Origin of the sequence: Nocardioides exalbidus (genome assembly GCF_900105585.1) — a bacterium.
Classification (GTDB): domain Bacteria; phylum Actinomycetota; class Actinomycetes; order Propionibacteriales; family Nocardioidaceae; genus Nocardioides; species Nocardioides exalbidus.
In genome coordinates this window covers 2,148,685-2,373,155 of record NZ_FNRT01000002.1, presented here as the reverse complement: position 1 = coordinate 2,373,155, position 224,471 = coordinate 2,148,685, and the positions used below count along the sequence as shown (strand labels likewise).

Annotated in this window: 224 protein-coding genes, 4 tRNA genes, 1 pseudogene and 1 riboswitch (2 of these 230 only partly in view); of the genes and pseudogenes, 84 read left to right on the top strand and 145 right to left on the bottom strand. The window is 71.0% G+C overall.

Translation table 11 applies throughout. The features are described 5' to 3' along the window. The 4 genes in view from BLV76_RS11700 to BLV76_RS11685 are tightly spaced (at most 50 nt apart) and all read right to left on the bottom strand, a layout consistent with a single transcriptional unit that may run on beyond the window. On the bottom strand, positions 1-636 hold the beginning of the coding sequence (locus tag BLV76_RS11700; protein WP_090969287.1) for a transglutaminase-like domain-containing protein. It extends 1,842 nt beyond the left edge of the window; 636 of the gene's 2,478 nt are visible here — the first part of the coding sequence; the start codon lies at positions 634-636; the stop codon falls past the left edge of the window. Beyond that, entirely contained in the window at positions 633-1,814 is a 1,182-nt protein-coding gene (locus BLV76_RS11695) for a DUF58 domain-containing protein (protein ID WP_090969286.1), read from the bottom strand. Before BLV76_RS11695 ends, BLV76_RS11700 begins: the two co-directional genes overlap by 4 nt. 8 nt (positions 1,815-1,822) lie before the next feature. Continuing rightward, positions 1,823-2,794 carry an AAA family ATPase gene (locus BLV76_RS11690; protein ID WP_090969285.1) on the bottom strand — a complete coding sequence of 324 codons (972 nt, stop codon included), beginning with the start codon at positions 2,792-2,794 and terminating at the stop codon, positions 1,823-1,825. A 50-nt stretch (positions 2,795-2,844) separates the two neighbouring features. Then, positions 2,845-9,117, bottom strand: a complete 6,273-nt coding sequence (locus BLV76_RS11685; protein WP_090969284.1) for a fibronectin type III domain-containing protein — start codon at positions 9,115-9,117, stop codon at positions 2,845-2,847. Positions 9,118-9,277: 160 nt separating this feature from the next. On the opposite strand from BLV76_RS11685, the gene BLV76_RS11680 reads away from it, so the two are divergent. Genes BLV76_RS11680 through BLV76_RS11670 form a run of 3 tightly spaced genes read left to right on the top strand, consistent with a single transcriptional unit; the run spans position 9,278 to position 12,551 of the window. After that, entirely contained in the window at positions 9,278-10,486 is a 1,209-nt protein-coding gene (locus BLV76_RS11680) for an FHA domain-containing protein (protein ID WP_090969283.1), read from the top strand. Beyond that, positions 10,483-11,886 (top strand): serine/threonine-protein kinase, encoded by a 1,404-nt coding sequence (locus BLV76_RS11675; protein ID WP_090969282.1) that lies wholly within the window; start codon positions 10,483-10,485, stop codon positions 11,884-11,886. Before BLV76_RS11680 ends, BLV76_RS11675 begins: the two co-directional genes overlap by 4 nt. Further along, the gene (locus tag BLV76_RS11670; RefSeq protein ID WP_090969281.1) at positions 11,874-12,551 is read left to right on the top strand and encodes an HNH endonuclease family protein; all 678 of its coding nucleotides are present in this window, start codon (positions 11,874-11,876) and stop codon (positions 12,549-12,551) included. The genes BLV76_RS11675 and BLV76_RS11670 overlap by 13 nt, the downstream gene beginning before the upstream one ends. 3 nt (positions 12,552-12,554) lie before the next feature. On the opposite strand, the gene BLV76_RS11665 is transcribed toward BLV76_RS11670, so the two are convergent. The 27 genes from BLV76_RS11665 to BLV76_RS11535 all read right to left on the bottom strand — a co-directional run bounded on the left by BLV76_RS11665 (position 12,555) and on the right by BLV76_RS11535 (position 28,090). Then, on the bottom strand, positions 12,555-13,583 hold the full coding sequence (locus tag BLV76_RS11665; RefSeq protein WP_090969280.1) for a TerC family protein: 1,029 nt from the start codon (positions 13,581-13,583) through the stop codon (positions 12,555-12,557). A 207-nt stretch (positions 13,584-13,790) separates the two neighbouring features. Continuing rightward, complete coding sequence (gene map / locus BLV76_RS11660; RefSeq protein WP_090969279.1) at positions 13,791-14,615, bottom strand: type I methionyl aminopeptidase; 825 nt, start codon at positions 14,613-14,615, stop codon at positions 13,791-13,793. A 32-nt stretch (positions 14,616-14,647) separates the two neighbouring features. Beyond that, complete coding sequence (locus BLV76_RS11655) at positions 14,648-15,223, bottom strand: adenylate kinase (protein WP_090969278.1); 576 nt, start codon at positions 15,221-15,223, stop codon at positions 14,648-14,650. Then, complete coding sequence (gene secY, locus BLV76_RS11650; RefSeq protein WP_090969277.1) at positions 15,224-16,519, bottom strand: preprotein translocase subunit SecY; 1,296 nt, start codon at positions 16,517-16,519, stop codon at positions 15,224-15,226. Positions 16,520-16,711: 192 nt separating this feature from the next. Next, a complete protein-coding gene (gene rplO, locus BLV76_RS11645) occupies positions 16,712-17,152 on the bottom strand; it encodes a 50S ribosomal protein L15 (protein ID WP_090969276.1) in 441 nt (146 codons plus the stop codon). A gap of 1 nt (position 17,153) precedes the next feature. Beyond that, the gene (rpmD, locus tag BLV76_RS11640; RefSeq protein WP_090969275.1) at positions 17,154-17,336 is read right to left on the bottom strand and encodes a 50S ribosomal protein L30; all 183 of its coding nucleotides are present in this window, start codon (positions 17,334-17,336) and stop codon (positions 17,154-17,156) included. Continuing rightward, on the bottom strand, positions 17,336-17,959 hold the full coding sequence (gene rpsE, locus BLV76_RS11635; RefSeq protein ID WP_090969274.1) for a 30S ribosomal protein S5: 624 nt from the start codon (positions 17,957-17,959) through the stop codon (positions 17,336-17,338). Before rpsE ends, rpmD begins: the two co-directional genes overlap by 1 nt. Positions 17,960-17,996: 37 nt before the next feature. Next, positions 17,997-18,380, bottom strand: coding sequence for a 50S ribosomal protein L18 (gene rplR, locus BLV76_RS11630; protein ID WP_090969273.1), 384 nt, complete (start codon positions 18,378-18,380; stop codon positions 17,997-17,999). A 1-nt stretch (position 18,381) separates the two neighbouring features. Continuing rightward, a complete protein-coding gene (gene rplF / locus BLV76_RS11625) occupies positions 18,382-18,924 on the bottom strand; it encodes a 50S ribosomal protein L6 (protein ID WP_090969272.1) in 543 nt (180 codons plus the stop codon). Between the two features lie 34 nt (positions 18,925-18,958). Then, on the bottom strand, positions 18,959-19,378 hold the full coding sequence (gene rpsH / locus BLV76_RS11620) for a 30S ribosomal protein S8 (protein ID WP_090969271.1): 420 nt from the start codon (positions 19,376-19,378) through the stop codon (positions 18,959-18,961). Positions 19,379-19,447: 69 nt separating this feature from the next. Further along, positions 19,448-19,633, bottom strand: coding sequence for a type Z 30S ribosomal protein S14 (locus tag BLV76_RS11615; protein WP_056599702.1), 186 nt, complete (start codon positions 19,631-19,633; stop codon positions 19,448-19,450). Between the two features lies 1 nt (position 19,634). After that, positions 19,635-20,198 (bottom strand): 50S ribosomal protein L5, encoded by a 564-nt coding sequence (gene rplE / locus BLV76_RS11610; protein ID WP_090969270.1) that lies wholly within the window; start codon positions 20,196-20,198, stop codon positions 19,635-19,637. A gap of 1 nt (position 20,199) precedes the next feature. Continuing rightward, positions 20,200-20,541 (bottom strand): 50S ribosomal protein L24, encoded by a 342-nt coding sequence (gene rplX, locus BLV76_RS11605; protein WP_139306554.1) that lies wholly within the window; start codon positions 20,539-20,541, stop codon positions 20,200-20,202. Positions 20,542-20,556: 15 nt separating this feature from the next. Then, positions 20,557-20,925, bottom strand: coding sequence for a 50S ribosomal protein L14 (gene rplN, locus BLV76_RS11600; protein WP_056887123.1), 369 nt, complete (start codon positions 20,923-20,925; stop codon positions 20,557-20,559). Between the two features lie 105 nt (positions 20,926-21,030). After that, positions 21,031-21,300 (bottom strand): 30S ribosomal protein S17, encoded by a 270-nt coding sequence (gene rpsQ, locus BLV76_RS11595; protein ID WP_090969268.1) that lies wholly within the window; start codon positions 21,298-21,300, stop codon positions 21,031-21,033. After that, entirely contained in the window at positions 21,297-21,539 is a 243-nt protein-coding gene (rpmC, locus tag BLV76_RS11590; RefSeq protein ID WP_090969267.1) for a 50S ribosomal protein L29, read from the bottom strand. Before rpmC ends, rpsQ begins: the two co-directional genes overlap by 4 nt. Next, complete coding sequence (gene rplP, locus BLV76_RS11585) at positions 21,539-21,958, bottom strand: 50S ribosomal protein L16 (RefSeq protein ID WP_090969266.1); 420 nt, start codon at positions 21,956-21,958, stop codon at positions 21,539-21,541. The genes rpmC and rplP overlap by 1 nt, the downstream gene beginning before the upstream one ends. A 4-nt stretch (positions 21,959-21,962) precedes the next feature. Then, complete coding sequence (gene rpsC / locus BLV76_RS11580) at positions 21,963-22,766, bottom strand: 30S ribosomal protein S3 (RefSeq protein ID WP_090969265.1); 804 nt, start codon at positions 22,764-22,766, stop codon at positions 21,963-21,965. Then, positions 22,766-23,191, bottom strand: a complete 426-nt coding sequence (rplV, locus tag BLV76_RS11575; RefSeq protein WP_090969264.1) for a 50S ribosomal protein L22 — start codon at positions 23,189-23,191, stop codon at positions 22,766-22,768. The genes rpsC and rplV overlap by 1 nt, the downstream gene beginning before the upstream one ends. After that, positions 23,188-23,469 (bottom strand): 30S ribosomal protein S19, encoded by a 282-nt coding sequence (rpsS, locus tag BLV76_RS11570; protein WP_090969263.1) that lies wholly within the window; start codon positions 23,467-23,469, stop codon positions 23,188-23,190. The genes rplV and rpsS overlap by 4 nt, the downstream gene beginning before the upstream one ends. Positions 23,470-23,474: 5 nt before the next feature. Continuing rightward, a complete protein-coding gene (rplB, locus tag BLV76_RS11565; RefSeq protein ID WP_090969262.1) occupies positions 23,475-24,311 on the bottom strand; it encodes a 50S ribosomal protein L2 in 837 nt (278 codons plus the stop codon). Between the two features lie 24 nt (positions 24,312-24,335). Then, the gene (gene rplW, locus BLV76_RS11560) at positions 24,336-24,641 is read right to left on the bottom strand and encodes a 50S ribosomal protein L23 (protein WP_090969261.1); all 306 of its coding nucleotides are present in this window, start codon (positions 24,639-24,641) and stop codon (positions 24,336-24,338) included. Further along, entirely contained in the window at positions 24,638-25,570 is a 933-nt protein-coding gene (gene rplD, locus BLV76_RS11555) for a 50S ribosomal protein L4, sunset domain variant (RefSeq protein WP_090969260.1), read from the bottom strand. Before rplD ends, rplW begins: the two co-directional genes overlap by 4 nt. 2 nt (positions 25,571-25,572) lie before the next feature. Next, positions 25,573-26,232 (bottom strand): 50S ribosomal protein L3, encoded by a 660-nt coding sequence (rplC, locus tag BLV76_RS11550; RefSeq protein ID WP_090969259.1) that lies wholly within the window; start codon positions 26,230-26,232, stop codon positions 25,573-25,575. Positions 26,233-26,242: 10 nt separating this feature from the next. After that, a complete protein-coding gene (gene rpsJ / locus BLV76_RS11545; protein ID WP_008360994.1) occupies positions 26,243-26,551 on the bottom strand; it encodes a 30S ribosomal protein S10 in 309 nt (102 codons plus the stop codon). Positions 26,552-26,915: 364 nt separating this feature from the next. Then, positions 26,916-27,716: an alpha/beta hydrolase family protein gene (locus BLV76_RS11540; RefSeq protein WP_139306553.1), complete on the bottom strand. Its 801-nt coding sequence runs from the start codon at positions 27,714-27,716 to the stop codon at positions 26,916-26,918. Between the two features lie 20 nt (positions 27,717-27,736). Further along, positions 27,737-28,090 (bottom strand): hypothetical protein, encoded by a 354-nt coding sequence (locus tag BLV76_RS11535; RefSeq protein WP_090969257.1) that lies wholly within the window; start codon positions 28,088-28,090, stop codon positions 27,737-27,739. 47 nt (positions 28,091-28,137) lie between these two features. Here BLV76_RS11535 and BLV76_RS11530 point away from each other — a divergent pair, with 47 nt between their 5' ends. After that, on the top strand, positions 28,138-28,464 hold the full coding sequence (locus BLV76_RS11530) for a tetratricopeptide repeat protein (RefSeq protein WP_090969256.1): 327 nt from the start codon (positions 28,138-28,140) through the stop codon (positions 28,462-28,464). A 3-nt stretch (positions 28,465-28,467) separates the two neighbouring features. Here the strand turns inward: BLV76_RS11530 and trmB are convergent, their stop codons facing one another. From trmB to BLV76_RS11515, 3 genes are read right to left on the bottom strand one after another with little or no spacing between them, the layout of a single operon-like run. After that, positions 28,468-29,193: a tRNA (guanine(46)-N(7))-methyltransferase TrmB gene (gene trmB / locus BLV76_RS11525; RefSeq protein WP_245734644.1), complete on the bottom strand. Its 726-nt coding sequence runs from the start codon at positions 29,191-29,193 to the stop codon at positions 28,468-28,470. Between the two features lie 56 nt (positions 29,194-29,249). Continuing rightward, complete coding sequence (locus tag BLV76_RS11520; RefSeq protein WP_090969254.1) at positions 29,250-30,629, bottom strand: aspartate aminotransferase family protein; 1,380 nt, start codon at positions 30,627-30,629, stop codon at positions 29,250-29,252. Further along, positions 30,626-31,084: an Lrp/AsnC family transcriptional regulator gene (locus BLV76_RS11515; RefSeq protein ID WP_090969253.1), complete on the bottom strand. Its 459-nt coding sequence runs from the start codon at positions 31,082-31,084 to the stop codon at positions 30,626-30,628. The genes BLV76_RS11520 and BLV76_RS11515 overlap by 4 nt, the downstream gene beginning before the upstream one ends. Positions 31,085-31,255: 171 nt before the next feature. Between BLV76_RS11515 and BLV76_RS11510 the strand changes: the two genes are divergently transcribed. The 11 genes from BLV76_RS11510 to BLV76_RS11460 all read left to right on the top strand — a co-directional run bounded on the left by BLV76_RS11510 (position 31,256) and on the right by BLV76_RS11460 (position 43,308). Then, positions 31,256-32,698 (top strand): gamma-aminobutyraldehyde dehydrogenase, encoded by a 1,443-nt coding sequence (locus BLV76_RS11510; RefSeq protein ID WP_245734643.1) that lies wholly within the window; start codon positions 31,256-31,258, stop codon positions 32,696-32,698. Between the two features lie 92 nt (positions 32,699-32,790). Continuing rightward, positions 32,791-34,041, top strand: coding sequence for an ABC transporter substrate-binding protein (locus BLV76_RS11505; RefSeq protein WP_090969251.1), 1,251 nt, complete (start codon positions 32,791-32,793; stop codon positions 34,039-34,041). Between the two features lies 1 nt (position 34,042). Continuing rightward, positions 34,043-35,143: an ABC transporter ATP-binding protein gene (locus BLV76_RS11500; protein ID WP_090969250.1), complete on the top strand. Its 1,101-nt coding sequence runs from the start codon at positions 34,043-34,045 to the stop codon at positions 35,141-35,143. 4 nt (positions 35,144-35,147) lie between these two features. Further along, positions 35,148-36,059 carry an ABC transporter permease gene (locus BLV76_RS11495; protein WP_090969249.1) on the top strand — a complete coding sequence of 304 codons (912 nt, stop codon included), beginning with the start codon at positions 35,148-35,150 and terminating at the stop codon, positions 36,057-36,059. A gap of 10 nt (positions 36,060-36,069) precedes the next feature. After that, positions 36,070-36,930 carry an ABC transporter permease gene (locus BLV76_RS11490; protein WP_090972627.1) on the top strand — a complete coding sequence of 287 codons (861 nt, stop codon included), beginning with the start codon at positions 36,070-36,072 and terminating at the stop codon, positions 36,928-36,930. 8 nt (positions 36,931-36,938) lie between these two features. Then, on the top strand, positions 36,939-38,222 hold the full coding sequence (locus BLV76_RS11485; protein ID WP_245734642.1) for a saccharopine dehydrogenase family protein: 1,284 nt from the start codon (positions 36,939-36,941) through the stop codon (positions 38,220-38,222). Next, positions 38,219-39,586 (top strand): 4-aminobutyrate--2-oxoglutarate transaminase, encoded by a 1,368-nt coding sequence (gene gabT, locus BLV76_RS11480; protein ID WP_090969247.1) that lies wholly within the window; start codon positions 38,219-38,221, stop codon positions 39,584-39,586. The genes BLV76_RS11485 and gabT overlap by 4 nt, the downstream gene beginning before the upstream one ends. Continuing rightward, on the top strand, positions 39,583-41,040 hold the full coding sequence (locus tag BLV76_RS11475) for an NAD-dependent succinate-semialdehyde dehydrogenase (protein ID WP_090969246.1): 1,458 nt from the start codon (positions 39,583-39,585) through the stop codon (positions 41,038-41,040). Before gabT ends, BLV76_RS11475 begins: the two co-directional genes overlap by 4 nt. 7 nt (positions 41,041-41,047) lie before the next feature. Beyond that, on the top strand, positions 41,048-42,406 hold the full coding sequence (locus BLV76_RS11470; protein WP_090969245.1) for a transaminase: 1,359 nt from the start codon (positions 41,048-41,050) through the stop codon (positions 42,404-42,406). Continuing rightward, a complete protein-coding gene (locus BLV76_RS11465) occupies positions 42,403-42,855 on the top strand; it encodes a helix-turn-helix domain-containing protein (protein ID WP_090969244.1) in 453 nt (150 codons plus the stop codon). Before BLV76_RS11470 ends, BLV76_RS11465 begins: the two co-directional genes overlap by 4 nt. 9 nt (positions 42,856-42,864) lie before the next feature. Next, positions 42,865-43,308, top strand: coding sequence for a VOC family protein (locus BLV76_RS11460; protein ID WP_090969243.1), 444 nt, complete (start codon positions 42,865-42,867; stop codon positions 43,306-43,308). 5 nt (positions 43,309-43,313) lie between these two features. On the opposite strand, the gene BLV76_RS11455 is transcribed toward BLV76_RS11460, so the two are convergent. The 10 genes from BLV76_RS11455 to BLV76_RS11410 form a co-directional block, all read right to left on the bottom strand. Beyond that, positions 43,314-43,889 (bottom strand): mismatch-specific DNA-glycosylase, encoded by a 576-nt coding sequence (locus BLV76_RS11455; RefSeq protein ID WP_090969242.1) that lies wholly within the window; start codon positions 43,887-43,889, stop codon positions 43,314-43,316. A 5-nt stretch (positions 43,890-43,894) separates the two neighbouring features. Further along, entirely contained in the window at positions 43,895-44,962 is a 1,068-nt protein-coding gene (locus tag BLV76_RS11450) for an alpha/beta hydrolase (RefSeq protein ID WP_090969241.1), read from the bottom strand. A 50-nt stretch (positions 44,963-45,012) separates the two neighbouring features. Next, entirely contained in the window at positions 45,013-45,384 is a 372-nt protein-coding gene (locus tag BLV76_RS11445; protein ID WP_090969240.1) for a VOC family protein, read from the bottom strand. Between the two features lie 111 nt (positions 45,385-45,495). Continuing rightward, the gene (gene tuf / locus BLV76_RS11440; protein WP_090969239.1) at positions 45,496-46,689 is read right to left on the bottom strand and encodes an elongation factor Tu; all 1,194 of its coding nucleotides are present in this window, start codon (positions 46,687-46,689) and stop codon (positions 45,496-45,498) included. 74 nt (positions 46,690-46,763) lie between these two features. Beyond that, positions 46,764-48,878, bottom strand: a complete 2,115-nt coding sequence (gene fusA / locus BLV76_RS11435; RefSeq protein ID WP_090969238.1) for an elongation factor G — start codon at positions 48,876-48,878, stop codon at positions 46,764-46,766. A 74-nt stretch (positions 48,879-48,952) separates the two neighbouring features. Next, positions 48,953-49,423 (bottom strand): 30S ribosomal protein S7, encoded by a 471-nt coding sequence (gene rpsG, locus BLV76_RS11430; protein ID WP_090969237.1) that lies wholly within the window; start codon positions 49,421-49,423, stop codon positions 48,953-48,955. Then, the gene (gene rpsL / locus BLV76_RS11425) at positions 49,423-49,794 is read right to left on the bottom strand and encodes a 30S ribosomal protein S12 (RefSeq protein WP_056906817.1); all 372 of its coding nucleotides are present in this window, start codon (positions 49,792-49,794) and stop codon (positions 49,423-49,425) included. The genes rpsG and rpsL overlap by 1 nt, the downstream gene beginning before the upstream one ends. Before the next feature lie 190 nt (positions 49,795-49,984). Continuing rightward, entirely contained in the window at positions 49,985-51,244 is a 1,260-nt protein-coding gene (locus tag BLV76_RS11420) for an MFS transporter (RefSeq protein WP_281246180.1), read from the bottom strand. 63 nt (positions 51,245-51,307) lie between these two features. Next, the gene (locus tag BLV76_RS11415) at positions 51,308-51,751 is read right to left on the bottom strand and encodes a MarR family winged helix-turn-helix transcriptional regulator (protein ID WP_245734640.1); all 444 of its coding nucleotides are present in this window, start codon (positions 51,749-51,751) and stop codon (positions 51,308-51,310) included. Between the two features lie 172 nt (positions 51,752-51,923). Continuing rightward, a complete protein-coding gene (locus tag BLV76_RS11410) occupies positions 51,924-53,396 on the bottom strand; it encodes an NCS2 family permease (RefSeq protein WP_245734639.1) in 1,473 nt (490 codons plus the stop codon). Between the two features lie 70 nt (positions 53,397-53,466). Between BLV76_RS11410 and BLV76_RS11405 the strand changes: the two genes are divergently transcribed. Together BLV76_RS11405 and BLV76_RS11400 are read left to right on the top strand one after the other, a co-directional pair. After that, positions 53,467-53,763 carry a DUF2530 domain-containing protein gene (locus BLV76_RS11405; protein ID WP_245734638.1) on the top strand — a complete coding sequence of 99 codons (297 nt, stop codon included), beginning with the start codon at positions 53,467-53,469 and terminating at the stop codon, positions 53,761-53,763. Beyond that, the gene (locus tag BLV76_RS11400) at positions 53,760-54,359 is read left to right on the top strand and encodes a class I SAM-dependent methyltransferase (protein ID WP_217630324.1); all 600 of its coding nucleotides are present in this window, start codon (positions 53,760-53,762) and stop codon (positions 54,357-54,359) included. Before BLV76_RS11405 ends, BLV76_RS11400 begins: the two co-directional genes overlap by 4 nt. Before the next feature lie 13 nt (positions 54,360-54,372). On the opposite strand, the gene BLV76_RS11395 is transcribed toward BLV76_RS11400, so the two are convergent. Then, complete coding sequence (locus BLV76_RS11395; RefSeq protein WP_090969234.1) at positions 54,373-55,158, bottom strand: DUF3027 domain-containing protein; 786 nt, start codon at positions 55,156-55,158, stop codon at positions 54,373-54,375. Positions 55,159-55,257: 99 nt separating this feature from the next. Between BLV76_RS11395 and BLV76_RS11390 the strand changes: the two genes are divergently transcribed. After that, the gene (locus tag BLV76_RS11390; RefSeq protein ID WP_245734637.1) at positions 55,258-56,745 is read left to right on the top strand and encodes an MFS transporter; all 1,488 of its coding nucleotides are present in this window, start codon (positions 55,258-55,260) and stop codon (positions 56,743-56,745) included. Positions 56,746-56,767: 22 nt separating this feature from the next. Here BLV76_RS11390 and BLV76_RS23335 read toward each other — a convergent pair whose 3' ends face one another. Further along, positions 56,768-57,163, bottom strand: a complete 396-nt coding sequence (locus tag BLV76_RS23335) for a cold-shock protein (RefSeq protein ID WP_090972619.1) — start codon at positions 57,161-57,163, stop codon at positions 56,768-56,770. A gap of 223 nt (positions 57,164-57,386) precedes the next feature. On the opposite strand from BLV76_RS23335, the gene BLV76_RS11380 reads away from it, so the two are divergent. After that, positions 57,387-59,492 (top strand): S8 family serine peptidase, encoded by a 2,106-nt coding sequence (locus tag BLV76_RS11380; RefSeq protein WP_090969232.1) that lies wholly within the window; start codon positions 57,387-57,389, stop codon positions 59,490-59,492. A 108-nt stretch (positions 59,493-59,600) separates the two neighbouring features. Here the strand turns inward: BLV76_RS11380 and BLV76_RS11375 are convergent, their stop codons facing one another. Genes BLV76_RS11375 through BLV76_RS11360 form a run of 4 tightly spaced genes read right to left on the bottom strand, consistent with a single transcriptional unit; the run spans position 59,601 to position 62,832 of the window. After that, positions 59,601-59,921, bottom strand: a complete 321-nt coding sequence (locus BLV76_RS11375; RefSeq protein ID WP_139306552.1) for an FHA domain-containing protein — start codon at positions 59,919-59,921, stop codon at positions 59,601-59,603. Then, on the bottom strand, positions 59,891-60,811 hold the full coding sequence (locus BLV76_RS11370; RefSeq protein WP_090969230.1) for an RDD family protein: 921 nt from the start codon (positions 60,809-60,811) through the stop codon (positions 59,891-59,893). The genes BLV76_RS11375 and BLV76_RS11370 overlap by 31 nt, the downstream gene beginning before the upstream one ends. 9 nt (positions 60,812-60,820) lie before the next feature. Then, complete coding sequence (locus tag BLV76_RS11365; RefSeq protein ID WP_090969229.1) at positions 60,821-62,020, bottom strand: FHA domain-containing protein; 1,200 nt, start codon at positions 62,018-62,020, stop codon at positions 60,821-60,823. Then, positions 62,017-62,832, bottom strand: coding sequence for a PP2C family protein-serine/threonine phosphatase (locus BLV76_RS11360; RefSeq protein ID WP_090969228.1), 816 nt, complete (start codon positions 62,830-62,832; stop codon positions 62,017-62,019). The genes BLV76_RS11365 and BLV76_RS11360 overlap by 4 nt, the downstream gene beginning before the upstream one ends. Before the next feature lie 69 nt (positions 62,833-62,901). On the opposite strand from BLV76_RS11360, the gene BLV76_RS11355 reads away from it, so the two are divergent. The 5 genes from BLV76_RS11355 (at position 62,902) to BLV76_RS11335 (ending at position 68,942) form a co-directional block, all read left to right on the top strand. Next, positions 62,902-65,172, top strand: a complete 2,271-nt coding sequence (locus tag BLV76_RS11355) for a helicase C-terminal domain-containing protein (protein ID WP_090969227.1) — start codon at positions 62,902-62,904, stop codon at positions 65,170-65,172. Between the two features lie 27 nt (positions 65,173-65,199). After that, positions 65,200-65,724, top strand: coding sequence for a CGNR zinc finger domain-containing protein (locus BLV76_RS11350; protein ID WP_090969226.1), 525 nt, complete (start codon positions 65,200-65,202; stop codon positions 65,722-65,724). Between the two features lie 16 nt (positions 65,725-65,740). Continuing rightward, positions 65,741-67,387 (top strand): DNA repair helicase XPB, encoded by a 1,647-nt coding sequence (locus BLV76_RS11345; RefSeq protein ID WP_090969225.1) that lies wholly within the window; start codon positions 65,741-65,743, stop codon positions 67,385-67,387. Between the two features lie 80 nt (positions 67,388-67,467). Then, entirely contained in the window at positions 67,468-68,352 is an 885-nt protein-coding gene (locus tag BLV76_RS11340; protein WP_090969224.1) for an oxygenase MpaB family protein, read from the top strand. Next, entirely contained in the window at positions 68,349-68,942 is a 594-nt protein-coding gene (locus BLV76_RS11335; protein ID WP_090969223.1) for an HD domain-containing protein, read from the top strand. The genes BLV76_RS11340 and BLV76_RS11335 overlap by 4 nt, the downstream gene beginning before the upstream one ends. 15 nt (positions 68,943-68,957) lie before the next feature. Here BLV76_RS11335 and BLV76_RS11330 read toward each other — a convergent pair whose 3' ends face one another. Further along, positions 68,958-69,680, bottom strand: a complete 723-nt coding sequence (locus BLV76_RS11330) for a GntR family transcriptional regulator (RefSeq protein ID WP_090969222.1) — start codon at positions 69,678-69,680, stop codon at positions 68,958-68,960. 111 nt (positions 69,681-69,791) lie between these two features. Between BLV76_RS11330 and BLV76_RS11325 the strand changes: the two genes are divergently transcribed. Further along, positions 69,792-70,412: an alpha-ketoglutarate-dependent dioxygenase AlkB gene (locus BLV76_RS11325; RefSeq protein ID WP_090969221.1), complete on the top strand. Its 621-nt coding sequence runs from the start codon at positions 69,792-69,794 to the stop codon at positions 70,410-70,412. On the opposite strand, the gene BLV76_RS11320 is transcribed toward BLV76_RS11325, so the two are convergent. From BLV76_RS11320 to BLV76_RS11235, 18 genes are all read right to left on the bottom strand, one after another. After that, a complete protein-coding gene (locus BLV76_RS11320) occupies positions 70,399-71,106 on the bottom strand; it encodes an SRPBCC family protein (protein ID WP_090969220.1) in 708 nt (235 codons plus the stop codon). The genes BLV76_RS11325 and BLV76_RS11320 overlap by 14 nt on opposite strands. Beyond that, positions 71,107-71,952 carry an FAD binding domain-containing protein gene (locus BLV76_RS11315; RefSeq protein WP_090969219.1) on the bottom strand — a complete coding sequence of 282 codons (846 nt, stop codon included), beginning with the start codon at positions 71,950-71,952 and terminating at the stop codon, positions 71,107-71,109. Continuing rightward, positions 71,949-74,423 carry a xanthine dehydrogenase family protein molybdopterin-binding subunit gene (locus BLV76_RS11310; protein WP_090969218.1) on the bottom strand — a complete coding sequence of 825 codons (2,475 nt, stop codon included), beginning with the start codon at positions 74,421-74,423 and terminating at the stop codon, positions 71,949-71,951. Before BLV76_RS11310 ends, BLV76_RS11315 begins: the two co-directional genes overlap by 4 nt. After that, positions 74,420-74,893 (bottom strand): (2Fe-2S)-binding protein, encoded by a 474-nt coding sequence (locus BLV76_RS11305; protein WP_090969217.1) that lies wholly within the window; start codon positions 74,891-74,893, stop codon positions 74,420-74,422. The genes BLV76_RS11310 and BLV76_RS11305 overlap by 4 nt, the downstream gene beginning before the upstream one ends. Positions 74,894-74,987: 94 nt before the next feature. Further along, the gene (locus BLV76_RS11300) at positions 74,988-76,052 is read right to left on the bottom strand and encodes a ScyD/ScyE family protein (RefSeq protein ID WP_139306551.1); all 1,065 of its coding nucleotides are present in this window, start codon (positions 76,050-76,052) and stop codon (positions 74,988-74,990) included. Between the two features lie 118 nt (positions 76,053-76,170). Further along, positions 76,171-77,394: a sigma-54-dependent transcriptional regulator family protein gene (locus BLV76_RS11295; RefSeq protein ID WP_090969215.1), complete on the bottom strand. Its 1,224-nt coding sequence runs from the start codon at positions 77,392-77,394 to the stop codon at positions 76,171-76,173. 70 nt (positions 77,395-77,464) lie between these two features. Then, complete coding sequence (locus tag BLV76_RS11290; RefSeq protein ID WP_090969214.1) at positions 77,465-78,598, bottom strand: XdhC family protein; 1,134 nt, start codon at positions 78,596-78,598, stop codon at positions 77,465-77,467. Further along, entirely contained in the window at positions 78,591-79,727 is a 1,137-nt protein-coding gene (locus BLV76_RS11285) for a vWA domain-containing protein (protein ID WP_090969213.1), read from the bottom strand. The genes BLV76_RS11290 and BLV76_RS11285 overlap by 8 nt, the downstream gene beginning before the upstream one ends. Next, complete coding sequence (locus tag BLV76_RS11280; RefSeq protein WP_090969212.1) at positions 79,724-80,590, bottom strand: AAA family ATPase; 867 nt, start codon at positions 80,588-80,590, stop codon at positions 79,724-79,726. The genes BLV76_RS11285 and BLV76_RS11280 overlap by 4 nt, the downstream gene beginning before the upstream one ends. Positions 80,591-80,658: 68 nt before the next feature. Next, positions 80,659-81,210: a nucleotidyltransferase family protein gene (locus tag BLV76_RS11275; RefSeq protein ID WP_090969211.1), complete on the bottom strand. Its 552-nt coding sequence runs from the start codon at positions 81,208-81,210 to the stop codon at positions 80,659-80,661. After that, entirely contained in the window at positions 81,207-81,728 is a 522-nt protein-coding gene (locus BLV76_RS11270) for a hypothetical protein (RefSeq protein WP_090969210.1), read from the bottom strand. The genes BLV76_RS11275 and BLV76_RS11270 overlap by 4 nt, the downstream gene beginning before the upstream one ends. A gap of 105 nt (positions 81,729-81,833) precedes the next feature. Beyond that, positions 81,834-82,385: a hypothetical protein gene (locus tag BLV76_RS11265; RefSeq protein WP_090969209.1), complete on the bottom strand. Its 552-nt coding sequence runs from the start codon at positions 82,383-82,385 to the stop codon at positions 81,834-81,836. 195 nt (positions 82,386-82,580) lie between these two features. Further along, on the bottom strand, positions 82,581-84,209 hold the full coding sequence (groL, locus tag BLV76_RS11260) for a chaperonin GroEL (RefSeq protein WP_090969208.1): 1,629 nt from the start codon (positions 84,207-84,209) through the stop codon (positions 82,581-82,583). Between the two features lie 238 nt (positions 84,210-84,447). After that, positions 84,448-86,331 carry a pilus assembly protein TadG-related protein gene (locus tag BLV76_RS11255; RefSeq protein ID WP_090969207.1) on the bottom strand — a complete coding sequence of 628 codons (1,884 nt, stop codon included), beginning with the start codon at positions 86,329-86,331 and terminating at the stop codon, positions 84,448-84,450. 14 nt (positions 86,332-86,345) lie between these two features. Beyond that, complete coding sequence (locus tag BLV76_RS22840) at positions 86,346-86,957, bottom strand: TadE family protein (RefSeq protein ID WP_217630323.1); 612 nt, start codon at positions 86,955-86,957, stop codon at positions 86,346-86,348. Positions 86,958-87,219: 262 nt separating this feature from the next. Continuing rightward, positions 87,220-88,080: an ATP-grasp domain-containing protein gene (locus BLV76_RS11245; protein WP_090969205.1), complete on the bottom strand. Its 861-nt coding sequence runs from the start codon at positions 88,078-88,080 to the stop codon at positions 87,220-87,222. Then, a complete protein-coding gene (locus tag BLV76_RS11240; protein WP_090969204.1) occupies positions 88,077-88,922 on the bottom strand; it encodes a hypothetical protein in 846 nt (281 codons plus the stop codon). Before BLV76_RS11240 ends, BLV76_RS11245 begins: the two co-directional genes overlap by 4 nt. 9 nt (positions 88,923-88,931) lie before the next feature. Then, positions 88,932-89,819, bottom strand: a complete 888-nt coding sequence (locus tag BLV76_RS11235) for an SGNH/GDSL hydrolase family protein (RefSeq protein WP_245734635.1) — start codon at positions 89,817-89,819, stop codon at positions 88,932-88,934. Between the two features lie 76 nt (positions 89,820-89,895). Between BLV76_RS11235 and BLV76_RS11230 the strand changes: the two genes are divergently transcribed. Both BLV76_RS11230 and BLV76_RS11225 read left to right on the top strand, forming a co-directional pair. Further along, positions 89,896-91,110, top strand: a complete 1,215-nt coding sequence (locus BLV76_RS11230) for a DUF2157 domain-containing protein (protein ID WP_175539642.1) — start codon at positions 89,896-89,898, stop codon at positions 91,108-91,110. Beyond that, complete coding sequence (locus tag BLV76_RS11225; protein WP_090969201.1) at positions 91,107-91,580, top strand: GDYXXLXY domain-containing protein; 474 nt, start codon at positions 91,107-91,109, stop codon at positions 91,578-91,580. The genes BLV76_RS11230 and BLV76_RS11225 overlap by 4 nt, the downstream gene beginning before the upstream one ends. A gap of 10 nt (positions 91,581-91,590) precedes the next feature. Here the strand turns inward: BLV76_RS11225 and BLV76_RS11220 are convergent, their stop codons facing one another. Genes BLV76_RS11220 through thrC form a run of 3 tightly spaced genes read right to left on the bottom strand, consistent with a single transcriptional unit; the run spans position 91,591 to position 93,672 of the window. Next, positions 91,591-92,052 carry a DUF6174 domain-containing protein gene (locus BLV76_RS11220; protein WP_139306550.1) on the bottom strand — a complete coding sequence of 154 codons (462 nt, stop codon included), beginning with the start codon at positions 92,050-92,052 and terminating at the stop codon, positions 91,591-91,593. A 46-nt stretch (positions 92,053-92,098) separates the two neighbouring features. Continuing rightward, complete coding sequence (locus BLV76_RS11215; protein ID WP_090969199.1) at positions 92,099-92,374, bottom strand: MoaD/ThiS family protein; 276 nt, start codon at positions 92,372-92,374, stop codon at positions 92,099-92,101. Between the two features lie 14 nt (positions 92,375-92,388). Beyond that, on the bottom strand, positions 92,389-93,672 hold the full coding sequence (gene thrC, locus BLV76_RS11210; protein WP_090969198.1) for a threonine synthase: 1,284 nt from the start codon (positions 93,670-93,672) through the stop codon (positions 92,389-92,391). A gap of 10 nt (positions 93,673-93,682) precedes the next feature. Next, positions 93,683-93,821: riboswitch (SAM riboswitch) on the bottom strand. 159 nt (positions 93,822-93,980) lie between these two features. Between thrC and BLV76_RS11205 the strand changes: the two genes are divergently transcribed. The 3 genes from BLV76_RS11205 to BLV76_RS11195 are packed head-to-tail and all read left to right on the top strand — an operon-like array spanning position 93,981 to position 96,945. Further along, positions 93,981-94,943 (top strand): glycosyltransferase family 2 protein, encoded by a 963-nt coding sequence (locus BLV76_RS11205; protein ID WP_090969197.1) that lies wholly within the window; start codon positions 93,981-93,983, stop codon positions 94,941-94,943. Continuing rightward, positions 94,940-95,383 carry a GtrA family protein gene (locus tag BLV76_RS11200; RefSeq protein ID WP_175539641.1) on the top strand — a complete coding sequence of 148 codons (444 nt, stop codon included), beginning with the start codon at positions 94,940-94,942 and terminating at the stop codon, positions 95,381-95,383. Before BLV76_RS11205 ends, BLV76_RS11200 begins: the two co-directional genes overlap by 4 nt. Continuing rightward, a complete protein-coding gene (locus BLV76_RS11195) occupies positions 95,380-96,945 on the top strand; it encodes a glycosyltransferase family protein (RefSeq protein WP_090969195.1) in 1,566 nt (521 codons plus the stop codon). Before BLV76_RS11200 ends, BLV76_RS11195 begins: the two co-directional genes overlap by 4 nt. Here BLV76_RS11195 and otsB read toward each other — a convergent pair. The 3 genes from otsB to napA form a co-directional block, all read right to left on the bottom strand. Next, positions 96,923-97,750, bottom strand: coding sequence for a trehalose-phosphatase (gene otsB / locus BLV76_RS11190; RefSeq protein ID WP_090969194.1), 828 nt, complete (start codon positions 97,748-97,750; stop codon positions 96,923-96,925). The genes BLV76_RS11195 and otsB overlap by 23 nt on opposite strands. 73 nt (positions 97,751-97,823) lie before the next feature. After that, entirely contained in the window at positions 97,824-98,345 is a 522-nt protein-coding gene (locus BLV76_RS11185) for a LytR C-terminal domain-containing protein (RefSeq protein ID WP_090969193.1), read from the bottom strand. Between the two features lie 47 nt (positions 98,346-98,392). Further along, positions 98,393-98,686, bottom strand: coding sequence for a nucleoid-associated protein NapA (napA, locus tag BLV76_RS11180; RefSeq protein WP_090969192.1), 294 nt, complete (start codon positions 98,684-98,686; stop codon positions 98,393-98,395). 247 nt (positions 98,687-98,933) lie between these two features. On the opposite strand from napA, the gene BLV76_RS11175 reads away from it, so the two are divergent. Then, positions 98,934-100,376 (top strand): alpha,alpha-trehalose-phosphate synthase (UDP-forming), encoded by a 1,443-nt coding sequence (locus BLV76_RS11175; protein WP_090969191.1) that lies wholly within the window; start codon positions 98,934-98,936, stop codon positions 100,374-100,376. Here BLV76_RS11175 and BLV76_RS11170 read toward each other — a convergent pair. From BLV76_RS11170 to BLV76_RS11155, 4 genes are all read right to left on the bottom strand, one after another. Next, positions 100,373-101,944 (bottom strand): FMN-binding glutamate synthase family protein, encoded by a 1,572-nt coding sequence (locus tag BLV76_RS11170; RefSeq protein ID WP_090969190.1) that lies wholly within the window; start codon positions 101,942-101,944, stop codon positions 100,373-100,375. The genes BLV76_RS11175 and BLV76_RS11170 overlap by 4 nt on opposite strands. 70 nt (positions 101,945-102,014) lie before the next feature. Continuing rightward, the gene (locus BLV76_RS11165; RefSeq protein ID WP_090969189.1) at positions 102,015-102,719 is read right to left on the bottom strand and encodes an anti-sigma factor; all 705 of its coding nucleotides are present in this window, start codon (positions 102,717-102,719) and stop codon (positions 102,015-102,017) included. Next, the gene (locus tag BLV76_RS11160) at positions 102,700-103,266 is read right to left on the bottom strand and encodes an RNA polymerase sigma factor (protein ID WP_090969188.1); all 567 of its coding nucleotides are present in this window, start codon (positions 103,264-103,266) and stop codon (positions 102,700-102,702) included. Before BLV76_RS11160 ends, BLV76_RS11165 begins: the two co-directional genes overlap by 20 nt. A gap of 82 nt (positions 103,267-103,348) precedes the next feature. After that, on the bottom strand, positions 103,349-103,996 hold the full coding sequence (locus tag BLV76_RS11155; protein ID WP_090969187.1) for a fasciclin domain-containing protein: 648 nt from the start codon (positions 103,994-103,996) through the stop codon (positions 103,349-103,351). 99 nt (positions 103,997-104,095) lie between these two features. On the opposite strand from BLV76_RS11155, the gene BLV76_RS11150 reads away from it, so the two are divergent. The 6 genes from BLV76_RS11150 (at position 104,096) to pdxY (ending at position 110,680) form a co-directional block, all read left to right on the top strand. Continuing rightward, entirely contained in the window at positions 104,096-105,406 is a 1,311-nt protein-coding gene (locus BLV76_RS11150; RefSeq protein WP_090969186.1) for an alpha/beta fold hydrolase, read from the top strand. Next, entirely contained in the window at positions 105,403-106,785 is a 1,383-nt protein-coding gene (locus BLV76_RS11145; protein WP_245734634.1) for an MFS transporter, read from the top strand. The genes BLV76_RS11150 and BLV76_RS11145 overlap by 4 nt, the downstream gene beginning before the upstream one ends. Continuing rightward, the gene (locus BLV76_RS11140) at positions 106,778-108,214 is read left to right on the top strand and encodes a pyridoxal phosphate-dependent decarboxylase family protein (protein ID WP_090969185.1); all 1,437 of its coding nucleotides are present in this window, start codon (positions 106,778-106,780) and stop codon (positions 108,212-108,214) included. The genes BLV76_RS11145 and BLV76_RS11140 overlap by 8 nt, the downstream gene beginning before the upstream one ends. Continuing rightward, positions 108,211-108,924 carry a uracil-DNA glycosylase gene (locus BLV76_RS11135; RefSeq protein ID WP_090969184.1) on the top strand — a complete coding sequence of 238 codons (714 nt, stop codon included), beginning with the start codon at positions 108,211-108,213 and terminating at the stop codon, positions 108,922-108,924. The genes BLV76_RS11140 and BLV76_RS11135 overlap by 4 nt, the downstream gene beginning before the upstream one ends. Positions 108,925-109,032: 108 nt before the next feature. Next, a complete protein-coding gene (locus BLV76_RS11130) occupies positions 109,033-109,794 on the top strand; it encodes a dioxygenase family protein (protein WP_245734633.1) in 762 nt (253 codons plus the stop codon). A gap of 22 nt (positions 109,795-109,816) precedes the next feature. Then, positions 109,817-110,680 (top strand): pyridoxal kinase PdxY, encoded by an 864-nt coding sequence (pdxY, locus tag BLV76_RS11125; protein WP_090969182.1) that lies wholly within the window; start codon positions 109,817-109,819, stop codon positions 110,678-110,680. Positions 110,681-110,784: 104 nt separating this feature from the next. On the opposite strand, the gene BLV76_RS11120 is transcribed toward pdxY, so the two are convergent. Next, a tRNA-Thr gene (locus BLV76_RS11120) sits at positions 110,785-110,857 on the bottom strand. A gap of 49 nt (positions 110,858-110,906) precedes the next feature. On the opposite strand from BLV76_RS11120, the gene BLV76_RS11115 reads away from it, so the two are divergent. Together BLV76_RS11115 and BLV76_RS11110 are read left to right on the top strand one after the other, a co-directional pair. Next, positions 110,907-112,736 carry a glycoside hydrolase family 13 protein gene (locus BLV76_RS11115; RefSeq protein WP_090972615.1) on the top strand — a complete coding sequence of 610 codons (1,830 nt, stop codon included), beginning with the start codon at positions 110,907-110,909 and terminating at the stop codon, positions 112,734-112,736. Positions 112,737-112,745: 9 nt separating this feature from the next. Next, positions 112,746-113,954 (top strand): DUF4032 domain-containing protein, encoded by a 1,209-nt coding sequence (locus BLV76_RS11110; RefSeq protein ID WP_090969181.1) that lies wholly within the window; start codon positions 112,746-112,748, stop codon positions 113,952-113,954. 10 nt (positions 113,955-113,964) lie between these two features. Here the strand turns inward: BLV76_RS11110 and BLV76_RS11105 are convergent, their stop codons facing one another. The 4 genes from BLV76_RS11105 to cysS form a co-directional block, all read right to left on the bottom strand. Then, positions 113,965-115,473, bottom strand: a complete 1,509-nt coding sequence (locus BLV76_RS11105; protein ID WP_139306549.1) for a HEAT repeat domain-containing protein — start codon at positions 115,471-115,473, stop codon at positions 113,965-113,967. 204 nt (positions 115,474-115,677) lie between these two features. Next, a complete protein-coding gene (locus tag BLV76_RS11100) occupies positions 115,678-117,183 on the bottom strand; it encodes a metallophosphoesterase (protein WP_090969179.1) in 1,506 nt (501 codons plus the stop codon). 22 nt (positions 117,184-117,205) lie between these two features. Continuing rightward, on the bottom strand, positions 117,206-118,165 hold the full coding sequence (rlmB, locus tag BLV76_RS11095; protein WP_090969178.1) for a 23S rRNA (guanosine(2251)-2'-O)-methyltransferase RlmB: 960 nt from the start codon (positions 118,163-118,165) through the stop codon (positions 117,206-117,208). A 2-nt stretch (positions 118,166-118,167) separates the two neighbouring features. Further along, a complete protein-coding gene (gene cysS / locus BLV76_RS11090) occupies positions 118,168-119,568 on the bottom strand; it encodes a cysteine--tRNA ligase (protein WP_090969177.1) in 1,401 nt (466 codons plus the stop codon). A gap of 105 nt (positions 119,569-119,673) precedes the next feature. Between cysS and BLV76_RS11085 the strand changes: the two genes are divergently transcribed. Then, complete coding sequence (locus BLV76_RS11085) at positions 119,674-120,882, top strand: peptidase C39 family protein (protein ID WP_090969176.1); 1,209 nt, start codon at positions 119,674-119,676, stop codon at positions 120,880-120,882. A gap of 15 nt (positions 120,883-120,897) precedes the next feature. Here BLV76_RS11085 and BLV76_RS11080 read toward each other — a convergent pair whose 3' ends face one another. Beyond that, on the bottom strand, positions 120,898-122,412 hold the full coding sequence (locus tag BLV76_RS11080) for a molybdopterin-dependent oxidoreductase (protein ID WP_090969175.1): 1,515 nt from the start codon (positions 122,410-122,412) through the stop codon (positions 120,898-120,900). A 26-nt stretch (positions 122,413-122,438) separates the two neighbouring features. On the opposite strand from BLV76_RS11080, the gene ispF reads away from it, so the two are divergent. The 17 genes from ispF to BLV76_RS10995 all read left to right on the top strand — a co-directional run bounded on the left by ispF (position 122,439) and on the right by BLV76_RS10995 (position 135,950). Then, positions 122,439-122,921, top strand: a complete 483-nt coding sequence (gene ispF / locus BLV76_RS11075) for a 2-C-methyl-D-erythritol 2,4-cyclodiphosphate synthase (RefSeq protein WP_090972613.1) — start codon at positions 122,439-122,441, stop codon at positions 122,919-122,921. A gap of 223 nt (positions 122,922-123,144) precedes the next feature. Next, entirely contained in the window at positions 123,145-124,122 is a 978-nt protein-coding gene (locus BLV76_RS11070) for a thiamine pyrophosphate-dependent dehydrogenase E1 component subunit alpha (RefSeq protein WP_090969174.1), read from the top strand. A gap of 30 nt (positions 124,123-124,152) precedes the next feature. After that, on the top strand, positions 124,153-125,175 hold the full coding sequence (locus BLV76_RS11065; RefSeq protein WP_217630322.1) for an alpha-ketoacid dehydrogenase subunit beta: 1,023 nt from the start codon (positions 124,153-124,155) through the stop codon (positions 125,173-125,175). Continuing rightward, positions 125,175-126,401: a dihydrolipoamide acetyltransferase family protein gene (locus BLV76_RS11060; RefSeq protein ID WP_090969173.1), complete on the top strand. Its 1,227-nt coding sequence runs from the start codon at positions 125,175-125,177 to the stop codon at positions 126,399-126,401. The genes BLV76_RS11065 and BLV76_RS11060 overlap by 1 nt, the downstream gene beginning before the upstream one ends. Before the next feature lie 134 nt (positions 126,402-126,535). Further along, positions 126,536-127,510, top strand: coding sequence for a sugar-binding transcriptional regulator (locus BLV76_RS11055; RefSeq protein ID WP_090969172.1), 975 nt, complete (start codon positions 126,536-126,538; stop codon positions 127,508-127,510). Further along, entirely contained in the window at positions 127,507-127,782 is a 276-nt protein-coding gene (locus tag BLV76_RS11050; protein ID WP_090969171.1) for a PTS sugar transporter subunit IIB, read from the top strand. The genes BLV76_RS11055 and BLV76_RS11050 overlap by 4 nt, the downstream gene beginning before the upstream one ends. A 50-nt stretch (positions 127,783-127,832) precedes the next feature. Then, complete coding sequence (locus BLV76_RS11045; RefSeq protein ID WP_090969170.1) at positions 127,833-129,224, top strand: PTS galactitol transporter subunit IIC; 1,392 nt, start codon at positions 127,833-127,835, stop codon at positions 129,222-129,224. Continuing rightward, positions 129,221-129,682, top strand: a complete 462-nt coding sequence (locus BLV76_RS11040) for a PTS sugar transporter subunit IIA (protein ID WP_090969169.1) — start codon at positions 129,221-129,223, stop codon at positions 129,680-129,682. Before BLV76_RS11045 ends, BLV76_RS11040 begins: the two co-directional genes overlap by 4 nt. A gap of 191 nt (positions 129,683-129,873) precedes the next feature. Beyond that, complete coding sequence (locus tag BLV76_RS11035) at positions 129,874-130,857, top strand: sugar-binding transcriptional regulator (protein ID WP_090972609.1); 984 nt, start codon at positions 129,874-129,876, stop codon at positions 130,855-130,857. Position 130,858: 1 nt separating this feature from the next. Continuing rightward, positions 130,859-131,257: a transcriptional regulator GutM gene (locus BLV76_RS11030; protein ID WP_175539640.1), complete on the top strand. Its 399-nt coding sequence runs from the start codon at positions 130,859-130,861 to the stop codon at positions 131,255-131,257. A 145-nt stretch (positions 131,258-131,402) separates the two neighbouring features. Beyond that, complete coding sequence (gene srlA / locus BLV76_RS11025; protein ID WP_245734632.1) at positions 131,403-132,032, top strand: PTS glucitol/sorbitol transporter subunit IIC; 630 nt, start codon at positions 131,403-131,405, stop codon at positions 132,030-132,032. Further along, complete coding sequence (locus BLV76_RS11020; RefSeq protein WP_090969166.1) at positions 132,029-132,613, top strand: PTS glucitol/sorbitol transporter subunit IIB; 585 nt, start codon at positions 132,029-132,031, stop codon at positions 132,611-132,613. The genes srlA and BLV76_RS11020 overlap by 4 nt, the downstream gene beginning before the upstream one ends. Before the next feature lie 90 nt (positions 132,614-132,703). Further along, on the top strand, positions 132,704-133,075 hold the full coding sequence (locus BLV76_RS11015; RefSeq protein ID WP_090969165.1) for a PTS glucitol/sorbitol transporter subunit IIB: 372 nt from the start codon (positions 132,704-132,706) through the stop codon (positions 133,073-133,075). Continuing rightward, positions 133,072-133,470, top strand: coding sequence for a PTS glucitol/sorbitol transporter subunit IIA (locus tag BLV76_RS11010; RefSeq protein ID WP_090969164.1), 399 nt, complete (start codon positions 133,072-133,074; stop codon positions 133,468-133,470). The genes BLV76_RS11015 and BLV76_RS11010 overlap by 4 nt, the downstream gene beginning before the upstream one ends. Positions 133,471-133,472: 2 nt before the next feature. Further along, entirely contained in the window at positions 133,473-134,801 is a 1,329-nt protein-coding gene (locus tag BLV76_RS11005) for an NAD(P)H-dependent oxidoreductase (RefSeq protein ID WP_090969163.1), read from the top strand. Between the two features lie 55 nt (positions 134,802-134,856). Beyond that, complete coding sequence (locus BLV76_RS11000) at positions 134,857-135,645, top strand: IspD/TarI family cytidylyltransferase (RefSeq protein WP_245734631.1); 789 nt, start codon at positions 134,857-134,859, stop codon at positions 135,643-135,645. Beyond that, positions 135,642-135,950, top strand: coding sequence for a hypothetical protein (locus BLV76_RS10995; protein WP_090969162.1), 309 nt, complete (start codon positions 135,642-135,644; stop codon positions 135,948-135,950). Before BLV76_RS11000 ends, BLV76_RS10995 begins: the two co-directional genes overlap by 4 nt. Here the strand turns inward: BLV76_RS10995 and BLV76_RS10990 are convergent. The 3 genes from BLV76_RS10990 to BLV76_RS10980 form a co-directional block, all read right to left on the bottom strand. Continuing rightward, on the bottom strand, positions 135,919-136,611 hold the full coding sequence (locus tag BLV76_RS10990) for a 2-C-methyl-D-erythritol 4-phosphate cytidylyltransferase (protein WP_090969161.1): 693 nt from the start codon (positions 136,609-136,611) through the stop codon (positions 135,919-135,921). The two genes, BLV76_RS10995 and BLV76_RS10990, sit on opposite strands and share 32 nt — an antisense overlap. After that, complete coding sequence (locus BLV76_RS10985; protein WP_090969160.1) at positions 136,608-137,138, bottom strand: hypothetical protein; 531 nt, start codon at positions 137,136-137,138, stop codon at positions 136,608-136,610. The genes BLV76_RS10990 and BLV76_RS10985 overlap by 4 nt, the downstream gene beginning before the upstream one ends. Positions 137,139-137,235: 97 nt before the next feature. Beyond that, on the bottom strand, positions 137,236-137,721 hold the full coding sequence (locus BLV76_RS10980; RefSeq protein WP_056602200.1) for a CarD family transcriptional regulator: 486 nt from the start codon (positions 137,719-137,721) through the stop codon (positions 137,236-137,238). 156 nt (positions 137,722-137,877) lie between these two features. Between BLV76_RS10980 and BLV76_RS10975 the strand changes: the two genes are divergently transcribed. The 3 genes from BLV76_RS10975 to BLV76_RS10965 are packed head-to-tail and all read left to right on the top strand — an operon-like array spanning position 137,878 to position 139,808. Beyond that, on the top strand, positions 137,878-138,576 hold the full coding sequence (locus BLV76_RS10975) for a UbiA family prenyltransferase (RefSeq protein ID WP_090969159.1): 699 nt from the start codon (positions 137,878-137,880) through the stop codon (positions 138,574-138,576). A gap of 21 nt (positions 138,577-138,597) precedes the next feature. After that, positions 138,598-139,068, top strand: coding sequence for a hypothetical protein (locus tag BLV76_RS22530; RefSeq protein ID WP_090969158.1), 471 nt, complete (start codon positions 138,598-138,600; stop codon positions 139,066-139,068). Continuing rightward, positions 139,065-139,808 carry a phosphoglyceromutase gene (locus BLV76_RS10965; protein ID WP_090969157.1) on the top strand — a complete coding sequence of 248 codons (744 nt, stop codon included), beginning with the start codon at positions 139,065-139,067 and terminating at the stop codon, positions 139,806-139,808. Before BLV76_RS22530 ends, BLV76_RS10965 begins: the two co-directional genes overlap by 4 nt. A 62-nt stretch (positions 139,809-139,870) precedes the next feature. On the opposite strand, the gene phoU is transcribed toward BLV76_RS10965, so the two are convergent. Then, positions 139,871-140,521, bottom strand: coding sequence for a phosphate signaling complex protein PhoU (gene phoU, locus BLV76_RS10960; protein ID WP_090972605.1), 651 nt, complete (start codon positions 140,519-140,521; stop codon positions 139,871-139,873). A 121-nt stretch (positions 140,522-140,642) separates the two neighbouring features. Between phoU and BLV76_RS10955 the strand changes: the two genes are divergently transcribed. The 3 genes from BLV76_RS10955 (at position 140,643) to BLV76_RS10945 (ending at position 143,596) form a co-directional block, all read left to right on the top strand. Continuing rightward, complete coding sequence (locus BLV76_RS10955; RefSeq protein WP_175539639.1) at positions 140,643-141,869, top strand: sensor histidine kinase; 1,227 nt, start codon at positions 140,643-140,645, stop codon at positions 141,867-141,869. Then, a complete protein-coding gene (locus tag BLV76_RS10950) occupies positions 141,866-142,543 on the top strand; it encodes a response regulator transcription factor (protein WP_090969155.1) in 678 nt (225 codons plus the stop codon). The genes BLV76_RS10955 and BLV76_RS10950 overlap by 4 nt, the downstream gene beginning before the upstream one ends. A gap of 138 nt (positions 142,544-142,681) precedes the next feature. Beyond that, the gene (locus BLV76_RS10945) at positions 142,682-143,596 is read left to right on the top strand and encodes a DMT family transporter (RefSeq protein WP_090969154.1); all 915 of its coding nucleotides are present in this window, start codon (positions 142,682-142,684) and stop codon (positions 143,594-143,596) included. A gap of 10 nt (positions 143,597-143,606) precedes the next feature. On the opposite strand, the gene BLV76_RS10940 is transcribed toward BLV76_RS10945, so the two are convergent. The 4 genes from BLV76_RS10940 to BLV76_RS10925 all read right to left on the bottom strand — a co-directional run bounded on the left by BLV76_RS10940 (position 143,607) and on the right by BLV76_RS10925 (position 146,841). After that, a complete protein-coding gene (locus BLV76_RS10940; RefSeq protein ID WP_090969153.1) occupies positions 143,607-144,137 on the bottom strand; it encodes a type III secretion system chaperone family protein in 531 nt (176 codons plus the stop codon). Positions 144,138-144,150: 13 nt separating this feature from the next. Continuing rightward, positions 144,151-145,416 (bottom strand): D-inositol-3-phosphate glycosyltransferase, encoded by a 1,266-nt coding sequence (gene mshA / locus BLV76_RS10935; RefSeq protein ID WP_090969152.1) that lies wholly within the window; start codon positions 145,414-145,416, stop codon positions 144,151-144,153. Between the two features lie 102 nt (positions 145,417-145,518). Further along, positions 145,519-145,893, bottom strand: a complete 375-nt coding sequence (locus BLV76_RS10930; RefSeq protein WP_090969151.1) for a hypothetical protein — start codon at positions 145,891-145,893, stop codon at positions 145,519-145,521. 51 nt (positions 145,894-145,944) lie between these two features. Next, positions 145,945-146,841 carry a ribonuclease HI family protein gene (locus tag BLV76_RS10925; protein ID WP_217630321.1) on the bottom strand — a complete coding sequence of 299 codons (897 nt, stop codon included), beginning with the start codon at positions 146,839-146,841 and terminating at the stop codon, positions 145,945-145,947. 25 nt (positions 146,842-146,866) lie between these two features. On the opposite strand from BLV76_RS10925, the gene BLV76_RS10920 reads away from it, so the two are divergent. Further along, on the top strand, positions 146,867-147,619 hold the full coding sequence (locus tag BLV76_RS10920) for an SDR family NAD(P)-dependent oxidoreductase (protein WP_090969149.1): 753 nt from the start codon (positions 146,867-146,869) through the stop codon (positions 147,617-147,619). Between the two features lie 20 nt (positions 147,620-147,639). Further along, positions 147,640-148,329: an aspartate/glutamate racemase family protein gene (locus BLV76_RS10915; protein WP_090969148.1), complete on the top strand. Its 690-nt coding sequence runs from the start codon at positions 147,640-147,642 to the stop codon at positions 148,327-148,329. 1 nt (position 148,330) lies between these two features. Here BLV76_RS10915 and BLV76_RS10910 read toward each other — a convergent pair whose 3' ends face one another. Continuing rightward, positions 148,331-149,200 carry a hypothetical protein gene (locus tag BLV76_RS10910; protein WP_139306548.1) on the bottom strand — a complete coding sequence of 290 codons (870 nt, stop codon included), beginning with the start codon at positions 149,198-149,200 and terminating at the stop codon, positions 148,331-148,333. Positions 149,201-149,330: 130 nt separating this feature from the next. Between BLV76_RS10910 and BLV76_RS10905 the strand changes: the two genes are divergently transcribed. After that, entirely contained in the window at positions 149,331-150,725 is a 1,395-nt protein-coding gene (locus tag BLV76_RS10905; RefSeq protein WP_245734630.1) for an OFA family MFS transporter, read from the top strand. Continuing rightward, positions 150,722-150,856, top strand: coding sequence for an MFS transporter small subunit (locus BLV76_RS23330; RefSeq protein WP_281246162.1), 135 nt, complete (start codon positions 150,722-150,724; stop codon positions 150,854-150,856). Before BLV76_RS10905 ends, BLV76_RS23330 begins: the two co-directional genes overlap by 4 nt. A gap of 4 nt (positions 150,857-150,860) precedes the next feature. Here BLV76_RS23330 and BLV76_RS10900 read toward each other — a convergent pair whose 3' ends face one another. Then, a complete protein-coding gene (locus tag BLV76_RS10900; RefSeq protein WP_090969145.1) occupies positions 150,861-152,099 on the bottom strand; it encodes a class I SAM-dependent methyltransferase in 1,239 nt (412 codons plus the stop codon). A gap of 109 nt (positions 152,100-152,208) precedes the next feature. Then, a complete protein-coding gene (locus tag BLV76_RS10895; RefSeq protein ID WP_090969144.1) occupies positions 152,209-153,093 on the bottom strand; it encodes an NUDIX hydrolase in 885 nt (294 codons plus the stop codon). 42 nt (positions 153,094-153,135) lie between these two features. Between BLV76_RS10895 and BLV76_RS10890 the strand changes: the two genes are divergently transcribed. Beyond that, complete coding sequence (locus tag BLV76_RS10890) at positions 153,136-154,170, top strand: acyltransferase family protein (protein WP_139306547.1); 1,035 nt, start codon at positions 153,136-153,138, stop codon at positions 154,168-154,170. On the opposite strand, the gene BLV76_RS10885 is transcribed toward BLV76_RS10890, so the two are convergent. The 7 genes and pseudogenes from BLV76_RS10885 to BLV76_RS10855 form a co-directional block, all read right to left on the bottom strand. Beyond that, entirely contained in the window at positions 154,133-154,906 is a 774-nt protein-coding gene (locus tag BLV76_RS10885; protein WP_090969142.1) for a lysophospholipid acyltransferase family protein, read from the bottom strand. The genes BLV76_RS10890 and BLV76_RS10885 overlap by 38 nt on opposite strands. A gap of 36 nt (positions 154,907-154,942) precedes the next feature. Beyond that, positions 154,943-156,202 (bottom strand): geranylgeranyl reductase family protein, encoded by a 1,260-nt coding sequence (locus BLV76_RS10880; protein WP_090969141.1) that lies wholly within the window; start codon positions 156,200-156,202, stop codon positions 154,943-154,945. A 46-nt stretch (positions 156,203-156,248) separates the two neighbouring features. Next, positions 156,249-157,283 carry a sugar phosphate isomerase/epimerase family protein gene (locus BLV76_RS10875; protein WP_090969140.1) on the bottom strand — a complete coding sequence of 345 codons (1,035 nt, stop codon included), beginning with the start codon at positions 157,281-157,283 and terminating at the stop codon, positions 156,249-156,251. A 267-nt stretch (positions 157,284-157,550) separates the two neighbouring features. After that, complete coding sequence (locus BLV76_RS10870) at positions 157,551-158,123, bottom strand: DUF4232 domain-containing protein (RefSeq protein ID WP_090969139.1); 573 nt, start codon at positions 158,121-158,123, stop codon at positions 157,551-157,553. 99 nt (positions 158,124-158,222) lie between these two features. Further along, entirely contained in the window at positions 158,223-162,071 is a 3,849-nt protein-coding gene (locus BLV76_RS10865; RefSeq protein ID WP_090969138.1) for a DNA-directed RNA polymerase subunit beta', read from the bottom strand. A gap of 85 nt (positions 162,072-162,156) precedes the next feature. Continuing rightward, positions 162,157-165,738: a DNA-directed RNA polymerase subunit beta gene (gene rpoB / locus BLV76_RS10860; RefSeq protein ID WP_090969137.1), complete on the bottom strand. Its 3,582-nt coding sequence runs from the start codon at positions 165,736-165,738 to the stop codon at positions 162,157-162,159. A gap of 279 nt (positions 165,739-166,017) precedes the next feature. Beyond that, positions 166,018-167,031, bottom strand: a pseudogene (locus BLV76_RS10855) (IS481 family transposase). A gap of 610 nt (positions 167,032-167,641) precedes the next feature. Between BLV76_RS10855 and BLV76_RS10850 the strand changes: the two are divergent. Genes BLV76_RS10850 through BLV76_RS22525 form a run of 4 tightly spaced genes read left to right on the top strand, consistent with a single transcriptional unit; the run spans position 167,642 to position 170,910 of the window. After that, positions 167,642-168,181, top strand: a complete 540-nt coding sequence (locus tag BLV76_RS10850; protein WP_139306546.1) for a hypothetical protein — start codon at positions 167,642-167,644, stop codon at positions 168,179-168,181. A gap of 26 nt (positions 168,182-168,207) precedes the next feature. Further along, positions 168,208-169,833 (top strand): Eco57I restriction-modification methylase domain-containing protein, encoded by a 1,626-nt coding sequence (locus tag BLV76_RS10845; protein ID WP_217630320.1) that lies wholly within the window; start codon positions 168,208-168,210, stop codon positions 169,831-169,833. Beyond that, complete coding sequence (locus BLV76_RS10840) at positions 169,793-170,695, top strand: XamI family restriction endonuclease (RefSeq protein WP_090969135.1); 903 nt, start codon at positions 169,793-169,795, stop codon at positions 170,693-170,695. The genes BLV76_RS10845 and BLV76_RS10840 overlap by 41 nt, the downstream gene beginning before the upstream one ends. Before the next feature lie 38 nt (positions 170,696-170,733). Next, complete coding sequence (locus BLV76_RS22525; RefSeq protein ID WP_175539638.1) at positions 170,734-170,910, top strand: hypothetical protein; 177 nt, start codon at positions 170,734-170,736, stop codon at positions 170,908-170,910. Positions 170,911-170,968: 58 nt separating this feature from the next. Here the strand turns inward: BLV76_RS22525 and BLV76_RS10835 are convergent, their stop codons facing one another. Next, a complete protein-coding gene (locus BLV76_RS10835) occupies positions 170,969-171,517 on the bottom strand; it encodes a hypothetical protein (RefSeq protein ID WP_090969134.1) in 549 nt (182 codons plus the stop codon). Between the two features lie 688 nt (positions 171,518-172,205). On the opposite strand from BLV76_RS10835, the gene BLV76_RS22135 reads away from it, so the two are divergent. Beyond that, positions 172,206-172,415: a hypothetical protein gene (locus BLV76_RS22135; protein ID WP_139306545.1), complete on the top strand. Its 210-nt coding sequence runs from the start codon at positions 172,206-172,208 to the stop codon at positions 172,413-172,415. Positions 172,416-173,017: 602 nt separating this feature from the next. Here the strand turns inward: BLV76_RS22135 and BLV76_RS10830 are convergent. The 21 genes from BLV76_RS10830 to BLV76_RS10730 all read right to left on the bottom strand — a co-directional run bounded on the left by BLV76_RS10830 (position 173,018) and on the right by BLV76_RS10730 (position 199,123). Continuing rightward, positions 173,018-173,830: a J domain-containing protein gene (locus tag BLV76_RS10830; protein WP_090969133.1), complete on the bottom strand. Its 813-nt coding sequence runs from the start codon at positions 173,828-173,830 to the stop codon at positions 173,018-173,020. Next, entirely contained in the window at positions 173,827-174,456 is a 630-nt protein-coding gene (locus BLV76_RS10825) for a hypothetical protein (RefSeq protein WP_139306544.1), read from the bottom strand. The genes BLV76_RS10830 and BLV76_RS10825 overlap by 4 nt, the downstream gene beginning before the upstream one ends. Beyond that, positions 174,420-175,709 carry an MCE family protein gene (locus BLV76_RS10820; RefSeq protein ID WP_090969131.1) on the bottom strand — a complete coding sequence of 430 codons (1,290 nt, stop codon included), beginning with the start codon at positions 175,707-175,709 and terminating at the stop codon, positions 174,420-174,422. Before BLV76_RS10820 ends, BLV76_RS10825 begins: the two co-directional genes overlap by 37 nt. After that, positions 175,706-177,142 (bottom strand): MCE family protein, encoded by a 1,437-nt coding sequence (locus BLV76_RS10815; RefSeq protein ID WP_090969130.1) that lies wholly within the window; start codon positions 177,140-177,142, stop codon positions 175,706-175,708. Before BLV76_RS10815 ends, BLV76_RS10820 begins: the two co-directional genes overlap by 4 nt. After that, entirely contained in the window at positions 177,139-178,302 is a 1,164-nt protein-coding gene (locus BLV76_RS10810) for an MCE family protein (protein WP_245734629.1), read from the bottom strand. The genes BLV76_RS10815 and BLV76_RS10810 overlap by 4 nt, the downstream gene beginning before the upstream one ends. Position 178,303: 1 nt before the next feature. Then, entirely contained in the window at positions 178,304-179,269 is a 966-nt protein-coding gene (locus BLV76_RS10805; protein WP_090969128.1) for an MCE family protein, read from the bottom strand. Then, positions 179,266-180,303, bottom strand: a complete 1,038-nt coding sequence (locus BLV76_RS10800; protein WP_090969127.1) for an MCE family protein — start codon at positions 180,301-180,303, stop codon at positions 179,266-179,268. Before BLV76_RS10800 ends, BLV76_RS10805 begins: the two co-directional genes overlap by 4 nt. Continuing rightward, positions 180,300-181,583, bottom strand: a complete 1,284-nt coding sequence (locus BLV76_RS10795; RefSeq protein ID WP_090969126.1) for an MCE family protein — start codon at positions 181,581-181,583, stop codon at positions 180,300-180,302. Before BLV76_RS10795 ends, BLV76_RS10800 begins: the two co-directional genes overlap by 4 nt. A gap of 7 nt (positions 181,584-181,590) precedes the next feature. Next, the gene (locus tag BLV76_RS10790) at positions 181,591-182,406 is read right to left on the bottom strand and encodes an MlaE family ABC transporter permease (RefSeq protein ID WP_090969125.1); all 816 of its coding nucleotides are present in this window, start codon (positions 182,404-182,406) and stop codon (positions 181,591-181,593) included. Position 182,407: 1 nt separating this feature from the next. Then, on the bottom strand, positions 182,408-183,193 hold the full coding sequence (locus tag BLV76_RS10785) for an MlaE family ABC transporter permease (RefSeq protein WP_090969124.1): 786 nt from the start codon (positions 183,191-183,193) through the stop codon (positions 182,408-182,410). A 6-nt stretch (positions 183,194-183,199) separates the two neighbouring features. Then, entirely contained in the window at positions 183,200-184,156 is a 957-nt protein-coding gene (locus BLV76_RS10780) for an ABC transporter ATP-binding protein (RefSeq protein WP_090969123.1), read from the bottom strand. Between the two features lie 296 nt (positions 184,157-184,452). Further along, positions 184,453-185,436 carry an electron transfer flavoprotein subunit alpha/FixB family protein gene (locus BLV76_RS10775; protein WP_090969122.1) on the bottom strand — a complete coding sequence of 328 codons (984 nt, stop codon included), beginning with the start codon at positions 185,434-185,436 and terminating at the stop codon, positions 184,453-184,455. Continuing rightward, positions 185,433-186,206: an electron transfer flavoprotein subunit beta/FixA family protein gene (locus BLV76_RS10770; RefSeq protein WP_090969121.1), complete on the bottom strand. Its 774-nt coding sequence runs from the start codon at positions 186,204-186,206 to the stop codon at positions 185,433-185,435. Before BLV76_RS10770 ends, BLV76_RS10775 begins: the two co-directional genes overlap by 4 nt. After that, positions 186,203-188,740 carry a GcvT family protein gene (locus BLV76_RS10765; protein WP_090969120.1) on the bottom strand — a complete coding sequence of 846 codons (2,538 nt, stop codon included), beginning with the start codon at positions 188,738-188,740 and terminating at the stop codon, positions 186,203-186,205. Before BLV76_RS10765 ends, BLV76_RS10770 begins: the two co-directional genes overlap by 4 nt. Positions 188,741-188,886: 146 nt before the next feature. Continuing rightward, positions 188,887-190,617: a BCCT family transporter gene (locus tag BLV76_RS10760; protein ID WP_090969119.1), complete on the bottom strand. Its 1,731-nt coding sequence runs from the start codon at positions 190,615-190,617 to the stop codon at positions 188,887-188,889. 138 nt (positions 190,618-190,755) lie between these two features. Continuing rightward, the gene (locus tag BLV76_RS10755) at positions 190,756-191,745 is read right to left on the bottom strand and encodes an ABC transporter substrate-binding protein (protein ID WP_090969118.1); all 990 of its coding nucleotides are present in this window, start codon (positions 191,743-191,745) and stop codon (positions 190,756-190,758) included. Between the two features lie 51 nt (positions 191,746-191,796). Continuing rightward, positions 191,797-193,908 carry an ABC transporter permease gene (locus BLV76_RS10750; protein WP_090969117.1) on the bottom strand — a complete coding sequence of 704 codons (2,112 nt, stop codon included), beginning with the start codon at positions 193,906-193,908 and terminating at the stop codon, positions 191,797-191,799. Further along, positions 193,905-194,930 carry a quaternary amine ABC transporter ATP-binding protein gene (locus tag BLV76_RS10745; protein ID WP_090969116.1) on the bottom strand — a complete coding sequence of 342 codons (1,026 nt, stop codon included), beginning with the start codon at positions 194,928-194,930 and terminating at the stop codon, positions 193,905-193,907. The genes BLV76_RS10750 and BLV76_RS10745 overlap by 4 nt, the downstream gene beginning before the upstream one ends. Further along, positions 194,927-196,666: a choline dehydrogenase gene (gene betA / locus BLV76_RS10740; RefSeq protein WP_090969115.1), complete on the bottom strand. Its 1,740-nt coding sequence runs from the start codon at positions 196,664-196,666 to the stop codon at positions 194,927-194,929. Before betA ends, BLV76_RS10745 begins: the two co-directional genes overlap by 4 nt. 2 nt (positions 196,667-196,668) lie before the next feature. Further along, the gene (locus tag BLV76_RS10735; RefSeq protein WP_090969114.1) at positions 196,669-198,177 is read right to left on the bottom strand and encodes an aldehyde dehydrogenase family protein; all 1,509 of its coding nucleotides are present in this window, start codon (positions 198,175-198,177) and stop codon (positions 196,669-196,671) included. 127 nt (positions 198,178-198,304) lie between these two features. Then, positions 198,305-199,123, bottom strand: a complete 819-nt coding sequence (locus BLV76_RS10730) for an IclR family transcriptional regulator (protein WP_090969113.1) — start codon at positions 199,121-199,123, stop codon at positions 198,305-198,307. A gap of 122 nt (positions 199,124-199,245) precedes the next feature. Between BLV76_RS10730 and purU the strand changes: the two genes are divergently transcribed. From purU to BLV76_RS10715, 3 genes are read left to right on the top strand one after another with little or no spacing between them, the layout of a single operon-like run. After that, positions 199,246-200,112, top strand: coding sequence for a formyltetrahydrofolate deformylase (gene purU / locus BLV76_RS10725; protein WP_090969112.1), 867 nt, complete (start codon positions 199,246-199,248; stop codon positions 200,110-200,112). 55 nt (positions 200,113-200,167) lie between these two features. Beyond that, on the top strand, positions 200,168-201,847 hold the full coding sequence (locus BLV76_RS10720; protein ID WP_090969111.1) for a formate--tetrahydrofolate ligase: 1,680 nt from the start codon (positions 200,168-200,170) through the stop codon (positions 201,845-201,847). 10 nt (positions 201,848-201,857) lie between these two features. Continuing rightward, positions 201,858-202,709 (top strand): alpha/beta fold hydrolase, encoded by an 852-nt coding sequence (locus tag BLV76_RS10715; protein ID WP_090969110.1) that lies wholly within the window; start codon positions 201,858-201,860, stop codon positions 202,707-202,709. Here BLV76_RS10715 and BLV76_RS10710 read toward each other — a convergent pair whose 3' ends face one another. Beyond that, positions 202,710-204,149, bottom strand: coding sequence for a trimethylamine methyltransferase family protein (locus BLV76_RS10710; protein WP_090969109.1), 1,440 nt, complete (start codon positions 204,147-204,149; stop codon positions 202,710-202,712). A gap of 155 nt (positions 204,150-204,304) precedes the next feature. Between BLV76_RS10710 and BLV76_RS10705 the strand changes: the two genes are divergently transcribed. The 5 genes from BLV76_RS10705 (at position 204,305) to BLV76_RS10685 (ending at position 209,305) form a co-directional block, all read left to right on the top strand. After that, complete coding sequence (locus BLV76_RS10705) at positions 204,305-205,096, top strand: IclR family transcriptional regulator (protein ID WP_175539637.1); 792 nt, start codon at positions 204,305-204,307, stop codon at positions 205,094-205,096. Then, positions 205,093-205,758, top strand: coding sequence for a corrinoid protein (locus BLV76_RS10700; protein WP_090969107.1), 666 nt, complete (start codon positions 205,093-205,095; stop codon positions 205,756-205,758). Before BLV76_RS10705 ends, BLV76_RS10700 begins: the two co-directional genes overlap by 4 nt. Beyond that, on the top strand, positions 205,755-206,633 hold the full coding sequence (locus BLV76_RS10695) for a dihydropteroate synthase (protein ID WP_090969106.1): 879 nt from the start codon (positions 205,755-205,757) through the stop codon (positions 206,631-206,633). The genes BLV76_RS10700 and BLV76_RS10695 overlap by 4 nt, the downstream gene beginning before the upstream one ends. Positions 206,634-206,697: 64 nt before the next feature. Then, on the top strand, positions 206,698-208,689 hold the full coding sequence (locus BLV76_RS10690; protein WP_090969105.1) for an ASKHA domain-containing protein: 1,992 nt from the start codon (positions 206,698-206,700) through the stop codon (positions 208,687-208,689). Next, the gene (locus BLV76_RS10685; protein WP_175539636.1) at positions 208,619-209,305 is read left to right on the top strand and encodes a DUF1638 domain-containing protein; all 687 of its coding nucleotides are present in this window, start codon (positions 208,619-208,621) and stop codon (positions 209,303-209,305) included. The genes BLV76_RS10690 and BLV76_RS10685 overlap by 71 nt, the downstream gene beginning before the upstream one ends. 82 nt (positions 209,306-209,387) lie before the next feature. Here the strand turns inward: BLV76_RS10685 and BLV76_RS10680 are convergent, their stop codons facing one another. The 3 genes from BLV76_RS10680 to rplJ all read right to left on the bottom strand — a co-directional run bounded on the left by BLV76_RS10680 (position 209,388) and on the right by rplJ (position 211,542). Beyond that, positions 209,388-210,236 (bottom strand): methylenetetrahydrofolate reductase, encoded by an 849-nt coding sequence (locus tag BLV76_RS10680; RefSeq protein ID WP_090969104.1) that lies wholly within the window; start codon positions 210,234-210,236, stop codon positions 209,388-209,390. A 168-nt stretch (positions 210,237-210,404) separates the two neighbouring features. Further along, positions 210,405-210,797, bottom strand: a complete 393-nt coding sequence (gene rplL, locus BLV76_RS10675) for a 50S ribosomal protein L7/L12 (protein WP_090969103.1) — start codon at positions 210,795-210,797, stop codon at positions 210,405-210,407. Positions 210,798-210,876: 79 nt separating this feature from the next. Then, positions 210,877-211,542, bottom strand: a complete 666-nt coding sequence (gene rplJ, locus BLV76_RS10670) for a 50S ribosomal protein L10 (RefSeq protein WP_090969102.1) — start codon at positions 211,540-211,542, stop codon at positions 210,877-210,879. A 299-nt stretch (positions 211,543-211,841) separates the two neighbouring features. On the opposite strand from rplJ, the gene BLV76_RS10665 reads away from it, so the two are divergent. After that, complete coding sequence (locus tag BLV76_RS10665) at positions 211,842-212,831, top strand: DnaB-like helicase C-terminal domain-containing protein (protein WP_090969101.1); 990 nt, start codon at positions 211,842-211,844, stop codon at positions 212,829-212,831. 106 nt (positions 212,832-212,937) lie between these two features. On the opposite strand, the gene BLV76_RS10660 is transcribed toward BLV76_RS10665, so the two are convergent. The 6 genes from BLV76_RS10660 to BLV76_RS10635 all read right to left on the bottom strand — a co-directional run bounded on the left by BLV76_RS10660 (position 212,938) and on the right by BLV76_RS10635 (position 216,690). Continuing rightward, the gene (locus BLV76_RS10660; protein ID WP_090969100.1) at positions 212,938-213,801 is read right to left on the bottom strand and encodes an SCO4651 family lipoprotein; all 864 of its coding nucleotides are present in this window, start codon (positions 213,799-213,801) and stop codon (positions 212,938-212,940) included. Between the two features lie 166 nt (positions 213,802-213,967). Continuing rightward, complete coding sequence (gene rplA / locus BLV76_RS10655) at positions 213,968-214,690, bottom strand: 50S ribosomal protein L1 (protein ID WP_090969099.1); 723 nt, start codon at positions 214,688-214,690, stop codon at positions 213,968-213,970. A 62-nt stretch (positions 214,691-214,752) separates the two neighbouring features. Further along, positions 214,753-215,181 carry a 50S ribosomal protein L11 gene (gene rplK / locus BLV76_RS10650; RefSeq protein ID WP_056602165.1) on the bottom strand — a complete coding sequence of 143 codons (429 nt, stop codon included), beginning with the start codon at positions 215,179-215,181 and terminating at the stop codon, positions 214,753-214,755. Positions 215,182-215,401: 220 nt separating this feature from the next. Further along, positions 215,402-216,268, bottom strand: coding sequence for a transcription termination/antitermination protein NusG (gene nusG, locus BLV76_RS10645; RefSeq protein ID WP_090969098.1), 867 nt, complete (start codon positions 216,266-216,268; stop codon positions 215,402-215,404). A 50-nt stretch (positions 216,269-216,318) separates the two neighbouring features. Next, positions 216,319-216,576, bottom strand: coding sequence for a preprotein translocase subunit SecE (secE, locus tag BLV76_RS10640; RefSeq protein ID WP_175539635.1), 258 nt, complete (start codon positions 216,574-216,576; stop codon positions 216,319-216,321). A gap of 41 nt (positions 216,577-216,617) precedes the next feature. Beyond that, positions 216,618-216,690: transfer RNA gene (locus tag BLV76_RS10635), tRNA-Trp, on the bottom strand. A gap of 116 nt (positions 216,691-216,806) precedes the next feature. On the opposite strand from BLV76_RS10635, the gene BLV76_RS10630 reads away from it, so the two are divergent. Next, a complete protein-coding gene (locus BLV76_RS10630; RefSeq protein ID WP_090972599.1) occupies positions 216,807-217,835 on the top strand; it encodes an adenosine deaminase in 1,029 nt (342 codons plus the stop codon). 27 nt (positions 217,836-217,862) lie between these two features. Here BLV76_RS10630 and BLV76_RS10625 read toward each other — a convergent pair whose 3' ends face one another. The 7 genes from BLV76_RS10625 to BLV76_RS10595 form a co-directional block, all read right to left on the bottom strand. Then, a complete protein-coding gene (locus tag BLV76_RS10625; RefSeq protein ID WP_090969096.1) occupies positions 217,863-218,912 on the bottom strand; it encodes a UDP-N-acetylmuramate dehydrogenase in 1,050 nt (349 codons plus the stop codon). Then, positions 218,905-219,303, bottom strand: a complete 399-nt coding sequence (locus BLV76_RS10620; RefSeq protein ID WP_090969095.1) for a MaoC/PaaZ C-terminal domain-containing protein — start codon at positions 219,301-219,303, stop codon at positions 218,905-218,907. The genes BLV76_RS10625 and BLV76_RS10620 overlap by 8 nt, the downstream gene beginning before the upstream one ends. Then, complete coding sequence (locus BLV76_RS10615; protein ID WP_090969094.1) at positions 219,300-219,713, bottom strand: FAS1-like dehydratase domain-containing protein; 414 nt, start codon at positions 219,711-219,713, stop codon at positions 219,300-219,302. The genes BLV76_RS10620 and BLV76_RS10615 overlap by 4 nt, the downstream gene beginning before the upstream one ends. A gap of 98 nt (positions 219,714-219,811) precedes the next feature. Further along, on the bottom strand, positions 219,812-219,982 hold the full coding sequence (gene rpmG, locus BLV76_RS10610) for a 50S ribosomal protein L33 (protein ID WP_090969093.1): 171 nt from the start codon (positions 219,980-219,982) through the stop codon (positions 219,812-219,814). A gap of 40 nt (positions 219,983-220,022) precedes the next feature. Then, positions 220,023-220,099: transfer RNA gene (locus BLV76_RS10605), tRNA-Met, on the bottom strand. A 38-nt stretch (positions 220,100-220,137) separates the two neighbouring features. Then, positions 220,138-220,210: transfer RNA gene (locus BLV76_RS10600), tRNA-Thr, on the bottom strand. Between the two features lie 61 nt (positions 220,211-220,271). Beyond that, positions 220,272-221,672 (bottom strand): amidase, encoded by a 1,401-nt coding sequence (locus BLV76_RS10595; RefSeq protein WP_090969092.1) that lies wholly within the window; start codon positions 221,670-221,672, stop codon positions 220,272-220,274. A gap of 71 nt (positions 221,673-221,743) precedes the next feature. Here BLV76_RS10595 and BLV76_RS10590 point away from each other — a divergent pair, with 71 nt between their 5' ends. Then, positions 221,744-222,475, top strand: a complete 732-nt coding sequence (locus tag BLV76_RS10590; RefSeq protein WP_090969091.1) for a class I SAM-dependent DNA methyltransferase — start codon at positions 221,744-221,746, stop codon at positions 222,473-222,475. A gap of 2 nt (positions 222,476-222,477) precedes the next feature. On the opposite strand, the gene BLV76_RS10585 is transcribed toward BLV76_RS10590, so the two are convergent. The 3 genes from BLV76_RS10585 to BLV76_RS10575 all read right to left on the bottom strand — a co-directional run. Further along, on the bottom strand, positions 222,478-223,065 hold the full coding sequence (locus BLV76_RS10585) for a DNA-3-methyladenine glycosylase I (RefSeq protein WP_245734628.1): 588 nt from the start codon (positions 223,063-223,065) through the stop codon (positions 222,478-222,480). A 57-nt stretch (positions 223,066-223,122) separates the two neighbouring features. Further along, positions 223,123-224,040 carry a pirin family protein gene (locus tag BLV76_RS10580; RefSeq protein ID WP_090969089.1) on the bottom strand — a complete coding sequence of 306 codons (918 nt, stop codon included), beginning with the start codon at positions 224,038-224,040 and terminating at the stop codon, positions 223,123-223,125. 61 nt (positions 224,041-224,101) lie between these two features. Then, a protein-coding gene (locus tag BLV76_RS10575; RefSeq protein WP_342711703.1) for an FdhF/YdeP family oxidoreductase crosses the window boundary here: on the bottom strand, positions 224,102-224,471 show its final stretch. It continues 2,030 nt past the right edge of the window; the window shows 370 of its 2,400 coding nt (coding positions 2,031-2,400); its start codon lies off the right edge, out of view; its stop codon occupies positions 224,102-224,104.

The following is a 224,471-nucleotide window of genomic DNA, read 5'->3' as shown; positions in this document are numbered from 1 at the left end:
CACGCCGGCGAAGACCGAGCCCTGGAGCAGCAGCGACTGCGGGTGGCGTACGCCGACCACGATGGCGCCGGAGAGCACGAGGGTGAGGCCGGCCACGGGCAGCAGGGCCGCGAGCCACGGCCGGCGCGCCGGGAGATGGGCCAGGCCGAGGCCGACGATGCCGGCGATCATCCCGGACATCCACGGCAGCACGAGGAGCGGGCCGTCGCCGTCGATCGGCGGCAACGTGGTGAGCAGGTCCTTCCAGCCGAAGACCGCTTGATCGGCGACCCGGCTCAGCGTGGAGGCGCCGGGGAGCACGGACGTGTCGCCCAGGGAGCGCAGGCAGAGGGGCCCGCCCAGCAGGAAGAACACGGCCAGGCAGATGACGACGGCGGAGATGATCGGCCAGCCGGCGGCGCGGGTCAGGTGGGTGACGACCACGGCGACGAGCGCGCCGAGCAGCCCGACCACGAGGTACTGCGAGCCCGTGAACGAGGAGCCGAAGGCGCTGAGCGCGATGCCGACCAGAGCCAGGGTGAAGCCGATGTCGATCCACGAGTGGCGGTCGGGCAGCAGCGGGTGCGACCGCACCCGGGTGCGGGTCCCGGTGGACTGGCTCCGGATCGCGTCGGCGTTCGAGCGGCGCGCAGTCATCGCACGCTCCAGCGCAGGAGGCCGCCGAGGTCCTCCTTGGCGGCGAGGTGGAGGACCGGCAGGCCGCCGGTCTCGGTCACCCGGCTGTTGCCCTCGGGGTCGACCACGATGCCGAAGCGGCGTACCTCGGGCGGGAACGCGGCAGCCGAGCGCAGCAGGTCGGTGAACTCGGTCCCCCGGCCGCCGACGAAGAAGGCGAGGCTGGTGTCGGGCGCGAGGGTGGTGGCCTGGCGGCCGGACTCGACGATGCCGCGGCGGCCGAGCTCGGCCCGGCAGACGGCGTCGAGCGCGAGGTAGCCGTCGGAGCCGGTCGAGGCGTGGCGACCGCAGACGAACGACACGTCGAACTCGTCCAGCACGGCCCGCACCGCGATCGAGGCGGCGACGGCCATCGCGGTCTCGAAGTCCTCCGGGTCGGCCCACGACGACACGTCGTCGTCGACCACGATCGTGGCGTGGCTGCGACGGGTGTCGAGGTACTGGCGCACGAGGAGAGCCGACTCGCCGGTGGAGGCCATCACCTTGGCCGAGGAGCGCCAGTGGATGTGGCGCAGGTCGTCGCCGGGGACGTACTCGCGCAGCGCGTGGAAGGCGAGGTCGCTCTGGCTGACGGCGTCGGTCGAGACGCCCTCGAGGTCACGGAGCAGCCCGGCGCCGAGCGACTCCATCGGCACGAGGTGCGGACGCACGAGCACCTCGCGCACCGGCGTCCAGACGACGTCGCGGGAGAAGATGCCGACCGGGTCGCCGCGACGGGTCATGGCGGGGCCGACCGAGATGACCCCGCGCCGCTCCGTGCGGATCGTGAACGACTCCTCGTGCGTGGCGCCTGGAGCGAGCGAGCTGATGCCGTAGCGGTGGACGGCCGAGCCGACGGGCACCTCGAGCGTCGTCGGCACCAGCCGGGACGTGGCGCGGTTGACCACCAGCACGCCGGCGGCCACCGACTGCCCGGCCGCCACGCGCTCGGGCTGGAGGCGGAGGTCGACCGAGACGGCGGTGCGGCCGACGAGGAACGGCAGCGCGAGGACGATCAGCGCGAGGCACGCCACACCGAGGACCGCCAGCTCGCGCCACTGCATGGCGGTGGCGACCAGGAGCGAGCCCAGGCCGAGCCCGAGGACCAACCAGCCGATCGGCTTGATGACCCCGAGCGCATCGTTCAACCGCTGCCTCATGGGACGTCTCAGCCCCCCACGCGGTCGGTCGGCGGCGCGACCGAGTCGAGCAGTCGGGAGATGACCGTCTGCACGTCGATGCCGCTGAACTGGGCCTCGGCGTCGAGCAGGAGGCGGTGCGAGAGCACGGGCTCGGCGAGGTCCTTGATGTCGTCGGGGACGACGTGGTCGCGACCGTCGGCGGCGGCCCAGGTCTTGGCGACCCGGACGAAGGCCAGGCAGCCGCGGGCCGACAGGCCGAGCTTCACGTGCGGCTGGCGGCGGGACTCCTCGGCGAGCTCGGCGACGTAGCCGATCACCGCGGGGTCGACGTAGACGTCGTCGGCCAGCCCGCTCATCTGCGCGATCGTCGCGGCCGTGATGACCGGCGTGACGAGGGCGGCGCGGTCGCGGACCGCGGCGTTGTTGAGCAGCTCGACGGTTGCCTGGCGGTCGGGGTAGCCCACCGAGGTCTTCATGAGGAAGCGGTCGAGCTGCGCCTCGGGGAGGCGGTAGGTGCCGGCCTGCTCGATCGGGTTCTGGGTGGCGATCACGAGGAACGGCCTGCCCACCGGGTGCGCGACGCCGTCGACGGTGACCCGTCCCTCCTCCATCACCTCGAGGAGGGCCGACTGGGTCTTCGGCGAGGCGCGGTTGATCTCGTCGGCCAGCACGATCGTGTGGAAGATCGGGCCGGGGTGGAACTCGAAGGTGCCCTTGTGCTGGTCGTAGACGGTCACCCCGGTGACGTCGGAGGGCAGCAGGTCGGGCGTGAACTGGATGCGCGCGTGGCTGCCCTGCACGGTGTTGGCCAGCGCGCGGGCGAGCATCGTCTTGCCCGTGCCCGGGAAGTCCTCGAGCAGGACGTGTCCCTCGGAGAGCAGGCAGGTGAGCGCGAGCCGGACGACGTGGCGCTTGCCGAGGACGGCCTTCTCCATGTTGTCGGTGAGCTGGTCGAAGGTCGACTTGAACCACTCGGCCTGTTCGTGGCTGATCGTCATGCGGTGCGTGTCCTGTCTCGGAGGTGCGTGATGAAAGGTGGTGGAGGTGGCTACCAGCCCTGGGAACCGGACGCCGTCCGTTGCCAGAAGCCGTTGCCCTGGCAGGTGATGGTGGCACCGCCACCGTTCGGTGAGTACCAGTCGGTGTCCTGCGAGACCTGCCCGCCCACGGGGTTGTTGAAGGAGTACGTGCGCCAGCCGGTGTAGCCGTTCCAGCTCATGCTCACCCGGCAGGTGAAGCTCTCGTAGAAGCCCGAGACGTAGAACTTGATGAACCCGCAGCCGTCCCGCTCGCAGGGCGGCGGCTTGCCGTTGCCCTCGCCCTGCCAGCAGTTGTTGTTCGGGTCGTTGTCGTCGTCACGGCACTGCAGGCGCCGCTCCACGGTGACGCCCGGATCGGGCACGCCGCTGATGGAGGTCTTCGACTTGCGTGCCTCGCCCCGCCCGGCGGGGGCGGTGTCGACCAGCCGCACGTCGAGCGTCACGTTCTGAGCGAAGTCCTCGGTCGTGGTGGTGATCGCCTGGCTGAAGCCGCCCACGCCGGTGAGGTTGATGGTCTGCTCGGCCCCGCCGTTGATGCGGTAGACCAGCGATCCCGGGTCTCCGTTGCTCGAGCCGCTGACCGTCCAGGTCACCTGCTTGCCGCTGACGGCAGCGTCGGGGATGTCGTTGAGCATCCCGTCGAGACGCCCGTAGGTCTGGACGTTCTGGGTCGCGCTGAGGGTGCAGCCGGCGGGGGCGTCCTCGTTGCACACCCTGAGCTGGACCGGGTAGGGCTGCTCGTTGCTCGGCGTCGGGACGCGCGTCGTGACGAAGCCGGTCTGCTGGTTGAAGGTCCGGACCGCGACTCCGGCGACGAGGATGTCGACCTTGCTCGTCGAGCCACGGGCATCGGGAACGGTGTACTGGAGCTGCGCCTCCTGGCTGTTGCCGGTCGCGCTCGCGGTGAAGCCGCCCCACGCGGCCGGTCGGCCGACGGCCTGGATCGCGGTGCCCTCGCTGGGCAGCGACCGGTTGCCGGGCTCGTTGGCCGCGACCACGCGGTAGGTGTAGGTGAGCCCGTCGTAGGGCACGCCGGAGTGCGTGCACGTGAGCGACACGAGCTTCTGGCACCCCGGGACGGCACCGGTGGTGGAGCCGTTGCTGTAGGTGACGGTGTACGCCGTCGGGCCGGGGCCCTCGGGCAGCACTGCCTGCCAGCTGATCCTCACGTTGGTCTGGTTGGCACCCGCCTCGAGGTCGACGACGGCGGGCGCCGCAGGAGGAACGGGGGTGCCGAGCGACTGCATCTCCGGGGAGAAACGTGGCAGCGATACGCCCGTCTCGTTCACCGCCTTCACCTGGAAGACGTAGCGCGCGTTGTTGTCGAGACCGGTCGCGGTGAACCTGGGCTTGTCGCCCGGCACCACGATCGGCTCGCTGACGCCCGCCCACGAGACGGAGTAGCTGAGGATCTTGGAGGTCTGGGTGGTCGGCTTGTCCCACGCGAAGGTGATCGTGCCGTTGCCACGGTCGGTCATCCGGATGTTGGAGACCCGGCCGGGTGCGGTGTCGGCGCGCGCCTGCTTGGACAGGTCGCTCCAGTCGCTCTCCCCGACCCGGTTCACGGCCTTCACGCGGAAGTAGTAGTTGCGGCCGTTGTCGAGGTTGCGGAACACGCACAGGTTCGTGTCGCACCTCTGGGTGTCGCCGCTCTTCTCCTCGCGCACGACGTAGGAGGTGATCGGCGAGCCGCCGTCGTCCGCCGGCGGGGCCCACGACATCTTCACCGCGCCCTCACGCTCGGCGTCCGGGAACGGCCGCGGGCTCCCCGGTGCGTCGGGCACGCCGACGACCTTGAACTGGACGCGCCCCTCGACGCGACGCGCCGCCGGCGCGTCGGAGGAGTCGACGTCGCTCACGACGAGCTGGAAGCTCGCGTCCGCACCGCGGGCGTCCTTCGTGGCGGTGAACGTCAGCCTGCTGCCGCTGGTCGTGGCCTTGACCTGCGAGTTGCCGGTGCTCCTGACCGAGACGATGGTGGGACTCGGGTCGGACACGCCGGCCTGGAGGTAGGAGGCGATGTCGAAGGAGCGGCTCTGGCCCGCCTCCAGGGTCTCGACCCGGATCGGGAGCAGCGTCGGGGGCGGCGCGGCTGCGAGCCGGAAGCGGATCTCCTGGGAGTTGCTGCCACCGGCACGCACGGTGAGCGAGCCCTCCCCACCCTGGGTCGCGGAGTCCGCCGCCGTGATGGTCGCGACCGATCCCGCGGGTGCGGAGACGTCGACCCCGTCGATGCCCTGGCTCCACTCGGCGGTGTAGTCGAGGCCGGCGGCGTCCCGTGGGTCGACGGTGTAGACCTTGCAGAACGTGGCGATGTCGAGGTCGTAGGTCTGTCCGGCGGAGATCGGCACCACGGTGGACGGGCACTCGAGGGTCGGCGTGTCGTCGCCGACCTGGACCGGGATCGACAGGAGCACGGTGGCCCCGTCGTCGGTCGTCGAGGTGTCCTCGTTGCCGGACGCGTCGGTGGACGTGGTCACCTCCACCAGGACTGCGCCGGGGCCGCGGTAGCCGGGTGCTGCCGACACCGTGAACCTCGTGTCGCCGTCGGGGCCGGCGGTGAGGGCCGCGGGCGAGCCCGACCACGATCGACGCCCGGACGCGAGGCGTACGTCGGCTCCCTCGGGCGCGGCGACGTAGTCGGACAGCTTGCCGCCCACGCTGTCGCCCGCGTCGAGCCGGATCAAGGAGTCGGGCAGGACGTAGGGCAGGCCGTTGCCGGTCGGCGGGACGTAGACCGACGCGGTGGCGACGCCGCCGTCGGCGTCGCGGACCTCGAACGGGAGCACCTTCGGCGAGGCGCCACGGTCCACGCGGACCCGGGAGCCCCCGACCACGGTGGCCGACTCGTCGCCCGACACGTCGCTCACGACGAGGTCACCGGCGTCGCCGTCGGGGTCGTAGGCGCCCTCGAGGACGTCGACGACGACGCTCCCGCTCTCCTCGACGCTCCCGAACGCGTCGTAGACGATCGGCGGGTTGTTGAAGTCCGCCTCCGTCTCGAGCGTCATCGTGGCGCGCGACTGGCTCAGGCCGTTGCTGACGGTGTAGACGATCACCACGGACGGCTCGTCGACGGTCGCCGGTGCCGGGACCGTGACGAGGTTGGTCTCCGGGTCGAGCTCGACGCCGTCCGGCGCGTCGACCAGCTTGATCTCGACCGAGTCGCCCGGCGCGATGAAGTCGTTGGCGAGCGGGTCGAACGTGGCGGTGCGCCCGGGCGCGACGGTGAGCCGGTCGGCGACCGCGAGCGGCGGCTGGGTGCCGTCGGGCTCGACGACGGCGACGCGCACCAGGCCCGTGGCGAACGCGCCCTGCGAGTCGACGATCGAGTAGCTGAACTCGTCGGTCCCCGTCGTGCGCGGGTAGGCCTGGTACTCCAGGAAGTTGCCGCCGTAGGACACGATGCGGCCGAGCCGCGGGGCGGACGTGATGCCGGTGACCGTGACCGGGTCACCGTTGCGGTCGACCCCGACGCCGGGCACGCGCACCTTGACGGTGTCGCCCGAGACGACGCGGCCCTCGAGGGTCGGCGGCTCCGGCGGGTCGTTGGGGTCGTCCTTCGGCACCACGGTGACGCTCAGCAGGCCCTCGGCCCGTCGGCCGTCGAGGTTCTGGGCGACGTAGGTGACCTCGAAGGTGTCGCGCTCCGCGATCTGCTCGGGGGCGACGTAGCGGACCACGCGTCCGGACACGTAGGCCTTGCCGACGTCGCCGGTGACGTCGACGGGTGCCACCACCTCGAGCATGCCGGGGGCGTCACCGTCGACCACGTTGCCCAGCAGGGTGAGCCGGTCGCCGGAGGGCGACACGTCGTTGTCGAGGACGGGCGCCGAGACCGAGGTGCCCGCACGCACGACGACCTTGTCGGCGACGGTGATCGGGGTGTTGTCCTCGGGCTCGGGTCGCTGGGTGACGACGACCTCGCCACGCACGCCGGAGTTGGCACCGTTGCTGATCGTGTAGGAGACCGTCTGCGTGGCCGGGGCGAGGACCGGCTGGACCGCCGAGATCCGCAGCCACCGGCCGTCGATGATGGCCACGTCGAGCTGGCGCTCGTCCTCGGCCGAGGCACGCTGCACGACGAGGAGCCCACCGGCGGGGTCGAGGTCGTTGGCGAGCACGTCGACGATGCCCGGCGCCTGGCCGTAGATCGTCAGCGTGTCGGGCATCGCGATCGGGTCGGCGGAGCGCTTCGGCCGCGGCTTCACGTCGACCCGGATCGTGCCCTGGTCCGGCGGCGCGTTGCCGTAGCCGGCGTCGTACTTGAGGAAGTAGGTGCCCACGCGGTCGGCGGTGACGGTCAGCTGACCGGAGTCGAGGTCGGTGACGACCTTCGCGCCGGGCTGCTGCGGCACCTTGCCGCCCAGGCTCAGCTCGGCGTTCGGAGCGCCGGGGTCGGAACCGGGCAGGTCGTTGAGGAGCGGGCGGATCTTGATCGGCTGGCCCACCTCCCCGCGGACGACGTCGGGCTGGGCGCTGGGCGCGAAGGCCCGCTGGTCCTTGGGCGCCTGCACCTGGAAGCTGATCGACTTGCGCACCGGGGCCGAGCGACCGTCGGTGACGGCGTAGTCGACGCGCACCGTCTCCTGGCTGTCGGCAGCCGTGGTCGGTGCGGAGAAGCGGATGCGCCCGTCGGCCGTCGTCCGGGCCATGGCGCCGCTCTCGTCGCCACCGACGGCGCGGGCCGAGTCGAGCAGGATCGTGTCGCCGTCGCTGTCGTCGCGCCAGTCGGAGAGGACGGGCACGGCCAGGGAGCCGCCGTGCGGCACCTTGTAGGTGGGCTTCTCGTAGCCCGCGCGCAGCTCCGGGGCCTCGTTGTCCTGGTCGCCGCGCACGTCCACGTCGACCGTGGCGTGGGCGGACAGGCCGTCGCGCCCGTCGTCGATGAAGTAGTCGAACCGGGCGGGCCGGCCCTCCTCCGGCATCTGGAGGACCAGCGTCTGCCCGTCCGGGCTGATCTCGACGCGGGCGCCGCCAGTGGGCTGCTCGACGTCGACGATGCTCAGCAGCCGTCCCTCGGGGGCGGAGTCGTTGTCGAGCGGGTGCAGGACGGTGGTGCGACCCGCGCGCACGCCGTAGGAGTCGGGCTTGGCCTGCGGAGGACGCCGGTCGGTGTCGTTCTGGTTCTCGTTGTCCTCCTCGTCGTCGTCCTTCTTCTTCTTGGAGGTGAACGACTCCCAGTTGTCGATCCGGATCGGCTTCTCCTGCTGGACGTCCCAGACCGCTCCGCTGTTGGCGTCGTTGAGGACGATCTCGCCGCGGTTGACCCGGAAGGCCAGGGCGGTGGCGTTGCCGCCGAGGTCGCTGGTCGCTGCCGGCTGCAAGCCGCACTGGGTCGCGAGGTGGCCCGTGCCGCCGGACCACGCACCGAAGACGCACGCACCCAGGCGCACCGGCTCGACGGGCGTGCCCTCGGCGTCGGCCACCGTCGTCACGTCGCCCGAGTCGAGGTCGACGCTGTAGAGCGCGTCCGGGCCGGCGACCAGCACCGCGTCGGCCGCGGGGCCGGACTGCTGCAGGACCGAGCCGGGCGGGACCGATCCCGTGCCGCCACCGACGACGCTGACCACCCCGGCGTCCGGGTCGAGGGTGACGATGCGCTCGCCGACTGTCGTCACCGCGGCGACCTGTCCGGCGTCCCCCGGGAGGTCCCGGGTCTTCTCGCCGGAGAACGTGCTGGCACCGGCCGCCAGCGTGGTGACGGTCCCGTCGACGCTGGAGGTCACCACGACCGTGCCGGCCAGGCTCACCGCGAGGGAGGCGCCCTCGCCCGTCTCGGCGAGCGGCTCCGACTGGCGGTCGACCGCGGTCATCACCGGGGAGCCCAGCTGGTCGTCGTAGCGCACCGCCCAGACGTCGCCGGTCTCGGCGTCGACGCTCGCGAGCGTGCCGCCGGCCATGCGGACCTCGCCGCCGGCCGGCACCGCGGCCGCACCGCCGTCCTGCGACACCAGCCTGCTGGCGTCGATCGACTGGCCGCGCGCCGCGTCGATGTCGAGGCTCACGACGGCAGCGCCGTCCTGCACGACGTCGAGGCGCGTCTTGCCGTCCTGGCTGGGCACGACGCCGTCGAGCTGGTTGATCGGCTTGTTCAGCCGACCTGACCAGCCCTTGTCGCCGTTGACGACCCAGACGCCACCGTCGTTGAGCTCGGCCTCGTGCTTCTTGTAGCCGCTGGCGGTCACCGCGTAGGTGACGACCGCTCCCGCTGCGAGCGTGAGGACGAGGGCAGAGGCGATGCCCGCGCGATGCCGACGCAGCGTCGCCCCACGTCCCACGTCAATCCCCCTTGGCCCCCGCCGGTGACGTGCGCGTCCGCAGCCGTCTACCCAGAGGAGGGTATGTATGAGGTCAGGATCCATCAAGTCGGGACCGCGTGCGGCCGAACGGCCACATGGGTGATGATGGAGTGGTGGGCGTGTGCGAGGGGGGCCGACGGTGATCGTGGATGCGAGGTACGCCAGCGGTGCCGGCGTGCTGCTCGGCAGCGGCGCGCACTGGCTGCTGCTGACCGACCCCGCCGACGAGCAGGTCGTCCAGGAGATCTGGGACGCGCTGTCGCTCACCGCCCCCAGCGGCTCCTCCGTCGTCGAGCGCGTGATGGCGATCGTCGAGAAGGCCTTCGAGGGAGACCCGCCCGGGCTCGCGCTGGTCGACTTCACCCCGGGCTCCTCCACCACCGTGTCCCGGGGCACCGGGCACGTGCGCCTGTCCGGTGCCGCGCGGGTGCTCAGCCTCGACGGTGGCGACGACCCCGCTGCGCTCGCCCCCACGCGCCGGCTCGTCGGCGGTGTCGTGGCCGCCGACCGGGTCGAGATCCAGCCGGTCGTGGTGCGCACCGCACCTGCCCACCGCGCCCAGGAGGTGGAGGCGCCGGCACCGACCGCGGCGATGATCGACGGCATCCCCGACTCGATCCTCGCCGCCAAGGGGCCCGACGGTCCCCCGCCGCGCACCAGGATCCGCCGGCCCGTCGAGGACACCGGCTCCCTGATGGACACCTCCGAGCCCGACCCGCTCCTGGTCGCGCGCATCGAGGAGGGGACGCACACCACGATCCGTCCCGACACCGACCCCCACACCGCACCCGCCGCCGATCCCGACGCCGACGGTGGTGCCGGGGCCGACGACCATGACGGGTCGACGTCGCACCGTCCCGCGCACCTCTCCCACAGCACCACGCCGACCGTGCTGGCCGTGAGCTGTCCCCTGGGCCACCTGACCCCACCGATCTCGCCCCAGTGCCGGGTGTGCCACCAGCGCGTGGCGCCGCAGGAGCCGCGACGGGTCGACCGGCCCTCGCTCGGTGGGCTGCGGCTGCCGACCGGCGAGGTCGTCCCGCTCGACCGCGGCGTGATCATCGGCCGCAAGCCCGCACCGGCGACGGGCAGCACCGACTGGCCGCACCTGGTGCACCTGCCGTCCGACCACTCGTTCGTGTCCCGGCGCCACCTGCAGATCGAGCTCGACGGGTGGGACGTGGTCGCCCGCGACCTCGACAGCCGGGGCGGGACGACCATCGCACTCCCGGGCCGCGAGCCGCAGGGCATGCGACCGGGTGAGGCCTACGTCCTCGAGCCCGGCACGGTCATCGACCTCGCGCACGTCTATGCCGTCCGCTACGAGTCAGGGGGGATCGGCCGGTGAGCGCCCCCGTCATCCCCGGGTTCGCGTTCGTCGAGCACCTGGGCAGCGGCGGCTTCGCCGACGTCTTCCTCTACGAGCAGCAGTGGCCGCGCCAGCGGGTCGCGGTCAAGGTCGTGCGTCCCGACGTGCCGCTGACCGACCGCGAGAAGTACCTCTTCACCGCCGAGGCCAACGCGATGGCGCGCCTGGCCGACCACCCCTACATCGTCTCCGTGATCACGGCCGGCGTGACGGCCGAGGGCGGCCGGCCGTTCCTCGTCATGCGCTACTGCCCGCCGCCGGACCTCGGCGTGCGGGTGCGCTCCAACCCGATGGCCCCGGTCGACGCGGTCTCCACCGGCATCAAGCTCGCCAGCGCGATCGAGACGGCGCACCGCTCGGGCATCCTGCACCGCGACATCAAGCCCAGCAACGTCCTCGTCACCAGCTACCACGAGCCGGCCCTCACCGACTTCGGCATCGCCGGCCACATGGCCGAGGTCGAGGGCGACAACGACGTGCGCATCTCCTACCCGTGGTCGCCGCCCGAGCTGCTCGACGGCCGGTCCAACGGGTCGGTCGCGTCCGACGTCTACTCGCTCGGCGCGACGATCTGGCACCTGCTCGTCGGGCGGTCGCCGTTCGCGATCCCGTCGGGGGACAACTCCACGCGCGCCCTCAGCGCCCGCATCCTGCACGCCGCGCCGCCCGCGACCCAGCGTCCCGACGTCCCTCCCGCTCTCGACCGGTTGCTCCAGCAGTGCCTGGCCAAGCGTCCCGAGCACCGTCCCGAGAGCGCCCTCGAGCTCGCCCGGGCGCTCCAGCGGATCGAGGCCGCCGCCGGGTGGGCCCGCACCGCCGTCGCCGTCGAGGGCGACCGGCCCGACGCCTCGGCGCCGCCCTCCCCCGACGTCGTCGACGTCCCCGAGGACGCCACCGCCATGAAGCCGGTGACCGTCATCTCCGCCAGCGGGCCGCGCCGGATCGCGGCGCAGGACCCCGACGCCGCCGAGGACACCGACTCCGGGTCGGGTGTCTCCGGCCTGGTGTGGGCCGGCGTCGGCGTCGCCGTGCTGGCCCTCATCCTCGGTTTCCTCTTCTTCGGTGGCGACCGCGAGGAGGACCCCGGCGTCGGCGACCCGGCTGCGACCCGCACGCCCGACGGCATCGTCGTGGACACGCTGACCCAGGCGCCCCTGCTGACCGGCAGCCGCACGCCGCGCGGTGTCCTCTTCGAGTGGAACGCGCCGGTCGACGTCGAGCCGGGCGACACCTTCAGCTGGCACCGCGACGACACCGACGAGGCCGGGACCACCACCAAGCAGCAGCTCCTGGTCCGCACCCCCGACCCGGTCTGCCTCGACCTCCGCATGACGCGGGGCGACGACGTCTCGCCGAGCACGAGCCAGTGCGTGTCCTGATCGCTGCGTGCGTCCTCGCACTCGGCCTCACCGGCACCTCCCCCGTGGCACCGACCCCGGCCGCCTCGGCTGCCTCACCGGAGAAGGACCGCATCCTGGGCCTCCTCGACCGGGCGCGGGTCGTCGACGACCTCGGGTACCACCCCGGCTACGACCGCGCCTGCGATCCCGGGGCGTGCGTGTTCGGCGAGCCGTGGACCGACGACCACGACGGCCCCCGGGGGCACAACGGCTGCTCGACCCGCGAGGACGTCCTGCTGCTGCAGATGAGCGACATCGAGATGCGGTGGGGCTCACGCTGCCGCATCTACCAGGCACGGCTGCGCGACCCCTACACCGGCGAGCGGATGACCTGGCGCGACGACGGCTACGACATCGCCGTCGACCACGTGTACCCGCTCGCACGGGCGTGGCACGGCGGCGCGTGGGCGTGGTCCCAGCGCCGGCGCGTGGCGTTCGCCAACGACGTACGCCGCGAGCTGCTCGCCGTCTCGGCCCGCAGCAACCAGGACAAGCTCGCCGACGGCCCCGGGGAGTGGCTGCCCCCGTGGCGGCGGGCACGCTGCGACTACGTGCGCCGCTACGTCCGCGTGGCCGTGGCGTGGGACCTGCCCCTCACCACGGCCGACGCGGACGTCGTACGACGAGTCGCCCGACGCTGCTGAGCGTCAGTCGTTGTCCCAGTCGCGACGCGGGCCGCTGGCCGCGTCCTGCTCCTCCGGCGTCTGGCGGCTCGACACGAACAGCGACAGGGCCGCGGTGACGGCGAGCGTCGCGATGATGACCACGAGCGAGAGCCAGATCGGCACGTCCGGGGCCCACGAGATGTGCTCGCCACCGTTGATGAACGACAGCTCGTTCTCGTGCATCGCGTGGAGGATCAGCTTGACGCCGATGAACGCGAGCAGGAACGCCAGGCCGTAGGAGAGGTAGATCAGGCGCTGCAGCAGGCCGCCGATGAGGAAGTAGAGCTGGCGCAGGCCCATCAGCGCGAAGATGTTGGCCGTGAGCACCAGGTAGGGCTCCTTGGTGATGCCGAAGATCGCGGGGATCGAGTCGAGCGCGAACAGGAGGTCGGTCGTGCCGAGCGTGATGATCACGATGAACATCGGCGTGATCATCTTCTTGGCGCCGTCACCGGCGACCAGCAGCTTCTTGCCGTGCCACTCCGACGTGGCCGGGAAGCGTCGCTCGACGAATGCGACGAGCTTGTTCTCCTCGAACTCCTCGTCCTCGTCCTCCGCGCCCTCCTTGGCGAGCTTGATCGCGGTGTAGACCAGGAACAGGCCGAAGAGGTAGAAGACCCAGCTGAAGTTGTTGATCGCGGCCGCGCCGACACCGATGAAGATCGCGCGCATGACCAGCGCCATCACGATGCCGATCATCAGGGCGTACTGCTGGAGCTCCTTGGGCACGGCGAACTTCGCCATGATGATGATGAAGATGAAGAGGTTGTCGATCGACAGCGAGTACTCGACCAGCCAGCCGGAGAAGAACTCCAGCCCGTGCTGGTGGTCCCACGTCAGCCACACGCCTGCGCCGAAGATGATGGCCAGGCCGACGTAGATCGAGAGGTAGGTCGCGCACTCCTTCATGCTCGGCTCGTGCGGGCGGCGGCCCACGACGACGAGGTCGAAGGTGAAGATGACGATGGTGACGGCGAAGGTCGCGATCCAGACCCAGAGGGGGACGTCCACGCTGTTTGCTCCTAGGGGTGAAGGTGAGTGCCGGTGTCCGCGCACGGCACGGCCACCGGAGGTCTCTTCCGCTCACCTGGATGGGCGAACCGGTGACACCGGGGGCCGCTCGCGCGACACCGTGATGACGGCACCACCGTCAGGGGAATACTCCCCTCCAGCGGATCCATCCTTCCACGCCCGGTGGGGCGTGGTCGACTCGCGGTCTCAGCGTCCGCCGAATGGGACGCCGAGCTCGGCCAGCCTGGCCTCGCCGCCGTCGACGGCGGTGAGCACCCACGCGCCCCGCGGCGTGACGGTGAACGTGTGCTCGAAGTGCGCGGCGTAGGACCCGTCGACCGTCGCCACGGTCCACTCGTCCTCGAGCAGGTCGGTGTGCTTGCTGCCGAGGGTGACCATCGGCTCGACGGCCAGCGCGAGGCCCTCGACGATCGAGGCGCCGCGGCCCTTGCGGCCGTAGTTGGGCACGTTGGGAGCCATGTGCATCTCGGTGCCGATGCCGTGACCGGTGTAGTCCTCGAGGATGCCGTAGCGGCCCTGCGCGCGGACGTGGGTCTCGATGGCGTGGCTGATGTCGGTCACCCGGCCGCCGAGGCGGGCGGCCGCCATGCCGCGCCAGAGCGACTCCTCGGTGACCTCGAGGAGTCGACGTACGTCGTCGGGCACCTCGCCGACGGGCACGGTGATCGCGGCGTCGCCGTGCCACCCCTGCACGATGGCCCCGCAGTCGATCGAGATGACGTCCCCCTCGGCCAGCACGCGCGGGCCGGGGATGCCGTGCACCACCTCGTCGTTGACCGAGGCGCAGATGGTCGCCGGGAACGGCGGCTGGCTGTAGCCCTTGAACGACGGGATGCCGCCGTGGTCGCGGATGTTGGTCTCCGCGAGGGTGTCGAGCTCGAGCGTGGTGACCCCGGGACGCACGGCGTCGCGCAGCAGCTCGAGGGTCTCCCCCACGAGCCGCCCGGCGACCCGCATCAGGTCGATCTGGTCGGCCGACTTGATCTCGATCCCGCGGTCACGCAACGCCATGGTCGTCCTGCACCCGTCCTGCGTCCGGTGGGTCAGCTCTGCGGGACGACGTCGAGCGCGTCGAAGATCCGCTTGGTGACGTCGTCGACCTCGCCCATGCCGTCGACCTCGACGAGGATGCCCCGCTCGCGGTAGACCTCGATGAGCGGAGCGGTCTGCTCGGTGTAGACCTCCTGGCGGCGCCGGATGACGTCCTCGGTGTCGTCGGCGCGACCGTCGGTCTGGGCGCGCTGCAGCAACCGCTGGACGAGCTCCTCGGCGTCGACGGTCAGCACGACGACCGCATCGAGGCGGTGACCGGTGAACTCGATCATGCCGTCGAGCTCGGCCACCTGGGCGAGGGTGCGCGGGTAGCCGTCGAGGAGGAAGCCGGGCGCGGCGTCGTCCTCGTCGATGCGGTTGCGCACCATCTTGTTGGTGACCTCGTCGGGGACGTACTCACCGGAGTCCATGTAGCGCTGGGCCTCGACACCGAGCGGCGTGCCCGCAGACACGTTGGCCCGGAAGATGTCGCCCGTCGAGATGGCCGGCACGCCGAAGTGGTCGGCCACGAACTTCGCTTGCGTGCCCTTGCCCGCACCGGGCGGGCCCATGAAGATCAGTCTCATTTAGCGGAGGAATCCTTCGTAGTTGCGCTGCTGGAGCTGGCTCTCGATCTGCTTCACCGTGTCGAGCGCGACGCCGACCATGATGAGGATGGACGTGCCACCGAACGGGAAGTTCTGGTTGGCCTGGATCATCGCGAACGCGACGAGCGGGACCAACGAGATCAGGCCGAGGTAGAGAGCTCCAGGGAACGTGATGCGGGACAGGACGTAGGACAGGTAGTCCTCGGTCGGCTTGCCCGCCCGGATCCCGGGGATGAAGCCGCCGTACTTCTTCATGTTGTCCGCCACCTCGACAGGGTTGAAGGTGATCGAGACGTAGAAGTACGTGAAGAAGATGATCAGCAGGAAGTAGATCGCCATGTAGAGCGGGTGGTCGCCGCCCACCATGTAGCGGTTGATGAAGTCCAGCACGGGGTTCTTGCTGTCGGGGTTGAACTGCACCGCCATCGCCGGCAGGTAGAGCAGCGACGAGGCGAAGATGACCGGGATGATGCCGGCCTGGTTGACCTTGAGCGGGATGTAGGTGGAGTTGCCACCGAACATCTTGCGACCGACCATGCGGCGGGCGTACTGCACCGGGATGCGGCGCTGTGCCTGCTCGATGAAGATGACGCCGGCCACGAGGACGAGCCCGATCACCATCACGATGGCGAAGGTGACCCAGCCCTGCGAGGTCTTCACGCTCCACAGGGACGCCGGGAAGGTGGCGACGACCTGGGTGAAGATGAGGATCGACATGCCGTTGCCGATGCCGCGGTCGGTGATGAGCTCACCGAGCCACATGATGACCGCGGTGCCGGCGGTCATGGTGATGACCATGACGAGGAACGTCTGGGTGCCGTTGTCGTGCAGCAGGTCGCGGTTGCAGCCCTGCAGCAGCGCGCCGTTGCGCGCGAGCGCGACGATGCCGGTCGCCTGGAGGACGGCGAGGCCGAGCGTGAGGTAGCGGGTGTACTGGGTGATCTTCGTCTGGCCGGCCTGGCCCTCCTTCTTCAGCGCTTCGAGCCGTGGGATGACCACGACGAGCAGCTGCAGGATGATCGAGGCCGTGATGTAGGGCATGATCCCGAGCGCGAAGATGGTGAGCTGGAGCAGCGCACCGCCCGAGAAGAGGTTGATCAGGCTGTAGAGCCCGCCCTCCTCGAGCTGGTTGATGCAGGCCTGGACGTTGGCCACGTGGACGCCCGGGGTGGGCACCTGCGATCCGAGCCGGAAGATCGTGACGATCAGCAGGACGAACAGCAGCTTCTTCCGCAGGTCCGGAGTCCGGAAAGCGTTGGCGAACGCGCCTAGCACTGGTTCCTCTTTCGTAAGGGTGCCCGGCCAGGATCGGCGGGCGGACGAGAGACCTTCGACGCAGTACGCCGACAAGCCCGGGGAAGCCTAACAAGTGGCGGTCGAGAGCCCGCTTCCCCGCTAACGACGAAGGCCCGGCCGACAGTTCCCACTGTGCGGCCGGGCCTTCACCGAATGTGCGAGTGCGTGGCCTCAAGCCACGGTCGCGGAGCCGCCTGCGGCCTCGATCTTCTGCTTGGCCGAGGACGAGAACGCGTCGACGCTGACCTGGACGGCGACGGAGATGTCGCCCTGGCCCAGGACCTTGACGGGCTGGCCCTTGCGGACCGCGCCCTTCGCGACGAGGTCGGCCACGGTCACCGCGCCACCGTCGGGGAAGAGCTCCCCGAGGCGGTCGAGGTTGACGACCTGGAACTCCACGCGGAAGGGGTTCTTGAAGCCCTTCAGCTTGGGCAGGCGCATGTGGATCGGCATCTGGCCACCCTCGAACGCCACCGGAACCTGGTAGCGAGCCTTGGTGCCCTTCGTACCGCGACCGGCGGTCTTGCCCTTGGAGCCCTCACCGCGACCCACGCGGGTCTTGGCGGTCTTGGCGCCCGGAGCGGGACGCAAGTGGTGCAGCTTGAGCGTCATGTCACTCCACCTCCTCGAACGTCACCAGGTGACGGACAGTGTTGATCATGCCCCGGATCTCCGGGCGGTCTTCCTTCACGACGACGTCGCCGATCCGCTTGAGACCGAGCGAGCGGAGCGTCTCGCGCTGGTTGGCCTTGAGGCCGACCGTGCCGCGCTTCTGCTGGACCTTGAGCTGTGCCATTACGCCTGCACCCCCGCGGCCTCCGCCTGGCCCTCGGCGCGCGCCTTGAGCAGCGCGGCCGGGGTGACGTCCTCGACCCGCATGCCACGGCGAGCAGCCACGGCCTCGGGCTCCTCGAGCATGCGCAGGGCCTCGACCGTCGCGTGGACGATGTTGATCTGGTTCGACGAGCCGAGTGACTTGCTCAGCACGTCGTGGATGCCGGCGCACTCGAGGACCGCACGCACCGGGCCACCGGCGATGACGCCGGTACCGGGAGCGGCGGGACGCAGCAGGACGACGCCCGCGGCCTTCTCGCCCTGCACCGGGTGCGGGATGGTGCCCTGGATGCGGGGGACCTTGAAGAAGTGCTTCTTGGCCTCCTCGACACCCTTGGCGATCGCCGCGGGAACTTCCTTCGCCTTGCCGTAGCCGACGCCGACCAGACCTTCACCGTCGCCGACGATCACGAGGGCGGTGAAGCTGAAGCGACGACCACCCTTCACGACCTTGGCGACACGGTTGATCGCCACGACGCGCTCGATGTAGGCGGTCTTGTCCGCCTGGTTGCGACCGTTGTCGCGTCCGCGACGGTCACCACCCTGGCGCTCGCCACCGCGCTGTCCGCGCTGGGCTCCGCTCATGAGTCTTCTCCTCTTTCAGAATTCTTCGCGTGGGCGATCAGAACTGGAGGCCGCCCTCACGGGCGGCGTCGGCCAGGGCCGCGATGCGGCCGTGGTACTTGTTGCCGGCGCGGTCGAAGACGACGTCCTCGATACCGGCCGCCTTGGCACGCGACGCGACCAGCTCGCCGACCTTCTTGGCCTTGGCGGTCTTGTCGCCCTCGGTGCCACGGACGTCGGCCTCCATGGTGGAGGCGTAGGCCAGCGTGGCGCCCTGCAGGTCGTCGACGACCTGCACCGAGAGGTGCTTGGCCGACTTGGTGACCACCAGGCGCGGACGCTCGGCAGTGCCGTTGATCCGCTTGCGACCGCGCGCCTGACGGCGCAGACGGGCACGAACGCGGTTGGCGGTGTGCTTGTTGTTGCTCAGCGAGATCGCCATGTCACTTACCGGCCTTTCCGACCTTGCGGCGGATGTGCTCGCCGGCGTAGCGCACGCCCTTGCCCTTGTAGGGCTCGGGCTTGCGGAGCTTGCGGATCTTGGCCGCAACCTCTCCGACGAGCTGCTTGTCGATGCCGACGACACCGAGCTTGGTCGGGCCCTCGACGGTGAAGGTGATGCCCTCGGGGGCGTCGAAGATGATCGGGTGCGAGTAGCCGAGCTGGAACTCCAGCTGGGTCGGACCCTTGGGCAGGACGCGGTAACCCACGCCCACGATCTCGAGCTTCTTCTCGTAGCCCTCGGTGACGCCCACCACCATGTTGTTGATGAGCGTGCGGGTCAGGCCGTGCAGCGAGCGGCTGTTGCGCTCGTCGTCGGGGCGCTGAACCTCGAGGACACCGTCCTCGCCCTTGGCGACCGTGATCGGCGAGGCGATGGTGTGCGACAGGGTGCCCTTGGGGCCCTTGACGGTCACCAGCGAGTCGGCGATCGCGACGTCGACACCGGACGGGACCGCGATGGGGAGCTTGCCAATGCGCGACATGCTTCTCTCTCTTCCTGGTCTCAGTAGGTCCGGGTCACCAGACGTAGGCGAGGACTTCGCCGCCCACGCCCTTCTGGTTCGCCTGGCGGTCGGTCAACAGGCCCTGCGACGTCGAGATGATCGCGACGCCGAGGCCACCGAGGACCTTGGGCAGGTTGGTGTGCTTGGCGTAGACGCGCAGGCCGGGCTTGCTGATGCGGCGGACGCCGGCGATCGAGCGCTCCCGGTTGCGGCCGTACTTGAGCGTCACGGTCAGCGTCTTGCCGACGGCGGGCTCGCCCTCGGCGTCGACGTTGTCGGCGACGTCGTAGGAGGTGATGTACCCCTCCTGCTTGAGGATCTCCGCGAGGCCGGCCTTCATCTTGCTGTAAGGCATCGACACCACGTCGTGGTACGCCTGGTTGGCGTTGCGCAGACGCGTGAGCATGTCTGCGATCGGGTCAGTCATCGTCATGATGTGGTTCTTTCTCGTCGTGGTTTCCTCAGGCTCGCGGCCTGGGGACCTTCAACGGGTGTGAGGTGATTACCAGGAGGACTTGGTCACGCCGGGGAGCTCGCCGCGGTGGGCCATCTCGCGCAGGCAGATACGGCAGAGGCCGAACTTGCGGTAGACGGACTTCGGGCGGCCGCAGCGCTGGCAGCGGGTGTAGCCGCGGACAGCGAACTTCGGCTTGCGAGCGGCCTTGACCTTGAGGGAAGTCTTCGCCATGTCAGTTCTCCTTGAACGGGAAGCCGAGCTGCTTGAGCAGCGCACGGCCCTCGTCGTCGTTGGTGGCGGTGGTCACCACGGTGATGTCCATGCCGCGCGACCGGTCGATCCTGTCCTGGTTGATCTCGTGGAACATGACCTGCTCGGTGAGACCGAAGGTGTAGTTGCCACGGCCGTCGAACTGCTTGGGCGAGAGGCCGCGGAAGTCGCGGATGCGGGGCAGCGCCAGGGAGAGCAGGCGGTCCAGGAACTCCCACATGCGGTCGCCGCGCAGCGTGACGTGCGCACCGATCGGCATGCCCTCACGCAGCTTGAACTGCGCGATGGACTTGCGGGCCTTGGTCACGGCCGGCTTCTGGCCGGTGATCGCGGTGAGGTCGCGGATGGCGCCCTCGATCAGCTTGGAGTCGCGAGCAGCCTCGCCGACACCCATGTTGACCACGATCTTGGTCAGGCCGGGGACCTGCATGATGTTGGCGATCTCGAACTCGGAGCGCAGCGCGGGGATGATCTCCTCGCGGTAGCGCGCCTTGAGACGCGGGATCTCGGTGGTGGTCTCGGCCATCTCAGATCTCCTTGCCGGTCTTGCGGGACACGCGGACCGAGCGGGTGGCGCTGTAGGTCGACCCGTCGGGGCGACGCTTGGTGACCTCGTCGCGGCGGAAGCCGATGCGGGTGACGCCGTCACCCTCGACCAGCATCACGTTGGAGACGTGGATCGGCGCCTCACGCGTGATGATGCCGCCGGTGGTGTTGGTCTGCTGAACCGACTTGGTGTGGCGCTTGACGAGGTTGACGCCCTCGACGATCACGCGGTCCTCCTCGCGGAGGACCGAGATGACCTTGCCCTGGGCACCCTTGTCCTTGCCAGCGATCACCTTGACGGTGTCGCCCTTCTTGATGTTCATGTCCTTACCCATCTCTCACAGCACCTCGGGGGCGAGCGAGATGATCTTCATGAAGCGCTTCTCGCGCAGCTCGCGGCCGACGGGGCCGAAGATGCGCGTGCCACGGGGCTCGCCGTCGTTCTTGAGGATGACGGCGGCGTTCTCGTCGAAGCGGATGTAGGAACCGTCGGCGCGGCGACGCTCCTTGACGGTGCGCACGATGACGGCCTTGACGACGTCGCCCTTCTTGACGTTGCCACCGGGGATCGCGTCCTTGACGGTGGCGACGATGACGTCACCGATGCCGGCGTAGCGACGGCCAGAGCCACCGAGAACACGGATGCAGAGGATCTCCTTCGCACCGGTGTTGTCGGCGACCTTGAGTCGCGACTCCTGCTGGATCATTGATTTCTCCTGGTTGTCGAGCTGGTTCTCGCCCCCTCAGCGGGGAGCGAGCCTGGCCGAACTGATATGTGGAAACTTGTGCTCGAGGCCCGGCGGGGCCTGAGGTCACTTGGCCTTTTCGAGCACCTCGACGAGGCGCCAGCGCTTGGTGGCCGACAGCGGACGGGTCTCCATGATGAGGACCCGGTCGCCGATGCCGCACTGGTTGGTCTCGTCGTGGGCCTTCAGGCGCGACGTCTTGCGCAGGACCTTGCCGTAGAGCGCGTGCTTCACGCGGTCCTCGACAGCGACGACGATGGTCTTGTCCATCTTGTCGCTCACGACCAGGCCCTCGCGGACCTTGCGCTGGTTGCGCTCAACTACGTTCTCGCTCATGCCTTCGCCTCTTCGTTGGTGCCCGGCGCGGTGCGGATGCCGAGCTCGCGCTCGCGGACCACGGTGTAGATGCGGGCGATGTCCTTCTTGACCACGCGGAGCCGGCCGTGGCTGTCCAGCTGGCCGGTGGCCGCCTGGAAGCGGAGGTTGAACAGCTCCTCCTTGGCCTCGCGCAGCTTCGCCTCCAGCTCGGTGGCGTCGAGCTCGTCGAGCTCGTGGGCGTTCAGCTTGGTAGCCATCAGAATTCACCGGCCTCACGGGAGATGAACCGGCACTTCATGGGGAGCTTGTGCATCGCGCGGCGCATGGCCTCGCGGGCGACGGTCTCGTCCACGCCGGAGAGTTCGAACATGACGCGGCCGGGCTTGACGTTGGCAACCCACCACTCGGGGGAACCCTTGCCGGAACCCATGCGGGTCTCGGCCGGCTTCTTGGTCAGCGGACGGTCCGGGTAGATGTTGATCCAGACCTTGCCGCCACGCTTGATGTGGCGGGTCATGGCGATACGGGCCGACTCGATCTGTCGGTTGGTCACGTAGTGACCCTCGATCGCCTGGATGCCGAACTCACCGAAGGCGAGCGACGTGCCGCCCTTGGCAGCGCCGGTGCGCTTGGGGTGGTGCTGCTTGCGGTGCTTGACGCGACGGGGCATCAGCATGAGGTCAGGCCTCCGATCCGGCGTTGGGAGCGGCCTCGGCCGGAGCCTCGCTCGACTCGGCGCGAGGGGCGCGGTCGCCGCGCGAACCACGGCTCGGGCGCTCGCCGCCACGGGTGTTGGGACGACCGCCGCGACCGGGGGCACCGGCGCGGGCGGCCTGCTGGGCCTGGCGCTCGGCACGGGTGCCGGCGACCTCGCCCTTGTAGATCCAGACCTTCACGCCGATGCGGCCGAAGGTGGTCTTGGCCTCGTAGAAGCCGTAGTCGATGTCGGCGCGGAGCGTGTGCAGGGGCACGCGGCCCTCGCGGTAGAACTCCGTGCGCGACATCTCGGCGCCGTTGAGACGACCCGAGCACTGGATCCGGATGCCCTTGGCACCGGAGCGCATCGAGGTCTGCATGGCCTTGCGCATGGCGCGACGGAACTGCACGCGACCTGCGAGCTGCTCGGCGACTCCCTGGGCGACCAGCTGAGCGTCGATCTCGGGCTGCTTGACCTCGAGGATGTTGAGCTGGACCTGCTTGCCGGTCAGCTTCTCGAGCTCGCCGCGGATGCGGTCGGCCTCGGCGCCACGGCGACCGATGACGATGCCGGGACGCGCGGTGTGGATGTCCACACGGACGCGGTCACGCGTGCGCTCGATCTCGACCTTGGAGATGCCGGCCCGCTCCATGCCCTTGGAGAGCAGCTTGCGGATGGCGACGTCCTCGCCGACGTACGACTTGTAGAGCTTGTCGGCGTACCAACGGCTCTTGTGGTCGGTCGAGATGCCCAGGCGGAAGCCGTTCGGGTTGATCTTCTGGCCCATCAGGCACCCTTTCCGTTCTTCGTGGTGAGCGCGTCGGCCGGCTGCACCGCGAGGGTGATGTGGCTGGTGCGCTTGTTGATGCGGGTGGCACGGCCCTGGGCACGCGGACGCCAACGCTTCATCGTCGGGCCCTCGTCGACCATCGCGACGGAGAGGACCAGGTCGGCCCGGTTGAGGCCCTCGGTCGTCTCGGCGTTGGCGACGGCGCTCTCCAGCACCTTGTAGACGGTCTCGGAGGCGGCCTGCGGCGCGAACTGCAGCAGGGTGAGGGCCTCGTCGACCGGGAGCCCGCGGACCATGTCGACGACACGGCGGGCCTTCATCGGGGTGATCCGCACGTAGCGTGCGCTGGCGAACGCGCCCGGCTGGTCGCCGAGCAGCGACTCGCGGCGCGCACTGGTGCGGCTGCGCTCGGTGGTGCTCATCGACGGCGTCCCTTCCGGTCTTCCTTGACGTGTCCGCGGTAGGTGCGGGTGGGGGCGAACTCCCCGAGCTTGTGGCCGACCATGGAGTCGGTCACGAAGACCGGGACGTGCTTGCGACCGTCGTGCACGGCGATGGTGTGACCGATCATGTCGGGCACGATCATCGACCGGCGCGACCAGGTCTTGATGACGTTGTGGCTGCCCTTCTCGTTCTCGGCGTCCACCTTCTTCTGAAGGTGGTCGTCGACGAAGGGGCCCTTCTTCAGGCTGCGAGGCATGTCGGTTACTTCCTACCCTTGCCGGACTTGCGACGACGGATGATCTGGGAGTCGGACGCCTTGCGCTTGCGCGTACGGCCTTCCTTCTGGCCCCAGGGCGAGACGGGGTGGCGACCACCGGACGTCTTGCCCTCACCACCACCGTGCGGGTGGTCGACCGGGTTCATGACGACACCGCGGACGGTCGGGCGGACGCCCTTCCACCGCATGCGGCCGGCCTTGCCCCAGTTGATGTTGGACTGCTCGGCGTTGCCGACCTCGCCGATGGTCGCGCGGCAGCGCACGTCGACGAAGCGCATCTCGCCCGAGGGCATGCGGAGCGTCGCGCGGCTTCCCTCGCGGGCCACGAGCTGGGCGGAGTTGCCGGCCGAGCGGGCGATCTTGGCGCCGCCGCCCGGACGGAGCTCCACGCAGTGGATCGTGGTGCCGACGGGGATGTTGCGCAGCGGCAGGTTGTTGCCGGGCTTGATGTCGGCGTTCGGGCCGGACTCGACCGGCGTGCCCTGCTCGAGGCCCTTGGGGGCGACGATGTAGCGCTTCTCGCCGTCGGCGTAGTGCAGCAGCGCGATGCGGGCGGTGCGGTTGGGGTCGTACTCGATGTGAGCGACCTTGGCCGGCACGCCGTCCTTGTCGTAGCGACGGAAGTCGATGATGCGGTAGGCACGCTTGTGGCCACCACCCTTGTGGCGGGTGGTGATGCGTCCCTGGTTGTTGCGGCCACCGTTCTTGGGCAGCGGGCGCGTCAGCGACTTCTCCGGCGTGGTCCGGGTGATCTCGACGAAGTCGGCCACGGACGAGCCACGACGGCCCGGGGTGGTCGGCTTGTACTTGCGGATTGCCATGTCAGTTCCTAGTCAGGAGCCCGGTCAGGAGACCGGACCTCCGAAGATGTCGATGCGGTGACCCTCGGCGAGGCTGACGATCGCGCGCTTGGTGTTCGGACGCTTGCCCAGGCCGTAGCGGGTGCGGCGCGTCTTGCCCTGGCGGTTGATCGTGTTGACCGAGGTGACCTTGACGTCGAAGACCTTCTCGACCGCGATCTTGATCTCGGTCTTGTTGGCGTCCGGGCGGACGATGAAGGTGTACTTGTTCGCGTCGAGCAGGCCGTAGCTCTTCTCCGACACGACCGGCGCGATCAGGATGTCGCGGTGGTCCTTGTGCAGGGTGCTCACTTGTCGTCCTCCTTCGCACCACCGGCGCGCGTGAAGCCAGCGGCCTCGGCGTCCTCGGCGCTCTTGAACCAGAACTCCGCCTCGGTGGCGTCGTACCACTGGCCGTCGGGCTCGTGGTAGAGACCGGAGTCGGCGTTGCCCTTGACCTCGTAGCCCTTGGGGGCCTTGCCGCTCTTGAGCGGGGCCTTGGCACCCTGGGGCAGGGCGGGCGCCTCGTCGGCGGCGGCCTCGTCGGCAGCCGGGACGTCGGCGAACGCCTTGACCTCGGCCGGGGCCTCGGTGGTCGCGGCGGGCTTCTCGGCCTTGGTGGCCGGGGCAGCAGCGGTGCCGGCGCTCGTGCCGTTCACGAAGGCGTCGTAGGCGCCCTGCGTGAAGACCACGTCGTCGGAGGCGATGACGTCGTAGGTGTTGAGCTGGTCGACGGCGACGATGTGGACCTCGGGCGCGTTGCGCAGCGAGAGCCAGGTGATCGCGTCGGAGCGCTCGAGCACCACGAGGTAGCCCACGCGGTCGCTCAGCGACGTCAGCGTGGCGAGGGCGGCCTTGGTGGAGGGCTTGTCGCCCGACACCAGGGACTCGACCACGTGCACGCGGTCGTTGCGCGCCCGGTCGGACAGGGCACCGCGCAGGGCGGCGGCCTTCATCTTCTTCGGCGTGCGCTGGTCGTAGTCGCGCGGCTTGGGGCCGTGCACGATGCCACCACCGGCGAACTGCGGCGCGCGGGTCGAGCCCTGGCGGGCACGACCGGTGCCCTTCTGCTTGTAGGGCTTCTTGCCACCGCCGCGGACCTCGCCGCGACGCTTGGTCGAGTGCGTGCCCTGGCGGGCCGCGGCCTGCTGGGCCACGACGACCTGGTGGATCAGGGGGATGTTGACCTCGACGTCGAAGATCTCGGCGGGGAGGTCGACCTTGACGGTCTTGACAGCCATGCTCAGGCCTCCTGCGTCTTCTTGGCGGCCGAGCGGAGGACCACGAGACCGTTCTTGGGGCCGGGAACGGCGCCCTTGATCAGGATCAGGCCCTTGTCGGCGTCGACGGCGTGCACCGTCAGGTTCTGGGTGGTGACCGTGTCGTTGCCCATGCGGCCCGACATGCGGGTGCCCTTGAACACGCGACCCGGCGTGGCGCAGGCACCGATGGAGCCCGGCTTGCGGTGGTTGCGGTGGGCACCGTGCGAGGCGGAGACACCGGAGAAGCCGTGACGCTTCATGGTTCCGGCGAAGCCCTTGCCCTTGCTGGTGCCGGTCACGTCGATCTCCTCGCCGGCGGCGAAGGTCTCCACGGTGATCTCCTGGCCCACGGTGTAGGTCGCGGCGTCGGCCGTGCGGATCTCCGCGACGTGGCGACGCGGCGTGACACCGGCCTTGGAGAAGTGACCCGCCTCGGGCGAGTTGACCTTACGGGCCTCGATCTCGCCGAAGCCGACCTGGATGGCGTTGTAGCCGTCCACCTCGGGCTGGCGGACCTGGGTGACCACGTTGGTGCTCGCGGCGATCACGGTCACGGGGACGACCTTGTTGTTCTCGTCCCAGAGCTGGGTCATGCCGAGCTTGGTGCCCAGCAGCCCCTTCACGTTGCGTTCGAAAGTCATCTCAGCAGCCTCAGAGCTTGATCTCGATGTCGACACCGGCAGGCAGGTCGAGACGCATCAGCGAGTCGACGGTCTTCGGCGTCGGGTCGATGATGTCGATGAGGCGCTTGTGGGTGCGCATCTCGAAGTGCTCGCGGGAGTCCTTGTACTTGTGGGGCGAGCGGATGACGCAGTACACGTTCTTCTCGGTCGGCAGCGGCACAGGGCCGGCGACCTTCGCACCCGTGCGGGTGACGGTGTCCACGATCTTCCGCGCCGAGGTGTCGATCACCTCGTGGTCATAGGCCTTGAGCCTGATGCGGATCTTCTGTCCCGCCATAGGTCCCTGTCCTCTTCGATCTCGTACGCCTGGTCTGTTTCGGCGCTCAGCCCCCGTTGGGCGAGCACCGCCTGTCTCTCCGCCATCCTCCGACCCCCGCGGTCGGGCGTGTCGCGCTTGCTACTCGTGACACGCCTCCATCTGGGGAGGCGGTGAAGCTCTGGATGGCACCCGCCGGTCGGCGGATCTGGTCGGGTCTCCGATCACCGGAATGATCTGGTGCGGCGCACGCAGACGACTGGCTCGATCAAGGAGACGCGATTCAGAAGTCAAGGTGTGCCGTCCCCGGCGACCCGCCGGAGCAACCGGAACATCTTGACAGACTCCGCACGTCCACGCCAAATCGGAATGTCCGCGGGCGACCTCAGCCCTCGGCGAGCGCCAGCAGACGCCTGCCGATGGCCGTCACCCGGTGGTCGACGGGGTCGACGAGGAGGTCCCAGCCGTGGCCGTCGCTGCCCGGGAGGAAGCGTACGCCCGCCGTGCGCGCGAGCGCGCCCGCGTCGCGGAAGGCCGCCCGGCCGTCGCTCGGCGCCATCACGACCAACCCGGCCGCAGGGAGGTCGCCCGCCAGGGAGACCAGCTCGACCCCCTCCCACGACGACGGACCCGAGATGTCCGCCCAGGCGTCGACGTCCGCGCCGGCGGCGACCGCCATCACCGTGAGCGAACCGCCCATCGAGGTGCCGAGGAGGACGACGCGGCGAGCACCGAGGTCCTCGCGGGCGAGCCGGACGGCCGCGGACACCTCCTCGAGCGGGTCGGCGTCCTGCTCGGGGGTGCAGACCGACTCGCCGTAGCCGCAGGGGTTGACGAGCAGCGAGGTCAGTCCCGCGTCCTGCGCGAACGTCGCCCACCGTCCCCAGCCGCACATCCCGTTGATCTGCGGCAGCAGCACGGCCACGGTCGTGGCGTCGGCCGGACCGATGCGGGCGGCCTCGATCCCAGCCCCCGCCGCACCGGTGAGGGTGATCGCCTCGAGGTCGGCGTCGTCGGGCATCGCCGAGCCGCAGCGCTCGCGCAACGCGTCCGTCGGGTCCGCCGTCGCACCGGTGCTCGCACCGGACGGGGCGGGCTCGTCCGTCCCACCCGTGGAGCCCGAGCACCCGGTCACGAGCAGCGCGGTCGCGCAGAGCACCGCTCCCGCGCGCGTGACTCGTCCCATGACAGGAGGATAGGTGCGTCCTACGCTCCCGACATGGCACCGGCCCTCCACGACCTCTGGGACTTCGACGACCCCGCCGGCTCCGAGGAGCGCTTCCGGGCCCTCGCCGCGACGGCCGGCGACCCGTCGGCGGCGTACGCCATGACGCAGGTGGCACGCGCGCTCGGGCTGCAGGAGAGGTACGCCGACGGGCACGCCGTGCTCGACGCGATCGAGGCGGCCGACCCGGAGGGCGTCGTCCGGGTCGCGCTCGAGCGGGGCCGGTTGCTGCGCTCGGCGGGTGACGAGGCCGGGTCGCGGCCGCTGTTCGAGCAGGCGGCGCGGGCCGCGGCGGAGGCGGGCCTCGAGGAGCTCGAGGTGGACGCCCTCCACATGGTGGCGCTCGTGGTCGAGCCCCCCGGACCGGCTGGCGGCCCAGCAGGTGGCCCTGGACCGCGCGCGGGCCGCCTCCTCCCCCGTCGCCCTCGACTGGGACGCGTCGCTGCTCCACAACATCGGGATGGTCCACGCGGATGCGGGCGACCACGAGGCCGCACTGGTGGCGTTCGAGGAGGCACTGGAGGCACGCATGCGGATCGGCGACCCGGCGCGTACCCGCGTCGCGCGCTGGATGGTCGGGTGGACCCTCCGCCTCCTGGGCGAGACCGAGCGGGCACGGGACATCCAGCGGGCGCTCAAGGACGAGCTCGACGCGATCGGCGAGGTCGACCCCTACGTCGACGAGGAGCTCGCGCTCCTGGGTGGCTGAGCCTCAGTTCGTGCGGCGGTAGACGTAGTCGACGATGTCGCGGCCGACCTCGACGCCCTTGCGCTCGAAGCGGGTGACCGGGCGCTCGGCCCAGCGCTCGACCGGACCGCCCTCCAGCGTCGGCTCGGCGTCGAGCACCTCGCGCATCTGCTCGGCGTAGTCGGCCCAGTCGGTCGCGAGCCGCCATGCCCCGCCGGGCACGAGCCTCGAGGAGACGAGCGCGGCGTTGGCCGGGTTCACCAGGCGGCGCTTGTGGTGCTTGGTCTTGCGCCACGGGTCGGGGAAGAACGTCCACAGCTCGGCGAGGCTCGACGGCGCCAGCAGGTGCTCGAGCGACCAGACGGCGTCGACCGAGCAGAACCGGACGTTGTCGGCGCCGGCCTCGGCCACCCGCCACAGCGAGTCCGCGACTCCCGGCAGCCAGACCTCGAGGGCGAGCACGTTGTGGTCCGGCCGGGCGGCGGCCAGCACCGCCGTGGCCTCGCCGATGCCGGAGCCGATCTCCACGATCAGCGGCGCCTCGCGGCCGAACCGCTCGGCGAGCGAGAAGCCGGGCCTGTCCACGGCCTCCTCCGGGATCACCCAGTCGGCCTGGTGCGCCGCCCACGACTCGGCCTGCCGCGGGGTGAAGCGACTGCCGCGCCGGGAGTAGGTGAGGACCTCGCGCATGCGACGCCCGTCCTCGGTGAGCTTGTGGTGCGGGCGAGCGGGGCGGACGACGTCGTTCACGCGAGGCATCCTCCCCCGCTCACCCGGGGCCGGTCACATCGAGGCGAGCGCCCATGTCAGAGGTGGGCGAGGGCTCCCGTCAGCACCGAGCGGAGGCGCTGCTCGATGTCGTCGAACTCGGGCTGGCCGATGATCAGCGGCGGCGCGAGCTGGATGACCGGGTCGCCGCGGTCGTCGGCGCGGCAGTAGAGCCCGGCCTCCCAGAGCGCACCCGAGAGGTAGCCGCGCAGGAGCCGCTCGGACTCCGCCTCGTCGAAGGTCTCCTTGGTCTCGCGGTCCTTCACCAGCTCGATGCCGTAGAAGTAGCCGTGGCCACGGACGTCGCCGACGATCGGGATGTCGAGCAGCTTCTCCAGGGTGGCGCGGAACGCCGGGGCGTTCTGCTGCACGTGGGCGTTGAGCCCCTCGCGCTCGAAGATGTCGAGGTTGGCCATCGCGACGGCCGAGGACACGGGGTGCCCGCCGAACGTGTAGCCGTGGGCGTAGGACGTGGTGCCGGACTTGAAGGGCTCGAAGAGCCGGTCGCTGGCGATCATCGCGCCGATCGGCGAGTAGCCCGAGGTCATGCCCTTGGCGCAGGTGATGATGTCGGGCTGGTAGCCGAACTCGGAGGCGCCGAACATCTCCCCCACGCGGCCGAAGGCGCAGATGACCTCGTCGGAGACGAGCAGGACGTCGTACTCGTCGCAGATCTCGCGGACCCGCTCGAAGTAGCCGGGCGGCGGCGGGAAGCACCCGCCGGCGTTCTGGACGGGCTCGAGGAAGACGGCGGCGACCGTGTCGGGGCCCTCGAACTCGATGGCCTCGGCGATCCGGTCGGCGGCCCAGCGGCCGAAGGCCTTCTCGTCGTCGCCGACGTAGTCGGGACGGCGGTAGAAGTTCGTGTTGGGCACCTTGTGCGCGCCCGGGACCAGCGGCTCGAACATCTCCTTCAGCGGCGGGATGCCGGTGATGGAGAGCGCGCCCTGCGGGGTGCCGTGGTAGGCGACGGCCCGCGAGATCACCTTGTGCTTGTTGGGCTTGCCGGTGAGCTTGAAGTACTGCTTGGCCAGCTTCCAGGCCGACTCGACCGCCTCGCCGCCGCCGGTGGTGAAGAAGACGCGGTTGAGGTCGCCGGGTGCCATCGAGGCGATCCGGTCGGCGAGCTCGACGGCCTTCGGGTGCGCGAAGGACCAGAGCGGGAAGAAGGCGAGCTCCTTCGCCTGCCGGGCGGCCGCCTCGGCGAGCTCCTCGCGGCCGTGGCCGACCTGGACGACGAAGAGGCCCGCGAGGCCGTCGATGTACTCGCGACCGTGGCTGTCCCAGATCCTGTGGCCCTCCCCCTTCACGATCAGCGGCATCTCGCCGCCGTTCTCGTAGGTCGAGTGCCGGGTGAAGTGCAGCCACAGGTGGTCGCGACCGGCGGTCTGATAGTCGAAGGACGGATCGGTGCTCATCGGGTGCCCCAGTTGTAGTGCTGCTTGTTGAGCTTGAGGTAGACGAAGGTCTCGGAGGAGACCACGCCGTCGAGCTCTCGGATCTGGCGGATGACGTCGAGCAGGTGGGGATCGTCCTCGCACACGACCTCGACGAGGAGGTCGAAGCTGCCGGCGGTGGTGACGACGTAGTCGACCTCGCGCACCTCGGCGAGGCGGTCGCCCACCTTCATCGGGTCGCCCTCGGTGCGCACGCCGATCATCGCCTGGCGGGTGAACCCGACCTGCGTCGGATCGGTGACCGCGACGACCTGCATCACCTCGGAGTCGAGCAGCTTCTGGACCCGCGCCCGGGCGGCGGCCTCGGACAGGCCGACCGCCTTCGCGATGGCGGCGTAGGAGATCCGGCCGTCCTCCTGGAGCAGCTCGATGATGCGCTTGGCGGTCGCATCGAGGCGCACAGATGGCTCGGTCATGGGCCCCATGGTGGGGTGCGCGCCGCCTTCTCCGCAAGCCGACTTGCGCGGAATCCGCATTTCAGACTCGTTAAATCTGCGATTACCGCACTTTTGTTGCGGACAACTATGGAGTTCGGTCCCGCACCCGTCCTAGTCTCCCAGCACCGCACCCGATCGGGAGGACCCCTCGTGACCAGCCCTCGCACGCTCCGCAACTTCATCGGTGGCGCCTACGTCCCCGGTGCCGGCTCGACCAGCGACGTGGTCAACCCCGCCACCGGCGGGGTCGTGGCCCAGGCTCCGGTCAGCGGCGGCGAGGAGGTCGACGCGGCCTACGCGGCAGCCGGCGCGGCGTTCGAGGAGTGGGGCAGCACGACGCCCAGCGAGCGCCAGTTGGCGCTGCTCAAGCTCGCGGACTCGATCGAGGCCCACGCCGAGGAGCTCATCGACCTCGAGTCCGAGAACACCGGCAAGATCAAGGCGCTCACCGCGAGCGAGGAGATCCCGCCGATGGTCGACCAGCTCCGGTTCTTCGCCGGCGCCGCACGGGTCCTGGAGGGCAAGGCGGCCGGCGAGTACATGGCGGGCCACACGTCGTGGATCCGCCGCGAGCCGATCGGCGTCGTCGGCCAGGTGACGCCGTGGAACTACCCGCTGCTGATGGCGGTGTGGAAGATCGGGCCGGCGCTGGCGGCGGGCAACACCGTCGTCCTGAAGCCGAGCGACACCACGCCGGAGAGCACCCTGCGGCTGGCCGAGCTCGCCTCGGAGTTCCTCCCGGCCGGCACGCTCAACGTCGTCACCGGCGACCGCGAGACCGGCCGGCTGCTCGTCGAGCACCCGACCCCGAGCCTGGTCGCGATCACCGGGTCGGTGCGCGCGGGTGCCGAGGTCGCCGCGAGCGCGGCGCCGAACATCAAGCGCGTGCACCTCGAGCTCGGCGGCAAGGCGCCGGTCGTGGTCTTCGACGACGCCGACATCGAGGCGGCCGTCGAGGGCATCGCCATCGCCGGCTACTTCAACGCCGGCCAGGACTGCACGGCCGCCACCCGCGTGCTGGCCGCGCCCGGCATCCACGACGACTTCGTCGCGGCGCTCGCGGACTATGCGCGGAGCCAGGCGCCGGTCGGCCTGCCGGACGACGAGGACGCCCTGTTCGGGCCGGTCAACAACGCCCGGCAGCTGGCCCACGTCAGCAGCTTCATCGAGGACCTGCCCCCACACGCGACCGTGTCGGCGGGAGGGAACCGGCGTACGGACCTGGGCGCGGGCTACTACCTCGAGCCCACGGTCCTCTCGGGCCTGCGTCAGGACGACGCCGCCATCCAGAACGAGATCTTCGGCCCGGTGATCACCGTGCAGAAGTTCTCCGACGAGGCCGAGGCGGTCCGCTGGGCCAACGGCGTCGACTACGGGCTCGCGTCGTCGGTGTGGACCAAGGACTTCGGGCGCGCGATGCGGATGTCGAAGGCACTCGACTTCGGCTGCGTGTGGATCAACACCCACATCCCGCTCGTCGCGGAGATGCCCCACGGCGGCTACAAGAAGTCGGGCTACGGCAAGGACCTGTCGATGTACGGCTTCGAGGACTACACCCGCGTCAAGCACGTGATGGCCAACATCGAGAGCTGACCACACGTCTCGAGGCACGGCACCACCGGACCACCAGCACACCGGGCACGACACCAGACACCACTCGGGCTGAGAGCAGGGGACCAGAACTGATGACACCGATCGCGCGCCGCCCCCGGCGCCCGCTGTCGCCACCGGCAGCCGCCCTGACCCAGGCGATGTCCGGCCCGATGAGCCGCCGTGCGCTGCTCGGATCCGGCCTCGCCGCCGGCTCGGTCGCCGCACTGTCCGCGTGCGCGCCGCCCGAGCCGCCGTCCGGAGGTGCCGCCGCGCTCGACCTGCCGAAGGACGTCTCCGACACGGACAAGACGCTCAAGTGGGCGAACTGGACGGCGTACCTCGACATGAACGGGAAGGAGACGTCGTCCCCGACCCTCGAGGCCTTCATGCAGCAGACCGGCATCGAGGTCAGCTACAGCGAGGACGTCGACGACAACGACTCCTACTACGCCAAGGTCGGCCCGCAGCTGCGCGCCGGCCAGAGCATCGACCGTGACATCTTCACCTTCACCGACTGGATGGCGGCGCGGGTCATCCGCGACCAGCTGTGCCAGCCGCTCGAGCTGATCCAGATGCCGAACGTCGTCAGCAACCTGCTGCAGCCGCTCAAGGACGTCTCCTTCGACCCCGGGCGCGAGCACTCCATCACCTGGCAGAGCGGCTTCGCCGGCATCGGCTACAACAAGGCGAAGGTCGGACGCGAGCTCAAGTCGCTCGACGACCTCTGGACCGACGACCTCAAGGGCCGCATCGTCGTGCTGTCGGAGATGCGCGACACCGCCGGCCTGGTCATGCAGTCGCAGGGCGTCGACATCGACAGCGACTGGGGCAGGGCGGAGTTCGAGAAGGCGCTGGACTTCATCGAGCAGAAGATCGAGGAGGGCTACATCCGCAAGGTGAAGGGCAACTCCTACATGGAGGACCTCACCAGCGGAAACGCCGTCGCCGGCATCACGTGGAGCGGCGACATCTTCGTGCTCGCCGCGGACACCGGTGACGACAACTGGACGTTCACTATCCCCGAGTCCGGCGGCACGCTGTGGTCGGACAATCTGATGGTGCCGATCACCTCGACGCACCGGCGCAACGCCGAGACGCTGATGAACTACTACTACGACCCGGCCGTCGCGGCCCAGGTCGCGGCCTGGGTCAACTACGTCTGCCCGGTCGACGGCGCCCAGGCGGAGATGGAGAAGATCGACCCCACGCTGGCCGAGAGCCCGTTCATCTTCCCCACCGCCGACTACATCGCCGAGCACAACATCCAGTCCTTCCGGGTGCTCGACTCCGACGAGGACATCGAGTTCGCCGACCTGTGGTCCACGAAGGTGATGGGGAACTGACATGGCCGGATTCCGTGAGGCGCGCGGCGACCTCAAGCTCGAGAGCGTGACCAAGTCGTTCGGCGACTTCACCGCCGTCGACGACATCGACCTACTGGTCCCCCGGGGCTCGTTCTTCGCCCTGCTCGGCCCGTCGGGGTGCGGCAAGACGACGTCGCTGCGGATGATCGCCGGGCTGGAGCAGCCGACGTCGGGTCGGGTGATGATCGGCGACACCGAGCTCACCGGCTCACGGCCCTACGAGCGGCCCGTCAACACCGTCTTCCAGTCCTACGCGCTCTTCCCGCACCTGACGATCCGCGACAACGTCGCCTTCGGCCCCAAGCGCCGCAAGGACAAGGACGCCATGACGCGTGCCGACGAGGCGCTCGAGCTCGTGCAGATGACGCAGTTCGCCCGGCGCAAGCCGTCCCAGCTCTCGGGCGGCCAGCAGCAGCGCGTGGCCCTGGCGCGGGCGCTGGTCAACCACCCGGAGGTGCTGCTGCTCGACGAGCCGCTCGGCGCCCTCGACCTCAAGCTGCGCCGCGAGATGCAGGTCGAGCTGAAGCGGATCCAGACCGAGGTCGGGCTCACCTTCATCCACGTCACCCACGACCAGGAGGAGGCCATGACCATGGCCGACACCGTCGCGGTGATGAACAAGGGCCGCATCGAGCAGCTCGGTCCCCCGGCCCAGCTCTACGACCTCCCCCTCACCCGCTTCGTGGCCAACTTCCTGGGCCAGGCCAACACCGGCGTCGGCACGATCGAGGGCACGGACGGCGACCACCTCGTCACCGACGTCCTCGGGACGAAGGTGAAGATCTCGAGGTCCCGCTCGCAGGTGCACGAGGGCGAGGTGCTGTTCGGCGTACGTCCCGAGAAGGTGACGGTGTCGCGCAAGCAGCCCGACGGGGTCGGCAACGACGTCAAGGGCGTGGTCCGCGACGTGTCGTTCCTCGGTGTCGCCACCACCTACCTCGTCGACATGCCCAGCGGCGCCACGTGGAGCTGCTACGAGCAGAACCTCGACGTCGAGCCCGTCGACCTGCGCCCCGGCGACGAGGTGTGGCTGACGTGGAACCCCGGCCACGCCTTCGGCGTGCCGGTCGGGGAGGCGTGAGCAGATGAGCGCCATCGCCCAGGTCGCGGGCGACCCGTCCGTCGACCCGGCGGCGCCCGCCCCCGAGACCGCCAAGCGCAGCTGGACGGCCTACCTCCTGCTGCTGCCCGGTGTCCTGTGGCTCGGCGTCTTCTTCATCCTGCCGCTGGTGCAGCTCGCGTCGGTGAGCCTGCAGAGCCAGTTCCCCGGCTTCGCCGGCTACTACTACCGCGACCTCAACTTCGGGAACTACGTCGACGCGCTGACCGACTACGCGCCGCACTTCGCGCGCTCGTTCGTGTACGCCGGCCTCGCCACGTTCCTCGCGTTCGTCGTCGCCTACCCGCTCGCCTACGCGATGGCGTTCAAGGCCGGGAGGTGGCGCAACCTGATGATGATCTGCGTCGTCGCGCCGTTCTTCACCTCCTTCATCCTGCGCACCTTCGCGTGGTCGCAGATCCTCGCCGACGAGGGCTGGGTGGCGCAGACGCTGAACTTCCTGCACCTGCTGCCGAACGGCCACATCATCAACACGCCGGTCGCCGTGGTCGCGGGCCTCACCTACAACTTCCTGCCGTTCATGGTGCTGCCGATCTACGCCTCGCTCGAGCGGGCCGACCCGCGCATCATCGAGGCCGGCGGCGACCTCTACGCCAACGGCTTCACGACCTTCCGCACGGTGACCCTGCCGATGTCGATGCCAGGCGTGCTCGCCGGCACCCTGCTCACCTTCATCCCGGCCGCGGGTGACTTCGTCAACATGGAGCTGCTCGGCCCCCAGCGCGGGAAGATGGTCGGCAACGTGATCAACGACCAGTTCCTCGCCGTGCCGGGCGGCTACCCGGTCGCCGCCGCCCTGTCGTTCACCCTGATGGCGGCGATCCTGGCGATGGTGTTCCTCTATGTGCGCCGCTTCGGCACCGACGAGCTGATCTGAGGTGGCCGACATGACGACGTCCTCCGCAACCTCACCGGCGTACCGGCCCTCGGCTGCGAAGCGGGCCCAGCTCTGGCTGGCCAACCACTTCGCGGTGATCTCGGCGATCCTGGTGCTGCTCTACCTGTTCCTGCCGGTGGCCTACACCTTCGCGTTCTCCTTCAACGACCACGGCAAGACCAACATCGTGTGGCAGGGCTTCACGTGGAAGCACTGGCAGGACCCGTGCCGGGTCGCCGGCGCCTGCGAGTCGCTGGTCACGTCGCTGCAGGTCGGCGTGATCTCCACGGTCGTCGCGACGGTGCTCGGCACGATGATGGCGCTGGCGATGGTGCGCTACAAGTTCCGCGGCAAGGCCGCCAGCAACCTGCTGATCTTCGTGCCGATGGCGACCCCCGAGATCGTGATGGGCGCGGCCCTGCTGACGATCTTCGTGCAGGGCTTCACCAACATCGGGATCAGCCTCGGCTTCGGCACGATCGTGTTCGCGCACGTGATGTTCTGCCTGAGCTTCGTGGTCGTCACGGTGAAGGCACGCATCCAGTCCCTCGACCCCCGGATCGAGGAGGCCGCCCAGGACCTCTACGCGGGTCCGATGGAGACCTTCTGGAAGGTCACCTTCCCGCTGATCCTGCCCGGCATCGCGGGCGCCGCGATGCTGGCCTTCTCGCTGTCGTTCGACGACTTCATCATCACCAACTTCGTCTCCGGCAACGAGTCCACGTTCCCCAAGTTCGTCTACGTCGCGTCGCGTCGTGGCATCCCTGCCGAGGCCAACGTCATCGGCTTCTCGATGTTCGTGCTCGCCGTCCTGCTCGTCATCGGCGCGCAGGTCGTGAGCTCGTTGCGGGCATCCAAGTACAAGGAGTGAGTGAGCAAGTGCCGGAACCCATGCGGGTCCTGATGGTCGGAGCGGGTGGCGTCGGCGACGCCGCAGCCCGGATCGCCGTCGAGCGTGACTACTTCGAGGCCTGGGTCGTCGCCGACTACGACCTCGCCCGGGCCGAGCGCACCGTCGAGGCGGCGCGCGGACGGCGCGAGGGCGAGGAGCGGTTCAGCGCCGCGCAGGTCGACGCCTCCGACGCCGACGCCGTGGCCGCGCTCGCGCGCGAGGTGCGGGCCACGCACGTCTTCAACGCCGTCGACCCGCGCTTCGTGATGCCGATCTTCACCGGCGCGCTGGCCGCGGACGCCCACTACCTCGACATGGCGATGAGCCTGTCGGTGCGCCACCCCGAGGAGCCCTACGCCAAGGTCGGCGTGAAGCTCGGCGACGAGCAGTTCGCGCTCGCTGGCGAGTGGGAGCGGGCCGGCCGGCTGGCGCTGCTCGGGATCGGCGTCGAGCCCGGGCTCTCCGACGTCTTCGCGCGCTACGCGGCCGACGAGCTCTTCGACCACATCGACGAGCTCGGCACCCGCGACGGCGCCAACCTGGTCATCCGCGACGACGACGGCAACGAGGTCTTCGCACCCGGCTTCTCGATGTGGACGATCATCGAGGAGTGCCTCAACCCGCCGGTCGTGTGGGAGAGGGCCCGCGGCAACGGCGACCTCGAGGAGGGGTTCTTCACGCTGCCGCCCTTCTCCGAGCCCGAGGTCTTCGACTTCCCCGAGGGCATCGGTCCGGTCGAGTGCGTGCACGTCGAGCACGAGGAGGTGCTGCTCATGCCGCGCTGGGTCGAGGCCGACCGCGTGACGTTCAAGTACGGCCTGGGCGAGGAGATGATCGGCATCCTGCGCACCCTCCACACGCTCGGCCTCGACTCCACCGAGCCGGTCAGTGTCAAGGGCGTGCAGGTCTCCCCGCGCGACGTCGTCGCCGCGTGCCTGCCCGACCCCGCGACGATCGGCCCCCGGATGGAGGGCAAGACCTGCGCCGGGATGTTCGTCACCGGCACCGGCAAGGACGGCCAGCCACGCTCGACGTACCTCTACCACGTGGTCGACAACGCCGACTCGATGCGCGACTACGGCGCGCAGTGCGTCGTGTGGCAGACCGCGATCAACCCCGTCGTCGCGCTGGAGCTCCTCGCCGACGGCACCTGGTCGGGCACCGGTGTGCTCGGCCCCGAGGCGCTGCCCCCCAGGCCGTTCCTCGACCTGCTCGCAGCACCGAAGCCCGAGGGGTACGGATCCCCGTGGGGAATGGAGGACAGGGCATGACGCTCTCCCAGGAACGCATCCTCGCCACGGAGATCCCGGGCCCGAAGTCGCAGTCGCTGCAGGCCCGCAAGGTCGCGAGCGTCTCCGCCGGCGTCGGCACGACGCTGCCGGTCTACGTCGAGCAGGCGGGTGGCGGCATCCTCCGCGACGTCGACGGCAACCAGCTCATCGACTTCGGCTCGGGCATCGCGGTGACGACGGTGGGCAACGCCTCGCCGCGGGTGGTCGAGGCCGTGCAGCGGCAGGTCGCCGACTTCACCCACACCTGCTTCATGGTGACGCCCTACGAGGAGTACGTCGCGGTCTGCGAGAAGCTCGCCGAGCTCACGCCGGGCGACCACGAGAAGCGCTCGGCGCTCTTCAACTCCGGCGCCGAGGCGGTGGAGAACGCGGTCAAGGTCGCGCGCCACCACACCGGCCGCGACGCGATCGTCGTCTTCGACCACGCCTACCACGGGCGGACGAACCTCACGATGGCGCTGACCGCGAAGAACATGCCCTACAAGCACGGCTTCGGACCCTTCGCCGGCGAGATCTACCGCTCCCCCATGGCCTACCCCTACCGCTGGCCGGGTGGAGCCGAGGCGTGCGCCGACGAGGCGTTCGACGCCTTCGTCTCGACCGTGCACGCGCAGGTCGGCGAGGACAACTGCGCGGCCGTGCTGATCGAGCCGATCCAGGGCGAGGGCGGCTTCATCGTCCCGCCGCCGGGCTGGCTCAAGCGGGTCTCCGAGTGGTGCACCGAGCACGGCATCCTGCTCATCGCCGACGAGATCCAGACCGGCTTCGCGCGCACCGGCGACTGGTTCGCGTGCGACCACGAGGGCGTCGTCCCCGACCTCGTCACCACCGCCAAGGGCATGGCCGGCGGGCTCCCGCTGGCCGCCGTCACCGGACGCGCCGAGGTGATGGACTCCGTCCACGTCGGTGGACTCGGCGGCACCTACGGCGGCAACCCGGTCGCGTGCGCGGCCGCCCTCGCCGCCATCGAGACGATGGAGGCCTCCGACCTGCCGGCCCGCGCCCGCGAGATCGAGGCGATCTTCCTGCCCCGGCTGCGCGCACTCGCGGAGCGTCACCCCGACCGCGTGGGCGACATCCGCGGTCGCGGCGCGATGCTGGCGGTCGAGCTCGTCAGCGACGGCCCCGGTCGTACGCCGGACGCGGCGCTCGCCGGCGCGGTCCACCGGGCCTGCTCGGCCGAGGGCCTGGTGACGCTCACCTGCGGCACCTTCGGCAACGTGTTCCGCTTCCTGCCGCCGCTGGCCATCGGCGACGACCTCCTGGTCGAGGGCCTCGACATCTTCGAGGCCGCCTTCGACGCCGCGGCCGGCTCGGACGGGGCTGGCAAGGTGGGGGCATGACCAGCAACGAGCCCGTGATCGCGACCGTCCCGACCCGCCTCCTCATCGGTGGAGAGTGGGTCGACGCGAGCGGCGGCGCCACCTTCGAGGTGACCAACCCGGCCAACGACGAGGTGCTCACGAGCGTCGCCGACGCCACGCCGGCCGACGGCGAGCGCGCTCTCGCAGCCGCGGCAGGCGCCCAGGCGGAGTGGCGGGCGACCGAGCCCCGCAAGCGCGGCGAGATCCTGCGCAGCGCCTTCGAGCTGGTCACCGAGCGGGCCGACGACTTCGCCCGCCTGATGACGCTCGAGATGGGCAAGGCCCTGCCCGAGGCGAAGGGCGAGGTGGCCTACGGCGCGGAGTTCTTCCGCTGGTTCTCCGAGGAGGCGGTCCGCATCCACGGCCGCTACGCCGAGGCGCCCGCCGGCAACACCCGCCTGATCACGATGAAGGGCCCGGTCGGCCCGACGCTGATGATCACGCCCTGGAACTTCCCGCTCGCCATGGGCACGCGCAAGATCGGCCCGGCGATCGCCGCCGGCTGCACGATGGTGGTCAAGCCGGCCGCGGAGACCCCGCTCACGATGCTGGCGCTCGCCGGCCTGATGGAGGAGGTGGGCCTGCCCAAGGGCGTGCTCAACGTGATCACCACGACCGACTCGGGCGGCGTCTGCGAGCCGATCATCAAGGACTCCCGGCTGCGCAAGCTGACCTTCACCGGGTCGACGGCCGTGGGCAAGAAGCTCGTCGCACAGGCCTCCGACCAGCTGCTGCGGGTCTCGATGGAGCTCGGCGGCAACGCTCCCTTCATCGTCTTCGGCGACGCCGACCTCGACGCCGCCGTCGACGGTGCGATGCTCGCCAAGATGCGCAACATCGGCGAGGCCTGCACCTCGGCCAACCGCTTCCTGGTCCACTCGGCCGTCGCCGAGGAGTTCGCCGAGAAGCTCGCCGCGCGGATGGGAGCGATGACGGTCGGCGACGGCACCCAGGAGGGCGTCGAGGTCGGCCCGCTCATCACCGAGAAGGCCCGCACCGGCGTCCACGAGCTCGTCGAGGACGCCGTCTCCGCGGGCGCGAAGGCCGTCGTGGGTGGGGCGATCCCCGAGGGCCCCGGTCACTTCTACCCGCCCACCGTGCTGGTCGACGTACCGGCCACGGCGCGGGTGTTCCGCGAGGAGATCTTCGGCCCCGTCGCGCCGATCACCACCTTCGACAGCGAGGAGGAGGCGATCGCGCGTGCCAACGACACGGAGTACGGCCTGGTCGCCTACGTCTTCTCGAAGGCGCACGCCCGCGTGCTGCGGGTGAGCGAGGCGCTGGAGTTCGGCATGGTCGGGGTCAACACCGGCATCGTCTCCAACCCGGCCGCGCCGTTCGGAGGCGTCAAGCACTCCGGGTTCGGCCGCGAGGGCGGGTTCGAGGGGATCGAGGAGTACCTCGAGACCAAGTACGTCGGCAGCGCGATGTGAGCCGGCGGTGACGATCGACCGCACACGGCTGGCCTCGCTGCGGGCTGCGGAGGAACAACGCTTCGTCGACCTCCACCCGACCTCGGCGAGACTGGCCGCCGAGGCCGGCCAGCACCTCCTCGCCGGGGTCCCGATGCCGTGGATGACCCGCTGGCCGGGCTCGTTCCCGCTCTTCGTGGAGTCGGCCGGAGGCGGCGGATTCACCGACGTCGACGGCATCACCTACGTGGACCTGTGCCTCGGCGACACCGGCTCGATGACCGGCCACTGCCTGCCCGCCGTCGCCGACGCGGTCCGCGAGCGGACCGAGCGCGGGATCACCACGATGCTGCCGTCCACCGACGCGGCCTGGGTCGCGGCCGAGCTCAGCCGGCGCTTCGGGCTGCCCCGGTGGCAGATGGCGATGACCGCCACCGACGCCAACCGGTTCGTGCTCCGCTTCGCGCGCCACCTCACCGGACGGCCGCGGATCGCGGTCATGGACTGGTGCTACCACGGCACCGTCGACGAGACGCTGGGCGTGCTCGAGCACGGCCGCGCCGGCGACCGCGTCGTACCCCGCCCCGGAGCGCTCGGCCCGCAGGTCGACGTGTCGGTCACGACCGCGGTCGTGCCCTTCAACGACCTCGACGCCCTCGGCGCCCGGCTCGCCGAGGGTGACGTCGCGTGCCTGCTCATGGAGCCAGCCCTGACCAACATCGGCATCGTGCTGCCCGACGAGGGCTACCTCGCCGGCGTCCGCGAGATCACCCGGAGGCACGGCGTGCTGCTGGTCAACGACGAGACGCACACCATCTGCGCCGGCCCGGGCGGCGCGACCGCGGCCTGGGACCTCGACCCCGACCTCGTGGTGATCGGCAAGCCGATCGGCGGCGGCATCCCCGTCGCCGCCTACGGCATGAGCGCCGAGGTCGCGGCGCGGCTCGAGGGCCCGATGCTCGGCCACGACATCGACGTCGCGGGCGTCGGCGGCACCCTGTCCGGCTCGGCCCTCGCGATGGCCGCGGTCCGGGCCACCCTGTCGACGGCCCTGCGGCAGGAGGACTTCGACGTCGCGATCCCGCTGGCGGTGTCGTTCACCGCCGGCATCCAGGACGTCATCGATGAGCACGGGCTGCCGTGGCACGTCCAGCGTCTCGGCTGCCGGGCGGAGTACTGGTTCTGCCCGCCCCCACGCGCGGGCGCCGAGGCGGCTGCCGCCGTCGACGAGGAGCTCGACGCGTTCTTCCACCTCTGGACGGTCAACCGCGGCGTCCTGCTCGCGCCGTTCCACAACATGTCGCTGTTCTCGCCCTTCCACACCCGCGCCGACGTCGACGCGCACACCTCGGCGTTCCGGGGCGCCGTGGAGGCGCTGCTCGGATGACCGGCCAGCGGCGGGTGCCGGGCGACGTCCTCGTCCACCTGCGCAGGGCGCGTGACCACCTCGACCGGCACTTCGCCGAGCCGTTCGACCTCGACCACCTCGCGGGGCTCGCCGGGATGAGCCGGTTCCACTTCACCCGGTCGTTCGCGACGACGTACCGCACGACGCCGGCCGCCTACCTCGCCGAGCGCCGGGTCGAACGCGCGCAGGACCTGCTGCGCAGCGCGAACCTGACGGTGACCGAGGTGTGCCACGCGGTGGGCTACAGCAGCCTCGGGTCGTTCAGCTCGAGGTTCCGCGAGATCGTCGGCGAGAGCCCGAGCGACTTCCAGCGGAGGTACGCCGTCGCCGGCAACCCGCGCATCCCCGGGTGCTACGTCTTCATGGCCGGCCTCGTCGAGCGCGGGAGAGCAACACAGGAGAAGCACGACGGCGGCGACCCTTCCTAGGCTCGAGGCATGATCACCAACATCTCCCTCGTGTCCGTCTGGGTGAAGGACATCGACGAGTCCCTCGCCTTCTACACCGGCGTCCTGGGCTTCGAGGTCGGCGACGACCTGCAGCTCGGTCCCGACTTCCGGTGGTGCACCGTCTTCCACCCGAAGCAGCCCGAGGTCCACCTCCACCTCACCACCCCGAGCGGTCCGCTCCCCGACTACCTCATCGAGGCCATGCGCCGTGCCCAGGACGAGGGCGGCCTGCCCGGCGTCGGGATGGACGTCGACGACTGCCGCGCGACCTTCGAGGAGCTCAGGGCCAAGGGCGTCGAGTTCCTCCAGGAGCCCGAGGAGCGGCCCTACGGTGTCGAGGCGCTGATGCGCGACAACTCCGGCAACTGGATGGTGCTCGTCGAGAAGCGGGAGTTCACGCCCGAGGACTTCGAGGGCGTCGACCTGGGCTGACCGGTTCAGCCGAGCACGCCGGCGGCCCGCGCCGCACCGGCGTAGGCGTCCGCGAGCGAGTCGACGGTCTCGTGGGCGTTGAGGCCCGACGGGTTGGGCACGACGAAGACGCGCGAGGTGCCCCACGGCTCGGGCTGCTCGCCGACCGTCGCCTTCCGGGCGCCGAACGCCGACCGGTACGCCGTGATGCCCGCGACCGCGACCACGCGCGGGGTGCGCTCGGCCACCAGCTCCACCAGTCGGGCGCCTCCCTCGCGGAGCTCGTCACGGGTCAGCTCGTCGGCCCGGGCGGTGGCTCGCGCGGCGACGTTCGTGATGCCGATCCCTCGCGAACGCAACGCCTCGCGGTCGGCGTCGGTCATCCCGGCGGCCGGGTCGATCGGCGTGGTGAGGATCCCGGCACGCAGCAGCGCCGGGTAGAACCGGTTGCCGGGATGGGCGAAGTGGGTCTGCGTCGCCGCGGTCCACAGTCCCGGGTTGATGCCGACGAACAGCAGCCGCAGCGGCTGGTCGGGCGGCGGCAGCAGGTCGGGCACCTCGGTGTCGCGGAAGGACTCGAGCTCGGCCCTGGTGAACCCCATGGCCGTCAGATCGGGGCGTGGCGCCGCAGTCCGGCCCCGAGCCCCATCCGGATCGCGCCGCAGGCCTCGAGCACCGCCTCCCGACCCGAGCGGCCGACGCCGGTCGTGCTGGCGAAGGCGTGGATCAGGCTGTCGTGGCGCCGCAGCGCGACGGGTACGCCGGCCTCCGCCAGGCGCCGGGCGTAGGCCTCGCCCTCGTCGCGCAGCGGGTCGAAGCCGGCGGTGGCGACGTAGGCGGGCGGCAGGCCGGTCAGGTCCTCGGCGAGGAGGGGCGAGACCCGCGGGTCGGTGCGGTCGGCGTCGCCGAGGTAGCGCTCGGTGTACCAGTCCATCTGCTTCTCGGTGAGGTAGTGGCCCTCGGCGAACTCGCGGTAGGACGCGCTCTGACGGCTCGTGTCGGTCACCGGGTAGAGCAGCAGCTGGAAGGCCGGGTGGACCTGGGCACCGGACAGGTCCTGGCAGAGCACGGCCGAGATGTTGCCACCGGCGCTGTCGCCCCCGACCCCGATGCGGTGGACGTCGTGGCCCCAGGCAGCAGCCTTCGAGGCGGCGAACATGAACGCCGCGCGGGCGTCGTCGAGCGCCGCGGGGAAGGGGTGCTCGGGGGCGAGCCGGTAGTCGACGGCGAGCACCGAGACGCCGGCGTGGGCGGCGATGAACCGGCACAGCACGTCGTGGCTGTCGAGGGACCCGACGACGAACCCGCCGCCGTGGAAGTAGACGAGCAGCCGGTCGGCGTCGTCGCGGTGGGCGAGGTAGCGGCGTGCGGTGATGCCGCCCGCGAAGGTGGGGATCTCGACGTCCTCCACGAGCGCCATCTGCGGCCCGTGACCGCCGAAGAGGCCGGCCTCCCCGTCCACCCGCAGCCGGGCAGCCGCGGGCGTCAGGGACGCGTAGTCGCTCTCCGGGAGGGCGTCGAGCAGGCGCAGGGCCGCCGCCACCTCGGGCTCGAGGACCGCGCCTGCCCGGTTGACCCGGCGCCCGCCCACCAGGGTCTGGAGACGGTCGGGCGCGCGGCCGAACACCTTGACCACGGCGCGGGAGACGGTGGACTCGAGAGCCTGGGCATCCATGGCCGGTGATCCTGCCACCCGGGCCCGGGCGGGCGCGACGGGGCCTGCGCTCAGGTGAGGGCCTGCTCGGCGTCGTGGCGGCTCGAGACGCAGAACTGGTTGCCGTCGGGGTCGGTGAGGGTCACCCAGCGGAAGTCGTCGTCGCCGCGACGCTCGACCAGTCCCGCGCCTGCTGCGACCAGCTCGTCCACCGCCGCGTCGAGGTCGGGGGCCGCGAGGTCGAGGTGGACCCGGTTCTTGCCCGGGGTGGCGTCGTCGACCTGCTGGAAGCCCAGCAGCGCGGGGAGGCCGCCGCCGGCGACGATGAGGAACTCGCCGCCGAAGTCCTGCACCACCTCGGCACCGAAGCGCTCGGCCCACCAGGCTGCGAGCGGCGTGGCCGCCGGGGTGTCGATCGTGATCATGCCGATGCTCAGGGTCATGGCCCCGACCGTAGCCGCGGCCACCGACACCGGTCGAGCAGCACGAGACCCCGCCTCCCTTGCGGGAGACGGGGTCTCGGTGTGGTGCTCGTGCGCCCTCAGGCGCTCAGATCACTTGGTGATCTTGACGACGCGGCCGGCGCCGACCGTGCGGCCACCCTCGCGGATGGCGAAGCGCAGGCCCTCGTCCATCGCGATGGGCTGGATGAGCTCGACCGACATCTCGGTGTTGTCACCCGGCATGACCATCTCGGTGCCCTCGGGAAGGGTCACAACACCGGTCACGTCAGTCGTACGGAAGTAGAACTGCGGGCGGTAGTTGTTGAAGAACGGCGTGTGACGGCCGCCCTCGTCCTTCGAGAGGATGTAGACCGAGGCCTCGAAGTTCGTGTGCGGGGTGGTCGTGCCCGGCTTGATCACGACCATGCCGCGCTCCACGTCCTCGCGCTTCGTGCCACGGAGGAGCAGACCGACGTTCTCGCCCGCCTGGCCCTCGTCGAGGAGCTTGCGGAACATCTCGACACCGGTGACGGTGCTCTTCTGCGAGCCCTCGCGGATGCCGATGATCTCGACCTCCTCGTTGACCTTGACGATGCCGCGCTCGATGCGACCGGTGATGACGGTGCCACGACCGGTGATCGTGAAGACGTCCTCGACGGGCATGAGGAACGGCTTGTCGGTCTCGCGCTCCGGGGTCGGGATGTAGTCGTCCACGGCCTGCATGAGCTCGACGATCGACTCGCCCCACTTGGCGTCGCCGTTGAGGGCCGGGAAGGCCGCCACGCGCACGACGGGGATGTCGTCGCCCGGGAACTCGTACTCGGAGAGGAGCTCGCGCACCTCCATCTCGACGAGCTCGATGAGCTCCTCGTCGTCGACCATGTCGCACTTGTTGAGCGCGACCACCAGGGCGGGGACGCCGACCTGGCGCGCGAGCAGCACGTGCTCACGGGTCTGCGGCATCGGGCCGTCGGTGGCGGCGACCACGAGGATCGCGCCGTCCATCTGGGCCGCGCCGGTGATCATGTTCTTGATGTAGTCGGCGTGACCGGGGCAGTCGACGTGCGCGTAGTGGCGAACCTCGGTCTGGTACTCGACGTGCGCGATCGAGATCGTGATGCCGCGCTGGCGCTCCTCGGGAGCCTTGTCGATCTGGTCGAACGCCGAAGCCTCGTTGAGGTCCGGGTGCTTGTCGTGCAGCACCTTGGTGATCGCCGCGGTCAGCGTCGTCTTGCCGTGGTCGATGTGACCGATGGTGCCGATGTTGACGTGCGGCTTGGTCCGCTCGAACTTCGCCTTAGCCACTGGGGCTCCTCCTGATTGTTGTTACGTGACTCGTGGGTGTGGGGTGTAGCTGGGTGCCGAGGATCCGGCAGCGATCACTCGCCGCGGACCTTCTTCACGATCTCGTCGGCGATGTTCGTGGGAACCTCGGCGTACGAGTCGAACTCCATCGAGTACGACGCCTGACCGGAGGTCTTGGACCTCAGGTCGCCAACGTACCCGAACATCTCTGACAGCGGCACGAGGGCGCTGACGACCAGGTCGCCGTGACGCTCCTCCTGTGCCTGGATCTGGCCCCGGCGGGAGTTGATGTCGCCGATGACCGTGCCGAGGAAGCCCTCGGGGGTGGTCACCTCGACGGCGAACATCGGCTCGAGCAGGACGGCCTGGGCCTTCTGCGCGGCCTCCTTGAACGCCTGGATGCCGGCGATCTTGAACGCGAGCTCGGAGGAGTCGACGTCGTGGTAGGCGCCGTCCTCGAGGGTGACCTTGACGTCGACCATCGGGAACCCGGCCTTGATGCCGAACTGCAGCGCCTCCTGGGCACCCTGGTCGACCGAGGGGATGTACTCCTTCGGGACGCGACCGCCGCTGACGGCGTTCACGAACTCGTAGCCCGCGCCGGTGCCGGTCTCGGGGTCGATGTTCGGCTCGATCGAGATGACGATCTTGGCGAACTGGCCCGAGCCACCGGTCTGCTTCTTGTGGGTGTAGGAGTAGTTCTCCACCTTGCGGCGGATGGTCTCGCGGTAGGCGACCTGCGGCTTGCCGACGGTGGCCTCGACCTTGAACTCGCGCTTCATGCGGTCGACGAAGACCTCGAGGTGGAGCTCGCCCATGCCGGCGATGATGGTCTGGCCGGTCTCCTCGTCGGTCTTGACGGTGAAGGTCGGGTCCTCCTCGGTGAGCCGCTGGATCGCGGTGCCGAGCTTCTCCTGGTCACCCTTGGTCTTGGGCTCGATCGCGACCTCGATCACCGGGGCCGGGAACGTCATCGACTCGAGGACGACCTGCTGGGTCGGGTCGGACAGGGTGTGGCCGGTCTTGGTGTCCTTCAGACCCATGACCGCCACGATCTGGCCGGCGCCGACCGACGCGATCTCCTCACGCTTGTTGGCGTGCATCTGGTAGACCTTGCCGATCCGCTCCTTGCGGCCGTTGACCGAGTTGACCACGGTCGAGCCGGCCTCGAGCTTGCCGGAGTAGACCCGGACGTAGATCAGCTTGCCGAGGTGCGGGTCCGAGGCAATCTTGAACGCCAGGCCCGAGAAGGGCTCGTCGTCGCTCGGCTTGCGCAGGATCTCGACGTCCTCGTCGTTGGGCTTGTGGCCCACGATCGCGTCGACGTCGAGCGGCGAGGGCAGGTAGTCGACGACGGCGTCGAGCAGGGGCTGGACGCCCTTGTTCTTGAACGCGGTGCCGGTGAGGATCGGGTTGAGCTTGTCGGCGAGGGTCGCGCGACGGATGGCGGCCTTGAGGGTCGGCACGTCGAACGTGTCGCCGTCCTCGAGGTAGACCTCCATGATGTCGTCGTCGGCCTCGGCCAGCGTCTCCACGAGCTTCTCGCGGTACTCGGCGGCCTTGTCGGCGAGGTCGGCGGGGATCTCCTCGATGGTGTAGTCCTCACCCATCTCGGTCTCGCCGCGCCACACCTTGGCGTGCATCTCGACCAGGTCGACGACGCCGATGAAGTCGGACTCGGCACCGATCGGGAGCTGCAGCACCAGCGGGGTGGCGTGCAGGCGCTCGACGATGGAGTCGACGCACTTGTAGAAGTCGGCACCCGTGCGGTCGAGCTTGTTGATGAAGCACATGCGCGGCACGGCGTACTTGTTGGCCTGGCGCCACACCGTCTGGGACTGCGGCTCGACACCGGCGACACCGTCGAAGACGGCGACGGCGCCGTCGAGGACGCGCAGCGAGCGCTCGACCTCGACGGTGAAGTCGACGTGGCCGGGCGTGTCGATGATGTTGATCTGGTGCTTCTTCCACCAGCAGGTCGTCGCGGCGGACGTGATGGTGATGCCGCGCTCCTGCTCCTGCTCCATCCAGTCCATCGTGGCCGCGCCCTCGTGGACCTCACCGATCTTGTAGGTGATGCCGGTGTAGAAGAGGATGCGCTCGGTGGTGGTGGTCTTGCCGGCGTCGATGTGCGCCATGATGCCGATGTTGCGGACCTGCTTGAGGTCGGTGGTGATGTCGACAGCCACTGAAAGTCTCAGTCCCTCGTAAGAGTAGGTGGGTGTGGTGGGGGCGGGGCTCCGTCACCGGAGCCCCGCACCGGTCACCAGCGGTAGTGGGCGAAGGCCTTGTTGGACTCGGCCATCTTGTGGGTGTCCTCGCGCTTCTTCACAGCGGCACCGAGGCCGTTGCTGGCGTCGAGGATCTCGTTCATGAGGCGCTCGGACATGGTCTTCTCGCGACGGTCCTGGGCGTAGCCCACGAGCCAGCGCAGGGCCAGCGTGGTGGAGCGGTTGGCCTTGACCTCGACGGGGACCTGGTAGGTCGCACCACCGACGCGGCGGGACTTGACCTCGATGGCCGGCTTCACGTTGTCCATCGCACGCTTGAGCGTGACGACGGGGTCGGTGCCGGTCTTCTCGCGGCAGCCCTCGAGGGCGGTGTAGACGATGCGCTGCGCGACGGCCTTCTTGCCGTCCTGCAGGACCTTGCTGACGAGCTGCGTGACCAGCTGCGAGCCGTAGACGGGGTCGACGACGAGCGGGCGCTTGGGAGCGGGACCCTTGCGAGGCATTACTTCTCCTTCTTCGCGCCGTAGCGGCTACGGGCCTGCTTGCGGTTCTTGACACCCTGGGTGTCGAGCGAGCCGCGGATGATCTTGTAGCGGACACCGGGAAGGTCCTTCACACGGCCGCCGCGCACGAGCACGATCGAGTGCTCCTGCAGGTTGTGACCGACACCCGGGATGTAGGCGGTGACCTCGACGCCACTGCTCAGGCGCACGCGGGCGACCTTGCGGAGGGCGGAGTTCGGCTTCTTCGGGGTGGTCGTGTAGACGCGGGTGCAGACGCCACGGCGCTGCGGGGATCCCTTCAGGGCAGGCGTCTTGTTCTTGGACACCTTGTCCTGGCGGCCCTTGCGGACCAGCTGGTTGATGGTGGGCACCGGGTGGTTCCCTCTCTCTGTCTTCTCATCACGGACCGGCGCGGTGCCGGACTCGGGGTTCGAGCGTTCGTGCGGTGTGCCTGATGCCAGCGGGTCTGGTGCGTCCCGGACGGGCCGCGACTCTGAGCATGGGCAGGGGTCTGGACGTGCCAGACACAAGGATTGAGGCTACTCGGGCGCTACGACAGGGTCAAAACGCCGCAGAGGCCGTCTCCACGACCGGTTCGGCGACCTCGTCAGCCCGCTGGTGGCGGGCCCTCTGGAGCCTCAGGTACATGATCGCAGACAACGCAACCCCGGCAATCGTCATGAGGCCGCCGCCGACCAGCGTCCAGCGTGCGCCGTACTCGTGCCCGATCCAGCCGATGATGGGCGCGCCGAGCGGGGTGCCGCCCATGAAGATCATCATGTAGAGCGCCATCACGCGGCCGCGGACGCCCGCATCGGTGTGCAGCTGCATGTAGGTGTTGGCAGCGGTGATCATGGTGAGCGCCAGGAACCCGGTGACCGGGGCCCAGACGGCGAAGGCGAGGTAGGACGGCATCAGGCCCGACAGCACGACCGAGACGCCGAACGCCAGGGCTGCACCCACGACGAGGCGGTGGCGCACCTGCGTGCGCCGCGCGGCGAGGAGGGCGCCGGTCAACGAGCCGATCGCCAGGACCGTGCCGAGCAGGCCGAACTCCTCGGGACCCTTGGCGAAGACCTCGGTCGCCATCAGCGCGGAGGTGATCTGGAAGTTGAGGCCGAAGGTGCCGGCGAAGAACACCAGGCCGAGCACCAGCATCAGGTCGGGGCGTGCCCTGACGTAGGCGAGGCCCTCACGGATCGCACCGGGTCCCCGGCTGACGGGCGTGGCGGCGTCGATCCGGCTGACGTCGAGGTGGCGCAGCGACCAGATGGGAGCGGCGTACGACACCGCGTTGAGCAGGATGACCCAGCCGGTCGCGACCGCTCCCCCGCCGAACGCGGCGATGAGCAGGCCGGCGAGGCCGGGGCCGACGAGGCGGGCGGCGTTGAAGCTGGCCGAGTTGAGGCCGACGGCGTTGGTGAGGTCGACGGGGTCGACGAGCTCGCTGACGAAGGACTGGCGCGCCGGGGCGTCGAAGGCCGAGGCCGCGCCGAGGATGAGCGCCAGGACGTAGACGTGCCAGACCTGCGCCACCCCGGTGACGGCCAGGATGCCGAGGATCCCGGCGGGCACGGCCATGCCGATGTTGGTCAGCTGGAGCAGGCGGTGCTTGGGCATCCGGTCGGCGACGAGGCCGGCGAAGGGCGTCAGCAGCAGGAAGGGCAGGAACTGCAGGCCGGTCGTGATGCCGAGCGCAGTCGCGCCGGAGCCGGCGGCGAGCTGGAGGACGAGCCAGTCCTGGGCGACGCGCTGCATCCAGGTGCCGGTGTTGGACACGACACCACCGGCGGCGTAGCGGCGGTAGTTCGGGTTGGCCAGGGAGCGGAAGGTGGGACTCGTGGTGACTCCTCGGGTGGTCAGCGGTCGGGTGGTCGGTGGAGCTCAGTCGTTGATGGCGAGCTGGGCCAGGATCGGCGCCGCGTCGCGGAGGGTGGCTCGCTCGGCGTCGGTGAGGCCCTCGAGCTGCCGCGAGAGCCAGGCGTCACGGCGCTGGCGGTCGGCCAGGACCGCGGCGCGCCCCGCGTCGGTCAGGGTCACGACGACCTGGCGGCCGTCGGTCTCGTGCGGACGACGTACGACGAAGCCGTCCTCCTCCAGGCAGTTGACCGTGCGGGTCATCGACGGGGGCTGCACGCGCTCGGCGCGGGCCAGCTCGCCCACCGTCTGGTCGCCGAGGCGCACCAGCAGGCCCAGGACGACCATCTGGCTGATGCTCAGGTCGTTGTCGGGGTGGCGCTCGCTCATCAGGCGGCGGCGCAGGCGCATGACGCCGCCCCGGAGCTCGGAGGCGAGCCCGGCGTCGGTGCGGAGGTCGGCGGTCGGCATGTCGTTAGCATAACTCATTACCTGTGCTAACTATTCCACGGTGCGTGGGCAGGGTTCCGTGCCCGAACCTCGTGGGCGAGTCTCGAGCTTCTGGTGCTGTGCAAGCACGTCGAAGTCCGGGTTTCCCCGCAGATGCGGGGAAACCCAGAGGAAGAGAAGCTCGCTCAGGCGGTCAGGACAGCCAGCCGCTGATCGGCGTGTAGGCGAAGTAGACGACGAAGAGGGCGGCGACGACCCACATCAGGGGGTGGACGTCGCGGGCCTTGCCGACGACGGCCTTGATGAAGACGTAGGCCACGAAGCCGGCGCCGATGCCCACCGAGATGGAGTAGGTGAACGGCATCAGCACGACGGTGAGGAAGGCGGGGATCGCCACCTCGAGGTCGCGCCAGTCGATCTCGGTGACCTGCTGCATCATCAGGAAGCCGACCAGCACGAGCGCCGGGACCGCGGCCTCGGACGGGATCGCGGCGACCAGCGGCGTGAAGAACGTGGCGAGCAGGAACAGCACCCCGGTCGCGACCGACGCCAGCCCGGTCCGGGCTCCCTCGCCGACGCCGGAGGCACTCTCGATGTAGGACGTGTTGGACGAGACGCCGGCCGCGCCACCGGCGATGGCGGCGACGGAGTCGACCACCAGGATCCTCTGCGCGCTCGGCGGGATGCCCTCCTCGTCGTTGAGCCCGGCCTCGGCGCCGATGGCCGTCATCGTGCCCATCGTGTCGAAGAAGTCGGCGAGCAGGAGCGAGAAGACCAGGAGCAGGGCGGCAAGGGTGCCGGTACCGGCGCTGCCGAACGCACCGAAGAGGTCGAAGCCGCCGAGGGTGTCGAAGTGCGGCAGCCCGACGACGTCGCCGCTGAGGGTCGGCACGCTGAGCGACCAGCCCTTCGGGTTGTCCGCCGACGAGGCGCCGATGTCGCCGACCGCCTCGACGATGACGGCGACCACGGTCGTGGCGACGATCGAGATCAGGATCGCGCCGCGGACCTTCCGCACCCACAGGGAGATGACCAGCGCGAGTCCGAGGACGAAGACCAGCACCGGCCAGCCGCCGAGGTGGCCGTCGCCGCCGAGCTGCACGGGGACGGTGGTCTGGAACGCGTCGGGGATGCGGGTGACGACGCGGGCGTCGACGAAGCCGATGAGCGCGATGAAGAGGCCGATGCCGACCGAGATCGCGACCTTGAGCTGCTGCGGCACCGCGTGGAAGACCGCCTTGCGGAAGCCGGTGAGCACCAGGACGAGGATCAGGACGCCCTCGAGGACGACCAGGCCCATCGCCGCGCCCCAGGTCGACTGGCGCGCGATCGAGTTCGCCACGAAGGCGTTGAGGCCCAGCCCGGTGGCCAGGGCGAGCGGGAAGTTGGCGTAGCCGCCCATCAGGATCGTCAGCACGCCGGCCACCAGCGCCGTGCCCGCCGCGATCGCCGGGATGCCGCTGCCGGGCTCGGCGCCGCCGCCGAGGAATGCGCCGGTCGAGTCGGGCACGAAGCCGAGGATCAGCGGGTTGAGCACGATGATGTAGGCCATCGTGAGGAAGGTGACCAGGCCGCCGCGGAGCTCGCGACCGACGGTCGATCCCCGCTCGCTGATCTTGAAGAATCCGTCGAGGCCGGCTGCCGGCGCAGTCTTGGTGTCACTCACGGAACCGCAGTGTGGCAGAACCTTGCTACGGCCGTGTTTCGTGCCGTGTCGCGCGTGTAGCGTGACGATCGTGGACCTGGGCGACGAGCAGCCGACGCAGCACGAGATCGGCAACCGCACCTACATCGTGGCTCAGGTCGAGCCCCTCGACGTCGACGGCGTGCGCACCACCGAGGTCGGCACCGCCCTGTGGTTCCTCGGCTTCCTCGGCCTGCTCCCCTTCTGGAGCACGCTGCAGGACAACGGCCGCACCTGGTGGCTCTGGACCTGCCTCGCGGGCTTCGGCCTCGGCCTCTGCGGCCTGGAGTACTGCCGGCGTCGCCGCAAGGAGCGCGCCGCACAGTCCAGCGGCGGAGCACACCGGTGACCCTGCCCAGGACCCGCTGGGAGCTGACCGGCGAGGACAACCGCGGCTACGGCCAGCACTTCGCCACGCAGGTCGCCAACGGCGCGGACGTCGACGGTGAGGCCCGGTTCGTCGACGCGCTCGCCCCACGGGGCGCCCGGATCCTCGACATCGGGTCGGGCATGGGTCGCGTCTCGGCGGCGCTGAAGGCCCGCGGTCACGACGTCGTCGCGACCGAGCCCGACCCGGCGCTGCGCGCGCAGTCGGAGTCGACGTACGCCGACCTCGCCGTGCTCCCCCACGAGGCCCTCGCCCTCGACCCGGCCGAGGTCGGTGCCTTCGACCTCGTCGTGGTGGTCGGCAACGTGATGATCTACCTCGGCGAGGACACCGAGGTCGCCGTCCTGGAGCGGGTCCGCGACCTGCTCGCGCCCGGCGGCCGCGCGGTCGTCGGCTTCCACCTGACCGCCGTGAAGACCGGGAGCCGGACCTACCCGGCCGACGAGTTCGTCGCCGACGTCGCCGTAGCCGGGCTGCGGGTGGTGCACCGGTTCGGCAGCTACGAGCTGCACGAGCCCCACGACGAGTACGCCGTCTGGGTGCTGGCCGCGGGCTGAGGCCCGCGACTCCTCAGACCTCGTCGTCGGTCAGCGTGTCGAGCACGTGCTCGGGCATCGGCAGCGGCTGCTGCTTGCGGGCGAGCTTGACCTCGGAGTGCGCCCCGCAGCCGTGGTCGAGGGTGACGACCCGGCCGTCGTCGTTGGCGTTGCCGTTGGCGCAGACGCCGAACCGCGTGGACAGCGACCCGTTGAGGCGGACCAGGAAGCCGCAGGAGAAGCAGTGGTCGGGCGCGCTCTTCGCGAGGGGGGCCTCGGGGCCGCCGGTGCCGTCGTGCCAGCGCTCGGCCGCCATGTCCAGGCCCTCACGGCTGAGGGTGCGCACCCGGCCGAGACCGAGGTCCTCGGCCACGCGGCGCACCTGCGCCTTCGCGTCGCCGTCGAGCGGCGTGTCGAGCGGGTCGTCGCCGACGAGGTAGGTCGGCACGAGGCGCGCGTCCTCGTCCTCGACGGGGAGCAGGTCGCCGGGCGAGAGGTCGCCGGGCTGGATCCGCTCCTTGTAGGGCACCCACGGCGGGGCCACGATCGCCTCGTCGCCGGGCAGCAGCACGACCTCGTTGACGGTCAGCTCCTTGCCGCGCTTGGCGCGGGTGATGGTCACCGACCAGTACCACCCGGGGTAGCCCGCACGGACGCACGCGAAGTGGTGGGTCACGAGGCGCTCGCCCTCGGCGTGGACGCCGAGGTGCTCGCCCAGCTCACCGGGCTCGGCGACTTCGAGGACGACCTCGCGCGCCAGGTCGATGGCCTTGGCGAGGGTCGAGTCCGGCTTGCCGGCACGGGTGGGGAGAGCAATCACAGGTGCATCCTCGCAAACGCCCCGTCATCCTGTCCCGTCGACGTCCCACCCGGACCGTCCTGACCCGCGCTGTCGGGTGGGTAGGACAAGATGGTGCACGTGACCTCCGAGCACCCCCACCCCGTCCCGGGGCAGGACCAGGGGCACGACCGGGGGTACGACCGGGAGCACGCCGACCAGCGCGGCGGCGAGCCGACGGAGCCGATCGCCGGACACCCCAGCGGTGCCGTGCGCCGCTCGCTGTCGGGCGCCGCGCGCGGCGTCCGCGCCGCGGGGCGGGGTGCGCGCACCGTCGGCCACGGTGCCGGCACCGCCGGCCAGTACGCCGTGCGGCAGGCCCGTCGCGCCGCCCGGGCGGAGGGCGCCGGCGACTCGGGCCTCTCGCGGCTGATCGAGCTGCACGCCTTCAACGCCGCGGGCGACGCGGCCGTGGCGATCTCGCTCGCCGGGACCCTGTTCTTCCAGGTTCCGACCGGCGAGGCCCGCGGCCAGGTCGCCCTCTTCCTCGGCATCACGATGCTCCCGTTCGCGATCGTCGCGCCGCTGATCGGGCCGTTCCTCGACAAGTTCAGCCACGGCCGCCGCTGGGCCGTCGGCTCGACGATGGCGATCCGCGGCTTCCTCTGCTGGGTGCTCGCCACGGCGGTCGCCACCGAGTCCTACTGGCTGTTCCCGGCGGCGCTCGGCGTGCTCGTCGCGTCCAAGGCCTACGGCGTGACGCGCGCCGCAGCCGTGCCCCGGCTCGTGCCGCGCGACCTCACGCTGGTGAAGGCCAACGCGCGCGTCTCGCTCGCGGGCGTCGTCGGCGCCGGGGTCTCCGCGCCGCTCGCGGTGCTCGCCTCGACGTTCGGCCCCGAGTGGTCGCTGCGCTACGCGTTCGTCATCTTCGTGATCGCCACGATCTGGGCGATCCGGCTGCCCGAGAAGGTCGACGCCAGCCACGGCGAGGGCGACCTCGTCCTCGGCGGCGAGGAGTCCGAGCCGACGACGACCGGCAAGCGGTCGCGCACCCGCATCCCGGCCGCGGTCGCCTTCGCGCTGCGGGCCAACTGCGGGCCGCGCTGGCTCTCGGGCTTCCTCACCATGTTCATGGCGTTCCTGCTGCGCGAGAACCCGATCGGCGACTGGCGGCCCGAGGTCCTGCTCGGTCTCGTGATCGGCGCCGCGGGGCTGGGCAACACGCTCGGCATCACCATCGGGTCGCTGCTGCGCAAGCTCAACCCGGCCGTCACCGTGGTGCTCGCCCTGCTCGCCGACGCCGTCGTCGCGACGGTCGCCGCCCTGTTCTACGGGCTCGTCCCGCTGGTGCTGCTCGGCCTCACCGCGGGGCTGGCGCAGTCGCTGGCGAAGCTGTCGCTCGACTCCACGATCCAGCGCGACATCCCCAGCCGGATCCAGGCGAGCGCCTTCGCCCGTTCCGACACCACGCTGCAGCTGGCGTGGGTCATCGGCGGGTTCATCGGCATCGCGATGCCGTTGATGCCGCAGCTCGGGCTCGGCATCGCCGCGGGCGCGCTCGGCCTCTGGGCGACCTTCGTCCTGGTCAGCCGGCCGGCACGGGGTGCGCAGGCACCTGCCCGGACCTGACGGCGTACCAGCCCCGGAGTGCCTAGATGTCGAGCTCGTCGGCGAGCGCGCGCAGCACCTTGGCGGTGCCGCGGCCGGCGGCCCGCTCGGGGTGGCGCCCGCGGCGGTAGGTCTCCTCGACGCCCTCGAGCATCTTGATGAGGTCCTCCACGATCGTGACCATCGCCTCGGGCTGCTTGCGCTGCGCGTTGCGCTGGTTGCGCGTGACGGAGGCGGGCGCGTCGAGGACGCGCACCTGGAGCGCCTGGTCGCCGCGGCGGCCCTGGGCGATGCCGAACTCGACCTTGGTGCCGGCCTTGAGGGTGGTGACGCCCTCGGGCAGGGCGTCGGAGTGCACGTAGACGTCCGGGCCGCTCTCCTGGGACAGGAAGCCGAAGCCCTTCTCCGCGTCGAACCACTTCACCTTGCCACTGGGCACGGTCCACTCCACTCAGGTCGGTCAGTCACGAGTGCCGGCACCCGCTCGGTGCAGTCGGCGCGCAAAGGATAGGGCGCGGGGACGAGCCGCCACCAACGGGTTCTGCCGACCGCCCTTTGCCCCGCGCCGTGACTGCTGGGACGATGGACCACTCGTGGGGCCCCGCCGGACGCGGCGGGAACCAGCAGCAGGCCAGTACGGACGACGAGGTGGGTGACGCACCATGGGTGCACGAGCAGTGGGGCGCTTCCTCGGCTGCGGCGTGCTCGTGCTTGCCGCGACCCTCCCCGCCGCCGGTCTCGCAGTGGCCGAGGCGACGCCCACGTCACCCGCGACGCTGACGCTCGTGACCCTCCAGGGCGCCGGCACCGCCGCCGGCCGGGCTGATGCCTCCGAGCTGCTCGCCCGCCAGGACGCCGTGCTCGGTGCGATCGGCGCCAGCGAGCCCACCTACCGCTGGACCACCGCCCTCAACGGCTTCGCCGCACCCCTCACCGACGCCCAGGTCCACGCGCTCGACGACCAGCCCGGCGTGGCTGCCATCGAGGCCGACGAGGTCCGCCCGCTCGCCGGACGTACGTCGTTCGCCGCCGTCCGCGGTGCCGCTCGTTCGCCGCGGCTGAGGGGCGGCGCCGGCGTGGTGATCGGCGTGGTCGACTCCGGCATCGCCCCGGGCTCCCCCGCCTTCGCCGCCGTGCCCGGCCTCGGCGCCGCACCCCGCGACTTCACCGGCGAGTGCGTCGAGGGCGAGGGCTGGACGGTCGAGGACTGCACCCGCAAGGTCGTCGGTGCCCGCTGGTTCGTCAACGGCTTCGGCGCCGACCGGATCCGCACCTCGGAGACCCTCTCGGCGCTCGACGACCTCGGCCACGGCACCCAGGTCGCGTCCGTCGCGGCCGGCAACGCCGGCGTCACCGTGCGGGTCGACGACCGTGACGCCGGCCAGTTCGGCGGCGTCGCGCCGCAGGCGCGGATCGCCGCCTACAAGGCCTGCTGGGGCGCGCCCGACCCGTCGGGGGACGGCTGCTCCACCGCCGACGTGGTCAGCGCGGTCGACGCCGCGGTCGCTGACGACGTCGACGTGCTGAGCCTGGCACTGGCCGGCGGCGAGGGCATCGACACCCTCCAGCGCGCGCTCCTCGGTGCCGCGGAGGCCGACGTCGTCGTGGTCGGTGCGTCCGGCAACTCCTCCGGGTCGGCGTACGCCGCCCACGCGGCGCCGTGGGTCACCACGGTCGGTGCCGCCGTCGGCCGGATGTCACGCGGGCGGATCACCCTGCCCGGCGGCCGGTCGTGGACCGGCGGCGGGCGACCCGTCGACGTGAGGGGGCGCGTCGTGCTGGCCCCTGACGCCGCCGCACCCGGTGCCACTCGCCGCGCGGCGGCCCAGTGCCGACCCGGCGCCCTCGACCCGCGCCAGGTCGCCGACCGCATCGTGGTGTGCCGTCGCGGCGGCATCGGCCGCATCGACAAGTCCGACGCCGTCGCGCAGGCCGGCGGCCGGGCGATGGTCCTGGTCAACCGGCGCCCCGGCGCCGTGAGCGCCGACTTCCACGCCGTGCCGACCGTGCACCTCGCCGTCGCAGCCGGCCGCGAGCTCGTCCGCTGGGCCTCGCGCCACCCCGACACCCGGGTCCGGATGTCCCGGGTCACCGGCGACCCCGGCACCCGTCGTACGGCACCGTGGAGCGCGTCCGGCGACCCGCGCGGTGGCGTGCTCAAGCCCGACGCGGTGGCCGACGGCGACGCCGTCCTCGGTGCGCTGCCCGACTCGACCGGTCGCGGCTGGGGCGTCTTCAGCGGGAGCTCCGCCGCCACGGCCCACGCGAGCGGCCTCGCCGCACTCGTCCGGTCCGCCCACCCGGACTACTCCGCCGCGATCGTCCGGTCGCTGGTCGTCACCGCCGCGCGGCCGATCCGCGGCTCGTCGGCCCTCCAGCAGGGGGCCGGCGCACTTCCCGGCCGGGTGCCGACCGCCCACCTCGCGCTCGACGTGGATCCGGGTGCGTGGCGTCGCGCGCTGCGCTCCCACAGCCTGGCCGACCTCAACGCCAGCTCGCTGCTGCTGTCGTCGCGGCAGACGACGGCGGTCCGCACGCTGACCAACATCGGCACCCGCGCCGAGTACTTCTCCGTCACGGCTCGCGGCTTCACCTCGCACCGGGTGCGCGTGCAGCCCCTCGCCGTACGACTGGCGCCGGGCGAGACCGCGCGCTTCACCATCACCGTCTCCGGCCCCGGCACCCCGGGGCGCCTCGACGACGGCGAGCTCGTCTGGCTCGGCGCCCGCGGAGGCGTCATCAGGGTCCCGGTGGCCCTGACCCGCTGACCCCGACCCGCTGGCCCTGACCCGCTGACCCTGACCCGCTGACCCCGACCCGTTGACCCGGGCGCGCCCCACGGGCGGTCCGCAGCGGGCCGGCAGGCGGCCGACTGCCTACGCCTCGCGCCTGATCGTCATCTCACGGTCGCCGTAGACGACCTTGTCGCCGTCGACGAGGGCGGCGGGCTTGCCCGGGGCGAGCTGCCGGGAGACGCCCTGCCGGACCAGGGTCGTGCCGTTGGTGGAGCCGCGGTCCATCACGACGATCGTGCCGTCGGAGGCCGGGCCGAACTGGGCGTGGGTCTTGGAGACCGACATGTCGGCCGACTGCAGCGGGATGAGGTGGGCGACCTGCTCCCCCGCCCGCGCCTCGGGCCGGCGGCCGACGAGCGCCAGGCCGGCGATCACGAAGCTCTCGCCGTTGTCGAAGTGCACCCGCCAGCGCGCGGCCACCGGCGGCGGTCGCTGGGCCTGCGGAGGCGGCGACCACTGCGGCGGCGCCTGCTGGGGGGGCGCCTGCTGGGGTGGCGCCTGCTGGGGGGCGCCTGCTGGGCCACCGGCTGCGCGGGCGGCTGCGAGTGGGCCTGCGGATGGGGCTGACCCGGGGTCGGCTGCACCGGTTGCTGGGGCACCGGTGCCTGCGGCGTCGGAGCGTGCGGCATGGATGCCGGCGCGGGCGGTGCGGCGACGTCGGCCGGCAGCGGCTGGCGGCGCATCGACTGCTCGGAGCGCTCCGGCGTGCGGGGCACCTCGACGGCAGGCGCCGGGATGAGGCGCATGGCGGTGAGGTTCACGATGTGGCGCGGCCCCTCGTCGACCTCGGCGGCCACCTCCACCACGGGACGTACGTCGACCACGACGGTGTGGGTCAGGTGGTCGTGCCAGCCGCGACGCTGGCGGCCGCGGTCCTCGACCGCGGTCCACGCGAGGGTGGCGACGCCGATGCCGAAGGTGGGCAGGCCCGCGATGCCGAGCACCAGCGAGCGGAGGAGGGCCGGGCCGACGCCGATCGGGGTGCCGGTGCCGTGGTGGACGACGCGGAGCCCGGCCATCGCCTTGCCCGGCGAGGTCCCGCTGACGCCCAGGACGATCGCGAGCACCAGCCAGAGCAGGACGGTCGCGCCGGCGACGGCTCCGACCACGGTCCAGAGCTCGTCGGAGACGAAGAACGCGGTGACGAGCCCGACCGCGGCGAGCAGGCTCCATGCCAGCAGCCGGTCGATCGCGAAGGCGGTGAAGCGCCGCTCGAGCTGGGCGACCGGGTAGGTCATCGCGTGCGGCGGACCGGGCGGCAGGTGCTGGGGGTGCGGGGGGTGCTGGGTCACGGGGTGTCGCTAGGGGTTGGTGACCTGGATGGTGACGCCGTCGCCGAGGTCGAGGACGGCGCCCGGGACCAGGCTGACCGCGATGCCCGGCTTGAGCTCCTCCGGGTCGAGACCGGGCTGGGCGAGCACGGTGCCGTTGGTGGAGCCGAGGTCGGTCGCGATCGCCGAGCCGTGGTCGGCGCCGGCGCCGGGGCGGATCTCGAGGTGCGTCGAGGAGATCTCCTGCTGCGGGCTGGGCACCGAGACGACGTGGGGCTGGTCGTGCGAGGCGAAGCGGCGTGCCTCGGGCGCGCGGCCGACCAGCACGGTGCGGTCGACCAGGACGACGTCACCGGTGGAGAAGACCAGCGAGGCGACCGGCTGCGAGACCACGTCGGGAGCCATCTCCTGGCCGGGGATCGGGGGCCGCACGAAGTCGGGGATCGGCGCGCCGGCCTGGGTGTGGCCGTCGTGCTCGGACCACGGCTCCTCGACCACGGGCGTCTCGCCGGTCGGGGTCGGGTCGTCGCCCGGCTCGCCGAAGCTCATCGGCGCGGACGGGACCGGAGCGGCCTCGGGGACGAAGCCGGGCACGAGCCCGGGGGCGGCGACGGGCTCGCCCGGGACCGGGTCGGACAGCGGGTCGGCGTACGCCACCGGCTCGGGCTGCTCGACGACCGGCTCCTCGTCGACCGTCTCCGCGACCGGCTCCGTGACCGGTTCCTCGGCGGGCACGTCCACCGGCTGCTCGACGGGCTGCTCGACGGGGGCGAAGGACGCGGGTGCGGCCGCGTCGCCTGTGACCGGGGCACCGAGCACGACGACGGAGACCCGGGCGATCCCGGAAGTGAGCGGCAGGTCGGCCACCCCGTCGCCGGTCAGCGTGATGCGCAGGCTCGTGACGCCGGTGACGAGGCGCTCGGCCCAGGCAGTGCCGGGTGCGGCCGAGACGATCTCCTCCCCGCCGGTCGTGGAGATCGTCGCGCTGGGCGCGCCGCGGACGATGAGGCGGGTGGCGTCGTCGCCGTGGGCGACGAGCGCGACGTGGTCGAGCGAGGACAGCCCGCCTGCGAGCAGGGCGTCGAGGACGGCGTCGGCCCCGGAGCCGCTGTCGGCGAGGTCCCAGATCGCGGCGACCCGGCCGCGCTGGCTGCCGGGCAACAGGACGGTGACCTCGTCACCCACGACGGCGTACCAGTCGCCTGCGGCGAACCTCGCCTCTGTGCTCACAGTCGTCCCCCCAGCTTCGATTCGAGGCTCTCCAGCTGGCGCTGGGAGTCATAGGTGTCGTCCTTCACCAATCCCACCACATCGACGACGATCGCCGTGGCGTTGTCGCGACCCCCGGCGGCGATGGCGGCGCGGACCAGCTTGTCGGCGGCGTCGCGCGGGTCGGCGACGGTCTCGAGGATGTCCTCGATCTCCTTGTCCTCGATCATCCCCGAGATGCCGTCGCTGCAGAGCAGCAGGCGCTCGACCGAGCCGAGGGGCAGGAGGAAGAAGTCGGGGTGGATGCCGCCCGGGCTCCCCAGAGCGCGCGTGATGACGTGGCGCTCGGGGTGGACGGCCGCCTCCTCGGGCGTGATGTGGCCGGCGTCGACGAGCTCCTGCACCACCGAGTGGTCGACGCTCACCTGGTCGAGGCGGCCCTCGGTGATGCGGTAGATCCGGGAGTCGCCGAGGTTGGCGAGCAGCCACTTGGCCACGCCGTTGTCGTCGACCAGGACCGCGACGACCGCGGTCGTGCCGGCGTGCCAGCCGGGCTGGACCGCGCGGTGGGCGTTGCCGAACTCGACGATGCGGGTCTGGGCGCGGGCGAAGGCGTCGGCCACCTGCTCGGCACCGCGGGTCGGGTCGTAGGAGTGCGCGAGCCGCGCGAACTCCTCGACCACCATCTGGCTGGCCACGTCGCCGCCGGAGTGGCCGCCCATGCCGTCGGCCACCACGAACACCGGCGGCGCGACCAGGAAGGAGTCCTCGTTGACCTTGCGCACCAGACCGACGTCGCTCGCCGCCCCGTGGTGCAGATCAACGTTCCTCATGCCGTGCCCTCTTCGCCCCGTGTCGAGATCGTGGGCGGTGGTACCGACCCGGCGAGTAGCGTAAGAGGGATGTCCAGTTCAGCGCGGACGACACCCGCACGCACCCTCGCCGACCAGCTGCGCAGCTGGCCCGACGAGCGACTCGTGGCGCTGCTCGGGGCCCGACCGGATCTCGCCACACCCGCCCCTCAGGATTCGTCGCAGCTGGCCTCGCGGGCCGCCACTCGCTCGTCGATTCACCGGGCCCTCGACGGACTGGACCGCCTCGAGCTCACGGTCCTAGATGCCCTGCTGGTTGCAGGTCAAACCACTTCGGAGCACCTGATCTCACTGGTCCACGCCGACCAGGGTCGTACGACGGCCGCGCTGCAGCGGCTGCTCGACCTGGCGCTCGCCTGGGAGGGGCCCGGCGGGCTCCGCGCACTGACCGGCGTGGCCGACGCGATGCGCGGCATGCCCGGCATCACGAGCGGCCTGCGGCCCTCCAGCCCCGAGCCCGCGCCGGCCGCCGACATCGCGGCCCGGATCGCCGAGCTGAGCCCGGCGGCGACCGCCCTGCTGCGCCACGTCGACGACCACGGCGGCGAGGGCACGACGGGCGCCGCCCGCCGCACCGTCTCCCCCGCCGACGCCCGCAGCCCCGCCGAGGAGCTGCTGAGCCGACGCCTGCTCGTGCCGCGCGAGGGCGACAACGTGGTCCTGCCCGGCGAGGTCGGGCTCGCACTGCGGGGCGGCCACACCACGACCGCGCCGGTCGACGACGTGTCCGACCTGGCGACGTCGACGCGCGAGCCCGCACTCGTCGCCCGGAGCGCGGCCGGTGCCGCCTTCGACGTCGTACGACGCGTGGAGCTGCTGCTCGACCACTGGGGCGTCGCGCCGCCGGCGGTGCTGCGCAGCGGCGGCCTCGCCGTCCGCGACCTCAAGGCGGCCGCGCTCGAGCTGCACGTCGACGAGGCGGAGGCCGCCCTCGTCGTGGAGGTCGCCCTCTCCGCGGGGCTCGTCGCCGAGGCGGCCGTCGCCGACGGGACGCCGTCGTGGCTGCCGACCGAGGAGTTCGACGTGTGGTCGGGGCGACCGATCTCCGAGCGGTGGGCCCGGCTGGTCGGCGGCTGGCTCGCCAGCAGCCGGATGCCCTCGCTCGTCGGCTCCCGCGACTCGGCCGGCAAGGCGTGGAACGCCCTCGCGCCCGAGCTCTCCAGCGGCCTGGCCGAGGAGGCCCGCCGCCTCGCGCTGTCCGAGCTGGCCGGGCTCCCCGACGGCGAGGTGCTCGCGGCGGGCACCGGGATCGCCTCGCTCGTCCAGCGCGTCGACTGGCTCCGGCCGCGCCGCCCGCGGGTCTTCGCCGACCTCGTCGCCGCCGCCCTGTCCGAGGCCGCGGTGCTCGGCGTGAGCGGCGCGGGCGGCCTGCCGCCGAGCGGTCGGCTGGTCGCCGAGGGCGACCTCCCGGGCGCCGCCGCGGCCATCGACCCACAGCTGCCGCGAGCCGTGGACCACGTCCTCCTCCAGGCGGACCTGACGGCCGTCGCGCCCGGCCCCCTGGAGACCGAGGTGGCCCGCCGGCTCCACCTCCTCGCCGACGTGGAGTCGCGCGGCGGGGCGACGGTCTACCGCTTCACCTCGGGATCACTGCGCCGCGGCTTCGACGCCGGGTGGTCGGCGGTCGAGGTGCGCGACTTCCTGGGCTCGGTGTCGCAGACGCCGGTGCCGCAGCCCCTGGAGTTCCTCGTCGACGACGTCGCGCGCACCTTCGGCACGGTCCGGGTCGGCCACGCGGAGGCCTTCCTGCGTGCCGACGACGAGGCCGCGCTCGCCGCGCTCGTGCACGACCCGCGCGCCCGCACCCTCGGCCTGCGCCTGCTCGCCCCGACCGTCGCGATCGCCACGTCCCCGCTCGACGTGCTCCTCCCCCGGCTGCGCGAGCTCGGTGCGGCGCCCGTCGTCGAGGCCGCCGACGGCACCGTCCGGGTCAGCCGACCCGACCTCCACCGCGCCCGCACCCGCCGCGGTCGCCGCCCGGCCGGAGCCGTCGAGGCACGCGCCGCCGCGCAGGTCCGCGCGGTGGCGACCGCGATCCGCGCCGGCGACCGGGCCGAGTCGTCGCGACCGGCGACGACCACCGGGACGACGAACCCGTCGGCCGCCCTGGTCGCCATCCGCGAGGCGATCGAGGCCGGCACCACCGTGGTCATCGGCTACGTCGACAACCACGGAGCCACCGGCGAGCGCGTCGTCGACCCGCGGCGGCTCGACGGCGGCCGGCTGTCGGCGTACGACCACCGCGCCGACGACGTGCGCGAGTTCGCGGTGCACCGGATCACCGGCGTCCGCACGCTGTAAGGACCAGTCCCCGGCTACGATTGAAATGTGGACTTCATCCGCTACGCCGAGCGCTCCGCGGCGCTCGTCAACGCCGAGCTGGTCGACGAGGGGTCGCTGACCGACCACCTCGCCGACCGGAGCTGGCTGCACAGGTCGGTGGTCGCGGCTGACATCCCCGCGCTCCAGGCCTTCCAGGTCGAGCTGCGCCCGGTGTTCGAGGCCTCCGACGCCGACGACGTACCGCTCGTGGTGGGCACGCTCAACGACCTGCTCGCCAGCCACCCGGTCACGCCGATGATCTCCGACCACGACCCGTCGAACCTCCACATGCACGTGACCAACCGGGCGTCCTCGGTGGCCGAGCTGCTGGTCGCGGAGTCACTCATGGGGCTGGCCAACCTGGTGTGCGACCTCGGCGCCACCCGGCTCGGGATCTGCACCGAGGCGCGCTGCGACAACGTCTTCGTCGACACCTCGCCCAACCAGTCGCGCCGCTACTGCTCCGACCGCTGCTCCTCGCGCGCCAACGTCGCGGCCTACCGCGCTCGCCAGAAGGCCGCGGCCAGCTGATCCGTAGGATTGAGCGGTGAACGACGGCCCCCTCATCGTCCAGTCGGACAAGACCCTCCTGCTCGAGGTCGACCACCCCTCGGCCGGCGAGGCCCGCAAGGCCATCGCGCCGTTCGCGGAGCTCGAGCGCTCCCCGGAGCACATCCACACCTACCGCCTGACGCCGCTGGGCCTGTGGAACGCGCGCGCCGCGGGCCACGACGCGGAGCAGGTGGTCGACGCGTTGCTGACCTGGAGCCGGTACGCCGTCCCGCACGCGCTGCTGGTCGACGTCGCCGAGACGATGGGGCGCTACGGCCGGCTCCGCCTGGAGAAGCACCCCGTCCACGGGCTGGTGCTGTCGTCGACGGACCGCCCGGTGCTCGAGGAGGTGCTGCGCGCCAAGAAGGTCGCCGGGATGATCGGCGAGCGCCTCGACCCCGACACCGTCGCCGTCCACCCGAGCGAGCGTGGCAACCTCAAGCAGGCGCTGCTCAAGATCGGCTGGCCGGCCGAGGACTTCGCCGGCTACGTCGACGGCGAGGCGCACGCGATCGACCTCGCCGAGGACGGCTGGCACCTGCGGCCCTACCAGCGCGAGGCCGCCGAGTCGTTCTGGGACGGCGGGTCGGGCGTGGTCGTGCTGCCGTGCGGAGCGGGCAAGACGATCGTCGGTGCCGCGTCGATGGCGCACGCGCAGGCCACCACCCTGATCCTGGTCACCAACACCGTGAGCGCGCGGCAGTGGAAGGACGAGCTGGTCAGGAGGACGTCGCTGACGGCCGACGAGATCGGTGAGTACTCCGGCGCCGTGAAGGAGGTCCGGCCGGTCACGATCGCGACCTACCAGGTGCTGACCACGAAGCGGAAGGGCGTCTACCCGCACCTCGAGCTGCTCGACGCGCGCGACTGGGGCCTCATCGTCTACGACGAGGTGCACCTGCTGCCCGCGCCGATCTTCCGCATGACCGCCAACCTCCAGGCGCGCCGGCGCCTCGGCCTGACCGCGACGCTCGTGCGCGAGGACGGCCGCGAGGGCGAGGTCTTCTCGCTGATCGGACCGAAGCGCTACGACGCCCCGTGGAAGGACATCGAGGCGCAGGGCTACATCGCCCCCGCCGACTGCGTCGAGGTGCGGGTGACCCTGCCCGACGGCGAGCGGCTCGCCTACGCGACGGCCGACCCCGACACGAGGTACCGGCTGGCGTCGTGCACCCACGCCAAGATCGACGTCGTGCGCGACCTGGTCGAGCAGCACGCCGGGCAGCCGACCCTCGTGATCGGGCAGTACATCGACCAGCTCGACGAGATCGGCGCGATGCTCGACGCCCCGGTCATCAAGGGCGAGACGACGGTGAAGGAGCGGCAGCGGCTCTTCGAGGCCTTCCGCTCCGGCGAGATCGGGCTGCTGGTGGTCAGCAAGGTCGCCAACTTCTCGATCGACCTGCCCTCGGCCGAGGTCGCGATCCAGGTGAGCGGGTCGTTCGGCTCGCGCCAGGAGGAGGCCCAGCGCCTCGGCCGCCTGCTCCGGCCGAAGACCGAGGGACGCAGCGCGCACTTCTACACGGTCGTCTCGCGCGACACGGTCGACGCCGACTTCGCGCAGAACCGCCAGCGGTTCCTCGCCGAGCAGGGCTACGCCTACCGGATCATCGACGCCGGGGACCTCGCCGCCGAGGCCTGACCTCCCCTGCTGCGTCGCCAGCAGGGGAGGTACGACGTCAGCGACCACGCCCGCGTGGATCACACCGCTAGCCTCGTGGAGTGACCCTCCGAGACCGCATCGGCGCCGAGATCTTCCGCAAGGTCGCGGGTCCCGACGGTCCCCGCCAGCGCGAGCGTGTCCACGGCACCCCGGGACCGCGCTGGTTCGAGCCCGGCTCGCCGATCCACCGCGTCCACGGCGACGCCTCGATGTTCGTCGGCGGCATCCGCGCGATCATGCTCCAGTCGCTGCACCCCGCGGCCATGCAGGGGGTCGCCGACCACTCGGGCTACCGCGGCGACATGTGGGGCCGGCTCGCCCAGGTGTCGACCTACATCGCGATGACGACCTTCGGCGCCGAGCGCGACGCCCTGCAGCTGATCCGGGCCGTGCAGCGGGCACACGAGTCGGTCGTCGGCACGATGCCCGACGGGACGCCCTACGCCGCCTCCGACCCGCACCTGCTCGGCTGGGTGCACGCCGCCGAGATCGACAGCTTCCTCCGCGCCCACGACCGCTTCGGGCACCGGCCGCTGGTGGGCGCCGAGCGCGACGAGTACGTCGCCCAGGCCGGGGTCGCGGCCACGCACCTCGGCGTGCTCGATGCACCGCAGACCGAGGACGAGCTCGCCGCCACCCTGGCGTCGTACGCCCCCGAGCTGCGTGGCACCGACGCGGCGCGCGACGCGATCCGCTTCCTCGTCTGGCACCCCGACCTGCCACTGGCGGCGCGGCCGGCCTACCTCTCCCTGGTCGGGGCCGCGGTCTCGCTGACCTCCGAGCACGAGCGGCGCGAGCTCGGGCTGCCGCACCCGCCGATCCTCGACGGCACCCTCGACCGCACGGTCGGTCGTGCCCTCGGCACGATCTCGACCAGCGCCATCCGGTGGGCGATGACGTCGGGGCGGGAGCACGCGCAGTCGATCGAGGACGCGCGGGCGTGAGCCTCGCCCACGACCTGTCGCAGCGCTGGCCGCTCGGCGACCACCTCGCGCTGCGCGACGAGCTCCTCGGCGCGTGGGACCGCGACGGCTACCACGACCTGCTGCACCTCACCGAGGTCATCGACCGCCTCGACCTCCTGCGGTCGGCCGGCGCCGGCTTCGACGCGACGACCGTCGCGCTCGCGGCGTGGTTCCACGACGCGGTCTACGACGGCACCGCCGACGACGAGGAGCTGTCGGCGCAGTGGGCCGAGCGCGCCCTCCCGGTGCCGTACGCCGACGAGGTGGCGCGGCTGGTCCGGATGACCGTGCACCACCGACCGGGCGACGACGACCCGGCGGGCGGCGCCCTGAGCGATGCCGACCTCGCGATCCTGGCGGCCCCGCGCGAGCGCTACGACGCCTACGTCGCGGGCGTGCGCGCCGACTTCGCCCACGTCGAGGATGACGACTTCCGGGTCGGCCGGGCGCTCGTGCTGGACGACCTCGCCGCCAAGCCGTGGCTCTTCCACACGCCTCAGGGCCGCGCGCTGTGGGAGGCCGACGCGCGCGCGAACCTCACGCGCGAGCTCGAGGAGCTGCGCGCGTGAGGCCGGACGCTGGGGTCAGCGGTCGGTGAGCGACTGGTAGACCGTGAAGCGGTCGTGCCGGTAGCAGGTGCGCGAGACCTCGACGATGCGTCCCTCGGAGACGGCGCGGCGCGAGTGGCGCAGCACGGGGTCGCCTTCGGCGATCTCGAGGACCGTGGCCTCCTCCGCGCTGGCGCGGTCGGCGCTGATCGAGTCCTCGACCTCGGTCGGACGCAGGCCGCGTGCACCGAGCGCCTCGTAGAGGCTCGTCGGGGTGCCGTGCTGCAGGAAGCCCGGGAGCAGCACCTCGTTGAGGTAGGCGTCCTCGACGCACACGATGGCCTGGTCGGCACGGCGCAGCCGGCGCCAGTGCAGCACCGGGTCACCGGGCGAGATGTCGAGTGCGCGGGCGACGCCCGGACCGGCCTGCTCGACGCGGGCCAGCAGGGTCTGGGACTCCGGCAGCATCCCCCGGCGACGGATCTCCTCGGTGAAGGAGGTCAGGCGACCGGCGGTCTTGGGCGGCTGCGCGACGAACGTGCCACGTCCCGGGATGCGCTCCAGGAGGCCCTCGGCGACCAGCGCGTCGAGCGCCTGTCGGACGGTCATCCGGGCCACTCCGAAGCGGGCGACCAGCTCGCGCTCCGACGGTGCCGCGGAGCCCGGGGGCTGCGCCTCGATGAGGCTGCGGACGTGCTCACGAACCTGGACGTGCTTCAACGCCCGCTGGCGCGGTACGACGAGGTCCACAGGTTCCATAGCAAGTCAGGTTAGGACTGGGCTGGACCAGGTGTCACTACATTGAGGATTCCTTCGATAAACACTCGACGGAACCCGGAACTTCGAACGCCTGTTCGACGATGGGTTACGATGCCCGGTGTGGACTTCCAGTCGTCCCTCTTCGCCGATTCCACCACGGATTCCGTGGCGCTCAGCCCTGAGCGTCGGACGCTGTCGCGCGGAGCGTGGATCGACGTGCAGCGCAACTGGCTGGCCGACCCGGACGCCGCGTTTTCCGCACTCGTCTCCGACGTCCCGTGGCGGGCCGAGCGCCGCGAGATGTACGACCGGGTGGTCGACGTGCCCCGGCTCGTGCACACCTACCTCGGCGGCGACCCGCTCCCCCATCCCGCGCTCGAGCGCGCCCGCGACGAGCTGAGCACCCACTACCGCGACGAGCTCGGCGAGCCCTTCGTGAGCGCCGGTTGCTGCTACTACCGCGACGGCCGTGACTCGGTCGCGTGGCACGGCGACAACCTGGGTCGCGGCCGCACCGGGGACACGATGGTGGCCATCGTCAGCGTCGGCGACCCGCGCCGCCTCATGCTCCGGCCCCGCGGTGGCGGTGCGTCCGTCTCGGTCACGATGGGGCACGGCGACCTGGTGGTGATGGGCGGCTCGTGCCAGCGCACCTGGGAGCACGCGGTTCCCAAGGTCGCCCACGCCGGGCCCCGGATCTCGGTGCAGTTCCGCCCGCTCAACGTCTTCTGAGCAGCCGCCTGACCACCGCGAGGCCGGCGAGCGCTGCCAGCGCGTGCTTCCAGTAGGACCTCGCGATCACCGGCAGCACGGCGCTGCCGAGGTCGAGCGCCTCCGCCTCCCGCGGCGGTGCGGGAGGCGGCCGGTGCTGCGCACCGGGAGGGGGCGACGGGGGCGGGGCTGCCAGCTGCTCGGGGGGTAGGGCAGCATCCACCCCCGCCGCGGTCCCCGGGTCAGGTGGGGCGGCTTCGGGAGTCGGCTCGGGTGCGGCGAGGCGCTGCTCGAGGCAGGCCACGAACTGACCGAGGAGCTTGTCGGAGACGTCCTGCATCACGCCGCGGCCGAACTGGGCCGGCTTGCCGGTGATGGCCAGGTCGGTGTCGACGGACACGTCGGTCGCGCCGCCGGCGTCGGTCATGACGACGGTCACCTTCGCCCCGGCCGTGCCGTTGCCGCGCTTGTCCTTGCCCTTCGCGTCGACGACGAAGCGGTGCTCGGCCTCGTCCTTCTCCACGAAGGTGCCGGTGCCGTTGTAGAGCAGGGCGATCGGGCCGAGCTTGACCTTCACCGACCCGGCGAACGACTGCTCGTCGGCCTCGGTGACCTGGGCGCCCGGGAAGCACTCGGCGACGGAGGCGATGTCGTTGAAGTGCGCCCACGTCTCCTCGACGCCGATCGGGACGGTGAACCGGTGGTTCAGCTCCATCTACGCACCGGCCGCCTTCAGCACCGCACGACCGGTCAGCACCCGCGCGAGGTGCTCGCGGTAGTCGGCCGCACCGTTGAGGTCGGAGGGCGGGTTGGTGCCCTCGGCAGCCAGCTCGGCCGCGGCGCGTACGCCGTCCTCCGTCGCGCTCGCTCCCACGAGGGCGGCCTCGGTGGCAGAGGCCCGCAGCGGGGTGGACCCCATGTTCGTGAGCCCGATCCTCGCCTCGTCGATCGAGCCGCGCACGGTCGCCGCGACGGCGACGATCGGCCACTGGTGGGCGACGCGGACGAACTTCTCGTAGTGCGCGCCCCAGCCGGTGTGCTTGGGCACCCGGACCTCGGTCAGGATCTCGTCGTCGCCGATGGCCGTCTCGAAGAGGTCGACGAAGAAGTCGGACGCCTCGACCGTGCGGGACCCGCCCGGTCCGGCGATCACGAACTGCGCGCCGAGCGCGAGCGCCGGCGCGCCGAGGTCACCCGCCGGGTCGGCGTGCGCGAGGGCACCACCGAAGGTGCCGCGGTGCCGGATCTGCGAGTCGGCCACCTCCGCGGCCGCCTTCGACAGCAGCAGCGCGTGCTCCTTGACGAGGTCGTGGTCACGCACGTCGTGGTGGGTGGTCATCGCCCCGATCACGATGGCGTCGCCGTCGTCGCGGATGCCTCGCAGCGAGGAGATGCCACCGAGGTCGATGACGACCTCCGGCGCGTTGAGGCGCATCCGCAGCACGGGCAGCAGGCTCTGGCCACCGGCCAGGATCTTCGCGTCGTCCCCGTGCTCGCCGAGCGCGGAGAGTGCCTCCTCGACCGACGTGGGGGCGAGGTAGTCGAACTCCACCGGGATCACTGGGCTGCTCCTTCTCCGGTCACGGGGGCCTGGTTGGGCGCTCCCTCGTCGAAGTGCGGCATCGCCGACTCCTCCGTCGGTGCCGCACCGTCGTGGGCATGGATGGCGCGCCACACCCGCTCCGGGGTGCAGGGCATCTGGACGTCGCTCACGCCGAGGTGGCGCACGGCGTCGACGACGGCGTTGACGACCGCCGGGGTGGACGCGATGGTGCCCGCCTCGCCCACGCCCTTGGTGCCGAGCGTGTTGGTCGTGCAGATGCTCGGGTCGTCGGTGTGGACGACGTCGAAGGAGATCGTGTCGGCCGCGGTCGGCAGGAGGTAGTCGACGAACGACCCGCTCACGAGCGTGCCGGCGTCGTCGTACACCGCCTCCTCCCACAGCGCCTGCGCGATGCCCTGCACCAGGCCGCCGTGCACCTGGCCGGCGACGATGAGCGGGTTGATGATCGTCCCGATGTCGTCGCAGCAGGTGTACTTGCGCATCTTGACCGCGCCGGTCTCGGTGTCGACCTCCATCGCGCACAGGTGCGTGCCGTGGGGGTAGTTGAAGTTCACCGGGTCGTAGGTCGCGTCGGCGTCGAGCGTGAGCTCCATGCCCTCGGGGTAGTCGTGACCTGCGAAGGTCGCCGTCGCCAGCTCCTGGATCGCCTTGCCCTGGTCGGTGCCGCGGACGGTGAACCTGCCGTCGGCGTAGTCCAGGTCGTCGGCGTTCGCCTCGAGCAGGTGGGCTGCGAGCACCTTGGCCTTGTCGATGACCTTGTCGACCGCCTTGACGAGCGCCTCGCCGCCCACGACGAGCGAGCGCGAGCCGTAGGTGTCGAGCCCCTTGGGCGCCACCTGGGTGTCGCCGTGCAGCACCTCGACGTCCTCGAAGGGGACCCCGAGCCGGTCGGCGACGATCTGGCTGAACGCCGTCTCGTGGCCCTGGCCGTGGGCGCTCGCCCCGGTGACGACCTCGACCTTGCCGAGGGGCGTCATCCGCACGCTGGCGCTCTCCCAGCCGCCGGCGCCGTAGTCGAGGCTGCCGAGCACCCGGCTCGGCGCGAGGCCGCACATCTCGGTGAAGGTGGAGACGCCGATGCCCAGCTGGACGCGGTCACCGCGCTCGCGGCGCTCGGCCTGCTCGCGGCGCAGCTCGTCGTAGCCGAAGGACTCCTTCGCCTTCGCCGTCGCGGCCTCGTAGTTGCCGGTGTCGTACTCCAGGCCCGCGACGGTGGTGAACGGGAACTCCTCGTGGGTGATCCAGTTGCGCTCGCGGATCTCCAGCGGGTCCACGCCGACCTCCGCGGCGAGCTCGTCCATCAGCCGCTCGATGGCGTACGTCGCCTCCGGCCGGCCGGCGCCGCGGTAGGCGTCGGTGAAGGTCGTGTTGGTGAGGACCGTCTGGCACTCGAAGCGGTAGGCCGGGAACTTGTAGATCGCGTTGAACATGAACGCGCCCAGCACCGGCACGCCGCCACCGACGATGGCGACGTAGGCGCCCAGGTCGGCGTCGAGGTGCACCTTGAGGCCGGTGACCTTGCCGTCCTTGTCGGCGGTGAGGGTCAGGGTCTGCACCTGGTCGCGACCGTGGTGCGCGGCCATCAGGCTCTCGCTGCGGGTCTCGGTGTACTTCACCGGCTTCCCGAGCCGGCGGGCCACCCCCCAGGCGATCATCTCCTCGGGCGTCGTCTGGAGCTTGCCGCCGAACCCGCCACCGACGTCGGGTGCGATGACGCGGATCTTGGACTCGGGCACGCCGGTGGTGGCCGCCAGCGCGAAGCGGAGGATGTGCGGGATCTGCGTCGCCGACCACATGGTCAGCTGCTCGCTGGTCGGGTCGACCACCACGCTGCGGGGCTCCATGAAGGCGGGGATCAGCCGCTGCTGGCGGTACTCCCGCTCGATGACGATCCCGTCGGCGCGGGCGGTCTCGATCGCCGCCTCGACGTCGGAGCCGGTGCCGGCCTCGCCGGAGTCGAAGACCCACAGCGCCGACTTGTTGGTGCCGAGGTCGGGGTGGGCGAGCACCTGGTCCTCGAGCGCCTTCTTGATGCCGACGACGGCCGGCAGCTCGTCGTACTCGACGTCGACCAGCTCGGCGGCGTCACGTGCCGCGGCGGCGCTGCGGGCCACCACGACGGCGACGATCTCGCCCGCGAAGGCGACCCGGTCGGCCGGCATCGGCGAGTGGGCGGGCGTCTTCTGGTCGGGCGTGATCGGCCACGCGTTGATGCACGCGCCGAGCTCCTCGCCGAAGTCCTTGCCGGTCAGCACGGTGACGACGTTGGTCGAGGCCGCGGCGGCCTCGGTGTCGATCGAGGTGATCGTGGCGTGGGCGAACGGGCTGCGCACCATCGCGAGGTGCAGCATCCCCGGGAGCGTGATGTTGTCGGTCCACCGGGTGCGGCCGGTGATCAGCCGCTGGTCCTCCTTGCGGCGCCGGTCCTTGCCGATCTCTGCGGCCGGGCGGTCCTGGGTGGCGGTCATGAGCGGGCTCCCTCGGCGGCGTGGAGGACGCTCTTGACGATGTTGTGGTAGCCGGTGCAGCGGCAGAGGTTTCCCTCCATGCCGAGCCGGACCTCCTCCTCGGTGGGGCTCGGGTTCTCCGCGAGCAGGTCGACGGCCTGCATGATCATGCCCGGCGTGCAGAAGCCGCACTGGAGGCCGTGGCACTCACGGAAGGCCTCCTGGACGGGATGGAGGTCGCCCTCCGCGGTCTCGGCCAGTCCCTCGATCGTCGTCACGGTGCGGCCGTTGGCCTGCACGGCCAGCACGTTGCACGACTTCACGCTCGAGCCGTCGAGGTGCACCGTGCACGCCCCGCAGTTCGAGGTGTCGCAGCCGATCACCGTGCCGGTCTTGCCGAGCTTCTCCCGGAGGTACTGCACGAGCAGCATCCGGGGCTCGACGTCGTCGGAGACAGCGGCTCCGTCGACAGTGAGCTCGATCTTGGTCATGGGGCGCCTCCAGGCGTGTGAGGTGGGTCACTCTCACGACCGACGCTAGGTGCCGATGGTTGGTCCGCGGTTGCCCGCGGACCAACCCCGGGCCTCAGTACTGCAGGACCGTGCCCCGCGGCTTCTCGGACAGGACGTTGGCCGAGACCAGGAGGTGGCCGTCGGACCACTCCACCGCCGCCGGCATCTTCGCCATCACGTAGGGCACGGCCCGGTCGGAGCCCGCCTTGATCCGCGAGACCATCCCGCCGAAGAGCTGCGCGACGTAGACGTCGCCGTTGTCGGCTACCGCGACGCCGGTGGCCGCCGCGAGGCCGGTTGCGACGGTGCGCACCTTGCCGGTCCTCGCCTTGACCTTGACCACCATGCCGTTGGCTCCGGTGCTGCCGTCCTCCGGACCGCCGGGCAGGAGGCTGACGTAGAGCCAGCCGCCCGTGCCGACCTCGACGTCCGTCGGGACCGGCTCGAAGGCGTAGGTGTGCCCCACGACGCAGGCGGGGAGCTTGTTCGCCGTGGCCGCCTCGGCGGTGATCACCACGGCGACCGGCGGGAGCACGGCCACGGTGGAGACCTTGCCCCTGGCGTCCACGCCGAGGATCGAGTTGCCCGCGGCGTCGGCGACGTAGGTCGTGCCGCGGTGGACCGCGGAGCCGTAGGGGTGCGACTCGACGATGCCCGTGTAGGCGCCGGGCACCTCCTTCGGGATCTGCGCCAGGCAGGTCGCGTCGAGGTCGCTGAAGCCGTAGGCCTGCTTCCCGTCCGGGTTCTTCCTCGCCTCGTAGGCGCCGAGGTCGGCCTGCATCATCGGCTTGCCGCCGGGACGCATCCACCACAGGACCGCCTTCTTGCCCTTCGTCGTCGCGAAGTGGACGACGCCGCCCGACTCCGACAGCGCGCCGACCTCGGTCCCCTTCCTGGGCGCGGCGAAGACGACCTTCGGCTTGCCTCCGGGCGGGACCGCGGTGAGCAGGCCGGCGAAGTTCTGGCTGACGTAGGCGGTGCCGTCGCCGGCGACCACCATGCTGAGCGGCGAGACCAGCTTCTTCGCCACCGTCGTGGGCTCGGGTGCGGGGGCTGCCCCCGCCGTGGGGGCGCCGAGCAGGCTCCCCGCGAGCAGGACGGCCGCTCCCGCCGCCATCCCTCCTCGTGTCGTGACCATGCAACTCTCCCTCGTCGGGGCCGCGCCCTCCCGGCACGGCACCTCGTTGCAGGATCGACCTCGCTCCTCGACCCGGGCCAGCCACTACGTGGGAAATGACCGGAATCTCAAGGAACGGTCAACGTGCGCTGGCGAGCTTGCCCTTGAGCAGCGGGGCGACCGGGTGGTGCACCGGGATCGCGGCCAGGCACGCCTCGACGACAGCCGTGTCGTAGGGCGCGAGCTCGCTGTAGCGCAGCACCGCGTCGGGGTCGGGGTCGTTCAGCAGCGCCTCCCGGACGCTGACCGCGAGGTAGTCGCCCATCTGCACGAGCGCGGGCGACTCGGTCCCGGGCAGCAGGTCGCCGCCGTAGGCGCGCACCGCTCGTCGTACGTCGCCACGGCGCAGGAGGCGTTGCACCTCCTCGACGTCGCTGGTGACCGGCATGGTGAGGCGGTAGGGCCGCGACGAGAGCTGGCCGGACAGTGCCGTGCGCAGGTGGGAGACCTCCGCCTTCAGCGTCGAGGTGGTCACCGCGGCGTCGCCGTAGAGCAGGGCGTGCAGGTGCTCGACCGAGAGGCCGGAGGGGTGCAGCGCCAGGAGCGCGAGGATCTCGGTCTGGCGGCGGTTGAGCAGCAGCCGCTGCCCGTCGAACCACACCTCCGCGGTCCCGAGCAGCGTCAGCACGAGCCCGGGCTCGTCGGGGCCGACGTCCCCCGCGAACGGCGTACGACGGTCCGTGGGCAGCGCGCCCTCGATGAGCCGTGCCATCACGCGCGCGGTGGCCAGCCCGATCGGGTGGGTGCGGTCCCAGGTCGTCGACAGGTCGATCACGCCGAGCGAGCGGCCGGTGACCGGGTCGAAGACGGGCGCGGCCCAGCAGACCCAGTTGTGCACCACCTCGGCGTAGTGCTCGGCGCTGAAGACCATCGACGGCGCTGCCGTGCGACCGGCGATTGCCAGGGCGTTGGTCCCGACGCTGCGCTCGTCCCAGCGTCCACCGGGCACGAAGTTGACCGTCTCGGCCTTGCGTCGCATCACCCGGCCGCCGTAGGTCCACAGGATCCGGGTCTGGTCGTCGGTGACGGCGATGACCAGGTCGCCGTCCTCGGCCGTGCGACGCAGCTCGTCCTGGACCCGTTCGACGGCTGTCTGGAGGGGCGAGGCGTTCCAGAAGTCGGCCGTGTCGCCCTCGTCGGCGAGCGGGGCATGGGTCACGTCGGGCGACACGACGCCCGAGAGCTGCCAGCTGCTGAGGATCTCGGGACGCACGGCGTCGTCCTCGTCGTCGCCCTGCGCGACGAAGCGCGTCCACGCGCGCACGGCGCGCACGCGCCGGTCGTGCAGGTCATCGCGTTGCATGGCGGCTCCCCCGGGGTCGGGGCCAACCTAACTCGCGAGTGACGCTGGTAACAGGGCAGCGGGGACTGGTTCAGTCCTCGCGGTGGATCCGGCCCTGCGTCGTCGCGAGCCGCTCCCCCGACCCACCCCACCGGCGGGCGACGATCTCGGCCGCGATCGAGACGGCCGTCTCCTCGGGCGTCCGGGCACCGAGGTCCAGCCCGATGGGCGAGGACAGGAGGTCGAGCTCGGTGTCGGTGAGCCCGGCCTCGGCGAGCCGCTCCATCCGCTCGTCGTGCGTGCGCCGCGAGCCCATCGCACCGATGTAGCCGGGACGCACGTCGTCGGCCAGGCGCAGCGCGACCTCGAGGAGGGGCACGTCGAACTTCGGGTCGTGGGTCAGCACGGCCAGCACCGTGCGCCGGTCCACCCGGCCGGCGTCGACCTCGGCCTGCAGGTAGCGGTGCGGCCAGTCGACGACCACCTCGTCGGCGCCGGGGAAGCGCGAGGTGGTCGCGAACACGGGCCGGGCGTCGCAGACGGTGACGTGGTAGCCGAGGAACGACCCGACCCGGGCGACGGCAGCCGCGAAGTCGATGGCGCCGAAGACCAGCATCCGCGGCTTGGGCGCGAAGCCCCACACGAACACCCGCATCCCCTCGCCGCGGCGCTCGCCGTCGGGGCCGTAGGTCAGGGTCGCGTTCGAGCCCGCCGCGAGCAGCCCGAGGGCGTCGTCGTGCACTGCTGCGTCGGCCCGCGGTGAGCCGATGGCACCGACCGGGTCGCTCTCGGGACGGACCACCATCCGGCGGCCCACCCACGCGGGGTCGGGGTGCTCGATGACCGTGGCGAGGGCGACCGGGCGGCCGGCCTCGATGTCGGCCGCGACCTCGCCGAGCTCGGGGAAGGTCTCGCGGGAGACCTGCTCGACGAAGACGTCGAGGATGCCGCCACAGGTCAGGCCGACCGCGAAGGCGTCGTCGTCGGAGACGCCGTAGCGCTCGAGGACCGGCTCCCCCGACGCGACCACCGACTGCGCGAGGTCGTAGACCGCACCCTCCACGCAACCGCCCGAGACCGAGCCGACCGCGGACTCGTCGGGCCCGACGAGCATCGAGGCGCCCGGCGGGCGCGGCGCCGAGCGGAAGGTCGCGACGACGGTGCCGACGCCGACGGTCTCGCCGGCCTCCCACCACGTCAGCAGCTCGGGCAGCACGTCACGCACGGGCGATCACCCCGGTGAGGTCCGCGAAGGTCGCCAGGGAGTGGCCGGCGAGGAACTCGTCGCAGTGCGGCAGCGCCGCCACGACGCCGCCCTGGAGCGGCTCGTAGCCCGGCTTGCCGCGGTGCGGGTTCACCCAGACGACGCGGTGCGCGACCCGCTTCAGCCGGGCCATCTGCTCGCCGAGCAGCTCCGCGTCGCCGCGCTCCCACCCGTCGCTGAACACCACGACCACGGCGCCGCGCGCGAGCCCGCGCTGGCCCCAGCGATCGAGGAACACCCGCAGCGTCTCGCCGAGCCGGGTGCCGCCCGACCAGTCGGGCACGACCTCGCCCGCCGCGACGATGGCGCGGTCGGCGTCCGGCGAGCGGAGCGCCCGCGTGACGTGGGTCAGCCGGGTGCCGACGGTGAACGTCTCGACCGTCCCGCCGGTGGCCCGCGCCGACTGGGTGAGCCGGTGGGCGAGCCGCAGCAGCGCGTCGGCGTACGCACTCATCGATCCGCTGACGTCGACCAGGAGCACCACGCGGCGCGGGCGGGTGCCCCGTCGTCGCCACGCGATCTCCGCCGGCTCGCCGAGGTGCCGCAGCGAGCGGCGCATGGTGCGGGCGGCGTCGACCTGGCCGCGGTGCCACCTGCGGTGCCGGGCCGTACGCCGCTGCGGCGGGCGCAGCGAGAGGCGGGCGAACATCCCGGACAGGCGCCGCTTCTCGGCGGCGTCGAGCGTCGCGACGTCGCGGTGGCGCAGCACCTCCGAGGTCGAGGCCATCGCGCGGACCACGTCCTCCTCCTGGTCCCCCGCACCGGAGCCCGCGGCCTCGGTGTCGGGCAGCATGTGCAGCGCCCGGGGCCGGCTCTGCTCGCGCGGGCGCGACCGTGGCAACCCGTCGTGCGGGTCGAACCACGCCGCGAAGACCTGGTCGTAGCGGGCGAGGTCGTCGGGCGATCCGCAGAGCGTGGCGCGGCCCGCCCAGTAGGTCGCCTGGCGGTCGTCGGCGCCGACCGTCGCGACCGCGGTGAGGAAGCCGTGCGACCGGTCCTGGGTGACGGGCACGCCGGCGGCCCGCAGCGCGCGCGTGAAGCCGAGCAGCACCTCGTCGGCACCGCGTGGCGACCCCGGCGCGGTGGTCATCGCGACAGCATCCGGTCGAGCGCCGCCTTCACCCGGTCGCCGTCCTCGCGATACTTCAGCAGGGCGCCGAGGGTGGCCGCTGCGGACGCCAGGTCGAGCTCGGCGGTGCCGAGGTAGGTCAGCGCCCGCGCCCAGTCGAGCGTCTCGGCCACGCCGGGCGCCTTCAGCAGGTCGTCGCGGGTGCGCAGCTGCTGCACGACCCCGACCACCTGCCGGGCCAGCGCCTCGCTGACCTCGGGCGCCCGCGAGCGGACGATCTCGACCTCGCGCTCGAGGCCCGGGTGGTCGATCCAGTGGTAGAGGCAGCGGCGCTTGAGCGCGTCGTGGAGCTCGCGGGTGCGGTTGGAGGTGAGGACCACCAGCGGCGGCTCCGGAGCGGTCACCGTGCCGAACTCGGGGATCGTCACCTGCCAGGTCGAGAGCACCTCGAGCAGGAAGGCCTCGAACTCGTCGTCGGCGCGGTCGACCTCGTCGACCAGGAGCACGGCGGGGGCCTGGCGGAGCGCGGCGAGGACCGGTCGCGCGAGCAGGAAGCGCTCGTCGTACAGGCTCTTCTCGGCCTCGTCGGAGTCGACGGCACCGGCCGCCTCGAGGGCGCGCAGGTGCAGGATCTGGCGGGGGAAGTCCCAGTCGTAGAGGGCCTGGCTGGCGTCTATCCCCTCGTAGCACTGCAGCCGCACGAGCGGGAGGTCGAGGGACTGGGCGAGCGCCTCGGCGAGCGCGGTCTTCCCGGTGCCCGGCTCGCCCTCGAGCAGGAGCGGCCGCTGCATCCGCGACGCCAGGAAGACGACGGTGGCCAGCTCACCGTCGGCGAGGTACCCGGTCGCTCCGAGGCGGGCGGCGACGTCCGCGGCTGACTCCATGCGCTCAGGCTACGACCCAGCACGTTGGTCGCACGTTGGCGTGCGATGCCCAACCCGGGTCACGAGGTTCAGCGGGTGTCGACGTCGGCACCGGTGGCGAGGTCGCCGCACTCGACCAGCGCCACGTCGTGCGTGGCGAGGTAGTCGCGAGCACCGCGGTCGCCGGTCGCACCCTCGACGACGCCGGACCAGTGGTCGCGGCCCAGCACGACCGGGTGCCCCGGCACACCGTCGTACGACGCCCGCACGAGGTCGCCGCGGCCCGACACCGCCCCGGCCAGGCGGGCCACGACGGCGGCGTCGACGTCGGGCAGGTCGACCAGCGACACCAGGGCGGCGTCGTGGTCGGTCGGCTCGAGGGCGAGCAGACCGGTGCGGAGCGACGCCCCCATGCCCTCGGCCCAGTCGTCGGCGCGGATCCGGGCCACCGACATCGGGAGCAACGCCGCGGCACGCTCGGCCTCGGCGCCCAGCACCACCACGACCTCGGCACACGGCCGCAGCGCCTGCACCGATCGGAGCAGCCACGACGTGCCGTCGTCGTCGCGCGCGAGCGCCTTCGGGCCGCCGAACCGCTTCCCCGCACCTGCTGCGAGGAGCAGCCCGACGACCGACGTCACTGCGAGAAGGCCTCCGCGTAGAGCGACTCGAGCTCCGGGGACTTCTCGGCGGTGAAGCCGCAGAGGGTCACCCGGTCACCGGTGGCGCTGACGAGGTAGGTCTTGCCCTGCTGGAAGTCGACCGCCATCAGGAGGTCCTGCATGTCCTGGCTCGGCGCCTCGACCGTGACCGTCGTCGCCTCGGCGCCGGCGTACCACTGGTCGACCTGGAGGGTCGCGGTGCCGTCCTCGACGCTGGTGACGGTGCCCTCGAAGGCGGTGTCGAAGCCTGAGAGCATCTCGGCCGACGGCACGGCGCACTTGCCTGCCGTCGAGCCGTCGGCCACGAGGGAGAGGGTGTCGGTGGTGGCATCGCCCTCGGAGGCGCCCGAGGAGGTGGTGTCCGACGCGGTCGTGTCGTCCGCACTCGTGTCGGCGGCGTCGTCGGAGCCGCACGCGGCGAGTCCGCCGAGCGCGGCGAGGAGGACGGGTACGACGAGCAGCTGGCGTGCGCGGCTGGGGGTACGGCTGGTGTTCACGATTCCTCCTGGTGGACCGGGCCGGTGTCCTCACCGTGCCACATGCCCTTGGACGCGCGTCGCGTGTCGTGCGTTCCCGTCACGTGGGTCACATCCGATGCGTGCTCACGTCACCGGGAGCTCATCGTCGTCCTCCTCGACCTTGCGCTTGAGGCGTCCGATCCCGGGGACCTTGCCGAGGATCTCGTTGAGCTCGCGCGAGACGTTGAGCAGGTCGTGCAGGTCGGGGGCGACGGACCCGAGCGTGCCGAGCACGGGCAGGAGGTCCTTCTCCACCGTGGCGGTCAGCGCGGGGAGGTGGTCGACGAGCTGGACGAGCGCGCGTACCTCGTCGGGGGACGTGGTGTCGGCAAGCGTCTCCAGCGTGGGCTGGAGCCGGGTCAGTGAGGGCTCGAAGGTGTCGAGCAGGCCGGTCACCCGCACGACCTGCGCGTCGGCGTCGTCGACGACGGCGCTCGTGCGCACCACGATGACGTTCGCGGCCTCGGTGACCTCCCGGACGCGGTCGATCGCCGCCGAGGCCCGCACGAGGAGCCGCTCGGCGTCGTCGAGGAGCGCCAGCACCCGGGGCACCGCGCCGATCAGGGCCTCGACCTGATCGGTGCCCCGCTCGATGGCGGTGAGGACGTCACGCGGGCCGGGCACGGGAAGGCGCATGCGACATTCCTACCCGTCGAGCGAAATGGCAGCGAGGCCCCCGCCGGAGCGGAGGCCTCGCTGGTGGTGCTGATCGGGTCGAACCCTGATCCCTGTATGACGCGTGTGGCCGCAAGGCGGCGCCGCGAAGGCGCCCTTGGAGCGAAGCGGGGCGTCGAGCGGCGCCAACGCCGCGGACACTCCGTCAGACGGGGATCAGAAGTCCATGCCGCCCATGCCGCCCATATCGCCGCCGGGCATGGCAGCGGCCTTCTCGGGCTTGTCGGCCACGACGGCCTCGGTGGTGAGGAACAGCGCGGCGATCGACGCGGCGTTCTGCAGCGCCGAGCGGGTGACCTTGGCCGGGTCGATGATGCCGGTGGCGATCATGTCGACGTACTCGCCGGTGGCGGCGTTGAGGCCGTGGCCCGCCTCCAGGTTGGCGACCTTCTCCGACACGACGCCGCCCTCGAGACCGGCGTTGATCGCGATCTGCTTGAGCGGGGCCGAGGTCGCGACGCGGACGATGTTGGCGCCAGTGGCCTCGTCGCCGGTCAGGTCCAGCTTGTCGAACGCGGTGGCAGCGGCCTGCACGAGCGCCACGCCGCCGCCGGCGACGATGCCCTCCTCGACCGCAGCCTTGGCGTTGCGGACGGCGTCCTCGATGCGGTGCTTGCGCTCCTTGAGCTCGACCTCGGTGGCCGCGCCGACCTTGATGACGGCCACGCCGCCGGCCAGCTTGGCGAGGCGTTCCTGGAGCTTCTCGCGGTCGTAGTCGGAGTCCGACTTCTCGATCTCGGCGCGGATCTGGTTGACCCGGCCCTCGATCTGGCCCTGGTCGCCGGCACCCTCGACGATGGTGGTCTCGTCCTTGGTGATGACGACCTTGCGGGCCTGGCCGAGCAGCTCGAGACCAGCGGACTCGAGCTTGAGGCCGACCTCCTCGGAGATGACCTGGCCGCCGGTGAGGATGGCGATGTCCTGGAGCATGGCCTTGCGACGGTCACCGAAGCCCGGAGCCTTGACGGCGACGGAGCGGAAGGTGCCCTTGATCTTGTTGACGACCAGGGTCGACAGCGCCTCGCCGTCGACGTCCTCGGCGATGATCAGCAGCGGCTTGCCGGACTGCATGACCTTCTCCAGCAGCGGGAGCAGGTCCTTGACCGTCGACACCTTGGAGTTGGCGATGAGGATGTAGGGGTCCTCCAGCACGGCCTCCATGCGCTCGAGGTCGGTGGCGAAGTAGGCCGAGATGTAGCCCTTGTCGAAGCGCATGCCCTCGGTCAGCTCGAGGTCCAGCCCGAAGGTGTTGGACTCCTCGACGGTGATGACGCCTTCCTTGCCGACCTTGTCCATCGCCTCGGCGATGATCTCGCCGACGGTGGTGTCAGCGGCGGAGATCGACGCGGTGGAGGCGATCTGCTCCTTGGTCTCGACGTCCTTCGCCATGGCGAGCAGCTGCTCGGACACGGCGGCGACGGCGGCCTCGATGCCGCGCTTGAGACCCATCGGGTTGGCGCCGGCGGCCACGTTGCGCAGGCCCTCGCGGACCATGGCCTGGGCCAGGACGGTGGCCGTCGTCGTGCCGTCACCGGCGACGTCGTCGGTCTTCTTGGCGACCTCCTTGACCAGCTCGGCGCCGATCTTCTCGTAGGGGTCCTCCAGCTCGATCTCCTTGGCGATCGAGACACCGTCGTTGGTGATCGTGGGGGCGCCCCACTTCTTCTCCAGAACGACGTTGCGGCCCTTGGGGCCGAGGGTGACCTTGACCGCGTCGGCGAGGGTGTTCATACCCCGCTCGAGGCCGCGGCGGGCCTCCTCGTTGAAAGCAATCAGCTTGGCCATATCGCGTGCGATTCCTATCGACGTGAGTCTGTGTGTGCGGCCACCAGCTGGGCTGCCCGCGACGGACGGCCCGCTCCGCCTGCGATCCATTCCCGCCGGCTTCTGCGGACCTCAGCGTCACCTGGGGTCGCTGTCACTCTCATGACGAGAGTGCCAGCATCATGTTTAGCACTCGACCCCCGAGAGTGCAAACGCCGCCCCGGAGGTCCGGGACGGCGTTCGCGACGGGCTGGAGGTGCTACTCGATGAGGCGGACGGGCTCGCCGACGATGCGGGCCGTCCAGGTGGTCGCGTCGTGGACCTCCGCCCCCGGGAAGCTGACAGCCACCCGCCACCAGCACCCTCCCTGGGTGGTCACCTGGCACGTGTAGTTGTTGGGGATCGGGATCCGGACCGTCTGGAGCTTGCCGTTGTTGGTCGTCGAGGTGATGCCGTTGACCTTGCAGTTGCTCAGGTTCCCGGTCGTCGGCCCTGCTGCCACGCAGTTGGCGGCGGAGGTCATCGCGACGCTCCCCAGCTTGGCGTCACCGGGCGGGATGAACTGGACGGAGCCCGAGCTCGAGCCGGAGCTCGTCGCCTCGCCGACGTCGAAGTAGGTCACCACCAGGGTCTTGTTGGCGGCAGCCGGCGCGACCCGCACCAGGTTGAACGTCGTGTTGGCGGAGTCGGCGTTCGCGTAGATCCGCATCTTCTCGAACGGCGCGACCGTGATGGCGCCGGCCGCGGCGCCGGTGACGGCGCGGAGCGCGAAGTTGTTGGTGCCGTTGCCGAGGACGCTGGTGTCGTCACCCTCCTGGTTGACCACGTTCGAGTTGCCGGCCACGGCACCGGTCGAGTCCAGCGTGTAGCTCGCCGGGAGGGCCACGTTGCTCCGCACCTGGAGGTAGTAGTCGCCCGCCTTCGTCGGCGTGAAGGTGCAGAGGTCCACCCACTGGTGGAAGACGCGTGCGACGTCCTGCTTGTAGTCGTTGTTGCTGCCCGAGTTGCGCAGGTTCCGCTCGCGCGGTCCAGCCGTCCAGTCGTAGTGGTTGCCGTTGCCGTTGTTGTGGTTCACGTAGCTCGACGTGTTGCTGTAGCCGGGCCACTGCTTGGTGCACTGCGCCGGGTTCAGGGCGGGCGCCGAGTACGGGTTGAGGTTGTCCACGGGGCTGCGCAGGGCGAAGGAGGTGATCGTCGGCACCTCGCTGCCGAAACGTCGACCGTCGTTGTCGGAGTCGCCCGTGCAGAACGCGTTGTTCTCGTTGTCGTACCGGAGGTTCGCGTCAGTGGTGGCGAGCGGGTACTTGTCGTTGTCCCCCGAGGAGATGTCGCTCGAGGAGTAGTAGTGGTTGCTCGTGATGGCGACCGGCCCGATGGTGCAGTCCGAAGCGGTCTCGACGTAGGCAGGGTCGTAGATCTGAAGACGCACGGACTGGCCGACCCCGGAAGCGGCGACGCGGACGAGGTAGACGAAGCCGCGGGGCTCGAACTCGTTGTTCGCGGCGCCGCCCGCGCGACTGGCGCAGCCGTCCTCGGTGCCGCCGCACTTGCGCGCGTCGTACTGCGACCCCTGGTCCTTCCACGTCTCGGGACCGGCGATCGCGCCCCAGAACTGCGGGTTCGTGCACGTGGCGTAGGTCGGGACCTTGGTCTGCGACGTGGAGGGGCCCTGCTGGGCAGACCCGGCTGGTTCGTTGGCGAACGAGTTGCACGGGCTCCCCATCGGCGCGGGCCCGTTGAAGTCGGCCACCGCGTAGCGCGAGACCGTGGAGTTGGGAACTCCGATGCCCTTGGCGAAGGCGTTGGAGACGGTCGACGACACGGTGACCTTGAGCTGCGTCGGCTTGTCGCCCATGACCACGGAGACACTGCTGGTGCCTGAGTTGGGGAAGCCGTTGTCCTCGGCGATGGCGAGGGCGCGCGCCTTCGCGCTGTCGAAGTCATCCGGCATGTAGGTCACACCCGCGGTCGCGGCGGCGTCGGCAGCGGCCTGGAGACGCTGCAGCTCGACGTAGATCCGGGACATGTCGACCGCGAGCGCGCCGACCGGGAGCGCGATGAACGCGAAGAACATCGCGATGAGGATCGCCACAGCTCCGGCCTCGTCGCGGCGGCGCTTGCTGGGGATGCGGAAGAGCTTCACGTCGTGTCGTCCGATCAGCCGTGGGCGTTGGGGGTGCCGGGCTTGCAGCGGTCCTGCTCGAGCGGCTCGAACTGGAAGACGGTGCGCTCGGTCATGACCTTGTCGCCGCCCATGAGGCCGCCGACGAGACCGGTCATCCACTTGTGGTTGGCGCGCAGCGCCACACCGACGGACTCCCGGTTGTCGTCGTTGAGGCAGGCGTTGACCGTGGTCGAGGTCCACGAGCCGCTGGAGTAGCGGAACTTCTTGAGCCCGGCGTCCCAGACGTACATCACGCACTTGTCGGTGCAGGAGTTCGGGATGCTCGTGAGGGTGCCGGGGTAGCCCGCCTGGTTGGCCGAGTAGATCATCACCCACTGGATGTCCTCGGCGTTCATGGCCGTGCCGGCGGTCTGCATGGTGTCCGCGGCCGCCTGGGCGAGCGCCGGGGCGATGATCGGCGTGCACGGAGGCGGGTTCGAGCTCGCCTCGCAGGTGCCGGGACCGGCGTCCGCGGAGGCGGCGGCCGAGCGTGCACCGGCGCGCACGCTGCTGCTCATGGACACGTAGTCCTTCATGAACAGGCCGAGCTCGACGATGCCGAGCATGAAGATCAGCAGGACGGGGACGAGGAGGGCGAACTCCACCGCTGCCGCACCGCGTTCGCCTCGACGACGACGACGCCACGTGAGCATCTGGATTCCCCCTCCAACAGTGGCGCCGCCCGATACGGCTGCCTCCTGGACCCCTCGACCCCATGCCGAGGACCCGTCTTGCTGCACCCCCCAGTGCAGCCAGATCAGCCGCAAAAGTATCGGCTGGCGAGACTGGCCCTCTCCCGATCTGGGTAACTTTGCCGTCCAGCCGCGGGAAATGATCACGACGCACTAGACACGTAGTCCGAAATGACTACGCGGGCAAGCGCCTCGCCACGAGATCGGCGAACGGCGCCGCATTGATCGCCGAGACCTCGAGGTAGAGGCCGGGCTCGATGAGCTCGAGCTCGCTCACCACCCAGGCGCCGTCCCACTGCAGCAGGTCGACGCGCAGGTAGTCGAGGGGGCGCCCGAAGCGATCGGCCATGGCGTCGGCGGCCCGCAGCGCGAGGTCGGCCAGCTCGCCGGGTGCCACCTCGCGCACCTGGCCGCCGAACTCCTCGTGCACGCGCACGTCGCCCGCACCCGGCAGCTTGTCGAAGCGCGCGGTGACCTCGCCGCCGAGGACGTAGACCGACACCTCGCCGACCGTGCGGATCGACTCGACGAGCGGCTGGACGACCCACGGGCCGCCGACCTCGGGGTAGTCGGGCGTGCTGCGGATCGGCGTACCGAGGCGCGGGTCGGCGGGGTCGTCGACGACGAGAAGGCCGGCGCCGCCCGCGCTGATGCGCGGCTTGACCACGGCCTGACCGAAGTGGCGTACGGCGTCGGCGAGCCCGGCGCGGTCATCGGCGAGGAGCGTCGGGACGGCCGGCAGGTCACCGAGGTCGGCGAGGTAGCGCTTGTCGTGGTTCCACGCGAAGACGTCGGCGCCGTTGAGCAGGCGCGACTGGTCGAGCGACGCGGTCCAGGCGAGGAACTCCTCCTGCCGCGTGAAGTAGTCCCACGGCGAGCGGAGGGCGACGAGGTCGGCCGCGTCCCAGTCCACGGACGGATCGTCCCAGCGCACCCACGCGAAGTCGATCCCGCGGTCGCGCAGAGCCGCGTCGAGCAGCGGCGCACCGGGCTCGCCGTCCGGGTAGCCGGCGCTCGTGGCGAGCAGCACCGTCACCCGGACACCTCGGGGCCGGTCACCTCGGACGTGCCGTGGAACTGGTGCGCGGAGTGGTCGCGGTTGGTGCCCTCGCGGTTGTCACCCTTCTCGATGATCACGAGGTTGTGGTAGCAGTGCACCGCCCGGACCCACTGGTCGGTGTAGGTCGCCTCGTAGCCCTCGACGAGGAACTCCTCGTGGTTGAGACCGTCGACCAGGTCCTTCACGAGGTCCATCGACGTGCCGGGGGCGCGCGGGTCGAGCTGGCCGCCCCACGCCGGCCAGTAGGAGGTCTGGGTGTCCTCGATGCAGTAGATCGCGCCGTCGGGCAGCAGCGGGAAGAGGATCCGGAACGACTCACGGACGTGGGCGGGGATGTGACTGCCGTCGTCGATCACGACCAGCGGGGCACCCTGCTCCTCGATGATCCGGTGGAGGATCTTCGGGTCCGTCTGGTCGCCGAGGTAGGTGTGGATGTGACCGCGCGTCAGCCAGGTCTTGTCCTCGATGTCGAGGCCGACGATCCGCGCCTTGGGGAAGAACCAGCGCCACATCTTCATCGAGGCGCCGCTCTTGCGGCGCTTCTGGTAGCCACCGATGCCGAGCTCGAGCAGCGTGAAGGACTCCTTGCGGAGGTGCTCGAGGTGCCGCTCGTAGTGGGGGGTGTACTTGTGCACGCCCCACTTGTCGGTGCGGAACTCGATCGCGAGCTCGGTGAGGTTGCTGGCCAGGAGCCGCCGCCGGCGCTCGGCCTTCGGGTCGACGGCCACCGGTGCGGGTTCGGCGGGAGGCTGCTTGAGGCCGGCCTTGAGGGCCGCCTTCTTGACGACCTGGCCGGCTCGTCGAGCAGTGGTACGCACCCGCAGACCCTAGCCTGACCCGCCGACCCCGGGCGCGTGGTGCCCGAACGGTACGGCCTCCACCACGCCCAGCGCGGCCAGCACCGAGGGCAGCATCGCCTTCGCCGTGCGCTTGTAGCCGTGCGCACTCGGGTGGAAGCGGTCGAGGCTGAACATCTCCTCGGGGTTGGTGATGAAGAACGGACCGACCACGTGCGCGAGCGAGACGACGCGCGCACCACGCTGGAGGGCGGTGCTGCGCTGGGCGGCGGCGAGCTGCCGTGAGGCCCGGGAGCCCAGCGCGCGCAGGGGCTGCGGCACCGGTCGCAGCGCCCCGAGGTCGGGACAGGTCCCGACGACGACCTCCGCCCCGCGGCCCCGCAGCTCGTCGATCGCGTCGGCGAGGTGGCGCACGGACTCCGAGACCGGCACGCGGTGCGTCACGTCGTTGCCTCCGACGACGATGACGGCGACATGGGGACGGTACGACGCCGGCAACGAGGCGAGCTGTCCGGCGAGCATGCTGCTCTCCGAGCCGACGACCGCGGCCGTCCGCAGCCGGACCGAGCGGCCGGCCTCCCGGGCGATGCCACGCGCCAGCCGGCCACCGAGGGTGTGCTTGGGCTTCTCGGCACCGAGGCCGGCAGCGACCGAGTCGCCGAGCACCAGCAGGTCCACCGGCTCGCCGTACTTCTTCTTGTAGTGGCGGTCGGCCGACGGCGCCTGCTCGCCGAGGGGCTTGCCGATCGCGCGTCGGGCCTGCGCGGCCTGGCGCTGCAACAGCTCCCGGGCGCCGTACGCCGTCCCACCGGCGAGGCCGCTCACGACGGCCAGTGCCACGCCGGCGCGGGTCAGGTGCTTGCTGGACACGCGTCCCTTGAACCACACCGACATGAACGGTCCGGCACGCCCGGGCATCGCGTGCCCCAACGGAGCGGCAGAGTTGGGTCGTCGTACTCATGTGCCCTGCCGGTCATGCGCACAGGCTGGGGCCATGACCGACACATCGACGCTCACCATCCGTCCGGTCCCACCGCGCCAGCTCTCCTGGCTGCGCACGGAGGTCTCCGACTGGACCTCCCAGGGACTCATCACCCCGGAGCAGGCGGACGCGATCCGCACCCGCTACCGCTCCGACCACCACGCGCGATCGAGCATCGGCCGCGTCCTGCTCCTCCTCGGCGGCGGCTTCGTCGGTGTCGGGCTCATCTGGCTGGTCGCCGCCAACCTCGACCAGCTCTCCCCCGTCGCCCGCTTCGGCGTGGTCGGCGGCCTCTGGCTCCTCTTCCTCGTCGGCGGCGAGGCGCTCGCCGCCCGCCGCGCATCGGCTCCGCTCGTCGGCGGCATCCGGCTGCTCGCCGCCCTCGGCACCGGCGCCGTGATCTTCCAGGCCGCCCAGTCGCTCCAGGTGCCGGCGTTCGAGCCGCGCCTCGTCGGCCTCTGGGCAGCCGGCACCCTGCTCCACGGCTACCTCGCCCGGGCCTACCTGCCCTTCGTGGTCGGCATCGCGACCGGCCTCTACTGGTGGTTCGTCCAGCCGATGTGGGACGCCCAGAGCGGGCTCACGGTCGTGGTGCTCCTCGGTGCCGCCGCCGTGCTGGCGGCCGGCCTCGCGGTCGTGCACGACGGGCGGCTGGACTCCTTCGCGTGGACCTGGCGCACGCTCGCCGGCGGCATGGCCCTGCTGGCGCTCTTCGTGGCCGCGGTGCCCGAGATCGGCGGCGGCGCTGTCGAGTGGTCCCCCTGGCTGGTCGTCGTGCTGGCGGCCGCAGGTGTCGCCGCCGCAGGGTCCGTGCTCGTCCGACCCGGGCTCCGCGCGCTCGAGCCCGCCGGCGCGATCGTCGTGCTCGGCGCCGCCACCCTGCTGGCGATGTGGAGCACCGGCACCGACTCCACCGACGTCGACGCCGCTGACTGGCTGCGCGCCGCCGTCTCGGTCGGCGCCTACGTCGCCCTCGCCGTCGCGCTGGTCGCCCTCGGCACGGTGCGCGAGCACCCGCCGCTCTCGTGGATGGCGATGGTCGGTCTGGTCGTCTTCACGACCTTCCAGAGCTTCGCGGTCTTCGCCCCGATCGTGACCGGCGCGTGGTTGTTCGTCGTGCTCGGCACCGTCTTCCTCGGCACCGGCTTCCTCGTGGACCGCGCCCGACGCGAGCTCGCCCAGGCCCTCGACACCACCACCGACGACACCGACGGAGCAGCCCGATGAACCGGATCCTCACCACGTGCGTGGTCGCCGCAAGCCAGCTGGTCATGGTCGGACTCGCGGTCGCGCCGCAGCTGTCCGCCCGCACGACCGGCGACACCTACCTGCTGCGGGCGGCGCCCGTCGACCCGATCGACCCGTTCCGTGGCGCCTACGTCGCGCTCGACTACCCCGGTCTGCGCGACGACGACAACCCCGTCCTCGACGACGGTCGCAACGGCGACCTCTACGTCACGCTCGTCCGGGACGGCGACGTCTGGAGGGCGGGCAGGTGGAGCCGCGAGCGACCGGACGACGCGCCTTACCTCGCCTGCGACGACCGGACGTGGCAGGTCCGCTGCGGGATCGAGAGCTGGTTCCTCCCGCAGGACGACGCGAAGCAGGCCGAGCAGCTCCTCCGCGACGGTGCCGTCGCGGAGGTCAGGATCGACGGCCGCGGCCACGCCGCCGTGGTCGACGTACGCGCCCCGTGACGCGGACGCGTCAGAGGCGGCTGAGCGACACCGTGTAGTAGAGCTCGTCGTCCGCGGCGCCCGCGATCCGGTCCACCGTGATCGAGGTCGGGACGCCGCGGCGCGTGTAGTCGACGTCGACCGCGTCGGCCGTGCCCTGGGCCTCGCGGATCCGGGTGAACATCTCGTCCATCGAGTAGCCCAGGACCGGACCGACGTCGCGCCGGCCCTTGGTCACCCGGACGATCTCGTCGTCGCGGACGACGGTGCGCACCGCGGGCGCCGGACGGCAGTAGCAGCTGGTCCGGACGGTGATGACGTAGTCGTCGACGTCCCTGGCCTGCCACCGCTGCCAGGCGCGGTCGAGTGCGGGGTCGTCGTTCGCGCCCGGGACGAACGGCTGCACCGGCTGCGGGTCCGTGACGGCGTACGCCGGTGCGGCGCCCGCGCCGACGACGGCAGCGAGCAGGACGACGAGGGACGTGCGCTTCATCGAGGTCATGTCCCTCCGACGCGCCGACGTCCGGGTCTGGTTCCGCTCAGCCGCCGGCGACGGCCGGGATCACCGAGATCTGCACGCCGTCCGGGGTCGGCGTGGCGAGGTCCTCGAGGAAGCGGACGTCGTCGTTGCCGACGTAGACGTTGACGAAGCGACGCAGCGCGCCGGAGTCGTCGAGGATCCGGGCCTTGATGCCCGAGTAGCTCGCGTCGAGGTCGTCGAGGACCGCGGCCAGGGTCTCGCCCTCGGCGCTGACCTCGGACTCGCCGCCGGTGTAGGTGCGGAGGATGGTGGGGATCCGGACGGACACGCTCATGTGCTGGTCTCTCCTCAGAGGATGTTGGCGGCGACGAAGGCGTCGTAGGACGGGGCGATGGTGGCGGCCGCACCGACCCGGTCGGAGATCGCGTCGAGGGTCTTGAGGCCGTGGCCGGTGTTGATGACGACGGTCTCGAGCGAGGTGTCGAGCTGGCCGGACTCGACGAGCTTCTTCAGCACGCCGACGGTCGTGCCGCCGGCGGTCTCGGTGAAGATGCCCTCGGTGCGGGCGAGCAGCACGATCGCGTCGCGCACCTCGTCGTCGGTGACGTCCTCGACCGCACCCCCGGTGCGGCGGCAGACGTCGAGGACGTAGACGCCGTCGGCGGGGTTGCCGATGGCCAGGCTCTTGGCGATCGTGTCGGGCTTCACCGGCCGGATCGCGTCGGTGCCGGCCTTGTAGGCGACCGAGACCGGCGAGCAGCCGGCGGCCTGCGCTCCGTAGACCTTGTAGGACCTGTCCTCGACGAGGCCGAGCTTGATGAGCTCCTGGAAGGCCTTGTCGACCTTGGTGAGCTGCGAGCCCGAGGCGACCGGGATGACGATCTGGTCGGGCAGCCGCCAGCCGAGCTGCTCGGCGATCTCGTAGCCCAGGGTCTTGGAGCCCTCGGCGTAGAAGGGGCGCACGTTGACGTTGACGAACGCCCAGCCCTCCTCCTCGCCGGCGATCTCGGACGCGAGCTTGTTGACGTCGTCGTAGTTGCCGTCGACGGCGACGAGCTTCTCGGTGAAGACCGCCGAGTTGACCTTCTTCGGCGTCTCGAGGTTGCTCGGGATGAAGACCACGGTCGGGATCCCGGCGCGGGCGCCGGCCGCGGCGACCGCGTTGGCGAGGTTGCCCGTCGAGGGGCACGCGAAGACCTTCGCGTCGAGCTCGCGGGCCGCGCTCAGGGCGCAGGCGACGACGCGGTCCTTGAAGGAGTTGGTCGGGTTGGTGGAGTCGTCCTTGACCCAGAGCCTGTCGATGCCGAGCTCGCGGGCGAGGTTCTTCGCCTCCAGCAGCCGGGTGAAGCCCGGCTCGGTGTTCGGGCTCTGCTCGATGTCGGTCGGGACCGGCAGCAGCGCCTTGTAGCGCCAGATGTTGCGGGGCCCGGCGGCGATCTCCTCGCGGGTCACGGCCGGGAAGTCGTAGGCCACCTCCAGTGGCCCGAAACACTCGGGACACGCGTAGGACGGGCCGAGCTCGACCTCGTGGCCGCACTCGCGGCAGGCGAGCGCACGGGCGTTGCCGAAGGCGCCGTCGCGCAGCCCCTTCTTCGCCGAGGCGGGGGTGGTGTCGTCCAGCAGGGTGCTCATGAAGTCCTCCTTCTCATCTGTCCCCGCGACTTTCGCGTGGGCCGGATTTGGCACCTGCTCCCATGACTGCCGGAGGTCTCCGGACAGGAGGCTCATGGGTGGTTGCCGGGACTTCAACGGGCCGTTCCCTCAGTCCCTCGTGATGAGCAGGACCAGAGTAGGCAGGCTGTCTCACGATGCGCACATCGGGTCCACGATGTGGTCGCACCGTCCGGCCACGGGACTTCTGCCCGCGACCTACGGGTGTTGTACGGTCCTCCGGATCCGTTGCCCAGCGGCCCGGCCGGCTCGAACGACTGGAAGACCCGATGACCGACGCACCGTCCTCCGCCCGCAGGCGGATCGCGTACCTGCTCCCCGTCTACAACGAGGAGTCGGGTGTCCCGGCCTTCCACGCGGCACTCGTCGCGGCCACCGACACGCTCGCGGACCGCTACGACGTCCAGTTCATCTACGTCGACGACGGCTCGCGCGACCGGTCCTTCGACGTCCTCATGCGGCTCCACGAGCAGGACGAGCGGGTCGTGGTCATCCGGCTCTCGCGCAACTTCGGCCACCAGAAGGCCGTCACCGCCGCGCTCGACGCCTGCCACGCGGACGCCGCGATCATCATGGACACCGACCTGCAGGACCCGCCCGCGGTGAGCCTCGAGCTGATCGAGCGCTGGGAGGCCGGGGCCGACGTGGTCTACGCGCAGCGGCGTACCCGTGACGACTCGTGGTTCAAGCGCACCACGGCCCACGCCTTCTACCGGGTGCTGTCGCGCGCCGCGTCGATCGACATCCCGCGCGACACCGGCGACTTCCGCCTGCTCGACCGCACGGTGGTCGCCGAGCTCGGGAAGTACCGCGAGCACAACCGCTTCCTGCGCGGCATGGTCAGCCACGTCGGCTTCCGCCAGGAGGCCGTCGCCTTCGACCGCGACCGCCGCCACAGCGGCACCACGGGCTACCCGCTCTCGAAGATGCTGAGCCTGGCCGGCGACGGGATCTTCGGCTTCTCCACGGCGCCGCTCCGCCTGATCAGCCGCGTCGGCCTGCTCTTCTCGCTGCTGAGCGTCGTCGGGATCGTGTACGCCGTCGTGGTGCGGCTGGCGACCCCGGAGAACGCCGTGCCCGGCTGGGCGTTCCTCGCGATCACGCTCTTCCTCATCGGCGGCGTCCAGATCTCGATGCTCGGCATCCTCGGCAGCTATCTCGGCCGGGTCTACATCGAGGTCCAGGACCGGCCGCTCTACAGCGTCTCCCGGGTGGTCGGCGACCCGTGGTGAGGTCGACCGCGAGCCGGTTCGCGCTCGTCGGCGTCGTCAACACCGCGATCGACGTCGGCCTCTTCGCCGTGCTGACCGCCGCCGGTGCCGGTGTCGTGGCGGCCAACCTGGCCTCGACCTCGGCGGGGATGGCCTTCAGCTTCGTCGCGAACCGCGCCTTCTCGTTCCGCTCGACCGCGTCGCTGCGCTCGACGCTGGTGCCGTTCCTGGCCGTCACCCTCGTGTGCCTGTGGGTCATCCACCCCCTGGTGATCCTCGCCGTCGGCCACCTGCTCGGGGGCCTCGGTGTCGCCGACACCCCCGCGGCCCTCGCCGGCAAGGTCGCCGCCGTCGGTGTCGGGCTGCTGTGGAACTACGGGTGGTACGACCGCGTCGTCTTCGCCGACAGGTCCACGGCCGGGACGACCGACGAGGCGACCGACGAGGAGTCCGTGCGATGAGGCTGCTCTCCCGAGCCGGTGCGGTCGTGCTGGCGGCGGCGCTGCTGGTCGTCGTGGTCCACACGGTCGTCTCGCCCCTCTACGGCGCCTACCGCTGGAGCACCGCACCGAGCCTGGTCGTGGCGGCCGTGCTCGTCGTCGCCCTGCTGCCGGCGACGCTCGCCCTGGCCCGGTGTGCCGGCTGGCTCGAGGGCCACCCGTGGCCACGGCGCACGCTCGTCGCCCTGGCGCTGGCCGGCATCTTCTACGCACAGGTCCAGATCGGCTGGGCCATCCGGCTCCCGCCCGGGTGGGACGCGAGCCAGGTCGCCGGCATCGCCGAGCGGATGGCGCTCGGCCTGCCCGACGACCCGGGCCAGGTGTCCTACATCAGCACCTACCCGAACAACGCCCTCGTCGTCGCGGTCCTGCACCTGTGGGACGCCTTCACGATCAGCCGGGGCAACCCCGACCTGTGGGCCGCCGCCGTGGTGCTGGTCGCCGGTGCGATGACGAGCGCGGTCGCGCTGGCCTACCTCGCCGCACGGCGCATGGGCGGACCCGTGGCGGCCTACCTCCTGCTCGCCTTCTCCGTCGTGTTCGTCGCGCTGTCGCCCTGGGTGCCGGTCGCCTACTCCGACACGCTGACGATGCCCTTCCCCGCGGCCGTGCTCTACCTCTTCAGCCTCGAGCGCTCCCGGCGACGTACGACGACCCGCGTGGCGCTGTGGGCGGCGATGGCCGTCGTGACGATGGTCGGCTACGCCCTCAAGCCGACGGCCGTCTTCGCGCTGGCCGCGGCCGCCCTCGTCGCCCTCGTCGTCGCGGTCCCGACCCTGCGCCGGTCGTGGCGGGGGGTCGCCGCGTGCGCGGCCGGGGTGGTCGCAGGCGTGGTCGTCGGCACGCTGCTCGTCGGCGAGCTCGTCTCCTCGTGGGGCATGGCGACGACCGACGAGGCCGCCCCGCAGCGGCTCGGCGTCACGCACTTCCTGAAGATGGGCGCGCAGCAGCCGCCGGGCGCCTACAACGACTACTTCGGCTCCTACGCCGAGGCCGACGTCCTCGAGACCCGGGCCCTGCCGCTGGAGGGCCGGACGAGGGCCAACCTCGACCGCTACCTCGATCGCGTGGCGGACATGGGACCGGTCGGCTACGCCCGCTTCCTCGAGCGCAAGCTCACCTGGACGTTCGGCGACGGCTCGTTCTTCGCGTGGGGCGAGGGCGGCATGTCGGTCGACCCGACCCCGTTCCTCGTCACCGACCCCCGCAGCATCAGCATCCAGCGGTGGATGGGACTGCACGGCGACCGCTACGCCACGACGTTCTCGCTGTGGCAGGGCACGTGGCTGGTCGTGCTGCTGCTCGTCGCCGCGGGGGCGCTGCACCGCGGCCGCGGGCTCGGGTCGGCGGCGACCATGGCCCGGCTCAGCCTGCTGATGCTGGTGGCCTTCCTGCTCCTCTTCGAGGCGCGTGCCCGCTACGTCTACCTCTACCTGCCCTACTTCCTGGTGCTCGCCTCGCTGAGCGCGGCGCTCCTCACGCCGGTGGTGGCCGCGCGGGTCAGGCGCGGACGAGCCGGCTGAGCAGGTCCACGACTCCGGCGGGCCCGTCGACCACGACGTCAGCGAGCTCGACGAGGTCGGGGCGCTCGTGCGAGGCGGAGCAGACGACCAGCCCGGGCAGGCCGTCGGCGCGCAGCGCCCGCACGGCCTCGAACGCCTCGACGTCCCCCAGGTCGTCACCGCCGAAGACGACGCCGGTGGCCTCCTGCTCCGCGACGAACGCGCGCACGGCCTGGCCCTTGTGCATCTCGCCGGAGCGCACCTCGATGACGTTGCGGCCGGGCTCGACCGAGAGGTGGTGGCGCTCAGCCAGGACCGTCAGGGGCTTGACCAGCCGCTCGAACGCGGCGGCAGGGTCGTCCATCCGGCGCGTGTGCACCGCGACGGCGAGCCCCTTCTCCTCGATGAAGGCGTCGGCCGCACCTGCGGTGCGGAGCACGGACGGGAGCTCGCGCTCGAACGTCGCCAGGCCGGCCGGCGGACGGGGCGACCGGATGCGCTGGTCGGTCGCCGACCAGCGCTCGTTGCCGTAGTGGCCGAAGACGAACAGCTCGGCACCGCGGTCGAGCATCGCGTTGCCGAGGGCGTCGAGGTCGCCCATCGCGATCGCCTGGCGCGCGGGACGACCGGTGATCACCGCGACGGCCCGCACCGCCTCGGCGAGCTCGAGCAGCGCACCGGGTGCGCCGGGGTGCAGGCGCGCCGACTCCGGGTCGTCGACCACGGGCGACAGCGTGCCGTCGAAGTCGAGTCCGACGACGACGCCGGCGAGGACGTCGCGGACGGCGTCGTAGTGGGCGCGCGCATCGTCGGAGGTGAACTCCATGCCCCCACCCAACCACGCGCGCCGGACGTGCGGCCAACCGACCGCTGGCCGCCCGGTGGCCGCGTGGCGACGGTTACTGGGGTGCGTCGGTGGTGAGGATGACCGTGAGCCGGTCCTTCCTCATCTCGCCCACGGCGGGCGCGGTGCGCGCGATGCCGAGGTCGAGCGCGAGCTGCTTGCCGGCCGCCTGGAGCCGCGGCGGGAAGTAGACCGTGGTCGTCGGGACGACGCCGTACCAGTTGTCCTCGCCCACGACCGACCAGCCGATCGTGGTCGCCTTCGTGGCCGTCGTGGCGGCCAGGCCCTTGATGCCGGAGTTGTTGTAGACCTCGACGTAGACCTCGCCGCGCTTGATCGCAGGCTTGGGCTTGGGCGTCCTGGTCGCGGTCGGCGTGGGCTCCGGCGACTGCTCGGCGCTGGCGATGGTCGCGGTGTTGTCGACGCGGCGCTCGGTGGGCGCCTGGTCGCGGGTGGCGAGGAAGGTGATCGAGGCCATCGCCACGGCGAGGACCGAGAGCATGACGAGCGGGGACGGGAACGCGACGCCGCGCTCGTCACGGGAACGGCGGCCGGTGGCGCTGGGGAAGAAGGCCATGGGGAAGGTGACCAATCGTGAGTGGGTGGCGGGCTGACGCAGGTGTGTCAGACCTCGAAGCCGAGGCGACGGGCGGAACGCTGGCGCTGGCGCGAGGCGCGCAGCCGACGGAGGCGACGGACCAGGAGCGGGTCGGCCTCGAGGGCCTCGGGGCGGTCGATGAGCGCGTTGAGGACCTGGTAGTAGCGGGTCGAGGACATGTCGAACTTCTCGCGCACGGCCTGCTCCTTGGCACCGGCGTACTTCCACCAGTGGCGCTCGAACTCCAGGATGTCGCCGTCGCGCTGGCTGAGCCCGGCAGCAGCCTGCTGCTCGGCTGCGATCTGCGACGCTGCGTCCATCAGTGCCATCTCCTCTTCGACCCCACGTCCACCCGTGCCCGGGTGGACTGCGGTCAGTCTAGGTGACGAACGACAACGATGTCATTCGCCTCCGGCGAGTCGTCTGGACAAACTCCGGCCATCCCTCGGACGCGGGCCCGGACCACCCCCGCCCACCCCTCCGGATGCCGCTCGGACGCGGGCGTTGGACGCCGCCCGGCCACCGAGGGGTGACCCGCCCGTCACCGCCCGTCGATAGGGTGACGTCGTGAGCCGAGTCCCGCAGGCAGACCTCGTGATCGTGGCCAACCGCCTGCCCGTCGACCGGGTGACGCTCCCCGACGGCGAGGTCTCGTGGCGCCGATCCCCCGGCGGCCTGGTCTCCGCGCTCGAGCCGGTCATGCGCGCCAACGACGGGGCCTGGATCGGCTGGCCGGGCTCGGCCGACGAGGACGAGTTCGAGCCGTTCGTCGAGGACGGCCTCTCCCTCGTGCCCGTCTCGATGAGCTCGCAGGAGGTCGAGGAGTTCTACGAGGGCTTCTCCAACGGCACCCTCTGGCCGCTCTACCACGACGTCGTCGCCAAGCCGGAGTTCCACCGCGAGTGGTGGGACTCCTACGTCTCGGTCAACGAGCGGTTCGCCGCCCGGGCCGCCGAGGTGGCCGCGGAGGGCGCCACCGTGTGGGTCCAGGACTACCAGCTCCAGCTGGTGCCGCAGATGCTCCGCGACCGCCGCCCCGACCTGCGCATCGGCTTCTACCTCCACATCCCGTTCCCGCCCGCCGAGCTCTTCTCCCAGCTGCCGTGGCGCCGCCAGATCCTGGAGGGCCTGCTGGGTGCCGACCTGATCGGCTTCCAGCTGCCGGGCGCGGCCGCGAACTTCGTCCGCCTCGTGCGCAGCCGCGTGGGCCACAAGACCCACCGCGACACGATCTACCTCCCCGACGGCCGACCGGTGAAGGCGACGGCCTTCCCGATCTCGATCGACACCGCGGGCTTCGAGGAGCTCGCCCGCTCCGAGGGCGTCGCGAAGCGGGCCGCCGACATCCGAGCGGCCCTCGGCAACCCGAGGAAGATCTTCCTCGGCGTCGACCGCCTCGACTACACCAAGGGCATCTACTCCCGGCTGCGCGCCTTCGGCGAGCTGGTCCGCGACGGACACATCGACGTCGAGGACGCCGTCTTCGTCCAGGTCGCGACGCCGTCACGTGAGCGCGTCGAGCAGTACCGCATCCTCCGCGACGAGATCGAGCGGCTGGTCGGCCGGATCAACGGCGACGAGGGCCGCATCGGGCGCCCGGCGATCTCCTACATGCACTCCTCCTACCCCCGCGAGGAGATGGCCGCCCTCTACCGCGCGGCCGACGTGATGGTCGTGACGCCGTTCCGAGACGGGATGAACCTCGTCGCCAAGGAGTACGTCGCCTGCCGCTTCGAGGACGACGGCGCGCTCGTGCTCTCGGAGTTCGCCGGCGCCGCCCAGGAGCTCCGGCAGGCGTGGCTGGTCAACCCCTACGACATCGACGGCATGAAGGCCGCGCTGCTCGAGGCCTACGCGGCCGACGAGAAGGAGACCGGTCGCCGGATGCGGGCGATGCGCAAGACCGTCGTCCAGCACGACGTCGCCCGCTGGGCGGCCAGCTTCCTCCACGAGCTCGAGACCCTGCCCGAGCACCACGACAAGACCACGCGCAAGCCTGCCGCGCGCTAGCGACCGGGCCGGGCCTCGCCGACGGCGTGGTCCGTCCCGTCCTGGGCGACCATGATCGCCTCGATCTCCTTGACCAGCCGCTCGCCCAGGCGCGGCCACGACGGGTCGTAGCCGTAGGTCTCCGCGAGCCCGACGTGCGTGCGGGTGCCGTCGAGGAGGTCGATGTCGCGCGGGGAGATCAGGCCGGGGTGCACCACCCCGATGGCCTCGGAGACCTTGAGCAGGTCGCGGCGCATGGAGCGGACGTAGTTGGCGGCCCGGACGCTCTTGAGCGACACGTCGAGGCCGCGGGTGTAGCGGGGGTCCTGGGTGGCGACGCCGACCGGGCAGTGGTCGGTGTGGCACTTCTGCGCCTGGATGCAGCCGATCGACATCATCGCCTCGCGACCGGCGTTGACCATGTCGACGCCGAGGGCGAAGGCGACGATCGCGTTCTCCGGGATGCCGAGCTTGCCGGCGCCGATGAAGACCACGTCGTCGGTGAGCCCGGCCGCGGCGAAGCGCCGGTAGACCTCGGAGAAGGCGATCCGGAACGGGTAGGCGACGGAGTCGGCGAAGATCATCGGCGCCGCGCCCGTCCCGCCCTCGCCGCCGTCGATGTTGACGAAGTCGACGCCGCGCTGGCCGTCGGCCATGGCGGCGGTGAGCTCGTCCCACATCGTCAGGTTGCCGACGGCGGACTTGATGCCGACGGGAAGCCCGGTGGCCTGCGCGACCTCCTCGACGAAGTCGAGCATCGAGTCGACGTCGGAGAACTCGGTGTGCCGGCTCGGCGAGGCGCAGTCCTGGCCCACGGGGATGCCGCGGATCTCGGCGATCTCCTGGCTGACCTTCTCGCCGGGGAGCATGCCTCCGAGGCCGGGCTTGGCACCCTGGCTGAGCTTGACCTCGATCGCCTTCACCGGTGCGGACTGCACGAGGTCGACGAGTCGCGCGAGGTCGAAGCGACCGTGCTCGTCGCGGCAGCCGAAGTAGGCCGTACCGATCTGGAAGACGACGTCACCGCCGTGGCGGTGGTGCGGTGACAGCGCGCCCTCACCGGTGTTGTGCAGACAGCCGGCCAGCGCGGCGCCCTTGTTGAGCGACTCGATCGCCTTGCCGGACAGCGCGCCGAAGCTCATCCCGGAGATGTTCACGACCGACTGCGGACGGAAGGCCTGCGGACGACCCCGCGCCGCCCCCATCACCTTGGCGCACGGCAGGACGACCTCCTCCTGCGCGTGCGGCATGACCGCGGCGCCGGGACCGGTGAACGTGCGGTGCTTGATGATCGGGTAGCCCGCGAGGTTCTCGATGTCGTTGTCCGTGCCGAACCCGAAGTAGTTGTTCTGCATCTTGGAGCTGGCGTAGACCCAGCGGCGCTGGTCGCGGCTGAACGGCCGCTCCTCGTCGTTGTCGGTCACGACGTACTGCCGCAGCTCGGGACCGAACGTCTCCAGCACGAACCGCGCGTGGCCGACGACCGGGAAGTTTCGCAGGATCGCGTGCTTCTTCTGGACCAGGTCGTGCACCGCTGTCGCCGCCGTCGCGACGGCCGTGCCGCCCAGGATCGCGTACCTCCACCTCATGGGACATGCCTAGCCCTCGCACCGGGTGATGTCGAGGAACCGCGCGCGAACGCCCGGCGGCAGTGTCGGCTCATGCGAGCTCGCCGCGAGCCAGGCTCACCCCGGAGTGGGTGGGATCGCCGTCGTCGGGCTCGATCGAGATGTCGACGATGCGGTAGCCCTCGTCGACGAGGTCGCCGGGCACCCGGAAGTCTCCCGCCTCGCCGTCGCCGAGCACTCCCAGCGCCACCATCCGGACGCCGTCGAGGTTGATCAGCCAGACCTCGTGGAAGCCCTCCTCCTGACCGAGGTCACGCGCCTTCACGCGCAGCGTCACGGCGTCGGCGTCACGCACGACCTCGGCCACCCCACGCGACTGCTCGCTGTCGAGCGCCGTGAGGTCGGCCGCGGCGACGACGGTCGCCGGGTCGCGCCGGTCGGGGACGGGATCGGGGTCGCCGACGGTCAACCGGCCCAGGCCGAGCCCGGCCACGAGCGCGACCGCGGCGGCGAGGCCGACGACCCAGGCCGGCAGGGCACGACGGCGCGAGGGCGGCGGGACCAGCGGGACCACCCGGGCGCTCGACCCGGCGATCTCCGCGAGCACCCGGTGGCGGACGCCCTCGGGCGGCGCGACCAGCGCCTCGGACTCGGCGGCGGACGACCGGACACCGGCGAGCCGGTCGACCAGGCCCGCGCACTCGTCGCAGCCGGACACGTGCTCGAGGACGGCGGGGTCCGCGTCGGAGGGGTCGACCACGAGGCCCGCGAGCTCGTCAGGTTGAGGATGGGTCATGGCGCACCTCCTCGAGTCGGTGATGGAGCTCCAGCAGCCCCCGGCGCAGGTGGCTCTTCACCGTGCCCAGTGGTAGTTCGGTGCGGTCGGCGATCTGGTTGTGTGTCAGGTCGCCCCAAAATGCGAGCCGCAGGATCGCGCGGCGCGGATCGGGCATCTCGTCGACCACCTGACGGACCACGACGCGGTCGACCAGCTCCTCGTCGTGCACCGTGGTCGCGTCGGGGACCGCGGCGACGCGCGCCACCTTGCGTGCGTCCCGCGCCCGCGCGGCCCGCACGTCCGCGACCTTGTGCCTGGCGATCCCGAGGAGCCACGCCGGCAACGCCCCCGGCGTGGGGACCAGGGTGTGGCGAGCCTGCCAGGCGGAGACGAACACCTGCTGGGTGACCTCCTCGGCGTCGTGGTGGTCGGCCAGGGCGCGGAGGGCGAAGGTGTGGACGAGGGCCGACCAGCGATCGAAGATCGCCTCGAGCGCCGCTTCCTCGCCCGCCACCAGGCGCGAGGCGAGGGACCGGACGTCGTCACGGCCCTCGAACTCGCTCACCCCACTGACCACGGGGACAACGTACTGGCCGCGCGCCGGTCGAGCGCGACGTGCTCCGCTCGACCGGCGCGCCAGCCTCGTGTCAGAGGTCGATCGGGCGCAGCACGCGGTCGATGCCGTGCGCGACCTGCTTGTTGCCCTTATTGAGGTCGAGGAGCTTGAGGATCGCCATCGGGTCCTGGGCGTTCTTGTCCTTGTCCTTCAGGGTGACCGACACGGACGGCTTCGTGCGGACCTTGACCTTGATGGTCTTGCCGGCCGCGGTCTTCAGCGAGGCGCCGTTGGCCTTGAGCACCTTGTTGCTGGTGAGCGTCTTGCCCGGGACCACGTGGTAGAGCAGCACGGTCTCGATGGTGTCGACGCCGGCGAGCTCGACGAGCGTGTTGAAGATCTTCTTCTCGCTCTTGATGGTCTTGCCGGTGAGGTCCTTGGCCAGCAGGCGGAACGCCTCGTCAGTGGGCACGAACGCGGTGAGGGGCTGCGAGCCGTCGGCGAGGAGCGCGACCGGCGAGTCCGGCTTGGCGGCGAGGACGGCGAGGACGGCCTCGGTCGTGATGTCGAAGTCGTTTTTGTTGTTGTCGAACTTGTTGCCGTCCGACGTCAGCAGCGCGGCGAGGCTGTCGTCGCCTGCCTTGGTGGTGGCCACCTGGGCGGTCGCGGCGGGTGCCGTCGCCAGCGCGCCGAGCGCGAGGGCGGAGGCGGCGAGAAGGGCGGGAACGCGTCGGTTCATCGAGGGTTTCCTTCCATCGGGGGTGCCGGTCGGCACCCTGTCTCCCCCTTCTCGGCGCGAACACCTCGGTTGGATGCACCCGGTGCGTAGATTCTTCCCATGGACCTGATCCCCACGCCCGACCAGGTGGTCGCGGCGGCCGGAAACGTCGCGCACGCCGTGCTCTACGGCGGCCTCGCGGACCTGCGCCCGATGCCGCGGACGCTCATCGACGACGGCGAGCTGCGCGAGGTCTACCACTACCGCCCGGCCCGGGACGTGGCCGAGGCCGGGGACCCGGTGCTGCTGGTGACGCCCCTGGCCGCGCCCGCGCTGTGCTTCGACCTGCGACGCGACTGCTCGCTCGTCGAGCACCTGGTCACGCAGGGACGCCCGACCTATCTCCTGGAGTACGGCCAGGTCTCCTTCAAGAACCGTGCGCTCGGTGTGGAGCACTGGGTCGACGAGGTCCTGCCCGAGGCGATCCGCACGGTCCACGAGCACTCCGGCGGCCGCGGCGTGCACCTCGTCGGCTGGAGCCTGGGCGGGATCTTCGCCCTCCTCACTGCAGCCGACCGTCAGGACCTGCCGATCGCCTCGCTGACGGTGCTCGGCTCCCCCGTCGACGTGCGCAAGGTGCCGTTGGTGGCACCCGTGCGGCCGCTGCTCAACCTCACCCAGGGCAAGGGCGCGGTCACCCGCGCCTACCGCGCGCTCGGCGGCGTGCCGGTGCCGCTGGTCAACTGGGCCTTCACCGCGGCGTCGGCGCAGAAGGTGGTGACCAAGCCGCTCGCGGTGATCACCCACCTCGACGACACCGACTACCTCGCCCAGCTCGAGGCGGTCGACCGGTTCCGGGCCAACATGACGGCCTACCCCGGGCGCACCTTCGGCCAGCTCTACCACCGCTTCGTCAAGGGCAACGCGCTCGCCGGCGGCAGCATGGAGATCGGCTCGCGGACCGTCGACCTCGCCGCGATCCGGGTGCCCGTGCTCGTCTTCGCGGGCAACACCGACGGCATCGCGCCGCTGCCGGCCGTACGCGCCGTGGTGCCGCTGCTGACCGGCTCGCGGCAGGTGCAGTTCGAGATCGTGCCCGGCGGGCACCTCGGCATGCTCACCGGCCGGGCCGCCCGGGGGACCACGTGGACCACGATCGACGAGTGGGTCGACCAGTGGTCGGCCGGCGTGGTGCCGGTGGTGGCGAAGCCTGCCCGGAAGGCCGCTGCGAAGAAGGCTCCGGCGAAGAAGGCCCCTGTCGCCACGAAGGCGGCAGCGGCGAAGGCCACATCGACGAAGAAGGCTCCCGCCAGGAAGTCGAGTCCTGCGAAGAAGGCCGCCCCCGCCCAGGCCGCGTCCGCGTCGGCGATCGGGTCCAACCCCGCGCGGCGCTACGGCTCGTCGGGCTCGCGGGCGCTGGGCCAGCGGTGACGGCAACCGCGTCGCCGGGCGAGGCCGCGCGCCTGTCGCGCGGGGTCCGGATCGGCTACGGCAGCGGGTCGGTCGCGACGGGTGCGTTCGGGACCGTCCCCGGGCTGATGCTGCTCCCCTACCTCACCGACGAGCTCGGGATCGCGGCGCTGTGGGCGGGCGTGGTCGTCTTCCTGCCGAAGGCGTGGGACGTGCTGCTCAACCCGGTGGCGGGACGCGTCAGCGACCGCACGACCGACCCCGCCGGCCCGCGTCGACCGTGGCTGATCCGGGCCGGGCTGATGCTGGCCGGGGCGTTCGCGCTGATCTTCGCCGCACCCGACCTCGACAGCCGGTGGCTCGAGGCGGGGTGGGTGATGGTGTTCTTCGTCCTGGCGGCGACGGCGTACGCCTTCTTCCAGGTGCCCTACGTCGCGATGCCGGCGGAGATCACGACGTCGTACGACGAGCGCACGCGGCTGATGACGTGGCGGGTCGCCATCCTCGCGTTCACGATCATGCTGGCCGGCGCGACCGCGCCCGTGATCCGCGACGCGGTCGGCGGTCGCGACGGCTACCGCGTGATGGGCGTGGCGATGGCCCTCGTCATCCTCGTCGGCGTCGTGAGTGCCTGGTGGGGCACGCGCACCGCACCGATCGGCGCCGTCAGTGCCGGAGCGGGCTCGCTGGGCGAGCAGCTGCGGGTGGTCGGGCAGGCACGGGACTTCCGCGTGCTGCTGACGACGTTCGTCCTGCAGGCGCTCGCCACCGGCTGCATGCTCGCGGGAGTCGCCTACGTCGCGGAGGACCTCCTCGGCCGGACGGGCGCCGCCACCATCCTCTTCGTCTGCTTCGTCGGGCCGGCCCTCCTGCTGACGCCGCTGTGGGCCCGGTGGGGCGAGCGCGTCGGCAAGAAGCAGGGCTACCTCGCCGCGTCGCTGCTGCTGGCCGCCGGTGCCGCGCTCGCGGTCCTGGCCCGCGGCGGCAACGACGTGTGGACCTTCGTGGCGACCGGGCTGGTCGGCGTCGGCTACGCCGGCTGCCAGGTCTTCCCGATGGCGATGCTCCCCGACGTCGCCGCGGTCGACGCCGCGCGGACGGGTGAGAACCGGGCCGGGGTCTACACGGGCGTGTGGACCGCGGGCGAGACCCTCGGGCTCGCGCTGGGGCCGGCGCTGTTCGCGCTGATGCTCGCGCTCGGCGGCTACCTGTCCAGCGAGGGACGCGACATCAGCCAGCCCGACTCGGCGCTGACCGCGATCGCGCTCGGCTTCTCGCTCGTGCCGGCCGCCCTCACGATCGCCAGCCTGTGGTGGCTGCGGCAGTACTCCCTCGACACCGCCGAGGTCGCGGCCGCGACCCACGGACCGCTCGCCGGACACGGAGGAATCGATGACTGACCCACTCGAGCGGTTGAAGGCGCTCCAGGGCGCCGACCTGCCGGTGCACGGGGGCCGCACCCTCGCCTACGTCTACGACTCCGGCGACCCGGAGGTCGACCGGATCGCACGCGAGGCGGTCGCTGCCTACGCCGGGTCCAACGCGCTCGACCCGACGGCGTTCCCGTCGTTGCTGCAGATGGAGAACGAGCTCGTCGGCTTCGCGTGCGGCCTGCTCGACGCGCCCGACGACGCCGTCGGCACGGTGACCTCTGGTGGCACGGAGTCGATCCTGCTGGCGGTGCAGGGCGCGCGGGACGCCCGCCCGGACGTCGTACGGCCGCGGATGGTGCTGCCCGCGACGGCGCACGCCGCGTTCCACAAGGCGGCGCACTACTTCGGCGTCGAGGCCGTGATCGTGCCGGTCGGTCCCGACTTCCGGGCCGACGCGAGGGCGATGGCGGACGCCATCGACGAGGACACCGTCCTGGTCGTCGCGAGCGCACCGTCGTACGCCCACGGCGTGGTGGACCCGGTGACCGACATCGCCGCGGCGGCCGCCGCGCGCGGTGTGCGCTGCCACGTCGACGCCTGCATCGGCGGGTGGGTGCTGCCGTACGCCGCCCGCCTCGGCCGGGCCGTGCCGCCGTGGACCTTCGCGGTGGAGGGCGTCACGTCGATCTCGGTCGACACGCACAAGTACGCCTACGCCCCCAAGGGGACATCGCTGCTGCTCCACCGCGACGGGTCGCTGCGCAAGCCGCAGTTCTTCGCCTCGGCGGCCTGGCCGGGCTACACGATGCTCAACGCGACGACCCAGTCGACGCGGTCCGGCGGACCCATCGCGGGGACGTGGGCGGTCGTGCAGCACCTCGGCGACAACGGCTACGCCGACCTGACCGGTCGGGCGTTCGCCGCCGTCGACGCGATCGTCGCGTGCGTCGAGCGGGAGCCCGCGCTCCACCTCGTCGTCGCGCCGGACTCGACCCTCGTCACGCTCGCCACCGACGAGACGCTCGACCCGTTCACGCTGACCGACGAGCTGGTCTCGCGCGGGTGGTACGTCCAGCCGCAGCTGTCGTACGGCGACCACGGGCCGAGCATCCACCTGTCGGTCAGCGCCGGGACGCTCGCGCACGTGCAGGACCTCGCGTCCGCGCTGGGCGAGTCGGTGGTGGCGGCGCAGGCGGCCGGGCCCGTGGCGGTTGACGCCGGGGTGGTCGCCTTCATCGAGGCGCTGGACCCGGCCACGCTGGGCGACGACGACTTCGACGGGTTGCTGGCCGCGTCCGGGCTCGTCGGTGCGTCGGAGCAGGGCGACCTCGAGCTGCCGACCCGGATGGCGGAGGTCAACGCGATGCTGGACGTCGCGTCGCCCGCGATGCGCGAGGCGCTGCTGGTGGCGTTCCTCGACCGGTTGCAGAGGCCCGCCTTCGGAGCCCGGGGATGAGCTCTCTCGAGGGGCTCGTCCAGAAGGGGCGCGTGGCGCCCGACTGGGCCGCCGCTCTCGCCCCGGTCGACGGGCAGATCGCGGCCATGGGCCGCTTCCTGCAGGAGGAGTCTGCGGCCGGCCGGGGCTACCAGCCCAGCGCCGACCGGGTGTTCCGGGCCTTCGAGCGCCCGCTGGCCGACGTACGCGTGCTGGTGGTGGGGCAGGACCCCTACCCCAACCCGCAGCACCCGATCGGGCTGAGCTTCGCGGTCGAACGGCACGTGTGGCCGCTGCCGCCGAGCCTGCGCAACATCTACCTCGAGCTGCGCGACGACCTCGGCGTCGTGCCGCCGCGGCACGGCGACCTGTCCGCGTGGGCCGACCAGGGCGTGATGCTGCTCAACAGGTGCCTCACCGTGCGGCCCGGTGACTCCAACAGCCACCAGCGCAAGGGGTGGGAGCCGATCACCGAGCGCGCCATCACGGCGCTGGCCGAACGCGGCGGCCCGTGCGTCGCGGTGCTCTGGGGTCGGCCGGCGCAGTCGCTCAAGCCGCTCCTCGGCTCCATCCCGTCGGTCGAGTCGGTCCACCCCTCGCCGTTGAGCGCGCACCGCGGGTTCCTCGGCTCGAAGCCGTTCAGCCAGGTGAACCGGTTGCTCGAGGAGCAGGGCGCGGAGCCGATCGACTGGACGCTGCCGACGTACGACGACGTCCCACCCCGGGGGTAGTCCACCGGGTTCTGGTTCCCGGGACGGCCCCATGACGACCACTTGCCGGTGGACTACGCCGGGAATATAGTTGAATCCCGGACTATTGAGGATGTCATGACCACTGCCATGCCCGCCCTGTACATCGGCCACGGTGCGCCGCCGCTGCTCGACGACCCGATCTGGTCGGGCCAGCTGAGGGCGTGGGCGGGCGACCTGCCGCGACCGAAGGCCATCCTCATCGTCAGCGCGCACTGGGAGTCCGCGCCGGTGAGCCTGACCGCGAGCGGCGCGCCGCTGGTCTACGACTTCGGCGGGTTCGCGCCGCGGTACTACCAGATGACCTACGAGACCCCCGACGCCACGGCGCTCGCGCAGCGGGTCGCGGCGATGATGCCGGACGGCGAACCGGTCCACCAGCACGTCTCCCGCGGGCTCGACCACGGGGCGTGGGTGCCGCTGAAGATCATGTATCCGGAGGCCGACATCCCGGTGCTCCAGATGTCGCTGCCGACCGACGACCCGCACCGGCTGATGAAGCTCGGCGAGCGGCTCCGCCCGTTGCGCGAGGAGGGCGTGCTGATCATCGGCTCGGGCTTCCTCACCCACGGCCTGCCGTTCCTCAAGGAGTTCCGCATCGAGGCCGAGGCACCCGGCTGGTCGGTCGACTTCGACCTGTGGGCCGCCGACGCGCTCACGCGGGGCGATGTCGACCTGCTGTCCGACTACAGGTCGAAGGCGCCGGGGATGCCGTACGCCCACCCGACCGTCGAGCACTACACGCCGCTCTTCGTGACGCTGGGCGCCGCGACGGCCGCCGACGCACCCGGCACCCAGGTGATCGACGGCTACTGGATGGGGCTCTCCAAGCGGTCGCTGCAGGTCGCCTGACCCGCCCGACTAACCTCGGGGGATGCGCGTCCTCTCGATCCAGTCCCACGTCGCCTACGGGCACGTCGGCAACTCTGCCGCCGTCTTCCCGCTCCAGCGCCTCGGCCACGAGGTGTGGCCGGTGCTGACGGTCAACTTCTCCAACCACACCGGCTACGGCGAGTGGCGCGGGCCGCTGATCGCGGCCGAGGACGTCGCCGCGGTGATCACCGGCATCGGCGAGCGCGGCGCCTTCGCGTCCTGCGACGCGATCCTGTCCGGCTACCAGGGATCCCCGGAGATCGCCGACGTCATCGCCGACGCGGTGGCGCAGGTCAAGGCGGCCAATCCGGCGGCGACGTACACCTGCGACCCGGTCATGGGCAACGCGACCTCGGGCTGCTTCGTGAACCCGGCGATCCCGCCGAAGTACCGCTCGACGATCATCCCGGTCGCCGACCTGCTGACGCCCAACCAGTTCGAGCTCGGCTTCATCACCGACCGCGACAGCCTCAGCGGACCCTCGCCGCTGGAGGCGACCCTCGAGGCGGTCGACGAGGTGCGCGCGCTCGGTCCGTCGACGGTGCTGGTCACCTCGGTCCTGCGGATCGGCGCGCCCGAGGACTCGATCGAGATGCTCGCGGTCACCGGCGACGAGGCGTGGCTGGTGACCACCCCGCGCCTGCCGATGAAGGCCAACGGCTCGGGCGACATCACCGCGGCCCTCTTCACCGCCCACCTGAGGACGACCGGCTCGGCCGCCGACGCGCTCGCGCGCACCGCCTCCTCGGTCTTCGCCGTCCTCAGGGCGACCCACGACTCCGGCGAGCGTGAGCTCCGTCTGGTCGAGGCCCAGGACGCGATCGCCTCGCCGGCCAACGAGTTCGTGGTCGAGCAGGTCCGCTGACGCTTCACCATGGGATGTCGGGACGTGCAGCACTTCCCTCGTGAAGTTGCGTGGGGGAAGTGCGTTTTCGTCGACATCCCATGGTGAAGCAGCAGCACGGGCGGAGCCGGTGACAGGAATCGAACCCGCGACATCATTATTACAAGTAATGCGCTCTACCAACTGAGCTACACCGGCGTACGCCTCGCGGCGCGGCGGCCATCCTAGGTGAGGAAGGATGGGGCTCGTGAGCCTCCTCCACCTCCCTCACCACGACGGCTCCCCGCTCTACGTCTCCGACGAGGCGCCGGCGCTGGGCGAGACCGTGGTCGTGCGCGTCCGCACCAGCGCGAGCGACCCGGTCGACGCGATCTGGCTGCGCACGACGTACGACGCCGAGCCGGTCTTCCACGCGACGACGACGTCCACCGAGGGCGACGTGGTCTGGTGGGCCGCCGAGCTGCCGGTCCACAACCCGGTGACGCACTACCGGTTCCTGGTCGTGCGGGGCGATCAGCAGGAGTGGCTGACCGGCGCCGGCCCGGTGGCGCACGACGTCCCGGACGGTGCCGACTTCCGGCTGGCGGCCTACCCGGCCGCGCCGGACTGGGGGCGCGACGGCGTGGTCTACCAGGTCTTCCCGGACCGGTTCGCCCGGTCGGCCGCGGCCGACGACCGCGCGCTGCCCGACTGGGCGCTGGCGGCGGAGTGGGACGACGAGGTGGCCTTCGAGGGCACCGACCCGCGCACGCCGATGCAGCTCTTCGGCGGCGACCTCGACGGGATCACCGAGCACCTCGACCACATCGAGCGGGTCGGTGCGGACATCCTCTACACGACGCCTGTCTTCCCGGGCGAGAGCAACCACCGCTACAACGCCACCACGTTCACCGAGGTCGACCCGCTCCTCGGCGGCGACGAGGCCTACGACCGGCTCAGCACCGCGGTCCACCAGCGTGGCTGGCGGATCCTCGGCGACCTCACCACCAACCACACCGGCGACACCCACGAGTGGTTCCTCTCGGCCAGCGACGACCCGGCCGGGCCGCACCGGACCTACTACTACTTCAACGACGACGGCACCTACGCCTGCTGGATGGGCCACGGCACGCTGCCGAAGATCAACCACACCGACCCCGACCTGCGCGCCGCGATGGTCGAGGGCCCGGACTCGGTGGTCGGGCGCTGGCTGCGCAAGCCCTTCGACGTCGACGGCTGGCGCATCGACGTCGCCAACATGACCGGACGCCTCGGCCCGATCGACGTCGCCCACGACGTGGCCCGCGCCGCGCGCGCGACCGCCGCCGACCTGCGGGAGGACCCGTGGGTCATCGGCGAGCACAACCACGACGCCACCGGCGACGTCGACGGTGACGGCTGGCACGGCACGATGAACTACTCCGGCTTCTCCTGGCCGGTCTGGTCATGGGTGCGCGACCCCGCCTCGCCCGCCCGTCCCTTCGGTCGTCCGGTCCCGGTGCCCCGGCGCGGCGGAGCGGCCGTCGTCGAGACCTTCCGCGCCTGGCAGGGCACCCTCGGCTGGCGCGCCACCGCCAACAGCTGGAACATCCTCGGCTCCCACGACTCCGCCCGGATCCGCACGGTCGTCGGCGGCGACACCGCGGTCCACCGGGTGGCCGTCGGCCTCCAGTTCACGCTGCCCGGCGTGCCGATGGTCTTCGCCGGGGACGAGATCGGCCTCGAGGGCGTCAACGGCGAGGACGCCCGCCGGACCATGCCGTGGCACCGCTCGGACGAGTGGGACACCGCCACCATGGCGACGTACGCCGACCTCGCCCGCTTGCGGCGCAGCCACCCCGCTCTCCGGCGCGGGGGCCTGCGGTGGGCGCACGTCGACGACGACACCATCGCCCACCTGCGCGAGCACCCCCAGGGTTCAGTGCTCGTGGTCGCGCGCCGGGCGGGCGGCGCCTCCTTCACCCTGCCGCTGGCCGGGGCCACGCACCTCTTCGGCTCCGAGCCCGGCGGCGGCGACCTGCTCGCCGGCCCGGACGGGCTCGAGGTGCCGTCGAGCGACGGGCCGCGGGTCGACGTGTGGAGCGTGGGTCCGGAGTAGGTTGCGGGGATGCCCCTGCGGATCGTCGCGAGCCGGCCGGACCCGGCGATCGTCGGCCTGCCGTGGGACACCCCGCTCGAGGAGTGGCCGGACGACATCGTCGTGCCCCTCCCCCGTGGGCTCTCGCGCCACGTCGTGCGCATCGTGCGGCTCGGCAGCTACGTCTACGCGGTCAAGGAGACCCAGGACGACATCGCGTTCCGGGAGTACCGGATGCTGCGCGACCTCCAGCGGATGGGCATGCCCTCGGTCGTGCCGCAGGGGGTCGTCACCGGGCGCGAGGCCCCCGACGGCAGCGGGCTGCCGGCGGTCCTGATCACCCGCCACCTCCAGTTCTCGCTGCCCTACCGCAGCCTCTTCAGCCGCGGCATGACCGCCGAGCACGTGCCCGTGCTCATCGACGCGATGGCCGTCCTGCTCGTGCGCCTGCACCTGGCCGGCTTCTACTGGGGCGACGTCTCGCTCTCCAACGTGCTCTTCCGCCGCAACGCCGGCGAGCTCGCGGCCTACCTCGTGGACGCCGAGACCGGCGAGCTGCACGAGGACGTGAGCGACCGGATGCGCGACTACGACATCACCGTCGGCTGCGAGAACATCTTCGCCGAGCTGATGGACCTCAGCGCCAGCGGCGCGGTGCAGCACCCGATCGACGGCTTCGCGATCATCGAGCACCTCCGTGAGCGCTACGAGGCGCTGTGGCGCGAGCTGACCGACCTCGAGGAGTTCGGCGCCGACGAGATGTGGCGCATCGAGCGCCGGGTCGAGCGGCTCAACGACCTCGGGTTCGACGTCGACGAGCTCGACATCGTCACCGACCTCGGCGGCGACACCATCCGGATCCAGCCGAAGGTCGTCGACCTCGGCCACCACGCCCGCGAGGTGCAGGCGCTCACCGGCATGTCGGTCGAGGAGAACCAGGCCCGGCGGCTGCTCAACGACCTCGCCGCCTTCACCGCCCACTTCGACCTCGGTCGCGAGGACCGGCACGTCGTCGCCAGCCGGTGGATGCACGAGATCTTCGAGCCGATCATGGCGATGATCCCGCCCGACGCGACCGGCAAGCTCGAGCCCGCCGAGGTGTTCCACGAGATCCTCGAGCACCGGTGGTACCTCTCGGAGCGGGCGGGCCACGAGGTCAACATCCACGAGACCGCCCGCGACTACATCGACCGCTACCTCACCGCTCGTCCCGACGAGGCGATCACCGGCCAGGAGTGACCGCAGCGGCTCAGACGTCGATGCGCGACCCACCCTCCAGCCACCACGCCGCGGACCCGCGGACCTGCGCGTCGAGCGTCGGGTCGCGCACGACCTGCGGCAGCACCGGGTGCCCGCTCATGCCGATGGCGTAGGTGGCGGCCCGGGCGGTGCCGGGATCGGTCAGCGCGGCGCGTACGACGTCGAGCGCGAGCACGTGCCCCGACGCCCCCAGCACCTGCAGCGCGGCCGAGCGCAGGACGGGGTCGGGCGAGTCGAGCCACGCGACGACGCCGTCGTTCGCCCGGCCGGCGAGCGCCCCGTGCAGGCGGCGCGCCATCCGGTGGCGGATCCGCCGGTCGGGCTCGCCGTCCACGAGCACCCGGAACCGCTCCCAGACCGGGTCGGCGAGGGCCGGCAGCCCGGCGAGCAGGAAGTAGCCGGTCACCGCCCGCGTCTCCCAGTGCCCGTAGCCGATGTCGAAGAGCAGCCGCGCGAGCATCGGCTGGTCGCCGACACCGACCTCGTGACCGACGTCGGTGGCGATCGCGGCGCACTGCTGCCACTGCCGGTTGGCGCGGTGCCGGTCGAAGCCCTCGACCTCGGGCGCCGGCGGCAGCCGGCGACCCGGCTTCGTGGCCGCGGAGCGAGCGGTCGACGACGGGACGAGCCGGATGAGGTGCGCCGCCCACTCCTCCTGCGACGAGCCCGGCTCGGAGGCGTCGAACGCCCTGACCAGGTCGGGCAGCACCGTCGGCCAGAAGGTGCCCGCCGGGCTGATCTCCCCCATGTTCTCCAGGGCGAGCGCGCCGCAGATCGCGAGCTGGGCCCGGTCCGAGCGCAGCAGCTCCAGGCACCAGGCGACCCCGTCCAGGGTCACCGCCTCGCCCACCGCACTCAGCAGGTCGGCGAGTCCCTGGGCGTGCGGGTGCGCGACCTCGTGCCGGGCCGCGCGGAGCACGAGGAAGCCGTAGTCGCTGCACCGGAGCTTGGCCAGCGCCTCGTAGCGGCTGGGGTAGCCGTGGCCGCACGAGCGGGCCAGCTCACGCACCAGCCGCCGGACGACGCGCTGCGCCAGCGGGACGGGCATCCCGATGTTGCCCGGTGCGGCGATCGAGCGCGCCCAGCGCAGCCAGTCGCCACCGGTCGCCGCGGCCCCGGAGTCGAGGCGCTCGGTGAGCTCGGAGAGCTCGGCCACCGACCTGATCGCCTCGCCCGGCCGGGCGTCGGGCGGGCTGGACGCCGGGAAGGTGCGGGCGAGCACGTCGATCGGCGCGCGCAGCGACCCCTCCGGCATCCCGAGCACCTGCTCGTAGCCGTCGACCAGCGAGCCGTCGCGCAGCTGACCGGTCTCGGCGCGCGAGATCCGGGCCGTGCTCGTCCCCAGCGCCGAGGCGAGGGAGCGCATTCGGCTGTCCGGGGCGCCGGAGGTCACCCGCGCCATCCGCATCGTCCAGGCGATGCGTGCGGCGACGTCGATCGACGAGCCGCCCAGCGGGGTGGCGTCGTCCACCACCGTCATCCGCGGCTGCTCCGGCACGTGGCGAGTATCAGGGAATGCCTGACAGCGCGCTGCCCGTCACCCGGATCTTGAAGCGAACGGGTTTCAGCGGAGGTGAAAACTGAATCCGGGCTTGCGCTCGCCTTGACGGAACGGAGGATCGCAGGTGCCGGGCTGGGACTGTGGGGGCCCAGCCCGGCACGGCCACCACGCTCCGCCGGACCCGGGTCGGCCCGGGTCGGTTCAGCCCGGCTCGATCGCGGCGTAGTCCCCGACGAGCCACGAACCGTCGGTGCGCAGCCGGACCCACTGCAGGCCCACCGGCCGGCCGTCGGCGTAGGTCACCAGGCTGACGTCGGCGTCGCGGCGCGGCTTGCTGCCGAGCGCGATGGCGTACGCCGCCCCGCCGGTGGTGCCGTTGGTCCAGGTGTAGCCGACCTCGCCGTCCTCGCCCTCGACGGCGTCGGGGCCTGCCTGCACGTGCGTGTGGCCACCGAGCACGAGGTCGACACAGCCGCGGGAGAGCGCCTCGCGGCCGAGGTTGGCGTCGTGGACGAGGATCGTGCTGACCCGCTCGCCGTCGTCCTGGGCCGCGCAGGCGGCGTCGGCGATGCGGAGGCCGACCTCGGTGAAGCTCAGGCCGGACTCGTCGCGCCAGTTGCCCAGGCCGCTGCTGCGTGGGTCGTCCACGCCCAGGAGCGTGCCGCCCCACGGCGCGTCGACCACCTCGCCGTCGAGCATCGTCCAGCCCTTGTCGGCGAGGTAGGACGACACGAAGGTGCCGTGGTCGTGGTTGCCTGCGATCCCGAAGCGGTCCCAGTCGTCGAAGGTGGCGGCGAGCGAGTCGAGGCTGAACGCCTCCCACGGCTGGCCGGTCGAGGTGTCGTCGCCGCCGTCGAGCACGACGGTCGCGCCGGCCGCCTCGCCGATCGCCCGTGCCACCCGGTCCATGCCGATGTTGTCGTGGCGGTCGGTCACCAGCAGCGCGACCGTCTCGCCGTCCTCGGGTCGGCGGACGTCGAGGTCGGCGGCGCCCTCGGCGGCGGTGGAGTAGAACTCCTTGCTCTTCTCGTAGGTGTCGACCGCGCTCAGCACGAGCTTCTTGCTCTCGGTCGTGACTGGTCCGGTGCGCACCTCGATGCCGCGCGTCTCGGCCGGCAGCGTGACGTCGGGGCCGGCGAGCTCGGCGAGCGTCTGCCACGTCCCCTGGTCCTCCTGCGTCTCCTCGTCGGCCTCCCACGGCTGCCAGACGAGGACCGGGAGCGCGAGCAGCAGGGCCAGGGCGAGGATCCCGTTGCGCGTGCGGAGCCCGCGGAAGAGCTGGCCGCGCCGGTGCCGGCCGAGCAGCAGGTAGAACGCGATCGGCACGAGCCCGACCCCCAGCCCGCGCAGGGCGGCCGAGACGGCCAGGTCGACCACGACGTCCTGGACCTTGCCGACCGGCGCGGTCGGGTCGCCGGCGATGTAGGCGTAGCGCTCGACGAGCTCCTCGATCGAGCCGACCTCGGTCTTGCCGAGCGTGAGGCGCACGCCGACGGGGCCGACGTCGCGGAACCGGAAGTCCGGCAGCAGCGGGCCCGTCTCCACCACAGCATCGCGCTCGAACGTGGGCCGTACGACGGTGTCGTGGCCGACCAGCACGATCGTCCGGCTGCTGCTGAGGAACAGCGAGACCGCGACGGAGATCCCGAGCAGCACGCTCAGGCAGACGACTGCGATGCCCGCCACGAGGCGGCGTCGACGGCCCATCAGCCGGCCTCAGGAGGCGTGGTCACTGCAGACGGGCCTGCGAGATCGAGTAGAGGGCGACCGAGGCGGCCACGCCGGCGTTGAGCGACTCCAGCTGGCCGGCCATCGGGATCGACACGATCTGGTCGCAGGTCTCGGCGACGAGGCGGCCCAGGCCCTTGCCCTCCGAGCCGACGACCACGACGAGCGGTCCCTCGGCGAGGCCACCGGGGGCGACCAGCTCGGGCAGCGACAGGTCGCCGTCGGCGGCGAGGCCGACCACCATGCAGCCCGCGTCCTGGTAGGCCTTGAGCTGCCGCGTGAGGTTGACCGTCTGCGCGACGGGGAGGCGGGCGGCCGCTCCGGCGCTGGTCTTCCAGGCGGAGGCCGTCATGCCGGCGGCACGGCGCTCGGGGATGAGCACGCCGTGCGCGCCGAAGCCGGCTGCCGAGCGGATCACGGCGCCGAGGTTGCGCGGGTCGGTCACGGAGTCGAGCGCCACGATCAGCGCGGGCTCCTTGTGGTCGTCGGCGCGCTCGAGCAGGTCGTCGGCGTGGGCGTACTCGTAGGCCGGGAGCCGCGCGGCGAGGCCCTGGTGGACCGCTCCGCTGGTCATCCGGTCCATCTCGTTGCGGGTGACCTCGAGCATGGTCAGGCCCTGCTCGGCGGCGAGCTTGAACACCTCACGCATGCGCCCGTCGCGCTCGGTGCCCTCGGCGACGTAGACCGCGGAGACGGGCACGCCGCCCTGGAGCAGCTCGAGGACCGAGTTGCGACCGGCGGCCCACTCGGCGTCGGAGGAGGTCCGCCGCCTGGTGCGGGTGGACTTCTCCTTCTCCGCGCGGGCGGCCATCTTGTGCGCCTTGTGGTAGGGCCGGTCCTTCGCCTTGGGCGTCGGTCCCCTGCCCTCGAGGCCACGACGGACGCGCCCGCCGGAGCCGGCGGTCGGGTTGCCCTTGCCGGACTTCTTGATCGAGCCCTTGCGTTGCGAATTACCGGCCACTTCTACACGCTCCACTTCGGGCCGGTCGGGGTGTCTTCCACCTCGACGCCGGCCGCCTTGATCTGGTCACGGATGGCGTCGGCGCGGGCCCAGTCCTTGGCCTCGCGCGCCGCCGCCCGGTCGGCCAGGAGGCCCTGCACCAGGGCGTCCACGACCTCGGTCAGCTTGTCGTCGGAGCCGCCGGTCGCCCACGCCTCGTCGGCGGGGTTGAGGCCGAGCACGTCGAGCATCGCCAGCACCTCGCCGAACTTCGCAGCGAGCGCGTCGGACGCACCGTCGGTGAGCAGCTTGTTGCCCTCGCGCACGGAGTCGTGGATGACGGCCACCGCGGCCGGGGTGCCCAGGTCGTCGTCCATCGCGGCGACGAACGCGTCCGGCAGGGCGGCGTACCACTCACCCACGACGGGCGCGGCACGGTCGAGGAAGTCCTCGATCCGCCGGAAGGCCTTGGCGGCCTCGTCGAGCGCCTCGAAGCTGAACTCGACGTGCGAGCGGTAGTGCGCCGCCACCATGTAGTAGCGCAGCTCCTGCCCGCGGACCCGCTTCAGCACCTCGGGGATGAGGAGGGAGTTGCCGAGCGACTTGCTCATCTTCTCGCCGGCCGTGGTGATCCAGGCGTTGTGCAGCCAGTACGACGCGAACGGCCGGCCTGCCGCGCGCGACTGGGCCTGCTCGTTCTCGTGGTGCGGGAAGCGGAGGTCGACGCCGCCGCCGTGGATGTCGAAGGCGGGGCCGAGGTACTTGCCGGCCATCGCCGAGCACTCGATGTGCCAGCCGGGCCTTCCCCGACCCCACGGCGACGGCCACGATGCAGTCTCCGGCTCCGACGCCAACTTCTGTCCCTTCCACAGGGCGAAGTCGCGCGGGTCGCGCTTGCCGCGCGGGTCGGCGTCGCCGGCGGGCTCCATGTCGTCGACCTTCTGCCGGGTCAGCTCGCCGTAGTCCGACCAGCTGCGCACGTCGAAGTAGACGTCGCCGCTGCCGTCCTCGGCGGCGTAGGCGTGGCCCTTCGCGATGAGCTGCTCGGTCAGCTCGACGATCTCCGGCACGTGGCCGGTGGCGCCGGGCTCGTAGGTCGGCGGCAGCACGTTGATGGCCGCGAGGGCCTTGTCGAGCTCGCGCTTCATCGCGGCGGCGAGGGCGTACCAGTGGACGCCCTGCTCGGCAGACTTGGTGAGGATCTTGTCGTCGATGTCGGTGACGTTGCGGATGAAGTCGACCTCGTGGCCGGTCGCCGAGAGCCAGCGCCGGAGCACGTCGAAGTTGACCGCGGAGCGCACGTGGCCGACGTGCGGCTCGGACTGCACGGTGAGGCCGCACACGTAGATGCCCGCCCGGCCCTCGACGAGGGGGACGAAGTCGCGCGTCTCGCGCGTGGCGGTGTCGTGGAGCCTCAGAGTCACCTGCGCAAGTGTAGGTGCGCGGGGGCGATCCCCCGACTCGGCGAGCGTGCGCACGGATCCTGTGACTCCTGTGACGCATGGGATCCTGCGGGTTATCGTCGACCGGTGCTCCGACGCCCTGCCGCCCTCGCCCTGGCCCTCCCCCTCCTGCTGGGCGGCCTCGTCGCACCGGCCACCGCGGCCGACCACGACGTCGTGCCGCGACGCGCGGCGGCGCAGGTGCAGCTGACGTCGTGGAGCACGTACGCCGACTTCAAGGCGGGCAGTCGCAGCGGGCTCAAGCTCGGCCGCGGGGTCGTCACGCTGCGTGACGCCAGGCCGCGCACCGTCGCCGGCAGGGCCTACGAGGCCGGCACCTGGACCTCGCCGTGGGCCAGCCCCGGCTTCGGCGCGACCTCGCTCATCCCGACGTGGGAGGCCTCGACGCCGGGCCGCAGCATGGTCCGCGTCGAGGTCCGCGCGAAGGGACCCGACGGCCGCACCGGCAGCTGGGACACCATGGCCGACTGGTCGCGGACCAACCGCCCCGTGAAGCGGACGACGTACTCCGGCCAGCCCGACGACCTCGGCTCGGTCAACGTCGACACGTGGACCGCCGCGAGCACGATCACCGCCTGGCAGGTGCGGGTCACGCTGATGCGTCCGAAGGGCTCCGCCAACGCCGTTGCGCTCGAGCGCGTGGGCGCGGTCGCCTCGGCCGGTGAGAAGACCCCGCGACCGACCTCGACGCCCGGCCCATCGGTGGTGGGCACGGTCCTCGACGTCCCGGCGCTGTCGCAGATGGTGCACACCGGCCACTACCCGCAGTGGGGCGGAGGCGGCGAGGCCTGGTGCTCGGCCACGTCGACCGCGATGGTCCTCGGCTACTACGGCATCTCCCCCGCCCCCACCGGCATCGCGCCGGGCCACGTCGACGCCGTCGTCGACCACACCGCGAAGATGGTCTACGACCACGGCTACCGCGGCACCGGCAACTGGGCCTTCAACACCGCCTACGCCGCCACGCTCGTCGCCGGCGACTCCTACGTCACCCGGATGAGCGGCCTGCGGGAGGCCGAGGACTACATCGCCGCCGGGGTGCCGCTGGTCGCCTCCATCGCCTTCGGCCGCGGCCAGCTCACGGGCGCCCCGATCGCGGCCAGCAACGGCCACCTGCTCGTGATCGTCGGCTTCGAGGCCGACGGCGACGTCGTGGTCAACGACCCGGCCGGTGCCACCAACGCCGACGTGCGCCGGGTCTACGACCGCGCGGAGTTCGAGCGGATCTGGATCGCGGCCTCCGGCGGGACGGCGTACGTCATCCGCAACGGCTGACGCGCAGCGGATCCGTCAGCGCGCGCTGACCTGGATCGTGTGCCACCCGGTCGAGCCGTCGGGGTCGGGCCGCGCGACGGCGCTCGTCTGCGTCTCGCCGTCCTTGCCGGTCGCGCGCACCCGGACCTCGTGGTCGCCCTCGTCGAGGTCGACGGTGAGCGCCCACTGGACCCACGTGTCGTCGGACGGGACCCGGCCGAGCTCGGCGGGCTCCCACGCACCGCCGTCGACCTGCACCTCGACCTTCGAGATCCCGGTGTGCTGGTGCCAGGCCATCCCGCCGACCGACACCGACCCGACCGCGACCTCGTCGCCCGAGCTCGGCACGTCGATGCGCGAGGCGATCTTCACCGGGCCCTGCGCCGACCAGCCGCGCGTGGTCCAGTAGCCGACCGAGTCGGCGAAGGTGCTGACCTCCATGTCCACCACCCACTTCGTGGCCGACACGTAGCCGTACAGGCCCGGCACGACCGTCCGCACCGGGAAGCCGTGCTCGATGGGCAGCGGTCGGCCGTTCATCGCCACGGCCAGCATCGCGTCGCGGTCGTCGGTCAGCGCCGCCAGCGGCGTCGCGCAGGTCCACCCGTCGTGCGAGGTCTGGAGCACGCAGTCGGCCCGGTCGCTGACCCCGAGCCCCTCGAGGAGGTCGGCGAGGCGCACGCCGCTCCACCGCGCGTTGCCGATGAGGTCGCCGCCGACCTCGTTGCTCACGCAGTTGAGGGTGATCCACGACTCCGTCAGCTGCCGGGCGACGAGCTGGGAGTAGGTCAGCGTGAGCTCACGGTCGACCATCCCGTGGATGCGGATCGACCACTCGTCGGGCTCGATCGCAGGCACCGAGATCGAGGTGTCGATCCGGTAGAAGTCCTCGTTGGACGTCTGCCAGGGACTGATGCCCGGCAGGCCGAGGGACGTCTTCGGCGGGGCGGGCTTGCGGGTCACCCCCGGGATGCGGAGCAGCTGGCGGCTCGCCTCGACCTGCCGGCGCCCGGCGCCGACGACCCGGCCCGCGACCGCGATGCCGAGCGAGGCGACCGCGATCACGCCGGCGACCATCACGAAGACGCGCCGCTCGCGCGACTCGAGGTCGGGACGGCGGGCGCCGCGGCGCAGCGCGTCGACGAGGGCCGCGTGCACCGCGATCCACGTCACCAGCCCGACCCCCACCGGGAGCACGTCGACCACCCCGGCACCCCGCTGGCTCAGCACCGCGACCAGTCCGACGGCAGCGAGCGCGACCCACACCGGCAGCGGGGACCACCAGGACCGGCGCGCGAGCGACCCCGCCCAGGCGAAGCAGGCGAGCACGAGCACCACGACTCCGCCGACGAGGACCGGCTTGTCGAGGTGACCGAGCACCTGGATGGCCCGCTCGGCGACCGCGCCCGGCGTCAGGCGGATGACGAGCTCGGCCACGGCGACGACGGGCGCCTCGCGGATCGTGAAGACCATCGCGGTCGCATAGCTGGTCGCCAGTCCGGCCAGTCCGGCCAGCACGCCGGCCAGCCGCCAGGGCGTACGGGTCGTCATCCCACCATTCTTGCGCGTCGGGCATGATGCCGGGCGTGGCCCTACCCCGGATCGGCATCGGCACCGACGTGCACCGACTGGTCCCCGGCGTGCCCATGCACCTCGCCGGGCTGTCGTGGCCGGACGAGCCCGCCGGGCTCGAGGGGCACTCCGACGCCGACGTCGCGGCCCACGCCGCGTGCGACGCGCTGTTCTCCGCCGCCGGGCTCGGCGACCTCGGGTCGAACTTCGGCACCTCCGAGCCCGAGTGGGCCGGTGCGTCCGGCGCCACGCTCCTGAGCGAGACCGCCCGCCGCGTGCGTGCCGCCGGCTTCGAGATCGGCAACGTGGCCGTCCAGGTCATCGGCACCGCGCCGCGCCTCGGCCCGCGTCGCGCCGAGGCTGCCGCGGCCCTCTCCGCCGCGGTCGGTGCCCCGGTCAGCATCTCCGCGACCACGACCGACGGCCTCGGCCTCACCGGTCGCGGTGAGGGCGTCGCCGCCATCGCCACGGCGCTCGTCACCGGCTGACGGCTCCCGCCACCGTCCTGCCCACCGCCCCGCCCCGCCGTCCCGCCCCACCGTCCGGGGTGGCGGCAGGTCGCGCGGCGACCCGGACCGCACCCGCAGTGCGCCGCCACCCCGGCGCGTCCGACATCGCGCACGCCCGGGCTCTTGTGCGCGGTGATGGCCGTCACCTACTATCGGGTCAAACGTGACGACCAGAAGCACATATGTGCATATAGGAGCTCGCATGACCGCCACCCCCGGCGCCGACCACGACACCGCCGCCCACGCCCTGCTGACCATGTGGACCATCCGTCGTTTCGAGGAGGCCGTCGACGACCTCTTCGCCCGCGGCCTCATGCACGGGACGATGCACCTCTCCATCGGCCAGGAGGCCTCGGCCACCGGTGCGTGCCTCGCGCTGCGCACCGACGACGCCATCACCTCCACCCACCGCGGCCACGGCCACTGCATCGCGAAGGGCGCCGACCTGACCCGGATGATGGCCGAGCTGCTCGCCAAGGAGACCGGCTACTGCCGCGGCCGTGGCGGCTCGATGCACATCGCCGACACCGCCACCGGCAACCTCGGCGCCAACGGCATCGTCGCGGGCGGCATCCCGATCGCCGCCGGCGCGGCGCTGGCGTTCCAGATGCGCGGCGAGGACCGGGTCGTGGCCTGCTTCTTCGGCGACGGCGCCGCCAACGAGGGCGCCTTCCACGAGGCGGTCAACCTGGCCGCGATCTGGAAGCTGCCGGTCGTCTTCATCTGCGAGAACAACAAGTACGGCATGTCCTTCTCCACCGAGAAGTCCTTCGCCATCGAGAACATCTCCGAGCGCGGTGCCGCCTACGGCATCCCCGGCGTGACCGTCGACGGCAACGACCTCGACGCGGTGCACGACGCCGTCAGCACCGCCGTCGCCCGCGCGCGGGCCGGCGAGGGCCCGACCCTGGTCGAGAACCTGACCTACCGCTGGAAGGGCCACAGCAAGTCGGACAAGAACCTCTACCGCACCAAGGAGGAGATCGCCGACTGGCGTGCCAAGGACCCGATCCTCCGCTTCGAGGCGCAGGTCAAGGAGTCCGGCCTGCTGACCGACGAGGAGGTGCAGGCCATCCGCACCCAGGCCATGGAGGACATGCGCGAGGCCGTGCGCCAGGCCAACGCCGCTCCCGACGCCGACCCGTCCGACCTCCTCGACGCGGTCTTCGCCCGCGCCTGACCCGCGACCCAGACACAGGAGACATCCCTCGTGACCACCACACCCCTCGACCTCGCGGCGCCGAGCACGGACCGCGTCATCACCTACTCAGAAGCCGTCCGCGAGGCGATCGGCCAGTCCATGGAGGCCGACGAGCGCGTCTTCATGCTCGGTGAGGACATCGGCGTCTACGGCGGCGCCTTCGGCGTCAGCGGCGACCTCTTCCACCGCTTCGGCGCCGACCGGATCCGCGACACCCCGATCTCCGAGCTCGGCATCGTCGGCGCGGCCGTCGGCGCGGCGCTCGCCGGGATGCGCCCGATCGTGGAGATCCAGTTCTCGGACTTCACCAACCAGGCGATGGACCAGATCGTCAACCAGGCGGCGAAGATCCACTACATGCTCGGCGGCGCGATGTCGGTGCCGATGGTGCTGCGCGCGCCGCTCGGCTCCGGCACCGGCGCCGCGGCCCAGCACTCCCAGAGCCTCGAGGCGTGGTTCGCCCACGTGCCCGGGCTCAAGGTCGTGATGCCGGCGACCGCCGCCGACGCCAAGGGCCTGCTGCTCGCCGCGATCGACGACCCCAACCCGGTCATCGTGCTCGAGCACAAGCTGCTCTACCGCACGTCGGGCCCCGTCCCGGAGGAGGCCGTGCGCGTCCCCCTCGGCCAGAGCGCCGTACGCCGCCGCGGCGAGCACATCACGATCGTGGCGACCGGTGTGATGGTGTCGCGCTCGCTCGAGGCCGCCGAGATCCTCGCCGCCGACGGCATCGAGGTCTCGGTGATCGACCCGCGCACGCTGACTCCGCTCGACGACGCCCCGATCCACGAGGACGTGTCGCGCACCGGCCGGGCCCTGCTCGTGCAGGAGGCCCCCGGCCACGTCGGCTTCACCGCCGAGCTGTCCGCGCGCATCGCCGAGTCGCCGACGATCTACCGCCTGCTCGCGCCCGTGCGCCGGCTCAGCGGACTGGACGCGCCGATCCCCTACGCGCCCCAGCTGGAGAAGGCGTCGGTCCCGCAGGTCGACAACATCGTCGAGGCCGCCAAGACGATGATGAAGGAGTCCTGATGGCCAGGCTCGCGATCCGGATGCCCAAGATGTCGATGACCATGACCGAGGGCGAGGTCAACGAGTGGATGGTCCGCGTCGGTGACGAGATCGCCGAGGGCGACGTCGTCTGCGAGGTGATGACCGACAAGGTCGACATGGAGGTCGAGAGCACCGTCTCCGGCACCCTCGTCGAGATCGTCGTGGAGTCCGGCACCGTCGAGGTCGGCGAGCCGATCGGCTGGGTCGAGGGCGAGGACACCGGCGGTGGCTTCGGCGACCTGCTGGCCGCTCCCACCCCCGAGCCGGAGCCGGCCGCCGCGCCCGTCCCCGACGCCGCCCCCGAGCCGGTCGCCGCGACCGAGCCCGAGGCGCCCGCGTCGAGCGGCATCGTGCCCGCCGTGCCCCGAGCCCGCGCGCTGGCCCGCGACAACGGCGTCGACCTCGCCTCGGTCACGCCGACCGGCCCCGACGGGCTGGTCCGCGTCGAGGACGTCGAGCAGGCCGTACGACCGGCTGCCGCGCCCGCACCCGTTGCGGCGCCGGCTGCCGCACCGGCACCGGCTCCCGCGCCCGCCGTCGTTGCCACACCCGCGGCGAGCGCGCCGAGGCCGACCGACGACCGCCGCATCGCGGTCCGCCGGGCGGTCGCGCGCAAGATGGTCCCGACCGCGGTGATCCCGCAGTTCACCGTCTGGCGCCAGGTCCACCTCGACACCGCCAACGCCGTGCGCAACGGGGTGTCGTGGACCACCGTCCTCCTGCGGGCCTACGCCGCCGCCCTCCGCGACGTGCCCGAGCTGCTCTCGCGCTGGGAGGACGACGCGCCCACCGAGGCCGGGCCGCCCGCCATCGCGCTGGCCGTCGCCACCGAGCGCGGGCTCATGGTGCCGACCTTCACCGAGCCCGACGCGCGGCCGATCGCCGACGTCGACGCCGAGGTGCGCTCGGTCGTCGCCCGGGTCCAGAAGGGCAAGCTCGACCCGGCCTACATGGGCGTGGCCAACGGCTCGCTGTCCAACCTCGGCGGACTGGGCGTCGACCAGTTCCAGGCGCTCCTCACGCCGCCGCAGGCCAGCGTCCTGTCCTTGGGCACGATCACCCAGCGTCCGGTCGCCGTGCCGGGCGGCCTGGGCGTGGCACTGACCGTCAACGCAGGCCTCACCGTCGACCACCGGGTGGCCGACGGCGCCCACGGGGCCCAGCTGCTCGAGGCCTTCTCGAAGCGGCTCTCCGGCGGCCTCTGAGGCCGGACCCCGGACAGGGCGGGTGCGCGTCCCCCGCGCGCTCCCGCCCCTCCGCGGTGCTTGACCGTGACCGCGATCACACCTACGGTTCCCGCATCGGCACTCCCGTGCCGCCCGTAAGCACGGAGGTGCCGATGCCTGCCCCCCGCGATCCCGCCATCCTGATGCGGGTCGCCGAGCTCTACTACCTCGAGGACAAGTCCCAGGCGGAGATCGCCGAGATCCTCTCCACGGGCCGCCCCAACGTCTCCCGCATGCTCAAGGAGGCGCAGCGGCAGGGCATCGTCGAGATCAAGGTGCACGACCCCAGCGGTCGCGCCCGCGACCTCGAGCGGCGCCTCGCCGACGCCTTCGGCCTGAGCGAGGTGCGGGTCTCGGCCCGCAACCCCCACGCCGGGGAGTCGGCGGCGCGCGTGGGGTCGCTCGTGTCGACCCTGCTCCTCGAGTCCCTGGCCGAGACCACCACGGTGGGCCTCTCGTGGGGCCGCGCCCTGCACGCCGCCGTCGAGGCGATGAGCACCGACCGCGACCACGACGTCACCGTCGTCCAGCTGCTCGGCGGCATGTCCGCGATCGGCAACGAGGTCAGCGGCCAGGAGCTCGCCCGCTCGCTCGCGGTGGCCCTCGGCGGCACCTACCGCCTCATGCACGCGCCGGCCACCCTCGGCTCGGCCGAGGCGGCACGCGCGCTGCGCGAGGAGCCCAGCGTCGCGCAGGCGCTGGAGGCCGCCCGCGGGTGCGACGTCGCCCTCGTCGGCATCGGTACGCCCTCCTCCGGCTCGTCGGCGGCCGTCGTCGACTCCCTCGCCCTCTCCCCCGAGGACGCGCGCGCCTTCTGGGACCAGGAACCGGTCGGCGACCTCGCCGGGCGCTACTTCACCGCCACCGGCGCCCCGGTCACCGGCCCGGTCGACGACCGGGTCGTCTCGGTCAGCCTGCGCGACCTCGACGCGATCCCGCTGGTCGTCGGCGTCGCCTTCGGCCGCGACAAGACGGCCGCCGTCTACGGCGCGCTCCTGGGCCACCACGTCGACGCGCTCGTGTGTGACGAGAGCCTCGCGCGCAGCCTCCTCACCCACCAGTCCCCCAGCACGGAAGGCACCACATGAAGAAGATCCTCGTCATCTGCGGCACCGGAGTGGCCACCTCCACGATGGTCGCGACCAGCATCAAGGACCACCTCGCCGGCCAGGGCATCGAGGCCCAGGTCACCCAGGGCAAGGTCATGGACCTCCTCAGCGGCACCCCCGACGTCGACCTCATCGTCGCCACCACCACGGTCCCCGACACCGTGACCGTGCCCGTCGTGGCCGGCCTGCCGTTCCTCACCGGGATCGGCCAGGACGCCACCCTCGCCGAGATCGTCGGCCACCTGCAGTAGCTCCCCTCCCGGCGCTCGGGAGCCGGGCCACCTCACAGAGAGATCCCTCCATGGAAGCGTTCTCGTCCTACATCACCGACCTCGGCGCGGCCGTCGTCCTCCCGGTCCTGATCACGATCTTCGCGATCGCCATCGGCCAGAAGCCCGGTCGCGCCCTGCGCTCCGGCATCCTGATCGGCGTCGGCTTCATCGGCGTCAACCTCGTCATCGGCCTGCTCGGCGGCTCGATCGGCCCGGCGGCTACCGAGCTGGCGAACCGGCTCAGCGTCAACCTCGACATCGTCGACGTCGGCTGGCCCTCGAGCGCGGCCATCGCGTTCGGCTCCAAGGTCGGCGCGGTCATCATCCCCTTCTGCCTCGCGCTCAACGTGGTGCTGCTGCTGACCGGCCTGACGCGCACCTTCGACATCGACCTGTGGAACTACTGGCACTTCGCCCTCGGCGGCGCCCTGGTCGCCGTGGTGATGGACAGCTTCTGGTGGGGCCTGTTCGGTGCCGGGATCGCGATGATCATCACCCTCGCCCTGGCCGACCTGTCGGCACCGATGATCCAGAAGTACTTCGGCTTCCCCGACATCTCCTTCCCGCACATGACGTCCGCGCCCTACGCGCTGCTGGCGCTCCCGCTCAACGCGCTGATGGACCGGATCCCCGGCCTCAACAAGCTCGAGGCCGACCCGGCCTCGATCCAGAAGCGCTTCGGCCTGTTCGGCGAGACGATGTTCCTCGGCCTCGTGATCGGCCTCGTGATCGGCCTCGCCGGCTACGGCTTCGACGACCCGCGCGCCGACTCCATCGCCATCCTCACCCTCGGCATCACGGTCGCCGCGGTCATGGTCATCCTGCCCCGCATGGTCGCGATCCTCATGGAGGGCCTGGTCCCCGTCTCGGAGTCCGCGCGCACCTTCATGCAGAAGCGCTTCCCGGGCCGCCGCTACTACATCGGCCTCGACTCCGCGATCGCGGCCGGCCAGCCCGCCGTCGTGGCGACCTCGCTGATCCTCGTGCCGGTCACGCTGCTCGTCGCGATCGCCCTCGCGCCGCTCGGCAACCGCGTCCTCCCGCTGGTCGACCTCGCCACGATCCCGTTCATCGTGGCCGTGATGGTGCCGCTCTTCGGCGGCAACATCGTCCGCTCGGTCATCGGCGGCGCGATCGCGATCGGCGGCGGGCTGTTCATCGCCACCGCGATCTCGGGCACCTTCACCTCGGTCGCGCTCGCCTCGGGCTTCGACAACGCCTCCGGGTCGAACCGGATCTCCTCGCTCGTCGACGGCGCCAACCCGCTGACCGGCCTGCTGGTCGGGATGGGCGAGCTCGGACCCGTGGCCGCGGTCGTGATGCTCGTGGTCGCGCTGGCGTTCGCCTTCGTCGTACGACGCATCGTGGCCCGCCGCGACACCGCCGAGGCCCAGCAGGAGACCGCCGGGGCCGCCGCATGACGGCAGCCTCGCTCGAGGCGGGGCTCTGCATGGTGGACGCCGACGTCGACGACGCGGGCGCCGCGATCCGGCTGCTCGCCGAGCGCGCCGTGGCGGAGGGCGTCGCCCACCCGTCCTACGTCGACGCGGTGCTGGCGCGCGAGGAGGAGTACCCCACCGGGCTGCCCCTTCCCGTGCCCGCGGCGATCCCGCACGTGGGCGCGGAGCACGTCGTACGACCGGCGCTGGGCGCGCTGGTGCCCCGCGCGCCGATCACCTTCGGCGAGATGGGCAGCCGCGACCGGACCATCGAGGCCCGGCTGGTGCTGATGCTCTTCGTGACGGACCCGCAGGCCCAGGTGCCGCTGCTCGGGCGGGTGATCGGCGTGCTGCGCGCGCCTGACCTCGACGAGACGCTCCTGACCGGCCTCGCCGGCCCGGACGACCTGGCCTCCCGCCTCAACGCGCTGTTGGCCTAGTCCACCGGCCCCGTCCGGCCGGCCCGGCGCCGACGCCCCCGCACTCCGCCGGAGTGCGGGGGCGTCGTACGTCCGGGTGAGTTCCACAGGTCTGCCACAAGTTGGCCGCAGGTACTTGACGTGACCGACGCCACAGGCTTTCATTGCTCCAGCCCGATCATATGTGACGACCTATCTGCACGGAGGTGACGATGCCAGCCCCACGCGACCCGGCCACGCTGCTGGCAGCAGCGCGCCTCTACTACCAGCAGGACCGGTCCCAGGCCGAGATCGCCGCCACCCTCGGCACCAGCCGCTCCAACGTCTCGCGGATGCTCACCGAGGCGCAGCGCCAGGGCATCGTCGAGATCCGCATCAACGACCCCGAGGGTCGCGTCCACGAGCTCGAGGACGAGCTGCGCACCACCTTCGGCCTCAGCGAGGTCCGCGTCGCCCACACCCGCAACGTCCCCGGCCTCCGGATGGAGGACGCGGTCGGCACCCAGGCCGCACGCCTCCTGCTCGACGAGCTCAAGGACTCGATGACCGTCGCGATGTCGTGGGGCCACGCCCTGCAGTCGATGGTCTACGCGACGACCGCCGACCACGAGCACCACCGCGTGACGCTGGTCCAGCTCGTCGGCGGCCTGTCGTCGATCAGCAACGAGATCAGCGGCCAGGAGCTGGTGCGCGAGCTCGCCGTCCGCCTCGGTGCGGAGTACCGGTTCCTCCACGCCCCCGCCACGCTCGAGAGCTCGACCTCCCGCGACGCGCTGCTCGCCGAGCCGTCGATCACCGACGCCCTCGCCGACGCCAAGGGCGCCGACATCGCCTTCATCGGCGTCGGCACGCCGACCCACGGCTCGTCGTCGGCGATCCTCGACTCGCTGAGCCTCAGCGCGGCCGAGCGCAAGGAGTTCTGGAGCCACGAGCCCGTCGGCGACGTGGCCGCGCGCTACTACAACGCCCAGGGCGCGCCGATCCGCGGCGTCGTCGACGACCGGGTCCTCGGCATCAGCCTCGAAGACCTGCTCGAGATCCCCAACGTGGTCGGCGTCGCCTCGGGACGGGCCAAGGCGCCCGGCGTCCTCGGCGCGCTGCGCGGCCGCATCATCGACTCCCTCGTCTGCGACGAGGCCCTCGCCCGCAGCGTGCTCAGCGCTGCCGGCTCCGGCTCCACCCACGGAGGCAAGTGACGTGCACGCAGGATTCATCATCATCGCCGCCCTCGTGGCGGGCTGGCTGGTCCAGATCTTCTTCACCTACCGCCAGTCCATGGCGTTCAACGACGACGTCCGCGCCCTGCGCACGAAGGGCACGGTGAGCGTGGGCGTCGGCGGCAACCGCTACAAGGGCCGCCGCTCGTTCGTCGCCATCGCCGTCGACCCCGACGGGATCGTCCGCGACGCCATCACGCTCGGCGGGCTCACCACCTTCGCGCGGTCCAAGCCGGTCCCCGGTCTCCTCGACCTCAAGCTGTCCGTCCTGCGGGGCGACCGCAAGCTCCCCCACGTCTCGCCGTCCCAGCGCCTGGCCGCACGCCAGGCAGCGGAGCTCTACGGCGCAGCACGCACGTCGGCCCGGGCCGAGGTGTAGCAGCAACACCACCGACCCGCCCCGGGGTGGAGCCCGGGGCCGGACGGTGGGTCAGACATCGAGCGGATCACGTCCGCCGGTGAGAGAGATGCCGGGCAAGCATCACGACCAGGTTCAACACAGAGCCGACTCGACAGGAGCAATCATGCCATTCACCCCCATGGCGCTGGCGGTCCTCCCGCTGGCCGCCGACACCCCGACGGTCGACCCGCCGACCGGTGTCTTCGGCGCCCTCGCCGACGCCGCCAACTGGTTCATCGGCCTCTTCAACGCCGGTGGCGAGGTCTTCCTGGGCCTCGTGACGGGCATCATCCCGACGCTCATCGTGCTGCTGACCTTCGTCAACGCGCTGATCCGGATGATCGGTCCGGAGCGGATCGACAAGCTCGGCGAGGTCGCCGCCCGCCCGGGGCTGCAGTACTACCCCGTCCGCTACCTGCTGCTGCCGGTGCTGTCGGTGTTCTTCCTGACCAACCCGATGGCCTACACCATGGGCCGCTTCCTCCCCGAGAAGTACAAGCCCGCCTTCTACGACTCCGCGGTGAGCTTCGTGCACCCGATCACCGGCATCTTCCCGCACGCCAACGCGGGTGAGCTGTTCGTCTACCTCGGCATCGCGGCCGGCATCACCACGCTCGGCCTCAACACCAGCGACCTGGCCGTGCGCTACCTGATCGTCGGACTCGTCGTGATCTTCATCCGCGGCGTCCTCACCGAGATCATCACCACCCGCATGCTGGCCCGCCGCACGAGCAACGAGGAGGTCGCGGCATGAGCACCACGACCCAGACCAAGTCCGGCGGCGGCATGGACGGCCTCAACAAGGTCCTCGTCAAGATCGGCACGACTGTCGGCGGCGTCGTCGGCACGCTCTACCAGGCCGGCCGCGACACGATCGACACCGTCATCCGCAACATCCTGCCCTTCATGGCGTTCATCGCCGTCCTGATCGGCATCATCAACAAGACGGGCCTCGGCGACGCGCTCGCGCACCTGATCGAGCCGCTCGCCGGCAGCCTCGTCGGCCTGCTCGCGATCAGCATCTTCTGCGCGCTGCCGGTGCTCTCGCCGGTGCTCGGCCCCGGTGCCGTCATCGCGCAGGTCGTCGGCGTGCTGCTCGGCACCCGGATCGGCGAGGGCGACATCCCCCCGCAGTACGCCCTCCCGGCCCTGTTCGCGATCGACCCGCAGGTCGGTTGCGACTTCATCCCGGTGGGCCTGGCCCTCGGAGAGGCCGAGCCGGAGACCGTCGAGGTCGGCGTGCCCGCCGTCCTGATCTCCCGCCTGGTCACCGGACCGCTGTCGGTCGTCATCGCCTACTTCGCGAGCTTCGGCCTCTACAGCAGCAGCAGCTGACCCACCCGGTCCGGCCGGCGAACCCGCCGGCCGGACCACCTCACCACTCGACCCGACTCGACCCCCTCCCCCCAACCCCAAGGAGAAGTCATGAGTGACTACAAGTCCGTCGTCGTCAGCAAGGGCCGCGGCGGCTGGGGCGGTCCCCTGACCGTCCTCCCGACCGACGAGCGCCCCCTGGTGGCCTCGATCACCGGCGGTGGCATCCACCCCGTCGCCCAGCGCATCGCCGACCTCACCGGTGGCGAGGCCTTCGACGGCTTCAAGTCGTCGGCCCCCTTCGACAAGATCGCCGTCGCCGTCATCGACTGCGGCGGCACCGCCCGTGTCGGCGTCTACCCGATGAAGAAGGTGCTCACCGTCGACGTGCACGCGACCAGCCCCGCCGGGCCGCTCGCGCAGTTCATCACCGAGGAGCTCTTCGTCTCCGGCGTGAAGCCCGAGGACGTGAAGGAGGCGTGAGCGAAGGCTCGACCCTGGTGTACGACACGACGGTGACCGCGGTCGGCGAGCAGGTTCCCGCGTTCCTCGAGCACGGGATCCTCATCTTCTTCGCCGACCACGCCCCCGCCGAGCTCCACGACATCTCGGTCCTCCACCGGGTCTCCGTCAGCGACGACGGTCCCCGCCCCGGTGACCTCGTCCACCTCGGCGAGGAGACGCTCGAGGTCCTCGCGGTGGGAGACGTCGTCCGCGACAACCTCCTGAACCTGGGCCACATGGACATCAAGGCCGACGGCCTGACCGAGGCCAAGCTGCCCGGTGACGTCTGCGTCCGCAAGGGCCCCATCCCCCTCCTGGCCACCGGCGACGCGTTCCGCATCACCCGGCCGGACACCACCCCCGAACAGGACTGACCATGAGCTACCGAGACAGGCTCCAGCACCGGCTGGACGAGACGGGCCGCCCCCTGCGGGTGGGCCTCGTGGGCGCCGGGCAGATGGGTCGCGGGTTCGCCGCCCAGCTGCTCCGGATGCCCGGAATCACGCTGTCCGCCGTGCTGGACGTCCAGCAGGAGCGCGCCGTCGAGGCGCTGACCCAGGCCGGCATCACCCCCACCGAGGCCGCTGACACGGCCGCCGCCGTCGCCGTCATCGAGGGCGGTGGCAGCGTCGCGCTCACCAGCGTCGACCGGCTCGCCGGGCTGCCGCTCGACGTCGTCGTCGAGGCCACCGGCGTCCCCGAGGTCGCGGTGTCCGTCGCCGTCCAGGCGCTCGCCGCCGGGATCAGCGTCGCCACCCTGACCGTGGAGGCCGACGTCACCGTCGGTCGCTACCTCGCCCAGCTCGCCGACCAGTCGGACGCGGTCTACTCCGTGTGCCGTGGCGACGAGCCGGTCGAGACCAAGATCCTCGTGGACTACGCGCGCGACCTGAACTTCGAGGTCATCTGCGCCGGCAAGGGCAAGAACAACCCGCTCGACCCCTACGCCACCCCCGAGACGCTCGCCGAGCGCGCGGCGCAGAAGCAGATGAACCCCAAGATGCTCACCAGCTTCGTCGACGGCTCGAAGGCCATGATCGAGATGGCCTCGCTGGCCAACACCACCGGTCTCGGCGTCAGCAAGCGCGGCATGCACGGCCCGCCGTCGTCGGTCGCCACCCTCCACGAGACGTTCGCGCTCGCGAAGGACGGCGGCATCATCGAGCACCCCGGCGTCGTCGACTACTGCACCGGTGACGTCGCCCCCGGCGTCTTCGTCATCATCCGCACCGACGACCCCTACGTGCACCACGAGATGACCTACCTCCAGATGGGCGACGGGCCCTACTTCGCCCTCTACCGCCCCTACCACCTGGCCAGCATCGAGGCGCCGCTGACGGTCTACGAGATCGTCCTCGACAAGCGTCCCAGCCTGACCTCGGAGCACTGGACCGCCGAGGTGGGCGCCCAGGCCAAGCGGGCGCTGAAGGCCGGCGAGCGGATCGACGGCATCGGCGGCATGATGGTCCGCGGCCTGATCGACCCGGCCGACGACTTCGCGCGTGACAACCTCGTCCCGCTCGGTGTGCTGGCCGGCGCGACGCTCAAGCACGACGTCCCGGTCGACCACACGCTGACCTACGACGACGTCGAGCTCGACGAGTCCTCGCTCATCGTGCGGATGCGCCGCATCCAGGAGTCGATGGAGAAGGACGCCAGCGAGGTCCCGAGCCTCGCCGAGCTCAGCGCCCTGATCGCGGGCTGAGCAGCGACGGGTGGAGGGGTACGCCCCGCGTGAGGCCGTGATCTAGGCTCACGCGGTGCCCCTCCCCCCGTCCGCCCGCGCCGCGGTCGTCATGCTCGCCGCGGGCGAGGGGCGCCGCAGCGGGCACCACACCAACAAGGTCCTGCTGCCCCTGGCCGGCCGCGGGGTCTTCACCTGGTCCATCGAGTCGGCCCGCCGGCTCGCCACCGTGACCCACACCGTGCTCGTCATCCGCGAGGAGGACCGGGAGACCGTGACGGCCACGCTCGACCGCGAGGTGGCCGGACCCGAGGTCGAGGTCGTCGTCGGCGGCGACAGCCGGCACAGCTCGGAGTGGCAGGCCCTCCAGGCGCTCGCCCCGATGATCGAGGCCGACGAGATCGACGTCGTGGTGATCCACGACGCCGCCCGGCCGCTGGCGGTCACGACGATGTTCGCCTCCGTGATCGAGGCCGCCCTCGAGCACGGGGGCGCGATCCCGGTCCGCGACCAGGGCCACCTCACGGCCCTCGGCGAGGGCGACCAGCCCCCGGACCGCGTGGTGGCCGTGCAGACGCCTCAGGCGTTCCGCGCCCAGCCCCTCCTCGAGGCCTACCGCCTCGCGCACGCCGACGGCTTCGTCGGCACCGACACCGCGAGCTGCATGGAGCGCTACACCGACGTCCCGGTGTTGTGCGTGGACGGCGACGCGGGCAACATCAAGATCACGTTCCCCGAGGACCTGTTCCTCGCGGAGCGGCTGCTCGCCAAGGCCGACTGGGACCTGTCCGGTCGGCAGCGCCACCGACGGGAGTCTGCGATGTCGCACCTGCGGGACCTGATCCCCCACGGCGATCGCCCATGAGCACCACCGAGGCCGAGCTGCACTGCGAGGTCTGCAACCTGCTCACCGACCACGAGCTCCACTACACCGGCCGGCTGCTCGACTCGGTGCGCTGCACCCGCTGCGGCACCCACGTCGAGCTCTCCTCGCGCGCGCTCATCCCGGCGTACGCCCTCGACCTCGAGCAGCGCGTGGTGAGCAAGCCCCGGCGGATGATGCGGCGCGTCTCGCGCGACCCGGCCGGCTACCTGAGGCAGCTGCCCCGGGCGGTGCTGCGCCAACCCGGCAAGTTCCTCAGGGAGTTCCGGGGCCTGCTGCGTCGCTGATCGGCTCGCGGCGCACGCGGCGGGCGAGCTCGTCGACGCACTCGAGCAGGTTGACCGACGACGCGTCGTCGACCCGGCGCGCGAGCGACGGCGCCCGGACCAGCCCGACCTCACCGCGCTCGCGGAGCCAGGCGGCCAGCCGGGCGAAGTCGTCGACGGGCGGCCGCTCGTCACGCTCGAGGGCCGCGCCCAGCACGGACGGCGCCACGACGGCCGGCGACACGAGCGCGGCCAGGCCCTCGCGGTCGATGGTCCCGCCGATCCGGGCGTCCACGACCGTCTTGACGGTGTCGGTGACGGGCCGGAAGGCGAGCACCGACACCTCGGGCGTCGCCGCCGCGCCCGTGCGGACCTCGCGCAGGAAGTCGGCCGAGGCCAGCGGGCACAGCGCGTCGTGCACCAGCAGCCCGGAGGCCGTCCCGGCGGCCCGCAGCTCCTCCCACCAGCCCGCACCCGCGCGGACCTCGGCCGCGACCCCGGCGTGCCGGACCTCGCGGACGACCCGGTCGTGGTCGCCCGCGTCGACGGCGACGAGCAGGCGGTCCACCCCGGACGCAGCCAGCGAGCGGAGGGCGTGGAGGTAGAGCGGCGACCGGTGCAGCGAGGCGAACGGCAGCCCGTCGCGCCCGGCCATGGCGAGCACCGCCGTTGCGGCCGTCACGCGGAGTCCTCGGGAGCCTCGGAACCGGTCTCGGGGACCGTCAGCCGCTCGAGCGCGGCGATGTCGGCGTCGGTGGCCACGCGGGCTGCAGCGGGGGGCGCCACGCGCCGCTGGACGTCGTACGACGCCTCGAGCAGCCCGACGAGCCGGTCGAGGTCCGGCAGGGGCACCGCGGGCAGCGAGACGAGGACGGGAGCCGGGAGAACGACGGGCGACAGCAGGGCGCCGGCCGGGTCGACGCCGACGACGGGAAGCCCGGTCAAGCGAGCGGCGGCGAGGCAGTCGACGATGAAGTCGGGCGGCGTCAGGGGGCAGAGCGCGTCGTGGACGACGACGTCCTCGCCGGCCTCGACGATGCCGGTCCACGGAACGCTGGCGTCGACGAGGTCGACCCCGGCCTGCCCGAGCGCCCACGCCGCGCAGGCGACGAGCGACTCACCGTGGACCAGGCGGTAGGGAAGCGCGCCGCGCCCCTCGTCCACGACCATGCCGAGGGCACGGGCGGGGTCGTCGTCGTAGATGCTCATGGCGGGGCCACGCTATCCCCGAGGCACCCGGACATGACGCGACCCCCGGCACGGGACGTGCGCCGGGGGTCGGGTCGTGGTGCTGGTGGAGCGTGGCTCAGGAGGCGAGGACCTCGTCGAGCATGGCCTCGGCCTTGTCCTCGTTGGTCTTCTCCGCGAGCGCGAGCTCGGAGACCAGGATCTGGCGGGCCTTGGCCAGCATGCGCTTCTCGCCGGCCGACAGACCGCGGTCACGCTCGCGGCGCCACAGGTCGCGGACGACCTCCGACACCTTCATGACATCGCCGGAGTGCAGCTTCTCCAGGTTGGCCTTGTAGCGGCGCGACCAGTTCGTCGGCTCCTCGACGTGGGCGGCACGCAGCACGTCGAAGACGCGGTCGAGACCCTCCTTGTCGACGACGTCACGGACCCCGACGAGATCGAGGTTGCAGGCCGGCACGCGAACGACCAGGTCCTGCTGAGCGACAATCCTGAGGACGAGATACTGCCGGTCCTCTCCCTTGATCGTCCGCATCTCGATGTCCTCGATGACTGCGGCCCCGTGATTGGGATAGACGACCGTTTCGCCGACGGTGAAAGTCATATGTTCAGTTCCCCTTCCTAGGTGTCCATTCTAACACGGGTTCGCATCGGCTCCCGACGCGTTTCCGCAGGTCAGAGGCCACATCCGGGGTTGACAGAACGCGTGTCGGTGTGGTGCGGGCCACCTCCCGGAGCAGGTGTGGGCATACTGCGCCCCATGTCGACGACCCCGTCGCTGGCCCTCGTCCGGGCCGCGCACCCGCGCCAGGCCCTCGTGACCGCGGCCACGCTCGCCGCGGCTGCCGCGGTGGCCGGCCGCCCCCTCCGCGAGGTCGCCCTGGTCGGTGGGACGGTGCTCGTCGGACAGTCCGTCCTCGGCTGGGCCGACGACCTCGCCGACCGCCGCCGCGACGCCCGGCACCGCCCGGAGAAGCCCCTCGGCAACGAGTCCCTCGACCCCGGGACGGTGTGGTTCGCGATCGCGTGCGCGGTGCTGCTCGTCGTACCCCTCGCCGTGGCCAACGGGCGCGAGGCCGCGGCGGCGTACCTCACGCTCCTCGCGGTCTCGGCGGTCGGCGACCGGCTGCTCCACGCGACGGTGCTGTCGTTCGTGCCGTGGGTGGTCGGCTTCGCGCTCTACCCGGTGTTCCTCGCCCACGGCGGCTGGGGCGGCTCCGGTACGACGACGCCGCCCACGCCGACGCTGGTCGCACTCGCCGCGGCGCTCGGCCTGGGCGTCCACGTCCTGCTCGCGCTGCCCGGCCTCGTGCACGACCACGAGGAGGGCGAGCGCTCGCTCCCGCTGCGGCTCGCGCTGCGCACCGGGACGCCCCGGATGCTCGTGATCGCGAGCGTGTGGACCGGCGCCGTCGCGATCGCCATCTTGATCGCAGGGCGGACGGTCGGGCTGACCTGAGCCGACGCTAGGCTGTGGGCCATGCGACTCCGACCCCTCGCGACCGCCGCCGCGGTCATCGCGCTCGCCGCTCCGCTGTCCTCGTGCGGCTTCGACTACGCGACCGAGCGTGACTACACCCCGGGCAGCGGCAGCAACAACCGCGACGGCATCGTCGACGTGCTCTCCGCGGTCGTCGTCTCCGCCTCGGAGGGCTCCGGCACCTTCGTCGCCTCGCTGTCCAACAACGACGTCGACGACGAGCAGACCTTCACCGGTGTCGCCGGTGAGGACTCCACCGTGCAGGCGGCCGACTTCGAGCCGATCGCGGTCGCACCCGGCGGGCTGGTCAACCTCGCCGACCCCGCCGCCGACATCGTGCTCACCGGCGACTTCGCCGCGGGCGACTTCGTCCCGCTGTCGATCGACTTCGGCAACGGCGAGCGGATCACCATGAACGTCCCCGTCGTCCGCGACGACACCGGCTACTGGGAAGGCATGGACGCCTCATGACCTACACGCTCGTCCTGCTCCGCCACGGCGAGAGCGAGTGGAACGCCAAGAACCTCTTCACCGGCTGGGTCGACGTCGCGCTGACCGACAAGGGCCGCGAGGAGGCGGTCCGCGGCGGCTCGCTGATCAAGGACGCCGGGTTCCTCCCCGACGTCGTGCACACCTCCCTGCAGCGCCGCGCCATCAACACCGCCGCGCTCGCCCTCGACGCGGCCGACCGCCACTGGATCCCGGTCAAGCGCAGCTGGCGCCTGAACGAGCGCCACTACGGCGCGCTCCAGGGCAAGGACAAGAAGCAGACGCTGGAGCAGTACGGCGAGGAGCAGTTCATGCTCTGGCGCCGCTCCTTCGACGTCCCGCCGCCCCCGCTCGACGACGCCGACGAGTTCTCGCAGGCCCGTGACCCGCGCTACGCCGACCTCGGCGACGAGCTGCCGCGCACCGAGTGCCTCAAGGACGTCATCGCCCGGTTCCTCCCCTACTGGGAGTCCGAGATCGTCCCCGACCTCCAGTCCGGCAAGACGGTGCTCGTCGCCGCGCACGGCAACAGCCTCCGCGCGCTCGTCAAGCACCTCGACGGGATCAGCGACGACGACATCGCCGCCCTCAACATCCCCACCGGCATGCCGCTGGTCTACCGCCTCGACGAGTCGCTCGCCCCGACCGTCGCCGGCGGGGAGTACCTCGACCCCGAGGCCGCAGCCGCCGCTGCCGCCGCGGTCGCCAACCAGGGTCGCTGACACACGAGAGCCCCCTGCCGCCAGGACCGAGGTCCGGCGGCAGGGGCTTCGTCGTCGCTGGGTCAGTCGCGGGTCGGGAGGTCGCCGGTGACCACGAAGACGACGCGGTTGGCGACCGAGACCGAGTGGTCGGCGATGCGCTCGTAGTAGCGGCCCAGCAGGGCGATGTCGACCGCGGCCTCGACGCCGTGCTGCCAGTCGGCCGACAACAGCTCGGTGAAGCTGCGACGACGGAGCTGGTCCATCACCTCGTCGTCGCGGCCGAGCTCGATCGCGGCCTCGACGTCACGCTCGATGATGATGGCGCGCACCCGGCGCACCATGTCCTCGGCGGTCTCGGCCATCCGCTGCATGGTCGGGCGGAGCTCCTCGGGGACCGCGACCGAGGGCACGCGCAGGCGCGCGATCTTGGCGACGTGGACGGACAGGTCGCCCATCCGCTCCAGCTCGGTCGCCATCCGCAGCGCGGAGACGATGACCCGGAGGTCGCCGGCGACGGGCTGCTGGAGCGAGAGCAGCGAGAAGGCGGTGTCGTCGACGCGCTCGCGGGCGACGTCGATCACCTTGTCGTTGCTGATCACCTGGTCGGCGGTGTGGACGTCGCCGGTCATCAGGGCCTTGGTGGCCTCGCGTACGGCCACCTCGACCTGTCCGCAGATCTCGGACAGGTCGGCAAAGATCCCGTCGAGCTGGTCGTGGAAAGCCTCGCGCATGCCCACCACCCTAGGCAGTCGAAGCGAACACCTGCACGCCCTCGATGAACGCCGGATGAACACTCGGGGCCCGCTGTCCAGCACGTCTGGCGCGGGTCTCCGCGTGCGTACGATGGTGGGTGTGGATCCGACGATGCAGGCCGGGTTGGCCGCCATCATCGGGGCCATCGTGGCAGGTGGGGCCGTCCTGGCGTGGCACATCAGCGACCGCCAGCGCTACGCCGTGCCCGCCCACGAGGAGCCCGCGGTCCAGGAGGGCGCCGCAGCCGTCCTGAGCATCCTGCGCTCGAGCGCGGTCGTCGTCGACGAGTCCGACCACGTGCTCAAGGCCTCGGCGCCGGCGTACGCCTTCGGGCTGGTGCGGGGCAACACCGTGGTCGTGCCGGAGCTGCTCGACCTCATCGCGCAGGTGCGCCGCGACGGCCAGATCCGCGAGAGCGACATCGACCTGCCGGCCGCCGACGGCGGCTTCGGCCGCACCCTCACCGCGCGGGTGGCGCCCCTCGGTGCCCGCCTCGTGCTGGCGCTGGTCGAGGACCGCACCCGCGAGCGCCGGGTGGAGGCAGTCCGACGCGACTTCGTCGCCAACGTCAGCCACGAGCTCAAGACCCCCGTCGGCGCGATCCGCCTCCTCGCCGAGGCCGTCACCGACGCCTCCGACGACCCCGAGGCCGTCCAGCGATTCGCCACCCGGATGCTCACCGAGAGCGACCGGCTCTCCAAGCTGGTGCAGCAGATCATCGAGCTGTCGCGGCTCCAGGGCCACGACCCGCTCGAGAAGCCCGTCATGGTCGACGTCGACGCCGCCGTCGCGACCGCGGTCGACACGAGCGCGATGGAGGCGACCGCCAAGGAGATCGTCGTCGAGTCGCGCGGCGAGCACGGTCTGGAGGTGTTCGGCTCGCAGGAGCAGATCGGCGCCGCCATCAGCAACCTCGTGGCCAACGCCGTCGCCTACTCCAACAACGGCTCCCGGGTCGTGGTGACCTCGCGCTCGGAGGGCGAGCAGATCCAGGTGTCCGTGGTCGACCAGGGCATCGGCATCCCGGCCGAGGACATCGACCGCATCTTCGAGCGCTTCTACCGCGTCGACCCCGCCCGGCACCGCTCCACCGGCGGCACCGGCCTGGGCCTGGCGATCGTGAAGCACGTCGCCGCGACCCACGGCGGCGACATCTCGGTGTGGTCGGTGCAGGGCCAGGGCTCGACGTTCACCCTCACCCTGCCCCGCAACGCAGGTCCCCACACGGACGCGGCCGGACCCACCACCCCCGTCGAGGTCGTCGCACCCGCGCGGCCCCAGACCCCCGTACCCACACGCAGAACACAGCAGGAGACCCACAGATGACCCGCGTACTCGTCGTCGAGGACGAAGAGAGCTACAGCGACGCGCTCGCCTACATGCTCCGCAAGGAGGGCTACGAGGTGGCGATCGCCGCCGACGGCAACACGGCCCTCACCGAGTTCGACCGCTTCGGGCCCGACATCGTGCTGCTCGACCTCATGCTGCCGGGCGTCCCCGGCACCGAGGTGTGCCGCCAGATCCGGCAGTCCTCGTCCGTCCCGGTGATCATGGTGAGCGCCAAGGACGACGAGGTCGACAAGGTCGTCGGCCTCGAGCTCGGCGCCGACGACTACGTCACCAAGCCCTACTCCCCGCGCGAGCTGGTCGCCCGCATCCGCGCCGTGCTGCGCCGCGGGCAGGAGCCGGACCTGATGCCCGACACGCTCGAGGCCGGCCCGGTCCGGATGGACGTCGAGCGGCACGTGGTGACGGTCGACGGCAACGAGCAGCGGCTGCCGCTCAAGGAGTTCGAGCTCCTCGAGATGTTCCTGCGCAACCCCGGCCGGGTGCTCACCCGCGGGCAGCTCATCGACCGCGTCTGGGGCTCCGACTACGTCGGCGACACCAAGACCCTCGACGTCCACGTGAAGCGCCTGCGCGCCAAGCTCGAGCCCGACCCGGGCGAGCCGAAGTTCCTCGTCACGGTCCGCGGGCTCGGCTACAAGCTGGACCTCTGACCGGAGGTAAGGGGCCCAGCCGCAAGCGTGTCGAGCTCCCCCCGACCAGACCGCAGGACGGTCGGACGCGGCGGGATCGCGACGTTCGTCGTCCGAAAACCGCTGGCGGTTCGTCATGACCGTTCCTAGCCTTGACTCGTGACGACGACCGCTTCCACCGCGACCACCACCACCACCGCACCGCCCGCCTGGCTGCCCGTCGCGGCAGGCGCGGTGACGCTGGTGATGTGGGCCTCGGCGTTCGTGGTGATCCGGCACGTCGCCCACGACGTCAGCCCGGGCGCGCTCGGCTCCGGGCGCCTGCTCGTCGCCGCGCTGGTGGTGCTGCCGCTGGTCCTGCGGCGGGGATGGGTCCGCCCCACACCGCGCGAGTGGCTGCTGCTGGCGCTGGGCGGGGTCGGCTGGTTCGGGGTCTACAACCTCGCCCTCAACGCGGGCGAGCGCCACGTCGACGCCGGGACGGCCGCGATGATCATCCAGATCGGCCCCGTGATCGTGGCGCTGCTCGCGATCCCGCTGTTCGGCGAGGTGCTGCACCGCTGGCTGGTCGCGGGGATGCTGGTCGGCTTCGCCGGGGTCGCGGTCATCGCCCGCGGCTCCTCCTCCGACGCCGGCGCGAGCCTGCTGGGCGTCGTGCTGGTGCTCGTCGCCGCGGCGATGTACGCCGTCGGGGTGCTGACCCAGAAGGTGCTGCTGCGCCGCATCCCGTCCGTCCAGGTGGTCCTGGTGTCGTTCCTGATGGGCGCGGTGACCTGCCTGCCGTTCTCCGGCGACCTGCCGGGCATCGTGGCCGACGGCGGCCCGGAGCTGTGGTGGATCGTCTACCTCGGCGTCTTCCCCACGGCCATCGCCTTCACGACGTGGGCCTTCGCGCTCACCCACACCGACGCGGGCGCGCTGTCGCTGACGACCTTCCTCGTGCCCCTGATCGCCACCCTGATCGCCTGGCTGACCATCGACGAGGTGCCGCCGTCGCTGACCTTCGTCGGCGGGGCGCTCGCGATCGCCGGCGTGCTGATGACGCGGCGCAAGCCGCGGGCCGCGACTCGCTGAGCGGCGTCGCTCAGGCGTCCGGCTCGGGGGCGGTGCCGGTCTCGAGCCAGCCGCGGAACGCCTCGAGGTTGCGCGTCGACTCCCCGCGCGCGACCCGCCACTCCCACTCCTTGCGGATGGAGGAGGCGAAGCCGAGCTCGAGGATCGCGTTGAACGACTCGTCGGCGTTGGCGAGCACGGAGCCCAGCAGCCGGTCGAGCTCGTCGTCGCTCACCGACGCGAGCGGCAGCCGCGCCTCGAGGTAGATGTCCCCGTGCCGGTCGACGGCGAAGGAGACGGCGTACATCCTCAGGTTGCGCTCGAGCAGCCAGCGGTAGACGCGGGCGTGGTTCTCGTCGGGGTTGCGGCACACGAAGGCGTGCACGCCGAGAGCGTGCGGTCCGACGTCGAGCCGGACGGGGGTCTGGAGCTTCTTCTCCCCGGGCAGGGTCAGCGAGAAGCTCGCGCCCTCCACGCCGTCACGAGTGGTCTCCTCGTGCTCGATCTCGTTGTCCGCGAGGTGGGCGCGGATCGTCTCGACCGCGGAGGAGGTGGCGCTCATGCGCTCCATCCCATCACGCGGGGACGGCTCGCATCCGGGCGGCGGCCCGCTCGTAGGCGGCGAGCGTCTGCTCGGCGGTGTGCTCCCACGAGAAGTCCTGCGCGTGCGCGATCGCGCCCTGTCCGAGCCGCTCGACCAGGGCGGGGTCGTCGACGAGCCGGCGCAGCGCGGCGGCCCAGTCGCGCGGCTCGTGGGTGTCGACGAGCAGACCGCTGACGCCGTCGCGGACGACGGTGGTGAGCCCGCCGACGGCGGCAGCCACGACCGGCGTGCCGGTGGCCTGCGCCTCGACGGCGACGAGGCCGAAGGACTCGTTGTAGGACGGCACCGCGACGGCCGTGGCGGCCGAGGACCACACGGCGAGCTCGGGCTGGGTCACGGGCGGGACGAACCGGACCACGTCGGCGATGCCGAGGTCGGCGGCGAGGTCGGCCAGCGCGGTGGGGTGCTCGAGGCCGCTGCCCGAGGGACCGCCGACAACCGGGACGACGAGGCGGTGGCGCAGGGACGGGTCGTCGCGCAGGAGCACGTCGACTGCGCGCAGGAGCACGTCGGGCGCCTTGAGCGGCTGGATCCGGCCGGCGAACAGCAGCACCACCGCGTCGTCGGGGAGACCGAGCTCGCGGCGGGCCTCCGCGCGGTCGCGTGGGGCGAAGACGGTGAGGTCGACGCCCGGGTGGACCACCTCGACGGCGTCGGGACTGGCGTCGTAGAGGTCGACGAGCTGGCGGGCCTCGGTGTCGGTGTTGGCGATCAGCAGGTCGGCGGCCTCGACCACCTGCTCCTCGCCGATGACGCGCGAGACCGGCTCGGGGGTGTCGCCGAGGGCGAGGGCCTCGTTCTTCACCTTCGCCATCGTGTGCATCGAGTGCACCAGCGGAACGTTCCAGCGATCGCGCGCGAGGGCGCCGACCTGGCCGGAGAGCCAGTAGTGGGAGTGCACGGCCGTGTAGTGGCCGAGCGGCTGCAGGGCCTCGGTGCGCAGAACCTCGCGGGCGAAGGTGCACAGCTGGCCGGGCAGCTCACCCTTGGCGAGGCCCTCGAACGGGCCGGCGGCGACGTGGCGGACGAGCACCCCGTCGGCGGCCTCCACGACCTGCGGCAGCGTCGAGGACGTGGCGCGGGTGAAGACGTCGACCGCGATGCCCTGGGCAGCGAGGCGCCGGGAGAGCTCGATGACGTAGACGTTCATCCCGCCCGCGTCGCCCGTGCCGGGCTGGTCCAGGGGTGAGGTGTGCAGGCTGATCATCGCCACGCGCTCGCCCAACGCTGCCTCCATGCTGCTCGTGTCCTGGCACCCGGGGAGGGCACCTCCGGTGCAACCTTCCACCTGCGCCCGGGATTCCCGCGCACGTCCCGAGGGGTGGGTGCCCGGTGGCGGCTAGCGGGCGTGCACGCCCTGCGTGGGCCGTCCGCCGGCGTCGCTGCCGCGGTTGCGCGCGAGGGAGATGCCCCCCACGACGACGGCGAGGATGCCCCAGAAGCCGTTGTACCAGGGCGCGTCAGCCGGCCGGAACGCCTCGACGAGGCTGAGCACGAGCAACCCGGAGGCCAGGCCGACGGTGGCCCGCATGGCCACGGCGTCGCTCTTGACGAGGCTGGTGCCGAAGACGGCGCCGGCGACGACCAGGCTGGCCATGCCGACCAGGAACAGGATGTCGGAGAGCGGGTCGTCACCGCCTCCGAGCAGGGCGTGCACGATCCAGAGGGCGCCGCCGAGGACTGCTCCGGCGGCTGCGAGCTTCGCGGGGGGCATCGGACGAGTGTGCCACGCCACTCCCGGCCCGCCCCAGCGCGAGGGCCCCGGTCAGGCCTCGTCCGTGCCCTGGTGGAACCGCTGCTGCCACGGACCCCCGGACGACTGGCCCGTGCGCACCCAGAGGCTGCTGCGCAGGGTCGATCGACCGTCGGCCAGCGCCCGCCAGACGAGCAGGATGGTGTCGCGGTCGACCCGCTCGACCGACACGACGTCGAGGGTGACCGGCTCGCCGGGGCCGATCGCGTCGAGCATGTCGTCGCGGCTCCACAGCCGGCCGGAGCGGCCGACCTCCTGCCACGCGGGGTGGAGCAGGGCAGCGACGGCCGCCCGGTCACCGCGCACCTCGTCGGTGAGCAGCGCCCGCTCCATCGCGATGACGTGCTCCTCGTCGGTCGTGGGCGCCACGTCCTCCAGGCCGCTGAACAGGTCGGGCTCCTCCTCGACCTGGCCGACGGCCGCGGCCGGGTGGGCGGTGCTGCTGCCGGAGAAGCCGGGGCCCGCGTCGGGCTCGGCGCCGCGCTGGTACGCCGACGCGGCGGCGTTGGCTCGCTTGTCGGCCGCCTCGTTGAGCGCGTGCCCGGCGTGGCCCTTGACCCACTCGAAGTGGACACGGTCGCGACGTCCGTCCATGGCCTCGTCGAGCGCCTTCATCAGCTCGACGTTGAGCACCGGCTTGCCGTCGCTCTTCTTCCAGCCCTTGCGCTTCCAGCCCGCCATCCACTTGGTGACGGAGTCGATGACGTACTTGCTGTCGCAGTAGACGTGCAGGTCGTCGTCGAGGTGCGCGGTCTGCTGGAGCAGGTCGAGGACGGCCATCAGCTCGCCCATGTTGTTGGTGCCGCGCGGCCAGCCGCCGGACGCCCAGCAGCCGTCGTCGACGTACCACGCCCATCCGGCCGGACCGGGGTTGCCGAGTGCCGAACCGTCGGCCGCCGCGTAGATCACAGGAGCATCTTGGCAGGATGGAGCCATGACCTCCGAGCAGACCCTCCCCCGCACCGCCGTCGTCACCGGGGCCTCCAGCGGCATCGGCGCCGCGACCGCCCGCGCCCTCGCCGCGCAGGGCTTCCGGGTCGTCTGTGCGGCGCGACGCACCGAGCGCATCGAGGCGCTCGCGGCCGAGATCGGCGGCGTGGCGATCACGTGCGACGTCACCGACCAGGCGTCGGTCGACGCGCTCGCCGCGGCCGTGCCGACCTGCCACGTGCTGGTCAACAACGCGGGCGGTGCGGTCGGGGTCGACCGGGTCGACGGCGCGGACCTCGACGGGTGGCGCCACATGTACGACATCAACGTCCTCGGACTCGTCCGGGTCACCAAGGCGCTGCTGCCGGCACTGCGCGCCAGCGGCGACGCGATCGTCGTCAACGTCGGCTCGACGGCCGGGCGCTGGGCCTACGAGGGCGGCGCCGGCTACACCGCGGCCAAGCACGGCGTGAAGGTGGTGAGCGAGACCCTGCGACTCGAGCTCAACGGCGAGCCGATCCGGATCAGCGAGGTCGCCCCGGGCATGGTGCGGACCGACGAGTTCTCGCTGGTGCGCTTCGACGGTGACCAGGCCAAGGCCGACGCGGTCTACGCCGGCGTCGACCAGCCGCTCGTCGCCGAGGACGTCGCCGACGCCATCACCTGGGTCGCCACCCGGCCCTCCCACGTCGACATCGACGAGCTCGTGATCAAGCCCCGCGCCCAGGCTGCGGCACACAAGGTGCACCGCAGCTGAGACGTGGGAGACTGCCGCGCGTGAAGACCATCGGACTCGTCGGCGGCATGGGCTGGGAGAGCAGCGCGGCCTACTACCGCGACCTCAACCTCGGGATGCGGGAGCGCCTCGGCGGCCTCTCGTCACCGAAGCTGGCGCTCACCACCGTCGACTTCGCCGAGGTCACCCACCTCGAGGACGAGGAGCGCTGGGACCAGGTCGGGACGCTGCTGGCCGACGCCGCGCAGGGCGTCGAGCGGGCCGGGGCGGACTTCCTGCTGCTGTGCACCACGACGTTCCACAAGGTCGCCGACCAGGTCGAGGAGGCCGTCGACATCCCGGTGCTGCACCTCGCCGACGTGGTCGCGGAGGCGGTCAAGGCCGCCGGCATCTCCACCGTCGGCCTGGTCGGCACCAAGGTCGCGATGTCGGAGTCGTTCTTCGTCGAGCGCCTCGAGGGCCACGGGCTCACCGTCGTGGTGCCCGACGTCGCGCACCACGACCTGCTCAACGACGCGATCTACGAGGAGCTCGTCCACGGCGTCGTGCTCCCCCGCACCCGCAGCGCCGTCGTCGGGATCATCGAGGAGCTCTGGGACGCCGGAGCCGGTGGCGTGCTCCTCGGCTGCACCGAGCTCGAGCTGCTGGTCAAGCAGGCCGACGTCGAGCTCCCCGTCTTCCCCTGCACCACGCTCCACGTGCAGGCCGCGCTCGACCTCGCGCTGGGCTGAGTCACAGGGGCGTCCCCCGCGCGGCCGCGACCCAGCGAAGTGCGGTCCACGCGGCCGACTGCCGGTCGGTGGCGCGCGCCTCGGCGGGCAGGAGGACGCGCAGCACCTCCGAGCGGGCACCCTCGGTGCTGATCAGCAGGTCACGCCCATCGAGGGCCAGCCCCTCGCCCTGGTCCTGATCGGGCAGGTCCCACGAGGAGACCGGCTCCCACGAGGGGTACGCCGCCAGGTGGGCGCTCGTGTAGGTCCGCACCACGACCCCGCCGCCGGCTGGCAGGAAGGTCGCGTCGGTGACCATGCCGGGTGCCTCGCCGACGGCCACCAGCGCGTTGGGGCGGTCGGCCCGCAGCCGCAGCGGAGCGGCGTACACCCTCCCGGAGAAGACGCCCTTGCTGATCACGAAGAGCCGGCCGGTCAGCGGGTGCCGCACCAGTGCCTCGGCGTCGTGCGGGCCGTCGGGGTAGCGGAGCTCGTAGGACGCCGGCTCGACGCTGCGGTCGCCGCGGCCCACCGGCACGCGGAGCACCTCGACCGAGTCGCGCACGTGCCGGTTGTCGCCGGTGTCGGCGACCCAGACGTGGCCCGGCCCGGCGGGCGCGAGCGCCTCGACGTCGACCGGGTCGGGCGACCACGAGGTCACGCCCACGGTGTCGCCGGTGGCCGGGTCGACGGCGAACACGCGGCCGGAGTCACCGGAGTCGTTGACGGTGACCACGAGCCCGTCGACGACGACCAGGCCGCTCGACTCCACGATGTCGGGGTCGGCGAAGCGGAGGACCGGATCGGCGCCCACGCCCGGCGTCCCCGACGCGGCGCCGAGCAGGAAGGGCAGCGCGACGACCGCCGCCACCGCTGCTCCCCGCACCCTCACGCCGCCACGGTAGCCGCGGGCCCGTTGGGCGTGCGGGACCGACCGTTCGGCGTACGACCTCCCTGCGGGTAGGTGACACCTCAACCACCCGGACGTACCGTGACGACGGTCTCTCGGAGAGGAGATGTGCATGTCGCGTCTCGACAAGTCGGCGATCGTCGCCGGTTCGGGCTTCAGCCGCTGGCTGATCCCGCCTGCCGCCCTGGCGGTCCACCTGTCCATCGGCCAGGTCTACGCGTTCTCGGTGTTCAAGACCTCGCTGGTCGCGAGCTTCGACTCGAGCCTGACCGCGATCGGCTGGGTGTTCTCGATCGCGATCGTGATGCTCGGCCTGTCCGCCGCGGTCCTTGGCACGTGGGTCGAGCGCTCCGGGCCGCGCAAGGCGATGCTCGCGGCCGCGATCTGCTGGGGCACCGGGTTCCTGGTCGGCTCCGCCGGCATCGCGACCTCGCAGCTGTGGCTGCTCTACCTCGGCTACGGCGTCATCGGCGGCATCGGGCTCGGCATCGGCTACATCTCGCCGGTCTCGACGCTGATCAAGTGGTTCCCCGACCGCCCCGGCCTGGCGACCGGGATGGCGATCATGGGCTTCGGCGGCGGTGCGCTGATCGCCTCGCCGCTGTCCAACAAGCTCATGTCGGTCTACGACCCCGACTTCGTGCCGACCGAGCCGGGCGCGGTCGCGTCGGGCTCGGCGCTGGCCCAGACCTTCCTCACCCTCGGCGTCGTCTACACGATCTTCATGCTGATCGGCGCCACCCTGATCCGGGTGCCACCGGGCCACGGCGACGACAGCACCGCCGAGCACTCCCCCGGCACCAACGGCGCCCTCGTGCGCGCCCGGCAGGCGATCCGCACGCCGCAGTTCTACTTCCTCTGGGTCGTGCTGTTCTGCAACGTCACCGCGGGCATCGGCATCCTCGAGCAGGCCGCACCGATGATCCAGGACTTCTTCCGGGAGAACGGCACGAGCTCGATCTCCGCCGCAGCGGCGGGCGGGTTCGTGGGCGTGCTGTCGCTGGCCAACATGCTCGGCCGGTTCGTGTGGTCGAGCCTGTCGGACCGGATCGGGCGCAAGCCGACCTACGTGATGTACCTCGGCGTCGGGCTCGTGCTCTACCTGCTGCTGGCCCTCTTCGGCAGCAGCTCGACCGTCGTCTTCGTGGCGCTCGCGGTCGTGATCATCTCCTACTACGGCGGTGGCTTCGCGACCGTCCCGGCCTACTTGAAGGACCTCTTCGGCACCCTCGAGGTCGGCGCCATCCACGGCCGGCTGCTCACCGCGTGGGCCGCCGCCGGCGTGGCCGGACCGCTCATCGTCAACGGCATCCTCGACAGCATCGGCGAGCCGGGCAACCTCGTCGCCGCGGACTACCGCCCCGCCCTGCTCACCATGGTGGGCGTGCTGGCCGTCGGCTTCGTGTCGAACCTGATGATCAAGCCGGTCGCGGAGGTCCACTTCGACCAGGACGCGCACGCCGCCAACGAGGACCGCATCTCCCAGCGACAGGAGGCCGCCCGATGAGCGAGCCCAGCAGCACCACCTCGACCACCAGCCCGGTCCTCATCGCCCTCGCGTGGCTGCTGGTCGGGATCCCCCTGGCCTACGGCCTGTGGCAGACGATCGACCGGGCGTCGGCGCTGTTCACCGGCTGACGCGTCAGCGGCCGAGCAGCTCCGCCAGCTTCGGACGTACGCCCCATGCGGCCGCCAGGTCGTGTGGGGCGTCGTGCGTCGTGGCCCCGCCCACCTCGTCCACCTCGTCGACCACCTCAGCCACCCGGACGGCCCGGATGAGGGTGTTGCGGGGGGTGTGGGCGCTCTCGACGAACTGCACCACGTCGACGCGGTAGCCCAGCCCCCGCAGGAGCTCGGCGCGCAGCGCGTCGGTCAGCGTGTCCGCGAGGCGCTCGCGAAGGATCCCGTCGCGCGTCAGCGCGGCATAGGGGGCGGGCGGCGGGGCCTGGCGGAGCTGGCTGGCGATGTCGTGGTGGCAGCACGGGGCGGCGAGCACCAGCGGCGCACCCCAGCCGACGGCGCGAGCGAGCGCGTCGTCCGTGGCGGTGTCGCAGGCGTGCAGCGCGAGCACGACGTCGGGCGCGAGGTCGAGTGCGGCGTCGGAGATGGTGCCGACGACGAAGTCGGCCTCGATGCCGAGCTCGGCGGCGATCCGCGAGTTGTGGTCGGCCGACTGCTGGCGGACGTCGACGCCGGTCATCCGGACCGGCAGGCCGCGCCCGCCCGCCTCGACCGGGCCGGTGAGGAACTGGTGCGCGGCGAAGGTCAGGTAGGCGTTGCCGCAGCCGAGGTCGACGACCCGGAGCGGGTCGTCGGCCGTGGGCGTGCGGAGGTGCCCCTTGGCCAGGCCGTCGGCCAGGCTGGCGTCGAGCAGCCGCAGGAACTCCTCGACCTGGCGGTACTTCGCCTGCCGGCTGGGCTTGACCCGCCCCTGCGCGTCGCTGATGCCGAGGGCGACAAGGGCCGGGTCGTCCTCGCGCAGCAGCCGCCCCTTGTCGCGGTCGTGGACGCGCGACACCTCGACCGCCTCCGACCGGGACGAGGCGTGCAGCATCGGCACGCCCTTCTTCGTCACCCGCAGCTGCAGGGTCTCGGTCGCGGTGTCGACGTGCCAGTTGGCGAACGGCTGGGCGAGCAGGACGTCGACCGCTGCGTCCGCCGCCTCGCCGAGGAGGTGGTTGGCGGTGTGCGCCTGCGTGGCGTCGTACGACACCACCTGGAGGTGCGGACCGGCCTTGAGGTCGACGACCCGGAGCTCGACCCGGCGGACCTCACGACCCTCGACGACCGGTGCCGGCTGGCCCTTGCGGCGCCCGCTCGCGAGCGCGCGCACCAGGTCGGCGTCGAGGATCGCCGTCCGGAGCCGCTGCCACTCGCTCACAGGATCGCGGCGATGACGACGATGAGGATCAGCGCCCCCAGCGCCACCGGGATCACGAGACGGCGCTGGCGGGGGTTCACCGCGCCAGTCTAGGTCGGACGCGGAGGGGTCAGGACATCCGGAGCGCGGCCGGGACCAGGTCGAGGACCGGCACCTCGCCGGACTCGACGTCGGCCACGGAGACCCAGGCCACCTCGTCGGTGGTGCCGTCGACCTCCAGCACACGGGGCTCTCCGGCGCCGACCTCGGCCCGGAAGACGAGGTGGATGCCGTGGAAGTCCTCGATCCGGCCGGAGGGCGCGTGCCCGGAGAAGTGGGTGTCGTGGACGCCGAGCAGCTCGCCGACCTCGCAGGTGAGCCCACACTCCTCCTCCACCTCGCGGGCGAGGGCGACCGACGGGTGCTCGCCGTGGTCGATGCCGCCGCCCGGGAGCGTCCAGCGACCGGGGTGCGCCGCGCGCGGCGAGAGACGGGTCAGCAGCACCCGGCCGTCGCGCGTCGCCAGCGCGTAGGCCGCCACCCGCTGCAGGCGGAAGGGCTGGTGGTCGACGAGGGCGTCCGTGACCTGCGCGGCCACCGGGACGGCACCCGAGGCGACGTCGTCCAGCGCGTGCCAGCCGGCCTCGACCGTGGAGCCGTCGACCTCGACGACGCGCGGTGCAGGGGCGTCGGTCGGCACCCAGGCGTCGTACACGATCCGGATCGCGTGCGCGTCGACGAGCCGGCCGTCGCGGGTCGCCCGCGGCAGGTGCGCGCTGTAGACGCGGGCGGTCTCGCCCACCGTCGCGTCGAGCCCGGTCTCCTCGTGGATCTCGCGCACCAACGCGGCCCGCGGGTCCTCGCCGTGGTCGACGCCGCCGCCGGGCAGCGTCCAGAGCTCGGTGCGCGAGACCTTGGGCGCCAGGCGGCTCAGGAGGATCTCCACGCGCCCCTCGCGCTCGCGCAGCATGACGGCATACGCGGCCACGCGTTGTCGTCGGGGGAGGGAGCTCATGTTCCCAACCTAGTGATCGGGGCGTGAAGTACGGTGAGCGCCGTGGCTCCCCCGTCCCGTGATCCTTGGCTCGACAACGTCAAGATGGTCCTCGTCACCCTCGTCGTCGTCGGCCACGCGATCGGCCTCGTGGAGGAGAGCGCCGGCAGCCACTGGGTCTATGACTTCATCTACCTCTGGCACATCCCGGCGTTCGTGTTCGTCAGCGGCTACCTCTCGAAGTCGTTCGAGTGGGACCCGCGGCGACTGAAGAGCCTCGTCTACACGCTGCTGATCCCCTACCTGCTCTTCGAGCCGGCCCTGTTCTACTTCCGCCGCGGCGTGGCCGGCGAGGACGTGCAGGGGCCGATCTGGCTCGTCCCGCACTGGACGATGTGGTACCTCATCGTGCTGCTCATGTGGCGCCTGGTGACGCCGATCCTCAAGCTGCACTGGCTCTTCCTGCCGCTCTCGGTCATCGTCAGCCTGCTCGGTGGCCTGTGGACCGACACCACGCTGATGATCCCGCGGTTCCTCGGGCTGCTGCCGTTCTTCGTGCTCGGCCTGCACCTCAAGCCGCGACACCTCAAGCACCTCGACGACGTCTGGGTGCGCCTCGCGGCCGTGCCGATGCTCATCGGGATCGGCGTGATGGCGGTCTACACCGACACGTGGGCCGCGGCCGCGCTGCTCTGGTACGACACCGGCTACTCCGACATCCCGATCGACGACGAGTTCGTCTTCCAGACCCGGCTCACGGTGATGATGGTCGGCCTCGTCGGCGCCTTCGCCGCGATGTCGCTGGTGCCCCGGCGCAACCTCGGCTGGTTCACCACGATGGGCACGGCGACGATGGTCGTCTACCTGTTCCACGGCTTCGTCATCAAGACGGTCAAGGCGCTCGGCTGGCCCGACTTCACGGCCGCCCATCCGGTCTCGGGGCTGGTGCTCACGGTGGTCGGGGCGGTCGCCCTCGCCCTGCTGCTGGCGAGCCCACCGGTGCGCCGCGTCCTCGAGCCGTTCACCAACCCGCTCGGCTACGTGGAGAAGCGACGCGCGGTCAGCCGGGAAGCCGGCTCGGCCCCCACGTCGGGCTGACCGCCGAGCGCGGCACGCTGTCGACGTACGCCGCCTCGGCGCGCGTCGGTGCGTCCCCACCCAGGTGCGCGGGGTACCACCACGCGGCCTCGCCGGGTGCCGGTCGGTGGTGCGGCAGCTGCTGCAGCGCCTCGAGCTGCCCGGTCAGGAGCGTGCCGAGCCTCCGGGTCGACTCGGCCAGGTCCTCCCCCGGCCCGACGGTGAGCGGTGGACCGAACGCCAGGTCGACGCGGCGCCCGCGGGTCGGGTCGGGCCGCGCGCCGGCCGTCCAGATCCGCTGGGTCCCCCACACCGCGACCGGCACCACCGGGGCGCCGGTCTCGCGCGCCAGGCTCGCAGCCCCGCGCATCATCGACCGCACGGTGAACGAGCGGCTCACCCCCGCCTCGGGGAAGATCCCCACGGCCTCGCCGTCGCGCAGCAGCCGGCGGGCGGCGACGTACGCCCCCGCGGGCGCGTCGCGGTCGACCGGGACGTGCCGCATCCGGTCCATGGCACGGCCGACGAGCGGCGCGTCCCAGATGTCGTGGCGGCACAGGAAGCGGACGAAGCGGCCCCGCTCCACCGCCGCCTGCTCGACGACCACGAAGTCGGGGAAGCCGACGTGGTTGGCGGCGAGGATGACCGGCCCGTGCTCGGGCACGTGCTCGAGGCCGGACCACTCCGTGCGCACGCCGAGCAGCCGCAGTGCCGCGCGGCCGAGCACGTTGGTCGCGCGGTAGACGGACTCACCCATGTTGGTGCTTCGTAGCGACACGTCTCCGGGATCGGTTCAGGAGAAGGGCGGCCGGGCGTCGCTTGCCATCGAGCGCGCGCCCGCCCACCGCCACACGCGGGCGGCGCGGTCGCGGTCGGCGTCGTCGACGAGGTTGCCCATCCAGCGGAGCGCGAGCGTCATCAGCCAGTCGGAGCGCATCCCGACGGGCCCGAGCGCCGAGACCACCTTCGGCTGGGTGGCCATCCCGGCCAGGCGGCGGGCGATGGAGAAGGACTCGCCGTAGTGCTCGACGAGCGTGTGGCGCCACGCCTCGCCGAGGCCGGTGCCGCTCGCGATGTGCTCGGCGACGAACCGCCCGGTCTCCAGGCCGTAGTCGATGCCCTCGCCGTTGAGCGGGTTGACGCAGGCAGCGGCGTCGCCGATCAGCGCCCAGTTGGGCCCGGCGACGTTGCTCACCGCGCCACCCATCGGCAGCAGCGCCGAGGTCGGCATCCGCAGCTCTCCGGAGAGCCCGAAGTCCTTGCCGATGGTGTCGGCGTAGGTCTGCATCAGGGGCTTGATGGCCACGTCGGTCGGCCGCTTGCTGGTGGCGAGCGTGCCGGCGCCGAGGTTCACCGAGCCGTTGCCCAGCGGGAAGATCCAGCCGTAGCCCGACACCAGCTCGCCCTGCTCGTCACGCAGCTCGAGGTGCGAGCTGATCCACGGGTCGTCCGACATGTCGGAGTCGACGTAGGACCGGCCGGCGACGGCGTAGACCGTGTCACGGTGCCACTCGCGACCCAGCAGCTTGCCCAGGGGCGACCGCACGCCGTCGGCCACGACCAGCCACCGGCACGCGATCTCGAACGTCGCCCCGTCGGCGCCGCGGAAGTCGACGGCCGCGACCCGCTCGCCCTCGCGTCGTACGCCGACCGCGCGGGCGCCGTCGATCCCGGTGGCCCCGCTGTCGAGCGCCACCGTGCGCAGGTGGTCGTCGAGCTCGGTGCGGGCGACGGCCGATCCCCAGTCGGGGAGGGACCCACCCGGCCACGGGAGGAGCAGCGTCTGGCCGAAGCCGTGGGCGCGGAGGCCCTGGTTGACCGTGTGCGAGCGGAGCCAGTCCTCGAGGCCGAGCCTCTGCAGCTCGCCGATCGCGCGAGGCGTGAGACCGTCGCCGCAGGTCTTGTCGCGGGGGAAGGTCGCGGCGTCCGCGAGCACCACGTCGAGCCCCGCCCGGGCCGCCCAGGCGGCCGCGGCGGACCCGGCGGGGCCGGCGCCGACGACGAGGACGTCGGTCGCTCTGCTGGTCGTCGGGGTGGGGCGAGGGCTCGTCACGCGCAAATCCTCGCAGACGGCACCTCACCCCACCTCGGCCAGGCGCTCAGTACTCCAGGTGCTCGAGGTAGAGCCGGCCCACGGCGGCCGTCAGCAGGGGCGCTGCGGCGTTGTCGGGGGTGTCGTTCTCGACGATGTACTCCTCGACCTCGTGGTTGCGGAAGAGCGACGGGAAGTCGATGACGCCGACGCCGAGGTCGCACATGTCGGCCTCGGGCTGGCTGGTGCCCATCGAGGTCCGGTCCTTCACGTGGTACTGCCGGACCGCCAACGGCGCCTCGTTGACGACGTCCTTGGCGAACTGGAGCGCCGACTCCGCGGTCGTGTGGCCGGTGTTCACGCCCGCCGTGAAGGCCCAGTAGAGATCGACCTCGAGGTGCACGAGTCGGCGGTCGAGGCGGTCCATCAGGACCTCCCACGGCGTGAGCCCGCCGCCGAGGTCGGTCGTGAACTCGTGCGCGTGGTTGTGGTAGCCGTACTTCAGCCCGTAGCGCTTGGCGATCGCGGCCTCGGCGTTCATCTGGTCGGCCCACCGCTGCCAGTCCGACAGGTTGGCGGACGCCAGGTAGGGGACGTTGACGTACTGCTGGCCGAGGGTCTTCGCGTTCTGGAACTTCACGTGGGCGCCGCCGGTGTCGGCGCTGATCCCGTCGTGGCTCGAGGTGGAGCGCAGGCCCAGGCCGTCGAGGATCGCGCGCATGCTCGCCGCGGTCTCGCCGTAGAGCCCGGCCAGCTCCACGCGCTCGTAGCCGTAGCGGGCGAGCGCGGCGAGCACGGCCGCGTGCCCGATCGCCACCGCGTTGCCGGCAGCCGGAGCAGCGGCTGCCGAGCGCAGCGTGTAGAGCTGGATGCTGATCAGCTCGTGGTCGAGACTCTTGCGGCGCCCGCCACCGTGGCCGTGGCCGTGGCCGTGGCCGTGACCGGGCCCGTGGCCCTTGCCGCCGGCCGTCGCCGGGGAGGCGCCGAGCGCACCGAGCGCCGCTGCGCCGACGGTCGCTCCCCTCAGCAGTCCGCGCCGGCTGGCGCCCTTCTCGGCCAGCGATCGCTCGAGCGCCGCGTCTCCGTCATGTCCGAAGCACATGTATGTCCACCCTTCATCCGAGTCACGATGTGACGGGGGCCACATCAGCTCGACGCTAGGGCGACTTTTGTACGTACGTCAATCAAAAGGTGTCGGCGTCTCGACATCAGGACGCGGACCGCAGGCGCGCACGATCCACACGTGTCCGAGACATGGCCCTCGAGCGGGGCTCCGGAGGGCAGGTTCTCGGACACGTGTGCAGGTGCGGCGGTCCTGGCCCCAAGGATCGTCGGCCGGAGGCCACGACCGCCGCACGTGCGGCGTACGTCAGCCGCGGAAGGCGCGGTGCGAGATCAGGTGGACCGCGTCGTTGCCGCACCCGGTCGTGCGGTGCCGGACGAACTGCGACTGCGTCGAGTCCGGCACGTAGACGCGGAACCCGTCGACGGGGGTCGGGCGGCAGCGCGAGCGCGGGTAGTTCACGGCCACGACCTCGTCGACCTGGCTGGTCGCCCGGTCCCCCGGCTCGAGCACGACCCGTGCGCCGGCTGCGCCGTCGCGGTCGGCGGCGGCCCCGACCTGCGTGCCGTCACCTCCACCGACGTAGGACAACCCGCCGAAGCCACGCACCCAGCACGTGCTGTCGCTGGTGTTGCGCAGGCGGAGCGCGCCGTAGCGGTGCCCGACCCCGGCGTCCCGTGCCCGGTAGCTGGCTTTGAGGTCGGCGTTGGTGCACTCCGGGACGGCGGCGGTCGCGCCGGTCACGCTGGTCGCCGCGCTGCGGGTCGGCGGACTCGCGCCCGCCGGCTGCGCGCCGTGCAGGTGCAGCGACGTGGCGAGGAGCACGCCGCAGAGGGCGAGCATGGACCAGAGGGAGCGGTGCCAGACAGAACGGGCCATGGGATCCAGTGTGCGTCGGGCTCGCGCCCGGCCCAAGGACCGAAATGCGCCGGACCCCGGCCTCCCACTGGGAGACCGGGGTCCGAACGGTGACTGCGATCAGTTCTGGTACGAGCCGAAGTCGAAGTCGTCGAGTGCGACGGCCTGCGACGACGGACCGAAGTCGTAGTCGTAGGAGTCGTAGCCGGTGACCGAGTAGGCCGCGGCGCGCGCCTCCTCGGTGGGCTCCACCCGGATGTTGCGGTAGCGCTCGAGGCCGGTGCCGGCCGGGATGAGCTTGCCGATGATCACGTTCTCCTTCAGGCCGCGGAGGCTGTCGGAGCGGCCGTTGATCGCGGCGTCGGTGAGGACTCGGGTGGTCTCCTGGAAGGAGGCCGCCGAGAGCCACGACTCGGTCGCGAGCGAGGCCTTCGTGATGCCCATGAGGACCGGGCGACCCGAGGCCGGCTTGCCGCCCTCGGATACCACGCGACGGTTCTCCTCCTCGAACCGCACCCGGTCGACCAGGTCGGACGGGAGCAGGTTCGTGTCACCGGACTCGATGACCGTCACGCGACGCAGCATCTGCCGCACGATGATCTCGATGTGCTTGTCGTGGATCGACACACCCTGGGACCGGTAGACCTCCTGGACCTCGTCCACGAGGTGCTCCTGGGCCTTGCGGACACCGAGGATGCGCAGCACGTCCTGCGGGTCGGGCGTACCGGAGGTGATGTGGTGACCCACCTCGATGTGGTCGCCGTCCTCGACGTTGAGGCGCGAGCGCTTCGACACCGGGATCTCCTGGACCTCGGAGCCGTCGTCGGGGGTGACCACGACGACGCGAGCCTTGTCGGTCTCCTCGATCTTCACGCGACCGGCGGACTCCGAGATCGGCGTACGACCCTTGGGCGAGCGGGCCTCGAAGAGCTCGACCACACGGGGCAGACCCTGCGTGATGTCGTCCGCGGAGGCCACACCACCGGTGTGGAACGTGCGCATGGTCAGCTGCGTGCCGGGCTCACCGATGGACTGGGCGGCGATGATGCCGACCGCCTCACCGATGTCGACCAGCTTGCCGGTGGCCAGCGAGCGGCCGTAGCACTTGGCGCAGGTGCCGGTGCGGGCGTCGCAGGTCAGGACCGAGCGGACCTTGACCTCGGTCACGCCTGCGGCCACGAGCTCACCGATCTTGACGTCGCCGAGGTCCTCACCGGCGGCGGCGAGGACCTCGCCGGTCTCCGGGTGGGTGACCTCGACCGCGGCGGCCCGGGCGTAGGCCGAGGTCTCCACGTGCTCGTCGTCGATGCGCTTGGGAAGGCCACGCTCGGTGCCGCAGTCGTCCTCACGGATGATGACGTCCTGCGAGACGTCCACCAGACGACGGGTCAGGTAGCCCGAGTCGGCGGTGCGCAGCGCGGTGTCGGCGAGGCCCTTGCGGGCACCGTGGGTCGAGATGAAGTACTCGAGCACCGAGAGGCCCTCGCGGAAGTTGGCCTTGATCGGGCGCGGGATGATCTCGCCCTTCGGGTTGGCCACCAGACCACGCATGGCCGCGACCTGCCGGATCTGGTTCATGTTTCCGGAGGCACCCGAGTCGACCATCATGTAGATCGGGTTCTTGCGGTCGAAGTTGGTCTCCATCGCGCGACCGACCTCGGCAGCAGCCTGGGTCCACAGCTCGATGAGCTCCTGACGACGCTCGTCGTCGGTCATCACACCGCGCTCGTAGTTCTTCTGGACCTTCTCGGCCTGGGCCTCGTAGCGGCCCAGGATCTCGGCCTTGCTGTCCGGCGTGGTGACGTCGTCGATCGAGACGGTCACGCCCGAGCGGGTGGCCCAGTGGAAGCCGGCGTCCTTGAGGGCGTCGAGCGAGGCGGCGACCTGGACCTTGGTGTAGCGCTCGGCCAGGTCGTTGACGATGGCACCGAGGCGCTTCTTGCCGACCTCCTCGTTCACGAACGGGTAGTCCGCGGGGAGGGTGTCGTTGAAGAAGACCCGGCCCAGCGTCGTCTCGAGCAGGATCGCGGTGCGGTCCTCCCAGTCGGCACCGAGCTCGAGGTCGAGCGGGGGCACGATGTCGTTGAGACGGATGCGGACCTTGCTCTGCAGCGTGATCTCGCGACGGTCGAAGGCCATGATCGCCTCGGCCGGCGACGAGAAGACACGACCCTCGCCGGGCTCGCCGTCGCGGTCCGACGTCAGCCAGAACAGACCGATGATCATGTCCTGCGAGGGCATGGTCACCGGACGGCCGTCCGACGGCTTGAGGATGTTGTTGGTCGACAGCATCAGGATGCGGGCCTCGGCCTGCGCCTCCGCGGAGAGCGGCAGGTGGACGGCCATCTGGTCACCGTCGAAGTCGGCGTTGAACGCGCCGCACACGAGCGGGTGGAGCTGGATGGCCTTGCCCTCGATCAGCTGCGGCTCGAAGGCCTGGATGCCGAGGCGGTGCAGCGTCGGCGCACGGTTGAGCAGCACCGGGTGCTCGGTGATGACCTCTTCGAGCACGTCCCAGACCTCGGCCCGGATGCCGCGCTCGACCATCCGCTTGGCGGACTTGATGTTCTGCGCGTGCGACAGGTCGACGAGGCGCTTCATCACGAACGGCTTGAAGAGCTCGAGCGCCATCTGCTTGGGCAGGCCGCACTGGTGCAGCTTGAGCGTCGGGCCCGAGACGATGACCGAACGACCGGAGTAGTCGACGCGCTTGCCGAGCAGGTTCTGGCGGAAGCGACCCTGCTTGCCCTTGAGCATGTCGGAGAGCGACTTGAGCGGGCGGTTGCCCGGACCGGTGACGGGACGGCCGCGACGACCGTTGTCGAAGAGGCTGTCGACAGCCTCCTGCAGCATCCGCTTCTCGTTGTTGACGATGATCTCGGGCGCGCCGAGGTCGAGCAGTCGCTTGAGGCGGTTGTTGCGGTTGATGACGCGGCGGTAGAGGTCGTTCAGGTCGGAGGTGGCGAAGCGGCCACCGTCGAGCTGGACCATCGGGCGCAGGTCCGGCGGGATCACCGGCACGGCGTCGAGCACCATGCCGATGGGCTGGTTGCCGGTCTTGCGGAAGGCGTCGACGACCTTGAGGCGCTTGAGGGCGCGGACCTTGCGCTGGCCCTTGCCGTTGGCGATGGTGTCGCGCAGCGACTCCACCTCGGCCTCGATGTCGAAGTCCTGGAGGCGCTTCTGGATCGCCGTGGCGCCCATGAAGCCCTCGAAGTACTTGCCGAACCACGTCTTCATCTCGCGGTAGAGGAGCTCGTCGCCGAGCAGGTCCTGCACCTTGAGGTTCTTGAACGTGTCCCAGACCTCCTCCAGCCGCGCGATCTCGCGGTTGGCGCGGTCACGGAGCTGGTTCATCTCGCGGTCGGCACCGTCGCGCACCTTGCGCTTGGCGTCGGCCTTGGCGCCCTCGGCCTCGAGGGTGGCGAGGTCCTCCTCGAGCTTCTTGGCGCGGTCCTCGACGGAGGCGTCGCGGCGCTTCTCGAGCCGCTCGCGCTCCAGGCCGACCTTGTTCTCGAGGGAGTCCTGGTCGCGGTGACGGGCGTCCTCGTCGACCGAGGTGATCATGTAGGCGGCGAAGTAGATGACCTTCTCGAGGTCCTTCGGCGCCAGGTCGAGCAGGTAGCCCAGGCGCGACGGGACGCCCTTGAAGTACCAGATGTGGGTCACGGGAGCAGCGAGCTCGATGTGGCCCATGCGCTCACGACGCACCTTGGAGCGGGTGACCTCGACGCCACAGCGCTCGCAGATGATGCCCTTGAAGCGCACGCGCTTGTACTTGCCGCAGTAGCACTCCCAGTCCCGGGTGGGACCGAAGATCTTCTCGCAGAAGAGGCCGTCACGCTCGGGCTTGAGCGTGCGGTAGTTGATGGTTTCCGGCTTCTTGACCTCGCCGTGGCTCCACGTCCGGATGTCCTCCGGGGTGGCCAGGCCGATCTGAAGCTGGTCGAAGAAGTTAACGTCGAGCACGATGGCTGCAGTCCTTCGTTAGTACGTGGAAAGTTGAGCTGGGGACTGGGGGACGTACGCCGGCCGGAGCCGGCGTACGTGCACCTCAGACTTCTTCGACGGAGCTGGGCTCGCGGCGGGACAGGTCGATGCCGAGCTCCTCGGCCGCCCGGAAGACGTCTTCCTCGGCGTCCTTGAGCGAGATCGTGGAGCCGTCCTGCGACAGCACCTCCACGTTGAGGCAGAGCGACTGCATCTCCTTGACGAGCACCTTGAACGACTCGGGGATGCCGGAGTCGGGGATGTTCTCGCCCTTGACGATGGCCTCGTAGACCTTCACGCGTCCCGGCACGTCGTCGGACTTGATCGTCAGCAGCTCCTGGAGGGCGTAGGCAGCGCCGTAGGCCTCCATCGCCCAGACCTCCATCTCGCCGAACCGCTGACCGCCGAACTGGGCCTTTCCGCCCAGGGGCTGCTGCGTGATCATCGAGTAGGGGCCGGTCGAGCGAGCGTGGATCTTGTCGTCGACGAGGTGGTGGAGCTTGAGGATGTACATGTAGCCCACGGCCACCGGCTCCGGGAACGGCTCGCCCGTGCGACCGTCGAAGAGGGCGGCCTTGCCGTCCTCCTTGACCATCCGCTCGCCGTCGCGGTTCGGGAGGGTCGCACCGAGCAGGCCGGTGATCTCGTCCTCGCGCGCACCGTCGAACACCGGGGTGGCGACCTTGGTGTTCGGGTCGGCCTTCTCGGCGCCGATCTTGATCAGGCGCTTCTTCCAGTCCGACTCGCCCTTCTCGCCGGAGAGGTTGAGGTCCCAACCCTGCTTGGCGAGCCAGCCGAGGTGGAGCTCGAGGATCTGGCCGATGTTCATGCGTCGCGGCACACCCAGCGGGTTGAGCACCACGTCGACCGGGGTGCCGTCCTCCATGAACGGCATGTCCTCGACCGGCAGGATCTTGGCGATGACGCCCTTGTTGCCGTGGCGGCCGGCGAGCTTGTCACCGACGGAGATCTTGCGCTTCTGGGCGACGTAGACGCGGACCAGCTGGTTGACGCCCGGAGGAAGGTCGTCGCCGTCCTCGCGGTCGAAGACCCGCACGCCGATGACCGTGCCGGACTCACCGTGGGGCACCTTCATCGAGGTGTCGCGCACCTCACGCGCCTTCTCGCCGAAGATCGCGCGGAGCAGGCGCTCCTCGGGGGTGAGCTCGGTCTCGCCCTTGGGCGTGACCTTGCCGACCAGGATGTCACCGGTGGTGACCTCGGCGCCGATGCGGATGATGCCGCGCTCGTCGAGGTCGGCCAGGCCCTCCTCGGAGATGTTCGGGATGTCCCGGGTGATCTCCTCGGGGCCGAGCTTGGTGTCGCGGGCGTCGACCTCGTGCTCCTCGATGTGGATCGAGGTGAGGACGTCCTCCTGCACCAGGCGCTGGCTGAGGATGATCGCGTCCTCGTAGTTGTGACCCTGCCAGGGCATGAAGGCGACGAGCAGGTTGGTGCCCAGCGCCATCTCGGCGTCGTCGGTGCAGGGACCGTCGGCGATCGGCGTGCCGACCTCGAGGCGGTCACCGGCCTTCACCAGCGGGCGCTGGTTGATGCAGGTGCCCTGGTTGGAGCGACGGAACTTCGCCATCTTGTAGGTCTGGTAGGTGCCGTCGTCGTTCATCGTCTCGATGGCGTCGGCGGACACCTCCTTCACCACACCGGCGGCGTCGGCGACGACCACGTCACCGGCGTCGACGGCGGCGCGGTACTCCATGCCGGTGCCGACCAGCGGGCTGTCGCTGGTGATCAGCGGGACGGCCTGGCGCTGCATGTTGGCACCCATGAGGGCACGGTTGGCGTCGTCGTGCTCGAGGAAGGGGATCAGGGCCGTCGCGACCGACACCATCTGGCGCGGCGAGACGTCCATGTAGTCGACCTCTTCGGCGAGGATCGCGTCGACCTCACCGTTCTTCTGCCGGACGAGCACGCGCTCCTCGGCGAACTTCATCTTCGCGTCGAGCGGGGCGTTGGCCTGCGCGATGACGTAGCGGTCCTCGTCGTCGGCGGTGAGGTAGTCGATCTCGTCGGTGACGACACCCTTCACCACGCGGCGGTAGGGGGTCTCGACGAAGCCGAACGGGTTGATCCGACCGTAGGAGGCCAGCGAGCCGATGAGGCCGATGTTCGGGCCTTCCGGGGTCTCGATGGGGCACATGCGGCCGTAGTGCGACGGGTGGACGTCACGGACCTCCATGCCGGCGCGGTCGCGCGAGAGACCACCGGGGCCGAGGGCCGAGAGGCGACGCTTGTGCGTCAGTCCGGCGATCGGGTTGGTCTGGTCCATGAACTGCGAGAGCTGCGAGGTGCCGAAGAACTCCTTCAGCGCCGCGACCACGGGACGGATGTTGATCAGGGACTGCGGCGTGATGGCCTCGACGTCCTGGGTCGTCATCCGCTCGCGCACCACGCGCTCCATGCGGGCCAGGCCCGTGCGGAGCTGGTTCTGGATGAGCTCGCCGACCGTGCGCATGCGGCGGTTGCCGAAGTGGTCGATGTCGTCGGCCTGGACCTTGACGGGCGCGCCGTCAGGACCCTCGACGACGTTGCCCTCGGCGTCGACCAGGTCGGGAGCCTCGACCGTGACACCCGCGGCGTGCAGCTGCACGACGTAGCGGATGGCGGCCACGACGTCGTCGATGGTCAGCGTCTGCTGGTCGAACGCCTCGTGGAGGCCGAGCTTCTTGTTGATCTTGTAGCGGCCGACCTTCGCCAGGTCGTAGCGCTTGCCGTTGAAGTAGTAGTTGTTCAGCAGCGTCTGCGCGGCCTCGGCCGTCGGCGGCTCGCCCGGGCGGAGCTTGCGGTAGATGTCGAGCAGCGCGAGGCGGGTGACCTCGTCGTTGACCTGCTCGGCGGTCGGGGCCTCGCCCCGCGCCTTCTTCTGCAGCTCCTCGTGGACGACCTCGTAGCGGACGCTGTCCTTCTCGAGCGTCAGCATCATGGACTCGTACTGACCGAACTCCTCGCGGATCTGGTCGGTGGTCCAGCCGAGCGCCTTGAGCAGCACGGTGACGTTCTGCTTGCGCTTGCGGTCGAGGCGCACGCCGACGAGGTCGCGCTTGTCGATCTCGAACTCGAGCCAGGCGCCGCGGCTCGGGATGAGCTTGGCGGTGTAGATGTCCTTGTCGGACGTCTTGTCCGGGGTCGACTCGAAGTAGACGCCCGGCGAGCGGACGAGCTGCGACACGACGACGCGCTCGGTGCCGTTGATGATGAAGGTGCCCTTGCGGGTCATCATCGGGAAGTCGCCCATGAAGACCGTCTGGCCCTTGATCTCGCCGGTCTCGTGGTTCATGAACTCGGCGGAGACGTAGAGCGGGCGGGAGTAGGTGAAGTCCTTCTCCTTGCACTCCTCCTCGGTGTACTTCTCGTCGAGGAAGACGGGGTTGTCGAAGGAGAGCATCATCGTCTCGGAGAAGTCCTCGATCGGGGAGATCTCCTCGAAGATCTCCTGCAGACCGGTCTTCTCGGAGACGTCCTCACCGGCGGCCCTGCGGGCAGCCACCTCCGCCTCCCAGCGCTCGCCACCGACCAGCCAGTCGAAGCTGGACGTCTGGAGCGAGATGAGCGGGGGAACCTCGAGAGGTTCGGTGATCTTTGCGAAAGAGGTGCGACGGTGGTTACCAGCGGAGCTGCGCGCGGCCAAGAGGTGTCCTCACAAATGATCCAAGTGATCTCGGCGCCGGCCGACCACCGCAACAGCCGTCCGGAGGGCGTCGGGCATCTGAGGGCAGGCGCAAGGACCTACGGTAGCGGAAAAGTGGACACGCCACAAACGCGGGGCCCATTTCTGGTCGCCCTCACGGAAGGAGAGTTCCACGCGTTGGCCACGACTATGAACTCCGAAGTGGCGCCGGTCAAGCAGAACGCGCCGATTCCCGGTGTCCTGTGGATGTCCTGTGGCGGTCGCGCCCCGGGACCAGGCCTAGACGTACTGACCCGGCAGGTTGGTCACACGGCTGATGGGCGGGTGGCCTGCGAGTGAGCTGTGTGCACGGTGATGGTTGTAGATGTGTAGCCAGGCTGGCAAGCCCCGTCGTCGGGCGGTCTCGCTGTAGTACGGCTTGGCGTAGGCCCACTCGGTGAGCAGGGTGCGGTTGAAGCGTTCTGCCTTGCCGTTGGTTTGAGGTCGGTAGGGACGGGTGCGGCTGTGTCGGCATCCGGTCTCGTCAATGGCCTCGGCCCTCGTGCGTGAGCGGTAGCAGGCGCCGTTGTCGGTCAGGACTCGACGGATGTGGATGCCGATGGCGTTGAACCACGCCACGGCTCGACGTCAGAACCCGGCCGCGGTGGCGCCCTGCTCGTCGGAGTGGATCTCGCAGTAGGCCAGTCGGGTGTGGTCGTCGATCGCGGTGTGGATGTAGGCGTAGCCCAGGTTCGGTCGGCCGTGGACCTTGCGGGCCCGGTCCGGGTCGCGGTGCGCCTGGCTGTTCACCCCGCCCTGGCTGCGGCCGTGGATGCGCCAGCCGCCGCCGTCGGGGATGTTGCCGAGCTTCTCGATGTCGACGTGGACCAGATCGCCCGGGTGCGGGTGCTCGTAGCGCACCACGGCGTCACGGCGGACCGGCAGGCCGGTGGCGCGATCGATCCCGACCAGCTTGGGCAGTCCAAGCCGCGCGATCACCCGTCCCACCGTGGAAGAGTTCATGTCGAGGCGGCCGGCGATCTGCACGGGGCCGAGTTGTTTGGTGGTGCGCAGGTGCTTGATCTTGGCCTCGAGCCGGCGGCTGGTCCGTCGTGGCGAGTGGTGTGGCCGGCTGGATCGGTCGCCCATAGCTGAGGGACCGTGCTCGCGGTAGCGATCAGCCCACCGCTTCACGGTCGTGGGTGAGACCTGGAACCGCTCGGCAGCACGTCGTAGCGGCCAACCGTCCTCGACGACACAGCGGGCCAGATACAGCCGCCCTCGCGGGGTCAGCGTGGCATTAGCGTGGGACATGGAGACCTCCGGATCTGGGGTGCGAATGCGTGGTTGCTTCACACCTCACCCGGAGGTCTCCATCTCGTCTAGACCCAGTCAGCTGTCACCAACCTCTGTGGTCAGTACACCTAGCCCACGGCGCCAGGCGCACCCGCAAACTCGCGCAGACCAAGAGGCGCCCTGACCAGTACGCCGTTCCCGCTGCTCTATGCCGACGGGTCCTACGCGCGCACGCCGAGGCGCTGGCCTTGCCGACACGCCCAAACCGAAGGGACACCGCGCCTTCTCCCGCGACGACGAGAACCGCCACCTCTCCCACGCCCTCGCCATCGGCACCCTCGCGTGGGGCGCGCGACGCCAGCGACCTCGCCCGCACCGAGCGTCTCGCCCACATCATCGGACTGATCGTGGATGGCTGGCCGATGAAGTACTGGTTGTACTTCGTTCAGGACACCGAACCCCGCACGACCGTCGACGAGCTCGCGGCCGCGGTCGGTTGGTAAGCCGGAGGACCTCTTGAAGTGACGAGTGGGCTGCAACCTCATGGAGTGGCGGGTGAGAGATGGGCGACTCGAGACACGCTGAGAAGAGCCGCGAGGGGTCCCGACGGCTGGGTAGAGTCGACCGTATGTCGACGTCTCGGAACCCCGCTCACCTCATCGTGCTGGGAGATCGTCGGGGCATAGGCTGGGTGCTCGACAACGAGACTGTGGCGTTCCCTGAACAGCGGTACAAGAACACGTTCCCGAACTTCGTGAGGGGGGACGTCATCTACCTATACGCGACTCGCGGGGCGTTCCACAACCCGACGCGAGACAAGGGCCGGATCTTCGCCCGCGCCGTCGTGCGCGGGCCCGTAGAGCGCACCAAGGCGCCCCTCACATTTCGGGACCGTGTGCACCCTCTCCTGATGCCGGTGAGCGTCGAGCGGCTGGCGCCTGCGCTCGAAGGTGTGGACCTGGCGGACCTGGTCCCGAGGATGACTTCGTTCCCGAAACCTGAGACCTGGTCCGTGTACCTCAGGCGAAGCACGTGCCCGCTCACGCCCGAAGACGCGAAGCTCGTCGACGCGAAGTTGAAGAAGGTGTCGGGTCCGCTTACGGACCACCTTGAGGACTACCTCAGGTTGGCCCGGACGGGTCTGGTCTACGCGGGGCATGAACGGTGAATGTGATGTCGGTGGAGGGAGGCACGATGCACGGAGTGCAGATGGAAACGATCGAGCAGCTGGTTGCTGCGTGTTTGGCCCTTGGGGCTGAGGACGTGTCTGGGTGGAGTGAGGCTGAGAAGGAGCTCGCCAACACAGCAGCGCAGCCTGTGTCTGCCGTCAATGAACTGCGCGCAGCCATCCTCGCCGGCATGGACCCGCTCGGAGACGCGTTCTGCCGCATCCGCTCCGCCGAAGACCGGCGCCCCCAGGGACAGACGTATACACCTGCACCCATCGTCAACGCGATGATCGCTTGGACCCTCACTCAGCCGTCCCCTGCACGCGTCGTAGACCCGGGTGTTGGCTCCGCTCGCTTCCTCCTCGCCGCAGCGACAGCGCACCCCGACGCCGAACTCATCGGCGCAGACCTCGACCCCATCGCCGGCCTCATGGCTCGCGCCAACCTCGCCACAGCAGGACACTCCGAGCGAGCACGTATCGAGCTGATCGACTACCGCTCCCTGAACCTGCCCAAGATCGAAGGCACGACGGCGTACGTCGGCAACCCCCCGTACGTTCGCCACCACGGCATCACTCCCGCCTGGAAGAAGTGGCTGACGGCAACCAGCCAGCTACATGGCTACAAGGCCTCCCAACTCGCCGGGCTCCACGTTCACTTCTTCCTCGCCACCCTCAGCCACGCCCGCACCGGCGACTACGGCACGTTCGTCACCTCGTCCGAATGGCTCGACGTCAACTACGGCTCCCTCGTACGACAGCTCCTAGTCGATGGGCTCGGCGGTGAGTCCATCCACGTCGTCGACCCAACCGCTCTCCCGTTCAGCGATGCCGCTACCACGGCAGCCATCACCTGCTACCAGGTTGGCAAGCCGGTGGAGTCGATCCGAATGCACCCGGTCAAGAGCCTGGATGACCTCGGCAAGCTCAGCGGGGGCCAGGAGGTCGCACGGCAGCGTCTCGTCGAGGCACCGCGGTGGTCTCCCCTGCTTCGCACCGCGGCGAAGCTCCCCGACGGGTACGTCGAACTCGGCGAACTGGCTCGTGTCCACCGCGGCACCGTCACCGGCGCCAACAGGGTCTGGGTGCAGCACCGCGGCGCCGTGGACCTTCCTCACAGCGTGCTCATGTCCTCCGTGACCAAGGCTCGCGAACTCTTCGAGGCCGGCGACTCGCTGACAGACGACTCGGCACTGCGGGTCGTCATCGACCTGCCCACTGACCTCGACGTGTTCGACGCAGACGAGAAGAAGGCCGTTGAGCGCTTTCTACGACGCCCCGAGGTCAAGGCGACGAAGAGCGGGTATGTCGCCACCAACCGTCGTGCCTGGTGGTCCGTCGGACTACGAAAGCCAGCACCGATCCTTGCCACCTACATGGCGCGACGCCCCCCGGCCTTCGTCCGCAACATCGCTGAGGCTCGGCATATCAACATCGCTCACGGCGTGTACCCGCGCCAAGCTATGAGCGAGCCGGCCATCGCTCGCCTGGGCGACCACCTGCGCGTTTCGGTCACGCTCGGCCAGGGCCGCACGTACGCTGGCGGCCTCACGAAGTTCGAGCCGCGGGAGATGGAGCGGCTCCCCGTGCCGAACCTGGAGATCCTCAACGATGCCGATGCACAGCTGGACTCGGGACGAGCTGTCCTCTGACCGAGCAGAGTCGACCCAACGATTCCGCGACGAACGCATCGACGAACCTCTCGACCACTACCTCGACTTCTACTCCGAGGCGTACGCGGTGTTCTCCGACATCCTTGAGGTGTCCGCTGACCTGACGATGGCGAACTCCAACGCTCAGGAGATGCTCGCCACCCGAGCCCGCATCGACCTATGCCGGTACATCGCTTCGCCGCCGCTGTCAGCCGACGACCTGAAGACGCTCGCGGACACGTCTCTGGCCCCGACCGTCATCGCCAAGGACCCGTCGGTCGCACTCAACATCATCGAGATCATCTTCCTTGGACTCGATCGAGAGCGGTTTCCGTGGGTTGGCGAGGGCCGCGACGCCACCGAGGCAGAGCGTCACACGGCACTCGTCGCGACCTCCGCGATGTTCGCCTTCCGCAAGGTGGAGACCTGGCGACGCAGTCGGGGCGCGAGCCTAGAAGCTGAGGTCAAGGCCAAGCTCGTGGAGGCGGGCTTCCGCGAAGTGCCGCCCGTCAAGATCAAGAACTCGAGCCAAGGACCGAAGGCGGGAGAGTTCTCCGGCGAAGCCTCCGTTGCGGGCGGCAAGGCGGACATCGTTGTGCGTCTGCACGACGGCCGACTGATGCCGATCGAGTGCAAAGTGTCGAACAGCGAGGTCAACTCCTACAAGCGACTCATTCACGACTGCGGCGAGAAGGCCCAGGCATGGGTGAACGAGCTTGGCCCAGCGAACTGCGTCCCGGTCGCCGCCCTGCAAGGTGTGTTCTCGCTGAAGAACCTCGTGAAGGCTCAGAACATGGGGCTGAAGCTGGTATGGGAGCACAACCTGGACGCGCTGGCCGAGTTCATTGAGAGCGCCCGCTAGGCGGCCAGCCGCAGCATCCGGCGACATACTCTGGCCTCGTGTCCGATGAACCAGAGACCCCCGACGCCAAGCCCGAGCGCACGCTCGCGGAGATCATCGCGGACCTGACGTGGGAGGACCTCGTCGCTGACGGCTTCATCACGATCGAAGAGATCGAGGCAGACCTCCGCGCTCGGGGTCTCGACCCGAACAAGTACGACTACCTTTACGAGTAGCCACGACATGGCGAAGGGCCGGCACCAGGTGACTGATGCCGGCCCTTCTGTGTTCATGTCAGGCGGTCTTGTCCCGGCCCTTCGCGATGCGACGCACGTTGCCCTCGCGCTGCCACTGGTGCGCCATCTTCACGACCTCCATCGGGACGCGGAAGCCGAGCGCACGCTGGTAGCCCTTGACGCTCTGGTCGTACGCCGTCTCGAGCAGCTCGTCCACCTCCTCCTCGAGGATGCCCTTGTCGATGAGCTGCTGGGTCAGGCGCCGGATCGGACGCGTGAAGCCCTTCAGCGAGCGGCCCTGTTCGTACTTGGCGAGCTCGTACACGTCGTCGCGCGACACGAAGCCCGTGCCGCTGCTGATCGCGCGCAGGATGACGGCCGCCTGCGCCGGGTAGGAGAGCAGCTTGCCGTAGATCTCGTCGAACGCCTCGCCGTTCCACCCGGACGGCTCGTAGTCGTCGGAGTCGTCCGCGTGGGTGAGGGTGGGGCCGTTGACCGCCTGGACGGAGAGCCGGTCGATGAGCTCGAGGAGCTCGGTTCGGGCCGAGGTTGGCCAGTTGGTGACGTCGGCGGTGATGGTGACCGCCGTGCTGTTGGTGCTGATCATGAGATGCTCCTAGGTGCTGGCCTTGGGGCGGAGATCTCTAGCGGGAGTTCGCCCCAAGGCTGGTGTTGTTCTGTCGCAAGAACTCTAGCGCATATGTCACTGAGCACAACATGGTGTGTGTACAGGTAGAGATGCGGCAGAGTTTGGGGACAGTCTTGCGGCGATCCACTCAGCGCTTCTTGCCTAGGCTGGGCAGCCCGCCGCGCACCACATGGACTGGGTTCTGGCCTTTGCCGGTCGCTGACGTGCGGCTCGTTTGGCGGCCTTGATGCGGTCTGCCATCGGGTCCTGAGCTGCCTTGCGCGCAGCTGCGGCTCGACGCTTGCTGAGGGCTTTGCGCTGGCTTCTTGAGAGGGTCTGGCCGGTGTCCTCGCACATCCCACATTGTCCCATTTCGGCCCCCTGCCTGGGGGCGTCTGAGCAGGACCCGTGTCCCCTAGGACTATCAGTGACAGACGGAGGAACCCGGTGCCGGCGAAGCGCACACCCGTAGATACGGAACGCATCGTTGAGATGTACCTCGACGGTGCGTCGTACCAAGCAATCGCGGTGGCCGCGGGCTGCTCGAACGATGACGTGGCGCCACTCTGGGTCGAGCCCCGCGACTTCGGGCTGTGGATCATCAACTGGCCAGCGCGTTGCAGCGGCAGGCTGTATCAAACCGATAAAGGCTATGAGAGGACTCGGCATGCACCCGACTGAACTGTTGAGCCTGATCCGCGATCAGATAGCTGAAATGCAGGCACTTAGCGATGACAACTTCGCTGACGCGCTTCGCTTAGCCGACTCGGTTGCCGCAGCATTCACCGCCCTCGACGAAGGATTAATGGCTGGCGCGACACTGCCACCCGAATGGTCAACCCGCGACGCTATCGCGCACGATCCGAAGGGGTCGTAGCACTTGGGGACTCATGGAAAGACCGAACCAAAGTTGTACGCCGGCCTCCGAAGGCCGACTACCCCGTTCAAGAACATCGCGGCCGCGATGGGCGTACTCAGCACGAGCATGACGAAGGGCCGGCACCAAAGTGATCTGTTGCCGGCTCTCTTGGTCCGTCAGGACCTCTTGTTCTCTAGCGCCTTCCTGAGGCCTCTGCCGTCATCCACCCTTGGACCACCTTGACGAAGTCCAGCGGCACGAAGAAGCCGCGGGCGCGCTGGAAGCCTTGATGTTCGGGTCGTAATCAGGCGGCAGCAGGTCCTCCGCGTTGTCGGGAGACAGGCCCTTGTCCTGGTAGATCTGACGCCCTGCAGGCGGCAGGCCGAACGCGAAACACCGCCGAAGCGACGCACAGCCGAGCTCACAACCAAGTGATACTCGGGCACCACCGGGGGCAAGTCGAAGGAGCGTGCAAGCGACGAACCATGCGCCAGATCAAACGCGCGGTTCTGAGGTGGCTCGCGTGTATGTCAGGCCCGCGTTTCCCGAACTTGCTGGTTTCGTCGTCGGCAATGTCATCGAGATCCTCGCCGAGAGTGCCGCGTCCAGCAGACTTCGCCCTATCCCTGGACCGGCGACGTGACGAGGTCGTCGACCAGCCACTCCCCGTCGACGAGCTGCATCGAGAGCGTCACCTGGTCCTTGTAGACGACCGGCTCCGAGCTCAGCTTGTTGGTCGTCGGACGGTCCACGAAGACCAGCACCTGCACCCGGTCCGTGCTCGCGCGCACGATCCCGGAGGCGACCACCTCGGCGCTGACCTTCGTCCTGGTCTGGGGCGCGTTCTCCTCCAGCACCGCGAAGAGCTTGTCGTACTCCTCGCGGTAGCTGCCGGTCATCAGTGCCTGCGCGGCCCTCTGGTCGTCGGCGAGGTGCTCGTAGTCGTAGGACAGCACGGGTACGACGGCGCGCTCGGCCGCGACCTGGGCGTCGCGGGCAGCGGAGCCGCCCGCGCCGGAGTCGGCGCTGGTCCACATCCACGCGGTCACCGCGACGAGGCCGGCCGCGACGATCGCCAGGCCCGCGAGCAGCCACGACGGCACGCCACCGGGCGTCGCGTCGTCGGAACCGGGTCCGGTGACGGGCGCCGGGGCGCCCTCCTCGACCAGCGGCGGCGTGGCGCGGTCGACGGACGCGGGCGCCGGGGCCTCGTCCGCGACCGGGTCGTCGTCGACGACCACCGGGTGCTCGGCGTCGTACGACGACCGCGCGACGGGGTCGAGCAGCACCCGGGCCGCCCGGTTGAGGGCGTCGAAGCGCCGGTCGCCGGGCTCGAGGTCGGCGATCTGCGACTTCCAGGCCGCGCGGATCTCGTCGGTCGAGGCGTCGCGGTCGACGTCGAGGAGGTCGTACCAGGTGGGGACGTCGCTCACGGAGTGCTCCCCTCGGTCGGCGTCGCGCCGCCGGTGCCCGAGCCGTCGTCGGGTGAGCTGACGGGGGTGAAGTCGTCGACGAGCCAGTCGCCTTCGATCTTGACGAGGTCGACGGTGAACCGGAACGGCAGCGGCTCCTGGTCGACGGTCTTCGCCTTCGCGCCCTCCCCCTGGGTGTAGCTGTCGGTGAAGGCACCGGCGACCAGCACCCGCGCGGAGTCGTCGTCGATGGAGGAGACGGCCGTGGCGAACACGTCGGCGCTGCGGGTGATCCCGCCCTGGGCGACGAGCTGCTCGGCGGTCGCGACCTCCTTGTCGAAGTCGGCGGCGAACTTGGGCGTGATGACCTCGCGGACCTGGGAGCGGTAGTCGGGCATCTGGCCCGACTCGTCGAGCATGTCGGGGCTGTAGGTGCCGAGGCGCTTGACGAACTGGCTGGTCAGGCTCATCACCTGCTCGCGCTCGTCGGGCAGGGTGAGGCCGCCGTCGGCCTCGGCACGTGAGCTGGTCGAGAGCCACACCACGAGGCCGAGGCACACCACCACGACCAGCGCCAGTGCCGCGGCGATCGCCGTGCGGACCCGGGGGGTCAGTCGCGTGCCAGCAGGGGCTGGAGGTAGAGCCACTTCCACGTCTCCTCTCCGAGACTGGCCGGGGCCACGCTACCGCCGCGCTCCAGCCGCTCGATGGCGGCGGGATCGGAGGTCAGGGTGCCCGTGTCGGGGTCGTAGGCGAGGTCGGCCGGACCCCATCCGGTGGCCGCGCGCGGCGCCTGGATGTTCTGCGCACCGCGGGCGTTGGTCTCCGAGGCGGGGGACGTGCAGCGGGTGTCCTCCTTCATCGGGCGGTTGCTGCCGTCCTGCGGCGGACGGCGGTCGGTGTTCTCGTAGCCGGCGTGGCACACCGCGGGGTCCTGGGTCAGGACCAGGCCGAAGTGGGCGTCGTAGAGGCCGGTGCCGGGCGACTTCGACACGACGGTGAAGCTGCCCTCGACGACGTACGGGTAGATCACGAGCAGCTGCTCGATGCCGTCGAGGTGCTTGACCACGACCTCGCCGGTGGTGACGAGGTTGTTGATCAGGTCGCCGAGCTCGACCTCGTTGTCCTCGAGGAAGGTGCGCAGCTCGTTGGCGCCGAGCGAGCCGTCCTCGATGAGCGTGCGGAGGTCCTTGTCGTGGGCGGCGACGGTGGTGGTGAACGACGACAGGTCGCGGGCGAAGCGCCGGAAGGCGCGCTCGGAGTCGACCTGGCCGTCGAGCACGGTGTTGGCGTTGCGGATCAGGTCGACCGTGACGTCGAAGTTCTCGTCGGCCGCGGTGATGAAGTCGTTGCTGGTGTCGAGGATGGTCTGCAGGTCGCGACCGGCGCCCCCGAGCGCGAGGCCCAGCTCCTTCGTCACCGTGCGCAGGTCGTCCTGGTCGACGCTGCGCACCGTCTCGTCGAGGTGGGTCAGCAGGGTGTCGGTCTGGATCGGCGTCGTGGTGCGGTCGCGGGCGATCTCGGAGTCGTCCTGCAGGAACGGGCCCTTGTCGCTCTGCGGCTGGAGCTCGACGTACTGCTCGCCGACGGCCGAGCGGTTGCCGACCAGCGCGTGCGCGTCGGCCGGGATGTCGTCGAACTCGTCGTCGATGTCGAGGACGAGGTCGACGCCGTCGTCGGTGAGGACGAGCTCGCGCACCTCCCCCACCCGGACGCCGCGGTAGGACACCTCGGCGCCCTGGAACGCACCGCCGGAGTCGGCGAAGTGCGCCACCACGGTGTAGCTCTGGTCGACGACCAGCCGGTCGAGCCGGGCGTAGCGGGCACCGACGTAGCTGACCCCGACCAGCGTGATGAGGGCGAAGACGAGGAGCTGGAGCCTGGTCCGACGGGTGATCATCGCTGCACCATCCCCGGGACGAGGAGGCTGACGAGCGCGGGGTCGTAGCGGTCCATGAGGTCGCCGATCGTCGGGTTGCCCGGCCGCGGCTTCTCGTCCGTGCCCGCGCGTGGGAGCCCCGGCAGCCCCGGGAGGAGCGTGGTCGGGATCGGCAGCGTGGGACCCGTGGTCGTCGCGGTCGGGGTGCCGGTCGGGAGCCCGGGCAGCGTCGGCAGCCCGGGGATCAGGTTGAGCTCGCGGCAGATGTCCTTGTCGCGGTTCTCCGACTTCTGGCACTCCTCGCGCAGCTTGGTCAGCTTCTCGAGGTTGGTCAGCACCTTCTGGCAGGCCGCGCTGGTGAGGTCGCCGCTCTGGAGGCAGGCCAGGACGTCGTTGAGGATGACCGTCGGGTCGAGGACCGTGGGCAGGTTGGTCGGCAGGGTCGGCGAGGCGCTGATGCCGCCGAGCAGGTCGAGGTCGAGGGTGATCGACAGGTTGGTGTAGTCGCCCATGTGCAGGTTGCGCGCCACCTGCGGGTCGCGCCCGACGACCTCGTCGACGAACGGGTAGGTCAGGAAGACCTGGAAGGCGTTGGTGAAGTCGTCGCCCGACGCGGCGAGCTGGCTGAGCACCGGGTCGAGCCGCTCGAGCGAGGTGATGGTCGCCCCCTTCGAGCGGGCGATCACGTCGACGGCGACGGCGGAGAGCTGGTCGAGCGACTGGAGCATCTCGACGAGGTCGTCGCGCTGGCGGTTGATCGAGTCGAGGGCGCTGGGCAGCTCGTCGAGCGCCTTGTCGATCGTGGGCAGCTGCTTCTCCGCCTCGATCGCGAGCCGGTTGAGCTTCTCGATCGCGTCGACGATGTCGGCCTTGTTCGCGTCGAGCTGGCCGGTGAACTCGCGCAGGTTGGTCAGCACGTTGCGGGCGGAGTCCTCGCGGCCCTCGAGCGCCTTGTTGAGCTCCTGGGTGATGGTCTTCAGCTGGGCGACGCCGCCGCCGTTGAGGAGCAGGCTGAGGGCACCGAGCACCTCCTCGACCTCGGGGTTGCGGCCGGCGCGCTGGATCGGGATCGTGGCCCCGTCGCCGAGGCGGGCCGGGATGGCGCCCTCGGCCGGCGCGGACAGCTCGACGAACTTCTCGCCGAGCAGGCTCGTCTGGCGCAGCTCGGCGATCGCGTTGCCGGGCAGGTCGACGTCGCGACGCACCTGGAGGGTGACGAGCGCCTGGTAGCCCTCGAGGTCGATCGCGGTCACCTTGCCGACGCTGACGTCGTTGACCTTCACCGTCGACTGCGGGACGAGGTCGAGCACGTCCGCGAACTCGACCTTGATGGTCATCGGGTCGTCCCCCACGTCGGGGCCGCCGGGAAGCGGGAGCGAGTAGACGCTGGCGTCGCACGCGGAGAGCACCAGCGCACCGAAGAGGCACGCCACGAGGGCCGTGAGCCGGGTCATCGGTCCACCTCCACGAGTCCGCCGAGGGAAGGGTCGAAGACGTCGCGGGCCGGCAGCTTCGTCCGGCCGCCGTTGCCGAGCGCGCCGGGCCGCGGGTTGGCCAGCAGGCCGCTGATGGTGTCGCACAGCTGCTCGGACCGGTCGGCCTGGTTGACGAAGCCGCAGAGCAGCGCGGCCGGGTCGAACCGGATCTGGTTGATCGCCTCGCCGAGGTTGGCGCGGGTGTCGAGCGTGCCGGCCTGCGGGTTGTAGGTGAGCGCGAGGTTGTTGAGCGCGGCCGGCGCGGTGTGCAGGATCTCGTCGAGGGCGGCCCGCTGGCGCACGAGCACCTTGGCCACCCGGTTCACGCCGGTGATGTTGCGGCTCAGCGAGTCCTTGTTGTCCTCGACGAACGTCTTGACCTCGGTCAGCGCGGTCGACAGGTTCTTCACCGAGGCGACCAGCTCCTCACGCTCGCCGTCGAGCATCGTCGAGACGTCCGCGAGCGACTGGTTGAACTGCCGGACCGTGTCGTCGTTGTCGGCGAGCGTCTCGAGGAAGCCGTTGAGCGCGTCGACCGAGCCGAAGAGCTCCTCCTTGTTGCCCGACAGGGTGGAGGTGAGCCTGGAGAAGTCCTTGATGGTCTGGCGGAAGGTCGTGCCCTGGCCGCCGAAGTTGTCGGCCGTGACCGCGAGCAGGTCGGACAGCGCGCCCGTCTTGTTGGCACCACGCGGGCCGAGGGCGACGTTGAGCCGGTCGAGGCTGTCGTAGATCTGGTCGAGCTCGAGCGGCTGCGAGGTGCGCTCGATGCCGAGCACGGCCCCGTCGGCGAGCACCTTGCCGGAGCCGGAGTACGCCGGCGTGAGCTGGACGTAGCGGTCGCCCACGACGGACGGCGCGATGATCACCGCCTTCGCGTCGGCCGGCAGCTGCACGTCGTCGTCGTACTGCATCGTGACCGTGACGTCGGTGCCCGTCGGCTCCACCCGGGTGACCGTGCCGACCGGCACGCCGAGCACCCGCACGTCGCTGCCCTCGTAGACCGAGATGGTGCGCGGGAAGTGCGCGACGACGGTCCGGCCGGAGCTGCCGCCGAGGACGCTGATCGCCGCCGCGACGACGAAGGCGAGCACGATCACGGGAACGAGGAAGCGCTTGAGGAGGTCCATCGCACTGTCCATGTCAGCCACCCACCTGCGGGACGGGAGGGAAGTTGGCGATCCAGGTGTCGAACCACGGACCGGTGCCGAGGGTGTTGGCGAAGACCCGGTAGAACGGCGCCATCAGCCGCAGGCTGCTGTCGAGGTTGTCCTCGTTCTTGTTGAGGACGGCGACGACGTTCTCGAGGTGGTCGAGGGCGGGCTTGAGGTCGGCGCGCGACTGGCGGATCAGCTTGGTCAGCTGCCGCGACAGCTGGGTGCTGGAGACCAGCAGCTCGTGGACCGCGTCGCGGCGCGCGACCAGCGCGCGGAACAGCACGTCGCTGTCCTTCATCAGCCTGACGATGTCCTCGTCGCGCTCGTCGAGGACGCGGGAGACCCGCTCGAGGTTGGTCAGCAGGCCGCCGAGCTGCTCGTCCTTGGCGGCGACGTTGGCCGAGAGCCGGCTCAGGCCGTCGAGCGCCCCGCGGAACTCCTCAGGGGTGTTGCGGGTCAGGTCCGCCAGCGTGGTCAGCGACTGCGCGAGCTGGTCGGTGTCGATCTGCTCCGAGGTCGAGGCCAGGCCCTCGAAGGCCTCGACCACGTCGTAGGGCGACGAGGTCCGCTCGGCGGGGATGGTGCCGCCCTCCGCGAGCTGACCGCTGCCGGCCGGCTCGAGGGCCAGGAACATCGCGCCGAGGATCGTCTTGACCTTGATCGCGGCACGGGTGTCGGTGCCGAAGTCGGCGGTGTCGTCGACCTTGAAGGTGACGTTGACGCGGTTGCCCTCGAGCGCGATGTCGTTCACCTTGCCGACCCGGACGCCGGCGATGCGGACCTCGTCGTTGACCTTCAGCCCGCCGGCCTCGGTGAACATCGCGTGGTAGGTGTCGCCGCCGCCGATGACCGGCAGGTCGTCGGCGCGAAGCGCGGCGACCAGCACCATCGCCAGGACGACGATGCTGACGGCCCCGACGACCACGGGGTTGCGCTCCCTGAACGGCTTCATCCGAGATCACACCTGTCGGAGCCGGTCTCGTACTTCACCGGGACCTGCACGCCACCGGGCAGGTTGACCCTGCCCTGGAACTCGCAGAGGTAGAAGTTGAAGAACGAGCCGTAGATCGCGGTCCGGCCGATCTTGTCGAGCTTGATCGGCAGCACCTGCAGGGCCCGGTCGAGCTCGGCCTTGTTCTTGTCGATGTTGCCGGCGACCGCGCGCAGCTCCTTGATGTCCTTCACGAAGGGCCGGCGGATGCCGTCGACCAGCGAGGCGGTCTCGACCGAGAGGGTCGAGACGTCCTCGAGCGAGTCGAGGATCGCGTTGCGGTCCTTCTTGAGCCCGCCGACCAGCGTGCGGAACGACGTGATCAGCCGCGTGAGCTGCTTGTCGCGGTCGGCCACGTGGTCGAGGACCAGGGAGAGGTTGTCGATGAGCTGGCCGATGACCTCGTCCCGGTCGGCCAGGGTCGAGGTGACCGAGGCGGTGTGCGCGAGCAGGCCCTCGAGGGTGCCGCCCTCGCCCTGGAAGACCTGCACCAGCTCGAAGGACAGCTGGTTGACGTCGTCGGGCGACAGCGCCTGGAAGAGGGGCTTGAAGCCGTTGAAGAGCACCGTCAGGTCGAGCGCGGCCCTGGTCCGCTCGATCGGGATCGTCGCACCGTCGGCCAGTCGCTGGGTGTCGCCGACCTCCTGGGTGAGCGAGAGGTAGCGCTGGCCGACGAGGTTGCGGTAGCGGATGGCCGCGTTGGTGCCGCCGTTGACCGACGTGCCGTCGTCGACCGAGAACGTGACGAGCGCCCGGGTGCGGTCGACGATCTCGACCTTGCTCACGGTGCCGACCCGGACGCCCGCGACCCGGACGTCGTCGCCCTTGTTGACGCCGGTCGCGTCGCTGAACTCCGCCTTGTAGGTGCGCGAGGAACCGAAGCCGAGGTTGCCGATCGTGACGACCAGCACCGCGGTGGCCAGGGACGTGACGACCACGAACACCAGCAGCTTGAGGAGGTCGGCGGACGTCTTCTTGTCGAGGATCCTGCTCATCGCAGCGACACCTCCGCCCCGCGGGCCATCGGACCGACGAGCAGCACGCCCAGGTCGGGCACGTCGTCCGCGCTCACGCCGAGGCCGGGCGCGAGGAGCGCCTTGAGGAGCGACGACTCGTCGCGCCCACCGGCGTACCCGGCAGCGTCACCGGACCAGCCGGGAGCGACGCGGCTGGTGCCCTTGCCGGTCGGGGTGTTGACGCCGTCGACGAAGTTCGGCTGGTGGGTCACCGGGTTGCTCTGGCTCCACGGCGGGCTGGGTAGCCGGCCGCAGTAGTAGCCGCGCTTGTCGCCGTAGACCGGGACGTCGGCCGCGGTGTAGCCGCGCGGCTGGTTGGGCAGGGTCTCGAGCACGATGTGGAGGGTGAACCCCCGGAACGCCTCGGCCTGGAGCTTGCCCACGTTGACCAGTCCGCCGAGCAGGCAGGGATAGCCGGGCGCGTAGCGGGCCAGCACCTCGAGCTGGCTCTGCGAGAGGTCGGCGAGGCGCACGATGTTGTCGCCGTTGTTGCGGGAGAACCGCTCGGCGACCGCGGCGAACTTCGACACGTCGTTGAAGAGCGCCTGGAGCTTGTCCTCACGGTCCTCGAGCGTCGTGGTGGTGGTGATCGTGTTGCGCAGGATCGTGGCGACCTCGGGCAGCACGTCGGCGTACGTGTCGGAGACCTGGGCGGTCAGCCGCAGGTCCTCGACGAGCCCGGGGAGCTCGGGGTTGAAGCGGGTGAGGTAGTCGTCGAGCGTCTCGATGCTCTCGCCGAGCTGCTCGCCGCGGCCCTCGAGCGCGGTGGCGACGGCGTTCAGCGTGTTGTTGAGGTCGGCCGGCTGGACCGCGCGCAGCAGCGGGTAGAGGTCACTGAGGACCGCCTCGACCTCGATCGAGAGATTGGTCCGCTCGATCACGTCACCGTCGGCGATCGGCTTCGCGGACGACCCGCCGTCGGGGACGACCAGCGACACGAACTTCTCGCCGAACAGCGTCTTGGGCAGGATCGAGGCGGTCACGTCGCTCGGGACCTGCGCGGCCCGGTCCTTGTAGAGGCCGAGGGTGATGTCGGCGCCGTCGGCGGTCGGGACGTAGTCGAGGACCTCGCCCACGATGACGCCCTTGATCTTCACGTCGGCGCGGTGCGGCAGCTGCAGGCCGATCCGCGAGGCGTGGACGGTCACCTCGTCGTAGTCGCTGAACTTCTTGGTGAAGACGCCGTAGGTGGCCCACACCGAGGCGAGCATCAGCGCCAGGAAGACCATCCCGAGCCCGCGTGTCCTGAGGCTGTTCATCGTCGCCTCACCCCGCCAGCCGGACGGTGGTCGAGGCGCCCCAGATGGCCATGGACAGGAAGAGGTCGAGCACGTTGATCGCGACGATGCTGGTGCGCACGGCGCGGCCGACGGCGACGCCCACGCCGGCGGGCCCGCCCGACGCGGTGTAGCCGTGGTAGCAGTGGATGAGGATGACGGTGACGGCGAAGATCAGCACCTTGCCGAACGACCAGAGCACGTCGCCCGGGGGCAGGAACGCGTTGAAGTAGTGGTCGTAGGTGCCCGGCGACTGGCCGTAGACCTGGGTCACCACGAGCCGGCTGGCGAAGTACGACGACAGCAGCCCCACGACGTACAGCGGGATGATGGCGATCAGTCCGCCGACGACCCGGGTCGCGACGAGGAACGGCATGGAGGGGATCGCCATCACCTCGAGGGCGTCGACCTCCTCGGAGATCCGCATCGCGCCGAGCTGCGCGGTGAAGCCGCAGCCGACGGTGGCGGCGAGGGCGATCCCCGCGACCAGCGGGGCGATCTCGCGGGTGTTGAAGTAGGCCGAGACGAAGCCGGAGAAGGCGGCCGTGCCGAGCTGGTTGAGCGCGGCGTAGCCCGAGAGGCCGACCTGCGCCCCGGTGAAGAACGTCATGCCGATGATGACGCCGACCGTGCCGCCGATGACCGCGAGTGCGCCGGACCCGAGGGTGACCTCGGCGAGGATGCGCATGATCTCGCGGGGGTAGCGGGTGATCGAGCGCGGCACCGCGCGCAGCACGGCGAGGTGGAAGGCGAGCTGCCCGCCGAGGTTGTCGAGCGAGGCGAGGGGCTTGGACCAGACGGCCATGTCATCCGCCCTTCGGGGGGACGATCTGGAGGTAGACCAGGCTCAGCACGAAGTTCGCCACGAAGAGCAGCAGGAACGTGATCACCACCGACTCGTTGACCGCATCGCCGACGCCCTTCGGGCCACCGCTGGCGTTCATGCCCTTGTAGGAGGCGACGATCGCGGCGATGACGCCGAAGACGAGGGCCTTGATGAGGCCGATCCAGAGGTCCGGCAGCTGGGCGAGCGCGGTGAAGCTGGCGAGGTAGGCACCGGGCGTGCCGTCCTGGAGGATCACGTTGAAGACGTAGCCGCCGGTGACACCGACGACGCTGACCATGCCGTTGAGGAAGAACGCGACGAGCATGCAGGCCAGCACGCGCGGGACGACGAGTCGCTGGATCGGGTCGATGCCGAGCACCATCATCGCGTCGAGCTCCTCGCGGATCTTGCGCGCGCCGAGGTCGGCGGCGATCGCGGACCCGCCCGCGCCGGCGATGAGGAGCGCGGTGCCGATCGGGGCGGCCTGCTGGATGACCGCGAGCACCGAGGCCGAGCCGGTGAAGGACTGTGCGCCGAACTGCTTGATCAGGCCGCCGACCTGCAGCGCGATGACCGCGCCGAACGGAATCGCGACGAGCGCGGTCGGGATGATCGTGACCGAGGCGATGAACCAGGCCTGCTGGATGAACTCGCGCAGCTGGAAGGGCCGGCGGAACAGCCCGCGGAAGACGTCGAGCGCGAACGCGAACAGGTTGCCCGCGACTCCGATCGGAGCGAGGGCGCGCGAGGTCGTCGAGGTGGCCACGAGAGATCAGGCCCCCGGCGCCAGGCCGGCGTTGCTGGACTCGAACGACCCGGGCGGCGGGGTGATGCCGTTCTCCCGGCACCACTCGCCGGCGGGGCGCTGGCTGCGGCGCGGGATGCCGTTGGACGGGTCGAGCTGGAGCGGGATCGGCGGCAGCGGCGGGAGCTCCTGGCCCACCTCGGCGGCGAGCTCGGTGGCGTCCTTCTCCTCCGACATGCCGATCGGGCCGACGCGCTGGGCGTTGAGGAACTGCCGCACGACCGGCTCCTCGGAGCTGAGCAGCTGCTCGCGCGGGCCGAACATCGCGAGGTGGCGGTGGTAGAGCAGCCCGATGTTGTCGGGCACCGTGCGCGCGGTGTTGATGTCGTGGGTGACGATGAGGAACGTCGCGTCGATCTGCGCGTTGAGGTCGACGATCAGCTGGTTGAGGAACGCCGTGCGCACCGGGTCGAGGCCGGAGTCGGGCTCGTCGAAGAGGACGATCTCGGGGTCGAGCACGAGGGCACGGGCCAGGCCGGCGCGCTTGCGCATGCCGCCGGAGATCTCGCCGGGCAGCTTGTCCTCGGCGCCGAGGAGGCCGACGAGGTCCATCTTCTCCATGACGATGTCGCGGACCTCGGACTCCGACTTGCGGGTGTGCTCGCGCAGCGGGAAGGCGACGTTGTCGTAGAGGTTCATCGAGCCGAACATCGCGCCGTCCTGGAACAGCACGCCGAACAGCTTGCGGATCTCGTAGAGGTCGCGCTCGGAGCAGCTCGCGATGTCGGTGCCCTCGATGATGATCGAGCCCTTGTCGGGCTTGAGCAGCCCGATGAGGGTCTTGAGGAAGACCGACTTGCCGGTGCCCGACGGGCCGAGCATCACGCAGATCTCGCCGGCGGGGACCGTGAGGGTCACGTCGCCCCAGATCAGCTGCTTGCCGAACGACTTCGAGAGGTCGTTGACCTGGATCTCGACACCCATGGCGTGCGGAACCCCTTCCCTCCCCCGGTCAGTGGTGCTGGCTACTGCTGAGTAGTCCAACGGCGGACTGCGCGCGAGGTTACGCCCACGTGCGACGCTCGTCACGAGAACGCGCGAGCGTGCCGGAACCTTTGCCCCGAGCGGTGCGTGAGCCACATCGAGCCGACTCGCGACGTGGCTGAGGCACCGCTCGGGAGCGTGTCGGCGTACGACGCACCAGTGGGCGGTGCGTGAGCCACGTTCCGACCTCGCGGAAAGTGGCTCACGCACCGCCCACCGGCGGCGAGGGCGAGGGATCAGGCGCCGCGGCGGCGGCGGATCTCCTCGTTGATCGCCGGGATGATCTCGTGCATGTCGCCGATCACGGCGTGGGTTGCCTTGGTGACCATGGGGGCGTCGGGATCGTTGTTGATCGCGAGGATCGCCTTGGCGCTGCTGCACCCGGCCCAGTGCTGGATGGCACCGCTGATGCCGCACGGGATGTAGAGGTCGGGCGAGATCCGGCTGCCGGTCTGGCCGACCTGCTCGTGGTGGGGGCGCCACCCGAGCGAGGTCACCACGCGCGAGACGCCGAGCGAGGCGTGGAGCAGCTCGGTGAGCTCGAGGACGTCGTCGAAGCCCTCGGCCGAGCCGGCGCCGCGACCGGCGCCGACGACGACCTTGGCGGACTTCAGCGCACCCGACAGGTCGGGCTCGGGCTCGTCGGTCGACACGACGCGGGCGACGAGGTCGGCCCCGGCGACGTCGGGGGTCTCGATGACCAGCTCGCCGGAGCCGGGGACGTCGGCGGGCGTGGCCTCGACGGCGTGGCCGGCGACGGAGAAGATCGCGGGCCGCTGGGCCAGCTGCATCTCCTCGAGCGCCGCACCGCCGACCACCTGGCGGGTCACCGTGAAGGGCGACAGGCCGCTGAAGGAGATCGCGTTGGCGGCCATCGGCAGCCCGGTGCGGGCACCGACGTGGGCGAGCACCTCGTTGCCGCGCGACGTGCCGGCGGCCATCACCACCACGGAGCCGGCCTTCTCCCGGACCGCCATCAGGCCCGCGGCCCACGCGGCGCCGGAGTAGGCGTCGTACGCCGACCCGGTGAGCGCGTGCACGCGGCGGACGCCGTAGGTGGCGAGGGTCTTGACCAGCGCGTCGTCGGGCTCGCCGACGACGACCGCGTCGATCGGCACTCCCCCGCCGGCGGCGGAGAGGTCGCGGGCGAACGTGACGGCCTCGCGGGACGTCTCGACGGCCTCGCCCACGGGCGAGACCTCGACCAGGACGAGGATCATCGGGACAGCACCCCCAGCTGCTCGAAGAGGTCGACGACCGCGGGCGCGGCCTCGGGGCCCTTGCCCAGCACCTGCACCGACGACGGCGACGGGGGCGGGAGGACGAGTCGCAGGCGCGACGGGCCGGCGGGCGCGGTCGCGGGCTCGCGCTCCTCGACCGGCGCCTTCTTGGCCTTCATCCGGCCGGGGACCGTGGGGTAGCGCGGCTGCACGCCACCCTCGAGGACGGTGACGACGGCGGGCAGCGGCACCCGGTAGGTCTCGTGGCCGTCGGGGCCGGAGCCGCTCGCGATCATCTCGCCGTCCTCGACCGAGACGCTGCTGACCCCGTTGACGACCGGCCAGCCGAGCTCGTAGGCGAGCCGGATGCCGACCTGGAAGTCACCGCTGTCGGCGGCGTCGTTGCCGAGCAGCACGAGCTGGTGCGGCGTGCCCGCGGCCTCGTGGTCGCGTACGACGGCGGCGATCTCGCGTGCCACGTCGGCGGGGCCGAAGCCCTGCGAGTCGGCGACGACGTGGGTCGCACTCGTGCAGCCCACCGCCAGCGCGGCGCGCAGCTGCTCGACGGCGTCGGCGTCGCCGAGCGTCATCACCGCCGCCTCGCCACCACCGGCGGCGGCGATCTGCACCGCGAGCTCGACCGCGCACTCCTCGTGCGCGCTCATGGTGAAGCCGGCGAAGCGGCCGTCGACGCCCTGCGCGTCATCGGTGAGGACGACCTCGCTGGACGAGTCGACGACGCGCTTGACGCAGACCAGCGGGTTCGTCATCGCAGCCTCGCGTTCTCGGGGTCGAGGAGCGGGGTGGCGTCGACGGAGCCGACGACGACCGGGTAGAGCTCCTCCATGTAGGACACGGCCAGCTCGTTGCCGAGGGTGGCCTGGTCGATGGGCAGGTAGGCCAGCAGCACGTGCTTGCCGAGCGACGGCGCGGAGCCGGCGCTGGTGACGTAGGGGTGGTGGCCGTGGCCGTCGGTGAGGACACCGCCGTCGCGGGTCATGATCGGCTCGCCGCCGAGCATGTAGCGCTTCACGCCGGACGCCGAGGTGTGGTCCTCGACCGTCAGGGTGCAGAGCACCGACTGCGGAGCGGCCTCACGCTGGGCGAGGTAGGCCTCCTTGCCGACGAAGTCGGCGGCCTTGACCTTCGGCCGCTGCATGCCGGCCTCGACGATGCTGCGCTCGGCGTCGAGCTCGGCGCCGAAGGCCCGGTAGCCCTTCTCGATGCGGCCGGTCGTGCCGTAGACGCCGATGCCGGCCGGGATGACGCCGTGCGGCGCGCCCGCCTCGAGCAGGGCCTCCCAGAGGTCGGCACCCTGCGCCATCGGGACGTAGAGCTCCCAGCCCAGGTCACCGACGTAGGAGATCCGCGAGGCCAGCACCGTGAGGTCGCCGGCTGCGGTCGAGACGGTGATCTCGCGGCAGGTGAGGAAGCCGAAGCCCTCGTCGGAGACGTCGTCGGAGGTGAGCGAGGCGAGGACCTCGCGGGCCTTCGGGCCCCAGATGCCGATCGTGTCGACGGTGTCGGTGCTGTCGGTCAGCGTGGTGGTGCCGGACTCGGGCAGGTGCCCGGAGAACCAGGCGCGGTCGGCCATGCCGTGCGCACCGCCGGTGACCACGCGGAAGTGGTCGTCGCCGAGGCGCATCACCGTGAGGTCGGACAGGAACCCGCCCTTGGCGTCGAGGACCGGGGTGTAGATGACCTTGCCGACGGCCACGTCGCACTGCGCGACGCAGGTCTTCTGCACGACGTCGAGCGCCTCGGGGCCCTCGATGTCGAAGATGCAGAAGGCGGACAGGTCGATGACCGCGGCGGCCTCGCGCATGCGCAGGTGCTCGGCGTTGATGATGGGGCTCCACCAGCGCGAGTCCCACTCGTGCTCGCGCGGCATCACGGCGTCGCCGTACTGCTCGACGAGGTCGGCGTTGGACTCGTACCAGAAGGGGCGCTCCCAGCCGGCCGCCTCGAAGAAGACCGCACCGAGCTTGGCCTGCGAGTCGTACATCGGCGCCTTGCGCTGGTCGCGGTCGGACTCGTACTGCTCGTTGGGGTGCACGATGCCGTAGGTCTTGATGAACGACTCGGTCGTGCGCAGGCGGGTGTGCTCGCGGCGCTTCTGGTGGGTGTGGAAGCGGGCGATGTTGCTGTGGTGCAGGTCGATCTCGGAGTAGCCGTGGGTCATCCACTCGGCGACCGCGCGGCCGACGCCCGGGCCCTCCTTGATCCAGACGGCGGCGGCCGTCCAGAGGCCGGCGACCTCGCTCTCGCCCAGGATCGGGTTGCCGTCGCAGGTCAGCGACAGCAGGCCGTTGATGGCGTAGCGCTGCTCCGCTCCCTCGGCGCCGAGCAGCTCGGGCATGAGCTCGTAGGCCTGCTCGAGCTGCGGGTCGAAGTCGTCGGCCGTGAAGGGCATCTCGGTCGGCGAGAGCTTGGCCTGCTCGATCGAGGGGATGTCCTCGGGCTCGTGGAGGATCGCGCGGTGGGCGTAGGAGCCGACCTCCATGTCGGCGCCGTGCTGGCGCTCGTAACAGAAGGTATCCATGTCGCGGACGATCGGGAAGGAGATCTCGCCCTCCGTCTCGGCCAGCTGCGGGCAGGGGCCGACGCTGATCATCTGGTGCACGGCGGGGGTCAGCGGGATGCTGATGCCGGCCATGTCGCCGAGCTTCGGGCTCCACACGCCGGCCGCGATGACCACCGTCTTCGCCTCGATGTCGCCGCCGGTGGTGCGCACGCGGGTGATCCTGCGGGTCCCGTGGGGGCCGTCCTCGGTGTCCATCCCGATGACCTCGACGGTGGGGACCACAGTGAGCTCGCCGGTCGCCAGGGCCCGCTCGCGCATGATCGTGCCGGCGCGCAGGGAGTCGACGACGCCGACGCCGGGGGTCCAGAAGGCACCGATGAACTGGTCCTCCTCGATGAAGGGGACCTTCTCCTTCACGAAGGCGGGGCTGACGAGCTCGGACTCGATGCCCCACGCCTTGGCGCTCGACATGCGGCGCCGCAGCTCCTCCATGCGCTCCTCGGTGCGGGCGATCTCGAAGCCACCGGACTCGGTGAAGACGCCCATCTCCTTGTACTGCGCGACCGAGTCGAGCGTGATGTCGGTGATCTCGCGCGAGTGGTCGACGGTGAAGATGAAGTTCGACGCGTGACCGGTCGAGCCGCCCGGGTTGGGCAGGGCTCCCTTGTCGATCTGCACCACGTTCTTCCACCCGAGACGGGTGAGGTGGTGGACGAGGCTGTTGCCGACGATGCCGGCTCCGATGACGACGACGTCTGCGGTCGTGGGGACCTCTGCCATGGCGAGCCTCCTGGGCCGGGGCGGGTGGGAGCTGAAGGGATCAGGATGTTGCGAATGGCGCAACTCGTTGCGCTATGTGCGACAGAAAGAAATGTACGCCGTCGCCCCCGACCGCTGTCAAGGAGTCGGGGGCGACGGTGGGCAGGTCAGTAGGTGGCGCTGGCGCCGCCCTGGTCGCCGGCCCCGTCCTCGGGAGTCGCGGTGACCTCCTCCGGCTCGGCGCCGTAGCCCGCGAGCGCGACGGTGTGGTGCTCCATGGAGTCGAACTGCTGGGCGTGCAGCACGGCACGGCGCACCCGCGGCGGGAGCGTCGACTCGTAGGGCTCCTTGCGCAGCGACTTCATCAGCGAGACGCACATCGCGCAGATGACGAGCATGAACGGCCCGGCCACGATGATCACCAGCGTCTGCAGCGCCCCGAGCCCGCCGGAGAAGAGCAGCAGGGCGGCCACGGCGCCCTGGGCGACACCCCAGAAGATCACCAGCCAGCGCATCGGCTCCTCCTTGCCGTTCTGGCTGAGCATGCCCATCACGATCGAGGCCGAGTCGGCGCCGGTGATGAAGAAGATCGCCACGAGGAAGACCGCGAGCACCACGGTGATGCTCGCGAGGGGGTACTCGCGCAGCATCGTGAAGAGTGCACCCTCGGTGCCGTTGGCCGCGAGCTCGGCGCCCATGTCCTTGACGCCGGTGAGCTGCAGGTCGATGGCGGCACCACCGAGGATCGAGAACCAGGCGAACGACACGATGCTCGGGACCAGGATCACGTAGACCACGAACTGGCGGATCGTGCGGCCCTTGGAGATGCGCGCGATGAACATGCCCACGAAGGGGGTCCACGAGATCCACCAGGCCCAGTAGAAGATCGTCCAGGTGCTGAGGAACTCGCTGTTGCCGAAGGCCCCGGTGCGGAACGACATCGCCGGCAGGTGGGTCAGGTAGCCGCCGAGCGACTCGGTGAAGGTGCTCAGGATGAAGACCGTCGGGCCGACGACGAACAGGAAGAACACCAGCAGCACGGCGGCGATGGCGTTGGCGTTCGAGAGCAGCTGCACGCCCTTCTCGACACCGGTGACGGCCGACAGCACGAAGCAGAGGGTCAGCACCGCGATGACACCGACGGTGAGCCACTTGGAGTCACCGGAGCCGAAGACGTCGTCGAGGCCGCCGGTGATCTGCAGCGCGCCGAGGCCGAGCGAGGTCGCCGAGCCGAAGAGCGTCGCGAAGATGGCGATGATGTCGATCGCCTTGCCCGGCCCTCCCTTGGCGCGCGCACCGAGGAGCGGGCCGAAGGCGCCCGAGACCAGGTTGCCGGTGCCCTTGCGGTAAGCGAAGTAGCCGATCGCCAGGCCGATGACGGCGTACATCGACCAGGGGTGGAAGCCCCAGTGGAAGAAGGCGTACTCCATCGCGGTCCCCGCGGCGGCCGGCGTGCCGGCCTCGCCTCGACCGGGCGGGATGCTCGAGGCGTCCGTCGCGGTGAGGTACGTCAGGGGCTCGGCGACGCCCCAGAACATCAGGCCGATGCCCATGCCGGTGGCGAACATCATCGAGACCCACGAGAACGTGGAGAACTCGGGCTCGGAGTCGTCGGGGCCGAGCTTGATGTTGCCGTAGCGGGTGACGGCGAGGTAGGCCGAGAAGAGCAGGAAGACCGCGCTGACGAGGATGAAGAGCCAGCCGAACGACGAGGTCAGCCACGACAGCGTCTTGCCGGTCGCCGTGCCCATCCCCTCCGAGTCGAACCCGCCCCAGAGCAGGAAGGCGACCGCGAGCCCGGCCGCGACGCCGAAGGTGATCTTGTCGAGGGGGAAGTGGCCGTGCGGCTCCGAGGACGGCGGCACCGCCGTGTCGGGCCCGGATTCCTTGATTGCCATGGACGCCTACCGATCCCGTTGCGCCGAGCGCAACGTAGTGCGTGACTTGCAACACACGTACAGTGGCGCGGCCCCGATCGAGTGTCAAGGCTCGATCGGGGCCGCGTGGTCATCTGTCGTTCACCTCGGCGACGTGGCTCAGGACATCCAGGCCGCGACCTTGTCGGGGTTGTCGGCGATCCACTTGGCAGCCGCGTCCTGCGGCGACATGCCGTCGGCGGCGATGTAGCCGGCGACGACGTTCTGGTCCTCGTTGGTCCAGGTGAAGTTCTTCACCAGGTCGACGGCCGTGGAGTCGCTGGCCGCCCAGTCCGTGCCGACGATCTTCTTCAGCTCGGTCTCCGGGTAGTCGCAGGCGACCTTCTGGGGGTCGTCCTGGCAGCCGTCGGTGTAGGGCGGCAGGGCGACGCGCTGCATGGCGACCTCGGCGTTGAAGTACTGCGGCTCGTACCAGTAGCCGATGACCCACTCCTTGTTCTGCTCGGCCTTCCGGAACGCCTCGATGGAGGCGGCCTCGCTGCCGGAGAAGACGACCTTGAAGTCGAGGTCGAGGTTGGCCACGATCGCCTCGTCGAACTGGACGTAGGACGGGTCCGCACCGAGGAACTGGCCCTTGCCGCCGGACTCCGAGGTGGCGAACTCGCTGGCGTACTTGTTGAGGTTCTTGTAGTCGAGGATGTCCGGGTGCTCCTCAGCGAGCCACGGCGGGACGAACCAGCCGATGATGCCGACGTTGCCCTGCGGGCCGAAGTCCTCGGCGGTGCCGTCGCCGGAGTCGGCGAAGAACTTCTTCTCCAGGTCGGGGTGGCCCCAGTCCTCGATCACGACGTCGACCTCGCCGGTGCCGAAGCCCTGCCAGGAGACGTCCTCCTTGAGGTCCTTGTAGTTGACCGTGCAGCCGAGCTCCTGCTCGGCGACCGTGCCGACGACGTAGGCGCTGGCCTGGTAGCCGACCCACGGGTTGACGGCCATGTTGAGGTCGCCGCACTCGCCGCCGGAGGCAGCGGCCTTCTCCTCGTTGGCCTTGGTCTCGGACTCGATGGAACCCCCGCCACAGGCGGAGAGCGCCATGACGGCGACGGCGGCGAGGGCGCCCAGGCGGGTCCCTCGGCTTCTGGTGGTGCTCATGGTGCTGCTCCTTCTCTGGCTTCTTCTGGGGGCGGGTGGTGCGTGGGTGGTTTACCTGCCGGGCGGCCCGATGGGCAGCCGGACGTTGAAGGCACGACGGGTGCCGGGACCGTCGTCGCGGCGCACCTCGGCCGCGGCGCGGGTGATCCGGTCGAGCATCACGCCGAGGAGCACGATGGTCAGGCCGCCGGCGGCGCCCTTGCCCCACTCCTCGCTGCGGGAGATGCCGAGCACCACGTCGTAGCCGAGGGCCTGCGCGCCGACGAGGCCGCCGATGACGACCATCGCCAGGACGTAGAGCAGGCCCTGGTTGGTGGCCAGCACAAGCGAGCCCTTGGCCATCGGCAGCTGGACCTTGGTGATCTCCTGCCACGTCGTCTGACCGGTCGAGCGACCCGCCTCGATCGTGGTCGGGGAGACGCCCTTGACGCCGTCGGCGACGAGCTTGATGGCCGCCGGGGCGGCGTAGACGACGCCCGCGACGATCGCGGTGAACCTGCTGGAGCCGAAGAGGGCGAGCACCGGGATCAGGTAGACGAAGGGCGGGATGGTCTGGCCGGCGTCGAGCAGCGGCCGGATGCCGAGGTCGATCCAGCGGTTGCGCGCCATCCACACGCCGAACACCAGGGCCAGCACCATCACCAGCACCGTGCCGACCAGGACCATCGTCAGCGTCAGCATCGCGTCGTGCCAAAGGTCGAGGTACCAGATGCCCGCGAGGCACACGACCGTCGTGATCAGCGCCCGCACACCGCCGAAGACCAGCGCGAGACCCAGGATGCCGAGCCCGGAGAGCCACCAGGGGGACTCGGCCAGCAGGGACTGCAACGGGTTGAGGAAGCCGTAGCTGATCGCGTTCCTGAAGCTCTCGGTCACTCCACCGATCAGGTCGACGATGCTCCCCATCACGTCGTCCGCCCCGTCGGAGACGGTGCTGCCGAGCGTGGAGGTCGGGAACTGGGCCAGGCTGAGCTCGAGGCGCGACAGGTAGACGCACACCAGGGCAGCCACTCCCGTGACGGCGAGGAGGATCCGGCGCAACCGGACGTTGCCGCCGCCACCACGGGCGACCCGCTCCGAGCGCTCGCTGGCGGCGGTCGTCGTACGGTCCAGCATCACGGCCATCACCACGATGAGCACGCCGGGCACGAAGCTGCCGCCGAAGTCGTTGGCGACGAGCGCGTTGAGCACGGGCTTCCCGAGGCCGGGGCCGTTGATGTAGGACGCGATGGTGGCCATCGACAGCGCCGCCAGGATCGTCTGGTTGAGGCCGACGATGATCGTCTTGCGCGCCATCGGGAGCTGCACCTTCAGCAGGCGCTGCCAGTAGGTCTGGCCGGCCGAGTCCGTGGCCTCGATCGTCGTGGTCGACACCTCGCGGATGCCGAAGCCCGCGATCCGCACGATCGGCGGCACGGCGTAGATGAGCGTCGAGACGACGGCGCCGCCGACCCCGATGCCGAAGAAGAGCACGACCGGGACGAGGTAGACGAAGGTCGGCATGGTCTGCATGAAGTCCAGCACGACGGTGATCACCCGGTTGGCGCGCACGTTGGTGCCGGCCAGGACCGCGAGCGGGAGGCCCACCAGGATCGTGATCACGACCGCCATGCCGGTGACGATCAGCAGGTCGAGCGAGTCCTGCCAGAAGCCGAAGACGCCGAAGGACAGGAACGAGGCGAGCACGAGCAGCGCGATCCGCCAGCTCGCGATCGCGTAGCCGACCCAGGTCGCGAGGGCGACGATGCCGAGCCAGCCGATCTCGGGCACCGGACGCGGCAGGTTCGGGCGGACGAGCATCCGCTGGGCCCAGTCGAAGAAGTTGCGCAGCAGCTCGGAGATCGAGTTGGTGGACTGCATGACCGGGTTGGTGTCGCGGCTGGCGAGCAGGGTGTTGTTGAAGTCGGTGAAGGTCTGGTGCAGGTCGGTGTGCTCACGACCGGGCAGGGCGAGGGTGTTCGTGCCCTTGGTGAAGGACCACACGACGATCCAGAGGAGGATCACGCCCAGGGCGGGGATCCAGCGGCTGATGCCCGAGTCCTCGACGACCGGCGGCGCCGCACCCGGCTCGACGGGTCGCTTGTCCTTCGGGTGGTTGAGCTTCTCGGTCTCGACGATGCCTCGCGCGGCGATGCCGGAGCCAGCCGTGGTCGGCTGGCTCATGACTCCTCCTCGGCCACGACGACTCGCATGATGTCCTCCTCGTCCACCACGCCGAGCATCGTGTCGCCGTCCATCACCCGGATCGGGGCGTCGGAGGCGATCGCGGTGCGCGCCGCCTGGCGTACGACCGTGGTGACCGGCAGCGTGGGGCCGTCGAGCGCCTCGCCTGGACGCGGCTCGCGCATCACCCACTTCAGCGTGAGGACGTGGGCCTTGGGCACCTCGGAGACGAAGTCCTTGACGTAGTCGTCGGCCGGGCGGGCCACCACCTCGTCGGGCGTGCCGACCTGCACGATGGCGCCGTCGCGCAGGATCATGATCCGGTCACCCAGCTTGAGCGCCTCGGCGAGGTCGTGGGTGATGAAGACCATCGTCTTGCCCAGCTCGCTGTGCAGCCGGATGACCTCGTTCTGCATGTCGCGCCGGATGAGCGGGTCGAGCGCGGAGAACGGCTCGTCGAAGAGCAGCATCTCCGGGTCGCCGGCCAGCGCCCGCGCCAGGCCGACGCGCTGCTGCATGCCGCCGGAGAGCTGGTCGGGGTAGGACATCTCGTAGCCCGACAGGCCCACCAGGTCGACGATCTCGCCTGCCTTCGCGCGCCGCTCCTTCTTGGGCACGCCGCGCACCTCGAGGCCGTAGGCGACGTTGTCGATCACCTGGCGGTGGGGCAGCAGGCCGAAGTGCTGGAACACCATCGACACCTGCTTGCGGCGTACGTCGCGCAGCTCGGCCTCGGAGGCCGAGGTGATGTCGACACCGCCGAGGTTCACCGAGCCGCTGGTCGGCTCGATGAGGCGGGTGAGGAGGCGCACGAGGGTGGACTTGCCGGAGCCCGAGAGACCCATGATGACGAAGACCTCACCGGGCGCGACGTCGAAGGAGACGTCCTTGACGCCCACGACGTTGCCGGTCTTGGCCTTGAGGTCGGCGCGCGAGAGCTCGGCGTCGGGGGTGCCGATGATCTTGTCCGAGCGCGGACCGAAGATCTTCCAGAGGCTGTCGACGGACAGGGCTGCGGTCATGCGGACTCCTCGGGGATGGAGGTCCCGCCGTTGCGGGGGTCGCCGGGCGGGTAGAGCGGCATGCCGGCACGGTGCCGGTAGTAGGGCACGTCGGCGGGCGGGAGCGGAGAGTTACCCAAGATGAGGTCGGCTGCCTTCTCGGCGACCATCATCACGGGGGCGTAGATGTTGCCGTTGGTGACGAACGGGAAGACCGACGCGTCGACGACGCGGAGTCCCTCGGTGCCGTGGACCTTCATGCTCGTGGGGTCGACGACGGACATCTCGTCGGTCCCCATCTTCGCCGTGCACGACGGGTGCAGGGCCGTCTCGGAGTCCTTGCGGACCCACTCGAGGATCTCCTCGTCGGTCTCGACCGACGGGCCGGGCGAGATCTCCCCGCCGTTGAACGGTGCCATCGCCGGCTGGTTGAGGATGGTGCGCGCGACGCGCACCGCCTCGATCCACTCGCGCTTGTCGTTGTCGGTCGAGAGGTAGTTGAAGAGCATCTTCGGCTTCTGCCTCGGATCGGTCGAGGCGATCCGCACCCAGCCGCGGGTGTCGGCGTACATCGGTCCGATGTGGACCTGGTAGCCGTGGGCGTACTTGTCCTGGCCGGGCGCCGGCGAGCCGTCGTAGCGGATCGCGATCGGCAGGAAGTGGAACATCAGGTTGGGCCAGTCGACGTCGTCGTTGGACCGGGCGAACCCGCCGCCCTCGAAGTGGTTCGACGCGGCCGTGCCTGTGCGCTTGAGCAGCCACTCGAGACCGACGAGCGGGCGGTTGCGCCACTTGAGGCCCTCGACGATCGAGACCGGCTGGAGCGAGGAGTACTGGATGTAGACCTCGAGGTGGTCCTGGAGGTTCTCCCCCACGCCCGGCAGGTCGTGCACCATCTCCACGCCGAGCGGCTCGAGGTGCTCGGGGTTGCCGATGCCCGACAGCTGGAGCAGCTGCGGCGAGTTGATCGCACCCCCACAGAGGATCACCTCGCCCGCAGCCACGTAGTGGTGCTTGCGCCCGGCGCGGAGGTACTCCACGCCGACCGCACGCCTGCCCTCGAACCGGACCTTCGTCGCGTGCGCGAAGGTCTCGACCGTGAGGTTCTTCCGGCTCATCACCGGGTGCAGGTAGGCGCGCGCCGCCGACATCCGCACGCCCTTGACGATGTTGCGGTCGAAGCGGCCGAAGCCCTCCTGCCGGTAGCCGTTGACGTCGTCGGTCAGGTGGTAGCCGGCCTGGGTCGTGGACTCGAAGAACGCGCTGAAGAGCGGGTTGGTGGCCGGGCTGCGCTCCAGCTTGAGCGGACCGGAGCCACCGCGCCAGGCGTCCGCGCCGACCATGCCGTCGGGCAGGATCAGCGACTCCATCCGGCGGAAGTACGGCAGGCAGTGCAGGTAGTCCCACGACTCCATGCCGGGCTCTGCCGCCCAGCGCTCGTAGTCCATCGGGTTGCCGCGCTGGAAGATCATGCCGTTGATCGACGACGAGCCGCCGAGCACCTTGCCGCGCGCGTGGTAGACCCGGCGACCGCCCATCGCGGGCTCCGGCTCCGACTCGTACTTCCAGTCGTAGAGCGGGTTGCCGATCGGGAACGGCAGCGCGGCCGGCGCGTGGATCAGCGGGTCGAAGCGGTCGGTGCGACCGGCCTCCAGCACCAGGACCGAGGTCGAGGGATCGGCGGACAACCGGTTGGCGAGCGCGCTGCCGGCCGACCCTCCACCCACGATGACGACGTCGTACCGATCCGCTGCCATGACTAGTCCGCCTGCTCCGACTCAGTGGTCTTGTTCGACCGGTCCGGCGAGAACCAGTGCTGCACGGCCGGCCTGATGTTGTGCCAGACGTGCTTGGTCTCGCGGTACTCCTCGAGCCCGGCGAGGCCGAGCTCGCGTCCGGTGCCCGACTGCTTGTAGCCGCCCCACTCGGCCTGCGGCACGTAGGGGTGGTAGTCGTTGATCCAGACCGTGCCCATCCGCAGCCGGCCCGCGACGCGCTGGCCACGGCCGGCGTCCTGGGTCCAGACCGCGCCGGCGAGGCCGTAGATGCTGTCGTTGGCGATCGTGACGGCCTCGTCCTCGTCGCGGAACGTCTCGACGGTGAGCACCGGGCCGAAGGACTCGTCCTGGGTGACCGACATCGAGGTCGTGCAGCCGTCGAGCACCGTCGGGAGGTAGTAGAAGCCGTCGGCCAGCGCCGGGTCGTCGGGACGGGCGCCACCGCAGCGCAGCACCGCGCCCTCGGCGAGCCCGGCGGCGACGTACGCCTCGACCTTCTCGCGGTGCACAGCGCTGGTCAGCGGCCCGGTCTCGGCAGCCTCGTCGAACGGGCCACCGAGGCGGATCCGCCGCGCACGCTCGACGAGCTGGTCGACGAACGAGTCGTGGATCGACTCCTCGACGAGCAGTCGCGCACCGGCCGAGCAGACCTGGCCGGAGTGGAGGAAGACGGCGGTGAGCGCGTAGTCGAGCGCGACCTCGAGGTCGGCGTCGGCGAAGACGATGTTGGGGTTCTTGCCGCCGAGCTCGAGGGCCACCTTCTTCACCGTCGGGGCCGCGGCCGCGGCGATCCGGCGGCCGGTCTCGAGCCCGCCGGTGAAGGACACCATGTCGACGCGCGGGTCCGTCGACAGCGGCGCACCCGCGGTCGCACCCGCGCCGAGGACGAGGTTGCCGACGCCGGCCGGGAGCCCGGCCTCCTCGAGCAGCCGCATCAGGTGGATCGCCGAGTGGGGCGTGAGCTCGCTCGGCTTCAGGACGAACGTGTTGCCCGCGGCCAGGCACGGCGCGACCTTCCACGACACCTGGAGCAGGGGGTAGTTCCACGGCGTGATCAGGCCGCAGACGCCGATCGGCTCGTGGACGATGCGGCTGACGACCTCGGCGCTGCCGGTGTCGACCATCCGGCCGGACTCCTCGGCGGCGATGCGGCCGTAGTGCCGGAAGACGGAGACCACGTCGGCGACGTCGTACTGCCCCTCGACGAAGCGCTTGCCGGTGTCGAGCGACTCCATCCGGGCGATGTCGTCGGTGTCGCGCTCGAGCAGGTCGGCCAGGCGGAGCAGCAGGTCGCCCCGCTCGCGGCTCGACGTCGTCGGCCACGGTCCCTCGTGGAAGGCGGCGTGCGCGGCGGCGACGGCGGCTTCGGTGTCGCCCGAGTCGGCCTCGTCGACCTCGGCGACGAGCGTCCCGTCAGCGGGGCAGCGGATCTCCCGGCGGCCTCCGGCGCGCGCGGACACCCACGCTCCATCGACGTAGAGATCCGGCACGCGCTGACCACCCTCGGCTCGAGTACGTTGCGTATGTCGCAACCGGATGCTCCGAGCGCAACCAGCAGGACACCCGAAGGATGCTGCGAGGACACCCCCTCGTCAAGGGTGACCGTCACACCGTGACCTAGCGGTGACCCCAGCCCAGTCGGTGCGACACCTCGACGGCGGCCTCGCGCACCTGGCGCACGACCTCGGGCACCCGCTCCTGGGTGAGGCGGAACGACGGGCCGGAGACGCTGATCGAGGCGACGACGTCGCCGTGCGCGTTGCGGATCGGCGCGGCGACGGCCGTGAGGCCGACCTCGAGCTCGTCGATCGCGACGGCGTAGCCCTGGTCGCGCACCTGGGCGAGCTCGTCGCGCAGGTCGTCGCGCGCCGTGATCGTGTGGGGGGTGTACGTCGCCAGGGTGCCGAGGGCCGTCTCGAGCGCGGCGTCGTCGAGCCAGCTCAGCAGCACCTTGCCGTTGCTGGTGGCGTGGAGCGGGATGTGCTGCCCGACCCAGTTGTGCGGCTGGAGCGCCGACGAGCCGGCGACCTGGTCGAGGTAGAGCGCGGAGTGGTCGGACAGGACAGCGATGTTGACCGTCTCGCCGGTGTCCGCGGCGAGCTGGCGGGTGAGCGGGCGGGCCTCCTGCACCAGGTCGAGGCGGGCGGTCGTGGCGCCGGCGAGGCGGAGGATGCCCATCCCGAGCCGGTAGCGGCCGCGGTCGGTGGTCTGCTCCACCAGGCGGTGCGCCTCGAGCGTCGCGACCAGCCGGAACGCGGTGCTCTTGTGCACCCCGAGCTCGCCGGCGATCTCGGTGACACCCGACTCGCCGGTGCGGGCGAGCACCTCCAGGATGGCCAGGGCACGGTCGACCGACTGCACCCCCGCACCGGTGACCGCAGAGCTCGGGGAGACGACCTCCTCGCTCCGGCCACGGCCGTCGACCACGTCCGTCATGTCCGGGACACTAGCGCAGCCTCTAGCGCGAAGGCTGTTGCGTATCGCAGACTGCGTTTCGTCGGACGCAACAATGGAGCGCCGCTCGCCCCCATCCCGCCCCATCTCGCTCAGGAGACACCATGGTCCAGGGTCCCATCGGATCCGAGTACGTCCTCACCCTCTCGTGCCCGGACCGGCCCGGCATCGTCCATGCCGTCTCCGGCTTCCTCGTCGAGCAGGGTGCGAACATCGTCGAGAGCCAGCAGTTCTGGGACCGCCTGACCGATCGCTTCTTCATGCGGATCGGGTTCGACGCCCCCGCGGCCGCCGGCGCCGACGAGCTCCGCGCGAAGTTCGCCGCGATCGCGGAGCAGCGCGAGATGACCTACGAGCTGTGGTCGGCCGCCGCGCCCTACCGCACGCTGATCATGGTCTCCAAGCACCTGCACTGCCTCAACGACCTCCTCTTCCGCGCCAGCACCGGGGCGCTGCAGATCGAGATCCCGGCGGTCGTGTCCAACCACCCCGACGCCGAGGCCCTCGTGAAGTCCTACGGCCTCGAGTTCCACCACATCCCGGTGACGCCGGAGACCAAGGTCGACGCCGAGAAGCAGCTGATGGAGCTCGTCGACGAGACCGGCACCCACCTGGTCGTTCTCGCGCGCTACATGCAGGTGCTCACCGACGACCTGTGCCGCCAGCTCTCCGGTCGCGCGATCAACATCCACCACTCGTTCCTGCCGAGCTTCAAGGGCGCCAAGCCCTACCACCAGGCCTTCGACCGTGGCGTCAAGCTGGTGGGCGCGACCGCCCACTACGTCACCGGCGACCTCGACGAGGGCCCGATCATCGAGCAGGACGTCCTGCGGGTCGACCACAACTACGACCAGGACCAGCTCGTCGCAGCCGGCCGCGACGTGGAGGCGCAGGTGCTCTCGCGAGCGGTGCGCTGGCACGCCCAGTCGCGGGTGCTGCGCAACGGCGACCGCACGGTCGTCTTCCGCTAGGCGTCCGACAGGCGCCACCCCGCCCCGAGGCCCGGGGACCGATCGAGGGAGCCCCATGCAGTCCGACATCGAGATCGCCAATGCAGCAGTCCTGCGTCCCGTCCGCGAGGTCGCGGAGGAGACGCTCAGCATCGCCGAGGAGCACCTGGTCCCCTACGGCCACCACAAGGCGAAGGTCGACATCGGCTACCTGTCGTCGCTGGTCGACCGACCGCTGGGCAAGCTGGTGCTGGTCACCGCCATCTCCCCCACGCCACCGGGCGAGGGCAAGACGACGACCACTGTCGGGCTGACCGACGCGCTGCACGGCCTCGGGCACCGCACGGTGGCGTGCCTGCGCGAGCCGTCGATGGGGCCGGTCTTCGGGATGAAGGGCGGCGCCGCCGGCGGCGGCTTCAGCCAGGTCGTGCCGATGAGTGACATCAACCTCCACTTCACCGGCGACTTCGCGGCGATCGCCGCGGCCAACAACCTGCTGGCCGCCCTCATCGACAACCACGTCCACCACGGCAACGAGCTCGACATCGACGTCCGCAGCGTGACGTGGAAGCGGGTGCTCGACACCAACGACCGCGCGCTGCGCGAGGTCGTCGTCGCCATGGGCGGCCACGCCAACGGCTTCCCGCGCGAGGACGGCTTCGACATCGTCGTCGCCTCGGAGCTGATGGCGATCTTCTGCCTCACCGAGTCGTGGGGCGACCTCAAGCGGCGCATCGGCGACATCGTCATCGGCTACACCCGGGCGATGGTGCCGGTGACCGCGCGCGAGCTCGGCGCGGACGGGGCGATGTCGGTGCTCCTGCGCGACGCCCTCGCGCCCAACCTCGTGCAGACGCTCGGCGGCGCCCCCGCGTTCGTCCACGGCGGACCGTTCGCCAACATCGCGCACGGCTGCAGCTCGGTCATGGCGACCCGGGCCGGGCTCCGGCTCGCCGACATCGTCGTCACCGAGGCCGGCTTCGGCGCGGACCTCGGTGCGGAGAAGTTCGTCGACATCAAGTGCCGCAAGTCCGGGCTGCGACCCGACGTGGCCGTCGTGGTCGCGACAGTCCGGGCCCTGAAGTACCACGGGGGCGTGGCGCTCGCCGACCTCGGCACCGAGGACATCGGAGCAGTCGAGGCCGGCATGGCCAACCTGCGCCGCCACCTCGCCAACATCCGCAACGTCTACGGCATCCCCGCCGTGGTCGCGGTCAACCGCTTCCCCACCGACACCGACGCGGAGGTCGCCCGGGTCGTCGAGCTCGTCGCCGACGAGGGCGTGCGCGCCTTCCCGGCCACCCACTTCGCCGACGGCGGGCCGGGTGCCACGGCGCTGGCAGAAGGGGTGCTGGCCACGCTGGCCGAGCCGTCGCCGTACGAGTTCTCCTTCACCTACGACGACGACCTGCCGCTGACCGCGAAGGTCGAGGCGATCGCCACCAGGCTCTACGGCGCCGGGCAGGTGACCTGGGAGGCGAAGGCGCGACGCCGGCTGCAGCGCATCGAGAAGGACGGCTTCGGTGGGCTGCCGGTCTGCGTGGCCAAGACGCAGTACTCCTTCTCCACCGACCCGACCTCGCTCGGCGCGCCCTCGGGCCACGAGCTGCACGTCCGGGAGGTACGCCTCTCGGCCGGCGCCGGCTTCGTCGTCGTGGTGTGCGGCGACATGATGACCATGCCCGGACTGCCCCGCGACCCGTCGGCGGCCCGGATCGACCTGGCCGAGGACGGCACCATCATCGGCCTCAGCTGAGGAGGCTCCCATGACCGGCTGGACCCTGGCGGAGCGCTTCGCCGGACCACAGGGAGAGGTGGCCTGGGACCGGTTCGGCGACGGGCCGCCGGTCGTGCTGCTGCACGGCACGCCGTTCTCGTCCTACGTCTGGCGCGAGGTCGCGGCAGCGCTGGCCGCCACCCACACGGTGCACGTCTGGGACATGCCGGGCTACGGCGCCTCGGAGAAGCGGGGCGGCCAGGACGTCACGCTGCGCGCACAGGGCGAGCTCTTCGCGACGCTGCTCGACCACTGGGGACTCGACTCACCCGCCGTGGTGGCGCACGACTTCGGCGGAGCCGTCGCGCTGCGGGCGCACCTGCTGCACGGGGCGGCGTACGACCGGCTCGCGCTCGTCGACGCGGTCACCCACGGCCCGTGGGGCACCGGGCTGTTCCGGCTGGCGCAGGACCACGAGGAGGTCTTCGCCGCCCTGCCGTCCGAGGTGCACGAAGGTCTGGTGCGCGGCTACGTCGGCACCGCCAGCCACCGCGGGCTGCGGGCCGACGTGCTCGACGCCCTCGTGGAGCCGTGGCTCGGGGAGCGGGGCCAGGCCGCGCTCTACCGCCAGATGGCGCAGAACGACCAGCGGTGGACCGACGAGCTCGAACCGTTGTACGCCGACGTCACCGTCCCGACGCTGGTCTGCTGGGGCACCCACGACACGTGGCTCGCGCCGGAGAAGGGCGAGCGGCTCGCCGCCGCCCTCCCCCGCGCCGAGCTGCACTGGCTGCAGGGTGCGGGGCACCTCGCCCAGGAGGATGCCCCCGCCCAGCTCACCGCGCGGCTGGTGGAGTTCCTCGCAGCCTCCGAGGCGTCGCCCCGTTCGCCGGGGCCCTGATCAGTCGCCGAGCTCCGCGCGGCGACGGATGACGTAGTCCTCGAGCTCCTCGCGGACCGCGTCGTCGATCGCGGGCTGCTCGTAGGCCTCCAGCGTCTTCTGGTACTCGACGGTGGCGCGGTCGTTGGCGTCGTTGCCGCCGTTGCGCATCCAGCGCTCGTAGTTCTCCGAGGAGGAGAGGAGCGGGCGGTAGAAGCAGGTGCGGAAGCGCTCCATCGTGTGCATCGCGCCGAGGAAGTGACCACCGTGGCCGACCTCCTGGTGGGCGTCGAAGGCCATCGACGCCTCGTCGATCTCCAGGGGCGTGAACTCGTGCTGGAGCATCTGCAGCAGCTCGATGTCGACGATGAACTTCTCGTAGCCGGCGACCAGGCCGCCCTCGAGCCAGCCGGCGGAGTGCATCACCCAGTTGGCGCCGGCCAGGAAGGTCGGCATCAGCGTCATGAGTGCCTCGTAGCCGGCCTGCGCGTCGGCGACCTGGGAGGAGGTCAGGCCGCCACCGGTGCGGAAGGGCAGGCCGAAGTGGCGCGCGATCTGGCCGGTGCAGAGCAGCCCGAGGCCCGACTCGGGGGTGCCGAAGGTCGGCGAGCCCGACTGCATGTCGATGTTGGAGAGGAACGACCCGAAGACGACCGGGGTGCCGGGGCGGATCAGCTGCGAGAGGGCGATGCCCGACAGCGCCTCGACGATCTGCTGCACGAGCGCCGCCGGGATGGTCACCGGCGACATCGCGCCCATCAGGATGAACGGGGTGAGCACGACCGGCTGGCCGGCCGCGGAGTACTCGAACTGCGCCTCGAGCATGCGGTCGTCCCAGCGGAGCGGGGAGTTGCAGTTGATCAGCGAGATCGACGCGGGCGTCTTCTCGATCGCCTCGCGCGAGCCGAACAGGATCGAGCTCATCGCGATCGTGTCGGCGGCGTTGACGCCGGAGACGACGTTGCCCATGTAGATCTTGTCGGTCAGCGTCTGCAGCGCGTAGGTCATGTCGAGGTGGCGGCTGTCGAGCGGGGTGTCGTTGGGCTCGCAGATCACGCCGCCGGCGGAGTCGAGCACGGAGTAGGACTGCGCGAGCTTGGTGAAGTTGCGGAAGTCGTCCATCGTCGCGTCGCGTCGTACGTCGCCCTGCCGCACGAAGGGCGGCCCGTAGACCGCTCCGAACGCCATCGAGTCGCCGCCGATGTGCACGTTGTTCGCGGGGTTGCGCGCCTGGATGTCGAACTCGCCCGGCGCCTTGGCCACCTGCTCGAGCACGAAGTCGGGGTCGAGGAAGACGGTGTTGCCCTCGACCTTCTGGCCGGCCTTGCGGAACAGCTCGAGCGCCCGGTCGTCCATGAACTCGACGCCGATCTCGGTCATCAGGCGTCGCCAGCCCTTGTCCAGGGTGGCCATGGCTTCCTGGGACAGCACCTCGTAGCGCGGCATCGTGTTGCGGAACAACGGGTCCTCCTGCAGCGGATTTCGTTCGGGGGCGGCCGGAGCGACGTGACCGAATCCCTTGACCTCGGCTCACGACGGCTTCTAGCCTCATGATGTGGAACAAAGGTTCCACATCATGGAACTCGTTGGGAACCCCCTCGGACGAAGGAGTCGTCGTGAGTGACGCCGCCACCGGCACGCAGGCGCTCGACCGCGCCGCGGACCTGGTCGCGACCGTCGTCCACGCCGACGAGCCGCTGACGTTCGGCGAGCTCCAGGACTCGAGCGGGCTGGCCAAGTCCACGACCTCGCGACTGCTCACCGGGCTGGAGCGCTCCGGCCTGCTGGAGCGCGACGACTCGGGTTCCTACGTCGCCGGCCGGCTCTTCTGGCTCTACGCCGCCCGCCACGACCCGTGGGAGGAGCTGGTCCGCCTCGCCCGCCCGGTGATGGAGCAGACCGGCGAGGCCACCGGCGAGACCGTCCACCTGAGCGTCTCGCGCGCCGAGCGGGTGGTGCAGGTCGCCCAGGTCGACTCCACCTTCCTCCTCGGCACCCGTGACTGGACCGAGGTCGACGTCCCCGTGCACTGCTCGGCGCTCGGCAAGGTCTTCCTCGCCTGGAGCGACCTCGCCCTGCCCGACGGCGACCTCGAGCAGCCGACGCCCGCGACGATCACCGACCGCGCCGCGCTGCGCCGCGACGGCGTCCGCGCCCGCGAGCGCGGCTGGGCCGTCACCGAGGACGAGCTGGAGATCGGCCTGACGGGCCTCGCCGTGCCGGTCGTCGGCATCCACGGCGAGGTCGTCGCCGCCCTGGGCATCTCCGGGCCCACCCCCCGCCTGCAGGAACGGCTCGACGAGCTCGGCCGCCACCTGCTGGACCAGTCCACCGCGTTGTCGGCACTGCTGCGCGGCCCGGCCAAGCCCTCTCACCGATCCGTTCGCACGCAGGAGGTTGTCGCATGACTCCCGAGGAGATCCTCAAGGCCCTCTACGAAGAGACGCTCACGGGCAACGCCCCGCGCGTGCTCGACCTGACCAACCAGGGCCTCGAGCTCGACATGGAGCCGCAGTCGCTCCTGTTCGACGCCCTGATCCCCTCGCTCGAGGAGGTCGGTGCGCGGTTCGAGCGCGGTGACTTCTTCGTCCCCGAGATGCTCATCGCCGGCCGGGCGATGGCCGGCGCGATGGAGCGCCTGCGCCCCCTGCTGGCAGAGACCGGCGTCGAGACCGTCGGCAAGTTCCTCATGGGCACCGTCAAGGGCGACGTCCACGACATTGGCAAGAACCTCGTCAACATCATGCTCGAGGGCGCCGGCTTCGAGGTCATCGACCTCGGCGTCCAGGTGGCCCCGGAGAAGTTCGTCGAGGCCATCGACCTCCACCAGCCCGACATCGTCGGCTTCTCGGCGTTCCTCACCACCACCATGCCGATGTTCAAGGCCAACATGAACGCGCTCGAGAAGGCCGGCATGCGCAACGACGTCATCGTGATGGTCGGCGGGGCGCCCGTGACCCAGGAGTACGCCGACGCGGTCGGCGCCGACGGCTACGCCGCCGACGCCTCGCAGACCGTCAAGCGCGCCAAGGCCCTGCTCGAGGCGAAGCGCTCGAAGGTGATGGCATGAGCCTCCACACGGTGCTGCGCTCCGCCACCAAGGAGGTCGTGATCGGCCACGACCAGCCGTTCTGCGTCATCGGCGAGCGGATCAACCCGACGGGCCGCCGCATCTTCCAGGAGCAGCTGCGCGCCGGCGACTTCTCCGCCATCGAGCGCGACGTCAAGGCCCAGGTCGAGGGCGGTGCCAACGTCCTCGACATCAACATGGGCGTCCCGCTCACCGACGAGCCCGAGCTGCTGGCCAAGGCCGTGCAGATGGTGCAGGAGCTCACCGACCTGCCGATCTGCATCGACTCCTCGGTCGTCGAGGCGCTCGAGGCCGGACTGTCGGTCTACCAGGGCCGCGCGCTGGTCAACTCGATCACCGCCGAGGACGACCGCATGGCGGCGATCCTCCCGCTGGTCAAGAAGTACGACGCCGCGATCATCGCGCTCCCCAACGACCACGACGAGATCCCGATGGAGGCCGACAAGCGCGTCGAGCTCACCGGCAAGATCATCCGCGTGGCCACCGAGGAGTACGGCATCGCGCAGGCCGACATCGTCATCGACCCGCTGGCGATGCCCATCGGCGCCGACACCGGCACCTCCCTGGTCACCTTCGAGGTGATGCGACGCATCCGCGACGACTTCGGCGTGAACATGACGTGCGGCGCGTCCAACGTCTCCTTCGGCATGCCCGGTCGGCACACCCTCAACGCGACGTGGCTGCCGATGGCGATGGCCTCGGGCCTCACGAGCGCGATCATGGACGCCCGGACCCCGCTGATCGTCGAGTCGGTGCGTGCCGCCGACGTGTTCCTCGGGCACGACGACTGGGGCATGGCGTGGATCTCCGCGCACCGGGCCAAGCAGGCAGCGGCGGAGGCGGCCACAGCGTGAGAGCACCCCACGACGTTCTTCTCCTCCGCTCCGCTCCCCCGAACGACGTCGCGGGGACCCCGCAATGAGCCAGCCTCCCGAAGGGCCCGACTTCTCGATCGCCGACGTGGCCCGCGAGGGCCTGATCGAGAGGCCGGGCACCGAGCCCGTCCCCCACGACGGCACCGGCCGCGTGGACCTCGCCTTCACCGTCCACAGCAAGGCGGAGGGCGGCGCCGACGTGCCCCCGGCCCAGCGGTCCGTCCGCGTGCCGCCCGGCGTCACCGTCTTCGACGCGGCGTCGTGGAACGGCATCGCGATCGACTCCACGTGTGGCGGCCACGGCACCTGCCACAAGTGCAAGATCCAGATCACCTCCGACGTCGAGGTGCCGATCACGCGCCACGACGCCCGCACCTTCACCGAGTCGCAGCTCACCGACGGCTGGCGGCTCGGCTGCCTGGTGCACGCCACCCGCGACCTCAAGGTCGAGGTGCCGCCGCTGACCACCCGCCCGAAGGCGGCGACCGTCGGCATCGGCCGCCAGGTGATCCTGCGCCCGGCCCTGCAGAAGAGGTACGTCGAGCTGGCCGAGGCGAGCCTCGCCGACCAGCGCACCGACCTGGTCCGCCTCACCGAGGCGATCGACGACCTCGAGCTCACCGCCGACCTCCACGTGCTCCGGCGGCTCTCGACCGTCCTGCGCCAGGCGGACTTCAAGGTCACCGCCGTCATCGTCGACGAGGCACTCATCGACGTCGAGCCCGGCGACACGACCGGCTCGCGCTACGCCATCGCCTTCGACCTCGGCACCACCACCGTGGTCGGCACGCTCCTCGACGTCGGCACCGGCACGCCGATGGCGGTGACGTCGATGCTCAACGCCCAGCAGCCCTTCGGCGGCGACGTGATCACCCGGATCAGCGCCACGATGATGGACCCCGACGCGCTGGGCCGGCTCCAGGACGCCGCGGGCCGCACGCTCTCCGAGCTCACCGCGCAGGTCTGCCGCGAGGCGGGTGTGGACCCGCAGCACGTCTACGAGGTCGCCGTCGCCGGCAACGCCACGATGACGGCGCTGGCGCTGGGCATCGACCCCGAGCCGCTCGGGGTCGCCCCCTTCGTGATGTCCGCGGCCCAGCCGCCGTCGGTGCTCGCCTCCGACATCGGCCTCGACATCCACCCCCGCGCCCGCGCCTTCTTCTTCCCCGCCCTCGGCGCTTACGTCGGTGGCGACATCGTCGCCGGCATGCTGGCCACCGGCATGGACCGCGACAAGCGCACCCGGCTCTTCATCGACGTCGGCACCAACTGCGAGATCGTGCTCAGCGACGGCGAGACGATCCTGTCGACCGCCGCGCCGGCCGGTCCGGCCTTCGAGGGCGGCGCCATCCGCTGCGGCATGCGCGCCGCCGACGGTGCGATCGAGGTCATCAAGCTCGACCCCGGCGCCGAGGGGGACGACCCCGCCGTCACGCTGGGCGTCATCGGCGACGTCGAGCCGAAGGGCCTGTGCGGGTCCGGGCTCGTCGACGCAGTCGCCGAGCTGGTGAAGGTCCGGTTGCTCGACTCCAGCGGCCGCTTCGTCCCCGACGAGGACGCCAAGGAGATCGCACCCGCCCTGGCCGACCGGATGGCACGCATCGGCGAGGAGCGGGTCTTCATCCTCCACCGCCCCACGCCCGACGCCGAGCCCAACGAGTGCGTCTACCTCTCCCAGCGCGACGTCCGCGAGCTCCAGTTCGCCAAGGCCGCGATCTCCACTGGCTGGTCGCTCCTCCTCGAGGAGCTCGGCCTCGAGCACCGCGACGTGCAGCAGGTGCTGCTCGCCGGCTCGTTCGGCAGCTACCTCTCCCCCGCCTCCGCGGTCCGCATCGGGCTCGTGCCCCAGCTGCCGGTGCTGCGCATCGTCGCGGCCGGCAACGTGGCCGGAGAGGGCGCGAAGATGGCCCTGCTGTCGGTCCGCGAGCGGGCCGGCGCACTGGCCCTGCTCGAGGAGGTGACCTATGTCGAGCTCTCGGACCGACCCGACTTCAACGACGCCTTCGTCGACCAGCTCTCCTTCACGGCTCCCTGACCAGGGCCCTGACCGCTCGGGTCGCACCGCGATCATCGCCTGCGGTGCGATCGCCCAGCCGGCCGCTGCCGTCGTCGAGCGCAACGCCTGGCCCGTCGACGTGCACCCGCTCCCTCCGCTGCTCCACAACCACCCCGACCGCATCGCGGCCGAGGTGCGCGACCTCGCGCTGCGGCTGGGCGAGTCCTACGGCCGCGTCGTGATCGGCTACGCCGACTGCGGCACCTACGGTGCCCTTGACGAGGTGTGCCGCGAGCTGTCGCTCGAGCGGCTGCCCGGACTGCACTGCTATGACGTGTACGCCGGGCCGTCCCGCCTCGAGAAGTTCTTCGACGAGCAGCCGGGCACCTACCTGCTCACCGACTTCCTCGTCCGCTCGTTCGGGCGCACGGTGATCCAGGAGATGGGCCTGGACCGCTACCCCGAGCTGCGTGACACCTACTTCGGCAACTACACCCGGGTCGTCTGGCTGGCCCAGGCACCCGACGACGACCTCCGCGCCCTCGCCGAGGAGGCGGCGGCCAGCATCGGCCTGCCGCTGACCGTCGTCGAGACGGGCGACCACGGCCTCGAGTCGGCCATCGCCGACCTCGTCGCCCCCGCTGAGTCGGCGTGAGCTGACGCCCCACCCCGTCGAGCCGGCAGAAAGTTCCTGCCGACTCAGCGCGGACCTGAGAAGTTTCTGCCGACTCGGCGGGCTAGCCGTTGCGGAGGCGCTCGAGCATGTCGGTGCGCCAGGCCTCGGTCTCGCCGATCTGGTTGAAGGTGAAGACGTGGAGGCCCTCGACGAGGGCGCCGTCCTCGCCCAGCGCGGGCGCGCACTTCTCGAGGAAGCTCTCCCCGGTGAAGCCGCCGGGGGCGGCCAGGCGGGCGAAGAGGCCCTTGTTCTTGGCGAGGAACTTCGTCGACTCGCCGACGCCGATCTTGGTCGCCATGCCGAGCAGCTTCGTGCGCTCGACCGGGCCGGGGATGCCGAGCAGCAGCGGCATCGCCACGCCGCGGGTCCGGAGGCGGCGTACCCAGTCCTTGACGACGGCGGGGTCGAAGGTGAGGTTGCTGACGATGTGGGTGGCGTAGCGCCGCTTGTCCCACATGGACTGCACCGTCAGGTCGTCGTGGATCGTCGGGTGCGACTCGGGGTAGCCGGTGATCCCGACGTGGCTGAACGGCGAGCCGAGGTCCTTGAGGTCCTCGAGCAGCGCGAGGGCATCGGGGTAGTCACCGGCTGCCTCGGCGTCACCGCCGGGCACGAAGACGCTCGTGATGCCCTTGCCGGTGAGCCGGTCGACGATCTCCGAGAGCTCGGTGCGGCCGGTGACCATCCGGGCCGCGATGTGCGGGACCGCGGTGTAGCCGTGGCCCGCCAGCCGCTCGGCGAGGTCGAAGGTGGCGTCGAGCCCCTTCGCCGGCGACGCCGTCACCGTGATGGTGCGGTCGCGCGGCAGGTGCTCGAGCACCTTGTCCTCGGTGGTGGCCGTGGGCAGCACCTCGTAGCGGGCGTGCTCCAGGAGGCGGGTCAAGGTTGCCGCCGACTGCTTGTTGCGCATGATGCGACTCGTTTCGTGATGCGCGACCGACGACGCCAACTCTAGTAGCAACGAGCGGGCGACGACAGGCCTCCGGGCCCACGAAATTCGTCCCGAGATGGCACGAGGGGCGGCCACCTGTCGGTGACCGCCCCTCGGCTGGGACGTGCTGGAGCAGCTAGCGGATCGTCACTTGACGGTGACGGTGGCGCCGGCGGCCTCGAGGGCCTCCTTGGCCTTGTCCGCGGCAGCCTTGTCGACGCTCTCGAGGATCGTCTTGGGCGCGGCCTCGACGAGGTCCTTGGCCTCCTTCAGGCCGAGGGAGGTGAGGGCGCGCACCTCCTTGATGACGTTGATCTTCTTGTCGCCGGCGGCCTCGAGGACGACCTCGAAGTCGGACTTCTCCTCGGCGGCGGCGTCGCCACCAGCGGCACCACCGGCGGCCGGGGCGGCGGCCACGGCGACGGGGGCGGCGGCGGTGACGCCGAAGGTCTCCTCGAACTGCTTCACGAACTCGGAGAGCTCGATCAGGGTCATCTCCTTGAAGGCGTCAAGGAGCTCGTCGGTGCTGAGCTTCGCCATGATGGCAAACCTTTCGTCTGTGGCCCTGCCGCGAGGTGCGGCAGCGCCGGGGTTTCAGGTGGTGTACGTCGGCCTGGGCTCAGGCGTCGGTGGACTCGGCGGCCGGCTCGGCTGCCTCGTCGGTCGCCTCGGGCTCGTCGGTCGCCTCCGAGGAAGCGGCCTCCTCGACCGGGGCGTCCTCGGCAGCCGGAGCAGCCGGCGTGCCGGCACCACCTGCGAGGATCGTGGGGTCCTGCTCGGCCTTGGCCTGGAGCGCACCCGCGAGGCGGGCGGCCTGGGCGATCGGCGCGTTGAGCAGGTAGACGGCCTGGGAGAGGCTCGCGAGCATCGCGCCCGCCAGCTTGCCCATGAGCACCTCGCGCGACTCGAGGTCGGCCAGCTTGGCCACCTCTGCAGCGTCGAGGGGCTTGCCGTCGAGGACTCCACCCTTGATCACAAGGGCGGGGTTCGCCTTGGCAAAGTCACGCAGACCCTTGGCAGCCTCGACCACGTCTCCATTGATGAAGGCGATGGCGGTGGGGCCGGTCAGCAGGTCGTCGAAGCCTTCGATGCCCACCTCGGTGGCGGCGATCTTGGCCAGCGTGTTCTTGACCACGGCGTAGTTGGCGTTCTCGCCGAGGGCTCGCCGCAGGTCCTGCAGCTGCTTCACGGTGAGCCCGCGGTACTCGGTCAGTACAGCGCCGGCCGAGTCGTTGAACGAGTCAACGATCTCCGCAACGGCGGCAGTCTTGTCTGCCCGCGCCATGGGTCTCCTTCCGGGGTTGACCACCGGTCTCGGGCCCACAGACGACGAACGCCCTGAGCACAGGCTCAGGGCGTGGTGCGATCTGCATCGCTGCTCTGTCACCTGCGCCGGCCGTCCGCTGCTGCGAACCTTCGCATCCCGAGCGTTGGAGCCCGTGATGAACCTGCGGTCTTTGGTTTCGAGGGGAACAGTACGCGCCGACTCGGGCCCCGCCAAATCGTCACGGACGCGAGGCGGCTCACGCCGCGAACTCCGGCATTCGGCTGCCGCCGGAGCGTGCGGCTGGTTCCATTGTCGACGTGGATGACCAGCTCACGACCGTCGGGGTCTCGCTCGCGCGCAGCGACGAGCGCATGCTCACCGGCCGCAACGCGGCCGGCCGGGTGTGGAAGACCGGCTTCGGCGGCCTCGACCCGCAGATCGGCGGCGGCATGCGTGCCGGCTCGCTGCTGCTCCTCGCCGGCCCGCAGGGCATGGGCAAGTCGACCTTCGCGCTGCAGATCGCGCGCAACAACGCCGCCAGCGGGCGTCCGGTCCTCTACTTCTCCTACGAGCACGACGCCGAGGACATCACCCAGAAGCTGCTGGCCCTCGAGGCCGGCGAGCTCGACGAGTCCGACATGGTGCGGGTCAACAACATCCGCTCGATCTTCGACGACCTGTGGGTCAGCTCGCTCGAGCACCGCATGGAGTCCGTGCCCGCCGGTCCCGAGGCCCTGGCCCGGATGCAGCAGTACTCCGACCTGCTGTTCCTGCACCGCTCGACCGGCACCCGGACCGACCTGACGGCGATCCAGGAGACGATCGCGACCGTCACCGAGATCGCCGGCAGCGTGCCGCTCGTCGTCGTCGACTACCTCCAGAAGGTCAAGTCGCACCAGCAGGGCGACGAGGCCAGGTCGACCGAGATCGTCGAGGGCCTCAAGGACCTCGCCATCGACATCGGCGCGCCGGTCCTCGCGATCGCGGCGGCCGACAAGGAGGCACTGCGCTCCGGTCGGCGGATGCGGGCCAACGACCTGCGCGGCTCGAGCGCCCTGGCCTACGAGGCCGACGTGGTGATGGTGCTCAACAACAAGTTCGACATCGTCGCGCGCCACCACCTGACCTACGACCTCAACAACGCCGAGCGGTTCAAGGACTTCGCCGTCCTCTCGGTGGAGAAGAACCGCTTCGGCCGCGACGGCGTCGTGCTCCAGTTCCGCACGCGCTTCGACCAGGGCCGCTACGAGTCCGAGGGCGCGGAGGTCAAGGAGCAGCTGATCGACGAGCGCGTCTTCGTGGAGTGACCCCCGGGACCTGACGTACGACTGACGTGCGACGAGGGGCGTACGCCGCTGTGTGCGGCGTACGCCCCTCGTGTCGTCGGAAGGGCTGGCAGTCCGGCGGCCGGGCTCAGGCGCCCGGGAAGTCCTCGGTGACCTCGTCGGCCGGCGGGGCCTCGATGTCGACCTCGGTGCCGAAGTCGGAGTAGGTGCCCTCGCTGGTCGAGCTCGAGGACGCACCGCCGGCGGCGCTCGGGATCTCCATGGTCTGGGAGAACTTGCGGGGGAGGTTGTCGCCGTCGACCCACATCTCGGTCACCAGCTCCTTCGGGAGCATGTCGGCCATCGAGGCCGGGAAGCCCATCGCGTCGAGGTACTTCGACGGGTCCAGGGTGATCCGGTAGTGGTTGGTCTCGACGCCGTCGACCTCCTCGGAGCCGACCAGCTCGAGCTTCTTCGGCTTCTCCATGGCCTGGAACATGACCTCCGGGTCGGTGGCCTTGCCGATCATGCCGAAGAGCGAGTTCGGGTCGCTCAGGTCGATCTTGATCCACTTGTCGCCCGTGCCGAGGTCGGGGGACTTCATGTACATGACCTGGTCGAGCAGGACGATGTCCATCGCCTGCGCGCCGGTGCTCGAGGCCTTCATCTCGACGCCGTTGTCGCCGAAGCGCGCCTGGCCCGTCATCTCCTGGGTCTGGCCCGAGGCGCCCGAGGTGGTGGAGAAGTTGAAGGTCTCCGCCTCCTTCATCGCCGCCATCACGGACGGGTAGAAGTCGGCGCTCGAGAGCTCGGCGAGCGCTGCCGTCGTCTCGCTGGGCTCCTCGCTCGGCGACTCGCTGGAGTCGGCGCCTGCGTCGGTGCTCTCGTCCGTGGCCGAGCTCGAGGAGTCAGAGGCGCTCGAGTCGTCGCTGCTGCAGGAGGTGACGCCGACGCCGATCGTCAGCACCAGGGCGGCAGTGCCGAGGCGGCGGGCAAGAGGGGTGACGCGCATGGTGGATCTCCTGGCGATGCGTGGGTGAGCCGGACCGGCTGGACGAGGGCTGGATGCCCGACGCCTTCCTACCCGATGGTTCCACACCGAAACGGCGCCGGGGCCCGAAATGCAGGACGGCCCGGGCGCCCCCGCAGGGGCGACCGGGCCGGCTGGCTGCGGTGGATCAGGCCTCGGCGGACTCGTCCTCGGCAGCGACGTTCTTGACGCGGTTCGGGTCGACCTGGATGCCCGGGCCCATCGTCGTGGAGACGGTGATCTTCTTGATGTAGCGGCCCTTGGAGCTGGCCGGCTTCAGTCGGAGCACCTCGTCGAGCGCCGCGGCGTAGTTCTCCGCGAGCTGGGTCTCGGTGAACGAGGCCTTGCCGATGATGAAGTGCAGGTTGGCGTGGCGGTCGACGCGGAACTCGATCTTGCCGCCCTTGATGTCCGTGACGGCCTTGGCGACGTCGGGGGTCACCGTGCCGGTCTTCGGGTTCGGCATGAGCGAGCGCGGGCCGAGGACGCGGCCGAGGCGACCGACCTTGCCCATCATGTCGGGCGTCGCGACGACGGCGTCGAAGTCGAGCCAGCCGCCGGCGACCTTCTCGATCAGCTCGTCGCCACCGACGAACTCGGCGCCGGCCTCACGGGCAGCCTCGGCCTTGTCGGCGTTGGCGAACACGAGGACACGGGCGGTCTTGCCGGTGCCGTGCGGGAGGTTGACGGTGCCGCGGACCATCTGGTCGGCCTTGCGCGGGTCGACACCCAGGCGCATGACGACGTCGAGGGTCTCGTCGAACTTCTTCTTGGAGCCGCCCTTGGCGATCTTGATGGCGGCAAGCGGGGCGAAGATCTCGTCCTGGTCGAACGACTCTGCCGCCGCGCGGTAGGTCTTGCTGCGCTGCATGGTCTTCTCGTTTCTCTGGTGCGAAGGATGTGGTTAGCGAGCCAGCGCGGCTCTCCCACGAGTCAGTCGGTCGTGATGCCCATCGAGCGCGCAGTGCCCTCGACGATCTTCATGGCCGCGTCGATGTCGTTGGCGTTGAGGTCGGGCAGCTTGGTGGTCGCGATCTCGCGGACCTGGTCCTTGGTCAGCTTGCCGACCTTCTCCTTGTGCGGGACGCCGGAGCCCTTGGAGAGACCGGCAGCCTTCTTGATGAGCTCGGCGGCCGGCGGGGTCTTGGTGATGAAGTCGAACGTGCGGTCCTCGTAGATGGTGATCTCGACGGGGATCACGTTGCCGCGCATGGACTCGGTCTGGGCGTTGTAGGCCTTGCAGAAGTCCATGATGTTGACGCCGTGCGGACCGAGCGCCGTACCGACCGGCGGGGCCGGGGTGGCCGAACCGGCCTGCAGCTGCACCTTGACGAGTGCGGCGATCTTCTTCTTGGGAGGCATTGCCTTCTTCTTTCTCTCGTGTGGTCATGACGAGGACACCTGTCCTCTGCCACGGGTTGTCGCTACTTCATTGTCGCTCCCGAGCGGCTCCTCGTGAAATCGGAACCACCCGGGTGGATTTCGAGACGCGTCACCCGGCCGCTCGCTTCGCAGCGCGTCCGGGTCGACGCTCCTCAATCTCTTCGCCCTGCGAAGTCCTCGCAGGCTCGGACTTCGGGGCTCAGACCTTCTGGATCTGGCTGAACGACAGCTCGACCGGGGTCTCGCGGCCGAAGATCTCGACGAGCGCCTTGACGCGCTGGGACTCGGCGTTGATCTCGGTGATCGTCGCGTGGAGCGTGGCGAACGGACCGTCGACCACCATGACCGAGTCGGAGACGTCGAAGTCGGCGACCTCGACCGGCTTGCGCGGCGTGGTGGAGGAGCCCTTCTCGCCCGAGGCGGCTGCCTCGGCCTCGGCGACGGCCACGACGGCCGGGGCGAGCATGTCCTCGACCTCGCTCATGCTCAGCGGCACGGGCTGGTGGCTGTGGCCCACGAAGCCGGTGACCGACGGCGTGTGGCGCACGGCGGACCAGGACTCGTCGGTGAGGTCCATGCGGACCAGGACGTAGCCGGGGAGGACGGTGCGCGTGACCATCTTGCGCTGGCCGTTCTTGATCTCCGCGACCTCCTCGGTGGGGACCACGATCTCGTGGATGTAGTCCTCCATGTTGAGGGAGATGATGCGGTTCTCGAGGTTGTGCTTGACCCGCTTCTCCATGCCGGAGTAGGTGTGCACGACGAACCAGTCGCCGGGCTTGGCCCACAGCTCGCGGCGGAACGCCTCGAGCGGGTCGTTCTCCTCGGCCTCGGCAGGCGCGTCGTCGGAGTCCTCGTCGTCAGAGTCCTCGTCGTCGGAGTCCACGTCGGCGGAGTCGACCTCGTCCGCCTCGTCGGCGTCCTCGAGCTCGCCGGTGACCTCGTCGGTGACCTCGTCGGTCTCCTCGACCGTGTCCTCGGTGGCCTCGAGGTCGTCCTCGAGGGTCTCCTCGACGTCGGAGTCGACCTGGTCGTCGACCTGGTCCACGTCAAAGTTGTCAGACACGTCTCACTCCGTAGTTCGTTGCTGGGGGTGGGGAACAGGGTCCCCGGTCGTCACTGGACGCTGCTGCCGCCGGTGAAGAGCTCGAAGACCAGCTTTCCGAACGCCAGGTCGAGCACCGTCACCAGGATCATCATCACGATGACGAACACCAGCACGACGAAGAAGTAGGTGATCAGCTGCTGCTGGGTGGGCCACACCACCTTGCGGAGCTCGGCCACCACCTGACGCAGGAACGTGGCGGGGCTGGTGCGCCCACGGTCGTCGCCGCGCGAGTCGCGCCGGTCCTGAACCGCGTTGCCGTCGGCCACGTCTTCCACCTTCTCGTCGTTGCGTTGCAGTGCTTCTCTCGCAGGGCACGAGGGACTTGAACCCCCAACCTTCGGTTTTGGAGACCGATGCTCTGCCAGTTGAGCTAGTGCCCTCCGGTGGTCGATCCCCATCGCTGGGGGCATGCCGAAGCATCTGGCGAAACCACCAATCCGGAAGCATACGGGGCCGACCCATGCCGGGTCGAACCGAGGTGCCTACGATGCCGGGCATGGTGGACGAGGTGGAGCGGCGGCGTGAGGTCTCGGAGCTGCCGAAGGCGCACCTGCACCTCCACTTCACCGGCTCCATGCGCCACGCCACGCTCCTCGAGCTCGCCGAGCGCGACGGCATCGTGCTGCCCGACTCGCTCGTCGAGGAGTGGCCCCCGCAGCTCAGCGCGGCCGACGAGAAGGGCTGGTTCCGCTTCCAGCGGCTCTACGACGTGGCGCGCTCGGTGCTGCGCATGCCCGACGACGTACGACGACTCGTGCTCGAGGCGGCCGAGGACGACGTGCGGGACGGGGGCAGGTGGCTGGAGATCCAGGTGGACCCGAGCGGCTACGCGGCGAGGTTCGGCGGCATCACCGAGTTCACCGACCTGGTGCTCGACTGCGTGCGCGACGCCTCCGAGCGCACCGGGCTCGGGATCGCCGTGGTCGTCGCGGCCAACCGCACGCGGCACCCCCTCGACGCCCGCACCCTCGCCCGGCTCGCCGGCCAGTACGCCGGTCGCGGGGTCGTCGGGTTCGGGCTCTCCAACGACGAGCGCCGCGGCACCACCGCCGACTTCGAGGGTGCGTTCCGGATCGCCGAGCGCGCGGGCCTGCTGCTGGCGCCCCACGGTGGCGAGCTGCGCGGGCCCGACCACGTGCGCCAGTGCCTGGACAGCCTCGGCGCGCAGCGGCTCGGGCACGGCGTACGCAGCGCGGAGGACCCGGCGCTGCTCGACCGCATCGTCGAGGCGGGCGTCGCGCTCGAGGTGTGCCCGGTCTCCAACGTCTCGCTCGGGGTCTACTCCGACCTCACGTCCGTGCCGCTCCCCCAGCTGCTCGCAGCCGGGGCGACGGTCGCCCTGGGCGCCGACGACCCGCTGCTCTTCGGCTCCCGGCTCGCCGGCCAGTACGCCACGATGCGCGCGGCCCACGAGCTCGACGACGCCACCCTCGCCCGGCTGGCGGAGATGTCGTTCGAGGCCTCCCGGGCGCCCTCCGACGTCGTCGCGGACGCGAAGGCGGACATCGCGGCCTGGCTCGCCTGACCTCCTGCCACCCGGACGTCCGGGGGGTCAGAGGGCGCAGCCGACCGTCACGGGCTCGTTGACGAGGGTGACGCCGAACCGGTCGCGGACCCCGTCACGGACCTCGCGGGCGAGCGTCAGCAGCTCGTCGGTGGTGGCGCCGCCGCGGTTGGTGAGCGCGAGGGTGTGCTTGGACGACAGCGCGACCCGGTCACCCGCCGTCGGGCTCGTGAAGCCCTTGCCGAAGCCGGCGTGCTCGATGAGCCAGGCGGCGCTGGACTTGAGCGAGCCGTCGGGCTGATCCCACCGGGGCGCGTCGTCGGGGAGTGCCGCGGCCTGCTCGGGGGTGAGGAACGGGTTGGTGAAGAACGAGCCCGCCGACCAGGTGTCGTGGTCGTCGGCGTCGAGGACCATCCCCTTGCCCCGGCGGAGGGCGAGGACGGCGGCGCGCACGTCGACGGCCGGGGCCCGCTGGCCCTCGGCCACACCGAGCGCGCGGGCGAGCTCGGCGTACTGCACCGGGGTGGCCAGCGACGCCTGCCGGAACTGGAAGGTGACGTCGAGGACGACGTGGCGGCCCGGGTCGGCCTTGAAGCGGCTGGAGCGGTAGCCGAACTGGCACTCGGAGGCGGCGAAGGAGCGGACGCCGCGCAGCGTGCGGTCCCAGACCCGGACGCGGGCGACGGTCTGGGCGACGTCCTGGCCGTAGGCGCCGACGTTCTGGATGGGGGTCGCGCCGACCGAGCCGGGGATGCCCGACAGCGCCTCGACGCCGATCCAGCCGCGGTCGACGGCCTGCGCGACGAGGCCGTCCCACGACTCCCCCGCGGCGACGGTGACGGTGGCACCGGAGCACGACGGGTCGCCGGAGTCGTCGACGTCGGCGCTCACGCCGGTCGTGGCGACCTCGACGACACGGCCGTCGAAGCCCGCGTCGGCGACGACGAGGTTGGACCCGCCGCCGAGGACCAGCACGGGCGTGCCGGCCGCGTCGGCCTCGGAGACGGCCATGACGAGCTCGTCCTCCGTGGTCGCCCGGACCCACTCGCGGCCGGGCCCACCCAGGCGCAGGGTGGTGTGGTCGCGGAGGTCAGGCACCGGCGACCCTGACCACGGCCTTCGGCATGCCGAGCACCTTCTGGCCCTCGCAGGTGACCTCGAGCGCGAGCGTGGCGAGGCCGTCGGCGACGGACTTCACCGTGCCGGCGACGACGACGTCTGCACCACCCTCCGCGGGCACGACGACGGGGCTGGTGAACTTCGCGCCGAGGTCGACCACCTCGGCACCGTCGGTCCACTCCGCGACGGCCCGGCCGACCAGCGCCAGGGTGAACATGCCGTGCGCGATCACGCCGGGGAGGCCGACGCTGCGGGCGACCTCCTCGTCCTGGTGGATCGGGTTCTGGTCGCCGCTGGCGTCGGCGTAGGCCACCAGGTCCGCGCGGGTGACCGTGAAGGTCTTCGGCTCGAGGGCGTCCCCGGCGTTCACTGCGCACCGTCCGATCCGGACGAGTGGACGAGCGTGGCCTTGCCGGTGCAGACGACCGCGCCGGTGGCGTCGGTGATCTCGCTGGCCGTGGCGATGATGTCGGCACCGCCGATCTGGCGCAGGCCGGTCACGGTGAGGGTCGCGCTGAGCTCGTCACCGGTGGTGAGCGGGCGGGCGTAGGCGAAGCGCTGCTCCCCGTGGACGATCCGGTGGAGGTCGATCTGCTCGGCGTCGAGGAACGCCGTCATGGCGTCGAAGGCCAGCACGATCGGGAAGGTCGGGGGCACCGACTCGAGGGGGTCACCGGGGTGGCCGACCGACGCGGCGAAGGCGGCCACGCGCTCGGGGGTGACGGTCAGGGGTGCCGGCGCGGGGAACTGACGCCCCACCAGCGAGGGGTCGACGGGCATTCCCGCAGCCTAGGACACCACGGCACCTGCGGACCCACCCGGGAAGCGCGACGACCCGTCCGAGGTCTCGGACGGGTCGGGTGCGACGAAGAAGAGCGTCAGCGGGTCTCGCGGTGCGCCGTGTGGTTGCGGCAGCGCGGGCAGAACTTCTTCAGCTCGATCCGGTCGGGATCGTTGCGACGGTTCTTCTTGGTGATGTAGTTGCGCTCCTTGCACTCCGTGCACGCGAGCGTGATCTTGGGGCGAACGTCAGAGCTCTTGCTGGCCATGGGAAGTCCTAGGGTTTGCGGGTGGTGCGGTGAGATTTGGTGGTAGCGGGGGCGGGACTCGAACCCGCGACACCACGATTATGAGCCGTGTGCTCTAACCACCTGAGCTACCCCGCCGCGGAGGCCGGACCACCCGTTGAGGAGGTCTGACCCAGAGCCCCTTTACGGAATCGAACCGTAGACCTTCTCCTTACCATGGAGACGCTCTGCCGACTGAGCTAAAGGGGCAACGACGGAGAACGATACACACGCCCCGGCGCGATGAGAAATCGGCTCCGAGCAGCGCTCGTCAGGCGTGGATCCGGGGCCAACCGACGGCCTCCTCGAGCTCGAGCGCGAGGCCGAGCAGACGGGCCTCGCGGCCCGCTCCGGCGCCCAGCATCATGCCCTGCGGCAGCCCGTCGGCAGTGGTCGCGAGAGGCAGGGAGATCGCCGGCTCGCCGGTCGCGTTCTGCAGCGGCGTGAAGGCGACCCAGTCCATCAGCCGGCCCATGACCTCGTCGTAGTCCTGGTCGGGGCGCAGGTGCCCGACCAGCGGCGTGGCCGTCGCGAGCGTCGGCGTGAGCGTGACGTCGTACGACGCCCGGTGGCGCGCCGCGAGCCGGCGCGAGCCGCGCAGCAGCGCGATCGAGAGCGGCTGCCTGGGCAGGCTGCGGGCGGCGTGGCGGGCGAGGCCCAGGGTGAGGTTGTCGAGCCTGGCCGGGTCGAAGGTGGGGCCGAAGTCCTTCCGCCCGCGGCGGACGATCACGAGCGCGAGCAGCGACCAGAACCGCACGAAGTGCTCCGGGAAGCTGTCGGGGACCGGGTTGTCGATCTCGTCCACGTGGTGGCCGAGCCGCTCGAGGAGGGCGGCCGTCCGCAGGGTCAGCTCGCGCACCTCCGGGCTGCACTCGCGCCCGATCCCCGTGGTCACGACGGCGATCCGCAGCCGCGCCTTGCCGGGCCGGGCGACGTCCCCGACCGGGGCGAGGAGCGGGTTGCGCCACACCTTCTCGGCCTCGCGGTAGAAGGCGGCGGTGTCGCGCACGCTGCGGGTCAGCACGCCGTCCGAGACGATCCGGACGGGCATCTGGCGCATCATCCGGTCCTGGGCCAGGCGCCCGCGCGTCGGCTTGAGGCCGACGAGGCCGTTGACCGCCGCCGGGATCCGGATCGACCCACCACCGTCGTTGGCGTGCGCGATCGGGACGGCGCCGGCGGCGACGAGCGCGGCCGAGCCCGCGGACGAGGCGCCCGCGTAGTGGTCGGTGCTCCAGGGCGAGCGGACCGGGCCCAGGCGGACGTGGTCGGCGGCGCCGGAGAAGCCGAACTCCGAGAGCTGCGTCTTCCCGAGCGGGAGCAGGCCGGTCGCGAGGTACATCCGGGCGAGGTCGCCGTCCTCGCGTGCCGGGCCGGCGACGAACGCGTCGGAACCGTGCTGGGTCGGCATGCCGGCCACGTCGACGTTGTCCTTGACGAACGTCGGCACGCCCGAGAAGTAGCCCGCCCGGGGTCGGCGGGCCTCGTCGCGGGCGCGGTCGAAGGCGGCGTGGGCCACCGCGCCCAGCGCCCCGTCGACCTGCTGGGTGCGGGCGATGGCCGCATCGACCACCTCGCCCACCGAGACCCGTCCGGCCCGCAGCGCCTCGACCACGCCGGTCGCGTCGAGGTCGGCCAGGGCGTCGTCGGTGAAGGCGTGCACGCGCGTCATCCGGTGAGGCTAGGACAACACCGGGACAAATGGGTGGCGGGTGGCGATGCCGTGGGGGCAGCGTGGACGCCATGAGCAGCAGCGACTACTGGGACGCCGAGAGCGCGGCGTCGTACGACGAGAGCTCGGCGTTCATGTTCGGCCCCGAGGTGCTCGACCCCGCGGTCGACCTCCTCGCCGACCTGGCCGGTGACGGGCCGGCCCTGGAGCTGGCGGTCGGCACCGGACGGGTCGCGATCCCGCTGGCCGCACGCGGCATCGCGATGAGCGGGATCGAGCTGTCGCAGCCGATGGCCGACCGGCTGCTGGAGAAGAGCCCCGGCTTCGACGTCACCGTGGGCGACATGGCGACCACGACGGTGCCCGGCGAGTTCAGCCTCGTCTTCGTCGTGTGGAACAGCATCGGCAACGTCCGCACGCAGGCCGAGCAGGTGGCGGTCTTCCGCAACGCCGCCGCCCACCTCGCACCCGGCGGCCGGTTCGTGGTCGAGCTGTGGGTGCCCGGGATCCGGCGGTTCCCGCCGGGGCAGGCGGCGGTGCCGTTCCACGTCGGGGAGCACCACGTGGGCCTCGACACCTACGACATGACCACCCAGCAGGGCACCTCGCACCACTACCGCCGCCACGACGACGGGACGGTGACCTACGGCGCCAGCAACTTCCGCTACATCTGGCCGGCGGAGTGCGACCTGATGGCGCAGCTCGCCGGGATGGAGCTCGAGCGCCGGGTGGCCGACTGGCACGGCTCACCCTTCACGAACGACTCCGAGAGCCACGTCTCGGTCTGGCGCAAGCCGCTCTGACGTCAGGCGGTGCCGCGGCGGTGGCAGCCCGCGAGGTGGTCGTCGACGAGGCCGATGGCCTCCATCAGGGCATGCATCGTGGTGGGGCCGACGTGGGCGAAGCCGGCCTTCTTGAGCGCCTTGGACAGGGCGAGCGACGCGGGAGAGGTGGTCGGCACGTCCCCGGTCAGCACCGGCGCGGGGCCCGGCTCGGGCCGGAACGACCAGATGAAGGCCTCGAGCCCACCCTGCTCGCGCAGCGCGACGGTGGCCCGGGCGTTGGTGATCGCGGCCTCGACCTTGCGGCGGTTGCGCACGATGCCGGTGTCGGCCATCAGCCGCTCGACGTCGGCCGGACCGAAGGCCGCGACGGCGTCGGCGTCGAAGCCGGCGAACACCTCGCGGAAGCGGGGGCGCTTGTTGAGGATCGTCAGCCAGGAGAGCCCGGACTGGAAGGCCTCCAGCGTGAGCCGCTCGAGGTGCGCCGCCTCGCCGCTGACGCGGACGCCCCACTCCGTGTCGTGGTAGGCGACGTAGACGTCGGAGCTCGCGCCCCAGGGACACCGCGCGATGCCGTCGTCACCGACGACCGGGCCGATTCCGCTCTCCACCCCAGCATCCTCGCCCACGCCACCGACAACCCGCGCGACCATGCCGCCGACTCGGCGTCAGTGGCGGAGCTTGAGGCGGACGTTGGGCATCTCGGGCGCGGGGATGGAGTCCATGTCGATGTCGACGACCCCGAAGCGCCCGTCGACCTGCCGGCCGTCGTCGATCTGGGCCTGCCACTCCTCGCGGTAGCCGACGATCTCGTCGTGGGTGCGGCCGATGAAGTTCCACCACATCACGATCGCCTCGCCGAACGGCGGGCCGCCGAGCACGAGCATCCGCGACTCCTCGAGCGCGGTGATCGTGAGGGTCGTCCGCCCCGGGGACACGTAGGCCAGGTCGCTCGGCTTCAGCTCGACGTCGTCGACCGACACCAGCCCGACGTCGAGCATGACGCCGTGCTCGAAGCCCTCGTCGACCTCGATCTCGAGCGTCTTGCCGGTCGCCAGCATCAGCTCGGCACCGAGCAGGGGCGTGTGGGTGGTGACCGGGGACTCGGCGCCGAGCAGCGAGCCGAGGAAGACCCGTGCCTCCCAGCCCGGCCCGCGCACCGGCTTCGGCGCGAAGTGCTCGAACGACGGGTCGGTGTGGCGGGTGCCCTCGGGCAGGGCGATCCAGAGCTGGGCGCCGTGGAGCACGTCGGTGCCGGCGGTCGAGACCTCGGAGTGGCTGATCCCGCGACCCGCGGTCATGAGGTTGAGCTCGCCCGGCCGGACGGTCGCGTGGTTGCCGGCGGAGTCGCGGTGCTCGATCTCGCCCTCGAAGAGCCAGCTCGCCGTCTGCAGCCCGGTGTGCGGGTGCGGCGCGACGACCATGCCGCCGGTGTCGGTGACCTCGTCGGGACCGTAGTGGTCGACGAAGCACCACGCACCGATGAGTGAGCGGTGGCGCTGCGGGAGCGTGCGTCGTACGCGCATGGCCCGGGGACCGCCCAGAGGGACCTCGCGCGAGGTGAGCACGTCGATGTGCGGGGTCATCGCTGGCCACCGTACCCGTCCCGGCGAATCCGTGTGGCGGAGTCCGCGGAGTCGGGCGGGCTCAGCTCAGGTGGTGGGGCCGTACGTCGCTGCGGCCGGCGCCGCCGCTGTCGCTCGCCTCGGCCCCGGAGTGCCACGTGCCGCGCTCCGCGAGCCGGACGACCAGCGACTTCGACGCCGGCGTCCGGCTGCCCTCGGCCATGTGGTCGAGCGGGACGAGCGGGTTGGTCTCGGGGTAGTAGGCGGCCGCGCAGCCGCGGGGCTGGTCGTAGCCGACGATGCGGAAGTCGCGTGCGACCCGCTCGCTGCGCTCGCCGGTGCGCGGATCGGTCCACTCCCCCACCAGGTCGACCACGTCGCCCTCCGACCAGCCGAGCGCGGACACGTCGTCGGGGTGGACGAAGACGACCCGGCGGCCGTTCTTGATGCCG

Bases quoted from the DNA above. Each gene is read 5' to 3' on its own strand.
- BLV76_RS11695 (WP_090969286.1), bottom strand. From the start codon at position 1,814: ATGAGGCAGCGGTTGAACGATGCGCTCGGGGTCATCAAGCCGATCGGC.
- BLV76_RS11690 (WP_090969285.1), bottom strand. From the start codon at position 2,794: ATGACGATCAGCCACGAACAGGCCGAGTGGTTCAAGTCGACCTTCGAC.
- map (WP_090969279.1), bottom strand. From the start codon at position 14,615: ATGGCGTTGCGTGACCGCGGGATCGAGATCAAGTCGGCCGACCAGATC.
- BLV76_RS11655 (WP_090969278.1), bottom strand. From the start codon at position 15,223: ATGAGACTGATCTTCATGGGCCCGCCCGGTGCGGGCAAGGGCACGCAA.
- rplO (WP_090969276.1), bottom strand. From the start codon at position 17,152: ATGACGCTCAAGCTGCACCACTTGCGTCCCGCTCCGGGCGCCAAGACC.
- rpmD (WP_090969275.1), bottom strand. From the start codon at position 17,336: ATGGCACAGCTCAAGGTCCAGCAGAAGCGCGGCACGGTCGGCCTCAAG.
- rpsE (WP_090969274.1), bottom strand. From the start codon at position 17,959: ATGAGCGGAGCCCAGCGCGGACAGCGCGGTGGCGAGCGCCAGGGTGGT.
- rplR (WP_090969273.1), bottom strand. From the start codon at position 18,380: ATGGCGATCTCGCTGAGCAACAACAAGCACACCGCCAACCGCGTTCGT.
- rplF (WP_090969272.1), bottom strand. From the start codon at position 18,924: ATGTCGCGCATTGGCAAGCTCCCCATCGCGGTCCCGTCCGGTGTCGAC.
- rpsH (WP_090969271.1), bottom strand. From the start codon at position 19,378: ATGACGATGACTGACCCGATCGCAGACATGCTCACGCGTCTGCGCAAC.
- BLV76_RS11615 (WP_056599702.1), bottom strand. From the start codon at position 19,633: ATGGCGAAGACTTCCCTCAAGGTCAAGGCCGCTCGCAAGCCGAAGTTC.
- rplE (WP_090969270.1), bottom strand. From the start codon at position 20,198: ATGGCCGAGACCACCACCGAGATCCCGCGTCTCAAGGCGCGCTACCGC.
- rplX (WP_139306554.1), bottom strand. From the start codon at position 20,541: ATGAACATCAAGAAGGGCGACACCGTCAAGGTGATCGCTGGCAAGGAC.
- rplN (WP_056887123.1), bottom strand. From the start codon at position 20,925: ATGATCCAGCAGGAGTCGCGACTCAAGGTCGCCGACAACACCGGTGCG.
- rpsQ (WP_090969268.1), bottom strand. From the start codon at position 21,300: ATGAGCGAGAACGTAGTTGAGCGCAACCAGCGCAAGGTCCGCGAGGGC.
- rpmC (WP_090969267.1), bottom strand. From the start codon at position 21,539: ATGGCTACCAAGCTGAACGCCCACGAGCTCGACGAGCTCGACGCCACC.
- rplP (WP_090969266.1), bottom strand. From the start codon at position 21,958: ATGCTGATGCCCCGTCGCGTCAAGCACCGCAAGCAGCACCACCCCAAG.
- rpsC (WP_090969265.1), bottom strand. From the start codon at position 22,766: ATGGGCCAGAAGATCAACCCGAACGGCTTCCGCCTGGGCATCTCGACC.
- rplV (WP_090969264.1), bottom strand. From the start codon at position 23,191: ATGAGCACCACCGAGCGCAGCCGCACCAGTGCGCGCCGCGAGTCGCTG.
- rpsS (WP_090969263.1), bottom strand. From the start codon at position 23,469: ATGCCTCGCAGCCTGAAGAAGGGCCCCTTCGTCGACGACCACCTTCAG.
- rplB (WP_090969262.1), bottom strand. From the start codon at position 24,311: ATGGCAATCCGCAAGTACAAGCCGACCACCCCGGGCCGTCGTGGCTCG.
- rplD (WP_090969260.1), bottom strand. From the start codon at position 25,570: ATGGCTGTCAAGACCGTCAAGGTCGACCTCCCCGCCGAGATCTTCGAC.
- rplC (WP_090969259.1), bottom strand. From the start codon at position 26,232: ATGACTTTCGAACGCAACGTGAAGGGGCTGCTGGGCACCAAGCTCGGC.
- rpsJ (WP_008360994.1), bottom strand. From the start codon at position 26,551: ATGGCGGGACAGAAGATCCGCATCAGGCTCAAGGCCTATGACCACGAG.
- BLV76_RS11540 (WP_139306553.1), bottom strand. From the start codon at position 27,716: ATGGGACGAGTCACGCGCGCGGGAGCGGTGCTCTGCGCGACCGCGCTG.
- BLV76_RS11535 (WP_090969257.1), bottom strand. From the start codon at position 28,090: ATGTGGAGGGCGTCCACCTCGAGCTCCTCGAGGCCCGCCTCCGCCGCG.
- BLV76_RS11520 (WP_090969254.1), bottom strand. From the start codon at position 30,629: ATGAGCACCGATCCGTCCTTCGACTATCAGACCGCCGGTCGCGACCAC.
- BLV76_RS11515 (WP_090969253.1), bottom strand. From the start codon at position 31,084: ATGACCGAGCCATCTGTGCGCCTCGATGCGACCGCCAAGCGCATCATC.
- BLV76_RS11505 (WP_090969251.1), top strand. From the start codon at position 32,791: ATGACACCGATCGCGCGCCGCCCCCGGCGCCCGCTGTCGCCACCGGCA.
- BLV76_RS11500 (WP_090969250.1), top strand. From the start codon at position 34,043: ATGGCCGGATTCCGTGAGGCGCGCGGCGACCTCAAGCTCGAGAGCGTG.
- BLV76_RS11495 (WP_090969249.1), top strand. From the start codon at position 35,148: ATGAGCGCCATCGCCCAGGTCGCGGGCGACCCGTCCGTCGACCCGGCG.
- BLV76_RS11490 (WP_090972627.1), top strand. From the start codon at position 36,070: ATGACGACGTCCTCCGCAACCTCACCGGCGTACCGGCCCTCGGCTGCG.
- gabT (WP_090969247.1), top strand. From the start codon at position 38,219: ATGACGCTCTCCCAGGAACGCATCCTCGCCACGGAGATCCCGGGCCCG.
- BLV76_RS11475 (WP_090969246.1), top strand. From the start codon at position 39,583: ATGACCAGCAACGAGCCCGTGATCGCGACCGTCCCGACCCGCCTCCTC.
- BLV76_RS11465 (WP_090969244.1), top strand. From the start codon at position 42,403: ATGACCGGCCAGCGGCGGGTGCCGGGCGACGTCCTCGTCCACCTGCGC.
- BLV76_RS11460 (WP_090969243.1), top strand. From the start codon at position 42,865: ATGATCACCAACATCTCCCTCGTGTCCGTCTGGGTGAAGGACATCGAC.
- BLV76_RS11455 (WP_090969242.1), bottom strand. From the start codon at position 43,889: ATGGGGTTCACCAGGGCCGAGCTCGAGTCCTTCCGCGACACCGAGGTG.
- BLV76_RS11450 (WP_090969241.1), bottom strand. From the start codon at position 44,962: ATGGATGCCCAGGCTCTCGAGTCCACCGTCTCCCGCGCCGTGGTCAAG.
- BLV76_RS11445 (WP_090969240.1), bottom strand. From the start codon at position 45,384: ATGACCCTGAGCATCGGCATGATCACGATCGACACCCCGGCGGCCACG.
- rpsG (WP_090969237.1), bottom strand. From the start codon at position 49,423: ATGCCTCGCAAGGGTCCCGCTCCCAAGCGCCCGCTCGTCGTCGACCCC.
- BLV76_RS11415 (WP_245734640.1), bottom strand. From the start codon at position 51,751: ATGCCGACCGCCGACCTCCGCACCGACGCCGGGCTCGCCTCCGAGCTC.
- BLV76_RS11380 (WP_090969232.1), top strand. From the start codon at position 57,387: ATGGGTGCACGAGCAGTGGGGCGCTTCCTCGGCTGCGGCGTGCTCGTG.
- BLV76_RS11360 (WP_090969228.1), bottom strand. From the start codon at position 62,832: ATGAGGAACGTTGATCTGCACCACGGGGCGGCGAGCGACGTCGGTCTG.
- BLV76_RS11355 (WP_090969227.1), top strand. From the start codon at position 62,902: ATGTCCAGTTCAGCGCGGACGACACCCGCACGCACCCTCGCCGACCAG.
- BLV76_RS11330 (WP_090969222.1), bottom strand. From the start codon at position 69,680: ATGGAACCTGTGGACCTCGTCGTACCGCGCCAGCGGGCGTTGAAGCAC.
- BLV76_RS11325 (WP_090969221.1), top strand. From the start codon at position 69,792: ATGCCCGGTGTGGACTTCCAGTCGTCCCTCTTCGCCGATTCCACCACG.
- BLV76_RS11320 (WP_090969220.1), bottom strand. From the start codon at position 71,106: ATGGAGCTGAACCACCGGTTCACCGTCCCGATCGGCGTCGAGGAGACG.
- BLV76_RS11310 (WP_090969218.1), bottom strand. From the start codon at position 74,423: ATGACCGCCACCCAGGACCGCCCGGCCGCAGAGATCGGCAAGGACCGG.
- BLV76_RS11305 (WP_090969217.1), bottom strand. From the start codon at position 74,893: ATGACCAAGATCGAGCTCACTGTCGACGGAGCCGCTGTCTCCGACGAC.
- BLV76_RS11300 (WP_139306551.1), bottom strand. From the start codon at position 76,052: ATGGTCACGACACGAGGAGGGATGGCGGCGGGAGCGGCCGTCCTGCTC.
- BLV76_RS11295 (WP_090969215.1), bottom strand. From the start codon at position 77,394: ATGCAACGCGATGACCTGCACGACCGGCGCGTGCGCGCCGTGCGCGCG.
- BLV76_RS11285 (WP_090969213.1), bottom strand. From the start codon at position 79,727: ATGACCACCGCGCCGGGGTCGCCACGCGGTGCCGACGAGGTGCTGCTC.
- BLV76_RS11280 (WP_090969212.1), bottom strand. From the start codon at position 80,590: ATGGAGTCAGCCGCGGACGTCGCCGCCCGCCTCGGAGCGACCGGGTAC.
- BLV76_RS11265 (WP_090969209.1), bottom strand. From the start codon at position 82,385: ATGCGCCTTCCCGTGCCCGGCCCGCGTGACGTCCTCACCGCCATCGAG.
- groL (WP_090969208.1), bottom strand. From the start codon at position 84,209: ATGGCCAAGCTGATTGCTTTCAACGAGGAGGCCCGCCGCGGCCTCGAG.
- BLV76_RS11235 (WP_245734635.1), bottom strand. From the start codon at position 89,819: ATGCCCGGGCGTGCCGGACCGTTCATGTCGGTGTGGTTCAAGGGACGC.
- BLV76_RS11230 (WP_175539642.1), top strand. From the start codon at position 89,896: ATGACCGACACATCGACGCTCACCATCCGTCCGGTCCCACCGCGCCAG.
- BLV76_RS11225 (WP_090969201.1), top strand. From the start codon at position 91,107: ATGAACCGGATCCTCACCACGTGCGTGGTCGCCGCAAGCCAGCTGGTC.
- BLV76_RS11220 (WP_139306550.1), bottom strand. From the start codon at position 92,052: ATGAAGCGCACGTCCCTCGTCGTCCTGCTCGCTGCCGTCGTCGGCGCG.
- BLV76_RS11215 (WP_090969199.1), bottom strand. From the start codon at position 92,374: ATGAGCGTGTCCGTCCGGATCCCCACCATCCTCCGCACCTACACCGGC.
- thrC (WP_090969198.1), bottom strand. From the start codon at position 93,672: ATGAGCACCCTGCTGGACGACACCACCCCCGCCTCGGCGAAGAAGGGG.
- BLV76_RS11205 (WP_090969197.1), top strand. From the start codon at position 93,981: ATGACCGACGCACCGTCCTCCGCCCGCAGGCGGATCGCGTACCTGCTC.
- BLV76_RS11195 (WP_090969195.1), top strand. From the start codon at position 95,380: ATGAGGCTGCTCTCCCGAGCCGGTGCGGTCGTGCTGGCGGCGGCGCTG.
- otsB (WP_090969194.1), bottom strand. From the start codon at position 97,750: ATGGAGTTCACCTCCGACGATGCGCGCGCCCACTACGACGCCGTCCGC.
- BLV76_RS11185 (WP_090969193.1), bottom strand. From the start codon at position 98,345: ATGGCCTTCTTCCCCAGCGCCACCGGCCGCCGTTCCCGTGACGAGCGC.
- napA (WP_090969192.1), bottom strand. From the start codon at position 98,686: ATGGACGCAGCGTCGCAGATCGCAGCCGAGCAGCAGGCTGCTGCCGGG.
- BLV76_RS11170 (WP_090969190.1), bottom strand. From the start codon at position 101,944: ATGAGGTGGAGGTACGCGATCCTGGGCGGCACGGCCGTCGCGACGGCG.
- BLV76_RS11165 (WP_090969189.1), bottom strand. From the start codon at position 102,719: ATGACCCATCCTCAACCTGACGAGCTCGCGGGCCTCGTGGTCGACCCC.
- BLV76_RS11155 (WP_090969187.1), bottom strand. From the start codon at position 103,996: ATGAACCGACGCGTTCCCGCCCTTCTCGCCGCCTCCGCCCTCGCGCTC.
- BLV76_RS11150 (WP_090969186.1), top strand. From the start codon at position 104,096: ATGGACCTGATCCCCACGCCCGACCAGGTGGTCGCGGCGGCCGGAAAC.
- BLV76_RS11140 (WP_090969185.1), top strand. From the start codon at position 106,778: ATGACTGACCCACTCGAGCGGTTGAAGGCGCTCCAGGGCGCCGACCTG.
- BLV76_RS11135 (WP_090969184.1), top strand. From the start codon at position 108,211: ATGAGCTCTCTCGAGGGGCTCGTCCAGAAGGGGCGCGTGGCGCCCGAC.
- BLV76_RS11130 (WP_245734633.1), top strand. From the start codon at position 109,033: ATGCCCGCCCTGTACATCGGCCACGGTGCGCCGCCGCTGCTCGACGAC.
- pdxY (WP_090969182.1), top strand. From the start codon at position 109,817: ATGCGCGTCCTCTCGATCCAGTCCCACGTCGCCTACGGGCACGTCGGC.
- BLV76_RS11110 (WP_090969181.1), top strand. From the start codon at position 112,746: ATGCCCCTGCGGATCGTCGCGAGCCGGCCGGACCCGGCGATCGTCGGC.
- BLV76_RS11100 (WP_090969179.1), bottom strand. From the start codon at position 117,183: ATGGGCCGTCGACGCCGCCTCGTGGCGGGCATCGCAGTCGTCTGCCTG.
- BLV76_RS11080 (WP_090969175.1), bottom strand. From the start codon at position 122,412: ATGACGACCCGTACGCCCTGGCGGCTGGCCGGCGTGCTGGCCGGACTG.
- ispF (WP_090972613.1), top strand. From the start codon at position 122,439: ATGCCGGGCGTGGCCCTACCCCGGATCGGCATCGGCACCGACGTGCAC.
- BLV76_RS11070 (WP_090969174.1), top strand. From the start codon at position 123,145: ATGACCGCCACCCCCGGCGCCGACCACGACACCGCCGCCCACGCCCTG.
- BLV76_RS11060 (WP_090969173.1), top strand. From the start codon at position 125,175: ATGGCCAGGCTCGCGATCCGGATGCCCAAGATGTCGATGACCATGACC.
- BLV76_RS11055 (WP_090969172.1), top strand. From the start codon at position 126,536: ATGCCTGCCCCCCGCGATCCCGCCATCCTGATGCGGGTCGCCGAGCTC.
- BLV76_RS11050 (WP_090969171.1), top strand. From the start codon at position 127,507: ATGAAGAAGATCCTCGTCATCTGCGGCACCGGAGTGGCCACCTCCACG.
- BLV76_RS11045 (WP_090969170.1), top strand. From the start codon at position 127,833: ATGGAAGCGTTCTCGTCCTACATCACCGACCTCGGCGCGGCCGTCGTC.
- BLV76_RS11040 (WP_090969169.1), top strand. From the start codon at position 129,221: ATGACGGCAGCCTCGCTCGAGGCGGGGCTCTGCATGGTGGACGCCGAC.
- BLV76_RS11035 (WP_090972609.1), top strand. From the start codon at position 129,874: ATGCCAGCCCCACGCGACCCGGCCACGCTGCTGGCAGCAGCGCGCCTC.
- srlA (WP_245734632.1), top strand. From the start codon at position 131,403: ATGCCATTCACCCCCATGGCGCTGGCGGTCCTCCCGCTGGCCGCCGAC.
- BLV76_RS11020 (WP_090969166.1), top strand. From the start codon at position 132,029: ATGAGCACCACGACCCAGACCAAGTCCGGCGGCGGCATGGACGGCCTC.
- BLV76_RS11015 (WP_090969165.1), top strand. From the start codon at position 132,704: ATGAGTGACTACAAGTCCGTCGTCGTCAGCAAGGGCCGCGGCGGCTGG.
- BLV76_RS11005 (WP_090969163.1), top strand. From the start codon at position 133,473: ATGAGCTACCGAGACAGGCTCCAGCACCGGCTGGACGAGACGGGCCGC.
- BLV76_RS10995 (WP_090969162.1), top strand. From the start codon at position 135,642: ATGAGCACCACCGAGGCCGAGCTGCACTGCGAGGTCTGCAACCTGCTC.
- BLV76_RS10985 (WP_090969160.1), bottom strand. From the start codon at position 137,138: ATGAGCATCTACGACGACGACCCCGCCCGTGCCCTCGGCATGGTCGTG.
- BLV76_RS10980 (WP_056602200.1), bottom strand. From the start codon at position 137,721: ATGACTTTCACCGTCGGCGAAACGGTCGTCTATCCCAATCACGGGGCC.
- BLV76_RS10975 (WP_090969159.1), top strand. From the start codon at position 137,878: ATGTCGACGACCCCGTCGCTGGCCCTCGTCCGGGCCGCGCACCCGCGC.
- BLV76_RS22530 (WP_090969158.1), top strand. From the start codon at position 138,598: ATGCGACTCCGACCCCTCGCGACCGCCGCCGCGGTCATCGCGCTCGCC.
- BLV76_RS10965 (WP_090969157.1), top strand. From the start codon at position 139,065: ATGACCTACACGCTCGTCCTGCTCCGCCACGGCGAGAGCGAGTGGAAC.
- phoU (WP_090972605.1), bottom strand. From the start codon at position 140,521: ATGCGCGAGGCTTTCCACGACCAGCTCGACGGGATCTTTGCCGACCTG.
- BLV76_RS10950 (WP_090969155.1), top strand. From the start codon at position 141,866: ATGACCCGCGTACTCGTCGTCGAGGACGAAGAGAGCTACAGCGACGCG.
- BLV76_RS10940 (WP_090969153.1), bottom strand. From the start codon at position 144,137: ATGAGCGCCACCTCCTCCGCGGTCGAGACGATCCGCGCCCACCTCGCG.
- mshA (WP_090969152.1), bottom strand. From the start codon at position 145,416: ATGGAGGCAGCGTTGGGCGAGCGCGTGGCGATGATCAGCCTGCACACC.
- BLV76_RS10930 (WP_090969151.1), bottom strand. From the start codon at position 145,893: ATGCCCCCCGCGAAGCTCGCAGCCGCCGGAGCAGTCCTCGGCGGCGCC.
- BLV76_RS10920 (WP_090969149.1), top strand. From the start codon at position 146,867: ATGACCTCCGAGCAGACCCTCCCCCGCACCGCCGTCGTCACCGGGGCC.
- BLV76_RS10905 (WP_245734630.1), top strand. From the start codon at position 149,331: ATGTCGCGTCTCGACAAGTCGGCGATCGTCGCCGGTTCGGGCTTCAGC.
- BLV76_RS23330 (WP_281246162.1), top strand. From the start codon at position 150,722: ATGAGCGAGCCCAGCAGCACCACCTCGACCACCAGCCCGGTCCTCATC.
- BLV76_RS10895 (WP_090969144.1), bottom strand. From the start codon at position 153,093: ATGAGCTCCCTCCCCCGACGACAACGCGTGGCCGCGTATGCCGTCATG.
- BLV76_RS10885 (WP_090969142.1), bottom strand. From the start codon at position 154,906: ATGGGTGAGTCCGTCTACCGCGCGACCAACGTGCTCGGCCGCGCGGCA.
- BLV76_RS10875 (WP_090969140.1), bottom strand. From the start codon at position 157,283: ATGTGCTTCGGACATGACGGAGACGCGGCGCTCGAGCGATCGCTGGCC.
- BLV76_RS10870 (WP_090969139.1), bottom strand. From the start codon at position 158,123: ATGGCCCGTTCTGTCTGGCACCGCTCCCTCTGGTCCATGCTCGCCCTC.
- BLV76_RS10850 (WP_139306546.1), top strand. From the start codon at position 167,642: ATGTCGACGTCTCGGAACCCCGCTCACCTCATCGTGCTGGGAGATCGT.
- BLV76_RS10845 (WP_217630320.1), top strand. From the start codon at position 168,208: ATGCACGGAGTGCAGATGGAAACGATCGAGCAGCTGGTTGCTGCGTGT.
- BLV76_RS10840 (WP_090969135.1), top strand. From the start codon at position 169,793: ATGCCGATGCACAGCTGGACTCGGGACGAGCTGTCCTCTGACCGAGCA.
- BLV76_RS10835 (WP_090969134.1), bottom strand. From the start codon at position 171,517: ATGATCAGCACCAACAGCACGGCGGTCACCATCACCGCCGACGTCACC.
- BLV76_RS22135 (WP_139306545.1), top strand. From the start codon at position 172,206: ATGCACCCGACTGAACTGTTGAGCCTGATCCGCGATCAGATAGCTGAA.
- BLV76_RS10820 (WP_090969131.1), bottom strand. From the start codon at position 175,709: ATGATCACCCGTCGGACCAGGCTCCAGCTCCTCGTCTTCGCCCTCATC.
- BLV76_RS10815 (WP_090969130.1), bottom strand. From the start codon at position 177,142: ATGACCCGGCTCACGGCCCTCGTGGCGTGCCTCTTCGGTGCGCTGGTG.
- BLV76_RS10810 (WP_245734629.1), bottom strand. From the start codon at position 178,302: ATGGACAGTGCGATGGACCTCCTCAAGCGCTTCCTCGTTCCCGTGATC.
- BLV76_RS10805 (WP_090969128.1), bottom strand. From the start codon at position 179,269: ATGAAGCCGTTCAGGGAGCGCAACCCCGTGGTCGTCGGGGCCGTCAGC.
- BLV76_RS10800 (WP_090969127.1), bottom strand. From the start codon at position 180,303: ATGAGCAGGATCCTCGACAAGAAGACGTCCGCCGACCTCCTCAAGCTG.
- BLV76_RS10795 (WP_090969126.1), bottom strand. From the start codon at position 181,583: ATGAACAGCCTCAGGACACGCGGGCTCGGGATGGTCTTCCTGGCGCTG.
- BLV76_RS10790 (WP_090969125.1), bottom strand. From the start codon at position 182,406: ATGGCCGTCTGGTCCAAGCCCCTCGCCTCGCTCGACAACCTCGGCGGG.
- BLV76_RS10780 (WP_090969123.1), bottom strand. From the start codon at position 184,156: ATGGGTGTCGAGATCCAGGTCAACGACCTCTCGAAGTCGTTCGGCAAG.
- BLV76_RS10775 (WP_090969122.1), bottom strand. From the start codon at position 185,436: ATGATCCTCGTCCTGGTCGAGGTCTCGCCCGTGGGCGAGGCCGTCGAG.
- BLV76_RS10770 (WP_090969121.1), bottom strand. From the start codon at position 186,206: ATGACGAACCCGCTGGTCTGCGTCAAGCGCGTCGTCGACTCGTCCAGC.
- BLV76_RS10765 (WP_090969120.1), bottom strand. From the start codon at position 188,740: ATGGCAGAGGTCCCCACGACCGCAGACGTCGTCGTCATCGGAGCCGGC.
- BLV76_RS10760 (WP_090969119.1), bottom strand. From the start codon at position 190,617: ATGGCAATCAAGGAATCCGGGCCCGACACGGCGGTGCCGCCGTCCTCG.
- BLV76_RS10755 (WP_090969118.1), bottom strand. From the start codon at position 191,745: ATGAGCACCACCAGAAGCCGAGGGACCCGCCTGGGCGCCCTCGCCGCC.
- BLV76_RS10750 (WP_090969117.1), bottom strand. From the start codon at position 193,908: ATGAGCCAGCCGACCACGGCTGGCTCCGGCATCGCCGCGCGAGGCATC.
- BLV76_RS10745 (WP_090969116.1), bottom strand. From the start codon at position 194,930: ATGACCGCAGCCCTGTCCGTCGACAGCCTCTGGAAGATCTTCGGTCCG.
- betA (WP_090969115.1), bottom strand. From the start codon at position 196,666: ATGGCAGCGGATCGGTACGACGTCGTCATCGTGGGTGGAGGGTCGGCC.
- BLV76_RS10730 (WP_090969113.1), bottom strand. From the start codon at position 199,123: ATGACGGACGTGGTCGACGGCCGTGGCCGGAGCGAGGAGGTCGTCTCC.
- purU (WP_090969112.1), top strand. From the start codon at position 199,246: ATGGTCCAGGGTCCCATCGGATCCGAGTACGTCCTCACCCTCTCGTGC.
- BLV76_RS10720 (WP_090969111.1), top strand. From the start codon at position 200,168: ATGCAGTCCGACATCGAGATCGCCAATGCAGCAGTCCTGCGTCCCGTC.
- BLV76_RS10715 (WP_090969110.1), top strand. From the start codon at position 201,858: ATGACCGGCTGGACCCTGGCGGAGCGCTTCGCCGGACCACAGGGAGAG.
- BLV76_RS10700 (WP_090969107.1), top strand. From the start codon at position 205,093: ATGACTCCCGAGGAGATCCTCAAGGCCCTCTACGAAGAGACGCTCACG.
- BLV76_RS10695 (WP_090969106.1), top strand. From the start codon at position 205,755: ATGAGCCTCCACACGGTGCTGCGCTCCGCCACCAAGGAGGTCGTGATC.
- BLV76_RS10690 (WP_090969105.1), top strand. From the start codon at position 206,698: ATGAGCCAGCCTCCCGAAGGGCCCGACTTCTCGATCGCCGACGTGGCC.
- BLV76_RS10685 (WP_175539636.1), top strand. From the start codon at position 208,619: ATGTCGAGCTCTCGGACCGACCCGACTTCAACGACGCCTTCGTCGACC.
- BLV76_RS10680 (WP_090969104.1), bottom strand. From the start codon at position 210,236: ATGCGCAACAAGCAGTCGGCGGCAACCTTGACCCGCCTCCTGGAGCAC.
- rplL (WP_090969103.1), bottom strand. From the start codon at position 210,797: ATGGCGAAGCTCAGCACCGACGAGCTCCTTGACGCCTTCAAGGAGATG.
- rplJ (WP_090969102.1), bottom strand. From the start codon at position 211,542: ATGGCGCGGGCAGACAAGACTGCCGCCGTTGCGGAGATCGTTGACTCG.
- BLV76_RS10660 (WP_090969100.1), bottom strand. From the start codon at position 213,801: ATGCGCGTCACCCCTCTTGCCCGCCGCCTCGGCACTGCCGCCCTGGTG.
- rplA (WP_090969099.1), bottom strand. From the start codon at position 214,690: ATGCAGCGCAGCAAGACCTACCGCGCGGCGGCAGAGTCGTTCGACCAG.
- rplK (WP_056602165.1), bottom strand. From the start codon at position 215,181: ATGCCTCCCAAGAAGAAGATCGCCGCACTCGTCAAGGTGCAGCTGCAG.
- BLV76_RS10630 (WP_090972599.1), top strand. From the start codon at position 216,807: ATGGTGGACGAGGTGGAGCGGCGGCGTGAGGTCTCGGAGCTGCCGAAG.
- BLV76_RS10615 (WP_090969094.1), bottom strand. From the start codon at position 219,713: ATGCCCGTCGACCCCTCGCTGGTGGGGCGTCAGTTCCCCGCGCCGGCA.
- rpmG (WP_090969093.1), bottom strand. From the start codon at position 219,982: ATGGCCAGCAAGAGCTCTGACGTTCGCCCCAAGATCACGCTCGCGTGC.
- BLV76_RS10595 (WP_090969092.1), bottom strand. From the start codon at position 221,672: ATGACGCGCGTGCACGCCTTCACCGACGACGCCCTGGCCGACCTCGAC.
- BLV76_RS10590 (WP_090969091.1), top strand. From the start codon at position 221,744: ATGAGCAGCAGCGACTACTGGGACGCCGAGAGCGCGGCGTCGTACGAC.
- BLV76_RS10580 (WP_090969089.1), bottom strand. From the start codon at position 224,040: ATGACCCCGCACATCGACGTGCTCACCTCGCGCGAGGTCCCTCTGGGC.